This is a genomic window from Martelella sp. AMO21009, from assembly GCF_053484295.1.
The window spans coordinates 1-219,292 of record NZ_JBAKFR010000006.1; the positions used below are offsets into that span (position 1 = coordinate 1).

Below are 219,292 nucleotides of genomic sequence, written 5' to 3' on the forward strand. Positions count from 1 at the left end.
AATCACACCAAAACGGAATCCCATACGATTCATTCATCGCGCCTGATGCTCTAAAACCCGATATCAGGGCAAACAAAAAACCGCCGGGCGTTGCCACCCGGCGGTTTTCTATTCGTGAAGCAAGCGAGGCTTACTGGTCGTCGCGGTTCTTCAGGGCAGCGCCCAGAATGTCGCCGAGCGAAGCGCCACTGTCGGACGAACCGAACTGTGCCACGGCTTCCTTCTCCTCGGCGATTTCCAGCGCCTTGATCGACAGCATGACCTTGCGGTCGCGCTTGGAGAAGTTGGTGACGCGGGCGTCGAACACCTGGCCGACCGAGAAACGCTCGGGGCGCTGGTCGTCGCGGTCGCGGGCCAGATCCGAACGGCGGATGAAGGCGGTGATGTCGTCGTGATTGACGAGCTTCACTTCCACGCCGCCGTCATTGGTGCCGATGACTTCGCAGGAAACCACCGCGCCCTTGCGCAGATCGCCGGAAGCGGCTGCTTCCGTCAGCGCATCCTTGCCGAGCTGCTTGATGCCGAGCGAGATGCGTTCCTTTTCGATGTCCACATCGAGAACGACAGCCTTGACGATATCGCCCTTGTTGTATTCCTCGATGACCTGCTCGCCCGGACGGTTCCAGTCGAGATCGGAAAGGTGCACCATGCCGTCGACATCGCCTTCGAGACCGATGAACAGGCCGAACTCGGTCTTGTTCTTGATCTCGCCCTCGACTTCGGTGCCGGGCGGGTTGGAGAAGGAGAAGGCTTCCCACGGGTTTTCAAGCGTCTGCTTGAGACCGAGCGAGATGCGGCGCTTGGCCGGATCGACTTCGAGAACGACGACATCGACGTCCTGCGTTGTCGACAGGATCTTGCCGGGGTGGACGTTCTTCTTGGTCCAGGACATTTCCGAGATGTGGATCAGGCCTTCAATGCCCGGCTCAAGCTCGACGAACGCACCGTAATCGGTGATATTCGTGACAGTGCCGGAAATCTTCTTGCCTTCCGGATACTTGGCCGAAATGCCATCCCACGGGTCAGCTTCAAGCTGCTTCATGCCCAGCGAAATGCGATGCGTTTCCTGGTTGATGCGGATGATCTGAACCTTGACGTTCTGGCCGATAGTCAGAAGCTCGGTCGGGTGGTTGACGCGACGCCATGCCATGTCGGTGACGTGCAGCAGGCCATCGATACCGCCGAGATCCACGAATGCGCCGTAATCGGTGATGTTCTTGACGACACCCTCGACAACCTGACCCTCTTCGAGGTTCTGGACGATTTCCGAACGCTGTTCCGCGCGGCTTTCCTCAAGAACGGTCCGGCGCGAAACGACGATGTTGCCGCGGCGCTTGTCCATCTTCAGGATTTCGAACGGCTGCGGCGTGTGCATCAGCGGGGAAACGTCGCGGATCGGACGGATATCCACCTGCGAACGCGGCAGGAAGGCGATCGCGCCGTCGAGATCGACGGTGAAGCCGCCCTTGACCTGGTTGAAGATCAGGCCTTCAACGCGCTCGCCGGCCTCGAACTTGGCTTCGAGCTTGATCCACGATTCCTCGCGGCGCGCCTTTTCGCGCGACAGGACAGCCTCGCCCAGCGCGTTTTCGATGCGCTCGACATAGACTTCGACCTCGTCGCCGACCTTCAGTTCGCCTTCCTTGCCCTTGGCGCCGAATTCCTTCAGCGGCACGCGGCCTTCGACCTTGAGGCCGACATCGATGATGGCGACATCCTTTTCGATGCCCGTGACGAGGCCCTTGGCGACATAGCCTTCGGCCAGATCATTGTTGGCGCCGAAGGATTCTTCCAGCATTGCGGCGAAATCGTCGCGCGTGGGGGTTTGTGCAGTCATAGAAACTCCTGGAACGTGCCGGCTCAAAAAGCCTGACACGGATGCGCCGGTGGCTGGTGTTGATATCAGGTAGTCAGAGCACCCCTCTTTCCCTTACGGCAAAGAGCATTCCGGCGCGTGGATGCTGTGAAAACCTCTATATGCGGGAAAACCCGCCAATTTCAGTTATTCCGGTCAAGCTGCCCGTCGATAATCGCGCGCGCGGCCTGAAACGCGGCCTCTATACCCATTTTGGACGTATCAAGCAAGTGCGCATCGTCCGCCGGCCTCAGCGGACTGTCCTTACGGCCCATGTCGCGCGCGTCGCGGCGCTTCACGTCTTCGAAGATTTCGGCGAAATCTGCCGTCCCGCCGCCGGCGACAATCTCGTCATAGCGGCGTCTGGCACGCAGTTCGGGATCGGCGGTCACATAAAGCTTCACTGTCGCACCGGGGCAGACCACCGTGCCGATGTCGCGCCCGTCGAGCACCGCGCCGGCGCCGGTTTCGGCAAAGCGGCGCTGGGCGGCAACGAGCGCCGTGCGGACCCGGGGCATCGCCGCCACCTTCGAGGCCGCCTCGCCGATTTCGTGTGCGGAAAGCACCGCGCGGTCGAGGCCGGCAAGATCGATCGCGCCCGCCATTTCGGCGGCAATCGTCTCGTCATCGAGCGGCTTGCCGGCATCGATGAGGGCTTTGGCGGTGGCGCGGTATGTCAGCCCGGTATCGAGATGCGGCAAACCGTAATGGGAGGCAAGCTTGCGCGCCAGCGTCCCCTTGCCGGCCGCCGCCGGCCCGTCGATTGCAATCACCAGTGCCATTCGTCTCCGCCACCGGCCGGGGCCGGTTTTAATCGATATGCTTGTTTGCCGCGACTGCTCCGGTCCGTGTTAACCGGAAGCCTCACAGCCAATAATCTCCCCCCCTTGAGGGGGAGATGTCGCGAAAGCGACAGAGAGGGGTAAAGGGCGTAAGCCCTAAGAGCCGCAGGCTCCGAACTCCCGGAGAGGGTTCACCCCTCTCTGCCCCTGTCGGGGCATCTCTCCCTCAAGGGGAGAGATTGAAAACGGAGAGGCTTCCCTTAAAGAAAGCCAGAAGCCTATGGCTGCGTCCTCAGCCCGACGCCCCCGCTTACTCCGAAGCAGCGTCAGCCAGTGCCTTGGCGTCGCGGTTGCCGTCATTGTCGCCGGCTTCGGCCTTCGGCGTACGACGGCGGCGGGCGGGTTTCTTGGGAGCTTCGCCTTCCGGGGCAGCTTCGGCGGCGGGCGCCTTGCTCTCCGTTGCCGGCGCTTCGCTTTCGGCCGCGGTTTCGGCGGCGGCGCGCTTGGTGCGGCGCGGACGGGCGGCGGTCGAGGCGCGGCGGCGCGGCTTGTCGACCGGCTGGCCGTTGGCGTCCTCGGCCATCACTTCGGCGGGCGTGCCTTCGATCACCGGCTGCGGCCCGTCGGCGTCGACGGCCTGCTCCTGGCGACGATTGTTGCGACGGTCATTGCGGTCATTGCGATCATTACGATCATTGCGCTCGCCGCGGTCGTTACGATCATTGCCGTCATTGCGATCATCGGCGCGGTTGCCGTTGGCCTGGGCGGCGTTATCGTCATTGTCATCATTGTCGGAGCGGTCGTCGCGCTGGTGGCGATCCTGCATCTGCGCCTGGGCGGCGGCGATGATCCGGTTGTAGTGCTCGGCATGCTGAAGATAGTTTTCAGCCATCACGCGGTCGCCGGCGCTCTGGGCGTCGCGCGCCAGCGCCATGTATTTTTCCGCCACATGCTGGGCGGTGCCGCGGACCTTCACATCGGGACCGGCGCTGTCATAGGTCCGGGTCAGCGGATTGGCGCCCTTGCGGTTGAAATTGTTATTATTGCCGCCGCGCCCGCGTCCGCGTTTATTCTGCTGTCCTGACCTCATGAAAACTTCACCTGAATTTCTGTTTATGGTCGAGCTACGCCCTTTGCCGAGCGGTGTCATGAACACACGGCGGCATAGTCCATCCGGCAGGGCATCTCAGCGCTGCCATTCGTGGAATTTAAGGACCTGAATCACGCAAAAGACGGTAAGTCACAATGAACCAACACTGGACGGAAAACCTGTAGACTGAGGCCAAGCGACGAATCGCTGTTTCTTTCAGTCGCCGTTTTGCGTGGCTGCAACCTAGCCCGCCTGTGGAGAAATTCCAAGCCCTTTCTTTAGTTGATTTCAAAAAAATCCGGGCGTTTTAGCCGGAAAATCGCAATCTTTCGCGACAGGAACGCCGCGCAGTTTCAAATATTTAGACAGGCCTATCGCCGGCGGCCAAAAAGCCGCCGCCTCCGTCTCCGGCCTCATTCGGCCCTGATGAAGATCAACGCACGGTCGTTACCGCCGAGGTCCTTTGCTGCAACCGAGAGTTTGAAACCGGCCTCGGTAAACACCGCGGTCACCGCCGTCTTCTGTTCGGCTCCGATTTCGAGCGCCACGATCCCGCCTTCAGCGAGATGGTCGCCTGCGCTGGCGGCGATCGCCCGATAGGCATCCAGGCCGCTTTCGCCGCCATCAAGGGCTGCCAGCGGATCAAAATCGCGAACTTCGGGCTGAAGCGCCGCGATCTCATTCGAGACGATATAAGGCGGATTTGACACGATCATGTCAAAACGCCCGTCGATTGCCTCGAACCACGAACCCTGTTTAAGGCCGAGCCGGTCGGCTACGCCATTTATCAAGGCATTGCCGCGCGCCGTTTCAAGGGCACCCTCGGAAATATCCGTCGCCACGCCCTCGGCCTCGCGACACTGGCTGAGCAACGTGATCGCGATCGCCCCGGTTCCGGTGCCGAGATCAACGAAACGCGCCCGCCCGGTCTCGGCGATGCGGCGTTTCAGAAATGGCAGGCACTGCTCGACCAGAATTTCCGTATCCGGCCGCGGCTCCAGCGTTTCCGGCGACAGCAAAAAGTCGAGCCCGTAGAATTCGCGCGCGCCAAGAATACGGTAGACCGGCTCGCGGTTCTTGCGGCGCTCGACCGCTTCGGCAACCGCCTGCATTTCGACGGCATCGATCACGCGCGCGCCTTCGGTCACCATCTCGGTCAGCGTCAGGCCGAGCACGCCGCTCACCAGATGACGGGTGTCTTCCTGCGGCGCGTCAAGCCCCGCCGCCGCGAAGGCGTCGACGGTCTGGCGGTAGAGTTCCGAAAGCGTCACCTCAATGCGCCTCGACGCCGAGCATGGCAAGCTGGCCGGCCTGATAATCGGCCACCAGCGCATCCACGACCTCGTCCAAATCGCCTGCAATCACGGCATCGAGCTTGTAGAGCGTCAGGTTGATGCGGTGATCGGTGACCCGGCCCTGCGGAAAATTATAGGTGCGGATGCGCTCCGACCGGTCGCCGGAGCCGACCTGGCTCTTGCGGTCGGCGGACCGGGCGTCATCGGCGCGCTGGCGTTCCATGTCGTAGAGCTTTGCCCTGAGCACCTGCATCGCCTTGGCCCTGTTCTGGTGCTGGGATTTTTCCGATGAGGTGACGACGATTCCGGTCGGGATGTGGGTGATGCGCACGGCCGAGTCGGTGGTGTTGACGTGCTGACCTCCCGCGCCGGAGGAGCGCATCGTGTCGATGCGGATATCTTCCTGGCGCACATCGACATCGATATCCTCGGCCTCCGGCAGCACGGCAACGGTGGCGGCGGAGGTGTGGATGCGACCGCCGGCTTCGGTTTCGGGCACCCGTTGCACCCGATGAACGCCGGATTCGAATTTCAGCCGCGAGAACACGCCCCTGCCACTGACCGAGGCGATGATTTCCTTGTAACCGCCGGCATCGCCCTCGCTTGCCGAAAGCACCTCCACCTTCCAGCCCTTGGAAGAGGCGTAGCGCTCATACATGCGGAACAGGTCGCCGGCAAACAGCGCCGCCTCCGAGCCGCCGGTGCCCGCGCGGATTTCAAGCACGGCGCTCTTTTCATCGGCGGCATCGCGCGGCAAAAGCAGGATCTGGATTTCGCCCGACAGCGTCTCGATCTTCTCCTCGAGATCGGGCATTTCCATTTCGGCGAGTTCGCGCATTTCGCGGTCGGTCGCCTTGTCGGCGAGCAGGGTTTCGAGATCGGCAAGCTCGCTTTCGGCGGCCTGATAGTCGCGGATTTTCTTCACCACCGGTTCCAGCTCGGCATATTCGGATGCGAGCTTCACATAGGTTTCCGCGTCGGGGCCGGAGGACATCCGGGCCTCGACCTCGGAGAACCGCCGTTCCAGTTCGCGCATCTTGTCTTTGGGTAGCCTTGCCACGCCGGGATCACTCCGCTGGTTATGGAGATTTTCTTATGGAGCGCTCGCGCGCCGACCGCTTATAACGGAATGCCGTCTATAGCGGAATATTGTGGTCGTTCGCAAAGCGTTCAAGCAATGCGCGCACCGGAGTCGTGTTGGCGGGATCGTCGAGCGCGGCGTTGATCTCGGCGCTGACGGCGTCGATATCGAGCCCGAGCAGCATCGCCTTCACCGGCCCGATCGCCGTCGGCGACATGGATACGGCGCGGTAGCCGATCGCAAACAGCGCCAGCGCGGAAATCGGCTTGCTGGCATATTCGCCGCACAGCGTCACCGGCACATTGTTGCGCTCGCCCGCGCGCACGATATCGCGCAGCATCCGGAGGAACGGTTTGCTGATCGTGTCGTAGCGGTCGGAAACGCGGGCATTGCCGCGGTCGATCGCCATAAAGAACTGATAGAGGTCGTTGGATCCCACCGAGACGAAATCCACCTCGGCCATCAGCTCGTCGATCTCGTAAAGCAGCGCCGGCACTTCCAGCATGGCGCCAAGCTCGATCTTTTTCGGCACCTGATGGCCGAATTTCACGAGATGCTGCACTTCCTTGGCCATCAGCGCGCGCGTCTCGCGCAGCTCGCCCACTTCGGAGACCATCGGCACCATGACGCGCAGCGTCTCGCCCGCCGTTGCCTTCATCAGAGCGCGCATCTGCATGCGCAGGAGATAGGGCCGGTCGAGCGCAAGCCGGATGGCGCGCCAGCCCATGGCCGGGTTTTCCTCTTCCTGAGCGCGGAAGAAGGAGACCATCTTGTCGGAGCCGATATCGAGCGTGCGGAAGGTCACCGGACGGTCGCCGGCATGGTCGAGCACCTGACGATAAAACGATTCCTGCTCGGCGGCCTTCGGCATGCGCGAGGCAATCATGAACTGCAGCTCGGTGCGGAACAGACCGATGCCCTCCGCGCCCGAATCATCAAGCTGCGGCAGGTCGACCAGCAGGCCGGCATTCATCATCAGCTTGAAACGCACGCCATCGGCCGAGACCGGATCAACGGAACGCAACGCGCGAAACTGTTCCTGCCGGCGGGCGCGCAGCCGGACCTTTTCTTCGTATGCGACGACGAGCGCATCGAGCGGGCGCACATGCACCTCGCCGTCGTCGCCATCGACGATGATAGCATCGCCGTTTTCGACCTGAGCGGCAACGCCGGTCGCCTGGCCGATCACCGGAATGCCCATGGCGCGCGCGACGATGATCACATGGCTGGTGGCGGCCCCGTCCTCCAGCACCAGGCCGCGCAGCTTTTCGCGCGGATAATCCAGAAGCTCGGCCGCGCCCATCACCCGCGCCACGACAATCGCGTCTTCGGGGAAGTTCTTGCCGTCGCGATCGATAACCCCGCCGGTCAACTGTCTCAGAAGCCTGTTGGCAAGGTCGTCGAGATCGTGCATCCGGTCGCGCATGAAGGGGTCGGTCAGCCGGATCATCCGCGCCTTCGTGTCGCTCTGCACCTTCTCGACCGCGCCCTCGGCCGTCAGCCCCAGCGTGATCGCCTCTTCCAGCCGGCGGACCCAGCCGCGGTCATGGGCAAACATTCGGTAGGTTTCCAGCACCTCGCGGTGCTCGCCCTCCGACGGCACGTCGTTGCGCTGCAACAGTTCGTCGATCGAGAAGCGCAGTTTCTCGACGGCGGCGCGCAACCGCGCGATCTCGGCGTCGCTGTCCTCGTTGACGAGATTGTTGATGACGATGCGCGGCTCGTGCAGCACGGCGTGGCCGAGCGCGATGCCCTCGCCATAGGCATCGCCAGACAGCGATACGGAGCGGGTAAGATCGAGCTCCATGCCGGGGCGGGTGATCTTCTTCAGGTCGCCGGAGGCAATGAGCTCGGCAAGCAGCATCGCCGCGGTCTGCAGCGCCTCGACCTCCTCCTCGCTATAGGCATGCTCGTCGGTGTTCTGGACGACCAGAACGCCGAGCGTGCGGCCGGCGCGCAGGATCGGCACGCCGAGGAAGGAGTGATAGATTTCCTCGCCGGTTTCCGGGAGATAACGGAAGGCTGGATGCGACTGGGCGTCGGAAAGGTTCAGCGGGCGGGCGGACGCCGCGATCGTGCCGACAAGGCCCTGCCCCATGCGCAGACTGGCGAGGTGGACGGCATCGCGCTTCAGGCCTTGCGTGGCGTAAAGCTCGAGCACGCTGTCGGCGCGCAGCACATAGACCGAGCACACCGCCGCCACCATGTTGTCGGCTATCTGGCCGACGATGCGGTCGAGGCGGTCCTGCGGCTCCAATGGCTCCGCCATCAGTTCCCTCAGCCGCTTCAGCAAGATGCGCGGGCTCGATGCCTGGTGGTTCATCGCAAGTCTGTCCCCGTTCGCGGAAGTCCGTTCGGCTTCCATGGGTGACCGGGACTCACCGACCACCCTTTTTAGGGTCTATTTATCGAGACCGTAGCAGGAATGCAAAGTCCTGACTGCAAGCTCGGCATAGGCGCCGTCGATCAGGATCGAGATCTTGATCTCGGATGTGGTAATCGCCTTGATGTTGATTCCCTTCTGCGACAGGGCCTTGAAGGCCGAGGCGGCAACGCCGGAATGGGAGCGCATGCCAATGCCGATCACCGAAATTTTGGCAAGCTCGGTCTCGCTCTGGATCACGTCATAGCCGATTTCCGACTGCTTGGCGGCAAGCGCGGCCTTGGCCTTCTCGACATCCGAGGCCGGCACGGTGAAGGTCATGTCGGTATGGGTGCCCTCTTCCGAGATGTTCTGCACGATCATGTCGACATTGACATGGGCATCGGCGAGCGGGCCGAAGATGGCGGCCGCAACGCCGGGGCGGTCTTCGACGCGACGCAGCGAAATCTGAGCCTCGTCCTTGGCATACGCGATGCCGGTTACGACTTCCTGTTCCAAAATCTCATCCTCGTCGCAAATCAGGGTACCGGGCGGATTTTCGAAATCGCCCATGCCGGGGGCGTCCGGCGCATCGAAGCTTGAACGCACAAATGTGCGCACCTTGTGAACCATGGCAAGCTCGACCGAGCGAACCTGCAGAACCTTGGCGCCGAGCGAGGCCATTTCCAGCATTTCCTCGAACGCCACCTTCTTCAGGCGCTTCGCCTTCGGCTCGACGCGTGGATCGGTGGTGTAGACGCCGTCGACATCGGTGTAGATATCGCAGCGATCGGCCTTCACGGCGGCGGCGATGGCGACGGCGGAGGTATCCGAGCCGCCGCGGCCAAGGGTCGCAACCCGGTTATCCGGACCGATGCCCTGGAAGCCGGCGCAGACCGCAACCTGGCCCTCGCCCATGCGCTTGATGATGTCCGAGCCATCGATATCGACGATGCGGGCCGCGCCATGGGTGCCGTCGGTCTTGATCGGCAATTGCCAGCCCTGCCATGAGCGGGCGTTGACGCCCATCGCCTGCAGCACGATCGCCAGAAGCCCGGAGGTCACCTGCTCGCCGGAGGAGACGACGACGTCATATTCGCGGGCGTCGTGCATCGGCGAGGCCTCGCGCGTCCACTCCACCAGTTCGTTGGTCTTGCCGGCCATGGCCGAAACCACGACGGCGACCTCGTGGCCAGCATCGACTTCCCGTTTCACATGGCGCGCCACATTGCGGATGCGTTCGATATTGGCGACAGACGTGCCGCCGAATTTCATGACGATGCGGGCCATTGAAGACTTTCCAAAACTCAAAATTCCAGGGCGTCCGGAACCGGACGCCTCATCCATGCCGCGTTCGCCGTCAGGTCGCTGGGCCGGCTCGCAACAGCCAGATTTCGACGCATGCCGGGAAAACTGCGGTTTCTTAGCGAAATCGCCGCCTTCGCGCAATGGCGCTTTCGGCAGGAACGGGACGCCGCCTGCTCCGCACCGCTATTTCGGCGAAAGACGGGTCGGCATGATTACCGGACCGCCATCGGCTTTGCCGAAATAGGCCTCGATCCCATAGACCCGGCGCAGGTTTTCCGCCGTCAGCACCGCGGCGGGCGGACCGTCGGCCACCACGCCGCCGCCATCCATCATGACCAGCCGGGTGCACCAGCGCGCGGCAAGGCCGAGATCGTGCAGCGACACGAGCACCGAACGCCCCTCGCGCAACAGCGAGACGAACACCTCCATCAAGCCGATCTGGTGGGCGGGGTCGAGCCCGGCGACCGGTTCATCGGCGATCAAGAGCGGGGTCATCTGCGCCAGTGCGCGGGCGATCAGCACGCGGGCGCGCTCGCCGCCGGAAAGCGTGTCGGCCGTGCGCTCGGCCAGGGTTTCGACGCCCATACGCGCCATCGCCTCGGCGATGATCTGGCCGCGGGCGTAATCGCCGAAACAACTGTTCTGGATCCACGGCTGGCGGCCAAGCGCCACCACCTCGCGCACCTTCACCGGCCAAGCGATCTCGTGGTCCTGCGGCAGAAAGGCGACCCGGCGGGCGCGCTCATTCGCGCTGAGGCCCTCCAGCGGGCTGTCCTGCAGGAACACTGCGCCGGAAGCCGCCGTCACGCCGATCAGCGCCTTCAAAAGCGTTGTCTTGCCCGCGCCGTTGGGGCCGATCAGGCCGACCAGTTCGCCGCGCCTGATCTGGAGATCGACGCCATTCACGATGGCGCGGCCGCCTCTTTCAACGGTGAGGTTTTCGGCGCGCAGCAGCATCAGACCAGTTCCCGCCGCGTCTTGTAGATCAGCCAGAGGAAGAACGGCGCGCCGATCAGCGCTGTCACCACGCCGATTTTCAGGTCGCGCTCCGGGGCCACCAGCCTGACCGCGACATCGGCCGCCAGCAGCACCGCCGCTCCGCCCAGCGCGCTTGCCGGCAGCAGCCTGGACGGCACCGAGCCGACGAGCGGCCTCAGGATATGCGGCACCACCAGCCCGACGAAACCGATCGCGCCGGAAACGGCGGTCGCCGCGCCGACGCTTGCCGCCACGCCCCAGATCACCATCCGCTCGGTGCGTTTCGGCGACATACCGAGACTGACCGCGGCCTCATGGCCGAGCGTCAGCATGTCGAGCGCGCGGCCGCAGCCGAACAGAAGCACGCAACCGGCCAGCATGAACGGCGCCGACAGCCATACCTGCAGCATGGAACGGTCGGCGAGCGAACCCAGCATCCAGAACATGATCTCCATCGCCGCGAAGGGATTGGGCGAAAGATTGAGCGCCAGCGAGGTCATCGCGCCGGCAAAGCTGGTTACGGCAACGCCGGCGAGAATGATCGTCAGGCTGCGCGCCCCGCCGCCGGCCAGAAACCGCACCAGCAGGACCGCGGCGAAGGCGAAGGCAAGCGCCAGCAGCGGCAGCGCCAGCGAAAACAGCGCTGACAAGCCGGTATAGATCGCGATCACCGCGCCGAGCGAGGCCGAGGCCGAGACGCCGAGAAGACCGGGCTCGGCCAGCGGATTGCGCAGATAGCCCTGCAGCACCGCGCCCGAAAGCCCGAGCGTGGCGCCGATCATCAACCCCAGAATGGCGCGCGGCAACCGAATTTCCTGCATGATCAGAACGATGGACGCGGCATCGCGACCGAACAGGCCGGCGACGCTCTGGCGAACCCCGATGCCCGCCGGCCCGATGACAAGCGAGGCGGTAAACAGCGCCAGCACGAGAATGCCGAGCCCGACCATCAGCCGCCAATAGCGCCGGCGCTCATTCATCCGCACCGCCTCCGCCAAGTTGTTCGGAAAGCAAGGCAAGCCCCGCGACGTTGAAAGGTCCGCCGCAGATGGTGTAGCGGCTCGGCAGGTCGACATAGTCGCTCCGCTCGGTGGCCGCCACGAAGGCTGGATGCCTGAACCCGGCCTGGGCAAGCGCCGGGGCGTCGTAATCCGCGTCCCCGCCGACGATCACATCCGGCGCGGCCATGATCAGCCGTTCCAGCGGCAATCGCCCGAGACTGTCAACGCCGGCCTTAGAGGCGATGTTGACGAGCCCGAGCCGGGCGATCATGTCGCCGGCGAGTGTGTTTTTGCCCGAGGTATAACCATTGGCGTAATAAAGTGCGGCCGTGCGCTCGCCGGGCAGCGTGCCGGCGAGATCGGCGAGGCCTTTATCCATCGCGGCGATCACATCCGCCGCGGCCTGCTTCCTGTCGAGCAGCACGCCGATGCGCTCCAGATTGTGTCGCACATCATCGAGCGATGCCTCCGGCTGGAATTCCGCCACCGCGATCCCGAGTCGCTTCAGGAGATCGACCGTCTCCCGCGTCGTATAGCTGCCGGCAAGCACCAGATCGGGCTTCATCAGGAACACTTGCTCCGCCAGCCCGTCATTCAGCAGGTAGTCTTCAGCCTGCTCTGCCATCGCCGAGATGGTGGGATCGGCCGCAAGCCTGGACACCGACAGCAACTGCCCCTCCCCGGCAACGAGCATCGCCATCTGGTCGGTGCACAGGTTGATCGAGACTACGCGTTGCGGCGCTGACGAGACCGGACCGGAGAAGAAAAGAAGAAACCCGGCGCACGCTGCGAAGACGCTGAAAGCATTGCGTTTGGCGTGCGCCGGGTGCGGCATTTAGAAGGTCCTTCGGTAGGAAAGCGTCACGGTGGTGCCGGGCGCGTTATAGCCGGGAATTGTCTGGTAATCCTCGTCGAAGAGATTTTCGACCGCGAATTTGACGTTTGACAAGTCATCCACGGCATAATTGGCGGAAATATCGACCACGGTATAGTCGCCAAGCTGCGGATTGAAGTTCGACTCGTTCGTCCAGCGGCTGCCGACATATTCGATACCGGCGTTAAGATTGAGCCGCTCGGTCGCCTGCCAGCTTGCCGCCGCCGTCAGCTTCAGCCGGTTCTGGTTGGCGATATATTCGTCATCGGTCTCGTTCTTCGGCAGACGGTATTCGAGGCCGAAATCAAGGCCGAGCCGGTCGTCGAGCAGCATCTGCGAATAGGTCGCGCGCACGCCGCTGACCTTGGCCTCCTCAATGTTCTCCATGGTGCCGATATAGGTGACCGGATCGGTCACATAGACGATCATGTCATCGATGTAGTTCTCGTAGTAGACGATGTCGACCACGCTGCCCGCGCCGGAATCCCAGTTCAGCCCCGCCTCCCAGTTCTTCGAGGTTTCCGGGTCGAGATAGGGGTTGCCGACATAGGAGCCGTCGAACGCCCAGTAGAGGTCGTTGAAGGTCGGCGCGTTGAAACCGGTGGAGAACGAGGCGCGCGCCGTCAGCCCTTCGACCAGTTCGTAGCCGAGGCCGGCATTATAGGTCAGCGCGCCGCCGAACTGCTCGTCGGCATCGTAGCGCAGGCCGGCATTTACCGTCAGAGCATCAAGCTCGAGGCTGTACTGGCCGTAGAAGGCGCCGACATTGCGTCCGGTCTCGGTGTAGTCGACTGAGGAATCGACCGTTTCGCGATAGGCGTCGAAGCCGAGCGTGAAGATGTTCGACGCGTCGCCCGCCATGATTTCCTTGGTGGTCGAACCGGAAATGCCGAAGCGATTGGTGTCGTAATGGGTATCTGCTTCCGGATGATCGTCGCGGAAATTCTTCTGATAGTCGAAGGCCGAATAAATCTCGAACACCGACGACCAGTCGTCGGCGTGGTCGAATTCCGCGCCAAGCTTGAAGGCGGCGTTCGTCTGGATCGACTGGTTGGCCCCGTAGACCATGTCGCCGGTCATCCAGTCGGCATAAGGCGCGCTGTCGAAATGCGGATTGGAGCGGGCGTAGAAGCCCTGCGAATAAACCCGGCCCCAGGCGAAATCCTTGCCGATCGAATAGTTGAACCCGCCCTGCAGGAAGCCGTCGCGGCCCGGCTCATGAACGGAGTTGGACGGCGTGGTGAAATCATAGCCTTCCGTGCCGATCACCGAGAGGCCGACATTGAAATCGACGCCCGAATTGGTGACGCCACGGGTCGAAAGCGTGCCGAAGCCGCCCCAGGGATAAGTCACGCCGGTTTCCACGCTGGAGCAGACCGAAGCGCCGTTTTCACAGAAACTGCCATCCTTGGTGATGATGTTGACCACGCCGCCGATCGCATCCGCGCCCCACTGGGCCGAATGCGCGCCCTCGACGATCTCGACGCGAGCGATGCTTGCAAGCGGAATATTGGCGATCGCCGTCGAACCGCCGGTGGCGGAGGCGACCCGCATGCCATCGACCAGCACCAGCGTCTGGCCGGTATTGGTGCCGCGCAGGGTGATGCCCGCGTTTGCGCCCATGCCGCCATTGGTGGTGACGTTGACGCCCGGATAGCTTCTCAGCAGCGAGGGAAGGTCGACGGCGGCGGAGCGCTCGATATCCTCCTCGGTGACCACGGTGACCGTCGAGGTCGACTGCACGATCGTGGAGGGACGGCGCAAGGGCGTCGTCACATAGATGGGTTCCAGAACCGTCGTGGCGCCGGCATCCTGCGCCATCCCCTCTCCGGCCGAAGCAAGCACGGCGACGGCCATGCCGGCCGCGATAAAGTCTCTCATGTCAAATCCCCATTCGGGCCGGCCGCGGCCGGCAAAAAAGCACCGTGGGGAATGGGAGAGGGCTTGGCCCGACCATCCATCCACGGCAACATCGTTTTCGAATGTCACCGCGACGGACGACCGCGCCTGAACAAGAACCCCGTGTTCAAGCATGGGTGACCGGATCGGGCAGGTCTCCTGGCTTCCGCGTCATCGCCTCAATTTCCGTCTTCCCGGACATGTCCAGTGACGTGGTGGAAATGGCTCAACGGTTACAGTTGCGGGGGCAGCCGCGGTTTTGAACCGCGTTCCCTTTTCATCCGTTCTTGCGAACGGAACCTGATCCGGGACCTATTTACGGGTCTGCGACAACCCAAGTCAATGCGGCGGAATGCGGATTTCTGCGGACAAACCTGCGTGGACGACCTACAGGCTTTCGGTGCCGGGAACGCCAGCCAGTTGAGGGTCCTCGGGGCGCTTTACGACGCTGAGCGATCCGTCCGTCTCCAGGATCACCGCGGAGATAGCCTCGGGCTCCGCCGTGCCGGACGAGCGGATGGCGGCGCGCACCTCGTCCTTTGTCAATCGTTCACGCTTCATCGCCTTTTCGAGGAAGACCCCATCGCGGAAGACCAGCGCCGGTTCGCTTTTGACAAGCCTGCTTACGGTTGACGACCTGACGGAGAGCCAGGTGATGGCAAACTGCAGGAAAATCAGCACGGCAAGCGCCAGAACGCCTTCCGCCAGCGGCACCGATTTGCTGAGCATGACCGTTGCCAGAACAGAGCCGAGCGCGACGGTAACGACAAGATCGAAAGCGTTGAGCTTGCTCAACGTGCGTTGGCCGCTGATCCGCAACATCAGCACCAGCGCAATATAGGCGGCTCCGCCGACCACGAGGACGCGGATAATGCCGTTCCAGCTTTCAAAAAACATGTGTTCTCCCTTTATGAGGAGAGAACGCATGACAGAGCCAAAGGTGTCGGATCGTTTCGCAACGCCGCGACCGGCGACGGGCCAACGCTTTTGATAAGGTCGCCTTCCCCCCAGCGAATCCTACCGTATCGGCCCATCGAGCGGAGGGACCGCGCGGCCGAGATAGACGACGCCGCGTTCGCTCTCGTCCAGCACCTCGAACCCCGAGGCCTGCCAGAACGCGGCGCCGCCGGCCTCGGTCCAACCGGCCCCGACATGAACGTGACGGGCCCCAAGTTCGGCGAGCCGCCTTAACGCCGCGCCGAGAAGCTGACGCCCGAGCCCGTGGCCGCGGGCCCGCTCCAGGAGGTTCATGTGCAGATGCGCCGGATAGGCCTCGACCGCTGCCGGCGGCGGCATTTCCGGGTGGTGAAACAGATGGGCGCGCCATTCATCCGGCGACCATTGCGCGCGGCTTTGCGCATCCGGCTCCGGGTAGCGCTTCCTGAGCGCCGGCCACCAGTCTGCCTCCAGCGTCCGCGCGAAGGCCTCGGTATCGGCGGTGCCCACAACATAACCGCAGACTCCCGCCTCATCCTCTGCCACGAAGCAGAAACCGCCTTCGACCATGAGATAGGGCGCGGAATAGATATGGCCGATCATCCGCGGATCGTCGTAGAGCGCGCTCGCATCGCGACCATTGTCGCCGGTTACAAGCGCGATCGCGTAAAGCGCGTCGAGATCCTCTGCCCTGCCTTCGCGGATATGCATGTCAGACCATCACCGGATGATCGACCATGTCCTCGGAGCCGAAGAACTTCAGGTAGCGCTCGACCTCCGCCGGATCGCCGGTCGCCTTCTGCGGATTGTCGGAAAGCTTCACCGCCGGCCGGCCATTGGCATCGGAGACCTTGCAGACGATCGAGATCGGCTTCAGCCCGCCGACGCGATGCGGTGCGCAGCCGATGAAATCATTGGTGAGATTGGTGCCCCAGCCGAAGCTCATGCGCACCCTGCCCTCGAAATGCTTGTAGGTCTCGATGATAGCATCAACATCCAGCCCGTCGGAGAAGATCAGGATCTTCTCGCGCGGATCGCGGCCCATCTTCTTCCACCAGGCGATGATCTTCTCGCCACCCTCGATCGGCGGCGCGCTGTCGGGGCGGAAGCCGGTCCAGTCGGCAACCCATTCCGGCGCGTTACGCAGGAAGGCCGCCGTGCCATAGGCATCCGGCAGCGCGATCAGCAGGTTGCCGCCATAGAGCTTGTTCCAGTCCTGCATCACCTTGTAGGGGGCGGCGGCAAGCTGCTCGTCGGTTTCGGCAAGGGCGGCGGCGACCATCGGCAGTTCGTGAGCGTTGGTGCCGACGGCTTCCAGATCGGTATCCATGGCCAGCAGCACATTGGAGGTGCCGGTAAAGGCCGGGCCGATGCCTTCCTTCAGCGCTTCCACGCACCAGCGCTGCCACAAGAAGGAATGCCGGCGGCGGGTGCCGAAATCGGATATTCTGAGCCCGTCGAGCGCCGCCAGCCGCTCGACCTTCGACCACATCTTGGCTTTGGCGCGGGCATAGGTCACGTCCAGCGTGAACAGGCCGATGCCCTTCAGCGCCGCGCGCGAGCGAAGCTCGTTGATGATGCACAGCGCCGGGATCTCCCACATCGTGGTTTCCATCCAGCGGCCGTGAAATGTCAGTTGATACTGGCCGTCATGGCGCGTCAGCTCATATTCGGGCAGACGGAAATTGGCGAGCCATGTGAGGAATTCCGGCTCGAAAATCTGCGAGCGGCCGTAAAAACTGTTGCCGGCGAGCCAGATCATTTCCTTCTTGGTGAGCCTGATCTCGCGCGCATGATCGAGCTGGGCGCGCAGTTCGCCCTCGTCGATCTCGTCGGCAAGACGGACAGATGTGGTGCGGTTGATCAGGGAGAAGGTGGCATTGACGTCCGGATAGAGCTTCCAGATCATCTGCAGCATCAGCAATTTATAGAAATCGGTATCCAGAAGGCTGCGGATGATCGGGTCGAGCTTCCAGCTGTGATCATAGACCCGCGTGGCAATATCGGTCTTGGCCATCGCCTCCCGCTCCTTCAGGCGTCATTCGTGAAGGGCGGTCTTGCGCCCCTCAGGGCCCATGATTTAGCCGCTCTGTTATCGGAAATCCAGAGCGAGGCGGCGCTTTTGCTCAAACCGAGTTTAAACGGCGCGTATAAACTGACGGTCTCCTAGTCTGCGGCAGGGGCGACCTGTTCGGCATCCTCGGTCACGGTCTCGACGTCGGGACTTCCGCCCTTCGGCGCAAACAGCTCCATCACCCCCCAGACCACCATGGCCAGCACAAGGCCGCCGCCGAGGACATAGATCACGCCGCGGCCCCTTTCGGACTGGCGCGCCTCGTTCGGCGACAGTTCGGACTTGCCGGTATCGCGTTCATCGGTCTTGTTCGTATAGTTCGGGTCAGTCATCAATCACTCCACGGCGGGCGTGTCGAACAGCCATTCCGCGCCGCCCCAAATCAGGACGACGCCAACCATGATCGCGATCAGGATCATGATCACCGTCTGACCGCGATTGAGATGCCGGCTTTCGGTCGGCGACACGCCACCATTGTCTTCTTTGTTCTGCGGATAGTCTTCCTCACCCGGATATTTGACGGGGCGGACTTCCTTGGGGTCGAAATGCGTTGCCATGGCTTTCTCCTTGCCCGGTGCTTACGGGTTCAGTTGAAGGAAAAACGCCAAGGCCGCGCCGATTGTTCCGTTTCTCAGTAGCCCCGCTCGCGACCGACGACATGCTCGAGTGGTTCTCCCGCCTCGAACCGCGCGATCTGGCGCTCGACATGGGCGAACAAAGCGCTGACATCGCTGTCTGCCGCCACATGCGGGGTGATCACAACGTTTTCACGGTCCCAAAGCCGACTTTCGGCGGAAAGCGGTTCGGCCTCGAACACATCGAGCGACGCGCCGCCGAGCATGCCGCGATCGAGCGCCGTAACGATATCGGCCTCCACCTGCGAGCCGCCGCGACCGGCATTGATGAACACCGGCGCACCGAGCGGGCCATCGCTTTTCAGCTTTTCGAAAAGCGCCAGATTGAAAAGGCCCGTGGTCTCAGCCGTCAGCGGCAGCAGGTCGACAAGGATTTCGGTCCTTGCGAGGAAGGCATCGCGGCCCGTTTCATCGAAGGTCGCGATCCCTTCAATGCTCTTGGCCGTCCGCGACCAGCCGACGACGTTGAAGCCCATCATCTTCAGCTTCACCGCCGCATCGCGGCCGAGTTCGCCAAGCCCCATGATCCCGACCGTCACAGCGCCGGCCTCCGGCTGCGGCAGCGGCTGCCAGCGCCGGGCCTGCTGGCTGTCGCGATAGGCGGTGACCTGGCGCAGGTGGTATAGGCATTGCAGCACGACATATTCGCTCATCCGGCGGGTGAGCGAGGGATCGACGAAGCGCACCAGCGGCGCGGCCGGCAGGCCTTCAAGCGCCAGAACCTTGTCGACGCCCGCCCCGCCGGAAAACAGCACCTCGAGGTTTCTCGCGCGGGAAAACAGGTCCGCGTCGGGCTGCCAGAGGATCGCGTAGCGACAATCGGAAAGATCGCGCCCGGCATTTTCCGCCGCGCCGAGATCGATGACCTCGCGATCGGCGAAATGGTCCTTCAGCGCGGCGACGACGGCGGCACGGTCGGAGAATTTGAGGTCGATCAGCAGCGGCGATTTGGTCATGTCGGACTTCCGGTAAGTTTTGCGAAGCCGACAGTCACCATGTTTCAGGCGGGGTGAGCAAGTGGAAAAGGTGCAATGTGTGGATGGAGAAAGCAGCAAGCCTTTCGCCACTTCGCCGCTTGCGCTCAACCTCTCCAAATGTGTCATGCCCGTGCTTGACACGGGCATCCAGGCCCCGCGACGAACGCTTTATGGATCCCCGTGTCAAGCACGGGGATGACACGGAGATGTCGGTGGAAAGACGGCCTGCGACGCATGTTTCGTCCTCCCTGGGGAAGGCGGATTTCCGTCAAACTTTTACCGTTTGATAAATATTTATTTTCGCGGTAGCATTTCCCCAACAACCACCAATAATTGGGGAACATTGCTATGCGAGAATTGAACCCGGCCCTGAAGGGCGGGCGACTTGCGCCCGATTCCTACAAGGGCAATTTTTCTGACCTGCACCCTCCGCTCGACCGGCACGAGGCGGCGGTGGAGGCGGATCGCTGTTATTTCTGCTATGACGCGCCGTGCATGACGGCCTGTCCCACCGCGATCGATATTCCGCTGTTCATCCGCCAGATATCGACCGACAATCCGCTCGGCGCTGCCAAGACCATTCTCGACCAGAACATTTTCGGCGGTATGTGCGCCCGGGTCTGTCCCACCGAAACGCTGTGCGAGGAAGCCTGCGTGCGCAACACGGCGGAGGAAAAGCCCGTCGAAATCGGCCTGCTGCAGCGCTATGCCACCGATGCGGCAATGGCCGAGAACCGGCAATTCTACACCCGCGCCCACGAGACCGGTAAGCGCGTCGCCGTCGTCGGCGCGGGCCCGGCGGGCCTTGCCTGCGCCCATCGCCTCGCCATGGCCGGTCACGATGTCATCGTGCTGGAAGCGAAGGACAAGGCCGGCGGGCTCAACGAATATGGCCTTGCCGCCTACAAGACGGTCGACGATTTCGCCCAGAAGGAAATCGCCTATCTTCTGGAAATCGGCGGTATCGAGATCCGCGGCGGGCAGATGCTCGGCCGCGACTTTACGCTCGGCGAATTGCGCCGCGATTACGACGCCGTCTTCCTCGGCATCGGTCTTGGCGGCGTCAATAAACTCGGCGTCCCCGGCGAGGACCTTGCGGGCTGCGAAAACGCCGTCGATTTCATCGCGGCGATCCGCCAGGCCGACGATCTTTCCGAGATTGCCGTCGGCAGCCATGTCGTGGTGCTCGGCGGTGGCATGACCGCCATCGACGCCGCCGTGCAGTCGAAGCTCCTTGGCGCGGACGAAGTCACGCTCTGTTACCGGCGCGGGGCGGAGGCCATGGGCGCCTCGAAATTCGAGCAGGAGCTTGCCGCCTCGCGCGGCGTCTTCATCCGCCACTATCTGGCGCCGAAGGAAATTCTCGGCGAGGACGGCAAGGTTGCCGGCGTTCTGTTCGAGCACACCGAAGTCCGGGACGGCAAGCTTGTCGCCACCGGCGAGACCGGCGTGATCGCCGCCGAACACGTGCTGAAGGCAATCGGTCAGACGTTTGTCACCGAACATCTGGAAGGCCTGAAACTCGAAAACGGCCGCATCGCCGTCGATGCCGAAGGCCGCACCTCGCTGCCCGATGTCTGGGCCGGCGGCGACTGCGTGAAGAAGGGCGAGGACCTGACGGTCACCTCGGTCGCACAGGGCCGAGACGCCGCGATTTCCATCAATCATGTCCTGGCGGGCGAAGCGCCGCTGGCAAGCGCCGTGGCCTGAGGAGAGAAGACAATGGCTGATCTCACAAACAATTTCGTCGGCATCAAATCGCCCAATCCATTCTGGCTCGCCTCCGCGCCGCCGACGGACAAGGCCTATAATGTCGAGCGCGCCTTCCGTGAAGGCTGGGGCGGCGTGGTGTGGAAGACGCTCGGCGAGGAAGGCCCGCCGGTCGTCAACGTCAACGGCCCGCGTTATGGCGCGATCTGGGGTGCCGACCGCCGCCTGCTCGGCCTCAACAATATCGAGCTCATCACCGACCGCGATCTCTATCTGAACCTGCGCGAGATCAAGGAAGTCAAGAGCCGCTGGCCGGATCGCGCCATCGTGGTCTCGATCATGGTGCCCTGCGAGGAGGAAAGCTGGAAGGCGATCCTGCCGCTGGTCGAAGAGACCGGCGCGGACGGCATCGAGCTCAATTTCGGCTGTCCCCACGGCATGTCCGAGCGCGGCATGGGCGCTGCCGTCGGGCAGGTGCCGGAATATGTCGAGATGGTGGTGCGCTGGTGCAAGCAATATACCCGCATGCCGGTGATCACCAAGCTGACGCCCAACATCACCGACATCCGCCAGTCAGCCCGCGCGGCGCACCGCGGCGGAACCGACGCGGTGTCGCTGATCAACACGATCAATTCGATCGTTTCCGTCGACCTCGACAATTTCGCGCCGAACCCGACAGTCGGCGGCAAGGGCACCCATGGCGGCTATTGCGGTCCGGCGGTCAAGCCGATCGCGCTCAACATGGTGGCCGAAATCGCCCGCGATCCGGAAACCGCCGGCCTGCCGATTTCCGGCATCGGCGGGGTCACCACCTGGCGCGATGCGGCCGAATTCATGGTGCTCGGCGCAGGCAATGTTCAGGTCTGCACCGCGGCGATGACCTATGGCTTCAAGATCGTCAAGGAGATGATCTCCGGCCTTTCGGCCTATATGGACGCCAAGGGCTTCCGCACGCTTGACGAGCTTTCCGGTCGCGCGGTGCCCAACGTCACCGACTGGCAGTATCTGAACCTCAATTCCATCACCAAGGCCCGCATCGACCAGGACCTCTGCATCAAATGCGGCCGCTGTCACATCGCCTGCGAGGACACCTCGCACCAGGCGATCACGGCCATGGTCGACGGCGAACGCCATTTCATGGTCAAGGAGGAAGACTGCGTCGGCTGCAATCTCTGCGTCAATGTCTGCCCGGTCGAGAACTGCATCGACATGGTGACGCTCGCACCCGGCGAGAAGGACCAGCGCACCGGCGAGCTTGTATCGGCCGACTACGCCAACTGGACCACGCATCCCAACAATCCGATGGCGGCATCGAAGTAAAAAATCGCGAATCACTCAGTGGGTCGCGAGCCTTTTCCTCGCGACCAACTACATATTAGATGATATTAAATGAGAACAAGAAAATACATGAATGTAAATCATTAATATTTACCAGTATTTGCATTGTATATTATTTTTTAAATTTTTAAATCTATAGTCCCAATTTATCCGCATTGCATGGGCGATGCTTATTGCCGGATAAGATGGACAGGACGGCATGGTAGAACCGGCGAAAACCCCTGGGGCCAGACGATGGGGCATTATCCCGAGTGACATACTGGCCCTTTCGGCCACGGCGCTGGTGCTTGCCTCGATGTATTTCACCAACCGCGCGCTGGATTCCGACTTCACCCGCAATCTTCGACTGCAGACCGCGGAGAAGGTCGCTCTCTCCAGCACAAGGGTAACGGCCGGCATCCGGGAAAACCTGACGCTGGCGGAAGGGCTCGGACTCGCGATTTCGCTCGAGCCGGAAATTTCGCCGCGCCGGTTCGAGGCTCTGGCCACCAAGCTGCTGGCGCAGGATTCGGCACTGGTGAGCCTGGCGCTCGCGCGCGACATGACCATCGAAATGGTCTATCCCTTCGCCGAGAACCGGGAGGCCATCGGCCTCAACTACGCCGACCGCCCCGATCAGATGGCCGCCATCGAAAAGGCGCTGCTGACCCGCGAACCCGTCATCGACGGACCGATACCGCTGGTGCAGGGCGGCAATGCGCTGGTGGCCTATTATCCGCTCTACGACGGCCCTGAAAACGAAGCCTGGGGCATCCTCACGGCTCTTATAAACGTCGACCGCCTGCTTTCGGGCAAAACGCTCGCCGCCCTCCACTCGGATCTCATAATGGCCATCCGCAAGGATGCGGACGACGGCGCCCCGGCGCAGATCCTTTCCGGCGGCGATGCCATCTTCGCCGGAGACCCGGTCACGCAGACGGTCGCGCTCGCCAACACCAACTGGACAGTCGCCGCGGTTCCGCGCGAGGGCTGGAAGGAGCCCTTGCGCCAGCGCATTTTCCGTCACCTTCTGATCGATTCGATCGGCATCCTGATCATCGCCTTCCTGCTCGGCATCGCCAAACTGATGCGCGAGCGCAACCGTAACATCACGATGCTCCGCGCCCGCGAGGCGGAACTGCAGCACCTGTCGCAACGCATGCAGTTCGCACTCGAAGCCTCGCGCATCGGGGTCTGGGACATGGATGTCGAGACCGGGGAAGCGATCTGGGACGAGCGGATGTACGCGCTTTACGGCGAGCGCCCCGATAGCGGCAGGAACGGAGTCGAAATCTGGTCCCGCCACCTGCACCCGGAGGACCGGCAGCTTGAATTCGAACGGCTGGAACAATTCCTGGCCACCGAGCAGAATTTCCGCAGCGATTTCCGCATTGTCCTCAACGATGGCTCGGTGCGTCACATTCAGGTTTCCGGCGGGTTCTATCGCGACCTCGACGGCCGCGCGCATGTGGTCGGCGTCAACTGGGACATTACCGAGGACATCCGGCTGCATGAGGACATCAAGCGCGCGAATGCCGAGACCCAGGAAAAGAACCGGGAATTGGAACGCGCCCAGGCGGTTTTGCGCCACAACGCGCTTCATGACGGACTGACCGAGCTTCCCAATCGCAGCTTCCTCGAAGCCGCGTTTGTGAAGGGCGAGGAGAAAGCGCCCGTCGAACCACCCTACGCCGTGCTGCATATCGATCTCGACCGGTTCAAGGAAATCAACGATACGCTCGGCCACAGCGCCGGCGACGCGATGCTGCGCCATGCGGCGAACATGCTGCGTTCCATCGCCGGACCGAGGGATTTTCTGGCGCGCGTCGGCGGAGACGAATTCACGCTGGTCACGCATTGGAACGGCGATGCCGAAAAGCTCTCCCGCCGCGCCCAGGAGATCATCCGCGCGCTTGGAAAACCGCTGCAATATGGCGAACATCAGGTGCGTGTTTCGGCGAGCGTCGGCATTGCCTGGATGGATGACGAGGCGAGCTCGATGCGCGAGGTGCTGGTCAATGGCGGGATCGCGCTTTACGAGGCCAAGCGCATGGGCCGCAACCAGGCCGTGGTTTTCGACGCCGCGCTGCGCAACATCGCGATCACCAACAAGAAGGTTGCCGACGAATTGCTGGTGGCGCTGGAAAACGACCAGTTCCAGGTTTTCTATCAGCCGCAGATTTCAGCCCATACGCTGGAAATCGAAGGCGCCGAGGCGCTTGTGCGCTGGCGTCACCCCGAGCGCGGCATGCTGGCGCCGGGTCACTTCATCCCCACCGCGGAGACCACCGGCTCGATTGCGCGCATCGACGCGGTGGTGCTGAACAAGGCCGCCGCCCAGCACAAGGCCTGGTGTGAAACGGGCATCACCGTGCCGCATGTTTCCGTCAACATCTCCGCCCAGCGCCTTGTCGATCCCGGACTTCTGGACAGCATTCGGGAGATCGCGCCGAAACCCGGATCGCTATGCCTCGAACTGCTTGAATCGATCTCCTTCGATGAGCAGGGCACCAGCCTGGAAACCAGCGTCGCCCAGATCAAAGCCCTCGGCGTCGATGTCGAGATCGACGATTTCGGCACCGGTTACGCCTCGATCCTGAGCCTGCTCGCGCTTGAGCCGAAACGCCTGAAGATCGACCGTCAGCTCGTCTTCCCGATCACCACCGGCCAGAGCCAGCGCCGGCTGGTCGCCTCGATTGTCGAGATCGGCCAGGCGCTCGGCATCGAGGTGATCGCCGAGGGCGTCGAGACGCTGGAACACGCAAGGATCCTGCGCGACCTCGGCGTCGACGCGTTTCAGGGCTTCTTCTTCGCCCCGCCGCTCGACAACGAGGCCTTCGAACGCTTCGCGCGGGATCGTCGATGGGTCGAACAGTTTGACGTCAGCGCCGACCCGCCGGAAGCGGATTGAGGATCGAATTCACCGCACGATCAGCCCGTTGACGAACAGGGTCTCCAGATAGCGCGCCGCATCCTCGAACCGGCCTTCGCCCGCCAGCCCCTCGCCGAGCACGGCGCGCACCTGGACATCGAAATCGGCGTAATGCTGGGTGGTCGCCCAGATCGAGAAGATCAGGTGATAGGGGTCGACCTTGCGCAGCTTCCCGGCCTTCTGCCAGGCGCGGATGACCTTGGCCTTCTCATCCACCAGATCCTTCAACTCGCCCTTCAGAAACGCCTCGGTATTGGGCGCGCCCTGGATCACTTCATTGGCAAACAGCCGGCTTTCGCGCGGAAAATCGCGGGCCATTTCCAGCTTGCGGCGGATATAGGAGCGCAGCTCCGCCTCCGGATCCTTGTCGACGTCGAAAACGCGCAGCGGATCGAGCCAGATGTCCATGACACTCGCGATCAACGCGGAAAACATCGCTTCCTTGGAGCGGAAATAATAGAGCACGTTGGGCTTGGACATGCCGGCGGCCTCGGCGATCTGGTCCACGGTCGCGCCGCGGAAACCATTTGCCGAAAACACGTCAAGGGCCGCTTCGAGAATCACTTCTTCCTTCGCAACCTGGATGCGTGTGCGCCTCTGCGTCTTCGCCGCCCGTGCCGTCATTTTCGCCCGCTTTCTTCTCGTTCCGCCCAGCATTCCATAGACTGTTTCTGCCCAAAATCAATTCACGCCAAAAACTTAGGCAATTTCTTCCAAATTTGCCGCCGAATTTCATTTTGATCTCTTGAGCCTTGCGATGGAAGCTGTAAAGTTTACCAACCGGTCAAAAACACCACAGACGCCGTAAGGGCGCAAATGGGAACAGAGCCAGGGGAGCAGAAAATGGCGGCAGGCGAGAACATGCGGATCAATGGCGACCGCCTTTGGGACGCGCTGATGGAGATGGCGAAGATCGGCCCCGGCATTGCCGGCGGCAACAACCGCCAGACGCTGACGGATGCCGATGCCGAGGGTCGCGCGCTGTTCAAGAGCTGGTGCGACGAAGCCGGGCTTTCCATGGGCGTCGACAAGATGGGCACGATGTTCATGACCCGCGCCGGCACCGACCCGGATGCGCTCCCTGTCTACGTCGGCAGCCACCTCGACACCCAGCCGACCGGCGGCAAATATGACGGCGTGCTCGGCGTGCTGTCAGCGCTCGAACTGGTGCGCACGCTCAACGACCTCGACATCAAGACAAAACACCCGATCGTGGTCACCAACTGGACCAATGAGGAGGGCGCGCGGTTTGCGCCGGCGATGATGGCGTCCGGCGTGTTCGCCGGTGAGCTGACCCTCGATTATGCCTATGGCCGCAAGGACCACGAGGGAAAAAGCTATGGTGAAGAGCTGAAGCGGATCGACTGGGTCGGCGACGAAGAGGTCGGCGCGCGCAAGATGCACGCCTATTACGAATACCATATCGAGCAGGGCCCGATCCTTGAGGCCGAGGAAAAGCAGATCGGCGTCGTCACCCACTGTCAGGGCCTGTGGTGGCTGGAATTCACGCTGACGGGCAAGGAAGCGCACACCGGCTCGACGCCGATGGCGATGCGCGTCAATGCCGGCCTTGCCATGGCGCGCATTCTGGAGATGGTGCAGAAGGTGGCGATGGACGCCCAGCCCAATGCCGTCGGCGGCGTGGGCCAGATGGTGTTCAAGCCGAACTCCCGCAACGTGCTGCCCGGCACCATAACCTTCACCGTCGATATCCGCACCGTCGACCAGGACAAGCTTGATGGCATGCGGGCCGAGATCGAGAAGCAGGCGGCCGAAATCTGCGAGGCGCTCGGCGTTGGCTGTTCGGTGGAAGCCGTCGGCCATTTCGACCCCGTCACCTTCGATCCCGAACTCGTCGGCAATGTCCGCGAGGCAGCCATCGAACTCGGCTACAGCCATATGGACATCGTCTCCGGCGCCGGCCACGACGCCTGCTGGGCCGCCAAGGTGGCGCCCGCCACCATGGTCATGTGCCCCTGTGTGGATGGGCTTTCGCACAATGAGGCCGAGGAAATTTCGAAGGAATGGGCGGTCGCCGGGGCGGATGTGCTGCTGAGGGCGGTGCTGAAGACGGCGGAGATTGTGGAATGACGGCAGGCGCCGCACCCTCACCCGGCGCATCCGCGCCACCCTCTCCCCAGGGGGAGAGGGGGAGCGTGGGGCGCTCTCTGAATACCATCGCAATCACTGTCCGAGACGCGAAGCGCCGCCCCTTCTCCCCTGAGGGGAGAAGGTGGCCGAAGGCCGGATGAGGGGGGCCATGCCAAGCACACGCACCCAGTTCGCACGCACACTTCGTCGCAATGAGACGGATGCAGAGAAAGCGCTCTGGCGCGAGATCAGAAACCGCAATCTGAATGGCTTCAAGTTTGTTCGGCAATACCCGATCGGCCGCTATATCGCTGACTTCGCCTGTCGCGAAAAAGCGCTTGTCGTTGAACTGGATGGCGCGCAACATGCCGAGAATATACGTGATGTGGAGAGGACACGATTTATCAACAGGGCAGGATTTTCGGTGATACGATTCTGGAATAAAGAAGTGCTCCGGCAAAGGGACGACGTCCTCGAAACCATCGTCGCCATTCTCGAAGACCGCCTGACGGAAGTCTGCGACCTCACCCGTTTCTCACCCGCCACGGAGCAAGTGCAATGAAATCCACGCAAAAGCCTCCGCTCCGCTCCCGCGGTTTCATCGGCGCAAAGCCCGCCTCCTCGGTCACCGCCGATACCGCACCACAGAAGCTCACCGGGCCGGCGAAAAGCCGCGGCGTGAACAGGCCGAATCCCTCGGGCGCGCCAAGGGGGCTTGAAGACAACATTCCGCCGCGGCCAAAATGGCGGATCAAATGAACCTAAAAAACGAGAAGCGGAAAACCGCCCGTTGAAAGCATGAAGGGAACAGTTATGAGCACAGTCATCAAGGGCGGCACGGTCGTGACCGCGGACCTCACCTACAAGGCCGATGTGAAGATCGAGGGCGGCACGATTGTCGAAATCGGTCCCGATCTTTCCGGCGATGAGACGCTGGACGCCACCGGCTGCTATGTCATGCCGGGCGGCATCGATCCGCATGTCCATCTCGAAATGCCGTTCATGGGCACCTATTCCAGCGACAATTTCGAAAGCGGCACCCGCGCGGGCCTTGCCGGCGGCACCACGATGGTTGTCGATTTCTGTCTGCCCGATCCCGGCCAGTCGCTGCTCGATGCCCTGCAACGCTGGGACAACAAGTCGACGCTGGCGAACTGCGACTATTCCTTCCACATGGCGATCACCTGGTGGGACAAACAGGTGTTCGAGGAGATGGAAACCATCGTCAAGGAAAAGGGCATCAACACGTTCAAGCACTTCATGGCCTACAAGGGCGCGCTGATGGTGAATGACGACGAGATGTATGCCTCGTTCCAGCGCTGCGCCGAACTGGGCGCGCTGCCGCTGGTCCATGCCGAAAACGGCGATGTGGTGGCGAGCATGCAGGCGAAGCTGCTTGCCGAGGGCAATGACGGGCCGGAAGGCCATGCCTATTCTCGGCCCCCCGAAGTGGAAGGCGAGGCCACCAACCGCGCCATCATGATCGCCGACATGGCCGGCGTGCCGCTCTATGTGGTGCATACCTCCTGTGAGCAGAGCCACGAGGCGATCCGCCGCGCCCGCCAGAAGGGTATGCGGGTCTATGGCGAGCCGCTGATCCAGCACCTGACGCTGGACGAGAGCGAATATTTCGACAAGGACTGGGACCATTCCGCCCGCCGGGTGATGTCGCCGCCATTCCGCAACAAGCAGCATCAGGACAGTCTCTGGGCCGGGCTGCAGGCGGGTTCGCTCTCCTGTGTCGCCACCGACCATTGCGCCTTCACCACCGAGCAGAAGCGCACCGGCATCGGCGATTTCACCAAGATCCCGAACGGCACCGGCGGGCTGGAGGACCGGCTGCCGATGCTGTGGACCTATGGTGTGGCAACGGGCCGGCTGACGATGAACGAATTCGTCGCCGTCACCTCCACCAACATCGCGAAAATCCTCAACATCTACCCGAAGAAGGGCGCGATCCTGGTGGGATCGGACGCCGATATCGTGGTCTGGGACCCTGCCCGCGAAAAGACGATCTCCGCCGGCAACCAGCAATCGGCGATCGATTACAACGTGTTCGAAGGCAAGCATGTGAAGGGCCTGCCGCGCTTCACGCTTTCGCGGGGCAAGGTGGTGATCGAAGAAAGCACGGTGAAGACCGAGGAAGGCCACGGCAAATTCGTCGCCCGCGAGCCCTTCACCGCCGTCAACACGGCGCTTTCCACCTGGAAGGAGCTGGTCGCGCCGCGCAAGGTGGAACGCTCCGGCATTCCGCGCTCCGGGGTCTGAGCCATGGACTGGTCCAACGTGGCGGCGTTTGCCGCGACCGAATTCCTGCTCTGTCTCTCGCCCGGCCCGGCCGTTCTGCTGGTGGTCGGGCTGTCGATGCGGCAGGGGTTCTGGCGATCGCAGGCGGCCGCCGCTGGCATTCTCACAACCAACGCGGTCTACTTCGCGCTGTCGGCGGCGGGCGTTGCCTCGCTTATACTGGCCAGCGCCACGCTGTTTTACGTGCTGAAGATCGTCGGCGCGGCCTATCTGGCATGGCTCGGTCTCGGGATGATCCTGCCGCTGTGGCGGGCGTGGCGGCGCGGCGAGAAGGGCGATATCCCGCTGGCGCTTGCGACCGAAGCCTCCCCCCGCATCGCCGCGCGGCCGCTGAAGCTGTACTGGAAGGGCATCAGCGTGCAGGCGGCGAACCCTAAAAACCTCGCCTTCTTCGTCGCCATCCTGCCGCAATTCATCGACCCGCACGGGCCGGTGGCCTTCCAGATGATCGTGCTGGGCAGCGTCTCTGTGCTGCTGGAGCTTCCCGTGCTGCTGATCTATGCGCTTGCCTTTTCGGCGATGGCAAAGGTCATCACCGAGCGCGTCGTGCTCTGGATCGAGGCCATAGCCGGCGGCGTGCTGATCGCGCTGGCGGGCGTTCTTGCATGGGAGCGGCGCGCATGAGCCCCGATATCCGCATCGCCGTCGCCCTGATCATCAATGACAGGGGCGAGATGCTGACCGTGCGCAAGCGCGGCACCACCGCCTTCATGCAGCCGGGCGGCAAGATCGATGCCGGCGAAACGCCCATTGCAGCGCTTCTGCGGGAATTGCGCGAGGAACTGGCGCTCGAAGCCAGAGCCGATGATTTCCGCTATGAGGGCTGCTACCGCGAACAGGCTGCCAACGAGGCGGACATGATCGTTGAAGCAGAGGCGTTTTCCTGGCTTGGCGAACCCGATGTCGCGCCGCAGGCCGAGATCGAGGAGCTGAAATGGCTGCCGGTTGAAGGCCCGATCACGGTGGAGCGGGCAGCGCTGACGCGCAAACACCTGTTTCCCATCGCCGCCGCAAGATTTGCCGAAGCCCGGAGCACAGCATGACCGAACAAAATCCGCTTTCCGTCGTATCGGCAAAGGACCTCTGTCTCACCTTCAACACCAATGATGGCCCGGTGCATGCGTTAAAGGATGTCAATCTGGAGGTGAAGAAGGGCGATTTCGTTTCCTTCATCGGCCCGTCCGGCTGCGGCAAGACCACGTTTCTGCGCGTGATCGCCGATCTGGAGAAGAAGACCGCCGGCGAGATCACCGTCAACGGCACCACGCCGGAAAACGCCCGGCTCGACCGCGCCTATGGCTATGTGTTTCAAGCTGCCGCCCTTTATCCTTGGCGTACGATCGAGAAGAACATTGCCCTGCCGCTGGAGATCATGGGCTATACCAAGGCCGACCAGAACCGGCGCATCGAACGCGTGCTGGAGCTGGTGGATCTTTCCAATTTTGGGAAAAAATTCCCATGGCAGCTTTCCGGCGGCATGCAACAGCGCGCCTCGATCGCCCGCGCGCTTGCCTTCGACGCCGATCTGCTGTTGATGGACGAGCCCTTCGGCGCGCTGGACGAGATCGTCCGCGATCATCTGAACGAACAGCTCCTGAAGCTCTGGGCCCGCACCGACAAGACCATCTGCTTCGTCACCCACTCGATCCCCGAGGCTGTCTATCTGTCCACCAAGATCGTGGTCATGAGTCCCCGGCCCGGCCGGGTGACGGATGTGATCGAAAGCCCGCTGCCGAAGGAACGCCCGCTCGATATTCGCGAAAGCCCGGAATTCTTGAAGATCGCCCACCGCGTGCGCGAAGGCTTGAGGGCGGGGCATAGTTATGAGTGAGGCGGTCACAAATGTTGCTGGATGCTACCTCGGAGAGGCACGCCTGGATCCTCGGGTGAAGCCCGAGGATGACGCCCGTGGAGGTGGGAAGGCCACAAAACCCGCTGGCGGAATTTCCGGTGAAGAGAGAGAGCGGCTCATCAAGCGTCCCCGGTTGTGCCCCCTTCCCCGTCCTTTCTCTCAGGGGTCATCCTCGGGCTTGACCCGAGGATCCAGGCAGGCTGCTCTCAAAATCGAGGCTTCATTCGGCCGCGCCCATGTCAAAGGACACCGCCATGCTGCGTGAACGCGTCCTTCCCGTTGCCACCGTCGTGTTCGCCATTCTGGCGATCTGGTGCGTGTTCGTCGTCGTCATGAACAAGCAGTTCGTCACCGATCAGGCGCGGCGCGCGGGGCAGGAGATTTCCTTTGCGGAGGTGGTGAAACAGACTTACACGCTGGAGCGGCCGGTGCTGCCGTCGCCGCATCAGGTGGCGGCCGAGCTGTGGGATACCACGGCGAACAAGAAGATCACCTCCAAGCGCAGCCTCGTCTATCATGCCTGGATCACGCTGTCCTCCACGCTGCTGGGCTTTGCCATCGGCTCGGGTTTCGGCATCATCCTGGCGATCGCCATCGTCCATAACCGCACGATGGAGCGCTCGATGATGCCGTGGATCATCGCCAGCCAGACCATCCCGATCATCGCGATCGCGCCGATGCTGATCGTGGTGCTGAACGCGATTGGCATTACCGGGCTTTTGCCCAAGGCGCTGATTTCCACCTATCTGTCGTTCTTCCCGGTCGCCGTCGGTATGGTTTCGGGGCTGCGGTCCCCTGATCAGCTGCAGCTCGACCTGATGCGCACCTATAACGCCAATGACCGGCAGGTGTTGTGGAAGCTGCGCCTGCCGTCAGCCATGCCTTATCTGTTCACCTCGCTGAAGATCGCGATCGCGATCTCGCTGGTCGGCGCGATCATCGCCGAACTTCCGACGGGCGCGGTGGCGGGGCTTGGCGCGCGGCTTCTCTCCGGCTCCTATTACGGCCAGACGGTGCAGATCTGGTCCGCGCTGTTCATGGCGGCGATCCTCGCTTCCATCCTGGTGGCGGTCGTCGGCGTGGCGCAGGCTGCGGTGCTGAAGCGCATGGGGGTCAAGCCATGAGCGGTTTCGTCTGGTTTGCGTTTCTCTTCTGGATCTGCGGCTGGGCCTTCAATGAGTGGCTGGTGCGCCAGAAGTTTTCCAACCGCGTGCTGAACCGGCTGGCATGGTTTGCCGTGCCGGTCATCTTCGGTCTTGCTATCCTGATCATATGGGAAGGCGTCGTCATCGCCTTCGACATTCCGCCGATCCTGCTGCCGGCGCCGAGCGATGTCTGGGTGCGTCTCACCAATTCGCTGCCGATCCTGTGGGCCGATTTCCGTCAGACCTTCCTGAAGGCGGTGCTGATCGGCTATGCGCTCGGCTGCGGCTCCGGTTTCATCGTGGCGATCCTGATCGACCGCTCGCCTTTCCTGAAACGGGGCCTGCTGCCCTTCGGCAATTTCGTCTCGGCGCTGCCGATTGTCGGCATCGCACCGATCATGGTGATGTGGTTCGGCTTCGACTGGCCCTCCAAGGCCGCCGTGGTGGTGGTCGCGACCTTCTTTCCGATGCTGGTCAACACCATTCAGGGCCTTTCCTCGGCCAGTGACATGGAGCGCGACCTGATGCGCACCTATGCCGCCACGTGGTCGCAAACGCTGATCAAGCTGCGCCTGCCGGCCGCATGGCCGTTCATATTCAACGCCTTGAAGATCAATTCCACGCTGGCGCTGATCGGTGCCATTGTGGCAGAATTTTTCGGCACACCCACCGTCGGCATGGGTTTCCGGATTTCCACGGAAGTGGGCCGGGCCAATATCGACATGGTCTGGGCCGAAATTGCGGTGGCGGCGGTTGCCGGCTCCGCGTTCTACGGGGTGGTGGCGCTCATTCAGCGCGCCGTCACCTTCTGGCATCCCTCCGTCCGTTCGGGGCGGTCGTGATGCAACAAGCCGAAATAGGGGAACGTAACCATGAAATCGACTTTTATCGCGGCGCTTGCCGCCGGCGGCATGATGCTCGGGGCAGGCCAGGCCTTTTCCGCCGATGAAATCACGCTGCAGCTCAAATGGGTCACGCAGGCCCAGTTCGCCGGCTACTATGTCGCGCTGGAAAAGGGCTTCTACGAGGAAGAAGGCCTCGACGTCACCATCAAGCCCGGCGGGCCTGATATCGCGCCGGCACAGGTGCTCGCCGGCGGCGGCGCCGATGTGATCGTCGACTGGATGCCATCCGCGCTGGCCACCCGCGAAAAGGGCGTGCCGCTCGTCAACATCGCCCAGCCCTACAAGTCCTCCGGCATGATGCTGACGTGTCTCAAGGAAAACAACGTGATGAGCCCGGAGGATTTCCCCGGCAAGACGCTCGGCGTCTGGTTCTACGGCAATGAATATCCGTTCCTGTCGTGGATGGCCCATCTCGGCATCCCGACCGATGGCGGCGAGGATGGCGTGACGGTGCTGAAGCAGGGCTTCAACGTCGACCCGCTGCTGCAGAAGCAGGCGGCCTGCATTTCCACCATGACCTACAATGAATACTGGCAGGTCGTGGACGCCGGCATTTCCGAGGACCAGCTCAACACCTTCAAATACGAGGACGAGGGCGTGGCGACGCTGGAAGACGGCCTCTACGTGCTGGAAGACGATCTTGCCGATCCGAAGTTCAAGGAGGACATGGTCAAGTTCGTCCGCGCCTCGATGAAGGGCTGGAAATGGGCCGAGGAAAACCCGGACGAAGCCGCCGAGATCGTGCTCGACTATGACGACACCGGCGCCCAGACCGAAAAGCACCAGAAGCGGATGATGCGCGAGGTCGCCAAGCTGACCGCAGGCTCCAATGGCGCGCTCGACCCGGCCGACTACCAGCGCACCGTCGAAGTCCTGCTCGGCGGCGGCTCAGATCCGGTCATCACCAAGGAGCCGGAAGGCGCCTATACGCTGGAAATCACCGACGCGGCGCTTTCCAACTAAGACCTGATTTTAACCGAAATCGATACGCGCGGCATCGTTCCGGTGTCGCGCGTATTGCATTTTTGCACCAGATCGGCTTTAAATCGAACCACTCGGTTCAATTAATGCGGCCTAATGCGCGTGGCCATCTTGAAAAATGCCGGGTTTATGACGAACTGCCGCACGAGGCGACGACGCATGCCCCGAGGGCCGCTCTCGCGATCGCCAGATTGAGTTTTTGCCATGGCGGCAATCCGACCGCCCGGCGCGACACGTAAACGAGCTTGAGCACCCGCCATCGGACGGAACGACTGCTCATGAGGAACCGGCCTCCTCCCGGCCGACTGGGGTAATTTACATGCCGAAACCGACCCGCCTTGCCGCCGCGACCGCCGTGCTTCTTGCACTTGTCGCCGCACCCTCCCTTGCCGCGGATGCGGAAGCCTCTGCCGAGCCGGCCGTCTCCCTTCCCGCCATCGTGGTGACCGATGCCGTGGTCAAGCCGCTCACCGAAATTGTGCTGGCGACCGGCACCATCCGCCCGGTCGAGGAGGTGTTCGTGCAGCCGCTGGTGGAGGGGCTTTCGATCGAGACCATAGAGGCCGAGATCGGCGACCGGGTCGAGGCCGACGCGGTGCTCGCGACCCTGCGCACCGACATGCTGGAGCTGGAGCGGAGCAGCCTGCAGGCGAACAAGGCCAGGGCCGAGGCGAACCTGGCGCAACTGAAGGCCCAGTTAACCGCGAGTGAAGCCGCCCAGACCGATGCGCGCCGCCAGTTCGAGCGCAGCAAGAGGCTCGCCGATAACGGCTCGGTCTCGACCTCCGCGCTGGAGCAGGCCGAAACGGAAGCGTTGCGCGCCGATGCCAGCGCCGCGGCGGCCCGCGAGGCCATCGCGGTCGCCAACGCCGATATCGCGGTCACGCAGGCGCAGATCGAGGATATCGCGCTGCGCCTGGAGCGCACCAATATCAAGGCGCCGGTCGCGGGCGTGATCTCCGACAAGAATGCCCGTATCGGCGCAATCGCCAGCGGTTCCGCCAGTCCGATGTTCACCATCATCGAGAACGGCGCGATCGAACTCGTGGCGCAGGTGCCGGAGGATTCGGTGATGAAGGTCGAAGCCGGTCAAAAGGCGGAAATCGAACTCGTCGGCGCCAGCCGGCCGATCATGGGAACGGTGCGGCTGGTCTCGCCGATCGTCGACGACGCCACCCGGCTTGCCGATGTTTTCATCAGCATCGACAATCCGGAAAGCGCGCGCGCCGGCATGTATGCCAGCGCCGAGATCATCACCAAGCAGGCGGACGACCTCGCCCTGCCGCTGACGGCGGTCAATATCAGCCAGGGCAGCGCCACGGTGCGCCGCGTCAGGGACGGCATCGTGGAAGTCGTTGAGGTGGAAACCGGCATTCAGGACGGCGAAACCATCCAGATCACAAGCGGGCTTGCCGAAGGCGATCAGGTGGTGGCCAAGGCAGGCGCCTATGTGCGCGCCGGCGACCGCATCAACCCGGTTCCCGCCTCCGCCACGGCGTCCAACTGAGGATCTGAGCGATGAACTTTTCAGCCTGGGCGATCCGAAATCCCGTCGCGCCGCTTCTGGCGATGGGCCTGTTGCTGTTCCTCGGCCTTCAGGCCTTCAAGGACATGGCCGTCACGCGTTTTCCGAACATCGACGTGCCGGTCGTCGCCGTGACCGTGTCTCAGTCGGGCGCTGCCCCGGCCGAGCTCGAAATGCAGGTGACCAAGAAGATCGAGGACGCAATCGCAAGCGTCACTGGCGTTGACGAGTTGAACTCGACGGTGACGGACGGCATCTCGACCACCTCGGTTCTGTTCCGCATGGAAGTGAGCCCAGACGAGGCGCTGCGTGACGTCAAGGACGCGATCGACAATATCCGTTCCGACCTGCCGGCCACGGCCGAAGACCCGGTGGTGCGCAAGATCGACGTCGAGGGCCAGGCGATCCAGACCTTCGCCGTTTCCTCCCCCAACATGTCGCTTGAAGAACTGTCCTGGTTCGTCGACGACAAGGTGGAGCGCGCGCTGCAGGGCATCAAGGGCGTTGGCCGGGTCGACCGCTACGGCGGCGCCGACCGCGAAATCCAGGTCTCGCTCGACGCCGACAAGCTGGCAAGCTACGGCATCACCGCCTCGGAAGTGAACGCGCAGCTACGTCAGACCAATGCCGATGTCGGCTCGGGCCGCGGCCAGGTTGGCGGATCGGAACAGGCGATCCGCACGCTTGGCGACAGCCGCAGCGTTTCCGATCTCGCCAACACCACGATCGCGCTTGGCGGCGGCCGGTATGCCCGGCTTTCCGACCTTGGCACGGTCACGGACACCTATGAGGAGCCGCGCACCTTCGCCCGCCACGGCGGCGAGCCGGTCGTCTCCTTCGGCGTGTTCCGCTCCAAGGGCGCAAGCGAAGTGACGGTCGCCGATGCGGTGGCCGAGGCGCTGGATGAAGTGCGCGCGGAAAATCCGGAGGTCTCGATCTCGCTGATCGATGACGCGGTCTATTTCACCAAGGGCAATTACACCGCCGCGATGGACACGCTGTACGAAGGCGCGCTGCTCGCCATCATCGTCGTTTTCCTGTTCCTGCATAACTGGCGGGCGACGCTGATCGCCGCCGTCGCTTTGCCGCTGTCCGTGATTCCGACTTTCTGGATCATGGATATGCTCGGCTTCTCGCTCAATCTGGTGAGCCTGATCTCGCTGACGCTGGCGACCGGTATTCTCGTCGATGACGCGATCGTGGAGGTCGAGAACATCGAGCGCCACATCAATATGGGCAAGACGCCCTATCGCGCGGCGCTCGAGGCGGCCGACGAGATCGGCCTTGCGGTGATCGCCACGAGCTTCACCATCATCGCCGTGTTCGCGCCGGTCTCGTTCATGCCGGGCATTCCGGGCCAGTACTTCATCCAGTTCGGCCTGACCGTCGCCTTCGCCGTGTTCTTCTCGCTGGTCGTCGCCCGCCTGATCACGCCGGTGATGGCGGCCTATATGCTGAAGCCCTCCAAGCACAAGCACAAGGAAGACGCCGAGCACAATGACGGCCGGATCATGCGCGGCTATACCGCCGCCGTGCGCTGGACCACGAAGTGGCGCTATGCCACGCTGGTAGCCGCTATCGGCGTTCTCGCCGTCTCGCTGTTCTTCATGGCGCGCATTCCCGGCAGCTTCCTGCCGCCGGAAGATGCCTCGCGCATCGTGCTCTCCGTCGAACTGCCGCCGAATGCGCGGCTTTCCGACACCGAGGAGATGACCGACCTGATCGCGGAGCGGATCGAAGGCTATGACGGCGTCGAGGATGTCACCGTGCTGGGCGGTTCCTCGCCGCTGGGCGATCTCGAATATCGCCGGGCCACCATCACCGTCACGCTCGGTAAGCTTGCGCATTCGCTGCCCGAAGCTTTGGTCAACGACATGCTTGGCGGCTTGCCGCTGATCGGGCAGTATCTGCCGAAGATCCCGCCATCGGGTCGCGAAATCCCGCAATGGCAGATCGAGCAGGAGATCCTGGCCGGGCTTGCCGACATTCCCGACCTTCGGATCACCAAGCTCAACGACCGCGGACAGCGCGATATCGAATTCAACTTCCTCTCCGACAATGAAGAGGAGCTGCAGCAGGCGGTCGCCATACTGGAGGCCAGGCTCAGGGCCGAACCGATGCTGGACAAGGTTTCCTCCGAAGGCGCGCTGCCGCGTCCGGAACTGAAAATCCGGCCGAAGAAGGAGATCGCGGCCCGTCTCGGCATCACCCCGGCGCAGATTTCCGAAACGGTACGGGTGGCGACCGTGGGTGATGTCGACGCCAATCTGGCGAAGATCTCGCTCGACAACCGTCTGATCCCGGTTCGGGTGCGCACCGATCTGGAGCTCCGGCGCGACCTTGCCGCGATCCGGGCGCTGAAGATCAAGACCGCATCCGGTGAAATGGTGCCGCTGTCGGTCGTCGCCGACGTCGACTATTCCGAGGGCGTCAGCACGGTGCAGCGCTACGACCGCCACCGCGTTGTCTCGATCGGCGCCAATCTGCCGCCGGGCGTCGCGCTTGATCCGGCGACCGCCCGGTTCCGCGAGATCGTCGAGAACACCGACCTTCCCGCAAGCGTGACGCTGGCCGAAAGCGGCGATGCCAAGGTTCTTGCCGAAATGCAGCAGAGCTTCATCAACGCGATGATGCTCGGCCTGTTCCTGGTGCTGGCGGTGCTGATCCTGCTGTTCAAGGATGTGATCCAGCCGTTCACCATCCTGTTCTCGCTGCCACTGGCATTGGGCGGCGTGGCGATCGCGCTGATCATCACCGACAATCCGATCTCGATGCCGGTCCTGATCGGTCTTCTGATGCTGATGGGGATCGTCACCAAGAACGCGATCCTGCTGGTGGACTTCGCCAAGGAGGCGATCTGGCACGGGCTCGACCGGCGTCAGGCGCTGGTGGAGGCCGGACGCAAGCGCGCACGACCGATCATCATGACCTCGATCGCGATGTCGGCGGGCATGCTGCCGGCGGCGCTCGGCGTGGGCGAAGGCTCGTCCTTCCGCGCGCCGATGGCGGTGGCGGTGATCGGTGGCATCATTATGTCGACCGCGCTGTCGCTGCTGGTGGTGCCGGCCTTCTTCATGATCATGGACGATCTGGCACGGCTGCTACGGTGGGTCTTCGGCCGGTTCATCGGCAAGGCGGACCCCAACGATGTGGTCTACACCGCCGAAACCGCCGGACGGATGAGCGAGGCCAACCGGGCCAAACTTGCGAGGCTTGAGGAGCGGGTGGAGACCCTGGAAGGCGATCGCGACAACCTTTCCAAACGCGGCATGGCCTGAGCCGCCATAGAGACCATCACCTCAGGAGGCCGGCGGATGACGCCGGTCTTTTGCGTTTTCGGGCGTCCCGCACCGGAGACCACGCGCAGAACCGTTCATCGCTTGATTGAAATCAATCCTTTTCCCCCCATTCCGGCATATTTTAGCTGATAACGGCCGCTTTCTTCCGGACCGAATGCGGTGAGCGAGAAGCAAAGGAGCCGGTTCGTGGATACGCATCACCATAGCCGCGCCATGGGAGGCGGGACAATGAACACGACCCTCAATGTGAGCGAACGCAGGAAAGCGCAATTCATCGAGACCGGCCTGACGGCGGCGATGGATATGACGACGGTCAACCGGCTGATGGAATGCGCCAGTTTCATCAACGCCGCGCCGCCCGACCTGCTGTTTCTGGAAGGCGATCCCGCGCGGTATTTCTACAGCGTCGTGACCGGCTATATCCGGCTGTTCAGACAGAACAAGGAGGGCCGCGAGGGCGATATCCGCATCTGCGGGCCAGGCGACACCTTCGGCGACGACCTTGTCTTCAGCGGCGACACCTGCCGCTACAGCGCCCAGGCCGCCGAGAACGCAACGCTTGTCTGCTACGATCTCGCCAAGGTGCGCCAGATCGCGGCCAATGACGATGGCAGCATGGCGCGTGTTCTGGCCAGGTCGCTGTCGACGCAACTGCAAGAGGCGATCGACTGCGTGGCAGATGACCGGCTGAACACCGCGCTGCAAAGGGTGGCGCATTACCTGCTGAGCCAATGTCCGGATGATACGGCGCCGGCCACCTTCCGGCTCGCCTGCCGCAAGAGCTTGCTTGCCGGCAAGCTCGGCCTTGCGCCGGAAGCCCTGTCGCGGGCCTTCGGCGCGCTCAAGTCCCTCGGCGTCAACGTTCACGGCCGCACGATCGAGATCACCGATATCGAGGCGCTGAAGCGTCTATAACAGCTACAGCCCGCCGGCCTCCTTCAGGAAGGCGGCGACGGCTTCGACGCCATCACCGCGCTTCAGGTCGGTGAACACGGTCGGGCCGCCATTGCGCATGCGCTCGGAATCGCGCGCCATGACGTCAAGGTCGACCTCGACATAGGGCGCCAGATCCTTCTTGTTGATCACCAGCATGTCCGACCGGGTGATGCCCGGCCCGCCCTTGCGCGGGATTTCCTCGCCCTGGCAGACCGAAATCACATAGAGGGTGATGTCGGCAAGGTCCGGGGAGAAGGTGGCGGCAAGGTTGTCGCCGCCGGATTCAATGAAGATAATATCGAGATCGGGAATGCGCTTGTTGAGTTCGGCAATCGCCTGAAGGTTGATCGTCGCATCCTCGCGGATGGCGGTATGCGGGCAGCCGCCGGTCTCCACGCCGACGATCCGGTCGGAGGTGAGCGCCTGCATGCGCACCAGCGCATCGGCATCCTCGCGGGTATAGATATCGTTGGTCACGACCGCGACGGAATAGTCGCGGCTCATCGCCTTGCACAGTTTTTCGGTGAGCGCGGTCTTGCCGGAGCCGACCGGGCCGCCAATGCCGACCCTGAGGGGACCGTTTTCGGATTTCATCGTCTACCTCTTACGTTACGACCGGAACAGCCGTGAATGCTGGTTCTCATGGCGTAGCGCGGCGATATCGGCGCTGAAGGCGCAGCCGCCGAGATCATCCGGCGTCGATGCCGCCGCCCGCGCCGCCTGGTCGAGGATCGGCTGCTCCAGACCGGAAAGCACGGCAAGCCCTGCCACCTGCCCTGCCAGCGACAGCCGGATCGCGGCCGAAATATATTGCGACACCTGGGCATGGAGATAGCCCTGACAGGCCACTTCCAGGCCGATGCCGTGCGATGCGGCAATCGCGCCGAAGGCGACCGGCAGCGGCGTTTCCGGCGGCAGGGCTTCGTCACCGGGTGCGGACCACGCGCCGGCGGCAGCGACAAAGGCAGCACCCAGCGCCAGCGTTTCGGCATGGCGTTCGCGCGAACCGGCAAGCGCTGTGGCAAGGGCGGCCGTCGCGGCAAGCCGCTCCGGATCGCCCGCCGCGCGATGGGCCTCGCACAACAGCACGGCGTCGTTCCAGAGAAAACCGTGGCGAAGCGAGACAGCGAGCCATTCGGCCACGTCATCCGCATCTTCCAGCAGCCGGTCATGCACCGCGCGCTCGAGCCCGCCCGAATAGGAAAAGCCGCCGAGCGGAAACGCCGGCGAGAGCCAGGACAACAGCCGTAAAAGCGCGGCGCCCGAAACGGCGCTGCCGTCAATCGTGGTGATGGCCGTGATGGTGGTGGTCTCCGTGAGAATGTCCGCTGTGATAGGCGCCGCGCACCGGCTGAAACGGTTCAACGACCTCGTGCACATGCGCGCCGAGGCCCTCCAGCATCTGGCGGATCACGTGATCGCGCAGGATCAGGATCCGTCCTTCCTCGATCTGGGCGGGCAGGTGACGATTGCCGAGATGCCAGGCAAGCTGGATCAGGTGCAGTTTGTCATGGGCATGGATTTCATAGAGTTCCTCCGGCGCGGCGACGATCTCGATCGTGCTTCCGTCCTCCAGCACCAGCCGGTCGCCGGTGGCAAACAGCACTGCTTCCTTCAGGTCGAGCATCACGCTCTCGCCACTGGAAAGCTTCAGCGCCTTGCGGCGAAGATGCCGCCCGTCATGCGTCAGCTCGACACGGCCGGCGACCGCGCCGCTGGCCTCGCCCGCGGGAATGAAACTGGTAACGCGCTGCATGCTTTCCCCTTGATCGACCCGGTCTGTAACGATGCCGGGCGTTCCTACCTTCATAACAAGATTGCGACGCTTGGCAAGCGCGTGCATCGCGGCAGCCTGGACACGCGGCGCAAGAAAAAGGGCGGCCGTTGACCGACCGCCCTTGCTTTTCGTCGAAGCGGGCCAAAAGGCCTCAGGCGGCCTTGGCTTCGCGCTTCAGGTTTTCGAGAATGTTCTGCGGCGAGGACACGCTGTAGGGGTCGGTCTCGCACATGTCGGAGAAGCCCTCTTCCTCGAACCACTGCTCGACAACGCCATCATTGATGATGGCGGCATAGCGCCAGGAGCGCATGCCGAAGCCGAGATTGTCCTTGTTGACGAGCATGCCCATCTTGCGGGTGAACTCGCCGGAGCCGTCCGGAATGACCTTGACGTGCTCAAGATTCTGGCCCTTGGCCCAGGCGTTCATGACGAAGGCGTCATTGACCGACATGCAGTAGATGTCGTCGATGCCCTGCGCCTGGAACTCGGGGAACAGCTTTTCGAAATCGGGAAGCTGATAGGTCGAGCAGGTCGGGGTGAAGGCACCCGGCAGCGAGAACAGCACGACGCGCTTGCCCTTGAAATAATCGTCCGAGGTCATGTCCTGCCAACGGAACGGGTTCGGCCCCTCGATGCTTTCATCGCGGACGCGGGTGCGGAAGGTGACATTCGGAACTTTACGGCCGATCATGGCGATCTCCTTGCTCAGTCTTGGGAATTTGTTGCTTCAAGCTTGGCCCGAATTTAACGATTCCAGACCGGGAATCAAAGGCCGGCAAGCCCGATTAAAGGTAAACGCATAGCGGGTATGCGCGGGGCGCATGGGTAGCGATGCCGGTTGCAGGGATTACGGAATTTCCGTATAATCCTCGCATGGTTCAGCGCTTCGACCCTGCCAAGGACGCCATCAACAGGAAGAAGCACGGTCTGCCGCTCGCATTCGGGGACCGTATATTCGATGATTTGGAGCACCTGATCATACCGTCGATCCGCCCAATAGATGGTGAGGAACGGTTCAAGGTCATCGGCATGGTCGACGGGCGTTGTTTTACCGGCGTATTCGTTTGGCGGGACGATATGCCGCGCTTCATATCGGTTAGTAGGAGTAACAAGGGTGAAGAACGATTCTATCGTCTTGAGAGCTGACCCGACTGACGCCGAAGACTTCGATGTAAGCGCTTCGGCGGAAGATCGCGGCCAACGCGCTCGCCTGATCCGCCGGACGAGAACGGCGCTCGGCCTGTCGCAAACGGAATTCGCCGGCAGATTTCGCGTTCCCGTGGGCACACTTCGCGATTGGGAGCAGGCGCGCGTCACCGCACCCGACTTCGCCGTCGCCTATGTCCGTGTGATAGCGCAATACCCGGATCTGGTTTCGAAAATCGTCGCCTGAGCGACGCCCCCCGTTCAGAACAGGAAATAACGCTGCGCCATCGGCAGGACCTCGGCCGGCTCGCAGGTCAACACCTCGCCATCGGCGCGGACCTCGTAGGTTTCCGGGTCGACGGAAATCTCCGGCGTGGCGGAATTGTGCACCATCGAGGCCTTGGAGATGCCGCCGCGGGTATTCTTTACCGGCAGAAGCTGCTTGGAAACGCCGAGCTTGTGGGCGAGGCCGGCATCGAGCGAGGCTTCGGAGACGAATGTGACGGAGGAATTGGTGCGCGACTTGCCGTAAGCGCCGAACATGTAGCGGTAATGCATCGGCTGCGGCGTCGGGATCGAGGCGTTCGGGTCGCCCATCTGGGCCGCCGCGATCGTGCCGCCGATGATGATCATCTCCGGTTTGACGCCGAACAGCGCCGGGTCCCACATCACCAGATCGGCGCGTTTTCCCACCTCGACCGAGCCAATCTCGTGGGAAAGCCCGTGGGCGATCGCGGGGTTGATCGTATATTTGGCGATATAGCGCTTTGCCCGGAAATTGTCGTTCTCGCCGGTTTCCTGCGGCAGGCGGCCGCGCTGGCGTTTCATCTTGTCGGCGGTCTGCCAGGTGCGGATGATCACCTCGCCAACGCGGCCCATGGCCTGGCTGTCCGACGAGATGATCGAGAACGCGCCGATATCGTGCAGGATATCCTCCGCCGCGATCGTCTCCTTGCGGATGCGGCTTTCGGCAAAGGCGATGTCCTCCGGGATCGACGGCGACAAATGGTGGCAGACCATCAGCATGTCGAGATGCTCGGCGATGGTGTTGACCGTGTAGGGCCGGGTCGGGTTGGTCGAGGACGGAATGACGTTCGAAAGGCCGCAGATCTTGATGATGTCCGGCGCGTGACCGCCGCCGGCGCCCTCGGTGTGGAAGGCGTGGATGGTGCGTCCCTTGAAGGCATTCACCGTGTCCTCGACGAAGCCCGATTCATTCAGCGTGTCGGTGTGGATCATCACCTGAACGTCGTATTTGTCGGCCACCGAAAGGCAATTGTCGATCGCCGCCGGGGTCGTGCCCCAGTCCTCATGCAGCTTGAGCGCGGCCGCGCCGCCCAGCACCTGTTCTTCCAGCGCGCCCGGCAGCGAGGCATTGCCCTTGCCCGAAAACGCAAGATTCATCGGAAACGCATCCGCCGCCTGGATCATCCGCTCGATATGCCAGGGACCGGGCGTGCAGGTGGTAGCGAAGGTGCCGTAGGCCGGGCCGGTTCCGCCGCCGAGCATGCAGGTCAGCCCCGCCATCAACGCTTCCTCGATCTGCTGCGGGCAGATGAAGTGGATATGCGCGTCCATGCCGCCGGCGGTGACGATCTTGCCTTCGGCCGAGATCGACTCCGTTCCCGGTCCGATGATGATGTCGACGCCGGCCTGCGTATCCGGGTTGCCGGCCTTGCCGATGCCGGCGATGCGGCCGTCCTTGATGCCGATATCGGCTTTCACGATGCCCCAGTGATCGATGATCAGCGCATTGGTCATCACCGTGTCGACCGCGCCCTCCGCGCGCGACGCCTGGCTCTGGCCCATGCCGTCGCGGATCACCTTGCCGCCGCCGAACTTCACCTCGTCGCCGTAATGGGTGAAGTCCTTCTCGACCTCGACGAAAAGCTCGGTATCGGCAAGCCGCACCCTGTCGCCGGTGGTCGGGCCGAACATGGACGCATAAGAGGCGCGGGACATCTTGAAAGGCATGAAGTTCCTCCTGGGGCGGAAAATTTATACGGCCGCGCCGTCGTAATGCTGTGGGGCGAGGCTGCGGGGATCGACGCCATCAAGGCAATTGGCGTTGACCGCGACCATCTCGGCCCCGTCGGGACCGGTGGCATAGGCAAAGCTCTCGATGCCGCAGGTCTTGCAGAACAGGTGATGGATCTGGTGCTTGTTGAACAGGTATTCGGTCAGGTTGTCCTCGCCGCTGTTCAACGTGAAGTCTTCGCGTGGCGCAAACGCCAGCACCGAGCCGAGCCGCTTGCAGCGCGAGCAGTTGCAGGTGATGGTGTGGCCAAGTTCGATATCAACATCGAAGTCGACTGCGCCGCACTGGCAGCTTCCGTGGTAATGCTGAACGGCCATGATCAAAGCTTCCCCATAATGTCCTGTCGGAACCCGTAGACCGTGCGGTTGCCCGCAAACGGCACCAGCGTGACATCGCGCGTCTGGCCGGGCTCGAACCGCACCGCCGTGCCGGCGGGAATATCGAGCCGCATGCCGCGCGCCTTGTCGCGCTCGAAGGCAAGGCCCGGATTGGTCTCGAAAAAATGGTAATGGCTGCCAACCTGCACCGGCCGGTCGCCGGTATTGGAAACGGTCAGCGTCACGGTCGGCAGACCGGCATTGATTTCAATCTCGCCGTCTGCGGTAATCAGTTCACCGGGGATCATGTTGGTCTCCTCCTCACCGTATCGGCTCATGCACGGTCACCAGCTTGGTGCCGTCGGGGAAGGTGGCTTCCACCTGGATGTCGTGGATCATTTCGGGAACGCCTTCCATCACCTGTTCGCGGGTGATGACATGGGCGCCGGCCTCCATCAGTTCGGCCACCGGACGGCCGTCGCGCGCGCCCTCGACCACGAAATCGGAAATCAGCGCGATCGCCTCGGGATAGTTGAGCTTCACCCCGCGCTCCAGCCGCCGCCGTGCGACCATGGCGGCCATCGAAACAAGCAGTTTGTCTTTTTCACGCGGCGTCAGGTTCATGCGGTTCTCTCATTCCGTTGCAACTCACAGATGCCAGACTTTCGGCAGATTCTGCCCGTCCCGCAAGACCTTGAGCGCGGGAATCAGGCTTTTTCGCAAACTATAGCCATCAGCGGCGACGATGCGGGCGACGAGCTTGCCGTTCCACTCGCTGGCGCCGGCGGAGGTCTCGCCCAGTGCTTCGCGCACTTTCGGCATCAGCGCTTCCGCGCGGGGCCCGCAGTAGAGCAGTGTGGCGAAAGCAACATCACCGCCAAGCACCGCCGTCTGCGCCACCAGATTTTCGATATCGCCGGTCATGCGCACGTCCTCGGCATGGATCAGCGTGCCCGAACGGCGCACCCGCCAGCGATCGCGGAAATTGCCGCAGCGCACCGCCTCGCCCATGGCCTTGCGGCCCAGAAGCACGGCCTCGATCGCCAGGAACTCGGCCGTTTCGGCCAGATCGACATCGAGCCGGCGGTTGAGCGAGGCGTCGTCGAACAGGATGGTCTCCTGCGGCAGCCAGTCGAGCCGGGCGTTGTCACCGACCCTGATCTCGGTATCGATCCCCGCCGGGCCGCTGTCGGAGCGGTAGATTTTCTCGCAGGCCTGCGTGGTCGCCGTCAGCGCCGTGCCGTCACCTGCCTCCAGTTCCCATTGCAGCCGGTCGCCGCCCGTCAGCCCGCCGGAGGTGTTGATCAGCACCGCCTCCATCGCACCGTCGAAGCTTTCGGGAATGCGGATCTTGGCCGCGCCCTCCTGATAGAAGACATCGAGGCGCGACTTGCCGCCGGCCGATTTCGCGCTCACGCGCCCGGTGCCCGACGTCCGCTGCGGCCCTGTGGCAAGGCCCGGCGTCAACAGTTCCATCCCGACGAACATGCCCCCTCCAGAACGCGCGTTGACCCACGCGCCGCGGCGTGCTTGAGCCCGCCGGCGCGCGCCCGCGCCGATCCTGCGGCCCGCCCGCGCGATTGATGGTTCCAGCCCATTGGTTTTCCTTTTTATCATGCTGCTGTCGATCGGCTAAACGCAAGTTTCGTGCCGTATCGATGAGCCGGGCGGAAGATTTCACGCTTCGGTCTGCCGCGCCGCGCCCCGATAAAAAGTTAAACGCTGGAACCGCGTCTGTCGCTCCCGCAAAAGAGCACAAATTCTTCTCATTTGCGCATGGAAGCATCACACCGTGAGGTGACGCCGGGCCTCGGCCGTATCGAGCGTCTCGGCCGCGCCCTCGTGAACGATCACGCCGCGGTCCATGATATAGACCTTGTCGGCAAGTTCGCGGCAGAAATCGAGATATTGCTCGACCAGCAGGATCGCCATGCCCGTTGAGTCGCGAAGATAGCGGATTGCGCGGCCGATATCCTTGATGATCGAGGGCTGGATGCCTTCGGTCGGCTCGTCCAGCACCAGGATTTTCGGTCTTGTCACCATGGCGCGGCCGATGGCGAGTTGCTGCTGCTGACCGCCGGAAAGATCACCGCCGCGACGCGATAGCATGGTTTGCAGCACCGGAAACAGCGAGAAGATCTCGTCGGGAATGGTGCGGTCGGCGCGCTGCAGAGGCGCGAACCCGGTCTCGAGATTTTCCCGAACGGTGAGCAGCGGAAAGATCTCACGCCCCTGCGGCACATAGCCGACGCCGCGTTTGGCGCGGGCGTAAGGCGCGAGCCCATCAAGCTTGTCACCGCCGAAACTGATTGCACCGCCCGATATCGGATGCTGGCCGGTGACGGCCCGCAGCAGCGAGGACTTGCCAACCCCATTACGCCCCAGCACGCAGGTGATCTTACCCATTTCCGCCGTCAGCGAGACACTCCTGAGCGCCTGCGCGGCGCCATAGTGGAGGTCGACGTTTTCAATGGTTAGCATGGAGTTGAACCTTTTTCGCAAGGAGAGGATACCGACAGGTCAGAGCCAGCCGCCTGGATCCTCGGGTCAAGCCCGAGGATGACGCAGAAAGGGGGAGAGTACGGCGCGCATTCATATACGTTTTGGCGAGCGCTCCGGCAGCAAATTCTTTCCACCCCGTCCCACTCGTGTCATCCTCGGGCTTGACCCGAGGATCCAGGCAACCCGGCAAAGCGCTATGACTGGTTATGTCTATATCGTTACCAACAGGCCGCACGGAACGCTTTACATCGGCGTGACCCGCGATCTCGAACGACGCATTTATGAGCATCGGGAAGGGCTCGTTCCCGGCTTCACCAGCCGCTACGGCTGCAACAGACTGGTGTGGTACGAGGAGCATTACGAGATCGGGAGCGCGATAGCGCGCGAGAAGGCTCTGAAGCAATGGAACCGGGCGTGGAAGATCGCCCTGGTGAATGGAATGAACCCCGGTTGGGACGATCTTTACGAAACGTTCCTCTGAGCGATCCGGCCTGGATCCTCGGGTCAAGCCCGAGGATGACGCGAGAGGGGAGGCTCGTGACACCAAGCAACGAAGGCGCCACGCGCACGACCTTTTCTTTGATATGCAGGAACGAGAGACCGCAATGCCCCGCGAGGCTGCCGCACTTGCCCCTTCCCCTCCCCACGGGTCATCCTCGGGCTTGACCCGAGGATCCAGGCGATGATTCGCCGCGCTCGCACCGTCCGCCATCCTCACCTCCCGAGATAATTCTCGATCACCTTCGGGTCGTTCGACACGAAGTCTATGGACCCTTCGGCGAGCACGGAGCCTTCGGCGAGGCAGGTGACCTTGACGCCGAGGTCGCGGACGAAGCCCATGTCGTGTTCAACGACAACCACCGCCCGCGTTTTCGCGATCTCGCGCAACAGGCGGGCGGTTTCCACGGTTTCGGCGTCGGTCATGCCGGCGACGGGTTCGTCGACGAGCAGCAGCTTCGGTTCCTGCGCCAGCAACATGCCGATTTCGAGCCATTGTTTCTGACCGTGGGAGAGATTTGCGGCCAGTTCATCACGGCGCGCCGTCATACGGATCGTCTCGAGGATTTCCTCGATGCGGTCGCGATCTTCGCCGGTAAGGCTGTAGAACAGGGTGGAAAACACGCCCCGTTTGCGGTTCAGCGCCAGTTCCAGATTGTCCCATACCGTATGGCTTTCGAACACGGTCGGCTTCTGGAATTTGCGGCCGATGCCGAGCTGGGCGATATCGGCCTCATCGCGGCGGGTGAGGTCTATCGTGTCGGAGAAGAACACCTCGCCCACGTCCGGCCGCGTCTTGCCGGTGATGATGTCCATCATCGTGGTCTTGCCCGCGCCGTTCGGGCCGATCACGGCGCGCAACTCGCCGGGGTCGATGACGAAGGACAGGCTGTTCAGCGCCTTGAAGCCATCGAACGACACCGAGACATTGTCGAGGTAGAGCAGGCTTTTGGCGCGTTTTTCATGGGGGCTCATCGGGCCGGCTCCTCTGCAATGCCGTCAATGCCGGCTTCGGCCTCTTCCGAGTGTTCGATCCGCTCCTTGGCGTCCGGGCCTGGCTTTTTCGAAAACCGTGGCGCAAGTGTCCCGACGATGCCCTTCGGCAGGAACAGGGTGACGGCGACGAACAGGCCGCCGAGCGCGAATAGCCAGAAGGCGGGGAAAAGCCCGGTGAAGATGGTCTTGCCGCCATTGACGAGGATCGCCCCGATGATCGGCCCGATCAGCGTCGCGCGGCCGCCAACCGCCGTCCAGATCACCACTTCGATGGAGTTTGCGGGGGCGAATTCGCCAGGATTGATGATGCCGACCTGCGGCACATAGAGCGCGCCGGCGACGCCCGCCATCATGGCGGAGGCGACGAAGGTGAAGAGCTTGTAGTTCTCCACGCGGTAGCCCAGAAACCGCACCCGGCTTTCGGCATCGCGCACGCCGACCAGCACCTTGCCGGCCTTGGAGCGCACGATCGCCGACGTAATGAAGAGACCGATGGCGAGGAAGATGGCCGAAGCGGCGAACAGCGCGGCACGGGTGGTATCGGCCTGCACCGAAAAGCCCAGAATATCCTTGAAATCCGTCAGCCCGTTATTGCCGCCGAAGCCCATATCGTTGCGGAAGAAGGCGAGCAGCAACGCATAGGTCATCGCCTGGGTGATGATCGAGAGATAGACGCCGTTGACGCGCGAGCGGAAGGCGAACCAGCCGAACACGAAGGCAAGCGCCCCCGGCACCAGGAGCACCATCAGCATCGCGAACCAGAACATGTCGAAGCCGTGCCAGAACCAGGGCAGCGATTGATAGTTCAAGAACACCATGAAATCCGGCAGGATTGGGTCGCCATAGACCCCGCGCGGGCCGATCTGGCGCATAAGATACATGCCCATGGCATAGCCGCCGAGCGCGAAGAACGCGCCATGGCCGAGCGAGAGAATGCCGCAGAAGCCCCAGACGAGATCGAGCGACAGCGCCAGCAGCGCATAGCAGAGATATTTGCCGAACAGCGAGACCAGATAGGTCGGCAGGTGAAAGGCGCTGTCGGCCGGGATGATTAGGTTTGCGAACGGCACCAGCAACGCGATGGCGAAGAGGATGACGATCGCGATCGAGACCTTGCGGTCGAGCGAGCGGAAAAGATGGGCCGTGATCATGCTTCCACCGCCCTTCCCTTGAGTGCGAACAGCCCGCGCGGCCGTTTCTGGATGAACAGGATGATGAAGACCAGAACCAGGATCTTGCCGAGCACCGCCCCGGCATAGGGTTCCAGGAACTTGTTGAGGATGCCGAGCGAGAAGGCGCCGACAAACGTGCCCCACAGATTGCCGACGCCGCCGAAGACCACGACCATGAATGAGTCGATGATGTAGGACTGGCCGAGATTGGGGGAGACATTGTCGATCTGCGACAGCGCCACGCCGGCAAGGCCCGCAACGCCCGATCCGAGCGCGAAGGTGAAGGCGTCAACCCAGGGTGTGCGGATGCCCATGGAAGCGGCCATGCGCCGGTTCTGGGTGACGGCCCGCATTTGCAGGCCGAAGGCCGAGCGCTTCATCAACACAAGAAGGGCGAAGAACACGGCAAGCGAGAACATCACGATCCAGAGCCTGGACCAGGTAATCACCAGCCCGCCGACATCGAAGGAACCGGACATCCAGGACGGATTGCCGACCTCGCGATTGGTGGGGCCGAAAATGGTGCGCACCGCCTGCTGCAGGATCAGCGATACGCCCCAGGTGGCAAGCAGCGTTTCCAGCGGCCGGCCATAGAGAAAGCGGATCACGCCGCGCTCGATCACAAGCCCGACGGCGGCGGTGACGATGAAGGCGACCGGAAGCGCGATTGCCAGCGACCAGTCGAAAAGGTGCGGATAGGATGTGCGGATCACCTGCTGGACCACGAAGGTGGAATAGGCCCCGATCATCACCATTTCGCCATGGGCCATGTTGATGACGCCCATGACGCCGAAGGTAATGGCGAGCCCGATCGCAGCCAGAAGCAGCACCGAGCCGAGCGACAGGCCGTACCAGACATTCTGACCAAGGTCCCAAAAGGCCAGGCGCTTTTCGATCTTCGCCTGCGCCGCATCGATTTCGTCCTGCAGCTCGGGGCCGACGCTGGAGCGCGCCGACAGCAGGATCGAAATCGCCTCGCGTCCGCCGATATCAGCGATATCGGAAATGGCCTCGGCCTTTTCCTCGGGGCTGCGGTCGGAATTCAGTATGGAAACGGCCCGCGCCTGGGACAGGACGGTGGCGATTTCGCTGTCCTCCTCCTTCTCCAGCGCCTTTTCGAGAAGGACCAGATTGTCCTCGCTCGGCGCCTTCAGCAGCGACTGCGCAGCCGAAAGCCTTGTGTCGCGCTTCGGGCTCATCAGCGTCATGCCGGCAAGGGCGGCATCGATTGTGGAGCGGAGATTGTTGTTGACCTTGATCTTGTCGAGGTCGCGTTTGGAGACTTCGCCGGCCTCCTCGCCGGTCAGGGGGTCAATCAGCAAGAGGTTGCGGCTGGAAGAGCCCTTGCTAGTGATGAACACCTTGCCATCATCCTTGCGGGCATAGAGATCGCCATTGGCAAGGGCTTTCAGCGTGGGAATCGCGGCATCGTCGCCGGTTGCGGCAAGCTCGTTCACCAGCGCTTCGGTTTCGCCGAAACCACGCACCATGCCGAACTGACCGATCATGCCGGAAAGGTCGGTCTGGGCAAAAGAAAGGGGCGCACATGTCAGAATGAAAAGGGCTGCTAGAATGAAAGCTCTGAAATTGTGCTTGTGGAAGAAAACGGACATATGCGCCCCCATTATCGACGGCCCGCGCAATATCCGGCCGCCCCCCTGTTGACCGGGCGCGATCGGTCTGATCGCGCCCGGCGTCGAGCTCAGTTTACTCGGACATGCCGCCGCATTTCCCGGTCTCGACATTGAAGTTGCCGCACGACATCGGAGCGCGCCAGTCGGCAATCAGGTTCTTCGAGTCCGGCAGGAAGTCGGACCATGCGTCGCCGGCGACGAGGCCGGGGGTTTCGTAGACGATGTCGAACTGGCCATCGTCCTGGATCTCGCCGATCAGCACCGGCTTGGTGATGTGGTGGTTCGGCATCATCGCCGAATAGCCGCCGGAAAGGTTCGGAACCGCAACCCCGACCATGGCATCGATCACGGCGTCCGGATCGGTGGTGCCGGCCTTTTCAACCGCCTTCACCCACATGTTGAAGCCGATGTAATGGGCTTCCATCGGGTCGTTGGTCACGCGGGCGTCATCGCCGGTGAAGGCGTGCCAGGCGTCGATGAAGTCGTAGTTCGCATCGGTATCGACAGACTGGAAGTAGTTCCAGGCGGCGAGATGACCGACCAGCGGGCCGGTATCGAGACCGGCAAGCTCTTCCTCGCCGACCGAGAAGGCGACGACCGGAATGTCGGAGGCCGAAATGCCCTGATTGGCGAGTTCCTTGTAGAACGGCACATTGGCGTCGCCATTGATGGTGGAGACAACAGCGGTCTTCTTGCCTTCCGAGCCGAAATTCTTGATGTCGGAGACGATCGTCTGCCAGTCGGAGAAGCCGAAGGGCGTGTAGTTGATCATGATGTCTTCTTCGGCAACGCCGTGATCCTTGAGATAGGCTTCAAGGATCTTGTTGGTGGTGCGCGGATAGACATAGTCGGTGCCGGCCAGCACCCAGCGCTCGACGCCGTCATTTTCCATCAGGTAATCAACGGCGGGGATCGCCTGCTGGTTGGGAGCGGCACCGGTATAGAACACGTTACGCTGGCTTTCCTCGCCCTCATACTGGACGGGGTAGAACAGGATGTTGTCGAGTTCCTCGAACACCGGCAGAACCGATTTGCGCGACACGGAAGTCCAGCAACCGAACACGGCGGCGACATTGTCGCCCTCGATCAGCTCGCGCGCCTTTTCGGCAAAGAGCGGCCAATCCGATGCCGGGTCGACGACGACGGCTTCAAGCTGCTTGCCGAGAAGGCCGCCCTTCTCGTTCTGCTGCTCGATCAGCATCAGCATGGCGTCTTTCAGCGTGGTTTCCGAAATCGCCATCGTGCCGGACAGCGAATGCAGGATGCCGACCTTGATCGTGTCTTCCTGGGCATAGGCCATGCCGCCCATGCCGGCGGTGGTGAGCGCGGCGAGAAGCGCGGCGCTGGTCAATCCCTTTGTGAAATTCATCGTTTTATTCCCCTCAACGACTATCGCCTGAACGGCTTTTTGAATTCGCGACGCCGCGGGAGCAGCGCCTCGACCAACTATCGTTGAGGGCGGTAAAACCCCACATACGTCATTTGACGTAGTTCAGGGGGAAAGGCGACGGAGCGGTCAGTCCGCTTCGATCGGCTCGATGTCGAAGGCTGCGGCGAGCAGCGCTTTGGTGTACTCGGCCTGCGGGTTCTCGAACACGTCCTTCGCCGGTCCGCGCTCCACCACCTCGCCAAGCCGCATGACGATGATCTCGTTCGCCAGCGCGCGCACCACTTTCAGGTCGTGGCTGATGAACAGATAGGCGAGATTGTGCTTCTTCTGCAGCGCGGAAAGCAGATCGACCACTTGCGCCTGCACGCTCATGTCGAGCGCGGAGGTCGGTTCGTCCAGCATCACGAAGCGGGGTTTCAGCACCATGGCGCGGGCGATCGCGACGCGCTGGCGCTGGCCACCGGAAAACTCGTGCGGATAGCGCCAGCGGGTGGCGGCGTCGAGCCCCACCTCCTCCAGCGCCGCGCCGACGCGGGCTTCGCGCTCGGCGGCCGAAAGCCCGCGCTCGTGGATCTTCAGCCCCTCGGCAATGATCTCGCCGATCGACATGCGCGGCGACAGCGAGCCATAGGGGTCCTGAAACACGATCTGCATCTGTTCGCGCAGCGGCTTCATCGCCTTGAAGCTGTAGGCATCGATATCCTTGCCGACGAAGGCGATCCGGCCTTCGGACGAGATCATCCGCGTCAGCGCCAGGCCGAGCGTGGTCTTGCCCGACCCGCTCTCGCCGACGACGCCGAGCGTCTCGCCGGCCCTCAGCTTCAGCGAGATGCCATTGACCGCCTTGACGTGGTCGACGGTCTTGCGCAGCAGGCCGGTCTTGACCGGGAACCAGACCTTCAGATTGTCCGCCTCCATCACCACTTCGCGCGCCGGATCATGCGCCGGCGGCGTGCCCTTCGGCTCGGCGGCGAGCAGGTGTTTTGTGTAGTCATGCTGCGGATCATCGAAAATCTCGGCGACGGGGCCATGCTCGACGATCTTGCCCTTGGTCATGACGCAGACGCGATCGGCGAATTTGCGCACGATGCCAAGATCATGGGTGATGAACAGCATCGACATGCCATGATCGCGTTGAAGCGACTTCAGCAGTTTCAATATCTGCGCCTGCACCGTTACATCAAGGGCGGTCGTCGGCTCGTCGGCGATCAGCAGTTTCGGACGGTTGGCGAGCGCCATCGCGATCATCACGCGCTGGCGCTGTCCGCCGGACAACTCGTGCGGGAACGCGCCAAGCCGCTTTTCCGCCTCGCGAATGCCGACCTCGTTCAGGAGCTCCAGTATCCGCTTGCGCGCCGCAGCGCCCGTCATGCCGCCATGCAGCGACAGCGTCTCGCCGACCTGCCGTTCCACCGTGTGAAGCGGGTTGAGCGAGGTCATCGGTTCCTGGAATATCTGGGTGATATCGCCGCCGCGCACTTCGCGCAGGGTCCTGTCATCGGCCTTCAACAGGTCGCGGCCCTCAAACAGGATCTCGCCGCTCGGGTGGCTTGCAGCCGGATAGGGCAGCAATCGCAGCACGGAGGCGGCGGTCACGGACTTGCCGGAGCCCGATTCGCCCACCAGCGCCACCACCTCGCCCGGCATGATGTCGAACGACACCCGGTCGACGGCAAGGCTTTCCGCCCCGCCCTGGCGGAAGGCGACGGAAAGGTCTTTCACGGAGAGAAGAGGCGTCTTTGTCATTGGAACGTCTTCCTCGGATCAAAGGCATCGCGCACCGCTTCGCCGACGAACACCAGCAGCGACAGCATGATGGAGAGCGTCATGAAGGCGGTGATGCCGAGCCAGGGGGCCTGCAGATTGCTCTTGCCCTGGTTGACAAGCTCGCCGAGCGAGGGCGAGCCCGGCGGCATGCCGAAGCCCAGGAAGTCGAGCGACGTCAGCGTCACGATCGCACCCGACAGGATGAACGGCACGAAGGTCAAGGTCGCCACCATCGCGTTCGGCAGAAGATGGCGGAACATGATCGTGCCATTGCCGACGCCGAGCGCGCGGGCGGCGCGGACATATTCGAAATTGCGCGCCCTGAGAAATTCAGCGCGCACCACGGCGACGAAACTGACCCAGGAGAACACCAGCATCACGCCGAGCAGCACCCAGAAGCCGGGCGGCAGGATCGCGGCGATGATGAGAAGAATGTAGAGCGTCGGCAGCGACGACCAGATCTCGATGAAGCGCTGCATCAAAAGATCGACCCAGCCGCCGAAATAGCCCTGCACCGCGCCGGCACTGACGCCGATGACGGCCGAGAAGCCGGTGAGCAACAGGCCGAACAGCACCGAGATGCGGAAGCCGTAGATCACGCGGGCGAGCACATCGCGCGCCAGATCATCCGTGCCGAGCCAGTTCATATTGCCGAGCACGCAGGCCGGATCGTCCACGCCCTCCGGATAGCCGGCGCAGCGCTCCTCCTTGCTCATCAGCCAGAAGGGCGGCGTCGGCGCGGAATAGGGTACATTGGCGTTGATCGTGCGATAGGAATAGCGCACCGGCGGCCAGATCATCCAGCCATTGGCCTCGATCTCGTCGCGAATGAAGCCGGAGCGGTAATCGGTCACGGCCAAAAAGCCGCCGAACTTCTCCTCGGGATAATCGACAAGCACCGGAAACAGGATCTCGCCGTTATAGGAGGCGATCAGCGGCTTGTCGTTGGCGACGAATTCCGCGCCAAGGCTGATGATGAACAGGAACAGGAAGATCCACAGCGACCAGAACCCGCGGCGGTTCGCCTTGAAATTCTGCCAGCGCCTGAGGTTCATTGGCGACAGGATGCCGGATTTCGGCACGTTTGCCGCCACATCGGGGGATGCGAGTTCGCTCATCTCACACATCCCTCTTTTCGAAATCGATGCGCGGATCGATCCAGGTATAGATCAGGTCGGAGATGAGCCCGATCACCAGCCCGAGCAACGAGAAGATGTAGAGCGTGGCGAACACCACCGGATAGTCGCGATTGACCAGCGACAGATAGCCGAGCCGGCCGAGACCATCGAGCGAGAACACGTTCTCGATCAGCAGCGAGCCGGTGAAGAAGGCCAGTATGAACGAGCCCGGAAAGCCCGCGATCACGATCAGCATCGCATTGCGGAACACGTGACCATAGAGCACCTTGTTCTCGGTCAGCCCCTTGGCGCGGGCGGTGACCACATATTGCTTGCCGATCTCGTCGATGAACGAGTTCTTAGTCAAAAGCGTGGTGGTGGCGAAGGAGGAGACCGACAGCGCGATCAGCGGCAGCGCCAGATGCCAGAAATAGTCAAGCGGCTTCTGCCACAAGGGCAGTTGCGCGAAATTGTCGGAGACCAGGCCGCGCAGCGGGAACCAGTCGAAGAAGGAACCGCCGGCGAACAGGATGATCAGGAGGATGCCGAGCAGGAAGCCCGGAATGGCGTAGCCGATGACGATCACGCCCGAGGTCCAGACGTCGAAGCGCGAGCCGTCCTTCACCGCCTTGCGGATGCCGAGCGGGATCGAGATGCCGTAGGACAGGATCAGCACCCACACGCCGAGCGAAATCGATACCGGCAGCTTGTCGATGATCAGGTCGATGACGGAGGAATTGCGAAAGAAGCTGTCGCCGAAATTGAAGGTCGCGAAATCGCGCATCATCAGCAGGTAACGGGTCAGCGGCGGCTTGTCGAAGCCGAACTGCCGCTCGAGATCGGCGATCAGTTCGGGATCGAGCCCCTGCGCCCCGCGATAGCTGGAGGAGGAGGAACTGTCGAAACTGTCCATCGACATGCCGGCATCGGAGCCGCCGGAAATCCGGCTCTCGGCGCCGCCGCCCTGCCCGTTGATCTCGGCGATCACCTGTTCCACCGGCCCGCCCGGCGCGAACTGCACGATGATGAACGATATCGTCATGATCCCGATCAGCGTCGGGATCATCAGCAGGATGCGGCGGAGGATGTAGGAGCCCATTATGCAGCGCTCCCGGCGGGATGGAATCGCAGTGAAGCTCCCTTGAATCTCCCATCATGAAGGCTCATCGCCGCATAGCCCCCAAGTCTTCTCGCCCCGGAGGGGAGAGATGTCGCGAGAGCGACAGTGAGGGGGGAGTCTATCCACACGGGCGCCCTCACAAGACTGACATGCTGCATCACCCTCACTGCCCCTTTCGGGGCATCTCTCCCGCAAGCGGGAGAGAATATCGGGAGCAAGTGGCAATGTCCGGAAACAATCTTCCGAGCGCTAGCGTTGTCAGCCCCCCGGTGCTTTACGGACAAGCTTGCACGGCAATCACAGGCCTCTGCCGCTAACGACACGCCGCCAAACCGCACTCTCATTCCGCCTCCGTCGACCACCAGCCGGCGGGGAAATCGAGGCCGTATTCGGGGAATTCACCGTGGGTGATCGTGTTCCAGTAGGCGATGCGGTAGTCGCGCGAATAATAGAGCGGAATGATATAGTCATTGGCGAGCAGCACCCGATCGAGCGCCTTGGTGGCGGCGACCAGCGTGTCGCGGTCATCGGCGAACACGATCTTCTGGATCAGCGCGTCGACGCCCGGATCGGAAATGCCGGCATAGTTTTCCGAGCCCGGCTGGTCGGCCGATTGCGAACCCCAATAGTTGAACTGCTCGTTGCCCGGGCTCAGCGACTGGGGCCATAGCTCCCAGATCATATCATAGTCGAAATCATTCACTCGGTTCTGATATTGCGACGTATCGACCACGCGAACCGAAGCATCAATGCCAAGCTTGCGCAGGTTCTCGACATAGGGCAGCACGACAACCTGCAGGGAGGGATTGTCGAGAAGGATTTCGAAGGCGAAGGGTTCACCGGTCTCGCTATTGACCAGCTTGCCGCCCTGCCTTTCAAACCCGGCCTCTCTCAAAAGCCCGAACGCCTTCTGAAGGTTGGCGCGCGATTGCTCCTGCGTGCCACCGACCGGCAGCTTGTTGGCCTTGTTGAATACCTCCGGCGGCACCAGATCGCGCACCGAATCGAGGATCTGCAACTCCTCGCCCTTGGGCAGGCCGGATGAGGCCAGATCGGTCCCGAACCAGAAGGAATTGTCGCGCGCATAGGCGTCGCTCAACTGGTTCTTGTTGATCGTCTCGAAATCGAAGGCATAGATCAACGCCTCGCGCACCCGCTTGTCATCGAACGGCGCGCGGCGGTTGTTGGGCACCAGCGCCTGCATGATGCCGCGTGTGCGCAGCGGGTTGGGCACCGCCTCGCGGGTGACATCGCCATCTTTGACCGCCGGAAAATTATAGCCGGTCGCCCAGCGCTTGGCCCGGGTCTCGACCCAGAAATCGAACGTGCCGGCGCGGAAGGCCTCGAAGGCGACATCGAGGTCGGCAAAATAGAGATATTTCACCGTGCCGAAATTGTTGCGCCCGACATTGACGTTGAGGTCGCGCCCCCAATAGTCGTCATTCAGTCGATAGGTGATCGACGAACCCGGATTGACCGTGTCGATCACATAGGGGCCGGAGCCCACAATCTTCTCCAGCGTGCTGGCCGAAATATCGTGGACTATAGTGCCATCCTCATCCTCGAACCAGTGTTTGGGCAGGACGAGAAGCTGGCCGACAATCTGCGGCAGTTCGCGGTTTCCCGTCTCGTCGAAGTGAAAGGTCACCTCACGCTCGCCGGTCGCCTCGGCGCTGGTCACATGGCGATAATAATTGGCATATTGGGCGTTCAGCGTCTTGAAGCTGTCGAAGGAGAACACGACGTCTTCCGGCGTCACAGGCTCGCCGTCGGAGAATTTCGCTTCCGGATTCAGCCTATAGGTGACCGAGGACAGGTCTTCGGGATAGCGAAAAGCCTCGGCCAGAAGGCCGTACATCGCGTTGATCTCGTCTTCGGAGGGAGTCATCAGCGTTTCGAACACCAGTCCGAGACCGATCGCCTTGTTGCCGCCATAGGGCACGGGATTGAGCGAATCGAACGTGCCAGTCGCCGAAAGCTTCAACTCGCCGCCCTTCGGCGCATCCGGATCGGCATAATCGAAATGCGCGAAATCCTCAGCGTATTGCGGGCTCCCGGTCAGCGCGCTGGCATAATGCCAGTCGCCGCCGCCATTGTCCTCAGCCAGAACAGCCGGGGCAGAAAGCCCCGCGACTGCGATCACGATCGCCCGAGCAGCCTTTATCCACATGGTTTTTGCCTTCTGCGTGCTTGCTTTTCTCGTTTCAGCAACAAGAATAAGCAAATATCGGCATGGGTGCACAAGTGGCCATTTCGTGAAAACATGGTGGCAGCGGGTTTTGCGCCTGCCGTTTCGGCCGGAACGCGCGGCATGGAGGGAGCAACAGCATGCGGTGGATCAAAACCCTGTCCGCAGTCCTCGCCCTTGCAATGGCGGCATCTTCCGCCGTTGCCGAGGACTTTCCGCCGCCCGCCAAGGTGCTGTTCGCGTCGGAAGCCGCGCCGAGCGCCGGTAAGCCGCAATCGATAGGCTTTTATTCCAAGGGCTGCCTTGCCGGGGCCGAGGCGCTGCCGATCGACGGGCCGACATGGCAGGCGATGCGGCTTTCACGCAACCGCCGCTTCGGCCACCCCGACACGATCGCGCTGATCAAGAAACTGTCGCGCGAGGCCGCGCAATATGACGGCTGGCCGGGGCTACTGGTCGGCGATATTTCCCAGCCGCGCGGCGGGCCGATGCTGTCCGGCCACGCCTCCCATCAGGTGGGGCTCGACGCCGATATCTGGCTGAACCCGATGCCCGACCGGCGGCTGACGCTACGCGAGCGGGAAGACATCTCCGCTCAATCCGTGCTGAAGAACGACGGCACGCTGTTTGTCGATCCGAAGAAATTCACCCCGGCCCACGAGCGCCTGATCATGCGGGCGGCGAGCTATCCGGAAGTCCAGCGCATCTTCGTCCATCCCGGAATCAAGAAGGCGCTCTGCGACGACTGGAAGGGCGAGCGCACCAACCTTGCCAAGGTGCGCCCCTATTACGGCCATCACTACCATTTCCATATCCGCCTGTTCTGCCGCCCCGGCTCGCCCGATTGCGATCCGCAGAACCGTGTGGACATGGCCGATGACGGCTGCGGCGCGAACCTTGCCTGGTGGCTTTCCGACGAGCCCTGGGCGCCCGCAAAGCCTGAAAAGCCGCCCGAAAAACCGGCAAAGCCGCCGCCCAAGCCGACCCGGCCAAGCTACACAATCATGTCCGACCTGCCGGCGGCCTGCACGGCCGTGCTCGATGCGCCGGCGCCGGCCGACCTGCCGCAGGCCGCGCTGACGCCGACAATCCCGCTGCCGCCGCTGGCGCCTTGGCCCGAAATCGGCCCCGTGCCGACGCAAAGGCCGAGAGGGTGAGCCGGCCCTTTCAAAGCGGTTTGAACTGATGTAGGAAACGCCAAACCGGCTTGCGGATATTACTTTCGCGTTGATATCACCGCACCGTCCGGAACCGCCAGAAGCAGAAGCGCTTTGCCGATCGCAAGGGGAAACACCATGGCCAGAATACCGCTCGAACAACCGCTCGCCTTCCCCATCCTGATCGGCGATATCGGCGGCACCAATGCCCGGTTCTCGCTGCTGGTCGATCCCTATGCCGAGCCGCGCGACTTCCCGATCGTGCACACGGCCGATTTCGCCACGATCAACGATGCGATCCAGGCGGCGGTGATGGACAAGTCATCGCTGCAGCCGAGAAGCGCGATCCTCGCGGTTGCCGGCCCGATCCGGGGCGATGAAATTCCGCTGACCAATTGCGACTGGGTGGTGAAGCCGCACGACATGATCGCCCATCTCGGCCTCGTCGACGTGATCGTCATCAATGATTTCGAGGCCCAGGCGCTGGCGATCGCCAACATGCCGGACGAGTTTCGCGAGCCGATCGGCGACCGGCCGGACAAGATGCTGGCCTCGCGCGTCGTGCTCGGCCCCGGCACCGGGCTCGGTGTCGCGGGTCTCGTCCATGCCGAGGAGCGCTGGATCCCGGTTCCCGGCGAAGGCGGCCATATCGATGTCGGCCCGCGCACCGCGCGCGATTACGAGATCTTTCCGCACATCAAAACGATCGAAGGCCGGGTGGCCGCCGAGCAGATCCTGTGCGGCCGCGGCATGGTGAACCTCTATAACGCCATCTGCGCCGCCGACGGCATCGAGCCCAAGCCCTATGAACCGAAGGATGTCAGCCAGCACGGGCTCGACGGCACCGACCCGCAGGCTGTCGAAACCCTCACACTGTTTTCCACCTATCTCGGCCGTCTTGCCGGCGACATGGCGATGGTGTTCATGGCCCGCGGCGGCGTCTATCTCGCCGGCGGCATTTCGCAGAAAATCCTGCCGGCGCTGAAAAAGCCGGAATTCCGCGCCGCCTTCGAAGACAAGGCGCCGCATACCAAGCTTCTTGAAGCGATCCCGACCTATGTCGTGACCCATCCGCTCGCAGCCCTTGCCGGCCTTTCCAGCTTCGCCCGAACCCCCACCCGCTTCGGCCTCGCCCTCGATGGACGGCGCTGGCGGGTCTGAGGCGCGGAAAGCAACCGTCGCGCGGATCGATTTCGCGGATGCCGATCTTTCCTTCATGGAAAGCTTGCAATAAGGTCTGCCTGCCCCGCCGCATTCACCTGCGGCGGGGTCGCCGTAAATCGAAAATACCAGGAAGACATATGAATTCTCCGGCAATGAAGCTTGTCGTCGTGGGTGCCAGCGGACGGATGGGTCAGACCCTCATCCGCGTCATTTGCGAGACCGAAGGCGCCGTGCTGCACGCCGCGATCGACCGGCCCGACAGTCCGGCGCTTGGCAAGGAGGCCGGCGTGCTTGCCGGCGTCGGCGAGCTTGGCGTTGCAATCACCGACGATCCGCTGAAGGCCTTTGTCGATGCCGACGGCGTGCTTGATTTCACAGTACCCGCCGCTTCCGTCGAATATGCGGAACTGGCCGCCCAGGCCCGCATCGTCCACGTTATCGGCACCACCGGCATGTCGGAGGAGGACGAGGCAAAGGTGAAGGCTGCAAGCCGCCACGCCCGGATCGTCAAATCCGGCAATATGAGCCTCGGCGTCAATCTTCTGGGCGTTCTGGTCAAACAGGCCGCAGCAGCGCTGTCAGCCAGGGGCTGGGATATCGAGGTGCTGGAAATGCATCACCGCCACAAGGTCGACGCGCCATCCGGCACCGCCCTTCTGCTGGGCGAGGCTGCCGCCGAAGGGCGCGGCGTCTCGCTGAAGGACAAGGCCGTGAAGGTGCGCGACGGCCATACCGGCGCGCGCGAGGAAGGCACGATCGGCTTTGCCACGCTGCGCGGCGGCTCGGTGGTGGGCGAGCATTCCGTGCTGCTGGCCGGCGAGGGCGAAACCGTGAGCCTGTCGCACAAGGCCACCGACCGCAGCATCTTCGCCCGCGGCGCGGTCGAGGCGGCGCTTTGGGCGCGCGGGGAAAAACCCGGACTTTATTCCATGCTCGACGTGCTCGGGCTTTCCAAATAGCAACGAAGGAACTGATTAAATGAGCGGAACGCTGGTTCTGGTCCGTCACGGCCAAAGCGAATGGAACCTGAAGAACCTTTTCACCGGTTGGAAGGACCCCGATCTCACCGATCAGGGAAGAGCCGAGGCCCTTGCCGGCGCGAAGGCGCTGGCCGAAACCGGGATCAAGTTCGACATCGCCTTCACCTCGAACCTCATCCGCGCCCAGAACACCTGCCAGATCATTCTCGACGAGATCGGACAGTCCGACCTTGAAACCATCAAGGACGAGGCGATCAACGAGCGCGATTATGGCGATCTCGCCGGCCTCAACAAGGATGACGCCCGCAAGAAATGGGGCGAGGAACAGGTCCATATCTGGCGCCGGTCCTACGACGTGCCGCCGCCCGGCGGCGAGAGCCTGAAGGACACCGGCGCGCGGGTGTGGCCCTATTACCTGACCGACATTCTGCCGCGCGTGCTGCGCGGCGAGAAGGTGCTGGTCGCGGCCCATGGAAATTCGCTGCGCGCGCTGATCATGATCCTCGACAGGATGAGCAAGGAGGAGATCCTGAAGCTCAATCTGGCGACCGGCGTACCCATCGTCTACACGCTCAACCCGGATTCCACGGTCGCCAACAAGACCGTGCTGGGCGACATGTCCTCCGCGCACTGAGAGCGGTCCACCGCTTTCTGCCGGTCGGGCGCTACCCCGCCCGGCCAGATGGCGAGAACTCGGCGACAAGCGTGTGCATGTCGCCGGGATAGGTGAGATTGACCTGGGTGATCGACCCGCTGGCATTCCATGTCCGCCGCGCAATCACCAGGCAGGGCGCGCCCTCGCGCAGATCGAGCAGTTCGGCCTCGGCGCGGCCCGCGCCGACGGCGTTGATGCGATGTTCGGCCGCACTCCACGGCACCTGTTCCAAAAGCCAGGAGCCCGGCGGATATTTCGAAAAATCCGCCTCCCGCGCCTGCGGCACTTCCGCAAGGCTGATCAGCCGATCTTCCAGGCAGAAGGGGCGGCTTCCAGCGCTGTGGATGCCGCGGATATGCATCACCGCCGCAGGCGCCGACAGCAGCAGCCGCTTGCGATCGGCCTCGCCCGCGCTGTGCTCCGTGGCCTCGATCAGCCGGAAGGCATAGGCAAGGCCAAGCGCGCGCACCTCGCGCTCGAGCTGGTGGATTTCCATGACGGCGGACAGCACTTCCGGCTGACGCACATAGGAGCCCGACTTGCGGCGGCGCTCGATCAGCCCCTTCTTGACAAGCTGCGACAGCGCCTTGTTGACCGTCATCCGCGAGCAGCCGTAATGCGCCGTCAGCTCGTGCTCGAACGGGATGCGGGTGCCAGGCGGCCACTCGCCGGACAGGATCCTGCCCTCGACCTCCCGTTCGATGCGGGCATGCAGCGCCAGCGGGCGGCTCTCCTCGGCCATGCTCAACCCCGGCTCGCCGCCGCGATCACCTCGGCGCGGATTTCCTCGGTAAGCTGCATCCTGAGCTTCGCGAATTCCGGATTGGCCTTGAGGCGATAGTCGCGCGGGTGGGGAAAATCGACGGGCGTGATCGAGGAAATCCGCCCCGGCCGCGCCGACATGGTGACGACCCGCGAGGCCATGAACACCGCCTCCTCGATATCGTGGGTGACGAAAATCACCGTCTTCTTCTCCCGCTCCCAGATGCCGAGCAGCAACTCCTGCATCAGCCCGCGGGTCTGGTTGTCGAGCGCGCCGAACGGCTCGTCGAGCAGCAATATCTTCGGATCATTGGCAAGCGCACGGGCGATCGCCGTCCTCTGCTGCATGCCGCCGGAAAGCTGTTTCGGCCAATGATCGGCGAATGCGGAGAGGCCGACGCGATCGAGATAGAGATCGACCGTTTCCTTGATGGCCGAAGCCTTCATGCCCTTTTCACGCAGGCCGAAGCCGACATTCTCGCGGATCGTCAGCCAGGGAAACAGCGTGTAGGACTGGAACACCATGCCACGATCGGCACCCGGCCCCTTGATCTCTCCGCCTTCCAGGTAGACAGCGCCGGTGGTCGGCCTGTCGAGCCCGGCGACGATGCGCAGAAGCGTCGACTTGCCGCATCCGGACGGGCCGAGGATGGTGACGAAATCATTCTTTTCGAGCGTCAGATCCGTCGGCGACAGGGCCTGAACCGGCTTCGCGCCCCGGCGGCCGGGAAAGACCCGCGAGACGCCCTTGACCTCGAGTTCCGGCGCGCTCATGCGAACCTCCAGGCGAACAGATGGCGGTTTGCGAGCTTGAAGGCAAAGTCGGAAATCAGGCCGATCACGCCGATGACAATGATCCCGAAAATGATCTGGCCGGTCGCCATCAGCGCCTGCGAATTGATGATCATGTAGCCGATGCCCGAGGACGCGCCGATCAGTTCGGCGACGATGACATAGGTCCAGGCCCAGCCGAGCACGAGACGCAGCGTTTCGGCGATATCGGGCGCGGAGGCCGGCAGCAGCACGCGCCGGACGATGCCCCTGTCGGAAGCGCCCAGCGTGTAGGCGGCCTCGACCAGATCACGCCGGGTGTTGGCGACATAGACTGCGACCATCAGGATGATCTGGAACACAGCGCCGATGAAGATCACCAGCAGTTTCTGCATCTCGCCAATGCCGGCCCAGAGGATCAGGAGCGGCACGAAGGCCGAGGCCGGCAGATAGCGCGCGAAGGAAACGAAGGGTTCCAGCAGCGCCTCGATCGGCTTGTAGGCCCCCATGGCGATGCCGACCGGCACGGCAATGATCGACGCCAGCACGAAGCCGCCGACGACGCGCCAGACGGTGATGCCGATATCGCCAAGAAAACCGCGCTTCGACAACAGCCACCAGCCGTCCTTCATCATGGTGATCGGATCGGCGAGAAACGTCTTCGACACGAAACCGCCAAAGGTCGCGAACGACCAGCCGGCAAAGAAGATCACGAAGAACAGGATGCCAAGCGACAATCTGAGCTTCGGGCTGATAGGCTCAAGCGGTTTCATCGGGTCTCCGTGTTTGGGTGGCGGCTGTTTGCGCCCGTTGTTGCATCTGGTGGGCCCGCCCTCGCACTCCCACCAATCTCCCCCTTGAGGGCAGGGCTACCGCATATGACTTTTTCGCATAGCCCCCAATCTTCTCGCCCCGGAGGGGAGAGATGTCGCGAAAGCGACAGTGAGGGGGGAGCATATCACCGCGAACGCCCTCACAGCTTTAGGAGGCTGCTCACTGCCCCTTTCGGGGCATCTCTCCCGCAAGCGGGAGAGAGTATTGGGAGCAAGCTGCCACGCCATATGCGATACCCCTGCCCTCGAGGGGAGATTGATCGGGGGCTATGCGGCTTGCCTTACTCCTGGATAAACGACGGATCGGCGAGCGTCGTCAGGTCCGGGATTTCGCGGATGACGCCGGCATCGAGCAGCAACTGGGCTGCATCGGCCGAGAAATCGTTGAACTCGCCGCCGAAGAAGGCGATCGCCGCATCGCGGTCCTGCCATTCGAGATACTGCGCGGAACCGGCGAACTGTTCGCCCGACTGGTTCACGTCGGCGCCCATGATCTCGTAGGATTTCTCGGGCTCGGCCGCGATCATGTCGAGCGCCTCGTAATAGGAGGTGGCGAGCGCCTTGGCGGCATCCGGGTTTTCCGCAAGGAAGGCCGGCGTGCAGCCGAACGTGTCCATGACCGCCGGATAGTCGAGCGTGGTGGCGATGATCTTGCCGGCGTCCGGCGCTTCGCGGACCGACGACAGGTAAGGCTCGTAGGTCATTGCCGCATCGTTCTGGCCGGCGATGAAGGCCTGGGCGGCCGGGCCCGGCTCGAGGTTGACGACCTTGACGTCGTCCATCGTCATGCCGTTTTCCTTGAGGATCCAGGCGAGATAGAAATAGGGCGAGGTGCCGGGCGCGGAGGCCGCGACGGTCTTGCCCTTCAGGTCGGCAATCGATTCGATCTCGTTGCGCACAACCATGCCATCGGCGCCGTGGGACTTGTCGAGCTGGAAGATTTGCGTGGTCGGCACGCCGGCGGCGGCCCAGACGATCCAGGTTTCCACTGTGGTCGCAGCGCACTGGATATCGCCGGATGCCAGCGCCAGATGACGGCTTGCCTGCGGAATCTTGACCAACTCGACATCGAGGCCATTTTTCTCGAATATGCCGGCCTCCTTGGCAAGCGTCAGCGGCGCAAAGCCGGTCCAGCCGGAAAGGCCGACGGCGACCTTGGTTTCCTGCGCATATGCGGAAGTGGAAAGCGCCATGGCGGCCATGGCGGTTGCTGCAAGCCATTTCATCGGAAGAACCCCTCTAGCTATGGGCATTTGTGCCCTTGTTTCGCGCATGGACAATCTAGCCAGAAATGGATTTTACGTCTATACATAAACGGAATGCAGCGCCGGGTTTGCGCTTTCCCTGCTGGGCTCAGCCGCTCCGCGCCATCAGCGTCGTCATTGCCTTGCGGAATCGCGCCTCAATCGGCGCGCGCCTGACATGCCGCCCGCCTTCGACCTGTTTGACGCCGTTGACCCAGACGCAGTCGGGCTTGACCTGACCGGCGAAGATGAAGCCGTCGAGGGACTGATCTCCCGTGAGCCAGGGGGCGGCGCTGTTGTCGAGCGAGAAGAAGCTGGCGGGCCTACCCTCGGCGATGCCCGCTTCGATGCCCATGGCCTGAGCCCCGCCGAAAAGCGCGCCGTCGAACAGGCGGCGACCGGTGGTGCCGCCGGGTTCGGCGATGACATTGCGCGCCCGCTCGCCGAGACGCTGAGCATATTCGAGCTGGCGCAGCTCGTCGGCGAGGCCGATCAGCACGTTGGAATCCGAGCCGACGCCGAATGCGCCGCCGGCTTCCAGAAACCGGCTTGCCGGGAAGATGCCGTCGCCGAGATTGGCTTCAGTGACCGGGCAGAGGCCGGCAACCGCGCCAGACCTTGCGAGGCCATCGGTCTCGGCATCGGTCATGTGTGTCGCGTGGATCAGGCACCAGCGCCCATTGACGCCGGTGTTTTCAAGCAGCCATTCCACCGGGCGCTTTCCGCTCCAGGCAAGGCAGTCATCGACTTCCTTCGTCTGCTCCGAAATATGCATGTGCACCGGGCCGTCGGTCAGGCTTGCGGCAAAGTCGAGCTCTTCCGGGGCGACGGCCCGCAGCGAATGCGGGGCGACGCCGAGGACGGCGTGATCGAGGCCGGAGACGATCTTTGCGGATGCCTCCATCAGGCGGGCAAAACTGTCGCGATCGTGGATGAAGCGGCGCTGGCCATTGTTCGGCGCCGCGCCGCCGAAATCGGAATGGGCATAAAAAACCGGCAACAGCGTCAGGCCGATGCCTGTTTCGCCGGCGGCCGCCGCGATGCGTTCCGCCATCTCGCCGATATTACCGTAGAGGCCGCCATCCTTGTCATTGTGGAGGTAGTGGAACTCGCCGACGCGGGCAAACCCGGCCTCCAGCATTTCCATATAGAGCTCAGCGGCGATCGCCTCGGCCTCATCCGGTTCTATGGCGAAGGTGAAGCGGTACATCACCTCGCGCCAGCTCCAGAAATTGTCGCTGGCAGGGCCTCGGCGCTCGGCAAGGCCGGCCATGGCGCGCTGGAAGGCGTGGGAGTGAACATTGGAGATGGCGGGGACGATGATGCCGTGGCGCTCGTCGCCCGGCTGCGGCGTCTGATCGAAGGCGAGATCGGCGATGCGGCCGCCTTCGTTAGCCAGCCGTGCATTGGTGCGCCAGCCCTCGAGTGTCAGAATATTTTCGGCGAAGAGTGCCATGCGATGAGCCCCCATTTTATTCTTGCGCGTAATTGTGTTATGTATATACATAATATCCAACCAAAGACAACAAGGGGAAAGGAATGGCTTCCGCCGCGCCGAAACTTTTTACCAATGCCCTTATTGCCGCCATGACCGATGGTGCTGAGGCCATCGAAGGTGTGCTCGCCGTTGAGGCCGGGCGCATCGCCTATGTCGGCCCCGAAGCGGGATTGCCGGAGCGTTGCACCGGCTTCGATACGATCGATTGCGGTGGACGGCTCGTCACCCCGGCGCTGATCGATTGCCACACGCACCTTGTCTATGGCGGCAGCCGCGCGAAGGAATTCGAGATGCGGTTGGAGGGCGCGTCCTACGAGGAAATCGCGCGCGCCGGAGGCGGAATTGTCTCCACCGTGACCGCGACCAACGCGCTTTCCGAGGATGCGCTGGTCGAAGCCGCCCTGCCGCGCCTCGACGCGCTGCTTGCCGAAGGCGTCGCCACCGTCGAGATCAAGTCCGGCTATGGCCTCAATATCGAGACCGAGCTGAAGATGCTGCGGGCGGCGCGACGCCTTGCCACGCTTCGTCCCGTCCGGATCAAGACCACCTGGCTTGCCGCCCACGCAACACCGCCGGAATACAAGGGCCGCAACGCCGCCTATATCGAGCAGGTGGCGGTTGCCGGCCTCGAGATCGCCCATGATGAAGGTCTGGTCGATGCTGTCGATGCCTTCTGCGAGGGCATCGCCTTTTCGCCGGACGAGCTTCGCCCGGTCTTCGACAAGGCGAGAGCGCTTGGCCTGCCGGTCAAGCTCCATGCCGAGCAGCTTTCCAATCTCGGCGGCGCTGCGATGGCGGCATCCTATGGGGCGCTCTCCTCCGACCATCTTGAATATCTCGATGAGGCCGGCGTGAAGGCCATGGCCGCCGCAGGCTCCGTCGCGGTTCTGCTGCCCGGGGCCTTCTACACGCTGAAGGAAAAGCAGCACCCGCCAATGGCGGCGCTGCGCGCGGCCGGCGTGCCGCTGGCGCTCGCGACCGATTGCAATCCCGGCACCTCGCCGTTGACCTCATTGCTTCTGACGATGAACATGGGCGCGACGCTGTTTGGCATGACGGTCGCTGAATGCCTTACCGGCGTTACGGCCAATGCGGCCCGCGCGCTTGGCCTCGCGCAGGAGACCGGCACACTGCAAGCCGGCAAGGCCGCCGATATCGCCATATGGGATGTCGATGCGCCGGCCGAGCTTGTCTACCGCATCGGTTTCAATCCGCTGTCCCGACTCTATATCGCCGGTGATGAGGTTATGCGATGACGCTTGTCCTGAACCCCGGCAACGTGACGCTCGCCACGCTGGAAGACATCTATCGCGGCGATGATGTCGTGCGGCTTGATCGCGCCTGCGACGCAGCCATCGAAAAAGCCGCCGCCCGCATCGCCGCGATCGCGGCCGGCAACGCCCCGGTCTACGGCATCAATACCGGCTTCGGCAAACTCGCCTCGATCAGGATCGATGCCGCGGACACGGCCACCCTGCAGCGCAATCTCATCCTGTCCCATTGCTGCGGCGTCGGCGCGCCGCTTGAGGCCAGCGTCGTGCGACTGATCATGGCGCTGAAGCTGATCTCGCTCGGTCGCGGCGCTTCGGGCGTGCGGCTCGAACTGGTGCGGCTGATCGAGGGCATGCTGGCAAAGGGCGTCACCCCCGTCATTCCGGAAAAGGGCTCGGTTGGGGCATCCGGCGATCTCGCGCCGCTCGCCCATATGGCCGCCGTGATGATGGGAGAGGGCGAAGCCTTTTACGCCGGCGAGCGGCTTTCCGGCCGGGAGGCGCTGGAAAGGGCTGGCCTGACGCCCGTTCAGCTCGCCGCCAAGGAAGGGCTGGCGCTGATCAACGGCACGCAGGTGTCGACCGCGCTGGCGCTTGCCGGCCTGTTTCGCGCCTTCCGCTGTGCCGCTACCGCGCTCGTCACCGGAGCGCTCTCCACCGATGCGGCGATGGGCTCGCCGGCACCGTTCCATCCCGATATTCATACGCTCCGTGGTCATAAGGGCCAGATCGACGCGGCGGCAAGCTTGCGGGCGCTACTCGAAGGTTCCGAAATCCGCGTTTCGCATATCGAGGGCGACGAGCGGGTGCAGGATCCCTATTGCATCCGCTGCCAGCCGCAGGTTGATGGCGCCTGCCTCGACCTTCTGCGCCAGGCCGGCCGCACGCTCGAAATCGAGGCCAATGCCGCAACCGACAATCCGCTGGTGCTTTTCGACGACAGCGTCGTTTCTGGCGGCAATTTCCATGCGGAGCCGGTCGCCTTCGCGGCAGACCAGATTGCCATTGCGGTCTGCGAGATTGGCGCGATTGCCCAGCGGCGGATTGCGCTTCTGGTAGACCCCGCGCTTTCCTTTGGCCTGCCGGCCTTCCTGTCGAGAAAGCCGGGGCTCAATTCCGGGCTGATGATCGCGGAGGTGACCTCGGCTGCGCTGATGAGCGAGAACAAGCAGATGGCGCATCCGGCGTCGGTCGATTCCACGCCGACGTCTGCCAATCAGGAAGATCACGTATCGATGGCCTGCCATGGCGCGCGGCGGCTTTTGGCGATGACCGAGAACCTGGCCAACATCATCGGCATCGAGGCGCTCTGCGGTGCGCAGGGCGTGGAGCTGCGTGCGCCGCTTGTCACCAGTCCGGCGTTGCAGCGGGTGATCGCCGCCTTCCGCGCGCGGGTAGCGACGCTCGAGGGCGACCGTGATATGGCCGGTGACCTTGAGAAGGCGGCGGCGGCGGTGCGCGATGGCGTTTTGCTCGAGGCCGTCGGGGCAAGGGTGTTGCCGGAGATTGGGCGTTGAGGTCTTTCCGCATGTCATTGCCGACACCGGGGTTCCGCCCCTCACCCGGCGCATGCGCGCCACCCTCTCCCCTCCGGGGCGAGGGGAAGCAAGCAGCCATCGCCGGAACGCGTGGACAGGCAGGGCGTCCCCTTCTCCCCTTGGGGAGAAGGTGGCCGAAGGCCGGATGAGGGCAGGCGGCGCGAGCAGTAACACTAGACGTAGGAATATTGTCCCATGACCGATCCCGTTATCGTCAAACACGGCGCATCGCCGGTCATTCTCGGCTTCCCGCACACGGGCACCCATGTCCCGCCGGAGATCGAGGCGCGGCTGAACGACAATGGCCGTCTGCTCGCCGATACCGACTGGCATGTCGACCGGCTGTATGATGGTTTGCTTGCCGATGCGACGACAGTGAAGGCGACATTTCATCGTTACGTCATTGACGCCAACCGCGATCCCTCGGGGGCGAGCCTCTATCCCGGACAGAACACGACCGACCTGGTGCCGGAGACGGATTTTGACGGCAAGTCGATCTGGAAGGATGGCCAAGGACCGAGCGAGGCGGATATTGCGGCCCGCATCGAAGCCTTTCACGCACCCTACCACGCGGCTCTTGCCGCCGAAATCGCGCGGGTGAAGGCGGAACACGGTATCGCCATTCTCTATGACTGCCACTCGATCCGCTCGCACATTCCCTTCCTTTTCGACGGCAAGCTGCCGGATTTCAACATCGGCACCAATCTCGGCGTCACCTCAGCGCCCGAATTCGAGGCGGCGGCGCTAAGCGTGGTCGCCCATGCGCCGGGTTACGACCATGCCGTCAATGGCCGCTTCAAGGGCGGCTGGACGACGCGGCATTACGGAAAACCCGAAACCGGCGTTCACGCCATCCAGATGGAACTGGCGCAATCGACCCATCTGACAACCGAAGCGCCGCCCTTCGCCTATGACGAGGCCAAGGCGGAAAAGCTGCGAAGCCATTTGCAGGATATTCTCGAGCGGATCGAACGCCTATCGTTCTCCGCACGCATGTAAAAGAGGGAACAAGCCATGACCGATAACCAGCGACACAATGCCCGCGAAATTCACGCCCCGACCGGTACGGAGCTCACCGCCAGGAGCTGGCTCACCGAAGCGCCGCTCAGGATGCTGATGAACAATCTCGATCCGGATGTCGCCGAAAAGCCGCATGAGCTGGTGGTCTATGGCGGCATCGGCCGGGCGGCCCGCACCTGGGGCGATTTCGATAAAATCGTCGAAACGCTGAAGACGCTGGAGGACGACGAGACGCTGCTGGTGCAGTCGGGAAAGCCGGTCGGCGTGTTTCGCACCCATGCGGATGCGCCGCGCGTGCTGATCGCCAATTCCAACCTGGTACCCCACTGGGCCAACTGGGACCATTTCCACGAGCTCGATAAGAAGGGCCTGATGATGTACGGCCAGATGACGGCCGGCTCCTGGATCTATATCGGCGCGCAGGGCATCGTGCAGGGCACCTACGAAACCTTCGTGGAGGCCGGCCGCCAGCACTATAATGGTGACCTCAAGGGCAAATGGATCCTCACCGGCGGTCTCGGCGGCATGGGCGGGGCCCAGCCGCTGGCAGCCGTGATGGCCGGCGCCTGCTGCCTTGCGATCGAATGCGACCCGACCCGCATCGATTTCCGGCTGCGCACCGGCTATGTCGATGAAAAGGCCGAGACGCTCGACGAAGCGCTTGCCATGATTGATGCCTGGACGAAGGCGGGCGAGGCGAAATCCGTCGGCCTGCTCGGCAACACGGCGGAAATCCTTCCCGAACTCGTCAAGCGCGGCGTCCGCCCCGATATCGTCACCGACCAGACCTCGGCGCACGATCCGGTCAATGGCTATCTGCCCGCCGGCTGGAGCCTCGGCGAATGGCGCGACAAGGCCGAGCGTGATCCCAAGGCTGTCGAAAAGGCCGCGCGCGCATCAATGCGCACCCATGTGGAAGCCATGCTCGCCTTCTGGGACTTAGGCATTCCGACGGTCGATTACGGCAACAATATCCGCCAGATGGCCAAGGAAGAGGGCTGCGAGCGCGCCTTCGATTTTCCGGGTTTCGTGCCGACCTATATTCGACCGCTGTTCTGCAAGGGCATCGGCCCGTTCCGCTGGGCAGCGCTGTCCGGCGATCCGGAGGACATCTACAAGACCGACCGGAAGGTCAAGGAACTGCTCCCGGACAACACCCACCTGCACAACTGGCTCGACATGGCGCGTGAGCGCATTCATTTCCAGGGCCTGCCGGCACGCATCTGCTGGGTCGGCCTCGGCGATCGCCACCGGCTTGGTCTTGCCTTCAATGAGATGGTGAAGAACGGCGAGCTGAAGGCCCCGATCGTGATCGGCCGCGACCATCTCGATTCCGGGTCCGTCGCCTCGCCCAACCGCGAAACCGAAGCCATGCAGGATGGTTCCGATGCCGTGTCCGACTGGCCGCTCCTGAACGCGCTGCTCAACACCGCGTCCGGCGCCACCTGGGTGTCGCTGCATCACGGTGGCGGCGTCGGCATGGGCTTCTCCCAGCATGCCGGCATGGTGATCTGCTGCGACGGCACCGACGATGCCGCCCGCCGTATCGGTCGCGTGCTCTGGAACGACCCGGCCACCGGCGTCATGCGTCATGCCGATGCGGGCTATGATATCGCCATCGACTGCGCTAGGGAAAACGGCCTCCGTCTGCCCGGAATTCTCGGCAACTGATCGGTCCGCGGCGGAACCAACAAGCGCCGGGGTTCCAGCACCGCTCCTCGATCACTTCGCGTCGGGCCAGGCCGTGGGGTCGGTGTCGAGATCCGGGAATTTCTTCGGATCGAACACCGGCCGCTTGATGCCTGCGGCGAGCTGGTCGCGGAAATCGTTGATCAGCCGGAGCGCGATCGGGAACAGCATCATCAGCGCCAGCAGGTTGACGACCGCAAGGATGCCCATCATCGGGTCGGAGAAGTTGAACACCGCCGTAGCACCCGGCGCAACCGCGCCGATAAAGACGATCGCGATGATGACGCCCCTAAGGATCTGCACCGCGCTCGGCTTGTCGGTCATGAAATCAAGCGCGTTCTCGCCGAGATAGTAGTTGTAGATGATCGACGAGAACGAGAACAGGAAGATCGCCGCGGTAAGATAATATTGCGCCCAGGCGCCGAGGTGATCGACAATGCTCTGCTGGGTCAGGATCACGCCATCGACCCCTTCCTGGCCCGGCTGGTAGACATCGCCAAGCAGGATCACGAAGGCGGTGCAGGAGCAGATGATCATCGTATCGATGAACACCGAGAAGCTCTGGGTGATGCCCTGGCTCACCGGATGGCGGACATAGGCGGTGGCCGCCACATTGGGCGCCGAGCCCAGCCCCGCCTCATTGGAAAACAGCCCGCGCCTGAGACCGTTGGAAACCGCGGCCCCGATGCCGCCGGCCACCGCCTCGCGCAAGCCGAGCGCATTCGCGACGATATCCCACAACACCGCCGGAACAGCGGTGATATTGAGGAGGATGATCACCAGCGCCATGCCGATATAGCCGAAGGCCATGATCGGGATGATGACATCGGAAACCTTGGCGATGCGATGAATGCCGCCGAAAACGATGAAGCCGGTGGCAGCCGCCAGCACGATGCCCGTGACATAGCGTGGAATGCCGAGGCTATCGGCAGCCGCGCCCGCGACGGTATTGCCCTGAAACGCATTGAAGCCGATCGCGAAGGCAGCGATCAGGCAGACCGCGTAGATCAGCGCCAGCCAGCGATAGTTTTCGCCAAGACCGTGGATAATGGCCTGCGCCGGCCCGCCGCGATAATCGCCGTTCGGTTCGGTGCGCTTGTAGGCCTGGGCAAGCGTCGCTTCGACCAGGCCCGAGCACATGCCGACAAGGGCGATCGCCCACATCCAGAACACCGCGCCCGGCCCGCCGGCCGTGATCGCAACCGCCACGCCGGCTATATTGCCGCCGCCGACGCGACCGCCGACCGAAACGAACAGCGCCTCGCGGGCGCTGATCTTGGAGGGATCGCCATCCTCGTCGCCCCACAACACGCCGAACATGCGCTTGAAGAAGCGGAACTGGACGAAGCCGCTCGCTGCCGTGAAGAACACGCCGAGCACGACCAGGAACGGCACCAGCGCCCAGCCCCAGGTCAGATCATTGATGTAATTGAAAATCGTATCGAAAAACTGCACTGCCAGTCCCCTTTTGTCGCAAATGCATGCCGCGCCTACGCGCATCGATGCTCAGGGTCCCCACCCGAACGGACCGGCATGGTCCGTTGTTTTTGCTTTGCTTGGGGAAAGCGTATGCGCGAACGCGCCACGGGACAAGCAGGTTCTCAATTGTCATCTGTCAATTCGGAGGCGGCGGGCCGAAACGCCCGCTGCCTCCGAAAAGGCGTCAGCGCCAGCCGAGGCCCGGCGCGACATGTTTCAGGATCGCCTCGATGACATGGGCGTTATAGGCAACGCCAAGCTGGTTGGGCACGGTGAGCAGCAGCGTATCTGCCTCGGCAATCGCCTCGTCGCCCTTCAGCTGCTCGATCAGCCGGTCCGGCTCGGCGGCATAGGAGCGGCCGAACACCGCGCGGGTCTTTTCATCGATATAGCCAATCGAATCCTGCTCGTTGCCACCACGGCCGAAATAGGCCCGGTCCATGTCGGTGGTGAGCGCGAAGATCGAACGGCTGACCGAAACCCGCGGCGTCCAGTCGTGGCCGGCCTCTTTCCAGGCGGCGCGGTAGGCGCGGATCTGGTCGGCCTGCTGCCTGTGGAGGGGCTCGCCGGTCTCGTCGAATTTCAGAGTCGAGCTCTGCAGGTTCATGCCAAGCTTCGCCGCCCATTCCGCCGTCGCATTGGTGGCCGAGCCCCACCAGATGCGCTTTCTGAGCCCCTCCGAATGCGGCTCCAGCCGCAGCAGTCCGGGCGGGTTGGGAAACATCGGGCGCGGATTGGGCTCGGCAAAGCCCTTGCCTTCAAGCTGGTCGAGGAACACTTCCGTATGGCGCCGCGCCATGGCGGCATCGTCTTCCCCTTCGCCGGGCTGATAGCCGAAATAGCGCCAGCCCTCGATCACCTGTTCGGGCGAACCGCGCGAAATGCCAAGCTGCAGCCTTCCGCCGGAGATCAGATCGGCGGAGCCCGCATCCTCGACCATGTAGAGCGGGTTTTCATAGCGCATGTCGATGACGCCGGTGCCGATCTCGATCCGGCTGGTCCTCGCGCCGATCGCGGCCAGCAGCGGAAATGGCGAGGAGAGTTGCCGGGCGAAATGATGCACCCGGAAATAGGCGCCGTCCGCGCCCAGTTCCTCGGCGGCGACCGCAAGGTCGATCGATTGCGACAGCACATCGGCGGCCGAGCGGGTCGCAGATTGCTGCGACGGCGTCCAGTGCCCGAAGGACAAGAATCCTATTTTCTTCATAATCTGCATACCTCCGGCATGTTCATGCCTCTGTTTTACGGCTTCGCCCTTTTGTTCCGATAGATGCCGTTCGCGCAGGCCAAGAGCAATGGGGCATTCGATGAACACTGCGTTTCCCGGTCAACGCGCGCCCAAACGCAAAACGACCCGCCATTGGGCGGGTCGTCGTAATGTCGGTATATCGGTGCGGCCTGAGCCGAACAATGACGGCGCAGGGGGAAAATCAGTCGGTCAGGCCAAAACCCGAACAGGGCCTATTTGGCCGCCTTGCGGGCCCGGTCTTTCCTGGGCTTTTCCGCCGGAGCAGCCGCATCCCGCTCCATTCGCAGCCTGCGCAAACGCGCCGTCTTGGTATCCAGAAGCCTGGCCTCCTCGGCAATGATCTCGCGCGCCGCCCTGTCGGTGGTCGCGAGCTTGTCCGTCGCCGAAACCCGGCCGGGCTTGAAAAACTGATCTTTTGTCGCAGTCATGGCCATCTCCCTGATCGGATGCCGCATCGGCTTCCGGGACATTCCGCGGCCGGGCGGGATCGCCCTGACCCTTGGAATGCGTCAACATGAACGGAGAGAGCCGTTGCTCTTGTCCGCCAAGGGCCGGCTTGGGCTAGCCCTTCTTGCGCGAGGGAAGGAGACCTTCGCGCTGCATCTGCTTTCTTTTCAGCTTGCGCAGACGACGCACCGCCTCGCCCGCTTCGCGGTTGCGTTTTTCCGAAGGCTTCTCGTAAGACCGCCGCGCCCGCATCTCGCGAAAGATGCCTTCACGCTGCATTTTCTTCTTCAGGACGCGGAGCGCCTGATCGACATTGTTATCTCTTACCAGTACCTGCAAGAAAACCTCCTTGATTGGTTTATGTTTCTTCCACGTTCCCGGCCATGCGGCGCGTCAGCGCGCACGGACGGCAACATGAAAACAAAAAGGCCGGGATGAACCCGACCTCTTCCCAGTCACTGCCAGTACATCCGTGGTCAGCGACAGCGAATGACAATTATCTGCTGCTTGAAATAGGGCGATATGCGCCAATGCCCGAAGCGGTTGCCAGTACATCCGTGGTCAACCAGGGCAATAAGATCAAGCAGCCTGAAGATTGTCGGCCGCGCTCTTTCCAGAGCGGTTGTCGCGAACGACTTCGTAGTTCAATTTCTGCCCGTCATTCAGCGATTGCAAACCTGCACGCTCAACGGCAGAGATATGAACGAAAACGTCCGTGCTGCCATCATCGGGCGCGATAAAGCCGTAACCCTTGGCAGCATTGAACCATTTGACTGTTCCGGTCGTCATGACGATTTCCCTTCATTTGCGTTTCCTTCGCGGGAATTCGCGAAAGAGATCGATTTTGAGAGGAAATCGGTAGGGCAAATCGCCCCGGACAACGTCACAAGCAATGGTCGATGATCACCATATAGGCTCCTGCACCGCCGATTGCAACGGTCGGCGACAAATTAAACCTGCCAACGCGGCCGGAGCGGGACCCTGACGCCACGAGAGGCAGCAGAAAGGGCGGCTCTGAGTCTGCCCCCGCGGGCGCTGCCCCCTTTGTGGGGAAGGAAGCCAGCGATGCGGAGTCAAAAGGCGATCCTTGAAAAACGGGGAGCACGGTCATTCTTGCCGGCCTTGGCCGGGGACGTAAACAACAACCCATTATTGTGCCATTAGCAATTTTCGGTTATCGCCGGGACGGGAGTGTGCAGATACAGGCCTTATCTCATGAGAATTCCATCGCCAGCCGCGCTTTTTTCGGGACGGCCCCGCCGACTGGTCCGCCGCCGGTGGGTGCGCTACGGGCTTGCGGGCGGAATTCTTCTAGCTGTGGCTGCCTATCACCTCGTGCCCACCATCGTCTCGCCCGCTTCCATAGGCGATGCGCTGGAGGAGGAGCTTTCGGACTGGCTTGGCGCACGCGCGACGGTTGCGGGCACGCCGGAGATTTCCTACTGGCCCCGTCCCCGGATCACCGCGCATGGCGCCGCGATCCCCCGCCCGAGCGGCGGCGGTCTTCTGGTCTATGGCAACGCGGCGGAGTTGACGGCCGATTTCGGCATTTTCGGCGCGCTTTCCGGCAAGCCCGCCTTCTCCGACCTGACCTTCGAAAAGGCCGTCATCGTGCTGGAAGATGCTGGCGACCCGGGCGCCCTGCCGGCCAACCGGCTGGCGATGGCGGTCGCGGCCATCCAGGATGGCGAGGCGATCGACGGCATTGACGGCAGGGGACCGGGAGAATTGCGGCTGATCGACAGCACCATCGCTATTGCCGACAAGGGCGATGGCGATCCGCGGATCGTGAAAGCCGTCACCGGAGAGCTGGACTGGGAAGAACTGGACGGCGCCGCCCGGTTCACGGGCTCGGCCGAGATCGGCGGCGAGCCGACCGAGATCGCGCTCAGGACCGCCAAACCGGTCGCGATGTTTGCCGGCGGCTCCTCCACGGTCGATCTCACGCTTTCCAACGCGCTTGCCTCGGTAAACTATCAGGGCACCGCGTCGGGCAGACGGCCCTATTTCCTCAACGGCAGCTTCTCTCTTTCGACCGCCGATCTGCAGAATCTGATGACCCGGCTCGGCGTCGAGACCCAACTTCTCAGCACCGTCGGACAGGCATCACTGAAAGGACAGGTCGCGCGCAGCGGACCATCCCTGCGCTTCTCGCCCGTGGAACTGACAATCGGGGATTCCAGGGCAAGCGGCGCTCTCGATATCGTCATGCAGACGCCCGATGAGCCCGCCCGGATTTCCGCGACCATGGCGTTCACCGATATCGCGCTGTTCGATGCCCAGTCCTCGCTGCCATCCTGGATCGATACGATGGCGGAAGGTGCCGACGACGGAACCGGCGAGCCGCTCTCCGATCTCGATCTGCGGGTCTCGGCCGGCACCGTGCGGCTGTCCGACATCACCCTTTCCGATGTCGCCGCCAGCGTCATCCGCACCAGCGAGCAGACCAGTTTCGATATCGCCGACAGCAGGCTCGACAATGGGTCATTGTTCGCCCATGTCGCGGTGCAGAATGCCGGCACCGCCAAGGTTCGGCTGAATGCCGAAAACGTCAGATCGGGCCCGCTTTTCCGCCAGCTCGGGATCAGCGTTCCGCTGGAAAGCGACGCGCTCACCCTTGAACTGGTCTACCAGGCGAATTTGCCGCTGGAGCGGAACGCCAAGGACGGCCTTTCGGGCAATTTCCGTTTTTCGGCCGGTCCCGGCCAACTGACCTGGCTTGACCTCAACGCGATCCTGGCAACGGCCGAAAACAGCAATGCCTTCGCCTTTTCGCCGCTGAAACAGGCGCCCTATGCCTTCCAGTCAATCAAGGGCCGGGGCAGTCTCGATGGCACCATCCTCACGCTCGACGGCGTCACCATCGAAGGCGAGAACCGGCAGATCACGATCGAGGGGAGTGTCGATACTGCCACCGGGCAGCTTGAGGCAAAGCTGACGGCGACGCCGAAGACCGGCGATACTCCGGGGATCGCGCTCGATATCAGCGGCAATGCGCTTGCCGCCTTCGCACGCGTTACCGAGATCCCCGCGGGGACCGCATCCGATTAGCCCCTTCAGGCATCCGCGCCGGAGCGTCTGCCGGCATAAAGCTCCGCCCGCGCCTTCATGAACCCGAACAGCCGGTCGGCGACGCGGCGGATATCGCGCTGGCGGCGATCGTCGTCATGAAGCACCAGCCACTGGTCGTGGGTGAGTTCATCGATCACCGGACCCGCGCGCACAAGCCGCTGGTTGGCATCGCCGATGAAACACGGCAGGACGGCAATGCCAGCGCCGGCCTCGACCAGATCGAGCATGGAGCGCGGCCGGCTTGCCGTCATGATGATGGCGTTGGCGTGGTGCGTGTGGGGCCAGATGAGGTAACGCGAAATCGCGGCTTCCCTTGTGACCGCGATCCATTGCTCCGCGACCGCCGCGTTCCGCGCCCTGAACGGGGCATAGGCGGCAGGACACAGGCGACGGGCGGCAAGATTGGCCTCCTCCGGCCGGAAGGCGCGGATGCCGATATGGTTTTCGCGGTGGGCAAGGCTCGCGCGCTGTTCGCCAACGAGGAACTCAAGGCGGACGGGATCGTCCGGCGCGCGGATTTCGCTGATATGCTGACTGACGAGAAAGGCGTTCCAGGTGCCAATGCCAAGACGCACCAGCGTCGGGGCCGCCGTCTCGCCGCCCCAGTCCTCGACCCGGCGCAGCCTGCCTTCCGCCTCCTTCAGCATCGCGTGGAGCGTTTCGCCGTCCGGCGTCAGGCTGTAGCCGCGCGGGCTGCGGGTAAAAAGCACCCTGCCGAGCCGTTGCTCAAGGTCGAGCATATGGCGGCCGACCGTCGCCGGGCTCAGCGCGCTTTCCTCGGAAGCGCCGGTAAGCCCGCCATGGCGGACAACCAGCAGGAACAGTTGATAATGAGACCATGGCGCATTTTTCATGAATGAAAAATAGCCCTCATTTCAGCCGGTATCAAACGATAATTTTTGCGCTTAATAGAGGCGATGGCTCACGTAAAGGAGACATCGCAATGAACCTGGAAAAACGCCCCCCGAAACTCACAGACAACGTCAACTGGCGCGATGTGCCGGAAGACGATTATTACCGCGCCTTCGCCAATCCACTGCCGAAATCATGGTATTTTCTGGCTTCGCTGGCGAAGCGCATTGGAGAAGGCCTTCGCGTCACATTACGTCGCCGGCGGCAACGCCCGAGGCCCATGCCCACTGGAAATTGTAACCGCCAAGCCAGCCGGTAACGTCGACGCACTCGCCGATGAAATAGAGCCCCGGCACCGCGCGCGCCTCCATGGTGGCGGATGACAGCGCCTTGGTATCGATGCCGCCGATCGTCACCTCCGCAGTGCGGTAGCCCTCCGTGCCCGCGGGCTTCACCCGCCAGTCCTGAACGGCGCGGGCCAGCGCCGCGAGCGCCTTGTCCGGCGTATCGGCCAAGGGCCCGGCGGGGCCGTTTTTCTCCGCGAAATACTGTGCCAGCCGCTTCGGCAAATGAGCGGAAAGCGCGGTGACGGCGCTTTGCCGACCGTTCTCGCGCTTGGCCTTCACGAGTTCAGCCGCGAGGTCGATGTCGGGCAGCATGCGCACCGCGATTTCGTGCCCGGGCGTCCAGTAGGACGAAATCTGCAGGATGGCCGGGCCGGAAAGCCCGCGATGGGTGATCAGCATCGCCTCGCGAAAGGCGGTCCTGCCGCAGCCGACCGCGCTGTCGACGCCGATGCCCGAGAGCGGCTGCAACTCCGCCTGCAACAGCGGATCGAGTGTGAACGGCACAAGGCCCGGCCGTGGCTCCACCACCGAAATCCCGAAACCCGCGGCGATGTCATAGGCAAAGCCGGTTGCGCCCATTTTCGGAATCGACTTGCCGCCGGTTGCGATCACCAGCGCTGCGCATGATGCCTTCTCGCCGTTCAGCCGCATCGTGAAGCGCTCGCCGATCCGGGCGATATCAGTGACCGACGTTTCCAGCGCGATCGTGACGCCGCCTTTGGCGCATTCCTCCAGCAGCATGGCGATAATCTCGCGCGCCGATCCGTTACAGAAGAGCTGGCCCAGCGTCTTCTCGTGCCAGGCGATGCCGTGGCGCTCGACCAGATCGAGGAAATCACGCGGGGTGTAGCGCGCCAGCGCCGATTTGGCGAAATGTGGGTTTGCGGAGATGAAATTGCGCGGGCCGGCATGAATATTGGTGAAATTGCAGCGCCCGCCGCCGGAAATGCGGATCTTCTCGCCGGGCTTTTTCGCATGGTCGATCAGCAGCACGCGACGGCCCCGCTTGCCGGCGCGGGCCGCGCACATCAGCCCGGCAGCTCCCGCCCCAACGATGATGACATCATAGTCTTTCATGCGCGTGTTATCCCCAACGCGGCATTCGGTTACGGCGCAGAAACTCAACTTGCCCCCTCGCCAACGCGTCAGGGGTGTTTATGATACAGAAAACCGAAATGACAACCGGCGAGAAAAATGCCAGCCAAAAAAACCTCCATCAAAGCCGCAAGCAAAATCCACAGCAGCAGAACCAAACGGGCGAAGAAGCCTGCCGTTCTGTCCTCCCCCGCCTCCGCGCGCGGCGTCGCGGACTGGAAGGATGCAGCCCGCTGGCTGAAGGCGCGCGGCATCGAGGATATCGAATGCATCACCCCGGACCTTGCCGGCGTGCCGCGCGGCAAGATGATGCCGACCTCGAAGTTTACCTCCAACACTTCGCTGGCGCTTCCCTCCGCGCTCTACCGCCACACGATCTCGGGCGACTATCCGGATGAAAGCGGCAGCTTCCGCTATGAGCCGCGCGATAGCGACCTCAAGCTCGTGCCGGACCTGTCGACGCTGACAACGGTGCCCTGGGAAAGCGACCCGACCGCGCAGGTGATCTGCGATGTCGTCGGCTCCGATGGCGAGGAAGTGCCCTACACCCCGCGCAATGTGCTCAAGCGCGTGGTCGAGCTTTACGAGAAAAAGGGCTGGCGCCCGGTGGTTGCGCCCGAGATCGAATTCTATCTCGTCGCCAAGAACGACGATCCCGACCTGCCGCTGACCCCGCCGGTCGGACGCTCGGGACGCCCGATCGTGGCCGGCCAGGCCTATTCGATCGCCGGCATCAACGAGTTCGACGAACTGATCGACGACATCTACCACTTCTGCGAGGCGCAGGGGCTGGAGATCGACACGCTGATCCACGAGGAGGGCCCGGCCCAGCTCGAGATCAACCTGCGCCATGGCGATCCGCTGGAGCTTGCCGACCAGGTGTTCTATTTCAAGCGCACAATCCGCGAGGCGGCGACGAAACACGGCACCTTCGCCACCTTCATGGCCAAACCGATGCAGGGCCAGCCGGGCTCGGCCATGCATATCCATCAGTCGCTGATCGATATCGAGACCGGCCGCAACGTGTTCTCGCTGGAAAATGGCGAGCCCTCGCCCGAATTCTTCCACTTCATTGGCGGCATGCAGAAATATGTGCCGTCGACGCTGGTGATGATGGCGCCCTATGTGAATTCCTATCGGCGCCTGACGCCCGACATGGCCTGCCCGGTCAACACCGCCTGGGGCTATGACAACCGCACCACGGCGTTCCGCATTCCGGTATCCGATCCGGATTCGCGCCGCGTGGAAAACCGGCTGCCGAGCTCCGACGCCAACCCCTATCTTGCCCTCGCCGCCTCGCTCGCCTGCGGCTATCTCGGCATCGAGAACCTTGCCGATCCTTCCGCGCCGACCGCCGACACCGCCAATGAGGGCATTGTCGACCTGCCGCGCGGCCTCTTGGAGGCGCTGGCGCTGATGGAGGCCGAAACGGCGCTCATTCCGGTGCTGTCGCACGAGTTCATCGACCTCTACGCGGGTATAAAGCGCGGCGAATTCGAAACCTTCATGGAGGTGATCAGCCCGTGGGAGCGGGAATTCCTGCTCCTTCACGTGTAACAGCAATCGACCCTGGATGACGGAGACCTTCGCGAATGACATGGCAAAGCCCGATTGCGCCGGGCCTTTCCTGGTATCAGGCAACGCTTGCCGAGCGGCCGACCTATCCGCAGCTTGACGGCTCGACAAGAGCGGACGTCATTATCGTCGGCGGCGGCTTCACCGGCCTTCAGGCCGCCTATCAACTGGCCGCCGACGGCGTTGACGTGGCGCTGGTCGACGCTGCCCGGTTCGGCGATGGCGCATCGGGGCGCAATGGCGGCCAGCTCGGCACCGGCCAGCATTGGTGGCCGGAAGAAATGGAGCACAAGCTCGGCAAGGCGCGCTCGCTCGCCTTTTTCCGCATGGCCGAGGATGCCAAGTCCCATCTTCTGGATTTCGCCCGCGCCCAGAAGATCGATATCGATTTCACGCCCGGCCAGCTCTCCGTCGCCCACAAGCGCAACATGGAATATACCTATCGCCATCACGCAGACGCGCTGGCGGAGCGCTACGATTATCCGCATCTGTCGTTCATGAGCAAACAGGAGACGGCGGAACGGCTCGGCTCCAACCATTATTACTGCGGGTTGCGCGATATCGGCACCGGCCATATCCATCCGCTGAAGCTGCTGGTGGGCACCGCCAAAGCGGCGGCGGCGGCCGGCGCGCGCCTGTTCGAAATGACCAAAGCCCTCAATATCGACCGCGCCGATGGCAGGATCGCGGTGGAGACCGAGCGCGGCACGATTACCGCCGACCGCGCTCTGATCGCCTGCAACGGCTATATCCAGGAGCATCTGGAGCCCAAGACGGCGGCGAAGATCATGCCGATCCGCTCCTTCATCGCCGCGACGACCCGTCTACCGAAGGCGCTGAAGATCCTGCCCGGCGGAGAATCGGTCGATGACAGCCGGTTCGTGGTGCGCTACTTTCGCAAGGCACCGACCGGAGAACTGCTGTTCGGCGGGCGCGAGGTCTATTCCGCCGATGATCCGAAGAACGTCTCCAAGCATCTCCACCGCCAGATCGTCCAGGTCTACCCGCAACTGGCCGATGTCGACATCACCCATGCCTGGGGCGGATCGGTGGGCATCACGCTCCCGCGCCGGCCGCTGGTGCACGACATCATGCCGGGCGTCACCTCGATCGGCGGGTTTTCAGGCCATGGCGTCATGCTGTCGAATTATTGCGGCAAGCTCTATGCCGACGAGATCGCCGGGCGCTCGCAGGATCTCGGGCTTTACCGCGACCTCGAAATCCCAGCCTTCCCCGGCGGCGAGCGGCTGCGCAAGCCCTTGCTGTTTCTGGCGCTTACATGGTTCGCGCTTCGCGACCTGATCTAGTTGATTTCCTTTCGCGCCTGCGGATCCTCCCCGGCCCGCAAGCGCTTCACGACCGAGACCGACCAATGAAAGACCGATTGCATTTTCTCGCCCCAGTCCGATTTTTTTGAAATCGGACTGGCATTTTTAAATCGATTTGATAAAACACCGCCAACCAGCTGACGATTGAGAGGACTGACCATGAGCAGTCAAATGATCCCCGTCGACCCCTTCGACTATGTTGTCTTCGGCGCAACCGGAGACCTGACCGAGCGCAAGCTTCTCCCCGCGCTCTACCACCGCCAGATCGCGGGACAGTTCACTGACCCGACCCGCATCATTGGCGCATCGCGTTCCGAGCTGACATCGGAGCAGTTCCGCGAGCATGCCGACAAGGCGCTGAAGGAACATCTGAAGGACGGCGAATACGACAAGGACGAGGTGGCGAAATTCCTCTCCCGGATCGAATATGTGCCGGTCGACGCGACCAGCAACAAGGGCTGGGACGCGCTGAAAAAAATGCTGGAGCCCGGCAAGGACCGGGTGCGCGCCTTCTACATGGCCGTCGCCCCCTCGATCTTCGGCCCGATCTGCGACGGCATTCGCGACCACAAGCTGATCACCAAGCAGACCCGTATCGTCGTTGAAAAGCCGCTCGGCCGCGACCTCGCCTCCGCGCTGGAACTCAACAACATGATCGCCAAGACCTTCCACGAGGAACAGGTCTTCCGCATCGACCACTATCTCGGCAAGGAAACCGTGCAGAACCTGATGGCGCTGCGCTTCGCCAACATGCTCTACGCGCCGTTGTGGAATGCCAGCCATATCGACCATATACAGATCACGGTCGGCGAGGAGGTCGGGCTCGAAGGCCGCGCCGGCTATTACGACAAATCGGGCGCGCTGCGCGACATGGTGCAGAATCACATTCTCAACGTGCTCTGCATGGTGGCGATGGAAACGCCCTCTTCGATGGAGGCCGAGGCGGTCCGCGACGAGAAGCTCAAGGTTCTGCGCTCGCTGAAGCCGATCACCGAGGATAACGCCAACGAAGTCACAGTTCGCGGTCAGTATCGCGCCGGCGCTTCGAGGGGCGGCGCGGTCAAGGGCTATCTTGAGGAGCTCGGCGGCGAATCCGACACCGAGACCTTCGTCGCCATCAAGGCCGAGATCGAAAACTGGCGCTGGGCGGGCGTGCCCTTCTACATCCGCACCGGCAAGCGTCTCGCCAGCCGGCTGTCTGAAGTCGTCATCACCTTCAAGGAAATTCCGCATTCGATCTTCGGCCCCGGCGCCGGGCGGATCGCGGCCAACCAGCTCGTACTGCGCCTGCAGCCGGACGAGGGCGTGAAGCAGTGGCTGATGATCAAGGATCCCGGCCCCGGCGGCATGCGCCTGCGCCAGGTCGCGCTCGACATGAGTTTCGCCCAGGCCTTCGACGTGCGCAACCCGGACGCTTACGAGCGCCTGCTGCTCGACGTGGTGCGCGCCAACCAGACGCTGTTCATGCGTCGCGACGAGGTCGAGGAGGCATGGCGCTGGTGCGACCCGATCCTGAAGGCGTGGGAGGAGACCAACCAGCCGGTTCACGGCTACACCGCCGGCACCTGGGGTCCGTCCAAGGCGATCGCGCTGATCGAGCGCGATGGCCGCACCTGGCACGAGCCGCTGTGAGGGCCCTCGACATGACCGAGACGATGCACACATTCGAAAACGGCGAGCATCTGGCCGCGGCCCTTTCCGCGGCCGTCGCCAGCAAGCTCGCCGCCGCGATCGCCGACAAGGGCATGGCCTCGCTCGCCGTTTCCGGCGGGTCGACGCCGAAGGCGTTTTTCCGGGCCCTGTCATCGGCGCCGATCGACTGGGAAAAAGTGACCATCACCCTGGTCGACGAGCGCTTCGTGCCGGAGGACAATCCGCGCTCGAACCACCGTCTGGTGAAGGAAAACCTGCTGATGGGCCCGGCCGCCAGCGCCCGCTTCATTCCGCTTTACCAGAAGGTGGAAACCGCCGAGGAGGCGGCCGATATCGTGACCAACAAGGTGTCGGCCGCGAGCCTGCCCTTCGATGTCGTGGTGCTCGGCATGGGAACCGATGGCCACACGGCCTCGTTCTTCCCCGGAGGCGACACGCTTGAAAAGGCACTCGACAAGGCCACGCCCGCCGGCGTGATGGCCATTCATGCCGAAGGCGCGGGCGAAGCCCGGCTGACCTTCACCTTCTCCAGCCTCGAAAATGCGGGCCTTCTGGTGCTGCATATCGAAGGCGAGGCCAAGAAGGATGTTCTGAACAAGGCGCTGGCCGGCGATGACGAGGCGGAAATGCCCATCCGCGCCGTTCTCACCCGCGCCTCTTCACCCGTGGAAATATACTGGGCGCCCTGACACCTCCTGCCGGGCGCCTTCCGTAAAGCACAGGAAAAGCCCATGACCGCCGATCCCCGTATTGCAGACATCACCGCTCGCATTGTCGAGCGGTCCAAACCGACTCGCGAAGCCTATCTTGATCGCGTCTCCCAGGCGATCACGAAGGGCGTCCATCGCTCCGTTCTGTCCTGCGGCAATCTTGCCCACGGCTTTGCGGTCTGTTCCCCCGCCGAGAAGGATGCGCTTTCGGGCGACACCGTCCCCAATCTCGGCATCATCACCTCCTATAACGACATGCTCTCGGCCCATCAGCCGTTCGAAACCTTTCCGGCGTTGATCCGGGAAGCGGCCCGCGAGGCCGGTGGCGTGGCGCAGGTGGCGGGCGGCGTGCCGGCGATGTGCGACGGCGTCACCCAGGGCCAGCCCGGCATGGAGCTGTCGCTGTTTTCACGCGACCTGATCGCGATGGCCGCCGCCGTCGGTCTGTCGCACAACATGTTCGACGCCGCCGTCTATCTCGGCGTCTGCGACAAGATCGTGCCCGGCCTGACGATTGCCGCCTTCACCTTCGGCCACCTGCCGACGATCTTCATTCCCGCAGGGCCAATGACCACCGGCCAGGGCAATGACGAGAAATCGCATATCCGCCAGCTTTATGCGGAGGGCAAGGTCGGGCGCAAGGAACTGCTGGAATCGGAATCGAAATCCTATCACGGCCCCGGCACCTGCACCTTCTACGGCACCGCCAACTCCAACCAGATGCTGATGGAAATGATGGGCCTGCACATGCCCGGCGCCTCGTTCATCAACCCCAATACCCCGCTGCGCGATGCGCTGACCAGGGAGGCGGTGAAGCGCGCCTTCGCGATCACCGTCGACGGCAACGAGTTCACGCCCGTCGGCCAGATGATCGACGAGCGCTCGATCGTCAACGGCGTGGTCGGGCTGCACGCCACCGGCGGGTCCACCAATCACACCATGCACTTGGTCGCGATGGCGCGGGCCGCCGGCATCCAGCTTACGTGGCAGGATATTTCCGAGCTCTCCGACATCGTGCCGCTGCTTGCCCGCGTCTACCCGAACGGACTTGCCGACGTGAACCACTTCCACGCCGCCGGCGGCATGGGCTACCTGATCCGCCAGCTTCTCAAGGCCGGCTTCCTGCACGACGATGTCCGCACCGTCTTCGGCGAGGGCATGGAAGCCTATGCGATCGACATCAAGCTCAACGAGGACGGCACGGTGCGCCGCGAGCCGATCGGCGACGGGCCGAGCGCTGATCCGAAGGTGCTCACCACCCATGACAAGCCGTTCCAGCCCAATGGCGGGCTGAAGATGCTGGCCGGCAATGTCGGCAAGGCGGTGATCAAGATTTCCGCTGTCAAGCCGGAGCGCCGGGTGATCGAGGCGCCGGCGATCGTGTTCCACGACCAGCAGGAACTGCAGACGGCCTTCAAGGCCGGCGAGCTCAACCGCGACTTCATCGCCGTGGTCCGTTTCCAGGGCCCGAAATCGAACGGCATGCCGGAACTCCACCGCCTGACGCCGCCGCTCGGCGTGCTGCAGGACCGCGGCTACAAGGTCGCGCTCGTTACCGACGGGCGCATGTCCGGCGCATCCGGCAAGGTGCCGGCCGCAATCCACGTGACGCCCGAAGCGAAGGACGGCGGCCCGATCGCGAAGATCCGCACCGGCGACCCGATGCGGCTCGATGCCGAGGCGGGGACGCTGGAGGTTCTGGTGCCGGCGGAAGAGTTCGATGCCCGGCCGCTCGCCGAGGCCGATCTCACCGGCAATGACTACGGCATGGGACGCGAACTGTTCGCCCCCTTCCGCCATCATGTCGGCACTGCCGATCACGGGGCCAGCGTGTTTTTCCAGTGATCGTTACGGCCATTCTCATTACGTGAATGGCTGCCCCAATTCGTGCGCCTTGCTGCCACGAAAAGAACATATCGCACCAATAATCGTCGGCTCGGGAAACAAATCCCGGGCCTATTTCGTTTTCGAGGCAAGGGTCAATCGAGCAGGGGACACTGTCACATTCCAGCAACAGCTCCCAACGAAGTGCGCGGGATGTGCAAAGTTAATTTGATCGATTGATTAAATCACCTATCTAGACGCCAGGTGAAACACATCGAAGGAGTACAAGTAATGAAAAAGATTCTTCTCGCTTCCGCCGCCCTGTTTGCAATGGGCGCCGCCGCAGAAGCCGCTGACGTGGTCATGACGCCCGCAGCCGAGCCTTATGTCGCTCCGCAGGTCATCCCCCAGAGCTTCAGCTGGACCGGCTTCTACCTCGGTGGCACCGGCGGCTATGACTGGGCGACAGCAAACATGAACTACAACGGCGCACAGATCGGCAGCGACGATTTCGACGGCGGCAAGCTCGGTGGTTTCGCCGGTTACAACTACCAGTTCGACAACAATGTTGTCCTCGGTGTTGAAGGCGAACTCGACTATAACTGGAACGAGCAGGACTATAATGTCGGCCTGCCCTTCAGCGTGAAGGCCGGTTCCGACTGGGAAGGCTCCGTTCGCGCCCGTCTCGGTTACGCGTTCGACAAGGCCCTGATCTACGCAACGGGCGGCTGGGCGATCGCCAACGGTTACATCGAAGGCAATGGTCTCGACCAGAGCCAGGCCTTCAACGGCTGGACTGTTGGCGCCGGTCTCGACTACGCGCTGAGCAACAACATCTTCGCCGGTCTCGAATACCGCTACACCGACTTCGGCAAGAAGGACTTCGACGGCGCTCTGACGGGCTTCGAAGCCAAGGACTATACGTCCAACCGGGTTATGGCCCGCGTCGGTTACAAGTTCTGATCTCCCGAATGGCGGACGTCCCCCTGTCCGCCATTCATTCTTCGCTGTGTCCCCCCTCCCGCAGCGGAGAACATAGAAAAGCCCGCCGGCGAATGCCAGGCGGGCTTTTTTTATGCCGGCGCGACGGCCGCGATCAGCGGTACAGGTAGCTGTGGCCGCTTTCGTCGAACAGGTGCAGCCTTGCCGGATCGGCGACGAACCGCATCACGTCCCCGGCCTTGCCCTTGTGGATGCCGGGAAGCTTGACGATGATCGGGTCCTCGTCGATGAGATCGCCCTCGATATAGATCAGCGTCACCTCGCCGAGCGCCTCGATGATCGAGATCTTGCCTTCGAACAGGAAGTCCTCGCCCTCGGCCGCCTCGCGCACATCCTCAGGCCGCACGCCGAAGCTTGCCTTCTTGCCGCGATCGCCCTCCGGCGTCTTGATCGGCACTTCGAAACGCTTGCCGTCCTTGAGCTCGACTTCCGTGGTCTCGCCCGCGCGGGTGATTTTTACCGGCATGATGTTCATGGCGGGCGAGCCGATGAACTGGGCCACGAACAGGTTCGCGGGGCGCTCATAGAGTTCCAGCGGCGCGCCGACCTGTTCGATATAGCCGCCCGAGAGCACCACGATCCGATCGGCCAGCGTCATCGCCTCGACCTGGTCGTGGGTCACGTAGATCATCGTGGTGTCGGGCATCTTCTCGTTGAGCTTGGCGATCTCGATGCGGGTCGCGACGCGCAAAGCGGCATCGAGGTTTGACAATGGCTCGTCAAACAGGAAGACCTTGGGATCGCGGCAGATGGCGCGGCCGATCGCCACGCGCTGACGCTGGCCGCCCGAAAGCGCCTTCGGGAGGCGATCGAGATAGGGCGTGATCTGCAGCATGTCGGCGGCAGCCCGCACGCGGCGGTCGATCTCTTCCTTGCTTTCCTTGGCAATCCGCATGCCGAAGGCCATGTTGTCGTAAACCGACATGTGCGGATAGAGCGCATAGGTCTGGAACACCATGGCGATGCCGCGCTTGGAGGGCGGAATGTCGTTGACCACCTGATCTTCGATCGAGATCGTGCCGCCGGAAATCTCCTCCAGCCCCGCAATCATCCTGAGCAGGGTCGACTTGCCGCATCCGGACGGCCCGACAAAGACGACAAACTCACCCGGCTCGATTTCCAGGTCGATCTTGTGAAGAACCTGGACATTGCCGTAGGATTTCTTCACATCCTTGAGTGTTACACCAGTCATTACCGCCCCTTTCCCTATGCGCCCTTACGGGCGAAATATGCGCCCCAGGCAGGAAGTTTTATCGTATTGCCCTCGGTCTCGCACGAGAAGCCGGTTCCTTCAAGCGCGCTCCATGCGCCATCCGGCAGGCGCGCCGTCACCGGCGCTGCCGAGATGTTGAACGCGCAAAGAAAGCTTTCGCCATCCAGATCGCGCGTGAAGATCAACAGGGCGTCGTCATCGGCCCTGTGAAACGCGATCCCGCCTCTGGCCAATGCCGGGAGGCTTTTGCGCAGCGCGAGGAAATGGCGGTAATGCTCGAGCACCGATCCGTCCTCGTCCTGCTGAACGTCGACTGCCTTCATCACATGATCGGGCGAGACCGGCAGCCAGGTCTTCTCCGCCGTGGAGAAACCGGCATTGACCGCGCCCGCCTGCCAGACCATCGGCGTGCGGCAGCCATCGCGACCCTTGAATTCCGGCCAGAACTCGATGCCGTAGGGATCCTGAAGGTCCTCGAAGGCGATATCGGCCTCGGTCAGGCCCAGTTCCTCGCCCTCATAAAGACAGATCGAGCCCTTGAGCGTCATCAGCAGCGAGGCCAGCATTTTGGCATAGGCCGCCTTGTCCTCGATACCCGCACCCCAGCGGCTGAGATGGCGGACCACGTCGTGGTTCGAGAACGCCCAGCAAGCCCAGCCCTCGGGCGCGGCGGCATCGAAGGCATTGATCGAGTTGACCACATGCTTCGGCGTCACCGGCTGCGGAGCCAGGAATTCGAAGGCGTAGCACATGTGCATCTTGTCGCCGCCGGAGGTGTATTCGCCGACAATCTCGAGACCGCGCTGGCTGTCACCGACCTCGCCCACGGCGGCAACGGCCGGATATTCCTCCATCACCGCGCGCAGCCGCTTCAGGAATTCGAGATTTTCCGGACGGCTCTTGTCGTAGAGATGTTCCTGGTAGTTGTAGGGATTGACCGCCGGTGCGGTCAGATCGTTACGACGCTCGGGCGCGAGCGCCGGATTGTCGCGCAGTTGCTGGTCATGGAAGTAGAAATTGATCGTGTCGAGGCGGAAGCCGTCAACGCCGCGATCGAGCCAGAAGCGCGCGACGTCGAGCAGCGCGTCCTGAACCTCGGCATTGTGGAAGTTGAGGTCCGGCTGCGAGACCAGGAAATTGTGCATGTAATATTGCAGGCGGCGACTGTCCCACTGCCAGGCCGAACCGCCGAAGATCGACAGCCAGTTGTTGGGCGGCGAGCCATCGGGCTTTGCATCGGCCCAGACATACCAGTCGGCGCGCGGATTATCGCGGCTCGCGCGGCTTTCCATGAACCAGGGATGCTGGTCGGAGGTATGCGACAGCACCAGGTCGATCATGATCTTGAGGCCGAGCGAATGGGCCCTCTCGATCATCGCGTCGAAATCGGCGAGCGTGCCGAACATCGGATCGATGTCCTTGTAGTTCGACACGTCATAGCCGAAATCCTTCATCGGCGAGGTGAAGAACGGCGAGATCCAGACCGCGTCGGCCCCGAGGCCGGCGATATAATCCAGCCGCTCGGCAATGCCGCGGATATCGCCGACGCCATCGCCGTTGCTGTCCTGAAACGAGCGCGGATAAACCTGGTAGATAACGGCGCCGCGCCACCAGTTCTTGTCGATCGCCTTGTTGTTGGTATCGTTCATTTTCTTGTCTTTTCTTGTCAGTGTCGCAAGCAGGGCTCAAGGCGGCGTCAGCCGCCCTTGACCGAGCCCGCCAGCAGGCCGCGCACCAGATAACGCTGAAGCGCGAAGAACACGATCAGCGGCACGATGATGGAGATGAAGGCGGAGGCCGTCAGGATTTCCCAGTTGCCGCCCCGCGAGCCCAGCAGTTCGCGCAGCCTTGCCGTCAGCACGATGGTCTGCTCGCTATTGCCGAGGAACACGGTTGCCACCAGCAGGTCGTTCCAGGTCCACAGGAACTGGAAGATCGCGAAGGATGCGAGCGCCGGGTAGGACAGCGGCAGGATGATCTTGCGGAAGATCATGAAGTCGTTCGCGCCGTCGACGCGGGCGGATTCCATGATCTCGCGCGGCAGGCCAGCGATATAGTTGCGCAACAGATAGATCGCGAGCGGCAGACCGAAGCCCATATGCGCCAGCCATATCCCGACATAGGTCTTGGACGGCACGCCGAATATGTCGCCGATCCAGTTATACATCTTCAGAAGCGGGATCAGCGACATCTGCAGCGGCACCACCAGCAGGCCGACGATGACGGCAAGCAGCAGGTTGCGGAACGGGAATTTCATCCACGACAGCGCATAGGCCGCATAGGCGGCCACCAGCACCGGGATGATGGTCGACGGGATCGCGACCGTCAGGGAGTTCAGGAAGGACCGCCCGATGCCTTCGGAGGTCAAGACGTTGCGATAGTTCTCGAGCGTGAAGCGCGGCGGTATCTCGGCCGTGACGAAGATGCGCTCGCCGCGCCGGCCGAAGGGCTCTTCCGAGGTCATGCGGTATTCGCCGTCGGCCTCCACCGTAAGCTCCTGGCCATCGCCCATCTCGACGGTCTGACCGACCTCGAACTCCTGCGGCCGGAGCGAGGACGTGCCGAAGCGGGAGACCTTGCCGCCCGCGCCGTCCAGCGCATTGCCGGTGATCACATAAAGGCCGTCTTCTTCAGTCTGCCCCTCCGCGCCTGGCGCGCGGTAGATCAGGTTCTGGGTGGAGGTCGAGAGCGACGTCCACCAGCCGGAGGCGACGATCTGGTCCTTGTCACGCAGCGATGTCACCAGCAGGCCGAAGGTCGGAATGGTCCACAGAACCACCAGTAGCAGCACGGTGATGTGGGAGAACAAGACCAGCGGCGATTTCTTGTGCGAGTGCATTTACCGGCCCTCCATCTCTTTGCGCGAATTGCGGATATTCCAGACCATGATCGGGATAACCAGAACCATGATGACGATGGCGATCGTGGCCCCGCGGCCGAAATCGCCCCCGCCCCTGAACATCCAGTCGAACATGAGATTGGCAAGCACCTGGGTATTCCACTGCCCGTTGGTCATCGCGAGAACGATGTCGAAGATCTTCAGAACGATGATGGTGATCGTGGTCCAGACCACGGCGATGGTGCTGTAGATCTGCGGCACCATGATCTTGAAGAAGATCTGCAGCCCGTTGGCGCCGTCGATCACGGCCGCCTCGATGGTTTCCTCCGGAATGCCGCGCAGCGCCGCGGACAAGAGCACCATGGCGAACCCGGTCTGGATCCAGAGCAGGATGATCATCAGGAAGAAATTGTTCCAGAACGGCATGGCGATCCAGACATGCGGCTCGCCGCCCATGGCCACGACGATCGCGTTCAGGATGCCGATCTGATCCGCGCCGTCGCCGCGATAGTCATAGACGAATTTCCAGATGACCGATGCGCCGACAAACGAGATCGCCATCGGCATGAAAATCATCATCTTGGCAAACGAACCCCACCAGATGCGGTCGGTCAGCCAGGCAATGATGAGACCGAAAAAGGTCGAAAGCGCCGGCACGAAGATCAGCCAGAGCATGTTATTGAACATCGATTCCCTGAATTCGGAATCGTTGAACATCCAGATATAGTTCGCCGCCCCTACATAGGTGTCGCCCGAGGGGCCGTGCAGCGAGTACCAGACCGAGGCCACCACCGGGTAGACCAGGTAGATGCCGAGCGACAAAAGCGCCGGCAGCAGGAACAGCCAGGGCCGGATCATGCCCGAGATGCGCAGGTTGCGCACGCCCTTCGCCGGATCCTTCGTCTGGGACGGAAAGATGAGGTCGAGCAGCTTGTTGGTGCCGTAGAAATAGATCACGGCGGCGGCCACGCCTATGACGACGGCCAGCAAGGCTTTGATGATTTGTTCCACGCCTTTCACTCCCCGTAACGGCGCCTGTCGGCAGGTCGCCGCGCCGTTCAGCTTATTTCGGGCCGCCGCGGCTCACGGCCGGCCCCTTTGTTTCGCCGCGCGTTCCAAAGACCGGAATCCCCCTTGGCGAAGCGCGCTTTCAGAAGTCTGCCGCACCGGCCGCGATCTGGCAACCAGGCATGCCCCAGACAGGGCGACCGGGCCGCGAGCGGCCCGGTCAATCTTTGCAAATCCTGATGGATCTTTCGACCGTTACTTGATCGATTCCCAGGTGTTCTGGATGCTGGTGGCCGCCTGTTCGGCAGACTGACCGCCGACGAAATCAACCATGCCGGTCCAGAACGCGCCCGCGCCGATCTTGCCCGGCATCAGGTCGGAACCGTCGAAGCGGAACGTCGTGGCGTTGGTCAGGATCTCGCCCTGGCCGCGCAACGCGTCATTGGCATAGGCTTCCGGGTTGACGCCCGTGAACGGCGTCAGGAAGCCGGACTGGGCCATCCATACTTCGTGCGCGATCGGGGTTTCCAGGAATTCGATGAAGGCCTGGGCGGCGGGGCTGTCCTTGGTGATGCCGAACAGCGTGCCGGCGCCGAGAACCGGCTTGCCGAGGTCTTCGCCTTCATAGGCCGGGAAGTAGAAGAAGTCCGCATCGAGGCCCAGTTCGGTGCCTTCCGGGAAGAAGGACGGGATGAACGAGGCCATCTTGTGCATGTAGCACTTCGGCGGCGACGAGAACAGACCCTTGGGGCTGTCGCGGAAGTCGGTGGACGCCACGGCGGCAGCGCCGCCATCGACGAACTTGTCGTTCTTTGCGAACCAGCCGAACTCGTCGATCGCATTGACGATGCGCGGATCATTGAACGGAATTTCGTTGGTGACCCACTGGTCGTAGACTTCCGGCGGCTGCGTGCGCAGAACCATGTCCTCGACCCAGTCGGTTGCCGGCCAGCCGGTTGCGCCGCCCGAACCGAGACCGATGCACCAGGGCGTGCCGCCATCGGCGACGATCTGCTCGGTCAGCGCCTTCAGCTCTTCCATGGTTTCAGGAATTTCATAGCCGGCATCGTCGAAATTGTCCGGCACATACCAGACCAGCGACTTCAAGTCGGCTTTGTAGGGGAAGACATAGAGCGCCTTCTCGCCGTCCTTGCCGGCATAGCTCGACAGGTCGACCCAGGACTGGCCCGCAGCGTAGTTCTCGGAGAGAAATTCGCCGACTTCGGCCGGAAGCTTGGTTAGCAGCCCCTTGGCGGCGAGGTCAGCAGCAAGACCCGGCTGCGGGAATACCGCGATGTTCGGCGGGCTGCCGGCCTGGGTGTCGATCACGATCTGCTGCTCGAAGGAGTCGGAGCCGGAATATTCGACATTGGCGCCGGTCGCCTCTTCGAAATAGGCGATCACGCTTTCGACCAGATCCTTGTCCGGGCCGAGCCAGGGGCCGAAGATGGTCAGCGTCTGGCCCGAAATGTCGCCATGGGCCTCGGCAAACTGGTTGTAGCTATCCCAGTTGAAGCGGGAATCCTCGCCAACGGGGAATTTAAGATCGGCGGCGCTGGCCGCGCCGGCAAAAAGCGCCAGCGTGGCAACGCCGGTCAGAAGAGCTCTGTTCATGTGATTTACCTCCCATCACATAGGGCCCTGTCGCGGGCCTTGGTTGTCATTCGACGCTTTATCCAAAGCGCTTTGACACCTTCAAACATTTCTCGCGCAAGGGTCAGGAGTCAACCCCCCGCGTCAAAAACAGGCCAAAATTTGGACGATTTGTCCCAGTTTGAATAAATTTCTTGACGACAGCTTGAAAACAGTCCCATCAATCGCTTTGATAAATTGCAAGTTTCCCCAAAGCGCTTTGAGGAGAGCGAAGGAGAAACGCGAAGCCGGAAGTTGCAACCGCATCAAGCATTTGCAATGAAGCCCGGCACGTCGGCTCGGCCCGCCTCGAAGAGAGGATTGAAAAGTCCTCAAACCCTGCCGCCCGCTTGTGTGAACGCAAAGCCGGCAGGGCGCATGGCGAAAAGGTCCCGGGCACGAGGGAGGATGGATGTGAACCTGAAGCAATTATCGGCCCGGCTCGGCCTTTCCCCGACCACTGTCAGCCGCGCCCTGAACGGCTATCCGGAAGTCAACGCCGTGACGCGCGAGCGCGTGCTGAAGGCCGCGCGCGAAACCGGCTACCGCCCGAACCGGACCGCCCAGCGGCTGGCGACCGGCAAGGCGGGGTCCATCGGCCTGTTGATGCCGATCGGCGACCAGGTGATTTCCGACCTGCATTTCGGCGAGTTTCTCAACGGGCTGGGCGAGCAGGCGCAGAGGGAGGACTTTCACCTCGTCGTCATGCCATCCGACCCCGCCGATGAGGTGAACGCCCTCAGAAGCCTCGCCACCAGCGGTTATGTCGACGGGTTGTGCCTCGCTTATATCCGCGAAAACGACCAGCGCATCGACCTGATGGAGTCCTTCGGCCTGCCCTTCATCGTTCATGGCCGGTTCTTCGATGCGCCGCATGCCTATCCCTCGCTCGACGTCGACAACGAGGCCGCGTTTTACGACGCCACCCGGCTGCTGCTGCAGCTCGGCCACCGCCGCATCGCGCTTATCAATGGCGACGAGAATTTCGGCTTTGCCATCAGGCGGCGCGATGGCGTCGCCAAGGCCTGCCGCGAGGCCGGGCTCGCGCTGGAACCCCGCTTTCATGTTTCGACGCAGATGACGGAGGCCGACGGGCAGCGGGCGGCCGAACAGTTTCTCGCGCTAGCAGAAACGCCGAGCGCAATCGTCTGCTCCAGCATGATCCAGGCGCTCGGCATCGTACGCGCGATCGAGGCGGCCGGCATGACGCTCGGCGAAGACATCTCGCTGATATCCTATGACGACGTCCTGCCGCTACTGCGCCCCGAACTCTTCAGGGTGCCGCTGACAACCACGCGCTCATCGCTGCGCACCGCCGGCAAGCGGGTCGCCGAGCGCCTGATCAACCGGATAAACGGCACGGAGACGGATGATTTCGGCGAATTGTGGCGGCCGGAACTCGTGGTCCGGTCCTCGACCGGACGGGCGCCCGACTGATTTACGCAGCCCGAATCGCTCAGAACTGGCGTATCCAGGCGTTGAGGCTGGCGAACCCTTCGGGGTTGATGGCATAGAACCGCTTCGTGCCCACGGGCGTGACCCGCACCAGATCACTGTCGAGCAACGCCTTCAGATGCTGCGACACCGCGGGCCTGCTGATGGGAAGCCCCTCCGACAGTTCGGTCACCGTCTTGGGTTCACGACGAAGCGCCATCAAAAGATGGCGCCGGTTGGGGTCCGCAATTGCGACAAAGGGGTCAAATCTGCTCATCGCGGCACATTACGTCAAAGTTAGTAGGCCGGCAAGTAGTCCATTTCTTAAAACAATTGAATCAGAACCTTGCGGAGTCAAAATACTGGACGACGGTCTGGGTATCTTGCGTCTTATTCTTAGAGCCAACTAAAACTTGGGTCGGCTCAGTCGAAACCTGATTATTATTTCCCAGTTTAGGCGTTATATTGCCATCCGATGATGTCAGCGATGTTACATCGCCCGGACGCCCGCCCTTTTGCGGGGAAGCGGGAGCTGCGGCATTGATGCGCGCGGCCGTCGGCTTGAACAGTGTGCGGAAGTCCGCATCCTCATTATAGGCGAGTTCGGTCGTCTCCCCCATCGCGGCAAGCTTGCGGGCAAGCTCGGTGCGGGCATCGTCGATCGGGGCTTCGGTCGCCGGCGCGGCCACGGCGAGCGTGGGCCTTGGCGTCGGCGCCGCGTCGACGCCCATCGCCGCGCCGCCGGTTTCGGCATAGGCGAGACGGGGGCTGGGCACCGGCACCTCGCCATCGAACAGGCCGAAGCGATCGCCGTCGAAACCGGCATCATCCGTTTGCAGGGCGGCAACCTCCGCCGCGGGCGCGGCCGTGACCGGATCGGCGGCCTCTGACACAAGAATATCGGCGACGGACACGCCCTCTTCCGGCCCCAAGGCGGACGGACGCGTCTGCGGCAACGGCACATTGGCAGCGGCCAGAGCCAGGGCCGGGTCGGCAGCCGTTTCGGCCGCTGTCGGCGTCGGATCAACCAGCGCGGTCGCGAGCGGCGTTCCGAGATCGGCCTCGCCGGCGCTGGGCCTGCTGAGCGGCAGCGGAATATCGAGATTGTCGAAGGTGACAGCCGCCGTCAGGATATCGACGGGACGCTGGGCGGGTTCGGCCTGACGCTGCGGCTGGGCCTGCTGGCGCGAGGGCCTGCTCGGCGTCGGCGGTTCGGCATCGCCCTTGTCGCGCTTGCCGAACAGCATGGAGAGAAGGTTCGGACGTTCATCCTCGTCGCCATCATCCGCGCTTGCGACCTGGACGGGCTGCGACGATCCGACCGCGCCCTTGGCCTTATACTCGGCCAATGCCTCGTTATAGCCCGGCAGTGGCTTGCCGTCTGCGGGCAGGTGCAGAGTGTGACCTTCCGGGAACAGCGATACGAGCTGGCTGCGGCTCATGCGCGGCCAGGCACGCACGCTCGCCACATCAAGATGCACGAAGGGCGAACCGGATTTCGGATAGTAGCCGACCCCGCCCCGCTGCATTTTCATGGCGGTTGCGCGCAGCTTGGCGAGCGGCACGCCCGGAATGAAGAAGTCCATCGCGTTGCCAAGCATGTGCTGCGATTTCTTGGCAACGCCGGAGGACGTCTTGCGAAGCATGGCGTTGGTCTCGGGCGAGCGATAGGCCGACACGACATTGATATAATCGGTCGCGCCAACCTGCTGATAGACCTCCCAGACCAGATCGAACAGCTTCGGGTTCATTGTGGTCGGCTCCTTGCGGCGCCAGTCGCGCAGGAACCAGTTGAGCTGCTCGAGCCCCTTCTTGTCATAGCGGCCATTGCGCTTGAAGGTGATCTCGGCCTTTTCGCCGGTATGAATGAAATAGATCTTGAGTGTCCGGGTCTCAGCGCGCGCCTCGACGCCGCCGAAAAAGCACAGCGTCGCCGCCAGTACGGCCAGTACAGCAAATGTCCGACGCAAGAACGCGCGATATGGACGGATAGTCAAACCGGACTCTCCCTGGATTCTCTGAACGTCCCGAAGGCTCCCCCGAGCGCAAGGCAAATGCCGACACAAGAGATTAGAACCTCTTTTCTGAAGGCGCAATGCGGCGCAAACGAGGCGATTTTCCGACACAATTTCAGGTCGCCTTTTATAGGCAACATTCCGTTAATTTCCAACCATCGTGGTATCAGATTAAGCTTACATAAGGGTTAACCCATTGTTGCAGATCAAATTGTTTGGCGCACGAGGCGGCTTTCGGCCACCTCATTTGACCCATTGCGGACTGCGGCGGCAGAGTGGGAAATTCCGCCGTTGCGGGCGGCGGGCGCGAACCATATGTTGAGGCGGCACACAGATCACGAAAGGCAGCCCCATGTTCAATCCCCGTTTCCCCTCCCTTCCCGCCGATGCCGCCGCCGGCAGGGCGGAAAGCCCGGAACTTGGCACCCTGCCGGAATGGGATCTGTCGCATCTCTATCCGAGCGCGACCTCGCCCGAATTTGCCGGCGATTTCGATGACTCCGCCAGAAAGGCGCGCGCCTTCTCCGAACGCTGGAAGGGCCATCTGGCCGAAGCCGCCGAAAAATCCGGCGATGACGGGCTGGGGGCTGCGACCGAAACCTATGAGGCGATCGGCGACACGCTCGGCCGGCTCGGCTCGTTCGCCGGCCTTTCCTACTACGCCAATGCCAGCGACCCGGCGCTGCGCAAGCTCTACGGCGACACCTCGACGCGGATCACCGAAATCTACGCCGATCTGCTGTTCTTCGAACTGGAACTGAACCGGCTTTCCGAGGAGGCGATCGAAAAGGCGCTTGCAAACGATCCGCGCTTTGCCCGCTACCGGCCCTGGGTACTGGACCTAAGGAAGGAAAAGCCGCACCAGCTTGACGACCGGCTCGAACAGCTCTTCATGGAGAAGTCGACCACCGGCAGCCAGGCCTTCAACCGCCTGTTCGACCAGACCATGGACCGGATGCGCTTCACCATCGACGGCGAGGAAATGCCGATCGAAAAGGCGCTCAACCTGCTTTCCGACAACAAGGAACCGGTGCGCCGCAAGGCGGCCGAGGCGCTTGCCGCCACCTTCAAGGACAATCTGCCGACCTTCTCGCTGATCATGAACACGGTCGCCAAGGATACCGAGATCAACAGCCGCTGGCACGCCTTCGAGGACATCGCCGACAGCCGCCACCTCTCCAACCGCGTCGAGCGCGAGGTGGTGGATGCGCTGACGGAAGCGGTGCGCGAGGCCTATCCGCGCCTCTCCCACCGCTATTACGCGATGAAGGCGAAATGGCTCGGCATGGACCAGATGAATTACTGGGACCGCAACGCCCCGCTGCCCGACACCGCCGAACGCGTGATCCCGTGGGAGGAAGCGCGCGAGACCGTGCTTTCGGCCTATGGCGCGTTCTCGCCGGAAATGGGCGGCATCGCCCAGCGCTTCTTCGACGAGCGCTGGATCGACGCCCCGATCCGCCCCGGCAAGCGCACCGGCGCCTTCGCGCACCCGACCGTGCCGTCGGCCCATCCTTACGTGCTCGTCAACTATCTCGGCAAGCCGCGCGATGTGATGACGCTTGCCCATGAGCTGGGCCACGGCGTTCATCAGGTGCTCGCCGCCAAGCAGGGCGCGCTGATGTGCTCTACGCCGCTCACACTTGCCGAAACCGCCTCGGTCTTCGGCGAAATGCTGACCTTCCGGGCGCTTCTGGCAAAGACCGAAGACAAGGCCACCCGCAAGGCGATGCTGGCGCAGAAGGTGGAGGACATGATCAACACGGTCGTGCGCCAGATCGCCTTCTACCAGTTCGAGCGCAAGGTCCACACCGCGCGCCGCGAGGGCGAACTGACCGAGGACCAGATTTCCGAAATGTGGATGTCGGTGCAGGGCGAGAGCCTCGGTCCCGCGATCAAACTCGCGGACGGCTACGAGACCTATTGGAGCTATGTGCCCCACTTCATCCATTCGCCGTTCTACGTCTATGCCTATGCCTTCGGCGATTGCCTGGTGAACTCGCTCTACGCAGTCTACCAGAACGCCGAAAGCGGTTTCCAGGACAAGTATTTCGACATGCTGACCGCCGGCGGCACCAAGCACCATTCCGAACTGCTGAAGCCGTTCGGGCTCGACGCCTCCGACCCCGCCTTCTGGGGCAAGGGGCTTTCGATGATCGAGGGGCTTATCGACGAACTTGAAGCGCTGGAATGAGATGACGCGCGGCAAGCAGGTCGTTTTCTGCGACGATCTTTCGGGCCAGATGCTCAGCTTTCGCGCGCCCGAAGATATCATCGTTGCCGAAACCGCCGAGGACTTTATTCCTGCGCTGGAGCGGATGGAGGCGGTCAGGGCCTCCGGACGCTTCATGGCGGGCTACATGTCCTACGAGGCGGGCTTTCTGCTCGACCCTGCGCTGGCGGGCCTAGCGCCCCAAAAGCCGGACCTGCCGTATCTCTGCTTCGGCGTCTTCGACACGCCGGAGCAGACAGCGCCGCCGGCGCTCCAGCCGGAAGCCGGTTTTCTTGCCGACATCCGGCCCGCCTGGGATTTTGACGACTATCGCCCCCGTTTCGAGCGGCTGCATGCCCATCTAATGGCCGGCGATTGCTATCAGGGCAATCTGACCTTTCCGGTCCATGCGCGCTGGAGCGGCGATCCGCTTGCGGCCTTTCACGGTCTCGCCCGGCAGCAGCCGGTGCGCTATGCCGCGTTCGTCGACCTCGTCGGCCCGCGCATCCTGTCGCGCTCGCCGGAACTGTTCTTCCGCACCGACGCCGACGGCATGATCGAGACCCATCCGATGAAGGGCACCGCCCCGCGCGGACAAACCGCTGCGGAAGATGCGGAAATTATCGCGGCGATGGGCGAGGACGACAAGATGCTGGCCGAAAACTGCATGATCGTCGACCTGCTCAGAAACGACATCTCGCGGATCGCCGAGCCGGGATCGGTTCACGTGCCCAAGCTGTTCGAAATCGAGACCTATCCGACGCTGCATCAGATGGTGAGCAAGGTGCGCGCCAGACTTCAGCCGGGCGCCACGATCGAGGACATCTTCCGCGCGTTGTTTCCCTGCGGCTCGATCACCGGCGCGCCCAAGATTTCCGCGATGAAAATCCTGCACCGGCTGGAGGGCAGCCAGCGCGGCGCCTATTGCGGGGCGATCGGCCATATCGCGCCGGACGGGGCCATGCAGTTCAATGTGGCAATCCGCACCGTGAGCCTCTACGATGACGGCCGGGCGACCTTCAATGTCGGCGGCGGCGTGGTGCTCGATTCAACGGCGGCCGGCGAATATGAGGAAGCCCTTCTGAAAGCCCGTTTCGCCGCCCCCGCGCCCCTAGTCGCTGCCGCCGAGTGAGTTTGCCATGATCCTGATTTCCCTTACCTATATCCAGCCGATCGAAGAGGTGGAAAAGCATTTCGACGGCCATATCGCCTGGCTGAACAGCTATTACGAGACCGGCGACTTCGTCGCGTCGGGCCGCAAGGTGCCGCGCACCGGCGGCGTGATCATGGCGCGCGGCACGATGGCCGCGGTCGAGGAAATCTGCCGGCAGGACCCGTTCGTCGCGGAAGGCGTCGCCAGCTTCGAACTCACCGAGGTCAATTTCACCCGCACCCTGCCCTCCCTTGAAGGCCTGAAGGATGGCGACTGAGCACCTGCGGCTGATACCCTATGGCCGCGCCTACAAGCCGTTCTCGATCGGCCTTTCCGCGCTTGATCCCGACAAATGGCTGGAGCCCGGCGACGATCTCGGCCGCTATCTCGCCGAAAAGGAACGCCTGCTGGCGGTCCGTCGCGAGGAAATCTTCCGCACCGAGGATGACAGCCTTGCGGCCAGCCGCGAGGCGCTGGCGCTGATCGCCGGCCACCTCGAAACGCGCCACGCCGGCCTCTACCGGCGCGATGGCAACCGCCTTCGTTTTCTCGACCGCGCCGTTGCGCTCGACGATCCCGCCGTTCCGCCGCTGATGACGGCCGGCATGCTGATCGAGGATGATCTCGCGATCCTGATGAAGCGCGAGGATCGCTGGCATCTCGCGGCGGGTTTCATCGCCTTTCCCTCCTCCTGGTCTCTGGCCGAGAAGGCCGGCCGGCCGATGGAGGAGGTGCATGCCGACGTGCCCGGCTTTTCCGCGGGCACCCGCAACGCCGCGCTGGTTGCCCGCATCTTCGACAATCTCAAGCCCGGCCTGCCCGCCGAACGCTTCAACTGGTCGTTCAAGGGCGCCAATGCGCTGGCCATGCCGGTTTCAAAACACCTGCCCGAAGACCCGTTCCGCCCCATCCGGCCGATCGCGGCCAATTTCATGCGGGTCGAGCGCCAGACGCTGACGCGCCTGCCGCAAACGGGCGCGATCCTGTTCACCATCCGCATCTACATGGATCCCGTTGAGGCCATTCTGCGCCATCCCGAACGCAAGACGATCGCGACCGCCATGATCGGCCAGCTTCATGGGCTGAGCGCCGAAGAGCGCGGTTACAAGGGCATGATGGATGCCGATATAGATGCGCTGATCGCCTGGCTCGAAGCCCTTTTGCGCTGACGAACGGCATTGACGGCTGGCACTGCGGCCATAAATCCGCTTTACTTGAGCGCGTTGGTATGATCTCGCTTTGCGCGAGGGAACATTAACGCCGCGTCACAATTCCACTTTATAGCGCGTCCGGAAAGCCGGCCTGCGCGAAGTCGAGAAATGACCGCCGGTCGCCCGCCAGATAAACAAGAAGGACATGGAAATGCAGCAGGAATTCCCGATCCACGCCGAAATCACCGGCCCCATCGTCATGATCGGCTTCGGGTCCATCGGCCGCGGCGCATTGCCGCTGATCGAAAGGCATTTCCGTTTCGACAAGTCGCGCATGGTCATCATCGATCCGAATGACGGCCACGCAAACCTCGCCGCCAATCACGGCGTGCGCTTTATCCACGCGGCGGTGACCAAGGACAATTACGAGGAATTGCTGGAGCCGCTCCTGACCGAGGGCGAAGGCCAGGGCTTCTGCGTCAACCTGTCGGTCGACACCTCCTCGCTCGATCTGATGAAGCTCTGCCGCTCGCTCGGCGTGCTCTATATCGACACCGTGATCGAGCCCTGGCTCGGCTTCTATTTCGACGAGAACCAAAGCAACGCCGAGCGCACCAATTACGCGCTGCGCGAGACCGTGCGCAAGGAGAAGCGGAAGAACCCCGGCGGCACCACCGCCGTTTCCTGCTGCGGCGCCAATCCGGGCATGGTGTCCTGGTTCGTCAAGCAGGCGCTTGTCGATGTCGCGCGCGAGACCGGCGTCAGCTTCGCCGAACCTGCCGCCGATGACCGCGAGGGCTGGGCGTCGCTGATGAAGGAGACCGGCGTCAAGGGCATCCACATTGCCGAACGCGATACCCAGCGTTCGAAATTTCTGCGCCCGCAGAATGCGTTCTGGAACACCTGGTCGGTGGAAGGCTTCGTGGCCGAGGGCATGCAGCCGGCAGAACTCGGCTGGGGCACCCATGAGAAATGGATGCCGAAGAACGCCAAGAAGCACCGGAAAGGCTGCAAGGCGGCGATCTATCTCGAACAGCCCGGCGCCAATACCAGGGTCAGAAGCTGGTGCCCGACGCCCGGCCCGCAATACGGCTTCCTCGTTACCCACAACGAGTCGATCTCGATTGCCGACTTCTTCACCGTCCGCAACGATCGCGACAAGGTCACCTATCGCCCGACCTGCCACTACGCCTACCATCCGGCCGATGTCGCCGTGCTGTCGCTCGACGAGATGTTCGGCAATGGCGGCACGCCGCAGAAGGACATGCTGGTTCTCGAGGAAGCCGATATCCTGACCGGGATCGATGAACTCGGCGTGCTGCTCTACGGCCATGACAAGAATGCCTACTGGTACGGCTCCAGGCTTTCGATGGAGGAGACCCGCAATCTGGTGCCCTACCAGAACGCCACGGCCCTGCAGGTAACCTCCGCGGTACTGGCCGGCATGGTCTGGGCGCTCGAAAACCCGGAGGCCGGCATCGTCGAGGCCGACGAGATGGATTACCGCCGCTGCCTCGAAATCCAGATGCCCTATCTCGGCCCGGTCGAAGGCCACTACACCGACTGGACCCCGCTCACCGGCCGCCAGACCTTCTTCCCGGAAAAGAAGGACGAGAAGGACCCCTGGCAGTTCAAGAATATTCTGGTTCAGTTCTGATCGGCCTGAAGGCCTTCAAATGAAACAGGCAGGTCCTTCGAACCTGCCTCAGGCCGCTACAAACCTATTCCCTTTACGGGCCTCATCCTCGGGCTAGTCCCTGAGTTGTCTGCTCTCGGTTATCTGTTGAGGCGACGGTGGTGAATTCAGCGCCTGAAGTGGCCGTCTGCGCATAATCATAAAATTGAAGCGACCGAGACGCGCGAATGTCAGAGGCCTTGCGATGGCGCTCTGGCAGGCCTAGCCATGCGCGGGAGCATCAAAGGCGCACAAGGCACCCCTGCGCACCCGATCCTCCGGGTCGGGGAGGAGATTCTTTGGCAAGACATCGGGCAGCGTGCGGCGGATATCCATCATCGTCGCAAAGTCAGTGTTGACAGCGCCCAATGCAAATTCTACCAATTAGTATATTAATAATCTGATCGGTTTCGCAGGCGGATAACTTCGCCGAGGTCGGATCTGCCGGGCGCACTGGACCGGCAGGCAGACGCGTCCGACAAATGAACCCGCCATGGCGGTTACGTAGCAACATGAGAGCCGTTTCGCGTCTCTCTCCACAGGACCGCAACAAGGTGAACATCGCATGAGCAAGAAGCGTTTCGCAGTCATCGGAGCCGGAGCCGGGGGGCTCTGTTCAGCCAAGTACCTTCTAGCGAAGGGCATTGAGCCGGTGATCTTTGAGATCGGGACGCGCATCGGCGGGCTCTGGGTCTACGAGAACGACAGCGGGCGCAGCCCGGCGTACAAATCGCTCCGCATCAACTCGGAATCGGGTGTCAGCTCATACCTCGATTTCCCGTTTCCTGAAGGAACCCAGTATTATCCCGGAACGACCGAGATGGAGGCTTATTTCAACAGCTACGCGGACACGTTCGATCTCAGGCGGCGGATACGGTTCAAAAGCCGGGTCGATGCCATCGTGCGTGAGGGCGACGGATATCGCCTGACCATGGCCGACGGGTCCACGGACGTCTTCGACGGTGTCGTTGTGGCATCGGGGCATCAAAGCTCGCCGCGCCATCCAGATCAGATCAAGGGCTTTACAGGCGAATACATCCATGCGCACGCCTATCGCGTTCCCGACCCCTACGCCGGCAAGCGGGTGCTGGTAATCGGCCCCGGCAACAGTGGCGTGGACATTGCGGCGGACATTTGCACGGTCACGGAACAGACTTTTCTGGCGGCAAGGTCCCCGGTGCTCATCATGCCGAGGATGATGTTCGGAAAGCCGCAGTCGCGCACATTGATGCTGCTGGAAAAACCCTGGCTGCCATGGAAACTGAAGGTCTGGATCCGCACGCAACTGACGCGCATCTTCCATGGCAGGATGGAGGACTGGGGCTTTCGGACGCCGAAGGGCCGCACCCACCCGATCAGCCATCCCACGTTGATCTTTCATCTGGCGTGGAACCGCATCATAGGCAAACCCGGGATCGACAGGGTCGAAGGCAAGACCGTTCATTTCACCGACGGGACCGTTGAAGAGGTCGACGCGATCATCGCAGCCACAGGGTACGAGACCGACCTGCCGTTCCTGCCGGACGGCACCTCTCCCGTGCGCGGCACTCATCTGCATCTTTACAACCGGATCGTCCACCCTGACCTGCCGAACATGTTCTTTGTCGGCTTCTTCGACGCGACCGGCGGCAGCAATATCCGCATGATGGACGAGCAGAGCGAATATGTAGCTGCGATTGCCAGCGGTGACATCAAGCTGCCGCCCAGCACGGCCCTCAACCAGGCGATTGACGAGGACCTGGCGTTCCAGAAGAAGCAGTTCCCGGACAGCCCGAGATACGGGCTGGAGCTCGACCCGGTGCGGTATCGCAAGAGACTCGCGGAAGACTACAAGAAAAACGGCGTGGCTCGGGTCAAGCACAGCCCCGTCAAACCGGTTGCGCAACCGGCGGCTCCAATCCGGGACTCGGTGGCGAAACACTGAGCGGGCCTCGCCTTCCGGGGCTTATGTGACCTGACCGAAGGCGCCTGGCATGGGTGCATTCGGTCTCGCCCTTGGGCTTTTCAGGCAGAGCCGTCTCCCTCACAAAGCGCAAGGACGGCGCAGTCCCTGTAATCCGGGAACCGCGACCGAAGTCGCAATCGGCCGTCGGATTTCAGCTCCTTGTTTTGACGCATCGGGTTGTCGAATATGTCAGAAAGTCAGTCGCCGCGCCTGGCTCAGTGGCCCAGCCACGCCCCGCCAAGCGCAGCTATCTCGTCGTCCGTTCCGGTCGCTGCAGTTGACGCGAAAGCCTCCCGGATCACCGCTGAACGCCGGTCAAAGACGGCCTGGTATTCGGGATGCGGGAAGATGTAGGGCCGTCCCTCGAGCAGACCCTTGACCGCGATCTCTCCCGCGACATCGGGGTGCATGGATCCGGCGAGCCGGGTCTTCATGGCCTCCCGTTCACTATTCGACATCGCATCGCTCTTGACGAAACGCTGTGAATTGAGCGTGATGGACGTGTTGACGAAGCCCGGACAGAGAACGCTGACCGTGACGTTTTCCCCGGCCTGCTCGAAGCGAAGGGCATCCGACAGCGCGACTACGGCATGCTTCGAAGCAGTGTAGGCATTCAGTCCAGGCGTCGCGAAAAGCCCGCTGATCGACGCCGTGTTGAGTATCCTGGTGGTCCGGTCCGGCAGTCTCATCGTCGACAGCATTGTGTGGCATCCGTTGAACACGCCCGTCAGGTTGACGCGGATCACGCGATCCCAAAGTTCCGGCTCATAGGCTCCCACGGCCGCACGAGGGATTGTCAGCCCTGCGTTGTTGCACAGGATGGACGCTCCGCCATGGCTGGCCAGCATCTCCTCTGCCAGCCTGTGCCAGTCCTCGCGCATGGACACGTCCAGAGCAGCCGACTGAACCGTCATCCCCTCCTCCCGGAGCCGATCGGCGATCACGTCGCGGTTCGGATCAATATCGGCGATGACCACCGTCGCGCCACGCCCTGCCCAAGGCACGCGCCAGACCCAGCCCTATTCCGCTGGCCCCGCCGGTCACAACGGCCACCTCGCCCTTCAGCGTTTCATTTTTCCCGTCCATCCAGGGTCCTCCTCACCCATTCGATCGGACTCAGGCGCGGACGGAGACCGTCCGCGCCTCAAGCCGGGATCATGCCACCTCGAACAGCCCTGCGGCCCCCATGCCGCCACCGACGCACATGGTCACGACCACGTACTTCACGCCGCGCCGCTTTCCCTCGATCAACGCATGGCCGACCAGCCGCGCGCCGGTCATGCCATAGGGATGTCCGATCGAAATCGCGCCGCCGTTGACATTGTAGATCTCGGGGTCGATGCCGAGTTTGTCGCGGCAGTAGAGCGCCTGGCAGGCAAAGGCCTCGTTCAGCTCCCAAAGGCCGATGTCACCGACTTTCAGGCCGTGCTGCTTGAGCAATTTCGGCACGGCGAAGACCGGACCGATCCCCATTTCCTCGGGCGCGCAACCGGCCACGGCCATGCCGCGATAGAAGCCGAGCGGGGCGATCCCGCGACGCGAGGCCTCTGTTGCCTCCATCAGGACCAGCGCACTGGCCCCGTCGGACAGCTGGCTGGCGTTGCCGGCGGTGACGACGCCGCCCTCGATCACCGGTTTCAACGACGTCAGAGACTCCAGCGTGGTCGAAGGACGGTTGCCCTCGTCCTTTTCCAGCGTGACCGGCAGTTCCGAAACTGTCCCGGTCTCGCGATCCTTGACGATCATGGTCGTTTCGAATGGCACAATCTCGTCATCGAAGCGCCCGGCCTGCTGTGCGGCCGCAGTGCGTTGCTGCGAGAGGAGCGAATATTCGTCCTGCGCATCCCGGCCGATCCCGTAGCGCTCGGCGACCACCTCGGCGGTCTGGAGCATCGGCATGTAGGCATGTTCCACACGGGCGGTGACGTTGGGATCCTTGGCGGCCATCGCGGCCTCGAAATACGGGCCCTGCACGGCCGAGATGTTATCCTGACCACCTGCCATGGTGATCGTCATGCCGTCCACCATGATCTGCTTGGCTGCCGTCGCCACCGCCATCAGGCCCGAGGCGCACTGGCGATCCATTGTCTGCGCCGAGACCGTCACCGGCAGTCCGGCCGCGAACGCGGCATTCCGGGCAATGTTCATGCCCGCCGTGCCGGAAGCGAGGACGGTACCGATCACGGCATCGTCGATCTCCGCCCCCTCGACGCCGGCCCGCAGCAGTGCGTGGTGCATCGCATGGCCCATCATCGTGGGGGATTTTGTGGCGTTCAGAGCACCCTTGAACGCCCGGCCAATGCCGGTGCGTGCAGTGGATATGATGGCTGCGTCTCTCATGTTTTCTCCTTGGTCTGCGTACCGACCGCCTGCGGCCAGAACAACGAAGTTGATGCGGGTTTCCGCCGGGTCTTCCGGCCTGAAGTTGTACTCTACTTCACCGCCCGGTCCATTTAGGGGGGCGCTTCTCGGCAAAGGCTGCCGCGCCTTCGCGCGCATCGTCAGAGGTGATGACAGTTTCGAGAATGGCGTTCTGTCGCGGCCAGAGGTCCTGTTCCGACCAGCGGCCACTTTCAGTGATAACGCGCTTGGTCGCCGCCAGCGCCATGGGCGCGTTCGCCGCGATCTCCGCTGCCAGCGCGCAGGCCTGGCTCAGAGCCTCGCCAGGTCGGCAAAGCCGGTTGATGAGACCCCAGCGTTCGGCTTCCACCGCGGGGATCATCCGGCCGGTCAGGGCGCATTCCATCGCGATCTGCTGTGGTATCCTCTCGGGCAGACGCACCAGCCCGCCCGACCCTGCGATCAAACCGCGCCGGGTCTCGGGCAGACCGAACTGCGCGGTCTCCGAGGCAACGATCAGGTCGCAGGCCAGCGCGATTTCGAACCCGCCGGCCAGAGCGTAACCTTCAATGGCGGCGATGAGCGGCTTGCGCGGCGGCGTTTGGATGATACCGCACAGGCCGCGATCCGCCAGTTCGACGCGTTCGCCGGCCAGAAACGCCTTCAGGTCCATACCAGCGCAAAAATGCTCGCCCACCCCCGTCAGTATCGCTACGGAGAGGGCATCATCCGAGTCAAAGACATCCATCGCGGCGGCCACCGCTTCGGAGGCGACCCGGTTGATCGCGTTGCGGCGCTCGGGCCGGTTGAGCTTCACCACCAACACCGCGCCGTTGCGCTCTGTCAGAACAGGGGCCGTCATGTCGTGCTCCGTATCCGGGACCAGAGGCCCATACGGTCGCGGATCACCCGCCCCGACACGACGCGCCCGCCGGAGACCCTGACAAGTCCGTTGACGTCCAAGGTTGCCGGAATCCGGCCGGTCACGTCCGGCAGGCCCGAGAGGTAGGTGCCCGACTGACGCAGGTTGAAGGCAACATGCTCTCCCGAGGAAAGCATTTCCCCGAACTCTGCCCCCGTAACCTCAAAGGCCAGGGGAGAGCCCGAGATATGGTCGTCGTCGCAGATTGCGCCGTCCCTGGGCCACGCGCCCTGAAGCCATTGGGCAACAATCGCTTCAGCTTCGGCATTTCTGGGTTGTGCTTCAACATCCCACGGGGCGACGGCGGGCGGATCGACGGGGTCGGCCACGCCGCTTTTCAGTTGACGTCGACGGGTCATGTAATCTTCCTGCGCCACGCAGCCGGTCAGCACCTTCCCGTCTGTCCGGTAGATTGCCACGCCGGACCAGACGGCTGCCTTGCCCTTGCTGGCCCCGTGTTCGCTGAACCAAACGGCGGCCCAGCCCTCTCCGGTCACCGTCTGGTGAACGGTCATGCCCATGCCGGGAAAGTTCCGCATCTGGATTTCCACGGCAGGCAACCAGACCTCGTCGCGCCCCGCCAGCACCACATCCCCGATGCTCAGCGCATAGTCCGGCGCACAGAACTCCCGCGCGGCCGCCGAGTCATGGCTGTTGAAATAGTCGACGACCCAACGACGCACGAGTGCCAGAGCCTCTGTCATGCCGCACCCCCGAACATCTTTCGCATTTCGAACTTGAGCAGCTTTCCGGACGCACTGCGCGGCAAAGCCTCGGCAATGAGGACGCGGCTCGGACATTTGTAGGTGGCGAGGTTGGCGCGGGTATAGGCGATCAGCTCTTCGGCCGTGGCCTCCTGCCCCGGCTTGCGCACCACCACGGCCAGCGGGGTTTCGCCCCACTTTTCGTGAGGAACACCGATGACTCCGACCTCAGCCACCGCCGGATGGCCGTTCAGTACATTCTCGATCTCGGCAGGATAGATATTCTCGCCGCCCGAGATGATCATGTCCTTGAAGCGGTCGAACAGGAACACATGTCCCTCGCCATCGAGATAGGCTGCGTCGCCGGTTCGGAACCAGCCCTCCGGGGTGATCGCCTCTTCCGTCGCGCGGGGGTTGTGCCAGTAGCCCGACATCAGCATCGGCGTACGCAGCCAGATCTCGCCCACATTACCGGTTCCGGCATCGGTGCCCGTGGCCGGATCGACCACGCGAAGCTCCACCCAGGGCAGCGCCTTGCCGCAGGATTTCAACAAGCCGCTTTTCGGCCCGCCCGGATCGTGACTGGCCGGTTCGAGGATCACCACCGTGCCGGAGCTTTCGGTCATCCCGTAGGCATGCATGAACTGGCAGCCCAGCACTGCCATGGCCCGGCGCAGCAGGACGTCCCCCATGGGCGCGGCGCCGTACATCATCAGTTTGAGGCTGCTCAGATCCGCGTCCTGCACCCCTGGCGCGTTCAGCAGAACCTGGATAACTGCGGGCACGAGAAAGGCGTGGGTGACGCGGTAGCGCGGGATGACTGCCAGGATCTGTGCAACGTCAACCTCGGGCAGCAGGATCGTATGTCCGCCCGCGAGCATCGTGCTGCTGCCGTAGCCGCAGCCGCCGATATGGAACAGCGGCATCGCCACGAGGTTCACGCTGGTCTCGTCCATGTTCCAGGCCACCGCGAGATCACGGGTATAGGACATGCCCCGGTTGGACAGCATCACTCCTTTCGGCAATCCCGTCGTGCCGGAGGTGTAAAGGATCAGCGCCGTTTCCTCCGGTGTGCCGACGTGACCCGGATCTTCAGGAGCCGCCTTGGTGCGCTCGGCCTCGAACGCGTCGCCGAAGTGAAGCGCGGGGATGGCAATACCGGTCTGCCTCAACAGCGCGTCGCCGGTCTCGTCGGTCAGCACCAGCGCGGGGTCGCAATCGGAGAGGATCAGGCCAAGCTCCCGCGCCGACAGCCGCCAGTTGATGGACACGAGTGCCGCCCCGATCTTGTTGCAAGCGTAGATGAGTTCGTAGATCTCAGGCCGGTTCTTGCTGATCACGGCCACTCGGTCTCCCGCCCCGACGCCGCGCGACAAGAGCAGGTTGGCCAGACGCGAGCTGCCCTCGTGAAGCGCCGCGAAAGTCTGCGTCCGGTCGCGGAACGTCAGCGCCGGGGCCTGAGGCCGCTGCCGCGCATGTCGCCGCAGCACCTCGCCAAAGCTTTCGTATTCCTTGATATTGTGCGCCATGTCTCCTCCCTCACGCCATCAGTAGCTTTTCGGAAGACCCAGAGAATGTTGGGCGAAGAAGTTCAGCACCATTTCCCGGCTGACCGGCGCGGTCTTATGCAGCCGCGCGATGAACCAGAGATCCGCCAGCCCGTATTCGATCGAGAGCCCGTTCCCGCCGTGCACCTGTATCGCCTGATCGAGCGCGACCAGCGAAGAGTCGGCCGCCGCAAACTTGGCCATGTTGGCGACCTCGCCCGCTTCGGACGATCCCTGGTCGTAAAGCTCCGCGGCGCGCGCGGTCATCAACCGCGCTTGCTGCACGCCGACATAGGCCTGGGCGAGCGGATGCGCGACGCCCTGATGCGCTCCGATCGGCACGCCCCACACGGACCGTTCCCCCGCATATTCCGCGCCTTTCTCGATCGCATATCGGGCAATGCCATTGTTGATCGCCGCGGCACAGATGCGTTCGGGATTGAGCCCGGCAAAGAGGTGCTTGAGCCCCTGCCCCTCCTGCCCGACCAGAGCGTCGGCGGGGACTTTGACATTGTCGAAATGCAGCATGAACTGGGTTTCGGGTACATGCAGCGCCGTCTCGATCGGGGTCTTGCTGATGCCAGGGGCGTCGACCGGGACCAGGAACAGCGAAAGCGCGCCCCTGCCCCGCTCGTCGAGGACCTCGCCCCGCGCAACGACCATGATCGCGTCCACCTCGTCCACGGCCGAGGTCCAGTACTTGGCGCCCTTGATCGACCATCCGTTGCCGTCCGGCCGGCACACCGTCGAAACTTTGTGCGTATTCGACCCAGCGTCGGGTTCGGTAATGGCGAAGGCCAGACGCTTCTTCCCTGAGGCGAGGCCGGGCAGCCAGTCAGCCTTGATCTCGTCGCTGCCATGTTGCTGGATGATCGGCGCGCATATCGACCCGATCACCAACGACAGGATCGGGCAACCCTGCGCCGCGGTTTCCTCGACGATGACGTTATAGTCGGCCATGCCACCGCCGCCGCCGCCGAACTCCTCGGCCACATGCACGCCAAGGAAGCCGGCTTCGCCAAGGGCGTCCCAAAGCTCCACCGGCTTGGCGCCCCGCTTGTAGACGTCCTGAAAGTACTTGCGGCCGAAGCCTGCGACCAGCTTGCCCACGCTATCGCGGAGCATTGCGTGGTGTTCCGAAGTGTCGACCAGCGACGATGTGAAAAGGCGTCCCATATACGGTGCGGCTCCTGTTATTGTGTCGCGGCAGCGGCGGTCCAGTCATAGAAACCCTTGCCGGATTTCTGACCGAGTTCGCCACGGGCGACCATGTCCTGAAGAAGTTTCGGCGGGGCGAAATGCGGCCCCAGAACGGTGGCGAGATGCATGGCGATGTCCAGCCGCACGTCCAGCCCGACCATGTCGCTTAGCCGCAGGGGCCCGACGGGATGGCGGTAGGCCGTGGTGACGGCCCGGTCGATGTCTGCGGGACTCGCAACCCCGTCTTCGACCATGCGGATCGCCTCCAGCGCCTGAACGAGGTCGAGCCGGCTGGTGGCAAAGCCAGGCACATCGGACACCACGGCAGATTTCTTGCCGATCCCGTCGGCGAAGCCGCGCGCCATTTCGACGCTTGCTTCGCTGGTTTTCGCGCCGCGCACGATTTCGACAAGCATGAGGGACCAGACAGGGTTGAAGAAGTGCATGCCCAGAAACGTCGCGGGCTCCCTGACCGCGCGGGACAGCATGTCTATGGACAGGGCGCTGGTATTCGAAGCGATCAGCTTTGGCTGGCGCTCGGCGATCGCGGCCAGCACCGCCTCCTTCAGCGCCTGCCGCTCAGGCACCGTCTCGACCACCAAGTCCAACCCCTCGGGCAGATCGGCAACATCCGGATGGCCCTCGATCGCGCCGATGGCCGCTTCAGCAGCTTCCGCCGTCGCCTTGCCGCGCGCGACGGCATTCCGCCCCGCATTGCGCATCTCCTCGAACGCGGCAGAGAGGCGAGCAGGGTCGGGTTCAACGACATGAACATGGTAGCCTGCCATGGCAAAGACATAGGCAATGCCGACCCCCATGGTGCCGACGCCGACGACGGCAACGGATCGTCCGCGATCAGTCAGCATCGTTTTGCGCCTCCCGGGCCACGGGGTGCGGGGCTGCGTTCAGGTCGAACCCGGAATATCCCTCGGCAGCACATGCCTCCATCAGACGCCGATAGTTCCGGACGCCGCCGCTGTACGGCATGAAGACGCGTGGCTTGCCTTCGACCTCGCCGCCGTTGTAGAAACTGCGGGTCGTCATGTAGAGTGTTTCGGCCACCCGCTCCTGAATGTTCTCGTTCCAGGCGGCCTCGGCCTCCGGCGTCACCTCGAATTCGGCGATGTCGTTCGCACGGAGATAGGTCAGGAAGTCGGTGATCCAGTCCACCTGAAGTTCGGTCGAGACCATCACGTTGGACAGGACCGTCGGGCTGCCTGGTCCGCCGACGATGATCATGTTGGGAAAGCCGGAGCTGCCCAGCCCGAGCTGCGTGATCGGGCCCGACAGCCATTTCTCCTTCAGCGTCAGACCATTGCGCCCGGTGATCCGAGGCTTGAGGATGGCGCCGGTCAGCGCATCGAATCCGGTGGCGTAGATGATGATGTCGAGCGGATAGTCCTTTTCCGTCGTTCTGATACCGGTCTCCGTGAACTCGACGATCGGCGCTTCACGTATATCTGCCAGTTCGACGTTGTCACGATCGAATGCCTCGAAATAACCGCTGTCAACCGTCGGCCGGCGCGTCCCATAGCCATGTGTATTCGGGATCAGCTTCTCCCTGACCACGGGATTCTTTACCCGCTCTCCCATCTTGCGACGCAGGTAGTCGGATGCGACCGCATTGGCATCGGGATCCAGCAAGATATCGGGGTAGGCGAGCGCGAAGCCGAAGCCGTACCGATTGTAGGCCGCCTCGAAAACCTTTTCACGCTCCTCGGGGTCGACCTCGAGCGTCTTGAGCTTGCCTGGCCGGAAGCCAAGGCCGGTCGGAGAATTGCGGGTCAGTTCGCGGCGCTCGGCATAGTGCGCCTTGACCTCCCGGATTTCCTCGTCGGTGAGGGGCGCGTTGGCGGCGGGAACGCTGTAGTTGGCGGTCCGCTGGAATACCGTGACCCGTTTGGCATCTTCGGCGATCACCGGCGTCATCTGCATGCCGGAAGACCCGGTCCCGATGATCCCGACACGCTTGCCGCTGAAGTCGATCTTGCGGCGCGGCCACTGGGCGCTGACAATCGTCTCGCCCTTGAACAGATCTTGTCCGGGGTAGTCAGGCGTCTTCGGCGCGGACAGCTGACCGAGGCACCATATCAGCCTGTGGCACACATATGTGTCGCCGGACTCCGTGGTCACCTTCCAGACGGCGCCCTCCTCGTCATATTCGGCCGACGTGACGCGGGCGTTGAATACGATGGAGCGGCGAAGATCGAACCGATCGGCAACATGGTTGAGGTAGGACAGGATCTCGGGTTGGCGAGGATACCGTTCCGTCCAGGTCCACTCCTGCTCCAGCTCTGGCGAAAAGCTGTAGGAATAGTCGTAGCTTTCGACGTCGCACCGCGCTCCCGGATATCTGTTGTGGTTCCAGACACCGCCGAGCTCGTCCGATGCTTCGAGCACTTTGACATCAAATCCCGCCTTGCGCACAGAATAAAGCGTTCGCAAACCGGCAATCCCCGCGCCGACGATCAAGACGTCCTTCTTCTCCATGGCATCCACTCCCGCAATTTCGGGTCGCCCCGACGAGCGACTCACCACATGACCTGCTGGCAACAAAACATACTCATGCGTAGCGTTCAACTACTATTGAGTTTTTCGCGTGCAAAATCGTTGCCGCACCGCAGCATGAGCGCGAGGCCGGCCGTCAGCCGACCGGCCCGGATCTTTGGGGTTCGAGGTGCGGTGGCCCTTCGGTCAGCCCGGCAGCGTCGAGCTTTCGGAGCGGAGAAGGTTCAGGATGAACGACGTCATGCGTTCGATAACGTCGTCGGGCGTCAGCGGACCGTCGGGATGATACCAGAATGTAATCCAGCTGACCGCGCCGACGATCGCAAACGCCGAGACACGCGGATCGGCGATTTCCAACTCTTCAGAGGCTTTTCCGATGGCAAGAAGCTCTTCGGTGCGAGACATGAACTTCTGCCGCAGCGCGGCTAGATTTTCGACGTCTTCGGGACGGAGGTTCTTCTCTTCACGGATATGGATCGCAATGCATTTCTGCATGTCGATGATCGCCTGCACGTATCGCGGGACGAATATCATCAGGCTGTCCGAAGGGCCTTCGCCATTGGCCAGCGCGAATTCAACCGCATCGAGCGCAGCCTGGATGCCCCGCGCACAGATCGTCGCCAGCAGCATGTGCTTCGATCCGAAGTGCTTGTAAATGAACGGTTTGGCGACCCCGAGCGCGGCTGCCACATCGTCCAACGTCGTGTTGGAATACCCTTTTTCGTAAAAGAGGTCCGTGGCGGCGTCCAAGGTACGCTCGCGCTTCAGCGCGGCAACTTCATCCGAGATGGACAGACGCTCCTCTGCCTTTGCCAATATGTCCACTCCAGCAGATTTCGGTGCCATCATTTACTCGATACTTGTCAATGTCGTAACAAACTTATACCTGATAGTACTCATTTCTACTAAATTTCAAGAGGTAGCGAGTGCCCATACACCCTTCTTTGACAACTTTCCTGGCGGATCCGCGCAACCTCATCCTGCCGCCACCGGCCAATATCCCCATGGAAAAGGTTCGTCGTGCGGCCAACGGCGCCATGCATCAGGGCGCCCCTCCCGAGATGGTTGCAATTGTCGACGGTGTGGTCGAGTCCTCCGGACATCCAGTCCCGATCAGGACCTACAGACCAAATGCGCTCCCGGAGCTGCCTGTGATCTTTTTCGTGCACGGTGGCGGGTTCGTCTGGGGTAATATCGATACGCACGACGGCATCTGTCGTCACCTTGCAAAGCGAACCGCCGCAGCCGTCATCAGCATCGACTATCGCCTGGCCCCCGAAACAAGATATCCCGGAGCGATCGATGACGTCGGCGCAGTGGTCGACCGCGTTCTCGCACGACCGGAGGAATACGGCATCGATCCCGACCGTTTTGCCCTGTGCGGCGACAGCGCTGGCGGAAGCATCGCAACCGCGCTTTGTGCCCGCCTGACTGCCGCACGGCTGACGCCGCGACATCTGGCTCTCATCTATCCCGCGCTCGATCCGGCCTGCGACAGCCCAAGTCAGATGGCTCTGGCGGGCGGACCGCTGCTCACACGGGCGGCAATGCAATGGTTCTGGGACTGCTACTTGGGACCCGACCCGCGGCCCGACGCGGGGCCACCGTCTGCAGACATGTTGAAAACCTTCCCTCCGACGACCATCCTGACCGCCGAGTTCGATCCGCTCAGGGACGAAGGAACAGATTTCGCGGCGCGACTCGGCGCTTGCGGCGTCGATGTCGAACTACGGGTCTGTTCCGGCATGGTCCACGGATTTCTTTCCTTGGCCGTCGCCGCGGAAGCATCCGACGCGGCCCTGGATCTCATCGCCACCCGCCTGTGCTTTTCCTGACGGAGGGCGCTCGAGCTCTTCAGGCAGACGCCGATCCACCCAGTTCTTCGCGGAGCGCAGGATCGGCGATTGCCGCAATCAGGGCCCGCCTCTCCGCCAGGGTCGTTCCGCGGATATCGGCCATGCCGTGCTCCGTGACAATGACGTCAACATCGCTCTGGGCTGTGGAGACATGCACGCATTTCTCGACGATGCGGCTTTTGCCGTTGTTGGCCACAGAAGGAAGGGCAAGGACGGCGAGGCCGTCCGCGGACAGGCGCGCAGCCCGGAAGTAGTCCGGTTGACCGCCGATCGTGCCGACGTAGCGCTGCCCCAGGAATTCGGTGTTCGCCTGTCCGGTCAGGTCCACTTCGATGGCCGAGTTGACGGCGATGAGCGGCACATTCGGTAGCGGACGAACAAGATCGGAGGGTGGCGCGAACTGCAGGACATGATCACGCGACAGGGCGTCGTACAATCGCCTGCTTCCGACCGCAAGCGACGCCCGGCAGGCCTCCTCGACGGTCACGTCCAGCGCGCCGCTTTCAAGCAGGTCGAGATACCAGTCGCCTACCATCCCCGAACGGAGCCGCAGGCCGCGATGATCTCGAAGCGCCTCCGCGACCGCGACCGCAAGGCTGCCGATACCCAGTTGGATGGCTGCCCCGTCCGGCACCAGTCGCGCGGCGTTGACCGCCACCCGTCGCTGGATTTCGTCGGGGACCTCGGCCGGAGCTTCCGGCAGCGACGTATCGCTGTGCAGGGCCGCGACCACTTCGCTTTTGTGAAGCCGGGCGGCGCCCCGAGTGGCAGGTACGAGAGTATTGACCTCCACCAGAACGACCCGCGCCACCCTCGCGGCTTCCCAGACATAGTCCAGCGTGCAGCCGAGGCTGTGATAGCCGTCGGCATCCGCCGGAGACACCTGCAATAGGACGACGTCGACAGGCATCCTGCCAGAAGCGATCATCGAGGACAGGTGCGAAAGCGACGCCGGAACGACCCGCGCCCTGTCCTGCGCCACCAGTTTGCGCACGGTTCCGAGACCGCAATAGGTTGTCACCCTCACGCCCTCGGCTTCCAGCGTTCCCCAGGACGGATCCAGCGAGAAGCCGCAGAACACCTCTAGATGTCCGAGAGTCGGCGCCATGCGGAACAGTTCGTCAACAAGGCCGACAGGCTCGCCCGCCAACTGACCGACCACGATATGATCGCCTGCGCGGAGATGGTCTGACAGAAGGGCCCGCGTCATGTTGTGATCCGCAGCCGGACCGGTTTCCTCTGGTTCATTCCATCAGCTTCAAATGATCGGGGAGCTTCCCTGCGATCGTCAGGGTCATGCTCCCGGTCCCTTCGCCCGCCGACGCACCGTCAAGCGTCGCGGTGAGCCCTACTGGCTGGATGCGATGCCAGTGTTCCTTCGAGCTGCCGTCTCCCCTGACGATGACCGACGGATGGGACACGTCCCAGGTATCGGCCTCCACATGCAGGTCTCCGCGCCACGCGCCCAGCCCCATTCCATCGTCAAAGCCGCCGCTGTAGCCCAGTCCCTGCATCGCGACGGACGAGCCGAGCGCATCGACCTCTATGACGAGGGGACGGCCGTCCTCCAGCGTGGCATTCATCCGTGCGGTCCGGAACCGGCGAGTGCCCTCGTGCAGGCTGACATGAAGGCCGATCCTGTCGATGTGGACCTGCGTGTCCGTGCTCCGGTCGGTGATCACGCCCGTCGTATAAGGCACGTCGTCGCCGCGTCCGGAAAACAGCAAGGACCCGCTGATCTTGTCGGTAGAGAAGAACAGGAAGGACATGACATGGCCCTTTTCCTTCAGGTTCACCTTGGGACCCGTGACCGGCTCGGGCACGCCCATGCCCCGGCGAACCCCCCACGAATGGTCGCGGCAGGCCCACCAGTCCTCGATCTCGATCCGGCTGCCGTCGACCTCGATCCAGCCGCGTGTCCGTCCGATCTGGTCGAAACGGCGATAGTCCTCGACGGTGCGCGACCTCAGCCGCGTGTAGTGCGGATGCTCCTCATGGGCAGGCTCGACGCACTCCCAGGTGATTTCGCCGCGGACGGGATGATCGCCCGGCTCAATGCTCAGCTTGAAGGATTTCAGCGGCTCGACCGGCTGCACGGTCAGCGGGCCGCAGGCGGTCCGCATATCCGTGCCTAGCGTGCGAGACACGCGCAGATTGTACTGCCGCCCGTCCACGATGACCACCACACCGCCATCCAGGACGTTCATGTTCCTGTAGGCACCCATGGTGACCTGGATCGCGACGCGGCCGTCCTTTGCGTAGGTGGCGAACCAGTACCTGTCGAACCAGCGAGGGTCGCTGGTCCAGACGTGATCGAAGGTCGTCGGCAGCTGGTGCCACAGCGTGTCGTCTAGCGCGGTCAGCATGATCAGGAATTCTCCTCCGTTGACGGGGTTGGAGCCGTAGGCACATAGCGCATCGGCATTCGCGATGCCCGTTGCGACATGTGTTCGATGATGGCGCGACGCTGGGCGTCCGTCAGAGCATCGCTGCACACCGCCTCGGCAAGCAGGCCGCGCAACTCGCAGTTCCGCTCGTCCTGCGCCTTGACGTCAGTTGCAGCCGGTATGGGGGCGCTCTCGAGCGCGGACAGGGCGGCCCGGTGCTCGTCCGTCATGGTGTCCTTGAGCGACACCAGGAGCCGAAGGGACGCCGCATTGTCCTCAAGCAAAAATTTCGCAACCTCGGGGATTGCATCGGTTAGCATCCGGAGGTTCGCAACCAGTCCCGCAAGAATGGTGCGCGCGAAGGGCTCCGACAAATGCGGAGCCACGACGGTTTCGAGAACCCGGCAAGTCCCCTTCAGCTGGTCTTCCACACTGGGCTTCACGCAGACACCTCGCTTCCTGTGAACGGGCGGCCCACATCCTGTTCCGAGGTCATTCCATGGCTCCCATCATTCTGAACATAGGCCGGAAAAGCCATGTCGGGGTCTGGAACACGCGTCCGTATCTCCCGTTCACGAATTCGGCGACGGCGGTCAGTTGAATGACGCAGAGCTTCCAGCAGGAGAAAACGTTCCACCAGCGCAAATCCTCCTCGCGTACGGTGCGCCCGGTAAGACGGCGATATGCCTCGACGATATTCTTCGCCTCCCATTGCCCGGGGATCTGGTGTTCGCGCTTGCGGACCGGATTTGTGACCCAACCAAGGTCTTCCAGCGGATCGCCAAGATGGGCGGTTTCCCAATCAAGCTTCGCGATGATGCGATCGCCTTCGACCAGCGCGTTGCCGGGTTTGAAATCTCCGTGCACGAGCACGATCGCCTCCGGCTCGGGCGCATTGCGCCTGAGCCATCCGAGAACGTATTCAAGTTCTGGTTGGGGCTCGAGCTGAACGGCCCTCAGTTCGCTTTCCCAATGGTCAAGCTCTCGGACCGAGGGCGTGACTTGAGGAAGACCAAGACTGTCTTCCAGGCCGAAAGCCCGCCAGTCGACGGCGTGTATCGCGGCCATCAGCTCGATGAACCGCTGAGCGAGGGTGAGACGCGTCTCGATCGGCAGCCCGCTGTTCAGGATCATGTAGTCACACGATCCGGATACCCGTTCCATCACGATCGAAGGCGCCCCCAGAAAACGCCCGTCCGGGTCAACCCAATGCACCCGCGGCGCAGGGACCGGCGTATGTTCCAAAGCCTTCAGAACCGCAAATTCCCGGGCACGGCCGGTGTTCAGAAGGCCGCCCTCCGCGTCGCGAAGAAGCATCAGCCTTTCAGAGCGGCTGGTGCCTGCATCCGACCAGGTCGCGTCGATCGACCAGTTCTCACGCGAGAGACCGCCGGCGCTTCTGACAAGGCCGGAGAATGTGATGCCATGCACCGATGGATCGGCATCCATCATCATGGCCGTCAGTCCTGCAATGACACCGGCGCCGGGACCGCCCTCAGCCCCCGGGCCGGCTTTCAGATTTTGGCTGCCGGTCATCTTCACCATCGCTCCGCATGTCTCGTTTCTGGGGCCAGAGGCCGCTCAATACCGATTGGTATATATTCTATCTGTTCGGTAAGCAAGATGCAATGACCGGACCCGGACAGACCGCAGGAGCCGTCCGACCGGAGTTTCAGCGCCCCGTCCAATTCGGCGGACGTTTCTCCGCGAAGGCGCGGGCGCCCTCTTTGGCATCTTCGGATCCGAGTATGTGTCCGGAGATCTCAGCCTGGCGAGCGAACATCTCTTGCGTGGTCCAGTCGATCTGGCCGTTGATGATCCGTTTGCTCACGTCGACGGACATCGGCGCATTCGCCGCAATCTCACGTGCCATCTCCTGCGCCGCGGCCAGAGTTTCTCCCGGTTCGGTCAGCCGGTTGATGAGGCCGAAACCCGCCAGTCGTTCGGCGGAGACCATGCCCCCGGTCAGTGCCATTTCCATGGCAATCGCGCGGGGAATGGCGCGCGGCAGCCTCAGAAGCCCGCCAGCCATCGCCGCCAGGCCGCGCTTCGCTTCCGGCAGACCGAACTTCGCATCACGCGAGGCAATGACGAGGTCGCAGGCAAGCACCACTTCGAACCCGCCCGCCAGCGCATAGCCTTCGACTGCAGCGATCAGCGGTTTGCGGGGCGGTGTCAGTGCGATGCCCATGATGCCGCGATGTGCGACCCTTGTGACCTCGCCCCTCAGAAAGGCCTTCAGATCCATGCCTGTGCAAAACGTACCTCCCGCACCGGTCAGGATGCCGACGCGCAGGTCGTCGCGGTGGTCGAGTTCGTCCACCGCGGCGCAGACGCCGAAGGACACCGCGCCGTTGACGGCATTCTTCTGCTCGGGTCGGTTGATCGTGATGGTCAGAACGCCGTCGGATCGGCTGGTAAGGACTTCGGGCGAGTTGCTGACGTCAGTCATGGGAACCTCAAGGCTGAAATGGGACCGTATTGGCGGCACCGCGGAAGTTTTTCGCATATGTTTCGCTCATCACGCTCGATGAAACGCGGATATCCATCAGGAACAGGCCTGTCGCCCGTTCGGCGTCGGCCATGGCGGACTCGAGCTCCTCGGGGGTCTGCACAGTCACGCCCTGCCCGCCGTATGCTCGGGCGATCGCGGCAAAGTCCGGCGATGGCCACGTGGCGGTCTTCGCCGAGTATCCATAGATTGGCAGACGTTGCGCCTCGGCACCATATCCGCCATCATTCCAGACGGCGACAATCGTCGGCAGTCCGCATGTGGCGAGAAGATCGAGTTCCTGAATGTTCATCATCAGGCTGCCATCCCCTTCGATCACGAGGTGGCGGCTTGGCCTGGCGCCCAGGCCGGCGCCGATGGAAATCGGCAATGTCTGTCCGACGGCACCGAAGGCGGACGAATATTCGACCTCGATGTTTTCGGGCAGGGTCATGTAGTTGACGGCAAAGCCCTGAAAATGGCCCACGCCGCAGGTCAGCCGGCTGCCTTCGTTCAGAAGGCCCGACAGCCTCCGCGCGACGAGGCGCGGTTCGAGTCCGTCGTCCGGTTGCGCGAAGGCCGCCGGGTCGGGCGCCTGCAGACGATCCCGGACGGCCTGGGTGCGAAAGCCGGTTGCCGTCGCCGGAAGACTGCCAAGGACGGACTCGAGCGTAAGCCTCGCGTCGCCGCGGATATCGATGCCCGACGCAAGCGGCACGTCGGCCGATGGTTCGGCATCGTCGATCCGAATCACCCGCGCCTTCGGGAACAGCGAATTCCCCCAACTCGTATAGTGACCGATCCGTGCGCCGACGCCAAGCACCAGATCCGCCTCGGAGCATAGCTTCGCCGTCAGCTCCGACCCGTATCCCCCGATCAGACCGATGGACCACGGCGTCTTGGCGAACATCCCCTTGACTTGCAGGCTTGTGCCCAGCAGGGCGCCGCACCGCTCGGCCAGCCGAAGGATCGCATCTCTGGCACCTGCACGCCTGGCGCCGCGCCCGGCCAGAATGATGGGCCGCTCCGACCTGTGCAGCGCCGCGACCAGCCTGGCCACGTCCTCCGGGGATGCGGACATCGGGCCTGGCAGATCCTGCGTGGATGGCCGATAGCTCCATTCATGGGCGTAGTCCCGCGACTGCGTCGCGTTGTTGATGCACAGGACAACCGGTCGCCGGCGCAGTCGGGCATCACGAAACGCGGATGCGATCTGCCGCGGCATTGCCGGCCCGTCCGTCGCCTCGTGGTAGCCCGCCTCACAGGCCTCGATGAATCGCCTCTGGTCGAAGCACTGCAGGTCGTTCGGGGACTCCTTCGGCCATTCTCCCGTCAGCAGGACGAGGGCCGATCGATTGCGCGACGCAGCCACCAGAGATGTCCCGATCTGGGTCAGGCCGGGCCCGCAGGTGACCGTTGCCACGCCCGGTTGCCCTGTGGCCCGGAAATACCCGTCCGCCATGGCAATTGCACCGGCCTCGTTACGGGCGGAATAGATCTCCGCGATGCCGCGCAACCGGATCTCGGACCAGAGCGCCATGTTGGCGTCCCCCATCACCCCGAACATCGTGTGCACCCCTTCCGCGCGAACCGCATCGACGAGGGCCTGATGAACCTTTCGAACCGGACCAGCCATTGGTGACACCTCTTGATGATTTCAGCGAAGACGCGGTTTCGCGGTCGGGTCGCCCGGCCTCGAACGCACCATGATCAGCCGAAAAGAAGTTTTGGCAGTAACAGCGTGATCGTCGGAAAGGCGAGAATGAGCAGCACACGACACACATCCGACATCACGAATGGAAGGATTCCGCGAATGATCGTTGCCAGAGATACGTCGGGCACTATGGATCGAAGGATGAACAGGTTCATACCCATGGGAGGGGTGATAAGGCCCATCTCGACAAGGACGACGACGAGGATGCCGAACCAGACCGGGTCGTAACCAAGTCCCATGACGATCGGAAAGAACATCGGCAGCGTCAGCAGCATCATCGCCAGGCTGTCGAGCACGCAGCCCAGCAGAATGTAGACCATGATGATGATCAGCATGATCACCGTCGGCGACAGTGACCCGTCGCTGACAAGGGCAAGGATAGTGCGATCCGCACCCGTATAGTTGATGAACTCGCTGAAGATGGTCGCGCCGATGATCAGCGCGAACAGCACGGCCGTGGTCTGGATGCTGTCTTTGAAGATCGCGTAGAGGTCCGGCAGGGGCACGCGGCGCGCCAGAGCGAAGGCCAAGGCGCCTGCCGCGCCGATGCCTCCGGCCTCAGTCGCGGTAAAGAGACCGCCGTAGATGCCGCCCAGAACCAGCGTGAACAGAGCCCCGACGGACCAGATCCGCTTGATCGCATCCATTCGTTCGGTCCGGGTCGACCGTTCGGCCGGAGGAGCCGCATCCGGGTCACGCCAGACCACCCAGCGGACGGCCAGAGAATAGCCGATCACGCCAATCAAGCCCGGGATCAGCCCGGCGGCGAACAGTTTGCCGATGTGCGTTTCCGTCGCGATCCCGTAGACGACCATGATGATCGATGGCGGGATCAGGATGCCGAGCGTGCCGCCCGCAGCCACCGTGGCCGTGGCGAGCCTGTCGGAGTAGCCGTAAGAGCGCATGGCAGGGATCGACACCCTGCCCATCGTCACTGCCGTCGCGACGGAAGATCCGCAAACGGCCGCAAACCCGCCGCACGACACGATCGTCGCGATCGCCAGGCCGCCCTTGCGATGTCCGACAAAGACCTGCGCAGCCCGGTAGAGCTCCGCCGAAATTCCTGCGCCCGCCACGAGGTTGCCCATCAACACGAACAATGGCACGACCGCCAGAGAGTAGGACATCGTAGAGCCGGTCGTCGTGAGCGCGATCATGCTCATGGCCGGTGTTTGACCATTCAGCAGCCAGAATCCGCCGAAGCCGACAACACCTAGGGCAACTGCAATGGGGACACGAAGAAAGATTAGCCCGAAAGCGAGCAGAAAACCGATTATCGCAGTTGTCATTAGTCAAGACCTGCATTGACTGCGTGGGTGTCGCTGTAGAATTCACGCTCCGACATGGTCCACGCCATGACGCTGGTTGCCAGGAAGCACAGCGCGGTGAGACCTGCGGAGATCGCGATGAAGTAGAGTGCGTAGAAGACGGGGATCTTGAGATAGGCGGTGACGTCCCCATAACTTTGCGCCCGGTCAGCCAGGGTCAGCAAGCGCCAGCCGATTGCGCCGAACAGGACGGCACCGAGTATCCCGCCGAGCATCTGCTGGAGCCGCCGGGCCAGTGTGCCCATCCAGACGTCGAGAAGATCGACCACGATATGCTGACGGGCCAGTGCGACGCGCGGGTATACGAAGAAGGTAATACCGACCAGCGCAAGCTCGGTCAGTTCTGTCGCACCCGGAACCGGGTGCGACAGCATATTGCGTCCGACAACGTCAGCTAGCGTCAGCAACACAGTCAGGAAGAGAAGGATACTGGCGACACCAGTCGTTACCCTGTCAATCACCCGCAGCATTTCGATCCCCTCCCAACATTTTAAAAAGACCAGAACGCGTCTTATTCAGCCAGCTTCTTCTTAAACTCCGTCATGACAGCCTCGGGGTCCTCCAACCCGGCCTCTGCAGCACGTTCATACCAACTGTCGAAGACAGGCTGCATGGCATTTGTTATGTCGACAACCAGAGCGTCATTCGCCGTTGCAATTTCGTCGGGTCGCTCACTCCGCGCCCGCGCGATCGCCTTGTCTTCCTGATCCTGGAAGAGGGCTCCTGCAGCCGATGCCATAGCTGCGCCGGACAACTCCATGATCGCGGCCTGATCCTTGGCGTCGATCTGATCCCATTTGTCCTGATTCACGAGCAGAGCCATGACCGATTGGCCGAGGCCGCCCGGGATCAGGGTGAAGTATTTCAGCTCGCCGTCGACCTTAAAATCGTAGGTTGTGCTGATCGGAAAAAAGGATCCGTCGATAATCCCGGTCGAGGCCAGTTCGTAGATTTCGGAGACAGGTTTCTGCACGGGGACCGCGCCGAGCGCTTCCATTTCTGCAGTAGCCGTTGCACTGGGCGCACGAAGTTTCAGACCCTTGAAGTCAGAGATGTTATTCGCAATCCCTTTGGACGACACGAGATGGGTCGGAATGGTCGACCAGATGGAAAGCAGGTGCGTTCCCTTGAAAGGCTTCAGCGGCTCGAGATGCTCCGCATAGATATTGTAGAAGACCGGGCCGATCTTGCCCACACTGTCCGAAAGCAGCGGCAGTTCGCCAAGTTCGATCAGTTCGAACCGCCCGGGCGTATACCCCGGCAAGACAAGGCTGACATCCGCAAGCCCGTCGCGCACCACGTCGAATTGCTCGGGCGCCCTGCCAACGGCCTTGGGCAGCCAGTTGAATGTGACCCGACCCTCTGTAACCTTTTCGACCTCGGCCATCCATGGCCGCAGCACGGAATCGTTGAGGGGATACCCCTCCGGCAACCAGGGCGAATAGTTCAGCTTGACGTCGGCGAAGGCCGACCCGGCCACACAGACCAATGCTGCGCTGAGACTTACCACTGCGGCGAGCGAAGCACAGTAATCCTTGAGATTTAATGTCATGCGTTGTTCCTCCCTTTGGATCCAACAGGGGCGGATCCAATGTCGCTGATCCAGGTGCAACCGGATCGCAACCACCCCCTACCGACGAGCATATATAAAACTGGTCAGTAAGCAATAGCTTCTCGCCAGTATCTTTGTGTTTTGTGCCTGGATCTCTCCTCACATGCCGGCCCGGCGCAACCCGAATTCAGACAGCACTTCTTCCGTGTGCTCTCCGAGGCGCGGCGGAAGACGCCTGATCGACGCCGGGCTCGCCGACATGCAGATCGGCGGGCTTGGAAACCGCATCTGCCCTTCGGTCGGATGCTCGTGCAACTGCCAGAAGCCGATATCGTTCAGGTGTGGATCGGCCAGCAGATCCTCCAGTGCATTTACCGTTGCATGAGGGATGTCGGAACCGTCGAGAAGTTTCAGCCACTCTTGCGTGGAGCGGCCCGAAAATATCCTGGCCACCTCACCCCAGACGAGGGTCAGATTCGCCTGACGCCCTTTCTGCGTGGCAAACACCGGATCGGCCAGCAGATCCGGACGGTCGATCAAGGTGAGAAACGTGCGCCAGTTGTTGTCCGTGTAAGGCAGAAAGCAGAGATAACCATCTTTCGTTCGGAACGGCCGCCGCAAGGCTTCGCGGACAGGCTTGTATCCCATTTCGCCGACGGCGGGCGAGAAAATCTGCCCACCCATATGTTCCATCATGTTGAACGCCACAAGCGTTTCGAACATCGGGACGACCACTTCTTGTCCCAGCCCGGTCCGCTCGCGATGAAAAAGGGCCAGGGCGATGGCCCAAGCTGCGTGCACGGCGCTGATCTTGTCTCCGATGATCGAGGGCACATAGCGAGGCTCGCCGCCCACGACGGTCTGCAGCATCGCCAGTCCCGAAAGCGCCTGCACGACGTCGTCATACGCGGCCTTGCCGGCATAGCGCCCGTCATCCGAAAACCCCTTCAGGTGACAATATACCAGCCGGGGATTGCTTGCTGCGAGGTTGGCAAAGGAAATTCCGAGACGCGCCGCCGACTCCGTACGGATCGAATGAACAACCACGTCGACCTGCGCAACCATCGCCTGCAGCAACGCACGGTCACCCTCGGTCTTGAGATCGAGCACGACACTACGCTTGTTCCGATTGTTGGCAAGGAAGAGCGCCCCCATGCCCTCGTTGCGTCTTGGACCGATCGCCCGGGTAACGTCGCCGTCGGGAGTTTCGATTTTGATGACGTCAGCGCCCATGTCGCCCAGGTATTGCCCCGTCATCGGCCCCAGCACCACCGTCGACAGGTCGAGTACCCGCAATCCTGAAAGCGGTCCGTTCGTATCCATAATCCCCTCCTTCGAGTTGATCCTTCCGCAGAGGGGGCCGGTCTTCAGGCAGACTTTGCCTGAACCATCTGCAGGATCAGTTGTGTCATTTCGTCAGCCGCCTGCTCTATGCTCAGGCGGCCTCCCGCGCGAAACCAGACATAGGCCCAACTGACCATTCCCCCGATGGACAGCGCAGCAAGATGGGCATCGTTGACGTGGAATTCTCCAGCGTCCACGCCCGCCTGGATAATCGCCGTCAGTTCCTTGTCGAACGTTCGCCGCATTGCGTTGATCCGCGCCAAATCCTCCGGAGCCAGGCCCTTTTCCTCGCGGGTAAAGATGGCGATGTACATCTGGTTTTGCAGCACTGCTGTCACGAAGCGTTGGCTGATGAGTTTCAGCCGCTCCGTGTGGCTCAGATCCAGCGTCTTCACGCTTTCCAGCGCCTCAAGCGAGGCCGAAATCGCCCGGCCGCAGATATCGGCCAGAAGTTCAGTCTTAGACTTGAAGTGCGAGTAGATGAAGGGTTTGGTCACGCCCAGTTGATCGGCCACGGCTTCCAGGGTCGTCTTGTCATACCCATTGGCATAGAACAGATCGACAGCGGCGCTGACAGTCCGTGCACGCTTCAGAGATGCGACCTCTTCTCGGATATCCATCGGTTTATTGACTTTTTTCATGTACTCGGCCTCGACTTGGAGTTGGATTTGGCGCGTAGTAACCAATTCTACCGACGAGCACCAACATTTTCCGGCTCCGGGGCGGCGGGGCAGAGCTATGTTGCGACTACGTGGGCCTGCGTTTCCTCAAGCTCGGCATGATCGACTTCGCGATGATGCTTTTCATGGTCTCGATACTTCCGCCACCGATCCGGCCAAGGCGGGCATCCACGAAGGCCCGTGCGATCGGATATTCGGTCATGTAGCCCCAGCCGCCGTGAAGCTGCAGGCACTCGTCCATCACCTTGAACTGAAGTTCGGTCGTTACCATCTTGGCCATCGCCGCGTCGACGGAGTCCAGCTCTCCCTTCATGTGCAATTCGGTGCAGCGATCGACAAACACCCTTTGTGTGGCCAGCAGGGCAGTCAACTCGGCAAGCTTGAACTGGGTATTCTGGAAATCCGCCAGCGTCTGTCCGAACATCTTGCGGTCCGTGGCGTATTCGATGGTCCATTCCACGGCCGCCTCGGCGGAGCTGACCGCGCGGATGGCCTGAACCAGCCGTTCCTGCGCCAGTTCCTGCATCAGGATCGCAAAGCCCTTGCCTTCCTCGCCCAGCAGGTTGCCAACGGGCACCCTCAGGTCGGAAAAGAAAAGCTCGGCCGTGTCCTGCCCCTTGCAGCCGATTTTCTGAAGCATGCGGCCCCGTTCGAAGCCTGGTCGGTCTGTTTCCACCAGGATCAGGCTGACACCCTTGGCGCCCAGGCTCGGATCGGTCTTGCACGCCAGAACGACCAGATCCGCGTTGAAACCGGACGTAATGAATGTCTTCTGCCCGTTTATGACGTAGTCGTCGCCGTCGCGGATCGCGGTGGTCTTGATGTTCTGGACGTCGCTTCCGCCGCCCGGCTCGGACATGCCCAGCGAGGTGATGACATCCCCGCGCGCCATTCCCGGCAGCCATTTGCTCTTCTGCTCTTCCGTGCCGAAATGAACCAGATAGGGCGAGATGATCTCGGAATGAAGATAGAAGGTCGGCGTCGTGCATCCGGCCCGCGCCATCTCCTCGATCATTATGGCGGAATGCAGGAAGTCGCCGCCCATTCCCCCGTATTCCTCCGGCACGTTCGTGCAGAGAAATCCCTGTTCGCCCGCCTTTTGCCAGATTGAGCGCGGCGCGATGCCAGCCGCCTCCCAATCTGCATAGTTGGGAAGGATTTCGTCGGCTATGAACCTCTTCAGGGAATCCCGAAATATTTCGTGATAGCTGTCAAAAATCGGTCGCGGGATCATGGTGTATACTTTCCAAGTTCATATGGTCGTCGCAGTCGGCGCCGTTTCCCTGGCGGGTCATGATGCATCCTGACCCGAAACGACGCTGTTCCTGTTGTCGGGCGCCGGACGGTCGGTGCCCTTTTCATCCACCGGAGCGCGCAGTGAGGGAGGGGCATCATTGATCCAGACCGGGAGAAGACTCTGAAGCTCTCCGCCGGCATCGGTGCGGACCAGTTGACGCCCTGTCACCTGAGAACTGGAAACCGCCTCGCCCAAATCTCTGATCACGGACAGACAGCAGTCCAGAGGTTCGAACCTGCGTTCGATGTCATCCGCCGTCAAAGACGCCAGGATCGAGGCCACCTCTTCCTTCAATGCGAGCTGCGGCATCGCGTCGTCATGGCGGTCGATCAGGTCGGGGCGACCGGCTTCGGTGCAGAATATCCCCCAGAATTTCGGCTCGATAGCACCCAGAATGGCATGTCTTCCGCCCGCAATCGGATAGACGTTGTAATAGGCGGCCGACCCGTTCAGGTAATAGTCTCCGCGATCCAGTAATTTTCCGGTCGCGCCGAAGTCTGCGATCTGCATCATCTGCATCGGCATCACAATGTCGGCCAGCGCCAGATCTATCTTGCACCCTTGACCCGTCCGGTTGCGCCCGTGCAGCGCGCCCAGCAGTAACATCACCGCAAAAAGCGAGCCCGCACAATCCGCCAGCGGCGGGTCGTAGAACGCCGGACGGGTTTCGCCGTTGCGATACGCCATCCCCATCTCGGCGAGGTAGTTCGCATCATGACCGGCGCGCCGCGCGTTCGGCGAATTGGCGCCATAGCCGCTGATCGAACAGAGGACGATGCGCGGGTTGGTCGCCTTCAGGACCGGCCAGTCGATTTTCAGGCGGGCCAGCACACCGGGCCTAAAGCCCTCCACGACGATATCCGCATCCTTGACCATCTCCAGGAATGCGTCACGATCCGCCGGATCCTTCAGGTTCATCCGGTAGACGCATTTGCCGGCATTCAGGGCGCGATAGTAGGTCGGACGACCCTGTTGATCGCGCGGACCGAGGTTGCGCATCTCGTCGCCGGTCGGCGGCTCTATCTTGATAACATCCGCGCCCATGTCGGCAAGGAAGAGCGTCGCCATCGGCCCCGGAATGTACTGGGACAGGTCCAGAACCTTCACGTCCTTTAGAAACTGACCCAGGGGCGAGGCATTGTCCGTCGGTGTCGAGATCTGCGTCATATCACGGCCACCGGAGTGAGGGGGCTGCCCGTTCCGCCTTTTACGGGAAGCGGTGCGGCAACGAACAAGAATTCCGAGGCTCGGGCCTCGGCAAGTTCCTTCAGAACCAGGCCTTCGAGAAGTGGGATGCCGAAATCCCTTATCAACCGTTGATGAACGGGAAAGACGGTCCCTGGCGCGAAAGGCAGAACCTCGACGGCGTAGTTGTCCGCCCCGACAATTGCAGCGCCGGCCTCAACCAGCACCATGGCCGCCTCGAGGTCGATCCCCGGCTCGGCGCCAAAGTCCGGCTTGCGACCTTCAAGGCTTTCCTGCCATCCGGTGCGAAACAGGACGGCATCACCCCGCCGCAACTCGGTGCCCGTGCGTTCAAGCGCCGTGCGCAGCATGTCCACGCCAATACTTTCTCCGTCGGGCAAGAGCCCTCCGAACACCGGGACGAGATCGATCAGCACGCCTCTGGTGACGATCGGCGGCATGGTGTGGATCCCCAGCTTCTCCGCCCCTTTGCTGCGAACCCCGTTTCCCGGAAACCCGTTGAAAAGCTCGTCGTCGTACCAGCAATGGCAGAGCGCGTCGATATGAGTCCCGGTGTGCAGCGGCATGACCACCGTATCTTCAGCGAACTGGAATCCGCCGGGGCGCCGTGCCCCCGCGGCGTAGTCGCCACCGTCGCGCCCCAGCAAATGCGTAACGCCGGGACGGTGCGCGGGGATCGGCATTGCGCCGGAGATTTCCTGCGCGAGGGAAAACACGCGACCCTGCCTGACCAGATGCGCCGCTTTCTGGACCTCATCCGCGCCGATAAGGTTCAGCGCGCCGATCTCGTCGTCGGCACCCCACTTGCCCCAGTGTTCCCTCATGTCGGTTTGACCTCTGTATCAGACGCGCCGTCATCGCCGATCTTCATCAGCTCGAGCGCCATCTCCTTGACCGCCTTGCGTTGCAGTTTTCCGGTCGCGGTCGTCGGCAATCCGTCGACGATTTCGAACCGGTCCGGCTGCTTGTACCTGGACAGGACCTGTCGGCAGTGGCTCTGAAGGTCGGACAATGTCAGTCCGGTTCCGACCACGAAGGCGACGATGCATTCTCCCTTTTCGGCGTCCGGCGTTCCAACGACCGCGGACGCGCTCACCCCCTTCGCGCGCATCAAAGCGTCCTCGACCTCGGCGGGCGACACGTTAATCCCGGAGCGTTTGATCATCTCCGAGGCACGGCCCACGAAGACGAAATCGCCCTCGTCGTTCAGATGGCCCAGGTCGCCCGTTCGGTAGTATCCGTCGTCGGTGAAAGCCGTTTCGTTCGCGGATGCACTGCGCCCGAAATAGCCGGGCGACACGCGGCCCGCGACCTCGACCAGTCCGACCTCCCCGGCCTTGCACAGCTCGCCGTTGTCGCGATTCCGGAACCGGATCCTCTGTCCCGGAAGCAGTGGTCCCTGACACGAGGCACGGCGCGACTTTGGCCAGTGATGCCAGGTCACGGCGCAGTTTCCATACGTCTCCGTCGAGCCGTAGATGTTGCAGAGCTCCGAGACGCCGAGGCTGTCGGCCGCCTGCCTGAAGTCTTCCGGCGTGCCGATCGTCAGACCGGTTCGCAGGCTCCCGACCCTCTCCGGACGAAACTCGGGATGACGCAGCAGGCCCGAAGTGATTGTGGGAAGCGTGTAGATCGCCGTGCAGCCATGGCGCTCGATCATGTGCAGCGCCTGACCGGCTTCGAAACGGGACATCAGGACCAACGTCGCTCCGTGGGTCATCGTCGCCGGCAGGGCGTTGCAGCCTCCATAGGCCCAGAAGAGAGGGGCCGGAACCAGCACCCGGTCGCTTCGCCGTAGCCCCATCCGGTCCCCGATGTGAAGCCCGTTCTCGACCACACCGGACTGGGTGAGGCGCACGCCCTTGGGAAAGCTGGTCGATCCGGAGGTGAAAAGGATCATGGCATCGTCGCCGGCCTCCGCGCACGGCAGAGCGTCCCCGGCGTCCGCGTCGGCCGACGAATAGCGATCGATCAGACGGGAGAATTCGTCGCCTGCATCAGGGGCCGGCCTTTCGGTCATCGGAATCAGGCGCGTCGCAGATCCGTCCGAGAGTGTCGCCACATCGGCCGCAAAGTCCCGGCCGCCGAAATCCCTGGTCGCGAACACGACGCTGCAGCCGGCTTCGTCGAGCAGATACGCAAGTTCCTCGCGAGTGGACCATGTACTCAGCGGAACAAGGACCGCCCCGGCGTAGGACGCGGCGAAGGCGATAACCAGCCAGTCGATGCAATTTCCGGCCAGAACGCCGACGTTGCCGCCCCGGACGACGCCCATGTCGACCATGGCCCGGGCCAGTGCCCGGCTGCGTGCCCGCAGTTCGAAATAGGTGATCGACCGGGTTTCGTCGATCGCGGCGATATCCTGACCTATCTGCCCGGCCAGTTTGTCCAGCAAGCCCGTCAGCCCGATACCGGTCCCGCCGATTGCCAGCGGATCGCAGCGTCCGGAGATGACAGTTTCGCTCGAAGCGTTCATATCGGAAGAGCCTCCTTCGAGCCGCTGATGTTTATACCGAACAGTATTAAGGGAATCTGACAAGTATTCAATCCTGCTTGCGGAAATTTTCCTGAAAAAATGACCCCGGAAAGTTAGGATAGCGGGACTTCTAGTATCGCGCCGGTCATATAGCTTGCACCCGGCCCCGCAAGGAAGCGGGCCAGATTCGCCGTGCCTTGCGCGGACGCATCGGTTTCGGTGTTGGCAAAGATACCGTTCACCCGCACCTTTTCCGGGCCGAACTCGGCAGCCAATCCGCGCAGAAGCATCGCCACGCCCGAGTCGCGAAGTCGGATATCGCCGTCCTCCGGATGTACCGGAGCCACGTAGACAACGGTTCCGGCAGTCTCCCGCACGGCCCGGAGCGCCTCGCGGAGCATGTCGAAGTCGCGGCGGTACAGATCGCCGGTCGTCCCCGACCGTGCCCCGATTGCGACGACGGTGGCCACCGGTCCCGCACTCGCCAGCCGCTGCGCCGTATCCGAGGATGTTTTTGCCAGTGAAACGTGAGGCAGGTCCGGCAGCGCGCGCGCAAGCGCGGTAGAGGGAAATTCGGCATCTGCCAGGACAACCGCTTTGCCCGCAGGAGCCGGTTCGGCTTCCGTTTCGCCAAGCGGCGCGGCTGCCGGTTCCGGACAGGCGTCACCGCCCATGTTGAACGCGCTCCAGCCGCCGTCCACTGCAAGGGTCTGACCCGCACATGCACGGCTGTCAGGGGAGGCAAGGAATTCCACGACGCTGGCCATCTCGTCCGGCCGCGCGAGCCGCCCCAGGGGCACCCGGCGTCGAACCGCGTCCAACGCGATATTTCCTTCGCGCGACAGGGTCGCCACCATGTCCGTCAAGACGTAGCCCGGCGCGATGGCGGTGACGGATATCTCCCTGTCGGAAAGGGACCGGGCCGCGCGGCGGGTCAGATCGACCAGAGCCGCCTTTGCCGCACCATAGGCATTTCGTTTGGGGTTGGGCACCAGTCCGGCCAGTGACGCGGTGTTGACGATGGACGACCCGGGACGCATGCGCGCTGCCGCTTCCTGCAGCATCCGGGCTGGGGCCACCAGGTTGACATCGATCACGCGGCCGAAGTCTTCGGTATCGGTGGCGAGCGTCGGCTGCATCGATGGTCCCAGACCCGCATTGTTCAACAGCACGTCGGGCGGGCCGACGGTTCTGTCGAGCCACGTCCAGAATTCCGTTATCTGGGCAGGATCACCCAGGTCGCACGCGTAACCGACGCTGCCGTTTCCACAGGTCTGCGCCAGGACATCGCAGGCACCGGCATCAAGGTCGGTCAGGATTAGCCGATCGCCTTTTTCCGAAAATCTCTGCGAAAACGCGCGCCCGAGGCCGCCCGTCGCTCCGGTAATGATGATGGTTCTTGGAGTGCTCGACATGGATCTACCAGATGAGATGAGATTCAAGTTTATTCCGGGAGAAAGGTAAGCTGGCCGAACCCGTCCGGGCGGAGCGGAAACGTTGCTTTCACGCGCTGTCCCAGGCTCAGCGCATCCGTGCTGCACCGACCCATTGCTCTAATCCCCTCGTCCAGGTCGACGGTCACTAGGGTATAGGGAAGGTCCTTGACGAAGGCCGGATGAAAAGCGTGGTGACACACGGTCCAGCTGTGGACCGCCCCGCGCCCGCTGACTTCGATCCAGCTGTACGCGTCCGAAAAGCAGTCCGTGCAGAGAACCTGCGCATAGTGCCGGAGCTTGCCGCAGCCATCGCATCGCTGCACCACGAGAGCCCCCCGCTTGGTCCCGTTCCAGTACGGAGCGGAAAGGCCTTCGGCGTGCGGGGCGGGATATGCCGTTGCTTGGTCTGTCATTGCTTCATCCTCGCTGCATGATGGCGATCGCGCCGTCGCCCAGATCTCCGTAGCCGGTGCACAGGCCGATTTCGGCATCCGCGACCTGCGCCCGGCCGCCCTGATGACGCAACTGGCGCACCAGTTCGACAATGTGGTTCATGCCCAGCATGTGCGCTTGGCTGAGCAGCCCGCCGTGCGTCGTGATGGGTAGCTCACCGCCCAGAGCGATGCGACCGCCCTCGACGAAGGACCCGCCCTCGCCCTTCCCGCAGAATCCCATGTCCTCGATCTGGCAGAGAACCACCCAGGTGAAGCAGTCATAGATCTCGGCGACGTCGATGTCCGCATGGCTGACGCCGGCCATCTCGAAAGCCACCGGCGCCGCCTTCGCGATCCCGAGACGCGTCATGTCACCCCGATGCGTGATCGCGCTCGGGCTGTCCGGATGCCCTTCCGCCACGCCAAGCACGTCAACCGGATGTTGGGCCATGTCGCGTGCCGCGCGTGCCGAACTGACCACAAGAGCAGCGCCCCCGTCGCTTTCCAGCGAGCAGTCGAACAGCCGGAAAGGGTCCGCGATCATCCGTGACGCCTGATGGTCCTCGACCGTCATCGTCTTGTCGCGCATGATCGCGTTTTCGTTGAGATTCGCGTGCCTCCGGATCGTCACGGCAATCTCGGCCAGTTGCCGGCTCGTGGTGCCGTAGAGCTCCATGTGGCGCCTTGCCATGGGGGCATACAACTGCGCCGGAGAAATCGCGCCGAGCGGGTATTCGTACTCGGTGACGAGGTGAAACTGCGGCATCTGGTGTATCCGGACGCCGGCCCGGGCGCCGGACGACACGTTGCGGCCGGACGGAATGAGGACGTGGTTGCAGATGCCGGCATCGATCACGGCCATTGCCGTCTGGATCGCTGCAATACCGCTGGCACCACCCAGGGGCGTGACCGCCGAGTAACGCAGGTCCTCGATGCCGAAATTGGTCACGAACTGCTCTGCCGGCGCCCCGGTCAGGCCGATCGGGATGATGCCGTCGATGTCCCTGGGACTCAAACCGGCATCGCGAATCGCCAGAAGCGACGATTCGATCTGCAGCTCGAAGGCACTTTTTGTCGATGCCTTGGAATAAACCGTCTCGCCGATCCCTGTAACCGCTGCCTTCGCCCGCTGAGCCATACGACGCCTCCCTGATGCTACTCGCACAATAACAAACATTCCGAAGAGTTCAATAGGATACTTTTCGGTATATTTCCGGCGCGATCGCTCGGCCGCGGCCAACATCACCTGCGGCAATGTCGATGATCATCTGGATTGGCTGGCGGCGGCGGACTGGATCGTCGTGGCGGTGACAGACGATCTCGGCATCAAACAGGACCTCTATCGCCGGATCGGGACGGTGCGCAGGCCCGGCTGCACCCTGTCCTCCAACACGTCGACCGTTCTGCGCGAAGCGCTCATCCAGGAGATGGGCGCGCCTTCGCCTGCGAAGCAAGAATCCAGAGCATCGGGCGATACCAATTAATCGTTAGATGCTCCAGAGCCGCTCGCTTCAGATTGTCCTGCACGGTGCTGCGCGCACCGCAGAGCACCACCGCGGCTGCTTGTTCCGCTTCCGGCAAGCGGAAGCATCTATCGTAGTTGTCTCAGGGTCGGCCTTCGCTTCGCGGACATCAATATCTCCTCCTCTACCGGGAGGCCTGATGCCAACATTGCTGACCCCGAGGGGTATCGTTAGCGCCGAAGAACGGCCGGCCGTTGATGGGAAACTTGGCCGGCTTCAGCTTCGGAACCCGCAGATTATTGGTTGCAAGATAAGATCGCGGGATAAACCGAAAGAACGCGACACTAGAAAATCCTGCATGATTTCAGATTTATGAACCTCTAAAATCTTCCGGCCGCGGCCATCTTCGGGAATTCAGCGTCATCTCGGCCTGTCCAACTGATCCTCAGAGCGCCTTTTCGAACTCTGGAAGAGCTTCGAAGAGGTCTGCCACGAGGCCGTAATCGGCGACCTGAAAGATCGGGGCTTCCTCGTCCTTGTTGATGGCGACGATGACTTTCGAGTCCTTCATGCCGGCGAGGTGCTGGATGGCACCGGAGATGCCGCAGGCAATATAGAGCTCGGGGGCGACCACCTTGCCGGTCTGACCGACCTGCCAGTCGTTCGGCGCATAGCCGGCGTCGACGGCGGCGCGCGACGCACCGACGGCGGCAACCAGCTTGTCGGCGACCGGCAGGATGACTTCCTTGAACTTCTCGGACGAGCCGAGCGCGCGGCCGCCGGAGATGATGATCTTGGCAGACGTCAGTTCCGGACGGTCGGATGCCGACAGAGCGTCGGAAACATGGGCGGAAACGCCCGGGTTGGCAGCGGCGCCAACCGTTTCGACAGCGGCGGAACCGCCTTCACCGGCGGCGGCGAAGGAGGCCGTGCGCACAGTGATCACCTTCTTGGCGTCGGTGGACTGAACCGTCTGGATGGCGTTGCCGGCATAGATCGGACGCTTGAACGTGTCGGCCGAGACGACTTCAGTGATTTCCGAGATCTGCATGACGTCGAGAAGCGCTGCGACGCGCGGCATGACGTTCTTGCCGGAGGTCGTGGCAGCAGACATGATCACGTCATAGGACGGCGCCAGCGACACGACGAGAGCAGCCAGCGGCTCGGCGAGCTGATGGGCGTAGTCGTCGCTGTCCGCGAGCAGAACCCTGGCGACGCCGGAAAGCCTGGCGGCGGCGTCGGCCGCAGCTTGAGCACCCTTGCCGGCAACGAGCACATGGACGTCGCTTCCCGTGTCCTTGGCGATCTTGGCAGCGGCGCTCAGCGCCTTGGTGGTCTGGTCGGAAAGGTTCATGTCGTCGTGATCGGCAACAAGAAGAATGGTCATGATCTTGGTTCTCCTATCCGTTCCGAATTAAAGCACGCCGGCTTCGGTCTTCAGCTTCTGGACGAGCTCGGCGACGGAAGCCACCTTGACGCCAGCCTTGCGGCCGCCCGGCTCCTCGGTCTTCAGCACCTTCAGGCGCGGCGCGATGTCGACGCCGTAATCGGCTGGCGTCTTCTTGTCGAGCGGCTTCTTCTTCGCCTTCATGATATTCGGCAGCGAGGCGTAGCGCGGCTCGTTGAGGCGCAGGTCGGTGGTGACAACGGCGGGAAGCCTGACTTCGACTGTCTGCAGGCCGCCATCGACTTCGCGCGTCACATTGGCCTTGCCGTCGAGGATTTCCACCTTGGAGGCGAACGTGCCCTGTGCCCAGCCGAGGAGGGCCGAAAGCATCTGGCCGGTCTGGTTGCTGTCGTCGTCGATCGCCTGCTTGCCGACGATGACGAGCCCCGGCTGCTCGGCGTCGACGACGCCCTTGACGATCTTGGCAACGGCGAGCGGCTCGACGGTTTCTTCCGTCTCGACGAGGATACCGCGGTCGGCGCCCATGGCAAGCGCGGTGCGGATCGTTTCCTCGGCTTTGGACGGCCCGATCGATACAACCACGACTTCTTCAGCCTTGCCGGCTTCCTTCAGGCGCAGCGCTTCCTCAACGGAGATCTCATCGAACGGGTTCATCGACATCTTCACGTTCGCCAGTTCGACGCCCGTTCCGTCACCCTTCACGCGGATCTTCACGTTGTAGTCGACAACCCGCTTAACCGTTACCAGAATTTTCATGTTCCTGCTTTTCCATTTCCGAATGACTCAACGGTGATTGAATTGTGCGGCTCGCTTCTCGAAGAAGGCCGCCATGCCCTCTTTCTGATCAGCGAACACAAATCCTTGCGCCATTTCACAAACGGCTGCCTGCTCTTCAATGAGCTTCGTTTCCATCAATCCTCCCCCGGCACATTGGCCAACGGCGAAAGGCTTGCACGATTTTACGCACAGGTATACGGCAAAATGGACACGTTCTTTGTGCGGATATTAACATGGGAAAAACACTGGACTGGGATTTGCTGCGGTCTTTTCTCGCTGTGGCGCGGGCGGGAAAGCTCACGAACGCGGCACGGCAGCTCAAATTGAACCATGCAACGCTGAGCCGGAGGATTACCGCGCTGGAGAGGGCTCTGGACGCGAAACTTTTCGACCGATCACTCACCGGCTACGTCCTGACTTCGGCCGGTCAACAGCTTTTGGTGAGAGCCGAGGAAATGGAAGACAGCGTCTTCGGGGTACAGACGGATTTTGCGATCGAAAGCGCCGACATTTCCGGGGCAGTGAGAATAGGATCGCCGGATGGATTCGGCACGGCGTTCCTGGCGCCGATCATTCAGGATCTCGCCTTTGCACACCCCCGGCTCGCGGTTGAACTTCTGGCAATGCCACGTACCTTCAGTATTTCCAGACGGGAGGCGGATATTGCGATCGGGCTTTCGCCTCCCAAGCAAAGCCGTATCAACGCGCGCAGATTGACAGATTACGAACTGGGACTTTACGGTCGTGCCGCAGACCATGAAAAGTGGGCCACCATACGCAACGTCGAAAGCCTATCGGATCATCTTTTCGTCAGCTATATCGACGATCTGATTTTTGCTCCTGAACTTGATTATGTGTCGGCGGTGGCAAGGACTGTCGTCCCACGAATATGCTCCTCCTCGATCGTTGCGCAAGCAGAGGTCATCGCGACGGGCGGAGGCATAGGCATCCTGCCCTGTTTCCTTGCAGACCGCGATCCAAGGCTTCAGCGTATTCTGCCTTCAAGCGTTCGTTTGACCAGGACGTTATGGATCATGTGCCACACCGACATGCTGAAACAGCCTCGAGTCAAGACCACAATGAGCTTTATCCAGCGGCAGGTGGCCAATTATTCGTCCCGCTTTCTGCCCTGAGCCCGGCATCCGCCAAGCGACATACATTGCGTGAGCCGCTTCGTATCCTAGAGCCACTGATATCCGGCCGTCAAGGAATCGGCGCACTGCACGGGCCGGAACGGTGGCTTAAGCTTCGAGCAGACGCTCGGCGGTGAACCTGTCGGTGATCAAAAGGTCGATGACGCCGGTGCGGAGCGCGCCGCGAATGGCTTCGGTCTTGGAGCGGCCGCCGGCAAGGGCGATGACGCGATCGACCTTGGACAGTTCCTCCAGCGTCATGCCGATCACCCGGTCATGCAGCGGCGTCTTCACGAAGCCGCCCTCGGCATTGAAGAAGCGCAGACTGATATCGCCGACGCCGCCGGCTTCGGCGACTTCGGCAAGCTCGCGCGAGGAAAACACATTGCCGCTGCGCGCCAGCATGCCGGAAGGCTCCATGGCGCCGATGCCGACGATCGCCAGCGTGATCCGGGAGAACAGCTCCATGGTCTGGCGCACATAGGTATCGCCGAGCAGCACGAGCTTGGCCTCCCGCGACTGAGCCACGCCCGGCGCGCTCAAAAGATGGGCCTCCGCGCCGGTCAGCCGCGCAAGCCGCGTGGTAAGCTGGTTGGCGTGGATCTGCACCGTCGGATCGCCCATGCCGCCGAGCGTCTGCACCACATAGCGGGCCTTGCCGGATTTCATCGGGTGAATATTGTCCACCATCCGCAGAATGGTTTCCGACCAGCTCGAAACCCCGATGATTTCGCCGGCCTGCAGGGTCGCTTCGAGAAAATGGGCCGCCGCCTCGCCGATCCGCGCCATGATCGCGCCGTCGCGATCCTCCGAACATTCCACCACGATCGCCTCGGACAGGCCGAACCGGCTCCTGAGGCCGGATTCGAGCTCGGCATAGGTGCCGGAGGGGGCGACCACCGTGGTGCGGACGATCTCTTCTTCCTGCGCGCGCTTCAGCATGCGCGACACCGTCGCCTGCGAAATCCTGAGATGCTTGGCGATTTCCGACTGACGCTGTCCCTCGATATGATACATCTGCGCCACGCGGGCGATCATCCGTAATTCATTGAGGCGGGACATGGTCTCTGCTAACTCGTCGTGGCTTGTGTGAATATTTATTCTCTACACGGCGAATGTGGTCCGGGCAATCGCTTTTGTCCATTCTCCAATAGAACGATTGCGCCGTTCTGCCGGCATCGCAGGGGCAATTTCAGGCTCGCGCCGGGCAAGGGCTGCAAGCGCGTCCAGGTCAGGCCAGAAACCGACGGCGAGCCCTGCAAGATGCGCCGCGCCGAGCGCCGACGCCTCGGCATTGCGGCAGGGCGTGACCGGGCGATCGAGATAATCCGCTACGAGTTGCATCAGGAAGCGGTTGCGGCTCGGCCCGCCATCGACGGAAATCCGCCCGACATGGCCGGCCGCCTCCGCCATGATCGCGTAGACATCGCGCACCTGAAAGGCGAGGCTCTCGGCCGCGGCTCGGGCGACATGCGCCGGCTTGGTGGAGAATGAAAGACCGCAGACGAGACCGCGCGCATCGGCATCCCAATGCGGCGACCCCAGCCCGACATGGGCGGGCACCAGCGCCACGCCGCCGCTATCCTCGACCGTTTCGGCAAGCGCAAGAAGCGCCTCGACATCTTCGAGGCCGAGCAGTTCCGTCGTCCAAGGGAAGATCGAGGCGCTGACCAGAATATTGCCCTCGAAGGCAAAGGTCGGACGCCCGGCGATCGACCAGGCGATCGTGGTCGTGATCCCGTCCGGCGGAACGATGTATTCGGCAAGCGTCGTCATAACCGAAGAGCCGGTCCCGAATGTCATCTTGCCGTCGCCAACGGCAAAGGCGGCATGACTGAACAGCGCCGCATGGCTGTCGCCGATGGCCGACGCTATGGGAAGGCCGTCTGGAAGGACGCCAGCGTCTTTTGTGGTGGCAAAGATGTAGGCGCTGTCGAACACGGAAGGCAGCATCGCGGGATCGACGCCGAAGAGCCTGCAGAGATCATCGTCCCAGCAACCTGCGGCGAGGTTGAAAAGCTGGGTGCGCGCGGCATTCGACCGGTCGGTGGCATGGACACTGCCGCCGGAGAGCTTCCAGATCAGCCAGCTATCGACCGTGCCGATGCAGATGTCGCTTGCCGCGCGTCCGTGATTGTCGAGCAGCCAGGCGACTTTCGTGGCCGGAAACATCGGGTCGAGCGGCAGGCCGGTGCGGGTGATGACATCGGGTTCGTGACCGGCCTCACGCAATGCCCTGCAAGCGTCGGCCGTGCGGCGGCACTGCCAGCTGATGACCGGGCCGAGAGGGCGGCCGGTATTGCGGTCCCAGAGCAGGATCGATTCCCGCTGGTTGGAAATGCCGATCGCGACGATTTCGGTCTCGGGCGCCTTCTTCAGGCATTCGGCAATCGCGATGGCGGTCGCCCGCCAGATGTCCTCGGCATCCTGTTCGACCCAGCCGGATTTCGGATAGCTGATCGGCACCGGGGACGAGCCGCTGGCGATGATGTCGCCTTCATGCGACACCAGCACCGCCTTGGAATTGGTGGTGCCTTCATCGATCGCAAGGATCGCCTTGCCCGTCATGTCATCCCTTCCGTGCGATCAGCGCTTCGGCGCTTTCGGCGATCGCCTCGGGCGCCATGCCGAAATCGTCCAGCAGCGTATTAGCCGAACCGGTATGGGCGAAAACGCCCGGCACGCCAAGCCGTTTCATCGGCACGGGCGCGGCGTCGACCACGACTTCGGCCACCGCGCTGCCCAGCCCGCCGAAGATCGTATGCTCCTCGCAGGTCAGGATCGCGCCCGTCTCTCGGGCCGCGGCGATGATCGCGTCCTCGTCGATCGGGCGCACGCTTGCCATGTTGAGCACGCGGGCGGAGATGCCGCGCTCTTCAAGGATCGCGGCGGCCAGCACCGCCCGGTGGGTCAGAACCCCATTGGCGATGATGGTGAGGGCGTCGCCGTCCCGCAGCATGTCGGCCTTGCCGAGTTTGAACTGATGGCCTTCCGGCAGAAGGTCCGGCACGCCGACGCGGCTCAGCCGCAGGAAGCAGCCGCCCTTATGTTCGGCAGCCCAGCGAATGACGGCGGCCGTCTCGATGCGGTCGGCGGGGGCAATCACCGGCACGTTGGGAAGCGCGCGAATCCAGGCGAAATCCTCGATCGAATGATGGGTCGGGCCGAGTTCGCCATAGGCCATGCCGGAGGAGATGCCGACGAGCTTCACATTTGTCTCGGAATAGGCGACATCGGCCTTGATCTGCTCCAGCGCGCGCCCGGTCAGGAAGGGCGCAGCCGCGCAGACGAACGGGATCTTGCCGCCATTGGCGAGACCCGCGCCAACGCCGACCATGTTCTGCTCGGCAATGCCGACATTAATCAGCCGCTCGGGAAATTTCTCGCCGAAGCCGCCAAGCTTGGAGGAGCCGACGGAATCATTGCAGACGGCGACGATGTTGTTGTCGCGCGCGGCAAGCTCTTCCAGCGTCTCGGTAAAGGCGTTGCGGCAGTCGTGCAGTTTCGCGGTTTCGAACGGCATGTTCATCGGATGGCCTCCTCGAGTTCGGCCATGGCCTGGCGGTATTGTTCCTCATTCGGCACCTTGTGGTGCCAGGCGACATTGTCGGACATGAAGGAGATGCCGTGCCCCTTGTTGGTGTGGGCGACGATGCATTTCGGTCTGCCGGGGGTAATGGCATCCGTCGAAAGCGCGCGGCAAATCGCCTCCATGTCATGGCCGTCGATTTCTTCAACGGCCCAGCCGAAGGCTTCGAGCTTCGGCGCAAACGGCGCGATATCGTTGGTGTCGGCCAGCCGCGCGCCCTGCTGCAGGCGATTATGGTCGATGATCAGCGTCAGGTTGTCGAGGCCGAAATGGGCACCGGCCATGATCGCTTCCCAGTTGGAGCCCTCCTGCATTTCGCCGTCGCCGGTGATCACGAAGGTGCGCCAGGTTGCCTTGTCGAGCTTTGCCGCCTTCGCCATGCCGACGGCGACCGGAAGACCATGGCCGAGCGGTCCGGTATTGGTTTCGACGCCCGGAACCTTGACCCGGTTGGGGTGGCCGTTCAGCCGCGAGCGATGCTTCAGGAAGGTCGAAATCTCGTCCTTCGCGATGAAGCCCTTTTCAGAGAGCACAATGTAGAGCGCGAGCGCCGTATGGCCCTTTGAAAGAACCAGCCGGTCGCGCGCGGGATCGAGCGGGGCCGCGGGATCAACCCTCATCGTGTGGAAGTAGAGCGCGGTCAGGAGATCGGTGACGGACATTTCGCCGCCGATATGGCCGGCGCCGGCTTCGTAGACGGCTGTAACATCGCGACGTCGGATGCGATTGGCGATAACGCGCAGTTCCTGGGGGTCCATATGTCACCTATGCATAATTATTCTTATAATATTAAACATGCGTAATCGGTCTTTGTCAAGGTGACCTGGACACAGCAAAGACATGGCAGTCAGTCCCGCCTTGGGGATGTAATAAAGGAAAGAAAGGCTTCGCGAAGGAGATCTGTAATCCAGCCGCTGCTTGACAGGCCTAAATGCTTCCGCTATGGATTTTCAATCAAGTGTGAATACATATGCGCGTGGAGGAGGAAAACATGGCCGTGACACAGGAGTTCCCTGCGCAGAAGCCGCGTCTTTCGGAGATGGTGTCGCTGTCGGGCGCAACCGGACCGTTGATCGGCCTGGTGCTGCTCTGCATTTTCCTGACCTTCGCGACCGACTCGTTTCTGTCCTTCCGCAACTTTTTGAACATTCTCGATCAGATCACCGTGCTCGGCATCATGGCCGTGGGCATGACCTTCGTCATCCTGATCGGCGGCATCGACCTTTCCGTCGGTTCCGTGCTGGCGCTGGCGATGATGGTGCTCGGCTACCTCAATGTCGAAGCCGGCATGCCGATGATCGTCGCCATCGCTGGCGCGCTCGCCGCCGCCGCGGTCTGCGGCATCGTTTCCGGGCTAATGATCACCGAATTCAAGGTGCCGGCCTTCATTGCCACGCTCGCCATGATGTCGGTGGCGCGCGGGCTCGCCAACATGATCACCAACGGCTCGCAGATCATCGGCTTTGCGCCCTGGTTCAACATGAGCGCGATCATCCGCTATGGCGGTTTCCTGACCATGACGGTCGCCGTCATGCTGGTTGTGTTCGCGGTCGCGATCCTGTTCCTGCGCTATCGCCAGGGCGGCCGCATGCTCTACGCGATCGGCGGCAACCCCGAAGTCGCGCGTCTTGCCGGGATCAATGTCCGCCGCGCCACGATACTGGTCTACACAAGCTGCGCAGCGCTGGCGGGCCTTGCCGGCGTGCTTTTGGCCGCAAGGCTCGATTCCGTGCAGCCAAGCTCCGGCGTTTCCTACGAACTCGATGCGATCGCGGCCGTGGTCATCGGCGGCACCAGCCTTTCGGGTGGATCGGGCGGCGTCGTCGGCACGATCATCGGCGTGCTGATCATCGGCGTCCTGCGCAACGGCCTCAACCTTCTGTCGGTCTCGCCGTTCCTGCAGGCCGTCATCATCGGCGCGGTCATCGTGCTCGCGGTCGCCGCCGAGACCTTCAAGCACAGGAGAAGGTAGATTTCGGCCGGTTCAGGCCGGCCAGACAATGGGCCCCGAAACCGGGCTTCAAACAGGGTTGAAAACCCAAACACCAGGAGGAGAATATCGTGAAAACCTACAAGAAAATCATCGCGGCCGCGCTCGCATCCGCCGCACTCGCCGGTCCGGCGCTCGCCGACGACGTCAGCAAGATCGGCCTCGCCGTGCCGAACCTGCAGGCTGACTTCTTCAACCAGATCAAGCTTGGCGTTGAAGGTTACGGCAAGGAAAAGGGTATCGAGGTCATCGTCGTCGATGCCAAGAACGACACCGCGACCCAGGTCAGCCAGGTTCAGGATCTGATGACCCAGGGCATCGACGCCTTCATCTACATCCCCGCAGGCGCCGCCGCTGCCGCGGTTCCGACCCGCCTTGCCCGCGCTGAAGGCATTCCGGTGATCAATGTCGACCGCACGCCCGAAGGCGCGCCGGGCGATACCTTCATTGCCGGCGAAAGCGTCGAATCCGCCTATCAGGTCTGCAAGCACATCATCGATCTTGCCGGCGGCGAGGGCAAGATGGCGATGATCCACGGCCAGAAGGGCACGACGCCGGAAGTCGACCGCACCAAGGGCTGCATGCGCGCGATCGAGGAAAATCCGAACGTCGAGCTGGTTACCGAACAGTGGAGCCAGATGTGGTCGCCGGATGAAGGCTTCTCCATCGCCCAGAACATGCTGCAGGCCCATCCTGACCTGAAGCTGATCTTTGGCCAGGCCGATGGTCTAGCCATGGGCGCTGCCAAGGCTGTCGACGTTGCAGGCCTCTCCGACCAGGTCATCATCGGCGGTTATGACGGCGACGTCGCGGCGCTCGAATACCTCGCCAAATGCGAAGGTCCGTTCGTGGCCACCGCCACCCAGAGCACCCAGATGATGGGCCGTCTTGCCGTCGATTCCGCGATCAAGGTTGCCGCCGGCGAGAGCGTGCCGGAGCGCCAGACGCCGAATGCGGTTCTGACCACCTGCGAAAACGCGCCGCAGTTCGTCGAGAACCATCCATAATCCTGCGGACGACGCGACATCGATAAAGGGCGGCGCCATGACGGAAACCGGCAAATCTCCAATCCTGTCCCTCAGGGGCATTCGCAAGTCCTATGGACCTGTCGAGGTGCTGCACGGGATCGATCTGGATATCCATGCCGGCGAAGTCGTGGCGCTGCTCGGCGAAAACGGGGCCGGAAAGTCCACCGTTTCCAATGTCATCTCCGGAACGGTCCTCCCCTCGTCCGGCGCGATGACCTGGCAGGGCGCGGCTTACGCGCCCGCCAACCCCCGCGAGGCAATCGACGCCGGCGTCGGCATGATCCATCAGGAACTGCTGTTGCTGCCGCATCTGACGATTGCCGAGAATATCTTTGTCGGCCGTTATCCGATGAAGAACGGACGCCTCGACCGCGCAGAAATGAACCGGCGCGCCCAGCATGGCCTGGAACGGCTCGGCCTCAACATTTCGCCGCGCCGCAAGGTCGAGAACCTGTCGACGGCAAGCCAGCAGCTGATCGAGATTGCCAAGGCGCTGACGCTCAACGCGAAGCTCCTCATCCTCGACGAGCCGACCGCCGCGCTTGGCGGCGAGGAAACCCGGCTCCTGTTCAAGCAGATCGAGCGACTGAAGGCCGAGGGCGTCGGCATCATCTACATTTCCCACCGGCTGGAAGAGATCAGGCAGATTGCCGACCGCATTGTTGTCATGCGCGATGGCGACAAGGTTCAGGAATTCGATACCGCCGACCTTCCGGTGCGCACCATTGTCGAAGCGATGGTCGGGCGCAGCATGGAGCAGATGTTTCCGCCGCTGCACCAGCCGAGCGAGGAGACGGTTCTGGAGGTCAAGGGGCTTTCGGGGCCGAGCGGGCGGTTCAACGATGTGAGCTTCTCCGTGCGCCGGGGTGAGATCTTCGGCATTGCCGGTCTCGTGGGCGCAGGCCGCACCGAACTGGTGCGCGCTATTGCCGGCGCCGACCCGATCGCCGCCGGCACGATCAAGCTGAACGGCGAGGACATCACCCCCACCTCACCGGCAGAGGCGATCGCCAACGGCATCGTCCTGGTGCCGGAGGACCGCAAGCTGCAGGGCGTCATCCTCGATCACACGATCGCCGAAAATATCGCCTATTCAAATTTCGAAACGGTCGGCCGCGGCGGCTGGTTGAGCAGGAACCGCATCCGCGCCTTCGCCGACGACAATATCGCGAAGTTCGGGGTTAAGGGCAAAGGCCACCAGAAGGCCGGCCAGATGTCCGGCGGCAACCAGCAAAAGGTGGTGATCGCCAAATGGCTCGCCCGCAATCCGCGCGTCGTGCTGCTCGACGAACCGACCAGGGGCATCGATGTCGGCGCGCGATCCTCGATCTATGAAATCATTCACGGCCTGGCCGAAAACGGCGTCGCAGTAATCGTCGTCAGCTCCGATCTTGAAGAGGTCCTCGGCGTTTCCAATCGCATTCTCGTGATGGCGGCCGGACGGCAGACGGGTATTCTCGACCATAGCGAGGCCAATGACGTCTCGGTGATGGAACTGGCCACCGCCTGACACATACAGGGAGTTCACCATGAACCGCTTCAAGGGCAAGACCGTCGTCGTGACCGGCGGCAACAAGGGCATCGGATTTGCGATCGCCACACGCTTTGCCGAGGAGGGCGCCAATCTCGTGATCGCCTCCGTCGAGGCCGAGGTCGAACAGGCGGCAAAGTCGCTTTCGGACGCAACCGGCGCGAAGACGGCCGGCGTAATCTGCGACGTCACCGATCCCGAAGCGGTGGCAGCGCTTTACGACCGCGCGGAGCGCGACTTCGGGAGCGTCGATATTTCGGTGCAGAATGCCGGCATCATCACCATAGCCAAGGTCGAGGATCTGACGGTTGCCGAATGGGATGCCACGATGGCGGTCAACACCAAGGGCGCCTTCCTGTGCTGCCAGCAGGCGATCCGCCATATGCGGGCGTCGGGCAAGGGCGGACGGCTGATCAATATCGCCTCCGGTCAGGCGCGTGACGGGTTCATTTACACCCCGCACTATGCCGCCTCGAAATTCGGCGTGATGGGCATGACCCAGAGCCTTGCCAAGGAAGTTGCGCTCGACAACATCACTGTCAACGCCATCTGCCCCGGCATCATCAAGACCGATATGTGGGACTACAACGACCGCGTCTGGGGCAAGATGCTCGGCGATTTCGGCCCCGGCGAACTGATGGCGAACTGGGTCGAGTACATACCGATGAAGCGCGCCGGCGAAGGCAAGGATGTCGCCGGCCTGATCGCCTTCCTCGCCAGCGACGATGCCGAATACATCACCGGCCAGACCATCAATGTCGATGGCGGGCTGATCATGTCCTGACGGACAGCGTCCGTCCGCGATATCAAAACTCACCGGAAGTCCGCCAAGGAAGGTTCACATCATGAATGACGCCGCTATCAGTCTGAACGCCCCGGCTCTGTTCGATCTTTCGGGCCGGGTGGCCCTGGTCACGGGTGCCGGCAGCGGCATCGGCCAGCGCATCGCCATGGGGCTTGCCCAGTGCGGCGCCGACGTCGCGCTGGTCGACCGGCGCACCGATGACGGGCTTGCCAATACCGCCGCCTTCATAGCGCAAACCGGTCGCCGGTCATTGCAGATCGCGGCCGATGTGACCTCGGAGGCGGCCCTTGCCGACGCCGTTGCGAAAACCGAAACCGAACTCGGGCCGTTGCGTCTGGCGCTGAATGCGGCGGGCATCGCCAATGCCAACCCTTGCGAGGAAATGCCCGAGGATCAGTATCAGACGCTGATGGACATCAACATGAAGGGCGTGTGGCTCTCTTGCCGCGCCGAGGCGCGCGCCATGCTTTCCCATGGCAAGGGCGGCTCGATCGTCAACATTGCCTCGATGTCCGGCGTGATCGTCAATCGCGGTCTCAACCAGGTCCACTACAACGCGTCCAAGGCCGGTGTGATCCACATGTCGAAATCGATGGCGATGGAATGGGTCGATCGCGGCATTCGCGTCAATTCGATCAGCCCCGGCTATACCGCCACGCCTATGAACACCCGCCCCGAAATGGTGCACCAGACCAGGGAATTCGAGAGCCAGACGCCGATGCAGCGCATGGCAAGCGTCGACGAAATGGTCGGCCCCGCCGTCTTCCTGCTGTCCGACGCCGCCTCATACTGCACCGGCGTCGATCTGCTGGTCGATGGCGGCTTCTGCTGCTGGTAAACCTTGCGCCTGACGGCGGTGACTGGCGGCTCAAGGTGTCGCGTCAGGATATTGTTGGGATGTGGACATAAGGCCGCCAGGCACCGTTTTTGATACAATTTCAGTCAAATCTGGCTCCGTTTCAAAGATCCCCCGCAGCAGAGAAGCGCCTGGATTTTCGGTTGTCAGGCGGCCTGCCCTTTGAGATTTTGGGCGAGCAAAGCCCCGCTTCGGTCAACGCGCACGGGCCGATGCCAAAAGCAGGTTCAACGATGCGCCCTTCTCCAGGGACATCGCCCGTCAGATTAAAAACAACTGCCGGTTCCTTGCGTAAACCGCGCATGACTCTGTAACCCTGATCGTGGCATAGGCTGTGTTCAGCGTCTTAAGCAACCCCGCGGCGCCGACAAGTTGACGGCAGCTGAGCTGGGCCTGATCGTCGCGGCAAGCCGAAGCCGCGGCTTCTTCTGGACTGCGACGAGATGAGATGATTGGCTGGAAGATGCGTCCCGCAAAACGCGCGCTACACTCGGGCTCGAAACGGCAGGCCAGCACGGATGAGCAAAGCGGAAGCCATGATTTTCATTTTCGCCATCGTCTTGCTTATCGGTGTCGGCTGGCTGACGATATTTCTCACCATCAAGAGCCGCCTGTCGGCGGTAAGGCACAGCAGGATCGAGACGGCAGGAGAGGTCGCAAACATTCCGTTGGTCGCCGCATTTTCGGGCTGGCGGGGCGTACCCTGGATTTGCTGGTCATCGAGCGACCTGAAGCCGACGCTTATTTTGCACGCCGACCATATCGAGTGCCGAGTAATCAGGCGGCGCAGGAAACCCTATGACGTGGTTTCCCGCGTGGACTACCGACAAACTGTCGGGACGGCCAACATCGTGCTGGAATTTTCGGATTCTCTGTCGAGCTTCGTCGGCAACACGGGCAACAGGGATATCGCACGCGACGCGATCAAACGGCTTGCAGAGAAGGGGTGCCCCCTGTCGGGTCGGGCGAGCGACCTGCTTGATCGCTGAACTCCAGGCAGATCCAAGAAATGGCGAAATGAGAAATACTGCGGATTGCCTGAGATGACTTCAGTTTAGCGCCTCCTGAAGATGCTTATGATTTGAAGTGAGAGGTCAGGGAGCTTCACCATGAACGCTTATCGTCTGCTGATCGGCGTCGATGACGCTGCCTTCTGTCACCGCATTACCGAGGCCCTCAATCCGGACTGGAGCCTGCACGCGAGCCCGGTCCTGACCTACGACGGCGTGCGTCAGGCCGTGATTTGCGGGCAGGCGATCACGAAGGATGTGCCTGACCACAGTTACGAGCCTTCGATGGATCTTTCCCAACAATAGAAGGGCGGCGGAATGACCTCATTCATCACATTGCCAGGCATCGGCGGTTCCGGCGAAACCCACTGGCAAACGCATTGGGAGGCGTCAGAGCCTTGCTTTACCCGGTTCCATCCTTCCGACTGGGACAAGCCCAATCTTGCAGACTGGCAAGACGCGCTGGAACGGCAAATCGACAATTCGCCGTCGCCGCCTGTTCTCGTCGCGCACAGTCTGGCCTGCCTGCTCGTCGTGCACGCGGCAGAGAGGGTCGCGGGGCGGGTTATGGGTACTTTTCTGGTCGCAGACCCCGATCCCGCTTCCGCTGCATTCCCGACAGCAGCGTCCAGCTTCGCAAACCCGCCACGTCATCGTCTGCCGTTCCCGGCCCTCATCGTCGCAAGCGCCAACGATCCCTATGCCACCCCGGAGTATGTGAAGGCACGCGCTGAGGAATGGGGTGCCGGTTGCATCGAGATTGGCCCGTGCGGCCATATCAACGGCGCAAGCGGCCTCGGCATCTGGGAACAGGGGCGGATGCTCCTGGCTGCGTTCTGCGCCGGGCTGGGCTGGCAATCTGTCTGAGATGCGGCGGTCGGAGAAACATGGTGGGAAACGGCGCATCTACGGTCTGATACTGGTTGGTTCAGGAACCGTGCTCTGGAGCCTTGCTGGCCTGTTCGTACGCGCAATTGATCTTGGGCTTTGGGATCTGATCCTGTGGCGCTCTCTCTTCGCTTGCCTTTGCCTTGTTACCATCGCCATGGCAAGACCGGCGGAAGCGGTCCGTTTCGACTGGCGCTTTTGCCTGGCCGCCTGCTTCTCCGCCGCCGCAATGTTCTGCTATGTCGCCGCCCTTACGATGACGACAGTCGCAAACGTCCTGATCATCTACGCGACACTCCCCTTCGTGACCGCCGCATTGGCCTTCGCGGTCGGTCGGGAAGCGGCCTCGCGACGCCTGTTGATGGCGAGCACGTTGTCGATGCTCGGGATCGTGCTCGTTGCCGGCACATCATCGGGGGTGAGCGATATCAAGGGCAACATGCTGGCCCTTGCAATGACGTTGAGCTTCGGAGCGCTTCTGATCGTCACTCGACGCAATCGAGCCCTCAACATAGTCCATGTCAACGCCGCAGGGGCAGCGTTGTGCGCGGTCGCGGCATTTCCATTCTCATCCGGCCAGCTTCCGGGGTATGGTGCGCTTGCATTGATATTCATGCTGGCCTTTCTCACGACCGCGCTCGCATTCCTGCTGTTTCTCGCGGGTGGGCGATATGTCGCATCATCGGAATCGGCTTTGGTCGCGCTTCTGGATGTGGTTCTCGGTCCGCTTTGGGTTTGGCTGGCCTTCGCCGAAGATCCGGGAAAATCGGCGATCGCAGGCGGTTCTATCGTAATGACGGCAGTGGTCTGGTATTTCTGGCCGTCCCTGCGCCGATCCCGCTCCTGAAGCGGTCGACCATGCGCCTGATCGCGGGAAGCGTCTGCTCCGAGACGAAAGACATGGAGAACGCGACACTGACGTCGATGCCGGCGAGGTGGATACGTTCCAACCGGTCGGCGCGATGTGCAGTCTAAAATCAAAAACACCGATCAGTCGCCCCGGTCTTAACCGAGACAACCTCTTGAGGCTCCACAACTAGAGCGCCGGACGAAAGCCCGGCGCTGCGTTTGAGAGTCTCAGGTCCACTACTCGCGGTCACGGCGGTTGGCGCTGTGGTCCTTGTATTCCTCGTTCTGCACGTTCTTGCCGTCAAGCCCGCGCTCCTTGGAATGGCGGGCCTTGTCGCGGTTGGACAGAACCTCATCCTTCGGCAGGATTTCGTCTTCGAGGTCCGTCATCGCGCCTTCGCCGCTGCTCTTGCCCTGTGACCCCGGCCCGAAATGTTTCTTGTCGGCATTTGCCATCGGTTACTCCTTTCGTTTCGGTCCGTACAGGACCGGCCTTTGCGCCTAACCGGACAGAAGGCCGGATGTTCCGACAAAACCGGGATCATGTCTTGTCATCGATCAGGCGGGCGTTGCGCTGGCCGGTGAGGAAGGTCCAGATCCACTGGACGCTGACAAGCAGCCGTTTCTCGAAATTCACCAGCAGATAGACGTGGATGATCGCCCATAGCCACCACGCAAGGCGGCCAGTCAGCTTGAACCGGCCGGACTGGAACACCGCCGCGTTGCGGCCGATGACGGCGGTGATGCCGCGATTGCGGAAGCGGAACGGCGCGTCATCATGGGGGCCCTCGGCTTCCCGTCGCAGCTTCCTGCCGAGATATTGCCCCTGCTGCTTGGCGACCTGCGCCAGCGCCGGAAACGGCCCGCCTTCACCCTGAACAGAGGCCGCATCGCCCAGAACGTAGATATCCTCGAAACCGACAGCGCTGAGATCGGGGGCCACCGCCACCCGGCCGCCGCGCTGTGGCTCCACGCCCAGCCACTCCGCCACGGGCGTCGCCCTGACGCCCGCGCCCCATATGACACAACCGGTCGGGATCTTTTCGCCGCCCGCAGTCACTTCCTCAGCAACGATGGCCTCGACCGGGGTATTGGTCCGCACATCGACCCCGCGCGCCTCGAGCCGCTTCAGCGCATACTGCGAGAGCTGCTCGTCGAAGCCTGAGAGAATGCCGGGCGCGGCCTCCAGCAGGATTATGTTCAGTTCTTCAGGAGCAATATTCCTGAAATCCCGCTCCAGCAGAAACACGCCAAGCTCGGCGATGGCGCCGGCGAGTTCGACGCCGGTCGGTCCGCCGCCAACGATCACGAATGTCAGGAGCTTGCGGCGTTCGTCCGGGTCGAGCGTCAGTTCGGCCCGCTCAAAGGCGAGAAGCAGCGTCTCGCGCACCTGCCGGGCATCGCGATTGGTCTTGAGGCCGGGGGCATGGCGTTTCCACTCGTCATGGCCGAGATAGTTGTCGACGGAGCCGGTCGCGATCACCAGCGTATCATATTCCACCGGCGCTCCATCCCGCGTCAGAACCGCCTTGCGTTTCGCATCGATGCCGACAACTTCCGCCATCACCACATCGACATTGCGCTCCTTTCCGAGCGTTCGCCGCAGCGGCTCGGAAATGTCGGCGGGCGACAGGATGGCCGTCGCGATCTGGTAAAGCAGCGGCTGAAACAGATTGTGATTGCGCTTGTCGATCAACGTCACATCGACCGGCGCGCCGCCAAGCTTCGACGCGCAGGCCAGGCCGCCGAACCCGCCGCCAACTATGACGATGCGATTGGACCTTTGGGTCATTGCATCAGGCTCTCGATTTTCCAGAGTTTCGTCGGTCAGCGCCATATCGGACCTCCTTGCGTGTGATCATGTAGGGCGTTGCTGCGGAAGGGCGGGAGTGGCAGGCACCCCGGTTGGGCTTCATCCCCACAGGCTTTGTTCAGCGAACCGGAAGTTCAGCGATTTGTTCCGACGGGCGACAGAGGGTCCGGCGGGAACATTTCCGAGCCTTCCCGCTTAGGGGGCCTCCACGACCACAAAGAGGAAGAACCCATGTTCCATCACTCCGCCAAGCTTCAGTACAAGGTCACCGTCGACAAGCCCGATCCTCTGTTTGCCAAATATCTCCAGCAGGCGATCGGCGGCATCGAGGGCGAAATCCGGGTCGCCATGCAGTATTTCTTCCAGGCGATGGGCGCGCGCGGCGACAGCAAATACCGCGACCTGCTGATGATGACGGCCACAGAGGAATTGTCGCATATCGAGTTCCTGGGCCATGCCGTGGCGCTCAATCTTGAGGGCGCGCCGCTCTCAGAACAGGAAAAGGCGGCGGAAGATCCGATCGTCAACGCCATTCTCGGCGGCATGAACCCGCGCCACATTCTGTCATCGGGCCTTTCCGCGATGCCAGTCAATTCGAACGGCGTGCCCTTCGACATGAGCCATGTCTATGCCACCGGCAATATCGCGACCGATATGCTCGCCAATGTCACGGCGGAATCGGGCGGCCGCGTGCTGGCGAGCCGGCTCTACAACATGACGGATGATGCCGGCATGAAGGATATGCTCTCCTTCCTGATCGCCCGCGACACGATGCACCAGCAGCAATGGCTTGCCGTCATCGAGGAGCTCGGCGGCATGGAGAAACAACTTCCGATCCCGAACACCACGCCCGAGGATCACGAGGCTCTGGAGCACTCCTACTACTTCCTCAACACCTCGCTGGACGAACCGACGCCCGAGGGCCGCTGGACCGAAGGCAAATCGCTTGATGGCCGCTCCGAATTCACGGTGGTGGAAAAGCCTGATCCGCTCGGCCAGAAGCCCGATCTCGGCAAGGCCCGCCCCGGCACGGGCGCCCAGAAGGCGCAGGTCGGATAACACGCGACTTTCCGCCTGATCGCGGCGAAGGCCGGAACAGAACGCGCCGGAAGGTGTTTCACTTCCATAAGCCTTCACCGCGATGGGCGGCTCAGACGCTGTAAGGGGGCCGGCGTGGCACAGATTTTCAGCGCTTCAGCGGATGCGAAGCTTCGGCTTTTCGCCGGAGCGGTCGCGCTCGCCATTGTGATGGCGGGCGCGCTGTGGTGGTCGGCGGCCAGTTCCAGCTATCGCACCGACGTCGACTGGGTCAGCGAACAGCCCGTCCCCTTCAGCCATCAACACCATGCCGGCGATCTCGGCATCGACTGTCGCTATTGCCACGACACGGTCGAGACAAGCGCGAAAGCCGGCCTGCCGCCGACAGAGACATGCATGACTTGCCATTCGCAGATATGGACCGATGCGCCGATGCTGGCGCCGGTGCGCGAGAGCTTCGCCACCGGAGAACCGCTTGAGTGGAACCGCGTCGCGCGGGTTCCTGACTATGTCTATTTCGATCACTCGATCCATGTGACCACCGGCGTGCCTTGCGAGACCTGCCACGGACGCGTCGACCAGATGCCGCTGATGAAACAGGCAAAGCCGTTCGAGATGGGCTGGTGCCTCGATTGTCATCGCGATCCCGCCCCCGAACTGCGCCCCCCGAGCGAAGTCACCCGCATGGACTGGTCGGGCTTTGATGACGATCTCGCGGCCCATCGCGATTACGGCGCGCTCGTCGTCGAGGCCCGCGGGATCGAGCCGGACCGTCTCGACGACTGCAATGTCTGTCACCGATGAAGGAGGGCATGTGACGCAAGGATCCGACATCTTCCGCAAGCATCTCGACGGCCGTTCGGGCAAGGCGCTCTGGCGCGGGTTGGAGCAACTGTCCGCGACAGACGAATTCAACGCTTTCCTGACGTCGGAGTTCCCGGCGCTTCAGGCGATGGGCGAAGGCATCACCCGCCGCGGGCTGCTGAAGACGATGGCCGCGTCCTTCGCCCTTGCTGGCCTTACGGGCTGCGAGGCACGCGCGGACGAGGAAGCGCTGCCCTATGTGCGCGCCGATTCGAACCGCGAAAAACCGGTGCTCTATGCAACCGCCACGCGACTTTCCGGCTATGCGCTGCCTGTTCTCGGCCAGACGGTCGCAGGACGGCCGGTTAAACTCGAGGGCAATCCCGATCATCCTGCCACCGTCGGCGCCACCGATGTTTTCCTGCAGGCGGCCCTCCTGGGCCTCTACGACCCCGACCGGTCGCAAGCACCGCAGGAATTCGGCGATCCGGCGAGCTGGGCAGCCTTCGACGCCTTTCTGGCGGAAAAACGCGCGACCCTGGACGCGACGGCCGGCGCGGGCCTCAGCATACTCACCGGCCAGATCACGTCTCCAACCCTCATCCGTCAGCTTGAAGCGCTGCTTGCCCGCTGGCCGCTGGCACGCTGGCACATCACCGAACCGGTCAACGAGGACAATCGCATTCTCGGCGCCGAGGCCGCCTTCGGCCGGGCGCTGATGCCGCAGCCGGATTTCAGCCGCGCAGAAACCATCGTCTCGTTCTCCGATGATTTTCTGGGCCCTGGCCCGCGCCAGTCGGTCAACGCCCGGCAATGGAGCCAACGACGCAAAGCCTTCCGCAACGGCGACGGCGAGAGCCGCATTTTTATGGCCGAGGCAAGCCCTAGTCTCACCGGAGCCCGCGCCGACGAGCGGCTGATTGCACCCGAACAGCGAATGCCGGCCCTGCTGTTGGCGCTTGCGGCGCGGCTTAACGTCGACGGCGAGGCGCCGGAACTGAGCGAAAGCGAAAGCCGCTGGGTCGACAACGCCGTTTCAAAGATCGAGGACCGGCCGGGACGCGCGCTGGTGACGGTCGGAGCGCATCACGCGCCGGCGCTGCATGCGCTTGCCTACCGGATCAACCAGCGTCTCGGCGCGATCGGCGAGACGCTCGCCTTCACCGAACCCGTCGCCGCAACGCCGGCCGGCCAGCGCGATCTCGACAGCCTGATCGATGACATGGATGCGGGCGCGGTCTCGACGCTGTTCGTCCTCGACTGCAACCCCGCCTTTGCCGGACCGCCCGCTTTCGCCGGGGCGATGGCCAAGGTCGAAACGACGCTGCATGCCGGGCTTTATAACGACGAGACGGCCGCGCTCTGTCGCTGGCACCTGCCGATCCCCCACGACCTTGAAAGCTGGAGCGATGCGCGCGCGGTCGACGGCACGGCGAGTGTCCTGCAGCCGCTGGTGCAGCCTTTCTACTCGGTCCGATCGCCACATACGCTCCTCGCCAACCTGATCGGCGAAGTCGAGGCGGATGCCCGCGCCATCGTGATGACCACATGGCGGGAGCGGCTCGAAGGTGATTTTGACGCGCAATGGAATGAAGCCCTGTTTGCCGGTTTTGTGGAAGGCACTTCTGCCCCAGCGATTGCGCCCCCGGCACCTGAAACCGCCGGCGCACCAATGGCAATGCCGACCCCGGAAGACGCCGCGCTCACCCTGCTCATCCAGCCGGACCCGTCGGTCTGGGATGGCCGTTTCGGCAATAATGGCTGGCTTCAGGAAACGCCGAAGCCGATGACCAAGCTGACCTGGGGTAATCCGATCCTCATCAGCCCGACGCTTGCCGAACGTGAAGGCCTCACCGCCGGCGACGTCATCCGGCTCCGCCATGGCGAGAGAACGGCGGAAGGCCCGGTCTGGATCCTGCCTGGCCAGCAGGCCGAAACGCTCACTCTCACCCTCGGTTATGGCCACCGCAGCTTCGGCGCGCTCGCCGATGGTCTCGGCACCGATGCCTATCCGCTGGCGGCAGGCGGCCACATGCTGAGCGGGATCACGCTGGAGAAAACGGGCGTGCGCGAAAAGCTCGCCTCGACCCAGCTTCACCAGGCGATGGAGGGGCATGACTTCGTCAGGACCGTCAGCGCAGAGGCAACGCGCCAAGCGGCCGCAAAGCACGAAGAAAGCCCCGGTAGCTTCTATCCGGAAAAGCCAAGGACCAGCCCGGCCTGGGGCATGTCGATCGACCTTGACGCCTGCATCGGCTGCAATGCCTGCGTCGTGGGCTGCAATGCGGAGAACAATATTCCGGTCGTCGGTAAGGACCTTGTGGCCGAGGGGCGCGAGATGCACTGGCTGCGCATCGACCGCTATTACGAAGGCCCGCCGGAGGCGCCGCTTTCCTATTTCCAGCCCGTGCCCTGCATGCATTGCGAGGATGCGCCCTGCGAGATGGGCTGTCCGGTCAATGCCACCGTCCACAGTTCCGACGGGCTCAACGTGCAGGTCTATAACCGCTGCATCGGCACCCGCACCTGCGCCTCCTACTGCCCTTACAAGGTGCGCCGCTTCAACTGGTTCGACTATACCGGCGACGACCCCGAGCAACTGCGCGCCATGCGCAATCCCGAGGTCACCGTCCGCTCGCGCGGCGTCATGGAGAAGTGCACCTACTGCGTCCAGCGAATCGAGACCGCGCGCATCGACGCCGACCGCGAAAACCGGCCGCTCAGCGATGGCGAGGTGGTGACAGCCTGCCAGCAGGCCTGCCCGACACAAGCGATCAGCTTCGGCGATGTCGCCAATCCTGACACCGAGGTCAGCCGGCGGAAGGCGGAGCCGCGCGACTACCTGCTGCTGGAAGAGGTCAACACCAAGCCGCGCACATCCTATCTCGCGCGGGTGGAGGGGTGATGACGGAGACAAGGCCACTTTCTGCCGAACGGATCGACGCCGTCACCGACCTGCCGCTCGGTTTTCCGGCACCACGGGCGTGGGCGCTCTCGTTCGCCTTCGCCCTGCTGCTGCTCCTCTGCTTCGCCGTCGCCGTCACGGTACTCTTCTGGCGCGGCGTCGGCGTGTTCGGCAACAATATCCCGGTCGCCTGGGGCTTTCCGATCGTCAACTACATCTGGTTTCTCGGCATCGGCCATGCCGGAACGCTGATCTCCGCGCTGCTGCTCCTGACCGGCGTCGGAAAGCGCAATGCGCTCAACCGCTTTGCCGAGACGATGACGCTTTTCGCCGTCATCTGCGCCGGGCTCTATCCGATCCTCCATCTCGGCCGGCCGTGGCTGTTCTATTGGACGGCCCCCTATCCGAACACGATGGGCATCTGGCCGCAGTTCAAGAGCCCGCTCTCCTGGGATTTCTTCGCCGTGCTGACCTATCTCGTGGCCTCCGCCGCCTTCTGGTATGTCGGCGCGATCCCCGATTTCGCCCGCCTGCGCGACCGGGCAAAGGGCCGCCTCGGCCAGGTCTGCTACGGGCTCGCCGCCCTTGGCTGGCGCGGCTCCATGCGGCATTGGCGGCGCTGGGAACAGGCCTATCGGCTCTGCGCCGGGCTAGCCGTATCGATGGTGTTCATCATCACCGCGGCCTATTCGCTGCTGCTCGGCGGCGGCCCGATCCCCGGCTGGAACTCGTCGATCTTTCCGCCCTATTTCCTCTGCGGCGCGGTGTTTTCCGGCTTTGCGGTGGTGGCGGTGATCATGGCTGTGCTGCGCCGCGCCTTCCGGCTCGATGACATTCTGACCGATGCCCATAGCGACCTGATCGGCAAGCTCCTGCTCGCGGTCGGGCTGATGACGGCATACGGCTACCTCGCCGATATCTTCAACGCGCTCTATTCCGGCGAACAATCGGAGCTCGAAACGCTGCATGACCGCCTTTCCGGCGCTTATGCCTGGAGCTTCTGGGGCGCGGTCGTCTGCAATTTCGTGCCGTTGCAGCTGCTCTGGCTGCGGCGCGTGCGGCGAAACAGCCTGCTGCTTGCCGCCATCGGCGTTTCGGTCGCCGCCGGCATGTGGATGGAGCGCTACATGCTGATCGTTACCGGGCTCTACCGCGATCATCTCGTCTCCTCCAGGGGCACGTTTCAGGCGAGCCTCTGGGACTGGGCGCTTTTCGCCGGCATGATCGGCGTCTTTCTGGCACCGTTTCTGCTTTTCATCCGCCTGCTGCCGATCGTCTCCGGCTTCGAGCTGAAAAAGGCGTCAGAGGAGGCCCGCCATGCCCGCTGACCGTCCCGATACGCACTATCACGCCGCAGCCGCCGACTTCGCCGGGCCGGAAGGTCTGGCAAGCCATCTCGCAACATTGCGGCAGCGCGGCTACCGCAAGCTGGACGTTCTCGGCCCCTATTTCTCCGAGGAGATCGCTGACGCGCTCGATGCCGGCGACAACCGCGTTGCCTGGATCACGCTTGCCGGCGGGCTTTTCGGCGCGCTTGCCGGGCTCGGCGTGCAGCTTTACGCCAATTACGCCTATCCGCTGAATATCGGCGGGCGGCCGGTATTCGCCTGGCAGCCGCTGCCGATCATCACGCTGGAAGTCGCGGTGATGTCGGCCATCGTCTTCGCGGTCATCGGCACGCTTCTGTCCTGCCGGCTGCCGCAGCTGCACCACCCCGATTTCGAAATCCCGGATTTTTCCACGAGCGACCGCTTCTACATCCTCGTCCACGCAACGGACGAGCAATTCGATACCGCGCGAACCCCGGACGACCTGAAGAACCTCGGCGCCGAGACCGTCGCACTGGTGCCGCTGCCGGAGGCGCCGTCATGACCCTGCAGCCCTTGCCCCTTCTCGCCTGCCTTCTGGCCCTTGCTGCCTGTGACGGCATGAATGATCAGCCGCGCTATGACGACTACGAGGAAAGCTCACTGTTTCCCGATGGCAAGGCGCTTCAGCATCCGCCGGAGGGCACCGTCTCGCGCGGCGCCCCGGCCCAAACCGCCGCGCTTCAGACCCGCCCGCCGATGGACCGCGCACTGCTGGAGCGGGGGAAGGAGCGCTACGCGATCTTCTGCGTGCCGTGTCATGATCCCGCCGGCTACGGCAATGGCCGCATCCCCTCGCGCGGCTTTCCCACCCCGCCAAGCTTCCATTCCGAACGGCTGCGCAACGTCGATCCGCGCCATATCGTGGATGTCATCACCGATGGCTATGGCGTGATGTATCCCTATGCTGGCCGCGTTCCACCACGCGACCGCTGGGCGATCGCGGCCTATGTCAAGGCGCTGCAAATCAGCCAGGACGCGCCGGAGCGGCTGCTATCGGCGCAAGACCGGCACGAGCTTGCGGAGGCGCGGCCATGACCCTTCGACCGACCGTCCCGTTGATCCGCCTGGTTGCCGGCCTGCTGCTGTTGGCGGTCGCCGGGTTGCTGATGGCCGACCGGCCGGAACCGGGCCTCGCCGGCCTGCTCGCGGCCAGCGTTTTCGCGAGCGCCATCCCGATCGGCGCTGCCTTCCTGCTGCTCATCATGGCGCTTACCGGCGGGCGCTGGCAGCGCCAGTTCGCCGGCGCGACGGCGGGCCTCGCCCGGCTTGCACCGATCTTCGTCGCCTTTCTGCCGCTGCTTCTGTTCTCGCCAATGCTCTATGGCTGGCAGGGGATGGAGCGTGACACAATGTTCCGCGCGCTGTTTCTCAACGAATGGGCCTATGCGCTGGTAACGGTCGGCTTCCTGCTGGCACTGCTGATCGCGCCCTGGTGCGCGACGCGCTCCCGCGCCACAGCGGCCGTGGCCCTCATCCTGTTCGTCATCCTGCAGGGGCTGGCGACAAGCCTGTGGCTGATGCCGCTTACGCCTGGTTATTTTTCCTCCGGCTTCGCGCTCTATGTGCTCTCCGTTCAGGCCAGTATCGCGCTCTGCCTGCTGGTGCTTTCATCCCCTGCATCGCGCCTGCCGCTCTCCGGCACCCTGCTGCTGGTCGCCGTGCTGTTCTGGCTCTATTTCGCCTACATCCAATATTTCGTGTCCTGGAACGTCAATTCCGCCGCAGGTCTCGAATGGTTCGAACCGCGCAGCGCGGGGCTCTGGCGCTATGTCGAATACCTGCTGGCGGCAAGCGGCGCGTTGCCAGCCGCCCTCCTGCTCTTCCCCCCGATCCGGCAATCGCGACGCTGGGTCGTGGCACTCGCCGCTATCATCCTCGGCGGCAAGGCTGTCGAATGCCTCTGGCTTGCGCTTCCCGGCCGCGGCGGCCTTGCCGTAGCACTCCTTTCCGGCGCGGGCCTGATGCTCGCGGCAAGCGCCGGGTTTCGTGCGCCACGGGAGGCCGAGCCATGAACGAGAACAATAACAGCGCAGAGTATGAACAGCGCGATGTCTCCGTCCGCATGGTCCTTTATGCCGGCGCCATTCTCGTGGTCTTCGTGGCCGTGTCGCTGGCCTTTGTCGCGTTCCTCACCGGCCTTTTCAGCGTGCCGGACCGCGAGCCGACGCCCGTCCGGACCGCCGAAAGACCCGTCGCCGGCCCACGGTTGGAAGTCTTTCCGAAGGCCGATCTCGACGCGCTGAACGCAAGCAACCGACGCCTCATCGAAACCTACGGCCGGAGCGAGGACGGCCGCATCCGCATTCCCGCCGATCGCGCCATCGATATCCTCGCCGACCGCGGCTGGCCGAACGAGACCAATGGAGATGGCCGATGACGAAGCTCCCCATCCTGGCGGCGCTGCTCGCGCTTCTCGCCGTTCCGGCGCTCGCCGCGCGCGACGCCAATTTCGACCCGTTCGGGCTTGCGGGCATTGACGAGCGGCCGGACGCCGAAATCCCCCTCGATCTGCCCTTCCGGAACGCCGATGGCGAGACCGTGACGCTCGCCGAACTTGCCGACGGTAAGCCGATCGTGCTGGTCCCGGTTCTGCACGACTGCCCGAACATCTGCGGCGTGACGCTGTCGGGCGTCATGCAGGCAATCCGCGCGCAGGAATTCAAGCCGGGCGAGGATTTCACCATGATCGCCTTCGGTATCGATCCGGCCGAAGGGCCGGAGGTTGCCCGCGCTGACCTCGCAGTGCTGCAAAAATCTTTTCCGGACATCGACATGAGCGGCATTCACGCGACGACCGGCACGAAGGAAAACATCCGCGCGGTCACCGATGCACTCGGCTATCGCTATGCCTATGACGAGCGCATCAGCCAGTACGCCCATGTCGCCGCGACCGCCTTCCTGACCCGCGACGGACATTTGAGCCGCTGGATCTATGGCCTGACGCCACAGCCGACTGACATGAAGCTGGCGCTGACGGAGGCCGGCGAAGGCAGGATCGGCGACTGGGGCGACCAGATCCTGCTGCTCTGTTACCACTATGACCCCGTCACCGGCCGCTATGGCTCGCTGGTGCAATCCATGCTGAGGATCGGCGGCGGGTTGACGGCGCTCGCCGGCGGCGGGCTGATCGCGGTGGCGCTGGTGCGCGAGCGCCGGAAGCGGAAGGAGGCGGCGGAATGAGCGATTTCATCGCGTTCTGGCCAGAATCCGCCTCCGCCTATAGCGGCCGGATCGACCTTTTGATGTGGGTGTTCACCGCACTGGTCGTGGCGCTCTCGGCGCCGGTCTTCGTCCTGATTGCCTATTATGCCTGGAAATACCGTGCCGGCCGCAAGGCGGACCGCAGCGACCGGGTCAATCGCAACACTTTGCTGGAGATCTCCTGGGCGCTGATCCCTTTCATCCTGATCGTCATCCTCTTCGTCTGGTCGACGCGGATGTTCTTCACCGTCCATCAGCCGCCGCCGGATGCGATGGAGATCAACGTCGTCGCTAAACAGTGGATGTGGAAATTCGAGCATGCCGGCGGCCAGCGCGAGATCGACGAGTTGCATGTCCCGGTCGGCGAGCCCGTCAGGCTGTCGATGGCCTCGCAGGATGTGATCCACAGCCTCTACATTCCGGCGCTCAGGCTGAAGCAGGATGTGGTTCCCGGCCGCTATACCTCGCTCTGGTTCACCGCCGACAAGCCGGGCATCTATGCACTCGCCTGCGCGGAATTCTGCGGCGCCGACCATTCGGAAATGACCGGCCGTTTCATCGTCATGGAGAAACCCGCCTTCGCCGCCTGGCTGGAGCAGTCCGGCACCGATGCGTCGCTGGCGGCGGAGGGTGAAAAGCTCTTCCGCAGCAATGGTTGCAGCGGTTGCCACGGCCCCGCCGCCACTGTGAAAGCGCCCGATCTCGAAGGGCTTTACGGCAGCCCGGTTCCGCTTGCCGACGGCAGCATCGTCACGGCGGATGACCAGTATATCCGCGACAGCATCCTGCTGCCGCAGTCTGAGATCGCCGCCGGCTATCCGCCGATCATGCCGACATTCAAGAACGTGCTCAGCGAGGACGAGGTGATGAAGCTCGTCGCCTATATCAAGTCGCTCGCCACGACGGAGGACACGCCATGACCGAAAACCCGCCAAGCTATCTCAATGCCGGCTACACCATCCGCTCCTGGCTGCTGACGACCGATCACAAGCGCATCGCCGTCCTCTATCTGGTTTCGGTGACCTTCTTCTTCCTGGTCGGCGGGGCCGCCGCCGGGCTGGTGCGCGCCGATCTATTGACGCCCGAAGGCGATCTGCTGACCAATGAGGGCTATAACCGCGCCTTCACGCTGCACGGCGTCATCATGGTCTGGTTCTTCCTGATCCCGTCGATCCCCAATGTCTTCGGCAATTTCCTGATCCCGCTGATGATCGGTGCCCGCGATCTCGCCTTTCCCCGGCTGAACCTTCTGAGCTGGTATATCTATATCCTCGGCGGCCTGTTCACGCTGATCGTGCTGCTCGTCGGCGGCGTCGATACCGGCTGGACCTTCTATACGCCGCTGTCATCGATGTTCTCGAACGGCCATGTCGTGCTGGTTGCCGCCGCCGTGTTCATCGTCGGTTTCTCGTCGATCCTGACCGGCCTCAACTTCATCGTTACCATCCACAAGCTGCGCGCGCCCGGCATGGGCTGGGGACGCATGCCGCTGTTCGTCTGGTCGCATTACGCCACCTCGATCATTCTGGTGCTGGCAACCCCGGTGCTGTCGATCACGCTGGTGCTGATTGCGGCCGAACGGCTGTTCGGCCTCGGCATCTTCGATCCGTCACTCGGCGGCGATCCGCTGCTGTTCCAGCATCTCTTCTGGTTCTACAGCCACCCGGCGGTCTACATCATGGTGCTGCCGGCGCTCGGCGTTATCAGCGAGCTTGTGGCCGCCGCCGCCCGCAAGCCGGTCTTCGGCTACAGCTTCGTCGCCGGCTCATCGATTGCGATCGCGATCATCGGCTTCTTCGTCTGGGGCCACCACATGTTCGTCTCCGGTCAGTCGATGTATGCAAGCGCGGTGTTCTCGTTTCTGAGCCTCGCCGTCGCTGTTCCCTCCGGCATCAAGGTCTACAACTGGACGGCGACGCTCTACAAAGGCAATATCCTGCTCGATCCGCCCTTCCTGTTCGCCATGTCCTTCATTGGGCTCTTCGTCGTCGGCGGGCTGACGGGGCTGGCGCTGGCGATGCTCTCCATCGACGTGCATGTCCACGACACCTATTTCGTGGTCGCCCACTTCCACTACATCATGGTCGGCGGTACGATCTCGGCCTATTTCGGCGCGCTGCACTTCTGGTGGCCGAAGATGTTCGGGCGGATGTATCCGCTCACCTGGGGGCGGATCACCGCCGCCACGATCTTCTTCGGCTTCAACCTGACCTTTTTTCCGCAGTTCATCCTCGGTTTTCTCGGCATGCCGCGGCGCTACCACGTCTATGCGCCGGAGTTCCAGACGCTGCATGTCCTCTCGTCCGCAGGCTCCACCCTGCTCGGCTTCGCCTACCTGCTGCCCTTCGTCTATCTCGGCTATTCGCTCATGGCCGGCAAGCGCGCGAGCGCCAATCCCTGGGGCGCGACCGGGCTCGAATGGGCGGTGCCATCGCCGCCGCCGAAGCATAATTTCGTCGAGATACCGACCGTCACCGGCAGGCCCTACGATTATCCGGTCGACAAGGAGGACAGCCGATGAGCCAAGACATGCCGCGACTGAAGGAGCCCTACAGCACGCGCGGGCAGCAGCGCGAGGCCGACATGCTCGGCGTCTACCTGTTTCTCGCAAGCGAGATCATGCTGTTCGGCGGCCTGTTCGCCGTGATCTTCGTCGCCCACTACCTGCACCCGGAAGAATTCATCGCCGCGTCGAAAAAGATGCATGTGGCGATCGGCGCCGCCAACACGATGATCCTGCTGACATCGAGCGCACTGGTGGCAATCGCGGTGAAGGCGGCGCGCGTCGGCCATGCCCGGCCGGTCTCGCTCTGCCTCGCGCTTGCGGCCGCGCTCGGCGTCGCCTTCCTCGGCCTCAAGGCCTATGAATACTGGAGCGAGTATCAGGAGGGTCTGCTGCCCCTGCCCGGCCTCCATACGAATTTCGCCTCGCCCGGCGAGCACCTGTTCATGAACATCTATCTGATCGCAACCTCGCTCCATGCGTTGCATCTGACCATCGGCATCGTGGTGCTGAGCCTGTTCGCATGGCTCGTCCGTTCCCAACGCGTGAAACTCCCGGCAGGCGCCACGGCTACCGAGACGGCTGCGACCTACTGGCATCTGGTCGACATCATCTGGATCTTCCTGTTTCCCGTCCTTTATCTCGCACGGTGATCGCTATGCGCCAATATCTGCAGACCTCCGTCATCTGGCTGTTTCTTGCCCTCCTGCTGGGCCTCACGGTGCTGGCGAGCTACATGCTCACCGGCCCCGTCAGCCTGTTCGCGGGCCTGCTCATCGCGTCGATGAAAGCGGGACTGGTCCTCTGGTTCTTCATGGGCATGCGGCATGAGACGCCGATGATCCGCCTGTTCGGCACCGGCGCGCTGTTCTGGTTTGCAGCTTTGCTGCTGCTGACATTCGTGGACTACCTGTCGCGGGGCGCGGTGTGAGCGGAGCGGCCGCACGAAACAATAAGGCCCGCGAGCTATTAACAGGGTGAACAGCTTTTATTCGAAAAGGTCTCACCCGCGAACACAGAAGGAATCGAACACATGCCCGTCTGGATCCATGTTCTCTCCATTCTCTCCCTGATCGTCGCAATTGCCTGCGCCTTGGTCATCGCGCTCGACGTGAAACGGCATCCGCAACACATGTGGATCATGAACCTCGTCTGGCCGCTGGTGGCGCTTTTTGGTTCGGTGGCCGCGCTCTGGGCCTATTTTCGCTATGGCCGGCTGGCGACGGCGGAAGCGCACCACGAAGCGATGCAGCAGGACCGCAAGCCGCCGAGCCAGGCTGTGACGCCGTTTGCCGTCATGGTCGGCAAGGGTGCGGCGCATTGCGGCAGCGGTTGCGCGCTGGGCGACCTGATTGCCGAATGGCTCGCCTTTTTCGTGCCGGCGGTCGCCGTCTGGTTCGGCTGGCAGACAATCTTTGCGGAGAAGATGTTCGCCGTGTGGGTGCTGGACTATATCTTCGCCTTCTCGCTTGGCGTCGTGTTCCAGTATTTCACGATCAAGCCGATGCGCGGACTGTCTGTGGGGCAAGGCATCATCCAGGCGATCAAGGCCGACTTCTTGTCGCTGACGGCGTGGCAGGTCGGCATGTACGGTTTCATGGCCTTTGCCCAGTTCTTCCTGTTCCGCCACCTCCTCGGCATCAAGCTGGAGGTCCCGACGGTCGAGTTCTGGTTCATGATGCAGATCGCCATGTGGGCGGGGTTCGCGACCGCCTATCCGGTCAACTGGTGGCTCTTGTCGAAGGGCATCAAGGAGAAGATGTGATCGCCAGGCCTGAAGCTTTTTGCACGATCAGGGCTGGCACGATATGAACGGCCAATGGCCCTGACGAATCCTTGGCCCGACCAGCACGACAGGAACCCGCATGACGCTCACTCCAAGAACCTTCCTGACTGTCGGCGTAAGCGCCTCGGCGCGGGATATCGCCGCCGTGGAGCGCTTCTTTCGGGGTCTGCCGCACGACCATGACGTGGCATTCGTGCTCCTGATCCACCACCACAAAGAAGCGGGAGACCTGGTCGAGACCCTGCGCAGCCTGACGTCGATGCGGGTGATGACGGCAGAGGATGGCCAGCGGCTGGAGAAGCACAAGGTTTATCTCGCCACTGAAGACACGTTGCTTTCGATCCGGGACGGCGCCTTCTGCCAGCTGCCGCCCTCGGAAACATCCGACCTGCGCCCCGCCGATACGCTGCTGAGTTCCATCGCAAAGGACCAGGGCGATCATGCCGCCGCGGTGATCCTCTCGGTCCCGGATGGCATGCTTGGTGCCAAGGCGATCAAGGAACAGGGCGGCCTCACACTCGCGCAGACGAGTGACAGTTCATCGGCAGAATCAGGCTTTTTCCGCAACGCGCTGCGCGAAAGCGTGATCGACATCACCGACGATGCCGCGAGTATGGGCCAGCGGCTCGCCGACTACGCCCGCGGGTTTGTCCTGCTCGCCGACCTGGAACGCGACGACGATCACGTCGACCGCATTCTCGATGCCGCCCGCCTGTCGATATGTTCGGTGCTGAAGGAACATACCGGACACGACTTTTCCGGCTACAAGACCAAGACCTTCCTGCGCCGCGTCCGTCGCCGCATGCAGCTGAAGAATATCGAAAAGATCGATGACTATCTCGATTTCTTTCAAAAGGATAAGGAGGAGGTCGACGCCTTCTATCGCGACCTGCTGATCAATGTCACAAGCTTCTTCCGCGATGCCAGAGCGTTCGAGACCCTCGCCAACGACATCCTGCCGCGCATCTTCAAGGACAAGCGGGCTGCCGACAGCGTGCGCATCTGGGTCCCGGGATGCGCCACCGGCGAGGAAGTCTACTCGATCGCCATTCTGGTGCGGGAATATCTCAACGCCCATGACGGGCCGAAACCACGCGTCCAGATCTTTGCGACCGACATCGACGAGGACGCGCTGACGGTGGCGCGGGCCGGCCGCTATCCGGACATCCTGCTCGAAGGCGTGTCGGCCGAACGGCGTCGCCGGTTCTTCACCCGCGAAGGCGCTGCCTATGTGGTCAAGAGCGATATCCGCGAACTCTGCATCTTCTCGCCGCACAGCGTCATTCAGGATCCGCCCTATTCCCGCATGGAGCTTGTGTCCTGCCGAAACCTGCTGATCTATTTCGGCCCGGAGTTGCAGAACCGGGTGATCCCGACCTTCCATTATGCGCTCAAGCCCACCGGCTATCTGTTTCTCGGCACGTCGGAAAGCATCGGCCGCCATACCGATCTGTTCACGCCGGTCGACAAGCGCAACCGCATCTATCAGGCAAGCCCCTACGCCAACCCGACCAGCCATCTGCGTCATTTCTTCGGCGAAGCGCCTTCCGTGCCGCGCAATACGGGCGGGCGCAGCGAGCGCTCGTCAGGTTTTCCGCTGACGACGAATGTCGAAAAACAGGTCCTCGAACATTTCTCGCCGCCCCATGTCGTGACCGACAAGGACGGCGACATCGTCTATTATTCCGCGCGCACCGGTCAGTTTCTCGAAGCCCAGCAGGGCCTGCCCAACCGCCAATTGCTGGCGATGGCGAAATACGGTCTGCGGCTTGAACTGCGATCGGCCTTTGCCGAGGCGGTGGCGCGTGGCGAAAGGGTGGTTCACGACAACATCGCATTCGATGAGGCCGGCGAGCGCGCGCAACTGGTGCGCATCACCGTCGAGCCGCTGCGGCACGGAAAGGACGACGCCAACCCGCTTTATCTCGTGCTGTTCGAGAAGACCGGCGCGAAGCCCGAGCCCGCCGACCGGCAAACGCCGCCGCCCGGCGCGGACGCGGTTGCGGGCCTTGAGCGGGAACTCCAGGAAACGCGCGAGCGCATGCACTCGACCATCGAGGAATACGAGACCGCGCTTGAGGAGCTGAAATCCTCCTACGAAGAACTGATGTCGGTGAACGAGGAGGCGCAATCGACGAACGAGGAGCTCGAAGCCTCCAAAGAGGAAATGCAGTCGCTCAACGAGGAACTGGGCACGATCAACGCGGAACTCAACAGCAAGATCGAGGAGCTCGGCCGGGTCCACAACGACCTGAAGCATCTATTCGCCAGCACCGAAATCGCCACGATCTTTCTCGACCGAAGTCTCGTCGTGCGCAATTTCACCCCGGCGGCAAGCGCCCACTTCAACCTCAGAAGCCATGACATCGGCCGGCCCCTCACCGAACTTTCAAACACGCTTGACTATCCGGACCTGGCAGACGACCTCGCAACGGTTCTCAACACGGACACCGGACTGGAAAAACACATCCGGCAGGAGGGCGGCGCACGGACCTATCTGGCGCGCATCCTGCCCTACCGGACCGCCGACGGCAAAACCGACGGCGCGGTGTTCACGCTCACCGACATCACCAATCTCAAGGAAGCGGAAGCGCATCAGAAAGTACTGATCTCCGAGCTCAATCACCGGGTCAAGAACATGCTGGCGGTGGTCTCGGCCGTGGCCGACCAGATGCTCGATTCCTCTTCCTCCGTCGAGCAATACCACAGCGCGCTCGTCGGCCGGCTCAATGCCATGTCGCGCGCCTATGTGCTGCTGTCGCGCGAGCAATGGCGGCAAACTTCGATCCGGCAGATCCTGACGACCGGGCTGGAGCCCTTCAGCCTTCCCCGCATAACCCTTGACGGTCCGGAACTGAAGGTTGCCCCAGAAAGCAGCCTGGCGCTCGGCATGGTGGTCCATGAGCTGGCGACCAATGCCGCCAAATATGGCGCGCTCAGCACCAGCGGCGGCAGGGTCGAAATCTCCTGGCTCGTCAGCGACGGCTATTTCCAGATGCACTGGCAGGAAAAATGCGAGACGCCGATCGAGCCGCCCGAACACAACGGCTTCGGCAGCAGTCTCATAAAGGGCGAGATCTCGTATCGCCTCGGCGGCACGTTCGAAACCGAGTACGCGGCCTCCGGGTTGATCGCGACGATCAGCATTCCCTTCGACAAGCTGAATGCCGCCGAGGAATAAGGCTTCCGGGCCGATCTTGCATGCAGGGGTATCTTTTGCCGGTTGAAGCGCCTATGCTCCTGGCCAAGGTTGCAACATCTATCCATGCCGGACAAGCACTTGCGAAACCCGCGAGCAAGCATCCAAGGGAACAGCAACCGTTCCCGCGCGTGCTGTTCAGGAAGCCGGCCACTCCATCGGGATACCTGCTTTTCAGGAAAGTTCAGTCGCGAATGCGTTTGTTTCGCCGGCCGTCTTCGGCCGGGGAGCCCTGCGTCGTGCCTACTGACACATTCACCGAATTGGAGACCTCAGATGCAATACCAACCGGAAATGCCGGACCACGATATCCGAGACCTCGATGACAATGCCCTGCAGGGAAACCTCGACAGGCTGCGCGGATCACGGATCCTGATCGTGGAAGATGAATATCTGATCGCCCAGAACCTTTCCCGCACCTTCGAAAAGGTCGGCGCCAAAGTGTTGGGGCCCGTCGCGTCGATTTCCCAGGCCATCCCCCATCTCGGCCGGGCCGACGCAGCCGTCCTCGATATCAATCTCGACGGCGCGCCAGTGTTCCCGCTGGCGGACATCCTGCACCAGAACCAGACACCGTTCGTGTTCTTTTCCGGATGTGCCGAAATCATTATACCCGACCGCTTCCGCTTCATCAGCGCGCTGCCGAAGCCGAACGGCATCCGTGAAATCATCGCATCGCTCGTTTCGACCTATGATCGCCCCGGAACGGACAGTATCCGCGATGAAGGCGACGATGTTGCGGCGCTCGTGCCGAGCCTCCGGCTGGCGGCGCGCCTGCTGATCACCGATGATGCAGCCGCAGACAGGCTGGTCGAACGGACGCTCGAGCACGCGATCACCCATGTGAATGACAAGCCCGCCGATGCGACCCGCCTGGAATGGCTGCTTGCGGCACTCGAGGACATGCGCCTCCATGATGGCGGGAACGTGCTGAACTAGCGCAGTTCCGCGTTTCACGGAAACGAGAAACAGCTCTATCTCTTTGTTTTGATGCATGTTAGCGGACATCAGATGTTTCCACCTGACCGCGAAACCCTCCAAGGTTCGGTCTTACCGGTCAGGCCTGCGATACAGGCGGATGGTGCTCGACCCAGTCTTCCAGATCGCCGAGGTCCACACAGGCGCTGAGCGCCGCGATGGTCTGCGGCAATTCCGTTCTGCGCGATATGTTTCAGACCCGCTTTCGCCAATTGGCCGGAACAAAGGAGGCGCTATCGCGATTAGGCATGACCTGTCGCAACGGAGGTTGAAATCATGTCGTCACAACAGACTATTCACACAACGCCCGATCACCGAAGGGTGGTCTTCAAAACCGCGAACAAGACCGAGGTGACCGTCGTCTTTCCGGAGCCGGTCGAAAATCCGGAATATTCCGCCCGTGCCGTCATCGGCAGGCTGGCGGATTCCATAAGGGCGAGCGAGAGCGAAGCTGATCAGGAAAGCGCGCTTGAGGAAGGTCTGGAAGACAGTTTTCCGGCGAGCGATCCCGTGTCCGCGAGCATTACCACGGTGCTTCCCAAGGGGCACTCCGGCGGAAGCTGATTGACAGCACCAGGCCAGGAACATTTCCCCGAACGCCCGGTTAGGGGCGGGTCAACATGCCAATAAGGGAGAGATATCCATGGCTGAGAAGACACTCAACGACCTGTTCTACGAGACGCTCCGCGACATCTACTACGCCGAGCGGAAAATCGTGAAAGCCCTGCCGCGCATGGCCCATGCCGCCAACGAGGACAAGCTGAAACAGGCCTTCGACCACCACCGCGAGGAGACCGAGGATCACATCAGCCGCCTTGAGGACATTTTCGAAATTCTGGGCAAGCCGGCGCGCGGGCGCACCTGCGACGCCATCAACGGCATTCTCGATGAAGGCGACGAGGTGATGCAGATGTTCAAGGGTACCGCCGCCCTCGATGCCGGCCTCGTCGCGGCGGCCCAGGCGGTCGAACATTACGAAATCGCCCGCTACGGCACGCTCAGAACCTGGGCCAAGCGCCTTGGCCATGACGATGTGCGGGCGCTGCTGGAACAAACGCTTTCGGAAGAAAGCAACGCCGACAGCAAGCTCACCGAGATCGCCGAAACGGCAGCCAATGCCGAGGCGGAAAAGAAGGCCGCTTGATTAGCCGTGAGTGGATGCACAACTTGGAAGCCCGTCGCTTGCGAGCGGCGGGCTTTTCTTCTTGCGGCGCAATTCCAACCTGCGGAAACGAACGGACAGGCGGCATGTCCCGCCGCCTGCCCAACACCGTCACTCGTTGTTGTTCAGCTGAGAGGCCGGGGAATCGAAGCTTCCTTCAGTCCTGACCCTCAGATTGTTCTGCACATGGGTAACGCCGGAAACGCTGTCCACGCAGTCTTCCGCGCGGCGTTTCTGCCACCGGCCGATCACATAGCCGTCGAGCGTGACCTCGCCATTGTCGACCGAGACCGAGATGTCGCTGGCATCCAGCGTCGGTTCGTCGGTCAGGCGGTCGTGAACGTCCTCGTTGATGCGATCATCGGACCGCTTGTAGCCGCGCGGCCCCTTGCCGCGATGATCGGCCTCGCGACGGCGCTCGGCATCATCGTCGCCGAACCACGACTGCACCTCGTCCGTGGCCCTGTCCCAGAAATCGCGATCGTCACGCCCGCGCCCGCGAGGCTCGTCCCATGGCTGGCGGGGGCGGGCCCGGGCCGGCGGGTAGAGACCGGGAAAAGCCGGATAGCCGAATTCGTCATAGTCGGAATAGTAGCGGTCTTCCTCGTAGCGCGGATTGCTCGGGCGACCACGATGATCGGTGTAACCGAGATCATCTGTTTGCCAGTCTTCGGGCGCCGGACGTCCGCGCCACGGCCGCGACGGCATTTCCCGTTCACGATCACGCATGCGCCTGAATCTATCGTTAGCCATTTTTCTACTCCCTGTTTCCTCAGGATCGAGGTAGCGCCCCAACAGGGAGACCAGCTGAATGTTCCGCAATGGAGTCGGTTGAATCGAGCCTCATGAAAACCGCCTACTGCACCTCGCCAAGTTCTTCGAGAAGCAGTTGACGCGCGCGATTTACCCGGCTTTTCACGGTTCCGATCGCGCAGCCGCAAATCTCCGCGGCGTCGATATAGCTCTCGCCGAGCACCATCACCAGGACGAACATTTCGCGGTAATGCGGGGGAATGCGCGACAGCGCATCCAGCAATTCCTGCCCTCTCAACGCCCAGTCCTGCGTCGCGTCATTCTGCGGCAGGCTGGCGACGCAATCTTCGTCTCCGGGCGCCTCGCGGTTCCTCACCTTGATTTGGGTGTAGAAGGTATTGCGCATGATCGTGAACAGCCAGGATTTCAACCTCGTTCCCGGCTTGAACTTGTCGAGGTTGGCGATACCCTTCAGCATCGTCTCCTGAACCAGGTCATCGGCGTCATTGGGATTGCGGCAGAAGGTTCGGGCGAATGCCCGGAGCGCAGGGATTAGGTCCACAATCTCCTGACGTTGCCGGCTCATTAGTCTCACTTCTTGCTGGTTCATCGTGGACTCCGTCTGATCTTAGACCCTTTGAACGTAACGAAGCCGGCGGGCTCGCGGTTCCTCTCTTTCTGTCCAAGCCGGCGATATTCGCGCGGCGCAAAGAAACAGCCCTCGAATTGAAACGGCGGCAAGCGCCGCCAAACCGTCTCTCCCGTCGCGCTTGATCGCCTCCGGTGATGTTCTGCCATCGTCAGCCGCGCAAAATTCCTGGAACAACCGTCTGCCAACCCAGTTCTGCGGCACGTCCGTTCAGAGAAAGGAAAGAGATGACCCTGACCTTCCGTCATTATTCAAAGGAAGCCGCGACGCCCGACACTGTCCTTCTCAGGGTCGTTCAGCGCGGCAACCGTGCCATCGGCTTCGTGGATTCCATCGATTTCGGCAATGAGGACACGCCCTTTTATCCGACCGAGGAGATGTCGATGCCGGAGGCGATCCGGCTCGCGGAGAACCGGAACGACACCGGCGGGCCGATCATGGTGAAGCTGGAGGAAGACGCCGAGTGGGACCCCCGGTGGGGCAAGCTGGAATGAACAGGCTCGAGAAACCGGCCGTCCTTCAGGACACGACCCTTGCGCTGCTGCGCGAAGGTTACCTCTTCCTGCCGCGCCGTCTCGCGGCGCGAAATCCGCCGATCTGGCGCACGCGGCTGATGTTGCGCGACGTCGTCTGCATTTCGGGTCCCGAAGCCGCCGAACTGTTCTATACCGGCGATACGGTGACCCGGCGCGGCGCAATGCCCGGCACGACGCTGCGCCTGCTGCAGGACAAGCACAGCGTCCAGCAGCTCGGTGGCGAGGCGCACCGCCATCGCAAGGCCATGTTCGTGCGCATGCTGGTCAGTCATCCCTCGAATGTCGACGATCTGGTCGCCCGTTTCGAGGACGCCTGGCTGCGCAGACTTTCGGCATGGGAAAGCCGTGGGCGGATTTCGCTCGCCGCCGCCGCCGAAACGACGCTCGCCGAGGCGGCGCTGTCATGGGCCGGCCTGCCGGCCAATCAGGAATCGATAGAGCGTGACGCGCCCGTGCTTGCGGGCATGGTGCAAAATGCGGGCCGCTTCCGCCCGGCGACGATAACCGCCCTTCTGCGCCGCCGCCGGATGGAAAGGCGCTTGCAGGCAGAGATCAGGGCGGTCCGTTCCGGCAGGCGCAAGGTCCACGAAGGCGCGCCGATTGTGGAGATCGCAAATCATCGCGATGCCGACGGTCGACCGCTTCCGGCTTCCGTCGCGGCGGTCGAAGTGCTGAACCTGTTGAGGCCGATCGTGGCGGTTGGCCGCTATATTACCTTTGCCGCGCTGATGCTGCACCAGAAGCCCGCCTGGCGCGAGCGTTTCGCCGGTGGCAGCCGCGAGGGCCTCATCCAGTTTACCGAGGAGGTGCGCCGCCATGTGCCGTTCTTCCCCTTCATCGGCGGCATCCTGACGCGTGACGCGGAGTGCTATGGCTACCGCCTTCAGAAAGGTCAGTGGCTGTTATTCGACCTTTACGGAACCTGCCACGACCCGCGCTGGTTCTCGGAACCGGACGCATTCCGTCCCGAGCGCGACCTTTCCTGGCAGAAGGACAGGAAACGCTTTGTCCCGCAGGGCGGCGGCAAAACGGCGCACTCCCACCGCTGCCCCGGCGAGAAAGCGACGGTCGCGCTGATTGCCGAGGCCGTGCGGCTCCTGACCTACCATATGTCCTTCGATGTGCCGGAGCAGGAACTGGACGTTCCGCTGGGGACCGTGCCGACCGGTCCCGCAAGCGGCTTTATCCTTGAGAATGTGCGACAACGCTGAGAAGCGTCGCGTACCGGAGCGACTGTCTTTGCCGGTCGACCGCAAGCGTTTCCGGAACGTCGCGCAAAGAGCTGGTCGTTCACCCGCCGCGCCGGAGCAAGCAATCTACAGCATCGGGCGATGTCGCGGTCCGGAACCGGTTATGCCCGGCACGAAACTGCGGGCGTGCCCGGTATGACCGCTGAAAAGCCCGGCTTCGAGCGCGGCGGCGATGAAGGCCTCTCTCGACATTTCCAGCCATCCCGGCTGTGCAACCGCGCGCTCGCAGCAGCTCACGGCCGCATGATAATGCCGCCCGCGCCGGTGCGGCCAGTTTTCCGCGAGCAGGTTGCGGGCCTGGGACGGGCCTTTGACGGCAAGCGGACCATCGTCTCCGAAGCCAAGATATACCGGCGCAACCCATCTTGCGAAATGTCCCATCGTGGTCTCCTCCTTCATTTGTCGTCAGCCGGGCCTTCGGGCGGCCGGTCTTTATCGTCACGTCTTGTTTTCATGGCATCGGAAAGGTCGCGCTTGCGGGGATGATCGAGATTTTCCCGCATGGCATCGCGGTCCTTGCTGGGGTCGTCCTTGGCGGGCATGTACGCGCTCGGCCGGCTTTCTTCGGGGCCTTCCCAGCGGGGCCGCTCATCGCTCGTGCCTGGAGGGGCGCCGGATGGTTTATCGGTCATGGTTTGTCCTCGTGTTTCTCCAACCAGCGCCAAACCAGTTCGGGCGGGGTTTTGTTCCGGTCTCTTTTGCTGGAACAAGCATTGGCGGAGCGGGTTGGGCGTCCATGAACGAAAACCAAGGCCTTTCGTCCAGCCGTGGAGCCATAGATTTCGTGGGTGTTCCAAACACCGGCATGCCGACAGATTTGGTCAGTCGAAGGAAAATTGCCTACAAATTCTGGCTATCCGGCGATTTTTCCGACCAACAAACGCAGACGACGATTTGCTTCTGGCAAGGGATCGTGCGAAACAATTTCAATCCACCGCGTCTCCGAAAGCGTAGTGTCGTATGACAACCCGAAAAACATGCCCGAGGACAAAGTAAGGCGATAAGATGGCGAAAGACAATGACAAGGACCTTGTCTCGGCAGACCGTTCCGACGCGTTTCTGGATAGCAAGACCTCTGAGCTCCTCTCCCAGATCAAGCAGGAGCCTGTACCCGATCGGTTGCTCGAGCTTGCCATGAAGCTGCAGCAGGCGCTGAATGAGCGGGAAAGCAAACCTTCATAAACGTCGTTTACCGGTGATAGCGGACAGACGCCGTGCAGGCCGCACGGCGTTTTTTGTTCGGGGAACCCTCGATTTCATCGCAACTGCCAGAGACCTTCAGGCTTGAATGGAAGCGTTCTGGACAGGCGAGACCGGCGCACATTCCGGCCGCGAACAAAAAGCCGTTTCAGACGTTTGGTCACACGATCGATTGAAACAGTTCGAGAGGACATCCCCATGGCCGACAGCCGCAATAATCAACAGGAAGACCCTCTGCATTCACCGGTCGGCGGAGAAGCCGATGTGGAGAGCCTGGCCGAGGACATCACCTCGCGTCAAATCTCCGCGCAGACCTATGGCGGCGACCCGGTGGAGGACCGGCTCAAGCGCCTGAAGGACATCATCAGGCAACTGGAAAGCCGAACCGAGGCCACCGAACGCGGGCAGGATCTCGAGCCGCTGCTTCAGGAAGCCCGTTCGTCGCTTGAGATCGTCGAGAAACAGGCGGAGAACGGAGAGCGCTGACGGGTCGAGGCGCTCGCAGCAGCGTTCTCCCGCATTGTCGGCGGTCGGAGCGCGCCCCTACCGATACCGGCTTTCAGTTCTGCCCTACGGGCACTCCTGCCGGTCGGTGTCGACATGCGGCCGGACCCAGGTTGGCCCGGCCGCTTTCGGTCACTCCACCGGCTCGAGGACGGCGCAGGCGAGGCGATCGCCCGCGTCGCCCGAGGGTTGCGTGCTGTAGTCGTCGGGTCCGGCGTGAATGACCACCGCCGAGCCATCATCATCGAGGATGCGCTGATTGCCGGTACGCCCGAGCGTGAAGCCGCGAACGAAAACATCGGCCTTGGCGATGCCGTCGGATCCCACATGCAGGTTCGGCATATCGCCGGGATGGGGGCCATTCTGGCTCATGATGCCGTGATCGAGCCCGCGCGCGAGATGGCCTCCCGCGCTCTTGAATCCGTTGTCGCCATCGCACTGGCCGACTTCATGCACGTGAAAGCCGTGCTCTCCTTCCGGCAGACCTTCTGCATTGATTTCGACGAGCACGACGCCGGAAGCGGTCTCCAGCATGGTCACCGTTCCGCTGATGTTGTCTCCGGCAAGGCTGCCCTGAACGCGGTCTCCATCCGCGGCCACTGCAAGGTTGGAGGCCAGCGCCGCCACTGCGACGGTCAGGGTAAATATCTTCGTTCTCATGAGACAGTCTCCTCTTGTTGCGGGCCTTAGCCCGGTCCGCGCCTAACGGCGAGGGAGGGAAATTGTTCGCAAATCGTGTCGGCATTCCGCTGGAACAAACCGCGCGGCCTGCGGTTGGGCGGGCTCCAGGGAAAACCGCCAAGGAGAAAACGATGCGAATTTCAGAAAGGGCGTCGTGCGCGACGGCGGCAGCCATACAGCCGCGGCCCGGAAGGGCTGAAGGAGTTCGTCAATATCAAGTCGATCCGTATCGGCTGATCGACCAAAACGCCGAAAAGGGCCGGAACTCCGGCCCTTTTCTTTGCGACGCACCCGTTTGTCTGCGGCAAGGGTTAGAAGCTGAGACTTGCCTTGGCGGAGAACATGTGACTCTCCAGGTTTTCCCGGAACTCGCCCTCATAGGCGGCTTCGAAGGTGAAGCGGTCATCGGCAAAGGCCGTCACCGAAAGCCGGCCGATAAAGGCATCGGCGCCGATATCCGCCCCCGCGACATCAAAATCGCTTCCGAAAATGCCGAGCGTCGAAGAGCGGCCGGTATCGCCGTAATCATGCCGCCAGCCGGCGCTGATGGCGGGCAGAAGCCGTACGCCATTATCGAAGCTGATATCCTTGGAAAGCGCGACCGCCAACGTGGTCTGGGTTTCGTCGAAGGTCTCAGAGGGAATGGCGAGCGCGAAGCTGCTGCCGCTTTCCTGCATGCTGTCACGGTGAAACGCGCGGTAGCCGAGCGTTGCCGAGGGCGTCAGCGTAAACGCGTCCATGTCGAGGTCCGAGAACGCCGCGGCCTCGATGAACCCGCCGGTGCCATGGCCGCTGGCGGACGCCGTGGCCGAATATGCGCCAAGCGCGGTGATCCGGCTGGTCGACAGGTCGCCGTAGCCGAGGCCGGCGCGGCCGGCAAAGGTCATCATGCCAGCGTCGAAACTGCCGTAAAGCGCCGCCTGATAGGTACCGACATCGCCGGAGCCGTTGGCGCTTGCCGAGACATCGGCATATTCATAGGAGGCTGCGACGCCGGCGACGCCCTGGCCGAACCGCCAGTCATAGCCGAAGACCCCGTTGCCGCCGGACACATCGTAGCCCGAAAGGCCGTTTGCCGAACCGACATTGGTCGAGAGCGAATTGCCGCTCGCCCAGAGGGTTCCCTCGCCGGCGGAGCGATCGCCCGTTCCGGCAAGACCGTTCGTCAGCTGCATCTGCCGTGTGCCGACTGCATCCGCAAACCTTCCGACGGCGCGCACTGCGGTCGTTCCGATCTCGGCGTGCAGTTGTCCGGTCATCGACGGAAGACCGGCCGCCAGCGCATCGAGATCGGCCGCATAGAGCGTGTTATAGGCGTCGTTATAGGCGGCGTCCGGACGCACGCCTGCGGCCGGCCGCGCCGTGTCGATCGCGGTGCCCAGCGCGGTCTCGTTTACCGTGCCGGTAATGCCGAGGGCTGCAAGATCGCCATAGCGTTCCGGCGTTGCCGCCAGCGACAGCGCGTTGTCGAAATAGAGCACATCGAAACGTGTGTTTGCTGCAAGGCCCGAGGCCGGCTGGGCGAGACTGTCGAAACTGCCCGCAACGCTGCCATCGGGCGCGGAAACGAAGGTGAAGAGCTCGCCCGGCTGCGGCGTGAAGCTGTTGGTCGCCGACCCCGAAATGCCGCGCAGCTGCGGGGCAAGCGTGCCGCCCGCGGTAAACACGTTGCCGCTGCCGGCAAGGATCAGGCGGTCATAATTGCCGGCGCCGTTGCCAGTGCCGGTCCCGTCGACCTCAATCGTCGCCACGGCCGAGGAATTGAGCGTGACATCGCCGTAGACGGTCAGCGTTCCGGGCGAATTGCCCGGCGCGAGCTCACCGGATACATCGATATCGCCCCTCACGACGCCGACGCCGCCGAGCCTGCCCTTGCTGCCGACCGTCAGAACCGGCGTTGCCAGCGCGCCATCCACCGACAGAAGGCCGCCGGTGACCGAACTGCCTTTCTTGAAGGCAGCGGCGCTGGCGATCTCGAGCGTGCCGCTGCCCTGCTTTTCCAGGCTGCCGTCGCTTTCGAAGGAGACAAGCCAGGTCTTGTCGCCATTATCTGCGCCAACGGTGTAGACGCCGTCCCCGCTCATGCCGACCGGCCCGACGGAAAGCGCGCGGTCAAGCCGGAGCAGGCCATGGCCGAAGACCGCATCGACGCCTTCAGCGCCCAAATCCTCGGCGGTCATGAACAGGATATCGACGATCTTCGCCGGCGAGAAGGTCGGGTAGGCTTCCGTCAGCACGGCCACGGCGCCCGAGACATTCGGCGCGGCCATCGAGGTTCCGCTGTAGTCGGCATATCCGCCCATATCCTCGGGAACGGTGGAATAGATGCCGCTGTCGACGTGATTGGCCTGTCCGCCGCCGGGAGCGGCGATACACCATTCCATGGCGACGCCGCAGTGGCTGGAATAGTCGGCTATATGGTTGTAGGCATCGAGCGCCACGACGACGACGATGCGGCCGCGCTCGATCCCGTCGGCCTTCTCGGCCGCGGCCAACGCCTCGGCGGTCGTGAAGCTCAGATCAAGTCCGGCACCATGATCATCATAGATCAATGCGCCTGCCGAATTGGTCGCGCCCTCGTTCTTCGGCTGAATGAAGGGGTAAAGGCCGCCGCCCGACGGATTTTCCGCGTAGACAGGGGCTCTGAGCATCTCATTGCCCGCTGCCACGACCAGGATCTGGCCGGCATCCATATTGGCCCTCAGCGCCTTGGCTTCGGCCATCACTTCGTCCGGATCCTCGATGTCCCAGTTCAGTTCGCCAGGATCGGCCCCTGGACCGTAGCTCATATTGATGACGGCGATGTCGTCAAACTGGGCCAGGTAGCGGCTGGCATCGATTGCAGGCTCCTGCATGTTCCCGGACAGGGGATCGCATTCGTCGTAGAGCACGTTCGGACCGCAGCCCTCAAGGTCGTCGAAATCGAACTCCTTGTAAACGCCGCCGCCGAGATCGACCCTCACGGGACCGTCGCCATTGGGGATGGCCTTGACGGCCAAAATCCTCGCATCCGGCGCGACACCCTCCATGCCGAAACCGTTACTGCCGGCCCCGATAATGCCGGCGACATGCGTGCCATGGCCGTTGACGTCGTAAGAATCCGTCCAGCCCTGCTCAAACGCGGCTTCGAATTCCTCAAGCGTAATGGTCGCGCCCTCAATTTCCCTGTCGACCCAGTAAAGATAGGTCTTCGACCGGTCATCGACGCGGCCTTCAAATTCCGGGTGCACCGTGCCGTCGGGCCGCACATCGAGGCCGGTATCGATCACGCCGACGAGGACATCCTTTCCGGTAAAGCCGAGCTCGCGCGCCGTCCGGGCATGGATGGCATCGAGCGAATAATTGCGCTGGAACTCGCTGAGCGCGCTTTTGGGAATGTCCGGATTGCCGCCAGGATAAGGCTGAGCCCGCTCCCCCGGCGCAGACGTCAGCGACTGCGACGGATAGACGTCGGCCAGATGGCGTCCGCTATCGACTGCACGGGCGATGTTCTGCGCCAGCTCCGGGCGCAGGCCGATAGCCGTTGCCTTGATCTGGTCGGCGCGAGCCGGCGTCAGCCGGGTGTTTTCAACAATGCTGGCAAGGAAGGAGGTCGTGCCGTAACCGGCGGCCTGACCGAGCGCATCCTCGATGGCCGATTCAGAGAACCACGATTGCGTGGCTGCCGGGACGCCGGCCTCCGCGGCCTGGGCCGGGCTGAATGCGGGCGCTATCAGCGCCGAGGCCATGAGAAGAGCAAGCGTGCGGCAGCGCAGAACCCTGCGGCCGCGAGCGTGTGAAGCAGTATCAGGAAACATTGTTGACCCCCTGTTTTTCCCGAACCCTCGCCCTGGAAAGGCGGAATCCGATTAGCCTTGCGCAAACAAGCGCAGTTCCCCGAAACCTGGCCACCCCTGTCGCCAGCCCCGGGCGCGATCTCTTATTCGGGAAGCGGCGGCAGCCGCTGCCCGATCTGATCTTTTTTGACTAAAGGAAGGCAGATTTTCTGTATCGCCCGCACGTACCCAATAATGTGCAGAACGTACCGAAATGGTTTGCGCGGAACGGGAGTACGGTTCGCGTCAGACGCCTGCAAACCATGCAGACCAGGTATATCTTGTCGGGGCGCTGGCAGCGGCGGGCATCGCGGCTCCGTGGCGTTGCCGCCTGGCCTCGCCCGGCGTCATGCCGTAACGGCGGCGGAAGGCCCGGATAAAGGCGCTTTCGGACTGGAACCCCACCGAGGCGGCGATGACATTGTTGTTGAGCGGCAGCGCTCGCGGATCGGTGAGTTTTTGATGGGCTGCGGCGAGCCGGCGCTCGCGCACGAAGGCCGCGACGCCCCCATATGGTTCAAAATGACGATAGAGCCGCGTCCGCGAGATTCCGAAGCGGGCGGCGATATCCTCAACCGTCAGGTTTTCGCTCTCAAGATTGGCGTCGATATGCCGGCGCACTTCCTGAAGCACGCTCTGGCGCAACAGGGCTTTCTGTTCGCCCGAAAGATCGCAATCGTTATTGATGACGGCGGCAAGAAATTGAACCAGGGCCGAAAAGACGCGCGGACCGTCTTCGGCCCGGATTTGGGGGGCCATGCGATAGACGTCCATAACATGTGTATGGAACAGACGGGCAAGCGGCGTTTCGCGGCGGACGCGACGGTAATGCAGCCCGTCCGGCTCACGCAGCAGCGGAGCAAGCTGGTCGCGCGGAACGGCAAGCGCCATGAGGTCGAAGTCCTCGTTGACGGTATCGAGCGGCTCGGTGTTGTCGAAGATACAGACGTCGCCGGCATCAAGGATGACATCGCCCCGAGGGGTGCGCGCATGACACCGCCCCTTGCGGAATATCTGGATCATATAGTTGTCGACGCCGTCGCGGCCGATCTGCGCCCGGCTGCGCGAGAAGGCCTGCTGCACGCTCGCACAGCGCCCCAGCGTGCCAGCGCCGAGCAGGAAACCATTCACTTCGGCCCGGAAAGGTCTGTCCTCGGCGCTCTCCAATGTGGGCAGGTAGAGCTGGCTCATGGCGTCGCGCCACTCTTTATAGTCGGTACTCGAGAAGACGTCGTTCGGGACGACGTCCTCTCCGGTCGGCTTGGCTGTGGTCTCTTCCGGCAATTTGCGTCTCCCCAAGGCGGCAGTCTTCCCGCCGCTTGCTCCTTTCCAGTCAACCTGACGAAGGGCCCGTCCCCGCGCACGGCCTTTGATGATCGTCAGCTAAAATACTGTAATGCATTCTGCCCGTCTCCTCAAATCGGGCTGGTTTCCGCCGGTTTTTTGAGGGCCGCAGGCGCTATCGCGACGCCAGCATCATCTCGGCGGCCTTCTCCGCGATCATCGTCACCGGCGCGTGGGTGTTTCCGGATGGAATGGTCGGCATGATCGAGGCGTCGGCGATGCGCAGATTGGCGAGGCCGCGTAGTTTCAGCGCCGGATCGACCACGCTTGCGGGGTCGCTGCCCATGCGGGCCGTACCCACCGGGTGGAAGATGGTGGTGCCGAGCCTGCCCGCCGCCGCCAGAAGCTCTTCGTCCGACTGCACATCCGGACCGGGCTTGATCTCGCGCGGGTTGAGCCCCACCAGACCGGCGGCGGCCATCAACCGCCGGGCATGGCGGAGGCTGTCGACGGCGACGATCTGGTCGGCACGCGCGGAAAGATAGCGGGGCCGGATTTCGGGCGGGCGGTCCGACGCGGGGGCGGTGATATGGATCGTGCCGCGACTTTCCGGCCGCAGGTTGCAGACGGAGACCGTGACCCCAGGCTCCCTGTCGAGCGGTTGACCAAAGGCTTCCAGCGAAAGCGGCTGGATATGGTATTCGAGATTGGCCCGATCATGTTCGGGCGAAGACCGGGTGAAGATGCCGAGCTGGCTTGGCGCCATCGACATCGGCCCGGTGCGGCGAAAGGCATATTCGAGCGCAATGCCGGCCTTGCCCGCAAGCGTTGCGAGCCGGTCGTTCAGGGTCAACGCGCCGGTGATGCGGAACACGGTGCGGATCTGGAGGTGGTCCTGCAGATTCTCACCGACTGCGGGAATATCGAGCACGACGGGAAGGCCGAGAGACTGCAGCAGGCCGCCATCGCCGATGCCGGAGAGCTCCAGAAGTTGCGGGGTGTTCACGGCGCCGGCGGAAAGCACGATCTCGCCCCGGCAGACGGCTCGTTTGAGCCGGCCGTTCTGGCGGTAGATCACCGCCTCCGCGCGCGCCTGCGCAAGGGCGATGCGCTCGACATGGGCCTTGGTCTCGATGCGCAGATTGCGGCGCGACCGGGCGGGGTTCAGGAACGCCTTGCGGGCATTCCAGCGCAACCCGCCACGCTGGTTGACCGGAAAATAGCCGACGCCCTCATTGTCGCCATCGTTGAAGTCGTCGGTGGCGGGAATGCCGATTTCTTCGGCTGCAGCCGCCAGCGCATCGAGCACGGGCCAGTGCAGGCGCTGTTGGCAGACGTCCAGCTCGCCGCCCTTGCCGTGGAAAGCGCTTTCCGGACCATAGTGATTTTCGGATTTGCGGAACAGCGGCAGCACATCGTCCCAGCCCCAGCCGGTGCAACCCGCCTGCCGCCACTGGTCGTAATCCGCCGCCTGTCCGCGCATGTAGATCATGCCGTTGATCGAGGAGCAGCCGCCCAGCACCTTGCCGCGCGGATAGGCGAGCGCGCGGCCGTTCAGCCCGGCCTCCGGCTCCGTGCGATAGCACCAGTCGAGCCGGGGATTGCCCATGGCATAGAGATAGCCGACCGGGATGTGGACCCAATGATGGTTGTCGTGCCCGCCCGCCTCCAGCAGCAGAACGCGGTTGGCCGGGTTGGCGCTGAGCCGATTGGCCAGCACGCAGCCGGCAGATCCCGCTCCGACGACGATATAATCGAATTCGCCCTCGTCGACGATATCCGTTTCAACCATGCTCATCACTCCAGGCACGCCCGCAGGGTCGATGCCTCTGGAGCGGCCCCGCGTTTCATCGAACGCGAACCCGCTCCAACATCATGCTTTATCATCTTGACGGACGACAGAAGCTTCCGCCGACCAAGAGACGCCCTAAAGCGCCTCCATGGTGCCGCCTGTCGGAATTTCGGGGGCCGCGCCGTTTTCGACGATCACCAGATCATAGCCGCCATCGTCCTTGATCCGCCACTGGCCGCCGGTGAGCGGCGTCTTGCAGACGTTCTTAGCCGCAAAGGGCGGCACGCCCTTGCCGTTCCAGGCGATCGGGCCGACGACGCATTCCATGTCGGTGGCGGCGATCGCCTCGGCGACGACCTCTCCGTCGGTGGGGTCTTCGGCGCGTCCCATGACATCGGCGGCGACCTCGAACAGCGAATGGACGAAGCCGATGGGCTGTGTCCACGGACGGCCGGTCTTGGCCGTGAAATCCGCCGCAAGCTCTGCCGAGCTCTGCCCGGTCACCGAGGACGAGAACGGATGGTTCGGCGTCCACCACACTTCCGACGACAGGTTGTTGCCGGCCTCGCCGAGCGCTTCGACCGATTGCGGGAACAGCAGCGCCTTGGCGACCGTGACGGCCTTCGGCTGCATGCCCTGCTGGCGCAACTGGTTCCAGAAGGTGGTGAAGTCCGGCGGAATGAGAACGCCGGTGATGATATCGGTGTTCGCCGCCTTGAACGCGTTGATCTGGGCCGAGAAATCATCCGACAGGTTCTGGAAGCTGCCGGGATTGGTCAGCGCATAACCGCGTTCGGCAAGGCCCGGCTTCAGGCCGGTCTCGGGATCGCCCCAGGCATTGCCGTCGGCATCATTGGGGAACAGGCCGCCGACGGATTTGTTGGTCTGAAGCTGATCCCACATGGCGGTGTAGACCGCGATGATATCCTCCATGCCCCAGAAATAATGGAAGGCGAATTCAAACGGCTGCCAGCTTGCTGGATCGCGCGGATTGGCCTGCTGGCCGATAAACCAGGGCTGCCACGGCGCCACGGTCGAAAGCACCGGAATGCCCTCGGATTCGCACACGCCTGAAACCGGATTGGTGGTTTCGGGCGTCGAGGCGACCAGCATCAGGTTGACCTCGTCGCTCAGGATCAACTCCTTGGCGACATCGGCCGCGCGGTTGGGGTTCGACTGGCTGTCCTTGACGATAACCTCGAAATTCTTGCCCACCGACGATGCCAGAAAGGCCTCGATATTGTAATTGTCGCTTTCGGCGAAGCCGGCCAGCGGCCCGGTCTGCGGCGAGACATAGCCGAGCTTGATCTTCTTGCCCTGGGCGATTGCGGGCGCGGCGAGCCCGGGCGCTGCAAGCATCAGCCCGGTGGCGGCGGTGGAACGCAGGAACTTACGTCTGTTGATCATTTTTCCTCTCCCTTTTTGTAACGATCCCTCTGCCCGACCGCTGCCATTCGCATCGCGAACGCCTCCGCAGCGGCGGCTCGGGAAAATATGCAGCTAGCGGGCCGCCCCCATGCCAGGAGCCGTTCCGGCAGCCAGATCCTGCAACAGGTTTTGCAGCATGGCCACTTCGGCATCCGAGACTTCATGGCCGCGACCGGGAAAAGTATCGGCGCGCAACCGGCCCCGGCCCGCGCCAATCTCTCCTGCGGCTTCGGCAAAGGCGGTGACCGGGATCCACGGATCGGCATCCGAGCCCGTCAGATAGACGGGCAGTTCGGCGGCCAGACGGCGCGGCCGGTCATCCGTTGTAACGCCCACGCGGCAGCCGGTGAAGGCCGCAAGCGCATCCGGGGCGGCAAGCCCCGCAAAGGCATATTCCAGCGCGAGACAGGCCCCTTGCGAAAATCCGGCAAGCAGCAATGGCAGTTCGCCGAAGGCGGCGCGCGCCGCGGCGACATCGCCGGCAAGCTGATCCAGCGCCGCCTGGAGCGCGGTGCGCGTCCCGGGGGTCAGGGGATCGATGGCCCGGGCGTCATACCACGAGCCGCTTGCGGCCCGCGGCAGAACGAAGGCGATATCCGGCACATCGAGGCGGGCCAGAACATGAGATTGCATCTCCTCGGGCGATTGCCCGCGACCATGCACAAACACGCAGATCGCTCTGGCCTGTTTTTCCGCCGCAAGATGAAGCGCGCTTGATGACATCAGGCGAACTCTGCCTCTTCGAGCCCGGCGCGCAGTTCCTCTTCGCGATCCTTGAACCATGGCGGGAACACCAGCGTCTTGCCGATCTGGCCCGGAGGCTCGTCGCGGGCCCAGCCTTCCGGCGTGGTCCAGGCCAGTTCGAACAGCGCCCCGCCCGGCGAACGGACATAGCAGGACTTGAAGTAGTTGCGGTCCTTCTGCTCGGAAATGTCGGTGAAGCCAAGGCCCTCGATATGGGCGCGCAACTTCATCTGGTTTTCCTCATCGCCGGTGTTCAGCGCCAGATGATGGATCGTGCCGCCCGACAGCGTCCAGGTGCCCTGCGGGCTTTCCCGGTCGGTGATCACCTCGACGCGCTGAATGATGCCATCGGCGTCCGGGACCCGGTAAACGGTGCCCTCATCGGAGTCGGCTTCCTTGGTCAGGGGCAGAGCGATGGTCATGAAATCGTCCATTGCAGTGCGATCAAAGCAGGCGACCAGCGCGCCGTAAATGCCCTTGATGCCGTGCTCGGCCCTCACGCCCTGCGCCTCGTTGACGATTGGCGCGCGGTTGTCGCTGTCGCTTTCCACCAGCTCATGCGGAATGCCGCAGGGATGGGCGAAGACGACGCGGTCGGCGCCGAAACGGGTGATCTTTTCGGCCTTGATGCCGCGCTCGTTCAGCCGGTCGACCCAGAAGCTCGCAGCACCCTTGGGGATCGCCTGCATGATGGTGCGCGACTGGTTCGTGCCGCGGCGGCCATAGACGCCGGGCTTGCGGAACGGGAAGGTGGTGATGATGGTCGAGGCGTCGCCATTGGGCGAGCCGTAATAGAGGTGATAGACCGGGATCACGCCGTCAAACAGCACAGTGCGCTTGACCGAGTGAAGCCCCAGGGTCTTGGTGTAGAAGTCGAAATCCTCCTGTGCGCCATCCGTGGAAAGCGTCAGGTGGTGGTAGCCGCTGATTTGTGCCAAGATACAATCCTCCCAATAATGCTGTCAGTTTTTGCGGCGCAGCGTTGGATCCGAGAACCCCGTTTCGCATGCGCCGCTTATTCATAAGCTAGAGCTTACAAAAGCGTTGTGGAAACAGCCATTCGCAAACATGGCTGCTTCCGGGATGAGTTTATCGGTCCGGGAAAAATGATGCCGCGTCATGCCGCTGCCGCGCGACGACAAACGCCCGCAAGGCATGGTTCATTCGGTCGCTCCATCGGCTTTCCTCCAAACCGATCCTCCTGAAATCAGACTAACCCATGGCGAAAGCGCCGGTTATGCGATGTTCGGAAACTTGCATCACATTTTGTTATGAAGTTTCGCCGGCCTTGACCGGCGTTGCCTCACCACGAAACCAACCGTTTTCCGCCACGGATTTTCGCCTTCTCTACCGGGCCAAGATGCGTTTCAGGGCCCGGTGGAGTTCGGCCTCCGGATCGTCGACGGGCGACGACACGCGCCAGCAGACGTGGTGGTCCGGACGAACCAGCAGGCAGCCGCTGTCGCAGATTTCCGCCAGCCTCGCCCATTCGCCGCTATGGTCGACATATTCCTGGCGCGGACCGATCACATGGGTCACGATCTCGATGCCGAGCGCATCCCCGACCCTGGCGGCCGCCTCGACCCAGTTCTCGCCGCCCAGCCCGGTCAGAATGGTGAACCGGCCATGGCCGCACAGATCGAGCGTCGAGACTTCGGCCCCGTTGTCGTGGCGGTAGAGCCAGGCATGGGGCAGTCGCGCCCCCGGCCATGTCGTCGGCTGATAGTGAAGGTCGGCGTCGAGCTGGAAGGCCGGCTCGATCTGACCGTCCGTCACCACCGCGTCGGAGCTGTAGCGCTGATTCATCTCGACGCCGTGGGCGTCGAACTCGTATTTCTTGAAGGCAATCGCCTTGCGGATCGCCTCGCGTTGCGCCTCGGCCTCCGGCGTGCCGTTGGTGCGCGCCTCGAGGTTCTTCTGCATCTGCTCCGGGTTCACCCCTTCGGCCATGCCGAGGGCCGCGAAGATCGGACCGGTTTCGGCAATCGACTGGTTCGCGCGGGTGACGATCTGCTTGGCGACGGGCGCGCGCTCGGCATCGTAGCTGTCGAGCAGATGCTCGCCCGCCTGCCCCTTCAGAACCATGGCCAGTTTCCAGGCCAGGTTGAAGGCATCCTGGATGGAGGTGTTGGAGCCCAGACCGTTCGACGGCGGATGGCGGTGGATGGCGTCGCCCATGCAGAACACCCGGCCATTGGATGTTTTCGTGGCGTAGAAATTGTTCACCGTCCAGGTGTTCGCCGACAGAAGCTCGATCTCGAGGTCCGGATCGCCGATCAGTTGCCGGGCGACGCCGGTGGCGAATTCAGGAGTCACGACAGGCTCGGGCTCGTTGATGTCGTAGCCCCAGACGATGAGCCATTCGTTCCACGGCCGCACCATGCGCACCAGCCCCATGCCGATGCCGCCGACATCCGCGCCCGGCTGCATCACCCAGTAGAGCACGGAGGGGCGGTGGGCGACGTATTTCGAGAGGTCCGCCTTAAACAGGATGTTCATCGATCCGCCGACGCCCATCTTGCCCTCGAAGGGCAGATTTTCATGCTCCGCGACCAGCGACTTGCCGCCATCCGCGCCGATCAGATATTTCGAGCGGATCGTGAATTCCTTCTGTGTCAGCCGGTCCAGACAGGTGGTGGTCACGCCGTCCTCGTCCTGCTGGTGGCGCAGATATTCGGTCGACATCCGCGCCTGGGTGCCGCGCGAGCAGGCTGTCTTGAACAGCAGCGGCTCCATGAAGGTCTGCGGCAGGTCGTTCATCTTCGTCGGCGACGACATCAGATGCTCGGCCTTGGAGAGCGGATGGTTGCCCCAGGCCTTCATCCGGCCGATTTCCTCGCCGGCAAGGCTTTCGCAGAAGATGTTCTCGCCCATCAGCTGCTGATGCGTGGCGAACAGATAGGCTTCGTCCTCGACCTCGCGGCCGAGGTCGCGCAGCACCTCCATGGCGCGCTGGTTGGTGATGTGCGCGCGCGGCGTATTGGCAAGCCAGCGATAGCGGTTGATCGCCATGTTCTCGATGCCGTAGCTCGAGAGCAAGGCGGCCGTTGCCGAGCCCGCGGGCCCGGTGCCAATGATCAATACGTCGGTCGTGATGTCTGGCATAAATTCTCCTCCCAGGAACACTATAGTGCGGGCGCAATTGCCCGAAAATCAAAAGGCCGGCATGTCTCCGCTCCACGCCGCCTGCAGCAGCGTCCGGATCGCGTCCCGTTCGATCGGGCGCGGGTTCCAGTAGGGATTGGCGACGGCAAGGTCGGCCGCCTTGTCGAGATCGGCCTCGCTCACGCCAAGATCGCTGAGCGCCAGCGGCGCGCCGATCTCCTTGGCGAAACGGTAGAGCCCCCTGCCCGGATTATCGTCGTCGAAGAGCTCGGCAACCGGCGCCAGCAGCTCCGGAACAGCGCTGGCATTATAGGCCAGGGCATGCGGCAGGATGATCGCGTGGGTTTCGGCATGCGGCAGGTTGAAGCTTCCGCCCAGCGTGTGGCAGAGCTTGTGATGCAGCGCCATACCGACCTGGCCCAGAACCGTGCCGCAAAGCCATGCGCCGTAGAGCGTTTCGCCGCGCGTCGCCACATCTTCGGGCGACGCCAGAACGCGCGGCAGGCTGTCGCGGAACGCGCGCAGCCCCTCGACGGCCATCAGGGAGGAAATGGGAGACCGGTCGCGCGCATAAAGCCCCTCGGCTGCATGCGCCATCGCGTTCAGCGCCGAGGTCACCGTCATTTCGACCGGCAGGGTCGCGACCAGTTCCGCATCGTAGAGAATGGTGCCGGGCTGCACTTTTGGAGTGGTCTGCGTGGTTTTCACGTCATTTTCGGTCTGGCCGAGAATCGGCGTCGCTTCCGACCCGGCATAGGTGGTGGGCACCGCGATCTGCGGCAGGCCGGTCCTGAGCGCGATGGCCTTGCCCAGCCCGGTCGTGGAGCCGCCGCCAACGGCAACCAGCACGTCCGCGCCTATTTCTTCGGCGTGTCGGACGGCCTCGTCCGAGACGTCGACCGGCGTGTGCATCGTCGCATTGGTATAGGTGCCGGTGGCGCGCGCGCCACAGTACCCGGCAAACTCTTCGGCCAGCTCAGCCTGTTGCGGCGTGGTCAGGATCAACGCACGCTCGGCGCCGAGCGTTTCCAGTTCCTCTGCGATGTTCTTACGCACTCCGGCGCCGAAGCGAACCCGGACGGCAGCACTACGTGCGGTGAATTCCTCGCGAAAAAAAGACAAGAGACTCCCCCTCATATTGGTCTGAGAATCACGTTACCCCATTCAAAGGGAGATATTGATCTGATGATTGAAATAAAATATTCCTTTGGGTTATGAAAATAGACAGTGAGCATCTCGAAATTCTGGCGCTGATCGTCGAGAAGGGCGGCTTGACCGAAGGGGCGGAAGCGCTTGGGAAGTCGCAGCCCTCCGTCTCGCGCAGCATGACGCTGCTGGAAAAAAGGGTCGGCATGCCGCTGTTCGAACCGGGCCGCCGGCCGTTGCGCCCAACCGAGCTCGGCGCGAGCCTCGCCCGGCTCGGTAACCGGATCCGCACCGCCAACCGCGAAGCCAGTCTTCTGGTGCGTCGCTTCCGGCAGGGCCTTGCCGGCCGGCTGAGGGTCGGCGGCTCGCCGATCTTCACCGATGGCGTCGTCGCCAAGCTGATCGCGGAATTCCAGTCGCGCTATTCGGACGTCTATATCGATCAATCCTACGGCTATCTGGACACGCTCGAGGCCGGACTCAGAAATGGCGGTCTCGATATAGCCATCCTGCCGCTCCATCCCCGGCAGGTGCCGTCCGACATGGAGTTTCTGCCGCTGCTTTCCGGCCGCAATGTCGTAGCCTGCCGGCAGGATCATCCGCTGACGCGCATCAAGGCGATCACCTCCGATGCGATCGCGCCCTATCCTTGGATCGCGCCGCCTTCCAACAGTCCGCTCTACCGCGACCTGGAGCGCGCGCTGAAATCCATGGGACAGGAAAGTTTCATGGTCAATTTCTCGGGCGGCACGCTGGCATCCATCCAGTCGCTTCTGCTGGGATCGGATTCGCTGACCGTACTGCCCTATTCGGTGGTCTTCCTGAACCGCCGCACCATCCCCCTTGTCGCTCTGCCGTTGAAGATCGATCATCCGAACCGCCAGTTGGGCATCATGACCAAGACCGATGGAAAGAGACCGCCGGCGGCCGAGCAGTTCATCACCTTCCTGCAGACCGAAGCCCAGCGGCTGCAGGCGCGCATGGAACACGAGGAGCAGGTGACCCAACGCCGCGGCTGAACGCTATTTCAGTGCGACATAGGTCTCCGGATCCAGCATCGCGATGCGTACGGCGACGGACTGCCCGGTGGCGTGACCGATCTGCTCGCGAAGCTGCCCGGCGACTTCGGTTACCATCGCGCGTGTGCGGTCCGGCCGCTCCAGCAGGAAAAGCTCGACATTGATCTGCGGCTGATCCGGCATGCCGAGCACCGGGATTATGGCCAGCTGGAAGGCTTCATTGCCGACCGAGAGACTGGAACACAGCGATGTGCGCATGTCCGGCAGAAACGCCGCGAGACCGTCCCGCGCAGCGCCGTATTGCGCCTCATCGATGAAGATTTTGACGTTGGGCATTCTGACCTCATTGTGAAACGAGAACGAAATCGAAGGGGGAGCGCCACAGCGTTGCGCCGTTCTCGACCCGCTCATAGGGCGCGATCAACGTGTTCTTGACGCCGAAAACGGCATCGGATTCCAGATATTTGTCGCCGCCGACAAAGGTGTGGGTGACCAGTTTCTGATAGCCCGGCGCGGTGACGAGATAGTGCATGTGGGCCGGGCGATAGGGATGACGGCCGAGATGGCCGAGCATCTGTCCCACCGGGCCGTCATCGGGGATCGGGTAGCTGACAGGCTTGATGCCGACGAAGCTGTAGCGCCCGTCCGCCCCGGTGATGAACCGCCCGCGATTGTTCCATTTCGGTTGAATGCCCGGCTGCTGAACGTCGTAATAGCCGTCGGCATTGTCAGACCAGACATCCACCGTCGCGCCTTCGATCGGGTTGCCGTCAAGGTCGAGCACGCGGCCCTCGAACAGGCAGCTCTCGCCCTTGCCATCGAGCGAGATATTGTCGCCCATCTGCCGGATCGGCGCGCCGTCGACATGGAACGGACCAAAGACGGTGTTTTCTGTCGCGCCTTCGGGACGCCGATTGTTGATCGCATCGACCAGCATCGAGAACCCGAGAACATCCGAGAGCAGGATGAACTCCTGCCGCTCCCCGGAGCACATCTGGCCCGTCTTCGTCAAAAACCCGATCGCATAGTCCCACTCATCCTGGGTCAGATGGATTTCCTTGGCGAAATCATGAAGGTGGCGGACGAGACAGGACATCACCTCGGCCAGACGCGCATCCGTTTCCGGGCCCATGCGTTCATTGACGGTGCTGGCGGAATTGTCTTCGGTGAAATAGCTCATGAACTTCTACTCCTCAAAGGGGTCATGTAATTTTGCGATTGCGCGGGCCGGATTTCGGCGGAAGATGTTCGAGCGGCAGGAAGTCGAAGCCGGTTTTCTGCACGACGCCCCCCCACAGTCCTCGTCTTTCGAACAGCATGATGGCAATGCCGATTATTCCCAGAATGATCAGATAGACGGTTCCGTAGTCCGACAGCAGGCGCTGGAGCCCGTAGAAGACCAGCACCCCGATGATCGGACCCGGCAGTGTGCCGATCCCGCCGATGACGACGATGAAGATCACGAAGGCGGTCCAGTCGATCACCGAAAAGGCGGCATCGGGCGCGATCCGGCCGGTCTGGAGAAAGATCAGACCGCCGCAAAGTCCGGTTCCGAAGGCGGTCAGCATGAACACCAGCGCCTTGAGCCGCAGCGGATCGACGCCGACGGATCGGGCTGCGACCGTATTGTCGCGCATCGCCTGCAGGCCGAGCCCCATGCGCGAGCGCAGGAACAGCCAGCTCGCGGCGAGCATGACGACGACCAGCCCGAGGGCGAGCCAATATGTCAGCACATCCACGGCCGCCGCGCCCGAGATATCGAGAAGATCACGCAGGGCCTGCACGCCCGGCATTTCGCGCGCCGCACCCCTCGGCAGCGCGGTGCCCGTTCCCCCGCCAAGCGCCCGCCACTGGCTGAAGGACAGCCGCGCGATTTCGGCAACGGCCCATGTGCCGATGGCGAAATAGGCGCCGTAGAGACGGAAGGTGAAGAAGGCGACCGGGACCGAAAGCGCCATGGCGACCAGTCCGCCGATCAGAATGCCTGTCAGCGGGTCGATCCCCCAGAGGATCGCGGCGGCGAACATCGAATAGGCCCCGACGCCGACGAAAAGCTGCTGGCCGACCGAGACCAGCCCGGCAAAGCCCGCCAGCATGTTCCAGTTCAGCGCCAGCACCAGCAGGCACAGCACCATGAAAAGGTCCTGCACCAGGGCGCGCATGCCGAACAGCGGTATGATCGCCAGGATGACGATGATGACGGCGGAGAAAAGAAGTTCAAACGTGTTTCTCATGGCCGGACCTCAATCATATGCACGCGGGAACAGCCCGCGCGGCCGCACGAGCAGCACGACGACAAAGGCGACATGGCCCGCCAGAATTTGCCATTGGGGGTTGATGGCGGCGCCGAAGGCCTGCGCCACGCCGATGATCAACCCGCCGATCAGCGTGCCCCACAGGCTTCCGAGCCCACCGATGATGACCGCCTCGAAGGCATAGAGCAGACGCGCGGGCCCGATCGACGGGTCGAAATTGGCTCTGGCACCGAGATACAGCGCGGCGATCGTGGCCACCACCATCGCAATGCCGGTCGCGACCGCGAAAACCCGCTGCGGACGGATGCCCATGAGCTGCGCCGTCACCGGATCGTCCGAGGTCGCCCGGAAGGCCCGGCCAAGCGCGGTACGGTAGAAGATCCAGTTCAGCCCGAGGATGACGAGAATGGCGGAAGCAAAGGTAATCAGCGGCATGACGCCGATATTCATCGTCCCGAGATAGACCGAGTCAGCCTCGATGGAGCCGACCGGCAGTTTGCGGCTGTCGGCGGTAAATTGCTGCAGCAGCGCGTTCTGGATGACGATCGACAGGCCGAAGGTGACCAGAAGCGGCGGCAGGATATCCTCGCCCAGCACCCGGTTCAAAAGCGCGATCTGCAGCACATAGCCGAGCGCGAACATGATCGGCATGGCGATCAGGGCTGCGACGAAGGGGTTCAGCCCCATCACCGTGCCGATACCGAGGATCAGGTAGGCGGCCAGCACGATCAGATCGCCATGGGCCAGATTGACCAGCCGCATAATGCCGAAGACAAGGCTCAGCCCGGCGGCGAAAAGGGCGTAAAGACCGCCAAGCAACAGGCCCTGAACAAGCGTATCCAACCAGATCATGCGTGACTTACTCCGAAATAGGCGTCGTGGATGGCCTCGCGCGACAATTCCGAAGGATGCCCCGACAGGGTGATGCGGCCTTCCATCATGCAATGGACGACATCGGCGATCGCCAGCGCCTGGCCGATATCCTGCTCGACGACGATGATCGCCGTGCCGCTTTCGCGGATCTTCGGGAAGGAGGCGTAGATTTCGCGGATGACGACGGGGGCGAGCCCAAGGCTCAGTTCATCGCACAGCAATACCGCCGGGTTAGACATCAATGCCCGCCCGAGCGCCACCATCTGTTGCTGGCCGCCCGAAAGCGCGGTCGCCGGCTGGCTGCGGCGTTCCGCCAGAACCGGAAACAGTTCGAAGACGCGCGACAGGTTCCAGTATGCGTTGCCCTTGCGGGCGTGGGCCCCGATCTCGAGGTTTTCCTCGACGCTCAGACTGGGGAACAGGCAGCGCCCCTCCGGCATCATGCTGATACCGGCGCGTAGGATGTCGGGCGCGGCCAGCCGGTCGATGCGCTTTCCGTCGAGAGCGACCGTGCCCGCCGTTACCTTCGCGATCCCGGTGATGGCGCGCATCAGCGTGGTCTTGCCGGCGCCGTTCGCGCCGATGATGGCCAGGGCCTCGCCGTGCTTCAGCGTCAGATCGACGCCGAACAGGGCCTGGAAGTCGCCGTAATGGGCCGTCAGGTCACGGATTTCCAGAAGCGCGCTCATGCCTCGATCCCCAGATAGATTTCGCGCACCTTCGGCGCGGCCATGACCTCGTCCGGCTTGCCGTCCATCAGAACCTCCCCGAAATTCAGCACCATCAGCCGAGACACGACCGCGTTCAGCGCATGCAGCACGTGCTCGATCCAGATGATCGCCATGCCCTCGGCGTGAATGGCACGGATCGTCGACACCAGTTCGCCGCATTCGCCATCGGTCAGCCCGCCGGCGATCTCGTCCAGCAGGATCACATGCGGCCGGGTGGAAAGCGCGCGCGCCAGTTCCAGCCGCTTGCGGCTGAGAAGCGGCAGCGTCCCGGCCTTTTGCGTGGCCAGATGATCGAGCCCGGTTCGGGTGAGAAGCTCCATGCAGAAATCCGGCGCTTCGGAGGCCTTGACCGAACCGCCGAACCGCGCCGCCACAAGCAGGTTTTCATAGACGGAGAGATGGCCGAAAGGCTGCGGGATCTGGAACGAGCGGCCAATGCCGCTGGCGCAACGCTGCATCGGGGTTTCGCGGGTAACATCCCGCCCGTCGAGCATCACCTGCCCGCTGTCCGGCTTGAGATTGCCGGTAATGAGGTTGAAAAGCGTGGACTTCCCCGCGCCGTTCGGCCCGATAATGCCCAGTGCCTCGCCGGCGGCCAGATCGAAACTGACATTATCAGCGACCTTCAGCGAGCCGAAGCTCTTCGACATTCCCTTAACTGAAAGGACTGCCATAATTGTTCTCTCCCCTTGCGGACCGTCTCCCGGCGCGTTCGCCGAAACAGTCCGCCTCCTCACAATGTCCGGCCTGCAGACCGGTTTTCCCGAACCGTCCCGCGTGACCAGCCGCCGCCCCTATCTTAGCCCGGCATGACGGGCAGCGTGATCGGATAGCTTCGTCAAAATATCGCTCCGGGTTATACTATCCGGGTTCTGGGACGTCCGCCGCGAACGGATCAGCGGAAGACGTCGCGATATTCCTCGTCCAGCAAGGCCAGGCTCGCCACCCCGCTGCTGTCCTCGCGCAGCCGGTGCCAGCGGCGATCCAGATAGACCAGCGATTCCCGTTCGGGCGCGGCAAGATCGGCGGTCGCCCCTTCGAGCAGTTCGGCGGCCACAAGCGTTGCGCCTTCAACCGCCAGCGTTCCGCTGATGCGCGCCCTAAACCATGTCGACACATTGGTGTAGCGCGGCTCGCCGGTCGGAAGCCGGGTCCAGGCGATGCCCGGCCCGAAGCGGTCGGCGCCGGGCGTGGCGCCAAGCCGCGCCAGTTCCAGATCTGGATAGCGCAGCATATGGATAACCACGGTTTCCGCCTGCAGCACCGTTGCCGTGGAGCGCGAGCGCGCCGAAAGCGAAAAGGCGATGGTCGGCGGCGACCCACTGACGGAAATCAGCGAGGACACGGTCATCGCCACCGGCTGATCGCCGGGATCGGCGGTGATCACCGCGACGCCCGCTGGGTGGCAACGGAAAGCCTCACGAAAGGCTTCGGCGACGGTATGGTGTTCAGGCATCAGGCATTACTCCGGCAGTCTGTTTGGCCGGGGCACGACAGCGCGCCCCGGCCTTTGATTATTTCTTCTCGATCAGATCGTAGAACTGCCAGGTCCGGTCGGACCAAAGGCCGCCGATCTCGCGGCCGGCGGAGGTCACGATCGACGGCGCGATGGTGAAGTGGTTCGCCGCCACCATCATGTCGCGAAGGGTGCGCTGGATCACGCCCGCACGGAGCCCCGCCCCGCCTGATGCGCGGTAGGCGAAGTTGCAGACATCGACGCCGACTTCGTGGATCTGGGCCTTGGCGAGATGAACGAGGCTGACCTGACGGGTGGTCATCATCTTGCCCGCCTCGGCGCTGGCCTCGATATCGCCCCAGACTTCCATGACGAAGGCCCGCGCAGCGCGATAGCTGGCTTCCGCGCGACCGTAGTCGTACCAGAACTTCTCGCTTTCCCCGAGCATGCCGGCGCGGCCGGACTTGCTGCGGGCGAATTTGGCGATTTCGTCCAGCATCCGCCGGCCCGTGCCCATGGCCCAGCCGGTGTGACCGATCGATGCCAGGCCGACAATGCCGAGGCTGAACAGCTCCTTCAGGCGCTGCGGCGGCGCCGACAGGATCGGAAACACCAGATCATCGGGAATGAACACGTCCTTGGCGGAATAGTCGATCGAACCGGTGCCCTTGAGGCCGAGCACGTCCCAGTTGCCGAGCTGTTCATGCTCGCCGATCGGCGCGTGGGCGCACATGACGATGACGTTGCCGTCGGCATCCTTGGCCGGCTTGCCGCTGCCGTCATCGACGAAGCAGGCCGAATGCGACCAGGTCGCATGGCTGAAGCCCGAGCCGTAGCTCCACTTGCCGGTCAGCGTGTAGCCGCCATCGACCTTCTTGAGCATGCCGAGCGGCGCGCCCTGGCCCGAGAAGCGATTTTCGCTGCCGGGCTCGAACAGGCGTTCGACCGCGCTGTCGGGCAGAAAAGCCGCCGACATCGCGCCGATGCAGCAATGCACCATGGATACCCAGCCGGCCGAACCCGACCACCAGGTCACCGCCTCGATCAGTTGCAGAACCTCGGTCGGGCGCATCTGAGCGCCGCCGAGCTCTTCGGTTGCCATCAGATGCGAGAAACGCAGCGGTTTCAGAGCCTCGAAGCTTTCCTTCGTCAGTTCGCCGGCTTCCTCGTCGGCCGGCGCATTGGCTTCAAGCGTCGGGCCGATTTCCTCGATCTTTTTCAGGATGTCGCGATAATCGACGCTGTCGCCCCAGTATCCGGGCTTCACATGTTTGTTCATGTCATCTCCTCCTACGGTGTTTGTCCGGCGAGAAAATCGCCGATTTTTGTCACGCTATCGGGCTGCTCCTGAAGCAGCAGATGGCCGGCGCCCTCGATCAGCAGAGCCTGGCCGTTCGGCAGCGCCTCCACCCACAAGGGCAGTTGGCTGGCCGGCAGAAGCCTGTCCTCATCGCCCCAGGCCACCAGCGTCGGGTTGGCGATCCGGGCGAGCATGCGGCTGAGATTGGGGTGCCCCATGCCGAAGGGCGCGCAGATCCGCCCGACGGTTTCACCCTCGCGGGCGCGATCGGCGCCGAATTTTTCGGCGAAACCGGCATCGGACCCATCGGGGAAATAGCGCAGCGCCACCTTGGGGTCATGCGCGAGAAAGCCCGGAAGATCCTGCGGCGCGATCGATCCGAGATCGGTCGCGGGATGATCGGGATCGTTGAGGCCGGCCGGCGCGAGCAGCACGATGCGGTCGAACCGGTCGCCGGCAACGGCGGCGAGTTCCGTGGCGAGCCAGCCGCCCATCGAGAAGCCGATCAGATGCGGCTTTTCCGGCAGGTCCATCGCGTCGAGCAGGTTCAGATAATGGATGATCAAATCCATCGTTCCTGAAACATGCGGCGCATCGCCGGAATAGCCCATGCCCGGATGGCTCGGGCAATAGACCCGAAACCGGTCGGAAAGCCCTGCGGCGAAATCGAAGCCTTCCAGCGTCGCCGCGCCATGCAGGAACAGCACCGGCTTGCCCTTGCCGACGGCCTTCACCACGGTGTGAACACCGCCGATCTCGTATTCTGATGTCTCAAACTGAACAGTCATATCTTCTCCTTCAGACAAGTTCGGGCTGGATCAGTACCTTGCATTGCGTGGTACGCCGGCGCAGGCCTTCGAAGACCTGGGGCACGGGCGAAAGCCCGATGCGGTCGGTAATGATCGCCTGCGGCGCGACCACGGCTCCCTTGGCAAGCGCGTCGAGCGCCACGCCGAATTCATTGCCCTGGTGGAAAAAGGCCGAGAAGATCAGGTCGATCTCCTTGGAAAGCGCCACGAACGGGTCCCATTGATCGCCGCCGATGCAAAGCCCGACGCCGATCACCTTGCCCTGCAGCCGCACGGCCTCGACGGCCGCCTGCAACAGGCCGGGCTTGCCGACGCATTCGAAGACGATATCGGGCGGGCCGCCGCACTGATCGCTCAGGTTTTCGGAAAGACCTGCGCCCGAAAGTGCAAAGCCCGTAGCACCCAGCGCGCGGGCGCGATCGGCCTGATGGTCGTAGAGATCGGCCATCACCACGCTTGCAGCCCCCAGCCGCCGCGCCCAGAACGCCACCAGCAGACCGATCGGCCCGGCGCCGAGAATGGCGACGCGGTCGCCCGGCTTCATGCCGGAGCGGACGATGCAGTGCAGCGCCACCGAAAGCGGCTCGGCGAGCGCGGCATCGCTTGCCGCAACGCCCTCGGGAAGCACGCGGCACTGGCGGGCGGCGACGCAGACATAGTCCGCATAGCCGCCGCCGATCAGCGTCATGTCCGGGCAGCGCGCGGGATCGCCGGCAAGACAACGCGGGCAATGTCCGCAGCCGCGCATCGGCACCACGGCGACCAGATCGCCCGCCTTCAGCGTGTCGACGCCGCCGCCGGTTGCCACCACCTCGCCCGCGATTTCATGGCCGAGCACGAAATCGCCGGCAATGCCGAAGGGCTCTGGATCGACGCTCATATGCAGGTCGCTGCCGCAGATGCCGCAGGCGGCGACCTTCAGCACGACCTCGTCGGGCGCCGGCGTCGGATCGGGCCTGTCGCCGACGCGCAGGGGCTGACCGGCCTTGTCGAAGATGACGGCCTTCATGGGCTCTCCTCCTTCTCGACAATCAGATGGCGCCGGATCGGAAACCACGGCGCGTCCCAGCGCTTGGAGATCATCCCCCATATGCCGGTGCGGGCATAGAGCGCGACCAGCACGGTCATCACGCCGAGCACGATGAAGTAGCTCGCGCCATATTCGCCGAAATAACGATCCGCGATGAAATAGATGAGCGCGCCGATCAGCACGCCTTCGATCGTGCCGATCCCGCCGATCATGACGATGAAGATCGCGACATTGGACCACATCGGGTCAAAGGCCGAGGCGGGATTGATGCGCAACTGCGCCATGAAATAGACCGAGCCGGCAAAGCCGCATCCCACCGCCGCCGCGATATAGACCATGAAGCGCAGGCGACGGACATTGACGCCCTGGCTTGCAGCCGCCACCGGGTTGTCCCGCATGGCGATCAGCGCAAGGCCGAAGCGCGAGCGCAGGAACCAGTAGCCGCCGCCGATGGCGACGAGGATCATCAGCGCGCAGAGCAGCGACATGGCGATGTTGCGCTCAAAGGCGGAGTAGTCGCGCATCACGCCCAGGGACATGCCGGCCCCTGCATTGACCCATCCAAGATTGGAGGCCACGAGACGGAACACCTCGGCGACCACCCATGTGCCGATGGCAAAGTAGGGGCCGTCCAGCCGATGCAGCAGCATGTAGCAGGGAACGGCCAGCACCGCGGGCGCCAGCAGCGACAGGCCGATGGCAAGGAACGGGTTGATGCCGAAGGTCTGCGCCATGACGAACAGCGCATAGCCGGCCGCGCCCATGAACGCCTGCTGGCCGACCGAGACCAGCCCGGCATAGCCGGCGAGCAGGTTCCACATCTGCGCCGCCAGAATGTAGCAGCACAGTTCGAGCACCATTCGGATCGTGCCGGTCTTGGCCCACCACGGCATGGCCGCGAGCGCCACCAGAGCGAACACGAACAGGCTCAACGCGATGATCCCGGAAAGGGTCTGACGCCGGACCTTGATGCTGATCTGCGCTGCATCCGCGCCGGGTGAGATCGAATGAGAAGTCATGATTCACGCTCTCCCGAACAGGCCCTGAGGGCGCACGGCTAGAATCAGCAGGAAGACGAGATGGCCGGCCAGAACGCCGAAGCCGGGATCCAGGCGGAAACCGACCGCCTGCGCGATGCCCAGCACCATCGAGCCGGCGAACGCGCCCCAGACCGAACCCATGCCGCCGATGATCACCGCTTCGAAGGCGTAGATCAGCTGCGCACCGCCATCGGCGGGCGCAACCGTCGAACGCAGCGCCTGAAACACGGCGGCAAAGCCGAGAATGCCGACCGCGATTGCCGTTGCCGTGGCATAGACGGTTTTCGCGTTGACCCCGGTCATCGACGCGGCCTCGACATCCGCGGCGGCGGCCCGGAGCGCCCGGCCGAAACGCATGCGCTTCAGCATCAGGTCGAGCGCCAGCGTCAAGCCGGCCGCGACCAGCAGGACGAGCACCGGCAGAAGGCCGATATAGATGCCGCCGATCTGGATCGACTGGCTTTCAATCCCGCCGCCCGGCAGCGAGCGGCTGTTGGCCGACCAGATCTGCAGCATCAGGTTCTGCAGCGCCAGCGACAGGCCGAAGGTCGCGATCAGCGACGGCAGCGGGTCCTCGCCCACCACCCGGTTCAGCACCGCGCGCTGGAGAAGCCAGCCCATGGCCACCGCCAGCGGCACCAGCGCCGCCATCACCGTGAACGGTCCCAGCCCGAAGGCCGAGGCCAGCGAAATGCCGATCAGCGACAGCAGGATCACCAGATCGCCATGGCTGACATTCACGATCCGCATGACCCCGAACATCAAGGCCATTCCCAGCGCGTATTGCGCATACATCCCGCCCAGCAGGATGCCCTGTACAAGTGCGTCAAACCACTGCATGGCCACCCCCGAAATAGGCTTCACTGATCTGTTCGCGCGTGACCTCGCCGGAGCGTCCGCTCAGCGTCACGCGTCCCTCGAGCATGCAATAGAGCCGGTCGGAGGCGCTCTTCGCCAGCCCGACATCCTGCTCGACCAGCACGATCGACGTCCCCTGCGCCCTGATTTCAGGCAGGACGGCATACATCTCGCGGATGACCTTGGGCGCGAGGCCGAGACTGATCTCGTCGCACAGCAACAGGCGCGGCTGGCACAGCAAGGCGCGGCCGATCGAGACCATCTGCTGCTGGCCGCCGGAGAGGTTTTGAACGGCCACGCGGCCCTTCTCCTCCAGAATGGGAAAGAGCTTCTGCACCCTGTCCAGCGTCCAGCCGCCCTTGCGGCCCTTGCTGCCGACCTGGTCCATGGCCACGCGCAGATTGTCGTTGACCGACATGCCGGTGAACAGCCGCCGCCCCTCCGGAACGATGGCGACCCCTTTCTGCACCATCTGGTCGGTGGGCGTGCCGCCGATGGGCCGGCCGTCGAGGCTCACCATGTCGGGCTTTACGGGCAACAGCCCCATGACCGCCCGCAGGAAGGTCGACTTGCCGGCTCCGTTGGCGCCGATCAGCGCGATGATCTCGCCTTCGTCGATGGCGACATCGACATCGTAAAGCGCCTGAAAATCGCCGTAGCGGGCAACCAGACCATGTGTTGACAATAATTCCGTCATGCCTCGACCCCCATATAAACCCGCATGACATCGGGGTTCGCGATGACGGTCTTGGGGTCGCCTTCCGCGATTTTCTCGCCGAAATTCAGCACCAGAAGCCGATCCGCCACCGCCATCAGCGCATGCAGAACATGCTCGATCCAGATGATGGTGACGCCGCGATCGCGAATCTGTGCAATCAGGGCGACGAGCTCCTTCGATTCCTCGTCGGTCAGCCCGCCGGCGATTTCGTCCAGCAACAGAAGCTTGGGCCCCGAGGCCAGCGCCCGGGCAAGCTCCAGCCGCTTGCGGTCGAGAAGCGGCAGGGAACCGGCCAGGGCATTGGCCTTGTTCAGCAATTCGCAATCACGCAGCACCTGCGCGCAAAACTCATAGCTCTCGGCCTCGGACCGGCCGCCGCCGAAGGCCGAGGCGACGAGCAGGTTTTCGAAGGTCGTCATTCCCGAATAGGGCTGCGGAATCTGATAGGTCCGGCCGATCCCCATCTGGCAGCGGCGGTGGGGCGGCTCGCCTTTCAGCAGAACCTCCCCAAGCCTGATCTCTCCGCCGGAGGGCTTCAGGTCGCCGCTGATCATGTTGAACAGCGTGGTCTTGCCGGCGCCGTTGGGGCCGAGGATTCCCAGCACTTCGCCGCGATAGACATCAAAGTCGACATCGTGCAGCACCCGGAACGCGCCGAAGCTTTTCGATACGTTCCGGGCCTGAAGAAGCCGTTGGCGTTCGCCTGTTGGCTGTTGCATCTGCATCCTACCAGTTCAGCGCCACGATCTTCTGCTGCGGCTCGAACAATTGGTTGACGCTGTTGTCCACGATCTTGAGGTCGTAAGGCCATTTCTCGCCCTTGACCCACTGGCCGCCGAAGATCGGCGTGGTGCAGACATTCTTGTGCGGCTGGCCCGAAAAGTTGATATGGCCGACCACGGTGTCGAGATCGGTCGCCGCCAGCGCCTCGCGATTGGCCTCGCGATCCAGAGGATCGGCCGAACGCTTGAGCACGTCGATCGCGACTTCCAGCACGCTGTGCGAATAGCCGAGCGGCTGCGTCCACTGGCGGTTCTGCTCGCTTTCCCACTGATCGGCGATCTCCCGGCTGGTCTGCCCGGTAATCGAAGACTTGAAGGGGAAGGCCGGCGTCCACCACACCTCGGTCGTCATGCCGTTGCCGAGCGGCCCCATCGCCTCGACGCTGCCCGGGAACAGCAGCGCTGCCGCCACGGTTACCGCCTTCGGCTTGAAGCCCTGCTGGTTGCACTGGGTCACGAAGGTCTTCAGATCGTCCGGATAGGTGATGCCGCCGATGATATCGCAGCCGGCCTGCTTGAACGTTGCGATCTGCGCCGAGAAGTCATTGGTGCGCGGCTGGAAATAGCCGGGGATGGTGACCTCGTAGCCCGCGGCGCGGGTCGGCACGGGCAGGCCGTATTCCTCGTTGCCCCAGGTCTCGCCGTCGATGTTCTGCGGAAACAGCATGCCGACCTTGCGGTTGGTCTCAAGCCCGTTCCACAGGCCGACAAAGGTGTTCAGCGCCTCGTCCAGACCCCAGAAGAAATGGTAGGTCCAGTCGAATTCGCCGCCGCCGCGCGGCATGATCACCGCCTGCCACGGCGCGCCCGCCGAGATCGACGGCGTCTCGTAGAGCTCGGCCTGCTCCATGGCCGGCAGGATGGTATCGGTGGTCGATGCCGGCACCAGAAGATGCACTTCGTCGTTCAGGATCAGGTCACCGGCGATTTCGGCGGCCTTGTTCGGGTTCGACTGGCTGTCGCGCTCGAGAATTTCGAGCTCGTAGACATCGCCATTGGCCGATTGCAGCTTCCCGCCCAGCGCCTCGCGGATCTTCTGGACGGTGTAGCCGTCGGTTTCCCCGAACAGGCCGAGCGGCCCGGTTTCGGGCGTGATATATCCCATGCGGATCTTGCCCGCCGTCTGGGCGCGCAGCACCGCCGGCGCCCCCAGAACGCTCGCCGCAAGGCCGGCACCCATGCCGCGCAGCACGCCGCGGCGGGTGGGCCGGATCAGTTTATTGATGTAAGCCATTTCCGTTCTCCTCTCCCTATTGATTGGCGCATCGCCCGCCGCTCCCTGGCAGGCCGCACGCCCATTTGCCTGTCACGTCATGCGGATCAGCGAGCCGCCATCGATGACCACCAGTGAGCCGGTCATGTAGGATCCGGCCGGCGAAGCCAGCAGCAGCGCCAGGCCCTTGATATCCTCGACATCGCCGATCCGGCCGATCAGGGACTGCGCCTCGAATGCGGCGCGGTCTTCCTTGTTGCGCAGCCGGCCGCCGGCGATATTGGTGATGAACGGGCCCGGCAGGATCGCGTTGACGCGGATGCCGTAAGCGCCGAGCTCCATCGCCATGTGGCGCACGAAATGGTTCACCGCGGCCTTGGCCGGCATGTAGGACGTTCCGACAATGCTTTCGTTGATTTCCGAGGCGATCGACGAGGTTACGATGATCTGCCCGCCGCCGTTCGGCTTCATGTGGCGCACGGCGTTCTTGACCGTGCTGTAGACCGAGGTGAGGTTTATCTCGATGCCCCGGTCCCACTGCTCGTCGGGAATGTTCTCGATCGCGCCGTCGGGGTTGCGTTCGCCCGTGGGCGTCATGAAGCCCGGTCCCGGATCAATGCCTGCATTGGCGTAGACCGTGTCGATGCGGCCGTGTTTTTCGGCCACTTCATCGAAGGCCGCCGCCAGTCCGGGACGGTCGGCGACATCGACCTTCAGACCCCAGACATCGCCGCCCGTGACCTTGATTTCGCTGACGGTCTTCTCGGTGCCCGCCTGATCCAGATCGAAGATGCAGACCCGCGCGCCCTGGGCGGCCATGATCTCGGCATAGGCGCGGCCGATGCCGCTGGCCCCGCCGGTCACGATCACGGATTGACCGCGCACGTCGAACATCTGCTCCAGCATTATCAAAACCTCCCTGCCTGCTGATATGACAACAGGAGACAGCCCGTTGTGCGCGGGCAGCCATCATCGATCCGGGACGCCGGACCGACCTCCTCCTGTTTCGCGGCCACCCTTCTCCCTCGGGCGGGGTCGCGCTCCTCTCGCACATAACGCCGCCATAACCGCATCAAGTCAAATGCGGAAAACAACGGGAAATATAACTTTCCGCTATATTGAGCGCCGCAAGGCGACATCCGCCGTGGTCGACGGCGACCGGGGTCTACCGGGCAGCGACGATCCTGTGGTATTCGCCTTCGCCGCTCAGATAGCGGCGGACCGGCAGCGGCAGCCTTGTCGATTTCTCGTCCGCAAGGCCGCAGCCTTCCAAAAGCCGGCGTTTGTCCGGGTTCGAGCCAACTGCCCGCCAGATGATGCGCGTGGAATAGGGGACGTTCTGCTGGCGCCATGAAACGCCGGTGGTGACGCCGTGCAGGTAGGTGCGCTGATGCTCGGCGAACGGCATCAGGGTCGTCTGGCAAATAAAGGAATGCTCGCCCACGCCGCGCTCGATGATAAACAGCCGCTGGCGCCAGAATGCGGCCAATCCGTTATATTTCGAAAACTGCCGGATTTCGGATTCACGGTCATGAATACGCTCGATCGACTTCACCGTGATCTGACCGTTCTTTTCCTCGATCCTGGCACAGCTGCAGACGATCTTTCCCGGCCATGACAGCGTCCGGTGGAAAAGCTGGTAATAGCCCACATACTGGCGCAATTCCGGCAGATTGCCGGGAAAGCCATTCCGCAGCAGAGAGAATGGCCCATCGCTGTCGACCGGCGCATTGAATGTTTCCTGAAACCGTTTTTCCGACGCCAGGAAATCCTGCGGTTTCAGACCGAAATAACGCGCGATTTTCCCTGTATTATAAGGCGACGGGCGGGATTGGCCCGCGAGATAACGATTGAACTGCTGCCGGTTGATTCCGATTTCACGACAGATCGCCGTGATCGACGGACGGGTATTGCAGGCGAACCGCAGATTGGCCGCAAAGGGACTGTTATCGCGTGATGTCATCGGGTCTCGATCCTGGCCTTGATGGCGTCAAATAGCGTCAAACCGCTTCAATAAGCGAAGTTGTCTGGCTTCCGCAACCTGCTTATGTCATCGCCCATGATCTTTGACGGTATCGTCAACTGCGCCTTTAGGCATTCCGCCACGGCAAATTTAGAATATCATGGCCGCTTTCTTGCAGCGGCACGAATGCAATGCTCACAAACAGGGGAAACCAGATGAAAAACAAGAAATCCTCCATTCCGCAGACCGGCCTTAACCGCCGCGCCTTTCTTGCCTCCGCGGCCGCGGCCGGGTTCGCGGCGTCCGCGTCCGGCCTGCTGATCCCGCGCGAGAGTCTTGCGGCCAAAGAGCCGCAGCGCGGCGGTCATCTCGTTCTCGGCCTCGACGGCGGCCAGACAACCGATATTCTCGACCCCGGCACCTATGCCGGCAGCACCATGTTCCTGGTCGGCTTCACCTGGGGCGACCGGCTGGTGACCACCGATCCGGTGTCCGGTGAGGCGCTGCCGAGCCTTGCCGAAAGCTGGACCTCTTCCGACGACGCGAAGACCTGGACCTTCAAGCTGCGCAAGGATGTGCGCTTTCATGACGGCACGCCGTTCACCGTCAACGATGCCGCCCAGACGCTCCGCCGCCATTCCGACAAGGATTCCACCTCCGCAGCGCTCGGCCTTCTCGAAGAGATCGAGACCATTGAGGAAAGCGGCGGCGATCTGGTGATCACGCTGAAGAATGGCAATGCCGACCTGCCGCTGATGCTGACCGACTATCATCTGCAGGTCCAGAAAAACGGCGGCATGGACGATCCCAACAGCGCCATCGGCACGGGCCCCTATAAGCTGGAGAGCTTCGAGCCGGGCATCCGCATCACCTTTTCGAAGAATGAGGATGACTGGAACGAGGATCGCGGCTTCGTCGACAGCGTCGAGGTTCTGGTCATCAACGACAACACCGCCCGCATCGCCGCACTTTCGTCCGGCAAGGTGCATTTCATCAACACGCTGAGCCCGAAGACGATGTCCTTGCTGTCGCGGGCGCCGAATATCGAAACGATCAGCACCAAGGGCAAGGGCTTCTATTCCTTCCTGATGCATGGCGACACCGCGCCCTTCGACAACAATGATCTCAGAATGGCGCTGAAGCTCGCCATCGACCGCGAGGCGATGCTGAACACGGTACTCGGCGGCTATGGCACGCTCGGCAATGACTATCCGGTCAATGATGCCTATGCGCTGGCCCCGACCGATATCCCGCAGCGCGCCTACGACCCGGAAGAAGCGGCGCACTACTTCAAGAAATCCGGCCATGAAGGCCCGATCCTGCTGCGCACCTCCGATGCCGCCTTCACCGGCGCGGTCGATGCGTCCGTGCTGTTCCAGGCCAATGCCAAGGAAGCGGGCATCGACCTCCAGCTCCAGCGCGAGCCGGCCGACGGATACTGGTCGAATGTGTGGAACAAGAAGCCGTTCTGCGCCTCCTATTGGGGCGGCCGTGCGACCCAGGATATCCGCTACACCACGACCCAGCTTTCGACCTCGACCTGGAACGATACCCGTTTCAAGGACCCCGAATTCGACAGGATGCTGCTTGAGGCCCGCGCCGAGACCGATCAGGACAAGCGCCGCGCGCTCTACCGCCAGATGGCGATCATGGTGCGCGACAATAGCGGCCTCATCCTACCGGTGTTCAATAATTACCTCAACGCCCGCTCGGTGAAGATGCAGGGCTGGATCGATGATGTCGGCAACGACCTGTCCAACGGACAGATCGCCAGCCGCGTCTGGCTCGTTTCCTGATCCGAGAAAAAGAGGAAGCCGCGGGATCACGCCGCGGCTTTCACACCCCCATGACAGAAACGCAACCAACCCCAACCGCCCCTGTCGGCGCGCCGCCGCCCGGCCCCCTCGTGGTCCTGCGCGCGCGCTTTCCCATGGCAAGCCGCATCGGCGAGCGGATCGTGCTCGGGATCGGCCTGCTTCTCGCCAGTTCGATCCTGATTTTCGCCGGTATCGAAATCCTGCCAGGCGACTTCGCCGAGACCTATCTCGGCCAGGCGGCAACACCGCAGGCGATCGCCAATCTGCGCGCCGAATTCGGTCTCGACCAGCCGCTCGTGACCCGCTATTTCGACTGGCTCGTCGGCATATTGCATGGCGATTTCGGCACCTCCTGGGCAAGCGGCCAGTCCGTCAGCGGCCAGATTGCCGCCCGGCTCGGCAACTCGCTGCTTCTGGCGGGCGCGGCGGCGGTGATCGCCGTTCCGCTCGCCGTCGGCCTCGGCCTTCTCGCCGTGCTCTATCGCGACCGTTTGGCGGACCGGCTGATCAACCTCGTTTCGCTCGCCGCCGTCTCGCTGCCGGAATTCTTCGTCGCCTATCTGCTGATCATGGTGTTCGTGGTCCAGCATCCGGTCGCGGCCTTTCCGGCCACGGTCTATGACAGTATGAGCCTGTGGCAGAAGCTTCAGGTCATCATCCTGCCGGTGGCGACGCTGGTGCTGGTGGTGCTCGCCCACATGATGCGGATGACGCGGGCGGCGATCATCAATGTGATGTCCTCCGCCTATATGGAGACCGCCGAGCTGAAAGGCATCGGGGCGTTGCGGGCAATCGTCAAACATGCCGCCCCCAACGCGCTGGCGCCGATCATCAATGTCGTGGCCCTCAACCTCGCCTATCTGATCGTCGGCGTCGTCGTGGTCGAGGTGGTTTTCGTCTACCCCGGCATGGGGCAGTACATGGTCGATGCGGTGACGATACGCGACTTGCCGGTGGTGCAGGGCTGCGGGCTGGTGTTCGCGTCGATCTACATTCTGCTCAACATGGTCGCCGATATCCTTTCCATTCTCGTCAATCCGCGCCTGAGGCATCCACGATGAACATACGATCCATTCCGCTGACGGCGTGGATCGGCATGGCCGGTATCGCCATTGCCGTCATCGCCGCCGTCTTTGCGCCCTTTCTCGCGCCCTACGGCGAAAACCAGGTTGTCGGAAGCCCCTGGGAGGCGGCGAGCGCGGCTTTTCCGCTCGGGACCGACAATCTCGGCCGGGACCTGCTGTCGCGCATGATCTATGGCGCGCGCATGACGCTGTTCGTGTCGATCTGCGCCACCGTTCTCGCCTTCTCGCTTGGGGTTGTCCTGAGCTTCGTCGCGGCCGTCACGCGCGGGATGATCGACATGGGCCTGTCGCGCCTCAACGACCTGATGATGTCGATCCCGACGCTGATCTTCGCGCTGATCGTGCTGGCGGCGCTGCCGCAGAACCTGCTCGTGCTGATCGTGGTCATGGCGGTGCTCGATTCCACCCGCGTCTTCCGCCTCGGCCGGGCGCTGGCGCTCGACATCGCGGTCATGGATTTCGTCGAGGCGGCGAGATTGCGCGGCGAGAAGACGGTCTGGATCGTGTTCCGCGAGATCCTGCCCAACGCGATGACGCCGCTGCTGGCCGAATTCGGCCTGCGGCTCGCCTTCGCCGTGCTGTTCATCTCCACCCTGTCTTTCCTCGGGCTCGGCATCCAGCCGCCGACCGCCGACTGGGGCGGCATGGTCAAGGACAACAAGGACGGCATCATCTTCGGCGTGTCCGCCGCTCTGGTGCCGGGAGCCGCGATTGCCGCGCTCACCATCTCCATCAATCTCGTCGTCGACTGGCTGCTGAAACCAACATCCAGCCTGAAAGGAGGCCGCGGTGGCTGAGCTTCAAACACAGGGCGAAACCCCTCTGCTTCAGGTCCGCAACCTGCAGATCGGCGCGATGGCCTATCCGCCGGGCGAACGGCCGCATCCGATCGAAATCGTCAAGGGCGTGAGCTTCACGCTGGAACGCGGCAAGGTGCTCGGTCTGATCGGGGAATCGGGCGCTGGCAAGTCCACCATCGGGCTTTCACCGCTCGCCTATGGGCGCGGCGGCGTCACCATCACCGGCGGCGAGGTGCTGCTGGACGGCGTCGATATCCTGAAGCTCGGCAAATCCGGCACGCGGGCGCTGCGCGGCGCGCGGGTCTGCTACGTCTCGCAATCGGCGGCAGCCTCGTTCAACCCGGCCCACAAGCTCGGCGATCAGGTGATCGAGGCGACCGTGCGCCACGGGCTGATGAGCCGCGGCGAGGCCCGCCGGCGGGCTATCGAGCTTTTCGGCATTCTCGGCCTGCCGGACCCGGAAAGCTTCGGCAACCGCTACCCTCATCAGGTCTCCGGCGGGCAGTTGCAGCGGGCGATGACGGCGATGGCGCTCTGCAGCCGCCCGGAACTGATCGTCTTCGACGAGCCAACCACGGCGCTCGACGTCACCACCCAGATTGACGTTCTGGCCGCCATCAAGAACGCGATTGCCAGGACCGGAACCGCCGCGCTCTACATCACCCACGACCTCGCGGTGGTGGCCCAGGTCGCCGATGACATCATGGTGCTGCGCAATGGCGAGACCGTGGAATATGGCAGCGTTGAAAAGATCATCGAAAACCCCGATGCCGAATACACCCGCGAACTGGTGAATGTCCGCGCGATCCGTCATGACGAGGCCGCCGACCAGTCCGACCGCTTCTTCGAGATGAACAACATCTCGGCCTCCTACGGCACCATGCCGGTGCTGTTCGATGTCTCGCTGCATGTTCCCAAGGGTCAGACGCTTGCGATTGTCGGCGAGTCCGGCTCGGGCAAATCGACGCTGGCGCGGGTTGCCACCGGGCTTCTGCCGCCAACGGCCGGCAGCGTGCGTTTCAATGGAAAAGACCTGCCGCCGGCGCTGAAGAGCCGCAGCCGCGAGGAGCTGCGCCGGCTTCAGTTGATCTACCAGATGGCCGATACAGCGATGAACCCGCGCCAGACGGTCGGCGGCATCATCGGCCGGGCGGTGACCTTCTACGAGGGCCTGCGCGGTTCGGCCCGCCGCGGCCGCGTCAACGAACTGCTCGAGCAGATCGAGATGGGCAGCGGTTTCTACGACCGTTACCCCGCTGAGCTTTCCGGCGGCCAGAAACAGCGCGTGGCGATTGCCCGCGCCCTGGCTGCACGGCCGGAGCTGATCATCTGCGACGAGCCGACCTCGGCGCTCGACCCGCTGGTGGCCGATGGCATTTTGAAACTGCTCTTGCAGCTTCAGAAGGAAAAGCAGCTGTCCTACATCTTCATCACCCACGACATCGCCATTGTCCGGGCGATTGCCGACAGCGTTGCGGTGATGCATCAGGGCAAATTGGTCCGTTTCGGCCCCAAGGCGGAGGCGCTGTCCCCGCCCTTCGACGACTATACCGATCTGCTGTTGAAATCCGTGCCCGAAATGAAGATCGGCTGGCTGGAAGAGGTGCTTGCCAGCCGCAGGACTTCCAGCGCCGGCAACTGACACATTCCGGCCGGGCCGCCCCTCCGGCCCGCGCCCCCTACCGACAGAACCGAATACGAAAAGGTCAAAACCATGGCGAAACAAGGTTTTACGACGTCCGAGGACCAGTGGATCACGCTCAAGGACGGCACGCGGCTCGCAACGCGAATCTGGATGCCGGACGGCGCGGCTGACAAGCCGGTGCCAACCGTGCTGGAATATCTGCCCTATCGCAAGCGCGGCGGAACCGACCCGCGCGATGAATCCACCTATCCGGTCTTTGCCGCCGCCGGCATTGCCGGTGTGCGGGTCGATATCCGCGGTTCGGGTGAATCCGACGGCGTCATCGATGGCGAATACACCCCGCGCGAACTCTCCGATGCCTGTGAAATTCTCGAATGGATCGCCGCACAGCCCTGGTCGAACGGCAATGTCGGCATGATGGGCATTTCCTGGGGCGGGTTCAACTGCCTGCAGGTGGCCGCCCTTAAGCCGCCGCAGTTGAAGGCCGTGATCTCGATCGCCTCCACCGTCGACCGCTACAATGACGACATCCACTACAAGAACGGCACGCATCTTTCCGCGCAGCTTTCATGGGCGGGCACAATGTTCGCCTATCAGTCGCGCACCCCGGATATCGATCTGGTCGGCGATCGCTGGAAGGAAATGTGGCTGGAGCGGCTGGAAGGCCAGCCCTTCTTCATGGAGGAATGGCTCGCCCATCAGCGCCGCGACGAATTCTGGAAACATGGCTCGATCTGCGAGGATTTCGACGGCTTTCCCGTTCCCGCGCTGGTGATCGCCGGCTGGGCGGACGGCTATCGCAACACGCCGCTGAAGGCGATCGAGGGCCTCGGCGAAAGGGGCAAGGCGATTGTCGGCCCGTGGGTGCACAAATATCCGCATTTCGCCTGGCCGAAACCGCGCATGGACTTCCACGCCGAGGCCATCGCCTGGTGGAAACGCTGGCTGGATGACGCCGACAACGGTGCTGAACAGCTCCCGCAAATGCGCGCCTATATTCTCGACGGACCGCGCCCGGCGCTCAGGCGCGACCGCGATCCCGGCTACTGGGTCGCCAAACAGGCCTGGGAAGCGCCGCAGACAGACACGCTGACAGTTGGTGCCGACGGCACGCTCAACGCGACCGGCGCCAGCGAAGGCACGGGCGACATCTATCTGCGTTCGCCGCTCGATACCGGCATCAGCGGCGGCGAGTGGTTCACGTTGAAGCCCGACGCGGAAATCGCCGGCGACCAGCGGGTCGACAACGGCGGTTCGCTGATCTTCCAGACCGCACCACTTGCGGAAGAGGCCGTCTATCTCGGCGCGCCGGAACTTACCGTCGATGTCGTCTGCGAGGGCGACTGGGAAAACCTCGCCGTGCGGATCATCGATGTCCATCCCGACGGCACGGAGACCCGCGCCTGCTACGGCGTCCTGAACCTCGCCCATCGCAACGGCAACGAAACCCCGGCCACCATGCCCCGCGGCGAGAAGACGCGCATTGCCATGCAGCTTGACGCCATGGGCTATCGCTTCGCGCCGGGCCATCGCATCAAGCTCGCGCTTTCGACGAGCTACTGGCCGATCATCCTGCCATCGCCCGAGGCACCGGGGCTGACGATCGATACCGCCAGCATCCGTCTTGCCCTGCCGCTTCTGGGCGCACACGAGCGCATCGCCGTCGCCGAGCCGGAAAACCCAGATCCGCTGCCGCAATATGAAATGCGCCAGCCGGAGGAAACCCGCCGATCGGTCGAAAAGGATCTGGTCACCGGCCTGACGCACTATCGTATCTACGAGGACACCGGGCTGGAAGTGCATCCGCAAAATGGATTGCGCACCCAGGAAATCCGCAACGAGGACTGGGCCATCGATCCCAACGACCCGCTGTCCATGACGGGCGATATCGACTGGAGAATCCGGCTTGAACGCGACGGATGGACGGTCTCGACAAGGACCACCACGACAATGCGCTGCACCGAAAACGACTGGATCATCGCGGCAAGCGTGACGGCCTTCGAAGGCGAGCAGGAAATCTTCACGAAGGCGTTCGAACAGCGCATCCCGCGCGACTTCATGTGACCTGCCGCGCCGCCGGCCACTGCCAACCGGCTCCCCAAAAGGGGAGCCGGTTCATTGGAGCAGGCTCTGGTGCCCTTCAGGCTTAGAGCATCAGGCGCGATGAATGAATCGTATGGGATTCCGTTTTGGTGTGATTT

The 219,292-nt window shown here is 62.8% G+C and carries 200 protein-coding genes, 2 pseudogenes and 1 riboswitch; of the genes and pseudogenes, 80 read left to right on the forward strand and 122 right to left on the reverse strand.

Going from position 1 to position 219,292, the window contains the following annotated elements; genetic code table 11:
• Positions 1-130: 130 nt before the first annotated feature.
• The 17 genes from rpsA to V6766_RS09315 form a co-directional block, all read right to left on the reverse strand.
• Positions 131-1,837: a 30S ribosomal protein S1 gene (rpsA, locus tag V6766_RS09235; protein ID WP_448427842.1), complete on the reverse strand. Its 1,707-nt coding sequence runs from the start codon at positions 1,835-1,837 to the stop codon at positions 131-133.
• Between the two features lie 161 nt (positions 1,838-1,998).
• Positions 1,999-2,637 (reverse strand): (d)CMP kinase, encoded by a 639-nt coding sequence (gene cmk / locus V6766_RS09240; RefSeq protein ID WP_448465718.1) that lies wholly within the window; start codon positions 2,635-2,637, stop codon positions 1,999-2,001.
• A 310-nt stretch (positions 2,638-2,947) separates the two neighbouring features.
• The gene (locus tag V6766_RS09245; protein WP_448465720.1) at positions 2,948-3,727 is read right to left on the reverse strand and encodes a DUF4167 domain-containing protein; all 780 of its coding nucleotides are present in this window, start codon (positions 3,725-3,727) and stop codon (positions 2,948-2,950) included.
• 413 nt (positions 3,728-4,140) lie between these two features.
• On the reverse strand, positions 4,141-5,004 hold the full coding sequence (gene prmC, locus V6766_RS09250) for a peptide chain release factor N(5)-glutamine methyltransferase (protein WP_448466071.1): 864 nt from the start codon (positions 5,002-5,004) through the stop codon (positions 4,141-4,143).
• Entirely contained in the window at positions 5,000-6,082 is a 1,083-nt protein-coding gene (gene prfA, locus V6766_RS09255) for a peptide chain release factor 1 (RefSeq protein ID WP_448465722.1), read from the reverse strand. Before prfA ends, prmC begins: the two co-directional genes overlap by 5 nt.
• A 76-nt stretch (positions 6,083-6,158) precedes the next feature.
• Positions 6,159-8,426, reverse strand: coding sequence for a phosphoenolpyruvate--protein phosphotransferase (gene ptsP / locus V6766_RS09260; protein WP_448465724.1), 2,268 nt, complete (start codon positions 8,424-8,426; stop codon positions 6,159-6,161).
• A 78-nt stretch (positions 8,427-8,504) separates the two neighbouring features.
• Positions 8,505-9,755, reverse strand: a complete 1,251-nt coding sequence (locus tag V6766_RS09265; RefSeq protein ID WP_448465726.1) for an aspartate kinase — start codon at positions 9,753-9,755, stop codon at positions 8,505-8,507.
• A gap of 201 nt (positions 9,756-9,956) precedes the next feature.
• The gene (locus tag V6766_RS09270; RefSeq protein ID WP_448466073.1) at positions 9,957-10,733 is read right to left on the reverse strand and encodes an ABC transporter ATP-binding protein; all 777 of its coding nucleotides are present in this window, start codon (positions 10,731-10,733) and stop codon (positions 9,957-9,959) included.
• Positions 10,730-11,731 carry a FecCD family ABC transporter permease gene (locus tag V6766_RS09275; RefSeq protein WP_448465728.1) on the reverse strand — a complete coding sequence of 334 codons (1,002 nt, stop codon included), beginning with the start codon at positions 11,729-11,731 and terminating at the stop codon, positions 10,730-10,732. Before V6766_RS09275 ends, V6766_RS09270 begins: the two co-directional genes overlap by 4 nt.
• A complete protein-coding gene (locus tag V6766_RS09280; protein ID WP_448465730.1) occupies positions 11,724-12,587 on the reverse strand; it encodes an ABC transporter substrate-binding protein in 864 nt (287 codons plus the stop codon). Before V6766_RS09280 ends, V6766_RS09275 begins: the two co-directional genes overlap by 8 nt.
• The gene (locus V6766_RS09285; RefSeq protein ID WP_448465732.1) at positions 12,588-14,507 is read right to left on the reverse strand and encodes a TonB-dependent receptor domain-containing protein; all 1,920 of its coding nucleotides are present in this window, start codon (positions 14,505-14,507) and stop codon (positions 12,588-12,590) included.
• A 150-nt stretch (positions 14,508-14,657) separates the two neighbouring features.
• Positions 14,658-14,844, reverse strand: a riboswitch (cobalamin riboswitch).
• Positions 14,845-14,912: 68 nt separating this feature from the next.
• A complete protein-coding gene (locus V6766_RS09290) occupies positions 14,913-15,422 on the reverse strand; it encodes a DUF421 domain-containing protein (protein ID WP_448465734.1) in 510 nt (169 codons plus the stop codon).
• 120 nt (positions 15,423-15,542) lie between these two features.
• On the reverse strand, positions 15,543-16,172 hold the full coding sequence (locus tag V6766_RS09295; RefSeq protein WP_448465736.1) for an N-acetyltransferase family protein: 630 nt from the start codon (positions 16,170-16,172) through the stop codon (positions 15,543-15,545).
• 1 nt (position 16,173) lies between these two features.
• Positions 16,174-17,478: a nicotinate phosphoribosyltransferase gene (gene pncB / locus V6766_RS09300; RefSeq protein ID WP_448465738.1), complete on the reverse strand. Its 1,305-nt coding sequence runs from the start codon at positions 17,476-17,478 to the stop codon at positions 16,174-16,176.
• 149 nt (positions 17,479-17,627) lie between these two features.
• Positions 17,628-17,867: a hypothetical protein gene (locus V6766_RS09305; RefSeq protein ID WP_448465740.1), complete on the reverse strand. Its 240-nt coding sequence runs from the start codon at positions 17,865-17,867 to the stop codon at positions 17,628-17,630.
• Between the two features lie 3 nt (positions 17,868-17,870).
• Positions 17,871-18,092, reverse strand: a complete 222-nt coding sequence (locus V6766_RS09310) for a hypothetical protein (protein ID WP_448427867.1) — start codon at positions 18,090-18,092, stop codon at positions 17,871-17,873.
• Positions 18,093-18,166: 74 nt separating this feature from the next.
• Positions 18,167-19,126: a 2-hydroxyacid dehydrogenase gene (locus V6766_RS09315; protein ID WP_448465742.1), complete on the reverse strand. Its 960-nt coding sequence runs from the start codon at positions 19,124-19,126 to the stop codon at positions 18,167-18,169.
• Positions 19,127-19,495: 369 nt separating this feature from the next.
• Between V6766_RS09315 and V6766_RS09320 the strand changes: the two genes are divergently transcribed.
• The 3 genes from V6766_RS09320 (at position 19,496) to V6766_RS09330 (ending at position 25,085) form a co-directional block, all read left to right on the forward strand.
• On the forward strand, positions 19,496-20,857 hold the full coding sequence (locus V6766_RS09320) for an NAD(P)-dependent oxidoreductase (RefSeq protein ID WP_448465744.1): 1,362 nt from the start codon (positions 19,496-19,498) through the stop codon (positions 20,855-20,857).
• Between the two features lie 12 nt (positions 20,858-20,869).
• Complete coding sequence (gene preA / locus V6766_RS09325; protein ID WP_448465746.1) at positions 20,870-22,177, forward strand: NAD-dependent dihydropyrimidine dehydrogenase subunit PreA; 1,308 nt, start codon at positions 20,870-20,872, stop codon at positions 22,175-22,177.
• Positions 22,178-22,394: 217 nt separating this feature from the next.
• Positions 22,395-25,085 carry a bifunctional diguanylate cyclase/phosphodiesterase gene (locus V6766_RS09330; RefSeq protein ID WP_448465748.1) on the forward strand — a complete coding sequence of 897 codons (2,691 nt, stop codon included), beginning with the start codon at positions 22,395-22,397 and terminating at the stop codon, positions 25,083-25,085.
• Positions 25,086-25,094: 9 nt separating this feature from the next.
• Here V6766_RS09330 and V6766_RS09335 read toward each other — a convergent pair whose 3' ends face one another.
• On the reverse strand, positions 25,095-25,730 hold the full coding sequence (locus V6766_RS09335) for a TetR family transcriptional regulator C-terminal domain-containing protein (RefSeq protein WP_230719798.1): 636 nt from the start codon (positions 25,728-25,730) through the stop codon (positions 25,095-25,097).
• A gap of 219 nt (positions 25,731-25,949) precedes the next feature.
• Between V6766_RS09335 and V6766_RS09340 the strand changes: the two genes are divergently transcribed.
• From V6766_RS09340 to V6766_RS09395, 12 genes are all read left to right on the forward strand, one after another.
• Positions 25,950-27,197 carry a Zn-dependent hydrolase gene (locus V6766_RS09340; protein ID WP_448465751.1) on the forward strand — a complete coding sequence of 416 codons (1,248 nt, stop codon included), beginning with the start codon at positions 25,950-25,952 and terminating at the stop codon, positions 27,195-27,197.
• 169 nt (positions 27,198-27,366) lie between these two features.
• Positions 27,367-27,759: an endonuclease domain-containing protein gene (locus V6766_RS09345; protein WP_448465753.1), complete on the forward strand. Its 393-nt coding sequence runs from the start codon at positions 27,367-27,369 to the stop codon at positions 27,757-27,759.
• A 251-nt stretch (positions 27,760-28,010) separates the two neighbouring features.
• Complete coding sequence (gene hydA, locus V6766_RS09350) at positions 28,011-29,465, forward strand: dihydropyrimidinase (protein ID WP_448465755.1); 1,455 nt, start codon at positions 28,011-28,013, stop codon at positions 29,463-29,465.
• A 3-nt stretch (positions 29,466-29,468) separates the two neighbouring features.
• Positions 29,469-30,128, forward strand: coding sequence for a LysE family translocator (locus V6766_RS09355; RefSeq protein ID WP_448465757.1), 660 nt, complete (start codon positions 29,469-29,471; stop codon positions 30,126-30,128).
• On the forward strand, positions 30,125-30,547 hold the full coding sequence (locus tag V6766_RS09360; protein ID WP_448465759.1) for an NUDIX hydrolase: 423 nt from the start codon (positions 30,125-30,127) through the stop codon (positions 30,545-30,547). Before V6766_RS09355 ends, V6766_RS09360 begins: the two co-directional genes overlap by 4 nt.
• A complete protein-coding gene (locus tag V6766_RS09365) occupies positions 30,544-31,335 on the forward strand; it encodes an ABC transporter ATP-binding protein (RefSeq protein ID WP_448465761.1) in 792 nt (263 codons plus the stop codon). Before V6766_RS09360 ends, V6766_RS09365 begins: the two co-directional genes overlap by 4 nt.
• A gap of 275 nt (positions 31,336-31,610) precedes the next feature.
• The gene (locus V6766_RS09370) at positions 31,611-32,480 is read left to right on the forward strand and encodes an ABC transporter permease (RefSeq protein WP_448465763.1); all 870 of its coding nucleotides are present in this window, start codon (positions 31,611-31,613) and stop codon (positions 32,478-32,480) included.
• Positions 32,477-33,343: an ABC transporter permease gene (locus V6766_RS09375; protein WP_448465765.1), complete on the forward strand. Its 867-nt coding sequence runs from the start codon at positions 32,477-32,479 to the stop codon at positions 33,341-33,343. Before V6766_RS09370 ends, V6766_RS09375 begins: the two co-directional genes overlap by 4 nt.
• Before the next feature lie 30 nt (positions 33,344-33,373).
• Positions 33,374-34,369, forward strand: coding sequence for an ABC transporter substrate-binding protein (locus V6766_RS09380; protein ID WP_448465767.1), 996 nt, complete (start codon positions 33,374-33,376; stop codon positions 34,367-34,369).
• 337 nt (positions 34,370-34,706) lie between these two features.
• Complete coding sequence (locus V6766_RS09385; RefSeq protein ID WP_448465769.1) at positions 34,707-35,894, forward strand: efflux RND transporter periplasmic adaptor subunit; 1,188 nt, start codon at positions 34,707-34,709, stop codon at positions 35,892-35,894.
• A gap of 11 nt (positions 35,895-35,905) precedes the next feature.
• Positions 35,906-39,190, forward strand: coding sequence for an efflux RND transporter permease subunit (locus V6766_RS09390; protein WP_448465771.1), 3,285 nt, complete (start codon positions 35,906-35,908; stop codon positions 39,188-39,190).
• A 249-nt stretch (positions 39,191-39,439) separates the two neighbouring features.
• Positions 39,440-40,126 carry a Crp/Fnr family transcriptional regulator gene (locus V6766_RS09395; protein ID WP_448465773.1) on the forward strand — a complete coding sequence of 229 codons (687 nt, stop codon included), beginning with the start codon at positions 39,440-39,442 and terminating at the stop codon, positions 40,124-40,126.
• Positions 40,127-40,129: 3 nt separating this feature from the next.
• Here V6766_RS09395 and ureG read toward each other — a convergent pair whose 3' ends face one another.
• The 4 genes from ureG to V6766_RS09415 form a co-directional block, all read right to left on the reverse strand.
• Positions 40,130-40,741: an urease accessory protein UreG gene (gene ureG, locus V6766_RS09400; protein WP_448465776.1), complete on the reverse strand. Its 612-nt coding sequence runs from the start codon at positions 40,739-40,741 to the stop codon at positions 40,130-40,132.
• A gap of 15 nt (positions 40,742-40,756) precedes the next feature.
• Entirely contained in the window at positions 40,757-41,440 is a 684-nt protein-coding gene (locus V6766_RS09405; RefSeq protein ID WP_448466075.1) for an urease accessory protein UreF, read from the reverse strand.
• Positions 41,427-41,903 carry an urease accessory protein UreE gene (gene ureE / locus V6766_RS09410; protein WP_448465778.1) on the reverse strand — a complete coding sequence of 159 codons (477 nt, stop codon included), beginning with the start codon at positions 41,901-41,903 and terminating at the stop codon, positions 41,427-41,429. The genes V6766_RS09405 and ureE overlap by 14 nt, the downstream gene beginning before the upstream one ends.
• Before the next feature lie 172 nt (positions 41,904-42,075).
• On the reverse strand, positions 42,076-42,615 hold the full coding sequence (locus V6766_RS09415) for a peroxiredoxin (RefSeq protein ID WP_018065210.1): 540 nt from the start codon (positions 42,613-42,615) through the stop codon (positions 42,076-42,078).
• A gap of 182 nt (positions 42,616-42,797) precedes the next feature.
• On the opposite strand from V6766_RS09415, the gene V6766_RS09420 reads away from it, so the two are divergent.
• The gene (locus V6766_RS09420; RefSeq protein WP_448466077.1) at positions 42,798-43,070 is read left to right on the forward strand and encodes a BrnT family toxin; all 273 of its coding nucleotides are present in this window, start codon (positions 42,798-42,800) and stop codon (positions 43,068-43,070) included.
• The gene (locus V6766_RS09425; RefSeq protein ID WP_448465780.1) at positions 43,039-43,317 is read left to right on the forward strand and encodes a helix-turn-helix domain-containing protein; all 279 of its coding nucleotides are present in this window, start codon (positions 43,039-43,041) and stop codon (positions 43,315-43,317) included. Before V6766_RS09420 ends, V6766_RS09425 begins: the two co-directional genes overlap by 32 nt.
• 14 nt (positions 43,318-43,331) lie before the next feature.
• Here the strand turns inward: V6766_RS09425 and ureC are convergent, their stop codons facing one another.
• From ureC to urtE, 6 genes are all read right to left on the reverse strand, one after another.
• Entirely contained in the window at positions 43,332-45,044 is a 1,713-nt protein-coding gene (gene ureC / locus V6766_RS09430) for an urease subunit alpha (protein WP_448465782.1), read from the reverse strand.
• Between the two features lie 24 nt (positions 45,045-45,068).
• Complete coding sequence (locus V6766_RS09435; protein WP_448465784.1) at positions 45,069-45,425, reverse strand: GFA family protein; 357 nt, start codon at positions 45,423-45,425, stop codon at positions 45,069-45,071.
• Between the two features lie 2 nt (positions 45,426-45,427).
• A complete protein-coding gene (locus tag V6766_RS09440) occupies positions 45,428-45,733 on the reverse strand; it encodes an urease subunit beta (protein WP_448427920.1) in 306 nt (101 codons plus the stop codon).
• A 13-nt stretch (positions 45,734-45,746) separates the two neighbouring features.
• Positions 45,747-46,049 carry an urease subunit gamma gene (locus V6766_RS09445; RefSeq protein WP_448427922.1) on the reverse strand — a complete coding sequence of 101 codons (303 nt, stop codon included), beginning with the start codon at positions 46,047-46,049 and terminating at the stop codon, positions 45,747-45,749.
• A gap of 24 nt (positions 46,050-46,073) precedes the next feature.
• Entirely contained in the window at positions 46,074-46,895 is an 822-nt protein-coding gene (locus V6766_RS09450) for an urease accessory protein UreD (RefSeq protein WP_448466079.1), read from the reverse strand.
• Positions 46,896-47,210: 315 nt separating this feature from the next.
• Positions 47,211-47,906 (reverse strand): urea ABC transporter ATP-binding subunit UrtE, encoded by a 696-nt coding sequence (gene urtE, locus V6766_RS09455; protein ID WP_448465786.1) that lies wholly within the window; start codon positions 47,904-47,906, stop codon positions 47,211-47,213.
• A 217-nt stretch (positions 47,907-48,123) separates the two neighbouring features.
• On the opposite strand from urtE, the gene V6766_RS09460 reads away from it, so the two are divergent.
• Positions 48,124-48,408, forward strand: coding sequence for a GIY-YIG nuclease family protein (locus V6766_RS09460; RefSeq protein ID WP_448465788.1), 285 nt, complete (start codon positions 48,124-48,126; stop codon positions 48,406-48,408).
• 233 nt (positions 48,409-48,641) lie between these two features.
• Here V6766_RS09460 and urtD read toward each other — a convergent pair whose 3' ends face one another.
• The 8 genes and pseudogenes from urtD to V6766_RS09500 form a co-directional block, all read right to left on the reverse strand.
• Positions 48,642-49,400, reverse strand: a complete 759-nt coding sequence (urtD, locus tag V6766_RS09465; RefSeq protein WP_448465790.1) for an urea ABC transporter ATP-binding protein UrtD — start codon at positions 49,398-49,400, stop codon at positions 48,642-48,644.
• Between the two features lie 104 nt (positions 49,401-49,504).
• Positions 49,505-50,572 (reverse strand): annotated as a pseudogene (gene urtC, locus V6766_RS09470) (urea ABC transporter permease subunit UrtC); the annotation flags it as partial.
• A complete protein-coding gene (urtB, locus tag V6766_RS09475; RefSeq protein ID WP_448465792.1) occupies positions 50,569-52,206 on the reverse strand; it encodes an urea ABC transporter permease subunit UrtB in 1,638 nt (545 codons plus the stop codon). The gene urtB and the pseudogene urtC, both read right to left, overlap by 4 nt.
• A 94-nt stretch (positions 52,207-52,300) precedes the next feature.
• Complete coding sequence (urtA, locus tag V6766_RS09480) at positions 52,301-53,596, reverse strand: urea ABC transporter substrate-binding protein (protein WP_448465794.1); 1,296 nt, start codon at positions 53,594-53,596, stop codon at positions 52,301-52,303.
• 147 nt (positions 53,597-53,743) lie between these two features.
• Entirely contained in the window at positions 53,744-55,363 is a 1,620-nt protein-coding gene (locus tag V6766_RS09485) for an ABC transporter ATP-binding protein (protein WP_448465796.1), read from the reverse strand.
• Positions 55,360-56,502, reverse strand: a complete 1,143-nt coding sequence (locus V6766_RS09490; protein ID WP_448465797.1) for an ABC transporter permease — start codon at positions 56,500-56,502, stop codon at positions 55,360-55,362. Before V6766_RS09490 ends, V6766_RS09485 begins: the two co-directional genes overlap by 4 nt.
• A 1-nt stretch (position 56,503) precedes the next feature.
• Positions 56,504-57,601 carry a microcin C ABC transporter permease YejB gene (locus tag V6766_RS09495; protein ID WP_448465799.1) on the reverse strand — a complete coding sequence of 366 codons (1,098 nt, stop codon included), beginning with the start codon at positions 57,599-57,601 and terminating at the stop codon, positions 56,504-56,506.
• Positions 57,602-57,962: 361 nt separating this feature from the next.
• Positions 57,963-59,792, reverse strand: a complete 1,830-nt coding sequence (locus V6766_RS09500; protein WP_448465801.1) for an extracellular solute-binding protein — start codon at positions 59,790-59,792, stop codon at positions 57,963-57,965.
• A 158-nt stretch (positions 59,793-59,950) separates the two neighbouring features.
• Between V6766_RS09500 and mepA the strand changes: the two genes are divergently transcribed.
• The 4 genes from mepA to V6766_RS09520 all read left to right on the forward strand — a co-directional run bounded on the left by mepA (position 59,951) and on the right by V6766_RS09520 (position 63,745).
• Positions 59,951-60,967, forward strand: coding sequence for a penicillin-insensitive murein endopeptidase (mepA, locus tag V6766_RS09505; protein WP_448465803.1), 1,017 nt, complete (start codon positions 59,951-59,953; stop codon positions 60,965-60,967).
• Between the two features lie 138 nt (positions 60,968-61,105).
• A complete protein-coding gene (locus V6766_RS09510; protein WP_448465805.1) occupies positions 61,106-62,128 on the forward strand; it encodes a glucokinase in 1,023 nt (340 codons plus the stop codon).
• Between the two features lie 140 nt (positions 62,129-62,268).
• Positions 62,269-63,090 carry a 4-hydroxy-tetrahydrodipicolinate reductase gene (dapB, locus tag V6766_RS09515; RefSeq protein ID WP_448465807.1) on the forward strand — a complete coding sequence of 274 codons (822 nt, stop codon included), beginning with the start codon at positions 62,269-62,271 and terminating at the stop codon, positions 63,088-63,090.
• Positions 63,091-63,109: 19 nt separating this feature from the next.
• Positions 63,110-63,745 carry a 2,3-bisphosphoglycerate-dependent phosphoglycerate mutase gene (locus V6766_RS09520; RefSeq protein ID WP_448465809.1) on the forward strand — a complete coding sequence of 212 codons (636 nt, stop codon included), beginning with the start codon at positions 63,110-63,112 and terminating at the stop codon, positions 63,743-63,745.
• Between the two features lie 31 nt (positions 63,746-63,776).
• Here V6766_RS09520 and hutC read toward each other — a convergent pair whose 3' ends face one another.
• The 5 genes from hutC to V6766_RS09545 form a co-directional block, all read right to left on the reverse strand.
• Positions 63,777-64,508, reverse strand: a complete 732-nt coding sequence (hutC, locus tag V6766_RS09525; RefSeq protein WP_448465811.1) for a histidine utilization repressor — start codon at positions 64,506-64,508, stop codon at positions 63,777-63,779.
• A gap of 2 nt (positions 64,509-64,510) precedes the next feature.
• A complete protein-coding gene (locus tag V6766_RS09530) occupies positions 64,511-65,302 on the reverse strand; it encodes an ABC transporter ATP-binding protein (protein WP_448465813.1) in 792 nt (263 codons plus the stop codon).
• On the reverse strand, positions 65,299-66,072 hold the full coding sequence (locus V6766_RS09535; RefSeq protein ID WP_448465815.1) for an ABC transporter permease: 774 nt from the start codon (positions 66,070-66,072) through the stop codon (positions 65,299-65,301). Before V6766_RS09535 ends, V6766_RS09530 begins: the two co-directional genes overlap by 4 nt.
• Before the next feature lie 341 nt (positions 66,073-66,413).
• Positions 66,414-67,358, reverse strand: coding sequence for an ABC transporter substrate-binding protein (locus V6766_RS09540; RefSeq protein WP_448465817.1), 945 nt, complete (start codon positions 67,356-67,358; stop codon positions 66,414-66,416).
• Between the two features lie 127 nt (positions 67,359-67,485).
• A complete protein-coding gene (locus V6766_RS09545) occupies positions 67,486-68,832 on the reverse strand; it encodes a formimidoylglutamate deiminase (RefSeq protein ID WP_448465819.1) in 1,347 nt (448 codons plus the stop codon).
• Between the two features lie 83 nt (positions 68,833-68,915).
• On the opposite strand from V6766_RS09545, the gene hutI reads away from it, so the two are divergent.
• The 4 genes from hutI (at position 68,916) to hutU (ending at position 74,374) form a co-directional block, all read left to right on the forward strand.
• Positions 68,916-70,130, forward strand: coding sequence for an imidazolonepropionase (gene hutI, locus V6766_RS09550; protein WP_448465821.1), 1,215 nt, complete (start codon positions 68,916-68,918; stop codon positions 70,128-70,130).
• Entirely contained in the window at positions 70,127-71,662 is a 1,536-nt protein-coding gene (gene hutH / locus V6766_RS09555; protein ID WP_448465823.1) for a histidine ammonia-lyase, read from the forward strand. Before hutI ends, hutH begins: the two co-directional genes overlap by 4 nt.
• Before the next feature lie 216 nt (positions 71,663-71,878).
• Entirely contained in the window at positions 71,879-72,682 is an 804-nt protein-coding gene (hutG, locus tag V6766_RS09560; RefSeq protein ID WP_448465825.1) for an N-formylglutamate deformylase, read from the forward strand.
• Positions 72,683-72,697: 15 nt separating this feature from the next.
• Positions 72,698-74,374 carry a urocanate hydratase gene (gene hutU / locus V6766_RS09565; protein ID WP_448465827.1) on the forward strand — a complete coding sequence of 559 codons (1,677 nt, stop codon included), beginning with the start codon at positions 72,698-72,700 and terminating at the stop codon, positions 74,372-74,374.
• Between the two features lie 51 nt (positions 74,375-74,425).
• Here the strand turns inward: hutU and V6766_RS09570 are convergent, their stop codons facing one another.
• The 5 genes from V6766_RS09570 to V6766_RS09590 all read right to left on the reverse strand — a co-directional run bounded on the left by V6766_RS09570 (position 74,426) and on the right by V6766_RS09590 (position 78,356).
• The gene (locus tag V6766_RS09570; RefSeq protein WP_448465829.1) at positions 74,426-75,847 is read right to left on the reverse strand and encodes an alanine/glycine:cation symporter family protein; all 1,422 of its coding nucleotides are present in this window, start codon (positions 75,845-75,847) and stop codon (positions 74,426-74,428) included.
• Between the two features lie 208 nt (positions 75,848-76,055).
• Positions 76,056-77,078: an LLM class flavin-dependent oxidoreductase gene (locus V6766_RS09575; protein WP_448431752.1), complete on the reverse strand. Its 1,023-nt coding sequence runs from the start codon at positions 77,076-77,078 to the stop codon at positions 76,056-76,058.
• A 254-nt stretch (positions 77,079-77,332) separates the two neighbouring features.
• Complete coding sequence (locus V6766_RS09580; protein WP_448465831.1) at positions 77,333-77,548, reverse strand: hypothetical protein; 216 nt, start codon at positions 77,546-77,548, stop codon at positions 77,333-77,335.
• Between the two features lie 133 nt (positions 77,549-77,681).
• The gene (gene rpsU / locus V6766_RS09585; RefSeq protein WP_018065179.1) at positions 77,682-77,906 is read right to left on the reverse strand and encodes a 30S ribosomal protein S21; all 225 of its coding nucleotides are present in this window, start codon (positions 77,904-77,906) and stop codon (positions 77,682-77,684) included.
• A gap of 240 nt (positions 77,907-78,146) precedes the next feature.
• On the reverse strand, positions 78,147-78,356 hold the full coding sequence (locus tag V6766_RS09590) for a cold-shock protein (protein ID WP_448431748.1): 210 nt from the start codon (positions 78,354-78,356) through the stop codon (positions 78,147-78,149).
• 528 nt (positions 78,357-78,884) lie between these two features.
• Between V6766_RS09590 and V6766_RS09595 the strand changes: the two genes are divergently transcribed.
• Positions 78,885-80,618, forward strand: a complete 1,734-nt coding sequence (locus V6766_RS09595; protein WP_448465833.1) for an AsmA family protein — start codon at positions 78,885-78,887, stop codon at positions 80,616-80,618.
• Between the two features lie 5 nt (positions 80,619-80,623).
• Here V6766_RS09595 and V6766_RS09600 read toward each other — a convergent pair whose 3' ends face one another.
• Both V6766_RS09600 and V6766_RS09605 read right to left on the reverse strand, forming a co-directional pair.
• Positions 80,624-81,493 (reverse strand): LysR family transcriptional regulator, encoded by an 870-nt coding sequence (locus tag V6766_RS09600; RefSeq protein WP_448465835.1) that lies wholly within the window; start codon positions 81,491-81,493, stop codon positions 80,624-80,626.
• Between the two features lie 243 nt (positions 81,494-81,736).
• Positions 81,737-82,915: an NAD(P)/FAD-dependent oxidoreductase gene (locus tag V6766_RS09605; protein ID WP_448465837.1), complete on the reverse strand. Its 1,179-nt coding sequence runs from the start codon at positions 82,913-82,915 to the stop codon at positions 81,737-81,739.
• Between the two features lie 117 nt (positions 82,916-83,032).
• Between V6766_RS09605 and V6766_RS09610 the strand changes: the two genes are divergently transcribed.
• The 6 genes from V6766_RS09610 to V6766_RS09635 all read left to right on the forward strand — a co-directional run bounded on the left by V6766_RS09610 (position 83,033) and on the right by V6766_RS09635 (position 90,986).
• Positions 83,033-84,490: a glutamine synthetase family protein gene (locus V6766_RS09610; RefSeq protein WP_448465839.1), complete on the forward strand. Its 1,458-nt coding sequence runs from the start codon at positions 83,033-83,035 to the stop codon at positions 84,488-84,490.
• Between the two features lie 35 nt (positions 84,491-84,525).
• Positions 84,526-85,815 carry an NAD(P)/FAD-dependent oxidoreductase gene (locus V6766_RS09615; RefSeq protein WP_448465841.1) on the forward strand — a complete coding sequence of 430 codons (1,290 nt, stop codon included), beginning with the start codon at positions 84,526-84,528 and terminating at the stop codon, positions 85,813-85,815.
• A 180-nt stretch (positions 85,816-85,995) separates the two neighbouring features.
• Entirely contained in the window at positions 85,996-87,468 is a 1,473-nt protein-coding gene (zwf, locus tag V6766_RS09620; protein ID WP_448465843.1) for a glucose-6-phosphate dehydrogenase, read from the forward strand.
• An 11-nt stretch (positions 87,469-87,479) separates the two neighbouring features.
• A complete protein-coding gene (gene pgl, locus V6766_RS09625; RefSeq protein WP_448465845.1) occupies positions 87,480-88,178 on the forward strand; it encodes a 6-phosphogluconolactonase in 699 nt (232 codons plus the stop codon).
• 42 nt (positions 88,179-88,220) lie between these two features.
• Positions 88,221-90,044, forward strand: coding sequence for a phosphogluconate dehydratase (gene edd / locus V6766_RS09630; RefSeq protein WP_448465847.1), 1,824 nt, complete (start codon positions 88,221-88,223; stop codon positions 90,042-90,044).
• Between the two features lie 270 nt (positions 90,045-90,314).
• On the forward strand, positions 90,315-90,986 hold the full coding sequence (locus V6766_RS09635) for an outer membrane protein (RefSeq protein ID WP_448465849.1): 672 nt from the start codon (positions 90,315-90,317) through the stop codon (positions 90,984-90,986).
• A 133-nt stretch (positions 90,987-91,119) separates the two neighbouring features.
• Here V6766_RS09635 and V6766_RS09640 read toward each other — a convergent pair whose 3' ends face one another.
• From V6766_RS09640 to V6766_RS09660, 5 genes are all read right to left on the reverse strand, one after another.
• Positions 91,120-92,217 (reverse strand): ABC transporter ATP-binding protein, encoded by a 1,098-nt coding sequence (locus V6766_RS09640; RefSeq protein WP_448465851.1) that lies wholly within the window; start codon positions 92,215-92,217, stop codon positions 91,120-91,122.
• Between the two features lie 14 nt (positions 92,218-92,231).
• Entirely contained in the window at positions 92,232-93,887 is a 1,656-nt protein-coding gene (gene bglA, locus V6766_RS09645; protein WP_448465853.1) for a beta-galactosidase BglA, read from the reverse strand.
• 47 nt (positions 93,888-93,934) lie between these two features.
• Positions 93,935-95,077 (reverse strand): carbohydrate ABC transporter permease, encoded by a 1,143-nt coding sequence (locus V6766_RS09650; RefSeq protein WP_448465855.1) that lies wholly within the window; start codon positions 95,075-95,077, stop codon positions 93,935-93,937.
• On the reverse strand, positions 95,078-96,088 hold the full coding sequence (locus V6766_RS09655) for a carbohydrate ABC transporter permease (RefSeq protein ID WP_448465857.1): 1,011 nt from the start codon (positions 96,086-96,088) through the stop codon (positions 95,078-95,080). It abuts the gene before it with no gap.
• Between the two features lie 252 nt (positions 96,089-96,340).
• Positions 96,341-97,699: an ABC transporter substrate-binding protein gene (locus V6766_RS09660; protein WP_448465859.1), complete on the reverse strand. Its 1,359-nt coding sequence runs from the start codon at positions 97,697-97,699 to the stop codon at positions 96,341-96,343.
• 432 nt (positions 97,700-98,131) lie between these two features.
• Between V6766_RS09660 and V6766_RS09665 the strand changes: the two genes are divergently transcribed.
• Positions 98,132-99,154 carry a LacI family DNA-binding transcriptional regulator gene (locus V6766_RS09665; RefSeq protein WP_448465861.1) on the forward strand — a complete coding sequence of 341 codons (1,023 nt, stop codon included), beginning with the start codon at positions 98,132-98,134 and terminating at the stop codon, positions 99,152-99,154.
• Between the two features lie 19 nt (positions 99,155-99,173).
• On the opposite strand, the gene V6766_RS09670 is transcribed toward V6766_RS09665, so the two are convergent.
• Both V6766_RS09670 and V6766_RS09675 read right to left on the reverse strand, forming a co-directional pair.
• Positions 99,174-99,428: an ArsR/SmtB family transcription factor gene (locus tag V6766_RS09670; protein ID WP_018065161.1), complete on the reverse strand. Its 255-nt coding sequence runs from the start codon at positions 99,426-99,428 to the stop codon at positions 99,174-99,176.
• 61 nt (positions 99,429-99,489) lie between these two features.
• The gene (locus V6766_RS09675) at positions 99,490-101,148 is read right to left on the reverse strand and encodes a DUF882 domain-containing protein (protein WP_448465863.1); all 1,659 of its coding nucleotides are present in this window, start codon (positions 101,146-101,148) and stop codon (positions 99,490-99,492) included.
• A 370-nt stretch (positions 101,149-101,518) separates the two neighbouring features.
• Between V6766_RS09675 and V6766_RS09680 the strand changes: the two genes are divergently transcribed.
• The 6 genes from V6766_RS09680 (at position 101,519) to V6766_RS09705 (ending at position 109,281) form a co-directional block, all read left to right on the forward strand.
• Complete coding sequence (locus tag V6766_RS09680; protein WP_448465865.1) at positions 101,519-103,360, forward strand: M3 family oligoendopeptidase; 1,842 nt, start codon at positions 101,519-101,521, stop codon at positions 103,358-103,360.
• Position 103,361: 1 nt separating this feature from the next.
• Positions 103,362-104,510, forward strand: coding sequence for an aminodeoxychorismate synthase component I (locus tag V6766_RS09685; protein WP_448465867.1), 1,149 nt, complete (start codon positions 103,362-103,364; stop codon positions 104,508-104,510).
• Positions 104,511-104,517: 7 nt separating this feature from the next.
• The gene (locus V6766_RS09690) at positions 104,518-104,808 is read left to right on the forward strand and encodes a YciI family protein (protein WP_448465869.1); all 291 of its coding nucleotides are present in this window, start codon (positions 104,518-104,520) and stop codon (positions 104,806-104,808) included.
• Entirely contained in the window at positions 104,798-105,700 is a 903-nt protein-coding gene (locus V6766_RS09695; protein ID WP_448465871.1) for a heme-dependent oxidative N-demethylase family protein, read from the forward strand. Before V6766_RS09690 ends, V6766_RS09695 begins: the two co-directional genes overlap by 11 nt.
• A 193-nt stretch (positions 105,701-105,893) precedes the next feature.
• Entirely contained in the window at positions 105,894-107,339 is a 1,446-nt protein-coding gene (locus V6766_RS09700) for a homospermidine synthase (protein WP_448465873.1), read from the forward strand.
• A gap of 583 nt (positions 107,340-107,922) precedes the next feature.
• Positions 107,923-109,281, forward strand: coding sequence for a flavin-containing monooxygenase (locus V6766_RS09705; RefSeq protein ID WP_448465875.1), 1,359 nt, complete (start codon positions 107,923-107,925; stop codon positions 109,279-109,281).
• A 236-nt stretch (positions 109,282-109,517) separates the two neighbouring features.
• Here V6766_RS09705 and V6766_RS09710 read toward each other — a convergent pair whose 3' ends face one another.
• From V6766_RS09710 to V6766_RS09750, 9 genes are all read right to left on the reverse strand, one after another.
• Complete coding sequence (locus V6766_RS09710; protein ID WP_448465877.1) at positions 109,518-110,279, reverse strand: SDR family NAD(P)-dependent oxidoreductase; 762 nt, start codon at positions 110,277-110,279, stop codon at positions 109,518-109,520.
• Positions 110,280-110,457: 178 nt separating this feature from the next.
• The gene (locus tag V6766_RS09715) at positions 110,458-111,642 is read right to left on the reverse strand and encodes an acetyl-CoA C-acyltransferase (protein WP_448465879.1); all 1,185 of its coding nucleotides are present in this window, start codon (positions 111,640-111,642) and stop codon (positions 110,458-110,460) included.
• A gap of 97 nt (positions 111,643-111,739) precedes the next feature.
• A complete protein-coding gene (locus tag V6766_RS09720) occupies positions 111,740-112,504 on the reverse strand; it encodes a crotonase/enoyl-CoA hydratase family protein (protein WP_448465881.1) in 765 nt (254 codons plus the stop codon).
• Positions 112,501-113,268: a nuclear transport factor 2 family protein gene (locus V6766_RS09725; protein ID WP_448465883.1), complete on the reverse strand. Its 768-nt coding sequence runs from the start codon at positions 113,266-113,268 to the stop codon at positions 112,501-112,503. The genes V6766_RS09720 and V6766_RS09725 overlap by 4 nt, the downstream gene beginning before the upstream one ends.
• Positions 113,265-114,797, reverse strand: coding sequence for an acyl-CoA synthetase (locus tag V6766_RS09730; RefSeq protein WP_448465885.1), 1,533 nt, complete (start codon positions 114,795-114,797; stop codon positions 113,265-113,267). The genes V6766_RS09725 and V6766_RS09730 overlap by 4 nt, the downstream gene beginning before the upstream one ends.
• An 18-nt stretch (positions 114,798-114,815) precedes the next feature.
• Complete coding sequence (locus V6766_RS09735) at positions 114,816-115,991, reverse strand: acyl-CoA dehydrogenase family protein (protein WP_448465887.1); 1,176 nt, start codon at positions 115,989-115,991, stop codon at positions 114,816-114,818.
• A gap of 17 nt (positions 115,992-116,008) precedes the next feature.
• The gene (locus V6766_RS09740) at positions 116,009-116,881 is read right to left on the reverse strand and encodes a 3-hydroxyacyl-CoA dehydrogenase family protein (protein WP_448465889.1); all 873 of its coding nucleotides are present in this window, start codon (positions 116,879-116,881) and stop codon (positions 116,009-116,011) included.
• Positions 116,871-118,505 (reverse strand): flavin-containing monooxygenase, encoded by a 1,635-nt coding sequence (locus tag V6766_RS09745; RefSeq protein WP_448465891.1) that lies wholly within the window; start codon positions 118,503-118,505, stop codon positions 116,871-116,873. The genes V6766_RS09740 and V6766_RS09745 overlap by 11 nt, the downstream gene beginning before the upstream one ends.
• Positions 118,506-118,709: 204 nt before the next feature.
• Positions 118,710-119,369, reverse strand: a complete 660-nt coding sequence (locus V6766_RS09750; RefSeq protein WP_448465893.1) for a TetR/AcrR family transcriptional regulator — start codon at positions 119,367-119,369, stop codon at positions 118,710-118,712.
• An 80-nt stretch (positions 119,370-119,449) separates the two neighbouring features.
• On the opposite strand from V6766_RS09750, the gene V6766_RS09755 reads away from it, so the two are divergent.
• Positions 119,450-120,358 (forward strand): alpha/beta hydrolase, encoded by a 909-nt coding sequence (locus V6766_RS09755; RefSeq protein ID WP_448465895.1) that lies wholly within the window; start codon positions 119,450-119,452, stop codon positions 120,356-120,358.
• A 19-nt stretch (positions 120,359-120,377) separates the two neighbouring features.
• Here the strand turns inward: V6766_RS09755 and V6766_RS09760 are convergent, their stop codons facing one another.
• From V6766_RS09760 to V6766_RS09845, 18 genes are all read right to left on the reverse strand, one after another.
• Complete coding sequence (locus tag V6766_RS09760) at positions 120,378-121,589, reverse strand: acetyl-CoA hydrolase/transferase family protein (RefSeq protein WP_448465897.1); 1,212 nt, start codon at positions 121,587-121,589, stop codon at positions 120,378-120,380.
• Positions 121,590-121,623: 34 nt separating this feature from the next.
• On the reverse strand, positions 121,624-122,745 hold the full coding sequence (locus V6766_RS09765; RefSeq protein ID WP_448465899.1) for a hypothetical protein: 1,122 nt from the start codon (positions 122,743-122,745) through the stop codon (positions 121,624-121,626).
• A gap of 2 nt (positions 122,746-122,747) precedes the next feature.
• Positions 122,748-123,197 carry a hypothetical protein gene (locus tag V6766_RS09770; RefSeq protein ID WP_448465901.1) on the reverse strand — a complete coding sequence of 150 codons (450 nt, stop codon included), beginning with the start codon at positions 123,195-123,197 and terminating at the stop codon, positions 122,748-122,750.
• 61 nt (positions 123,198-123,258) lie between these two features.
• Positions 123,259-124,302, reverse strand: coding sequence for a phosphotransferase family protein (locus V6766_RS09775; RefSeq protein WP_448465902.1), 1,044 nt, complete (start codon positions 124,300-124,302; stop codon positions 123,259-123,261).
• Between the two features lie 136 nt (positions 124,303-124,438).
• Positions 124,439-125,218, reverse strand: a complete 780-nt coding sequence (locus V6766_RS09780) for a crotonase/enoyl-CoA hydratase family protein (protein WP_448465903.1) — start codon at positions 125,216-125,218, stop codon at positions 124,439-124,441.
• A 7-nt stretch (positions 125,219-125,225) separates the two neighbouring features.
• Positions 125,226-126,893 (reverse strand): thiamine pyrophosphate-binding protein, encoded by a 1,668-nt coding sequence (locus V6766_RS09785; RefSeq protein ID WP_448465905.1) that lies wholly within the window; start codon positions 126,891-126,893, stop codon positions 125,226-125,228.
• Positions 126,894-126,967: 74 nt separating this feature from the next.
• Positions 126,968-128,260 carry a TRAP transporter large permease gene (locus V6766_RS09790; protein ID WP_448465907.1) on the reverse strand — a complete coding sequence of 431 codons (1,293 nt, stop codon included), beginning with the start codon at positions 128,258-128,260 and terminating at the stop codon, positions 126,968-126,970.
• Positions 128,260-128,769 (reverse strand): TRAP transporter small permease, encoded by a 510-nt coding sequence (locus V6766_RS09795; RefSeq protein WP_448465909.1) that lies wholly within the window; start codon positions 128,767-128,769, stop codon positions 128,260-128,262. The genes V6766_RS09790 and V6766_RS09795 overlap by 1 nt, the downstream gene beginning before the upstream one ends.
• 41 nt (positions 128,770-128,810) lie before the next feature.
• Positions 128,811-129,851 (reverse strand): TRAP transporter substrate-binding protein, encoded by a 1,041-nt coding sequence (locus V6766_RS09800; protein WP_448465911.1) that lies wholly within the window; start codon positions 129,849-129,851, stop codon positions 128,811-128,813.
• Between the two features lie 159 nt (positions 129,852-130,010).
• Positions 130,011-131,174, reverse strand: a complete 1,164-nt coding sequence (locus V6766_RS09805; protein WP_448465913.1) for a CaiB/BaiF CoA transferase family protein — start codon at positions 131,172-131,174, stop codon at positions 130,011-130,013.
• Positions 131,175-131,218: 44 nt separating this feature from the next.
• On the reverse strand, positions 131,219-131,836 hold the full coding sequence (locus V6766_RS09810; RefSeq protein ID WP_448465915.1) for a TetR/AcrR family transcriptional regulator: 618 nt from the start codon (positions 131,834-131,836) through the stop codon (positions 131,219-131,221).
• A gap of 106 nt (positions 131,837-131,942) precedes the next feature.
• Positions 131,943-133,109 (reverse strand): acyl-CoA dehydrogenase family protein, encoded by a 1,167-nt coding sequence (locus tag V6766_RS09815; protein ID WP_448465917.1) that lies wholly within the window; start codon positions 133,107-133,109, stop codon positions 131,943-131,945.
• 57 nt (positions 133,110-133,166) lie between these two features.
• Complete coding sequence (locus V6766_RS09820) at positions 133,167-134,339, reverse strand: CaiB/BaiF CoA transferase family protein (protein ID WP_448465919.1); 1,173 nt, start codon at positions 134,337-134,339, stop codon at positions 133,167-133,169.
• Positions 134,336-135,202, reverse strand: coding sequence for a cyclase family protein (locus tag V6766_RS09825; protein ID WP_448465921.1), 867 nt, complete (start codon positions 135,200-135,202; stop codon positions 134,336-134,338). The genes V6766_RS09820 and V6766_RS09825 overlap by 4 nt, the downstream gene beginning before the upstream one ends.
• Positions 135,199-136,854, reverse strand: a complete 1,656-nt coding sequence (locus tag V6766_RS09830) for a class I adenylate-forming enzyme family protein (protein ID WP_448465923.1) — start codon at positions 136,852-136,854, stop codon at positions 135,199-135,201. Before V6766_RS09830 ends, V6766_RS09825 begins: the two co-directional genes overlap by 4 nt.
• 113 nt (positions 136,855-136,967) lie before the next feature.
• Complete coding sequence (locus V6766_RS09835) at positions 136,968-138,269, reverse strand: SDR family oxidoreductase (RefSeq protein WP_448465925.1); 1,302 nt, start codon at positions 138,267-138,269, stop codon at positions 136,968-136,970.
• Between the two features lie 29 nt (positions 138,270-138,298).
• Positions 138,299-138,703: a Zn-ribbon domain-containing OB-fold protein gene (locus V6766_RS09840; RefSeq protein WP_448465927.1), complete on the reverse strand. Its 405-nt coding sequence runs from the start codon at positions 138,701-138,703 to the stop codon at positions 138,299-138,301.
• Positions 138,704-138,707: 4 nt separating this feature from the next.
• Complete coding sequence (locus V6766_RS09845; RefSeq protein ID WP_448465929.1) at positions 138,708-139,862, reverse strand: thiolase family protein; 1,155 nt, start codon at positions 139,860-139,862, stop codon at positions 138,708-138,710.
• A 52-nt stretch (positions 139,863-139,914) separates the two neighbouring features.
• Here V6766_RS09845 and V6766_RS09850 point away from each other — a divergent pair, with 52 nt between their 5' ends.
• On the forward strand, positions 139,915-140,208 hold the full coding sequence (locus tag V6766_RS09850) for a 3-hydroxyacyl-CoA dehydrogenase NAD-binding domain-containing protein (protein WP_448466081.1): 294 nt from the start codon (positions 139,915-139,917) through the stop codon (positions 140,206-140,208).
• Between the two features lie 424 nt (positions 140,209-140,632).
• Here the strand turns inward: V6766_RS09850 and V6766_RS09855 are convergent, their stop codons facing one another.
• Genes V6766_RS09855 through V6766_RS09865 form a run of 3 tightly spaced genes read right to left on the reverse strand, consistent with a single transcriptional unit; the run spans position 140,633 to position 142,507 of the window.
• Positions 140,633-141,574 carry an electron transfer flavoprotein subunit alpha/FixB family protein gene (locus V6766_RS09855; RefSeq protein WP_448465931.1) on the reverse strand — a complete coding sequence of 314 codons (942 nt, stop codon included), beginning with the start codon at positions 141,572-141,574 and terminating at the stop codon, positions 140,633-140,635.
• 27 nt (positions 141,575-141,601) lie between these two features.
• Positions 141,602-142,351: an electron transfer flavoprotein subunit beta/FixA family protein gene (locus V6766_RS09860; protein ID WP_448465933.1), complete on the reverse strand. Its 750-nt coding sequence runs from the start codon at positions 142,349-142,351 to the stop codon at positions 141,602-141,604.
• Between the two features lie 27 nt (positions 142,352-142,378).
• Positions 142,379-142,507 carry a hypothetical protein gene (locus V6766_RS09865; RefSeq protein WP_448465935.1) on the reverse strand — a complete coding sequence of 43 codons (129 nt, stop codon included), beginning with the start codon at positions 142,505-142,507 and terminating at the stop codon, positions 142,379-142,381.
• Between the two features lie 98 nt (positions 142,508-142,605).
• Here V6766_RS09865 and V6766_RS09870 point away from each other — a divergent pair, with 98 nt between their 5' ends.
• Complete coding sequence (locus V6766_RS09870) at positions 142,606-143,505, forward strand: LysR family transcriptional regulator (RefSeq protein ID WP_448465937.1); 900 nt, start codon at positions 142,606-142,608, stop codon at positions 143,503-143,505.
• A 108-nt stretch (positions 143,506-143,613) separates the two neighbouring features.
• Here the strand turns inward: V6766_RS09870 and V6766_RS09875 are convergent, their stop codons facing one another.
• From V6766_RS09875 to V6766_RS09890, 4 genes are read right to left on the reverse strand one after another with little or no spacing between them, the layout of a single operon-like run.
• Positions 143,614-144,567, reverse strand: a complete 954-nt coding sequence (locus V6766_RS09875; protein WP_448465939.1) for a sugar-binding transcriptional regulator — start codon at positions 144,565-144,567, stop codon at positions 143,614-143,616.
• A gap of 42 nt (positions 144,568-144,609) precedes the next feature.
• Positions 144,610-146,073, reverse strand: a complete 1,464-nt coding sequence (locus tag V6766_RS09880) for an FGGY family carbohydrate kinase (RefSeq protein ID WP_448465941.1) — start codon at positions 146,071-146,073, stop codon at positions 144,610-144,612.
• A gap of 1 nt (position 146,074) precedes the next feature.
• Positions 146,075-147,034 (reverse strand): transketolase family protein, encoded by a 960-nt coding sequence (locus V6766_RS09885; protein ID WP_448465943.1) that lies wholly within the window; start codon positions 147,032-147,034, stop codon positions 146,075-146,077.
• Positions 147,031-147,852, reverse strand: coding sequence for a transketolase (locus V6766_RS09890; RefSeq protein WP_448465945.1), 822 nt, complete (start codon positions 147,850-147,852; stop codon positions 147,031-147,033). The genes V6766_RS09885 and V6766_RS09890 overlap by 4 nt, the downstream gene beginning before the upstream one ends.
• 233 nt (positions 147,853-148,085) lie before the next feature.
• Between V6766_RS09890 and V6766_RS09895 the strand changes: the two genes are divergently transcribed.
• The 5 genes from V6766_RS09895 (at position 148,086) to V6766_RS09915 (ending at position 153,286) form a co-directional block, all read left to right on the forward strand.
• Complete coding sequence (locus tag V6766_RS09895) at positions 148,086-149,066, forward strand: ABC transporter permease (RefSeq protein ID WP_448465947.1); 981 nt, start codon at positions 148,086-148,088, stop codon at positions 149,064-149,066.
• Positions 149,067-149,155: 89 nt separating this feature from the next.
• Entirely contained in the window at positions 149,156-150,091 is a 936-nt protein-coding gene (locus V6766_RS09900) for a substrate-binding domain-containing protein (protein WP_448465949.1), read from the forward strand.
• A gap of 37 nt (positions 150,092-150,128) precedes the next feature.
• A complete protein-coding gene (locus V6766_RS09905; RefSeq protein WP_448465951.1) occupies positions 150,129-151,622 on the forward strand; it encodes a sugar ABC transporter ATP-binding protein in 1,494 nt (497 codons plus the stop codon).
• Positions 151,623-151,641: 19 nt separating this feature from the next.
• Positions 151,642-152,427, forward strand: a complete 786-nt coding sequence (locus V6766_RS09910; RefSeq protein ID WP_448465953.1) for an SDR family NAD(P)-dependent oxidoreductase — start codon at positions 151,642-151,644, stop codon at positions 152,425-152,427.
• Between the two features lie 61 nt (positions 152,428-152,488).
• Complete coding sequence (locus V6766_RS09915; RefSeq protein WP_448465955.1) at positions 152,489-153,286, forward strand: SDR family oxidoreductase; 798 nt, start codon at positions 152,489-152,491, stop codon at positions 153,284-153,286.
• A 121-nt stretch (positions 153,287-153,407) separates the two neighbouring features.
• Here V6766_RS09915 and V6766_RS09920 read toward each other — a convergent pair.
• Positions 153,408-153,643, reverse strand: a pseudogene (locus tag V6766_RS09920) (hypothetical protein); the annotation flags it as partial.
• Between the two features lie 179 nt (positions 153,644-153,822).
• Between V6766_RS09920 and V6766_RS09925 the strand changes: the two are divergent.
• The 4 genes from V6766_RS09925 (at position 153,823) to V6766_RS09940 (ending at position 156,049) form a co-directional block, all read left to right on the forward strand.
• Positions 153,823-154,293: a hypothetical protein gene (locus V6766_RS09925; RefSeq protein WP_448465957.1), complete on the forward strand. Its 471-nt coding sequence runs from the start codon at positions 153,823-153,825 to the stop codon at positions 154,291-154,293.
• 120 nt (positions 154,294-154,413) lie between these two features.
• On the forward strand, positions 154,414-154,620 hold the full coding sequence (locus tag V6766_RS09930; RefSeq protein ID WP_448465959.1) for a DUF1737 domain-containing protein: 207 nt from the start codon (positions 154,414-154,416) through the stop codon (positions 154,618-154,620).
• Positions 154,621-154,632: 12 nt separating this feature from the next.
• Complete coding sequence (locus V6766_RS09935) at positions 154,633-155,181, forward strand: RBBP9/YdeN family alpha/beta hydrolase (RefSeq protein ID WP_448465961.1); 549 nt, start codon at positions 154,633-154,635, stop codon at positions 155,179-155,181.
• A gap of 1 nt (position 155,182) precedes the next feature.
• Complete coding sequence (locus V6766_RS09940; protein ID WP_448465963.1) at positions 155,183-156,049, forward strand: DMT family transporter; 867 nt, start codon at positions 155,183-155,185, stop codon at positions 156,047-156,049.
• Between the two features lie 239 nt (positions 156,050-156,288).
• Here V6766_RS09940 and V6766_RS09945 read toward each other — a convergent pair whose 3' ends face one another.
• Together V6766_RS09945 and V6766_RS09950 are read right to left on the reverse strand one after the other, a co-directional pair.
• Complete coding sequence (locus V6766_RS09945) at positions 156,289-156,507, reverse strand: hypothetical protein (protein ID WP_448465965.1); 219 nt, start codon at positions 156,505-156,507, stop codon at positions 156,289-156,291.
• 85 nt (positions 156,508-156,592) lie between these two features.
• Entirely contained in the window at positions 156,593-157,888 is a 1,296-nt protein-coding gene (locus V6766_RS09950) for an NAD(P)/FAD-dependent oxidoreductase (protein ID WP_448465967.1), read from the reverse strand.
• Between the two features lie 207 nt (positions 157,889-158,095).
• Between V6766_RS09950 and V6766_RS09955 the strand changes: the two genes are divergently transcribed.
• From V6766_RS09955 to V6766_RS10040, 18 genes are all read left to right on the forward strand, one after another.
• On the forward strand, positions 158,096-158,923 hold the full coding sequence (locus V6766_RS09955) for a manganese catalase family protein (RefSeq protein WP_448465969.1): 828 nt from the start codon (positions 158,096-158,098) through the stop codon (positions 158,921-158,923).
• 114 nt (positions 158,924-159,037) lie between these two features.
• Positions 159,038-159,706, forward strand: a complete 669-nt coding sequence (locus V6766_RS09960) for a cytochrome c3 family protein (RefSeq protein WP_448465971.1) — start codon at positions 159,038-159,040, stop codon at positions 159,704-159,706.
• Between the two features lie 10 nt (positions 159,707-159,716).
• Positions 159,717-162,611, forward strand: a complete 2,895-nt coding sequence (locus V6766_RS09965; protein WP_448465973.1) for a TAT-variant-translocated molybdopterin oxidoreductase — start codon at positions 159,717-159,719, stop codon at positions 162,609-162,611.
• Positions 162,611-163,939, forward strand: coding sequence for an NrfD/PsrC family molybdoenzyme membrane anchor subunit (nrfD, locus tag V6766_RS09970; protein WP_448465975.1), 1,329 nt, complete (start codon positions 162,611-162,613; stop codon positions 163,937-163,939). The genes V6766_RS09965 and nrfD overlap by 1 nt, the downstream gene beginning before the upstream one ends.
• Positions 163,929-164,483, forward strand: a complete 555-nt coding sequence (locus V6766_RS09975) for a DUF3341 domain-containing protein (protein WP_448465977.1) — start codon at positions 163,929-163,931, stop codon at positions 164,481-164,483. The genes nrfD and V6766_RS09975 overlap by 11 nt, the downstream gene beginning before the upstream one ends.
• Positions 164,480-165,016, forward strand: a complete 537-nt coding sequence (locus tag V6766_RS09980) for a c-type cytochrome (protein ID WP_448465979.1) — start codon at positions 164,480-164,482, stop codon at positions 165,014-165,016. Before V6766_RS09975 ends, V6766_RS09980 begins: the two co-directional genes overlap by 4 nt.
• Positions 165,013-165,993: a hypothetical protein gene (locus tag V6766_RS09985; RefSeq protein WP_448465981.1), complete on the forward strand. Its 981-nt coding sequence runs from the start codon at positions 165,013-165,015 to the stop codon at positions 165,991-165,993. Before V6766_RS09980 ends, V6766_RS09985 begins: the two co-directional genes overlap by 4 nt.
• Positions 165,990-166,358 carry a hypothetical protein gene (locus V6766_RS09990; RefSeq protein ID WP_448465983.1) on the forward strand — a complete coding sequence of 123 codons (369 nt, stop codon included), beginning with the start codon at positions 165,990-165,992 and terminating at the stop codon, positions 166,356-166,358. Before V6766_RS09985 ends, V6766_RS09990 begins: the two co-directional genes overlap by 4 nt.
• Positions 166,355-167,161, forward strand: a complete 807-nt coding sequence (locus tag V6766_RS09995) for an SCO family protein (protein ID WP_448465985.1) — start codon at positions 166,355-166,357, stop codon at positions 167,159-167,161. Before V6766_RS09990 ends, V6766_RS09995 begins: the two co-directional genes overlap by 4 nt.
• Entirely contained in the window at positions 167,158-168,102 is a 945-nt protein-coding gene (gene coxB / locus V6766_RS10000; protein WP_448465987.1) for a cytochrome c oxidase subunit II, read from the forward strand. Before V6766_RS09995 ends, coxB begins: the two co-directional genes overlap by 4 nt.
• Positions 168,099-169,703, forward strand: a complete 1,605-nt coding sequence (locus V6766_RS10005; RefSeq protein WP_448465989.1) for a cytochrome c oxidase subunit I — start codon at positions 168,099-168,101, stop codon at positions 169,701-169,703. Before coxB ends, V6766_RS10005 begins: the two co-directional genes overlap by 4 nt.
• Positions 169,700-170,338, forward strand: a complete 639-nt coding sequence (locus tag V6766_RS10010; RefSeq protein ID WP_448465991.1) for a cytochrome c oxidase subunit 3 — start codon at positions 169,700-169,702, stop codon at positions 170,336-170,338. Before V6766_RS10005 ends, V6766_RS10010 begins: the two co-directional genes overlap by 4 nt.
• A gap of 5 nt (positions 170,339-170,343) precedes the next feature.
• A complete protein-coding gene (locus tag V6766_RS10015; protein ID WP_448465993.1) occupies positions 170,344-170,616 on the forward strand; it encodes a cytochrome C oxidase subunit IV family protein in 273 nt (90 codons plus the stop codon).
• Positions 170,617-170,718: 102 nt separating this feature from the next.
• Positions 170,719-171,450 carry a DUF4396 domain-containing protein gene (locus tag V6766_RS10020; protein WP_448465995.1) on the forward strand — a complete coding sequence of 244 codons (732 nt, stop codon included), beginning with the start codon at positions 170,719-170,721 and terminating at the stop codon, positions 171,448-171,450.
• A gap of 100 nt (positions 171,451-171,550) precedes the next feature.
• Positions 171,551-174,652, forward strand: a complete 3,102-nt coding sequence (locus V6766_RS10025; RefSeq protein ID WP_448465997.1) for a CheR family methyltransferase — start codon at positions 171,551-171,553, stop codon at positions 174,650-174,652.
• Positions 174,653-174,946: 294 nt separating this feature from the next.
• Positions 174,947-175,609, forward strand: coding sequence for a response regulator (locus V6766_RS10030; protein ID WP_448465999.1), 663 nt, complete (start codon positions 174,947-174,949; stop codon positions 175,607-175,609).
• A 315-nt stretch (positions 175,610-175,924) separates the two neighbouring features.
• Complete coding sequence (locus tag V6766_RS10035) at positions 175,925-176,212, forward strand: hypothetical protein (RefSeq protein ID WP_448466001.1); 288 nt, start codon at positions 175,925-175,927, stop codon at positions 176,210-176,212.
• Positions 176,213-176,291: 79 nt separating this feature from the next.
• Entirely contained in the window at positions 176,292-176,792 is a 501-nt protein-coding gene (locus V6766_RS10040) for a YciE/YciF ferroxidase family protein (protein ID WP_448466003.1), read from the forward strand.
• Between the two features lie 129 nt (positions 176,793-176,921).
• Here the strand turns inward: V6766_RS10040 and V6766_RS10045 are convergent, their stop codons facing one another.
• Together V6766_RS10045 and V6766_RS10050 are read right to left on the reverse strand one after the other, a co-directional pair.
• Positions 176,922-177,563: a BON domain-containing protein gene (locus V6766_RS10045; protein WP_448466005.1), complete on the reverse strand. Its 642-nt coding sequence runs from the start codon at positions 177,561-177,563 to the stop codon at positions 176,922-176,924.
• A gap of 103 nt (positions 177,564-177,666) precedes the next feature.
• Positions 177,667-178,173: a sigma-70 family RNA polymerase sigma factor gene (locus tag V6766_RS10050; RefSeq protein ID WP_448466007.1), complete on the reverse strand. Its 507-nt coding sequence runs from the start codon at positions 178,171-178,173 to the stop codon at positions 177,667-177,669.
• 266 nt (positions 178,174-178,439) lie between these two features.
• Here V6766_RS10050 and V6766_RS10055 point away from each other — a divergent pair, with 266 nt between their 5' ends.
• Both V6766_RS10055 and V6766_RS10060 read left to right on the forward strand, forming a co-directional pair.
• The gene (locus tag V6766_RS10055; protein WP_448466009.1) at positions 178,440-178,706 is read left to right on the forward strand and encodes a hypothetical protein; all 267 of its coding nucleotides are present in this window, start codon (positions 178,440-178,442) and stop codon (positions 178,704-178,706) included.
• Complete coding sequence (locus V6766_RS10060; protein WP_448466011.1) at positions 178,703-179,959, forward strand: cytochrome P450; 1,257 nt, start codon at positions 178,703-178,705, stop codon at positions 179,957-179,959. Before V6766_RS10055 ends, V6766_RS10060 begins: the two co-directional genes overlap by 4 nt.
• A 105-nt stretch (positions 179,960-180,064) precedes the next feature.
• On the opposite strand, the gene V6766_RS10065 is transcribed toward V6766_RS10060, so the two are convergent.
• Positions 180,065-180,379 carry a DUF982 domain-containing protein gene (locus V6766_RS10065; RefSeq protein ID WP_448466013.1) on the reverse strand — a complete coding sequence of 105 codons (315 nt, stop codon included), beginning with the start codon at positions 180,377-180,379 and terminating at the stop codon, positions 180,065-180,067.
• A gap of 14 nt (positions 180,380-180,393) precedes the next feature.
• Positions 180,394-180,540: a hypothetical protein gene (locus V6766_RS10070; RefSeq protein ID WP_448466015.1), complete on the reverse strand. Its 147-nt coding sequence runs from the start codon at positions 180,538-180,540 to the stop codon at positions 180,394-180,396.
• A gap of 463 nt (positions 180,541-181,003) precedes the next feature.
• Between V6766_RS10070 and V6766_RS10075 the strand changes: the two genes are divergently transcribed.
• Together V6766_RS10075 and V6766_RS10080 are read left to right on the forward strand one after the other, a co-directional pair.
• Positions 181,004-181,180: a hypothetical protein gene (locus tag V6766_RS10075; protein WP_448466017.1), complete on the forward strand. Its 177-nt coding sequence runs from the start codon at positions 181,004-181,006 to the stop codon at positions 181,178-181,180.
• 216 nt (positions 181,181-181,396) lie between these two features.
• Positions 181,397-181,684 carry a hypothetical protein gene (locus V6766_RS10080; RefSeq protein WP_448466019.1) on the forward strand — a complete coding sequence of 96 codons (288 nt, stop codon included), beginning with the start codon at positions 181,397-181,399 and terminating at the stop codon, positions 181,682-181,684.
• A gap of 150 nt (positions 181,685-181,834) precedes the next feature.
• On the opposite strand, the gene V6766_RS10085 is transcribed toward V6766_RS10080, so the two are convergent.
• From V6766_RS10085 to V6766_RS10125, 9 genes are all read right to left on the reverse strand, one after another.
• Positions 181,835-182,362, reverse strand: coding sequence for a superoxide dismutase family protein (locus V6766_RS10085; RefSeq protein WP_448466021.1), 528 nt, complete (start codon positions 182,360-182,362; stop codon positions 181,835-181,837).
• A 332-nt stretch (positions 182,363-182,694) separates the two neighbouring features.
• Positions 182,695-186,180: a S8 family serine peptidase gene (locus V6766_RS10090; protein WP_448466023.1), complete on the reverse strand. Its 3,486-nt coding sequence runs from the start codon at positions 186,178-186,180 to the stop codon at positions 182,695-182,697.
• A gap of 264 nt (positions 186,181-186,444) precedes the next feature.
• Positions 186,445-187,482 carry a helix-turn-helix domain-containing protein gene (locus tag V6766_RS10095; protein ID WP_448466024.1) on the reverse strand — a complete coding sequence of 346 codons (1,038 nt, stop codon included), beginning with the start codon at positions 187,480-187,482 and terminating at the stop codon, positions 186,445-186,447.
• A 175-nt stretch (positions 187,483-187,657) separates the two neighbouring features.
• On the reverse strand, positions 187,658-189,274 hold the full coding sequence (locus V6766_RS10100) for a GMC family oxidoreductase (RefSeq protein WP_448466026.1): 1,617 nt from the start codon (positions 189,272-189,274) through the stop codon (positions 187,658-187,660).
• 135 nt (positions 189,275-189,409) lie between these two features.
• Positions 189,410-190,681, reverse strand: a complete 1,272-nt coding sequence (locus V6766_RS10105; RefSeq protein ID WP_448466028.1) for an ABC transporter substrate-binding protein — start codon at positions 190,679-190,681, stop codon at positions 189,410-189,412.
• Between the two features lie 93 nt (positions 190,682-190,774).
• On the reverse strand, positions 190,775-191,425 hold the full coding sequence (locus tag V6766_RS10110; protein WP_448466030.1) for an alpha/beta hydrolase: 651 nt from the start codon (positions 191,423-191,425) through the stop codon (positions 190,775-190,777).
• A complete protein-coding gene (locus tag V6766_RS10115) occupies positions 191,425-192,384 on the reverse strand; it encodes a VOC family protein (RefSeq protein ID WP_448466032.1) in 960 nt (319 codons plus the stop codon). The genes V6766_RS10110 and V6766_RS10115 overlap by 1 nt, the downstream gene beginning before the upstream one ends.
• 409 nt (positions 192,385-192,793) lie before the next feature.
• Positions 192,794-194,551, reverse strand: a complete 1,758-nt coding sequence (locus tag V6766_RS10120) for an FAD-dependent oxidoreductase (protein WP_448466034.1) — start codon at positions 194,549-194,551, stop codon at positions 192,794-192,796.
• A 48-nt stretch (positions 194,552-194,599) separates the two neighbouring features.
• Entirely contained in the window at positions 194,600-195,673 is a 1,074-nt protein-coding gene (locus tag V6766_RS10125) for a maleylacetate reductase (RefSeq protein WP_448466036.1), read from the reverse strand.
• Positions 195,674-195,765: 92 nt separating this feature from the next.
• Here V6766_RS10125 and V6766_RS10130 point away from each other — a divergent pair, with 92 nt between their 5' ends.
• Complete coding sequence (locus V6766_RS10130; RefSeq protein WP_448425894.1) at positions 195,766-196,716, forward strand: LysR family transcriptional regulator; 951 nt, start codon at positions 195,766-195,768, stop codon at positions 196,714-196,716.
• A gap of 3 nt (positions 196,717-196,719) precedes the next feature.
• Here V6766_RS10130 and V6766_RS10135 read toward each other — a convergent pair whose 3' ends face one another.
• From V6766_RS10135 to V6766_RS10215, 17 genes are all read right to left on the reverse strand, one after another.
• Complete coding sequence (locus V6766_RS10135; RefSeq protein WP_018064648.1) at positions 196,720-197,052, reverse strand: hypothetical protein; 333 nt, start codon at positions 197,050-197,052, stop codon at positions 196,720-196,722.
• A gap of 7 nt (positions 197,053-197,059) precedes the next feature.
• Positions 197,060-197,896, reverse strand: coding sequence for an intradiol ring-cleavage dioxygenase (locus V6766_RS10140; RefSeq protein WP_448466038.1), 837 nt, complete (start codon positions 197,894-197,896; stop codon positions 197,060-197,062).
• A 22-nt stretch (positions 197,897-197,918) separates the two neighbouring features.
• On the reverse strand, positions 197,919-198,950 hold the full coding sequence (locus V6766_RS10145) for a branched-chain amino acid ABC transporter permease (RefSeq protein WP_448466040.1): 1,032 nt from the start codon (positions 198,948-198,950) through the stop codon (positions 197,919-197,921).
• 9 nt (positions 198,951-198,959) lie between these two features.
• On the reverse strand, positions 198,960-199,823 hold the full coding sequence (locus V6766_RS10150) for a branched-chain amino acid ABC transporter permease (protein ID WP_448466042.1): 864 nt from the start codon (positions 199,821-199,823) through the stop codon (positions 198,960-198,962).
• Positions 199,820-200,533, reverse strand: a complete 714-nt coding sequence (locus V6766_RS10155; RefSeq protein ID WP_448425900.1) for an ABC transporter ATP-binding protein — start codon at positions 200,531-200,533, stop codon at positions 199,820-199,822. Before V6766_RS10155 ends, V6766_RS10150 begins: the two co-directional genes overlap by 4 nt.
• Positions 200,530-201,249 carry an ABC transporter ATP-binding protein gene (locus tag V6766_RS10160; RefSeq protein WP_448466044.1) on the reverse strand — a complete coding sequence of 240 codons (720 nt, stop codon included), beginning with the start codon at positions 201,247-201,249 and terminating at the stop codon, positions 200,530-200,532. The genes V6766_RS10155 and V6766_RS10160 overlap by 4 nt, the downstream gene beginning before the upstream one ends.
• A gap of 221 nt (positions 201,250-201,470) precedes the next feature.
• Entirely contained in the window at positions 201,471-202,031 is a 561-nt protein-coding gene (locus V6766_RS10165) for a flavin reductase family protein (protein ID WP_018064642.1), read from the reverse strand.
• A gap of 58 nt (positions 202,032-202,089) precedes the next feature.
• Positions 202,090-203,310 carry an acyl-CoA dehydrogenase family protein gene (locus V6766_RS10170; RefSeq protein ID WP_448466047.1) on the reverse strand — a complete coding sequence of 407 codons (1,221 nt, stop codon included), beginning with the start codon at positions 203,308-203,310 and terminating at the stop codon, positions 202,090-202,092.
• 11 nt (positions 203,311-203,321) lie between these two features.
• The gene (locus V6766_RS10175; protein ID WP_448466049.1) at positions 203,322-204,119 is read right to left on the reverse strand and encodes an alpha/beta fold hydrolase; all 798 of its coding nucleotides are present in this window, start codon (positions 204,117-204,119) and stop codon (positions 203,322-203,324) included.
• A 10-nt stretch (positions 204,120-204,129) separates the two neighbouring features.
• Entirely contained in the window at positions 204,130-205,149 is a 1,020-nt protein-coding gene (locus V6766_RS10180) for a zinc-dependent alcohol dehydrogenase (RefSeq protein WP_448466051.1), read from the reverse strand.
• Positions 205,146-206,189, reverse strand: a complete 1,044-nt coding sequence (locus V6766_RS10185; protein WP_448466053.1) for a branched-chain amino acid ABC transporter permease — start codon at positions 206,187-206,189, stop codon at positions 205,146-205,148. The genes V6766_RS10180 and V6766_RS10185 overlap by 4 nt, the downstream gene beginning before the upstream one ends.
• A gap of 3 nt (positions 206,190-206,192) precedes the next feature.
• Entirely contained in the window at positions 206,193-207,050 is an 858-nt protein-coding gene (locus V6766_RS10190; protein ID WP_230719985.1) for a branched-chain amino acid ABC transporter permease, read from the reverse strand.
• Positions 207,037-207,765 carry an ABC transporter ATP-binding protein gene (locus V6766_RS10195; protein WP_448466055.1) on the reverse strand — a complete coding sequence of 243 codons (729 nt, stop codon included), beginning with the start codon at positions 207,763-207,765 and terminating at the stop codon, positions 207,037-207,039. Before V6766_RS10195 ends, V6766_RS10190 begins: the two co-directional genes overlap by 14 nt.
• Entirely contained in the window at positions 207,762-208,511 is a 750-nt protein-coding gene (locus tag V6766_RS10200) for an ABC transporter ATP-binding protein (protein WP_448466057.1), read from the reverse strand. The genes V6766_RS10195 and V6766_RS10200 overlap by 4 nt, the downstream gene beginning before the upstream one ends.
• A 1-nt stretch (position 208,512) precedes the next feature.
• Entirely contained in the window at positions 208,513-209,802 is a 1,290-nt protein-coding gene (locus V6766_RS10205) for an ABC transporter substrate-binding protein (RefSeq protein WP_448466059.1), read from the reverse strand.
• A 72-nt stretch (positions 209,803-209,874) separates the two neighbouring features.
• Positions 209,875-210,687 (reverse strand): SDR family NAD(P)-dependent oxidoreductase, encoded by an 813-nt coding sequence (locus V6766_RS10210; protein ID WP_448466061.1) that lies wholly within the window; start codon positions 210,685-210,687, stop codon positions 209,875-209,877.
• A 259-nt stretch (positions 210,688-210,946) separates the two neighbouring features.
• On the reverse strand, positions 210,947-211,744 hold the full coding sequence (locus V6766_RS10215) for a helix-turn-helix domain-containing protein (RefSeq protein WP_448466063.1): 798 nt from the start codon (positions 211,742-211,744) through the stop codon (positions 210,947-210,949).
• A 215-nt stretch (positions 211,745-211,959) separates the two neighbouring features.
• Between V6766_RS10215 and V6766_RS10220 the strand changes: the two genes are divergently transcribed.
• The 5 genes from V6766_RS10220 (at position 211,960) to V6766_RS10240 (ending at position 219,155) form a co-directional block, all read left to right on the forward strand.
• Positions 211,960-213,540: an ABC transporter substrate-binding protein gene (locus tag V6766_RS10220; protein WP_448466065.1), complete on the forward strand. Its 1,581-nt coding sequence runs from the start codon at positions 211,960-211,962 to the stop codon at positions 213,538-213,540.
• A 50-nt stretch (positions 213,541-213,590) separates the two neighbouring features.
• Positions 213,591-214,622: an ABC transporter permease gene (locus V6766_RS10225; protein WP_448425923.1), complete on the forward strand. Its 1,032-nt coding sequence runs from the start codon at positions 213,591-213,593 to the stop codon at positions 214,620-214,622.
• The gene (locus V6766_RS10230; protein WP_448466067.1) at positions 214,619-215,443 is read left to right on the forward strand and encodes an ABC transporter permease; all 825 of its coding nucleotides are present in this window, start codon (positions 214,619-214,621) and stop codon (positions 215,441-215,443) included. Before V6766_RS10225 ends, V6766_RS10230 begins: the two co-directional genes overlap by 4 nt.
• A 58-nt stretch (positions 215,444-215,501) precedes the next feature.
• Positions 215,502-217,088, forward strand: coding sequence for an ABC transporter ATP-binding protein (locus V6766_RS10235; RefSeq protein WP_448466083.1), 1,587 nt, complete (start codon positions 215,502-215,504; stop codon positions 217,086-217,088).
• Between the two features lie 72 nt (positions 217,089-217,160).
• Positions 217,161-219,155, forward strand: coding sequence for a CocE/NonD family hydrolase (locus tag V6766_RS10240; RefSeq protein WP_448466069.1), 1,995 nt, complete (start codon positions 217,161-217,163; stop codon positions 219,153-219,155).
• Positions 219,156-219,292 lie beyond the last annotated feature (137 nt).

What these genes read in the sequence shown, in the direction of transcription:
- rpsA (WP_448427842.1), bottom strand. Translation starts at nt 1,837, where the DNA reads ATGACTGCACAAACCCCCACGCGCGACGATTTCGCCGCAATGCTGGAA.
- cmk (WP_448465718.1), bottom strand. Translation starts at nt 2,637, where the DNA reads ATGGCACTGGTGATTGCAATCGACGGGCCGGCGGCGGCCGGCAAGGGG.
- V6766_RS09245 (WP_448465720.1), bottom strand. Translation starts at nt 3,727, where the DNA reads ATGAGGTCAGGACAGCAGAATAAACGCGGACGCGGGCGCGGCGGCAAT.
- ptsP (WP_448465724.1), bottom strand. Translation starts at nt 8,426, where the DNA reads ATGAACCACCAGGCATCGAGCCCGCGCATCTTGCTGAAGCGGCTGAGG.
- V6766_RS09265 (WP_448465726.1), bottom strand. Translation starts at nt 9,755, where the DNA reads ATGGCCCGCATCGTCATGAAATTCGGCGGCACGTCTGTCGCCAATATC.
- V6766_RS09275 (WP_448465728.1), bottom strand. Translation starts at nt 11,731, where the DNA reads ATGAATGAGCGCCGGCGCTATTGGCGGCTGATGGTCGGGCTCGGCATT.
- V6766_RS09280 (WP_448465730.1), bottom strand. Translation starts at nt 12,587, where the DNA reads ATGCCGCACCCGGCGCACGCCAAACGCAATGCTTTCAGCGTCTTCGCA.
- V6766_RS09285 (WP_448465732.1), bottom strand. Translation starts at nt 14,507, where the DNA reads ATGAGAGACTTTATCGCGGCCGGCATGGCCGTCGCCGTGCTTGCTTCG.
- V6766_RS09290 (WP_448465734.1), bottom strand. Translation starts at nt 15,422, where the DNA reads ATGTTTTTTGAAAGCTGGAACGGCATTATCCGCGTCCTCGTGGTCGGC.
- V6766_RS09295 (WP_448465736.1), bottom strand. Translation starts at nt 16,172, where the DNA reads ATGCATATCCGCGAAGGCAGGGCAGAGGATCTCGACGCGCTTTACGCG.
- pncB (WP_448465738.1), bottom strand. Translation starts at nt 17,478, where the DNA reads ATGGCCAAGACCGATATTGCCACGCGGGTCTATGATCACAGCTGGAAG.
- V6766_RS09305 (WP_448465740.1), bottom strand. Translation starts at nt 17,867, where the DNA reads ATGACTGACCCGAACTATACGAACAAGACCGATGAACGCGATACCGGC.
- V6766_RS09310 (WP_448427867.1), bottom strand. Translation starts at nt 18,092, where the DNA reads ATGGCAACGCATTTCGACCCCAAGGAAGTCCGCCCCGTCAAATATCCG.
- V6766_RS09315 (WP_448465742.1), bottom strand. Translation starts at nt 19,126, where the DNA reads ATGACCAAATCGCCGCTGCTGATCGACCTCAAATTCTCCGACCGTGCC.
- V6766_RS09320 (WP_448465744.1), top strand. Translation starts at nt 19,496, where the DNA reads ATGCGAGAATTGAACCCGGCCCTGAAGGGCGGGCGACTTGCGCCCGAT.
- preA (WP_448465746.1), top strand. Translation starts at nt 20,870, where the DNA reads ATGGCTGATCTCACAAACAATTTCGTCGGCATCAAATCGCCCAATCCA.
- V6766_RS09330 (WP_448465748.1), top strand. Translation starts at nt 22,395, where the DNA reads ATGGTAGAACCGGCGAAAACCCCTGGGGCCAGACGATGGGGCATTATC.
- V6766_RS09335 (WP_230719798.1), bottom strand. Translation starts at nt 25,730, where the DNA reads ATGACGGCACGGGCGGCGAAGACGCAGAGGCGCACACGCATCCAGGTT.
- V6766_RS09340 (WP_448465751.1), top strand. Translation starts at nt 25,950, where the DNA reads ATGGCGGCAGGCGAGAACATGCGGATCAATGGCGACCGCCTTTGGGAC.
- V6766_RS09345 (WP_448465753.1), top strand. Translation starts at nt 27,367, where the DNA reads ATGCCAAGCACACGCACCCAGTTCGCACGCACACTTCGTCGCAATGAG.
- hydA (WP_448465755.1), top strand. Translation starts at nt 28,011, where the DNA reads ATGAGCACAGTCATCAAGGGCGGCACGGTCGTGACCGCGGACCTCACC.
- V6766_RS09355 (WP_448465757.1), top strand. Translation starts at nt 29,469, where the DNA reads ATGGACTGGTCCAACGTGGCGGCGTTTGCCGCGACCGAATTCCTGCTC.
- V6766_RS09360 (WP_448465759.1), top strand. Translation starts at nt 30,125, where the DNA reads ATGAGCCCCGATATCCGCATCGCCGTCGCCCTGATCATCAATGACAGG.
- V6766_RS09365 (WP_448465761.1), top strand. Translation starts at nt 30,544, where the DNA reads ATGACCGAACAAAATCCGCTTTCCGTCGTATCGGCAAAGGACCTCTGT.
- V6766_RS09370 (WP_448465763.1), top strand. Translation starts at nt 31,611, where the DNA reads ATGCTGCGTGAACGCGTCCTTCCCGTTGCCACCGTCGTGTTCGCCATT.
- V6766_RS09375 (WP_448465765.1), top strand. Translation starts at nt 32,477, where the DNA reads ATGAGCGGTTTCGTCTGGTTTGCGTTTCTCTTCTGGATCTGCGGCTGG.
- V6766_RS09380 (WP_448465767.1), top strand. Translation starts at nt 33,374, where the DNA reads ATGAAATCGACTTTTATCGCGGCGCTTGCCGCCGGCGGCATGATGCTC.
- V6766_RS09385 (WP_448465769.1), top strand. Translation starts at nt 34,707, where the DNA reads ATGCCGAAACCGACCCGCCTTGCCGCCGCGACCGCCGTGCTTCTTGCA.
- V6766_RS09390 (WP_448465771.1), top strand. Translation starts at nt 35,906, where the DNA reads ATGAACTTTTCAGCCTGGGCGATCCGAAATCCCGTCGCGCCGCTTCTG.
- V6766_RS09395 (WP_448465773.1), top strand. Translation starts at nt 39,440, where the DNA reads ATGAACACGACCCTCAATGTGAGCGAACGCAGGAAAGCGCAATTCATC.
- ureG (WP_448465776.1), bottom strand. Translation starts at nt 40,741, where the DNA reads ATGAAATCCGAAAACGGTCCCCTCAGGGTCGGCATTGGCGGCCCGGTC.
- ureE (WP_448465778.1), bottom strand. Translation starts at nt 41,903, where the DNA reads ATGCAGCGCGTTACCAGTTTCATTCCCGCGGGCGAGGCCAGCGGCGCG.
- V6766_RS09415 (WP_018065210.1), bottom strand. Translation starts at nt 42,615, where the DNA reads ATGATCGGCCGTAAAGTTCCGAATGTCACCTTCCGCACCCGCGTCCGC.
- V6766_RS09420 (WP_448466077.1), top strand. Translation starts at nt 42,798, where the DNA reads ATGGTTCAGCGCTTCGACCCTGCCAAGGACGCCATCAACAGGAAGAAG.
- ureC (WP_448465782.1), bottom strand. Translation starts at nt 45,044, where the DNA reads ATGCCTTTCAAGATGTCCCGCGCCTCTTATGCGTCCATGTTCGGCCCG.
- V6766_RS09435 (WP_448465784.1), bottom strand. Translation starts at nt 45,425, where the DNA reads ATGGCCGTTCAGCATTACCACGGAAGCTGCCAGTGCGGCGCAGTCGAC.
- V6766_RS09440 (WP_448427920.1), bottom strand. Translation starts at nt 45,733, where the DNA reads ATGATCCCCGGTGAACTGATTACCGCAGACGGCGAGATTGAAATCAAT.
- V6766_RS09445 (WP_448427922.1), bottom strand. Translation starts at nt 46,049, where the DNA reads ATGAACCTGACGCCGCGTGAAAAAGACAAACTGCTTGTTTCGATGGCC.
- urtE (WP_448465786.1), bottom strand. Translation starts at nt 47,906, where the DNA reads ATGCTAACCATTGAAAACGTCGACCTCCACTATGGCGCCGCGCAGGCG.
- V6766_RS09460 (WP_448465788.1), top strand. Translation starts at nt 48,124, where the DNA reads ATGACTGGTTATGTCTATATCGTTACCAACAGGCCGCACGGAACGCTT.
- urtD (WP_448465790.1), bottom strand. Translation starts at nt 49,400, where the DNA reads ATGAGCCCCCATGAAAAACGCGCCAAAAGCCTGCTCTACCTCGACAAT.
- urtB (WP_448465792.1), bottom strand. Translation starts at nt 52,206, where the DNA reads ATGTCCGTTTTCTTCCACAAGCACAATTTCAGAGCTTTCATTCTAGCA.
- urtA (WP_448465794.1), bottom strand. Translation starts at nt 53,596, where the DNA reads ATGAATTTCACAAAGGGATTGACCAGCGCCGCGCTTCTCGCCGCGCTC.
- V6766_RS09485 (WP_448465796.1), bottom strand. Translation starts at nt 55,363, where the DNA reads ATGACAAAGACGCCTCTTCTCTCCGTGAAAGACCTTTCCGTCGCCTTC.
- V6766_RS09490 (WP_448465797.1), bottom strand. Translation starts at nt 56,502, where the DNA reads ATGAGCGAACTCGCATCCCCCGATGTGGCGGCAAACGTGCCGAAATCC.
- V6766_RS09495 (WP_448465799.1), bottom strand. Translation starts at nt 57,601, where the DNA reads ATGGGCTCCTACATCCTCCGCCGCATCCTGCTGATGATCCCGACGCTG.
- V6766_RS09500 (WP_448465801.1), bottom strand. Translation starts at nt 59,792, where the DNA reads ATGTGGATAAAGGCTGCTCGGGCGATCGTGATCGCAGTCGCGGGGCTT.
- mepA (WP_448465803.1), top strand. Translation starts at nt 59,951, where the DNA reads ATGCGGTGGATCAAAACCCTGTCCGCAGTCCTCGCCCTTGCAATGGCG.
- V6766_RS09510 (WP_448465805.1), top strand. Translation starts at nt 61,106, where the DNA reads ATGGCCAGAATACCGCTCGAACAACCGCTCGCCTTCCCCATCCTGATC.
- dapB (WP_448465807.1), top strand. Translation starts at nt 62,269, where the DNA reads ATGAATTCTCCGGCAATGAAGCTTGTCGTCGTGGGTGCCAGCGGACGG.
- V6766_RS09520 (WP_448465809.1), top strand. Translation starts at nt 63,110, where the DNA reads ATGAGCGGAACGCTGGTTCTGGTCCGTCACGGCCAAAGCGAATGGAAC.
- hutC (WP_448465811.1), bottom strand. Translation starts at nt 64,508, where the DNA reads ATGGCCGAGGAGAGCCGCCCGCTGGCGCTGCATGCCCGCATCGAACGG.
- V6766_RS09530 (WP_448465813.1), bottom strand. Translation starts at nt 65,302, where the DNA reads ATGAGCGCGCCGGAACTCGAGGTCAAGGGCGTCTCGCGGGTCTTTCCC.
- V6766_RS09535 (WP_448465815.1), bottom strand. Translation starts at nt 66,072, where the DNA reads ATGAAACCGCTTGAGCCTATCAGCCCGAAGCTCAGATTGTCGCTTGGC.
- V6766_RS09540 (WP_448465817.1), bottom strand. Translation starts at nt 67,358, where the DNA reads ATGAAATGGCTTGCAGCAACCGCCATGGCCGCCATGGCGCTTTCCACT.
- V6766_RS09545 (WP_448465819.1), bottom strand. Translation starts at nt 68,832, where the DNA reads ATGGCACTCTTCGCCGAAAATATTCTGACACTCGAGGGCTGGCGCACC.
- hutI (WP_448465821.1), top strand. Translation starts at nt 68,916, where the DNA reads ATGGCTTCCGCCGCGCCGAAACTTTTTACCAATGCCCTTATTGCCGCC.
- hutH (WP_448465823.1), top strand. Translation starts at nt 70,127, where the DNA reads ATGACGCTTGTCCTGAACCCCGGCAACGTGACGCTCGCCACGCTGGAA.
- hutG (WP_448465825.1), top strand. Translation starts at nt 71,879, where the DNA reads ATGACCGATCCCGTTATCGTCAAACACGGCGCATCGCCGGTCATTCTC.
- hutU (WP_448465827.1), top strand. Translation starts at nt 72,698, where the DNA reads ATGACCGATAACCAGCGACACAATGCCCGCGAAATTCACGCCCCGACC.
- V6766_RS09575 (WP_448431752.1), bottom strand. Translation starts at nt 77,078, where the DNA reads ATGAAGAAAATAGGATTCTTGTCCTTCGGGCACTGGACGCCGTCGCAG.
- V6766_RS09580 (WP_448465831.1), bottom strand. Translation starts at nt 77,548, where the DNA reads ATGACTGCGACAAAAGATCAGTTTTTCAAGCCCGGCCGGGTTTCGGCG.
- V6766_RS09590 (WP_448431748.1), bottom strand. Translation starts at nt 78,356, where the DNA reads ATGACGACCGGAACAGTCAAATGGTTCAATGCTGCCAAGGGTTACGGC.
- V6766_RS09600 (WP_448465835.1), bottom strand. Translation starts at nt 81,493, where the DNA reads ATGAAAAATGCGCCATGGTCTCATTATCAACTGTTCCTGCTGGTTGTC.
- V6766_RS09605 (WP_448465837.1), bottom strand. Translation starts at nt 82,915, where the DNA reads ATGAAAGACTATGATGTCATCATCGTTGGGGCGGGAGCTGCCGGGCTG.
- V6766_RS09610 (WP_448465839.1), top strand. Translation starts at nt 83,033, where the DNA reads ATGCCAGCCAAAAAAACCTCCATCAAAGCCGCAAGCAAAATCCACAGC.
- V6766_RS09615 (WP_448465841.1), top strand. Translation starts at nt 84,526, where the DNA reads ATGACATGGCAAAGCCCGATTGCGCCGGGCCTTTCCTGGTATCAGGCA.
- zwf (WP_448465843.1), top strand. Translation starts at nt 85,996, where the DNA reads ATGAGCAGTCAAATGATCCCCGTCGACCCCTTCGACTATGTTGTCTTC.
- pgl (WP_448465845.1), top strand. Translation starts at nt 87,480, where the DNA reads ATGACCGAGACGATGCACACATTCGAAAACGGCGAGCATCTGGCCGCG.
- edd (WP_448465847.1), top strand. Translation starts at nt 88,221, where the DNA reads ATGACCGCCGATCCCCGTATTGCAGACATCACCGCTCGCATTGTCGAG.
- V6766_RS09635 (WP_448465849.1), top strand. Translation starts at nt 90,315, where the DNA reads ATGAAAAAGATTCTTCTCGCTTCCGCCGCCCTGTTTGCAATGGGCGCC.
- V6766_RS09640 (WP_448465851.1), bottom strand. Translation starts at nt 92,217, where the DNA reads ATGACTGGTGTAACACTCAAGGATGTGAAGAAATCCTACGGCAATGTC.
- bglA (WP_448465853.1), bottom strand. Translation starts at nt 93,887, where the DNA reads ATGAACGATACCAACAACAAGGCGATCGACAAGAACTGGTGGCGCGGC.
- V6766_RS09650 (WP_448465855.1), bottom strand. Translation starts at nt 95,077, where the DNA reads ATGCACTCGCACAAGAAATCGCCGCTGGTCTTGTTCTCCCACATCACC.
- V6766_RS09660 (WP_448465859.1), bottom strand. Translation starts at nt 97,699, where the DNA reads ATGAACAGAGCTCTTCTGACCGGCGTTGCCACGCTGGCGCTTTTTGCC.
- V6766_RS09670 (WP_018065161.1), bottom strand. Translation starts at nt 99,428, where the DNA reads ATGAGCAGATTTGACCCCTTTGTCGCAATTGCGGACCCCAACCGGCGC.
- V6766_RS09680 (WP_448465865.1), top strand. Translation starts at nt 101,519, where the DNA reads ATGTTCAATCCCCGTTTCCCCTCCCTTCCCGCCGATGCCGCCGCCGGC.
- V6766_RS09685 (WP_448465867.1), top strand. Translation starts at nt 103,362, where the DNA reads ATGACGCGCGGCAAGCAGGTCGTTTTCTGCGACGATCTTTCGGGCCAG.
- V6766_RS09690 (WP_448465869.1), top strand. Translation starts at nt 104,518, where the DNA reads ATGATCCTGATTTCCCTTACCTATATCCAGCCGATCGAAGAGGTGGAA.
- V6766_RS09695 (WP_448465871.1), top strand. Translation starts at nt 104,798, where the DNA reads ATGGCGACTGAGCACCTGCGGCTGATACCCTATGGCCGCGCCTACAAG.
- V6766_RS09700 (WP_448465873.1), top strand. Translation starts at nt 105,894, where the DNA reads ATGCAGCAGGAATTCCCGATCCACGCCGAAATCACCGGCCCCATCGTC.
- V6766_RS09705 (WP_448465875.1), top strand. Translation starts at nt 107,923, where the DNA reads ATGAGCAAGAAGCGTTTCGCAGTCATCGGAGCCGGAGCCGGGGGGCTC.
- V6766_RS09715 (WP_448465879.1), bottom strand. Translation starts at nt 111,642, where the DNA reads ATGAGAGACGCAGCCATCATATCCACTGCACGCACCGGCATTGGCCGG.
- V6766_RS09720 (WP_448465881.1), bottom strand. Translation starts at nt 112,504, where the DNA reads ATGACGGCCCCTGTTCTGACAGAGCGCAACGGCGCGGTGTTGGTGGTG.
- V6766_RS09725 (WP_448465883.1), bottom strand. Translation starts at nt 113,268, where the DNA reads ATGACAGAGGCTCTGGCACTCGTGCGTCGTTGGGTCGTCGACTATTTC.
- V6766_RS09730 (WP_448465885.1), bottom strand. Translation starts at nt 114,797, where the DNA reads ATGGCGCACAATATCAAGGAATACGAAAGCTTTGGCGAGGTGCTGCGG.
- V6766_RS09735 (WP_448465887.1), bottom strand. Translation starts at nt 115,991, where the DNA reads ATGGGACGCCTTTTCACATCGTCGCTGGTCGACACTTCGGAACACCAC.
- V6766_RS09740 (WP_448465889.1), bottom strand. Translation starts at nt 116,881, where the DNA reads ATGCTGACTGATCGCGGACGATCCGTTGCCGTCGTCGGCGTCGGCACC.
- V6766_RS09745 (WP_448465891.1), bottom strand. Translation starts at nt 118,505, where the DNA reads ATGGAGAAGAAGGACGTCTTGATCGTCGGCGCGGGGATTGCCGGTTTG.
- V6766_RS09750 (WP_448465893.1), bottom strand. Translation starts at nt 119,369, where the DNA reads ATGGCACCGAAATCTGCTGGAGTGGACATATTGGCAAAGGCAGAGGAG.
- V6766_RS09760 (WP_448465897.1), bottom strand. Translation starts at nt 121,589, where the DNA reads ATGACGCGGGCCCTTCTGTCAGACCATCTCCGCGCAGGCGATCATATC.
- V6766_RS09765 (WP_448465899.1), bottom strand. Translation starts at nt 122,745, where the DNA reads ATGCTGACCGCGCTAGACGACACGCTGTGGCACCAGCTGCCGACGACC.
- V6766_RS09775 (WP_448465902.1), bottom strand. Translation starts at nt 124,302, where the DNA reads ATGACCGGCAGCCAAAATCTGAAAGCCGGCCCGGGGGCTGAGGGCGGT.
- V6766_RS09780 (WP_448465903.1), bottom strand. Translation starts at nt 125,218, where the DNA reads ATGACTGACGTCAGCAACTCGCCCGAAGTCCTTACCAGCCGATCCGAC.
- V6766_RS09785 (WP_448465905.1), bottom strand. Translation starts at nt 126,893, where the DNA reads ATGGCTGGTCCGGTTCGAAAGGTTCATCAGGCCCTCGTCGATGCGGTT.
- V6766_RS09790 (WP_448465907.1), bottom strand. Translation starts at nt 128,260, where the DNA reads ATGACAACTGCGATAATCGGTTTTCTGCTCGCTTTCGGGCTAATCTTT.
- V6766_RS09795 (WP_448465909.1), bottom strand. Translation starts at nt 128,769, where the DNA reads ATGCTGCGGGTGATTGACAGGGTAACGACTGGTGTCGCCAGTATCCTT.
- V6766_RS09800 (WP_448465911.1), bottom strand. Translation starts at nt 129,851, where the DNA reads ATGACATTAAATCTCAAGGATTACTGTGCTTCGCTCGCCGCAGTGGTA.
- V6766_RS09805 (WP_448465913.1), bottom strand. Translation starts at nt 131,174, where the DNA reads ATGGATACGAACGGACCGCTTTCAGGATTGCGGGTACTCGACCTGTCG.
- V6766_RS09810 (WP_448465915.1), bottom strand. Translation starts at nt 131,836, where the DNA reads ATGAAAAAAGTCAATAAACCGATGGATATCCGAGAAGAGGTCGCATCT.
- V6766_RS09815 (WP_448465917.1), bottom strand. Translation starts at nt 133,109, where the DNA reads ATGATCCCGCGACCGATTTTTGACAGCTATCACGAAATATTTCGGGAT.
- V6766_RS09820 (WP_448465919.1), bottom strand. Translation starts at nt 134,339, where the DNA reads ATGACGCAGATCTCGACACCGACGGACAATGCCTCGCCCCTGGGTCAG.
- V6766_RS09825 (WP_448465921.1), bottom strand. Translation starts at nt 135,202, where the DNA reads ATGAGGGAACACTGGGGCAAGTGGGGTGCCGACGACGAGATCGGCGCG.
- V6766_RS09830 (WP_448465923.1), bottom strand. Translation starts at nt 136,854, where the DNA reads ATGAACGCTTCGAGCGAAACTGTCATCTCCGGACGCTGCGATCCGCTG.
- V6766_RS09835 (WP_448465925.1), bottom strand. Translation starts at nt 138,269, where the DNA reads ATGTCGAGCACTCCAAGAACCATCATCATTACCGGAGCGACGGGCGGC.
- V6766_RS09840 (WP_448465927.1), bottom strand. Translation starts at nt 138,703, where the DNA reads ATGACAGACCAAGCAACGGCATATCCCGCCCCGCACGCCGAAGGCCTT.
- V6766_RS09845 (WP_448465929.1), bottom strand. Translation starts at nt 139,862, where the DNA reads ATGGCTCAGCGGGCGAAGGCAGCGGTTACAGGGATCGGCGAGACGGTT.
- V6766_RS09855 (WP_448465931.1), bottom strand. Translation starts at nt 141,574, where the DNA reads ATGACCATTCTTCTTGTTGCCGATCACGACGACATGAACCTTTCCGAC.
- V6766_RS09860 (WP_448465933.1), bottom strand. Translation starts at nt 142,351, where the DNA reads ATGAAAATTCTGGTAACGGTTAAGCGGGTTGTCGACTACAACGTGAAG.
- V6766_RS09865 (WP_448465935.1), bottom strand. Translation starts at nt 142,507, where the DNA reads ATGGAAACGAAGCTCATTGAAGAGCAGGCAGCCGTTTGTGAAATGGCG.
- V6766_RS09870 (WP_448465937.1), top strand. Translation starts at nt 142,606, where the DNA reads ATGGGAAAAACACTGGACTGGGATTTGCTGCGGTCTTTTCTCGCTGTG.
- V6766_RS09875 (WP_448465939.1), bottom strand. Translation starts at nt 144,567, where the DNA reads ATGTCCCGCCTCAATGAATTACGGATGATCGCCCGCGTGGCGCAGATG.
- V6766_RS09880 (WP_448465941.1), bottom strand. Translation starts at nt 146,073, where the DNA reads ATGACGGGCAAGGCGATCCTTGCGATCGATGAAGGCACCACCAATTCC.
- V6766_RS09885 (WP_448465943.1), bottom strand. Translation starts at nt 147,034, where the DNA reads ATGAACATGCCGTTCGAAACCGCGAAACTGCACGACTGCCGCAACGCC.
- V6766_RS09890 (WP_448465945.1), bottom strand. Translation starts at nt 147,852, where the DNA reads ATGGACCCCCAGGAACTGCGCGTTATCGCCAATCGCATCCGACGTCGC.
- V6766_RS09895 (WP_448465947.1), top strand. Translation starts at nt 148,086, where the DNA reads ATGGCCGTGACACAGGAGTTCCCTGCGCAGAAGCCGCGTCTTTCGGAG.
- V6766_RS09905 (WP_448465951.1), top strand. Translation starts at nt 150,129, where the DNA reads ATGACGGAAACCGGCAAATCTCCAATCCTGTCCCTCAGGGGCATTCGC.
- V6766_RS09910 (WP_448465953.1), top strand. Translation starts at nt 151,642, where the DNA reads ATGAACCGCTTCAAGGGCAAGACCGTCGTCGTGACCGGCGGCAACAAG.
- V6766_RS09915 (WP_448465955.1), top strand. Translation starts at nt 152,489, where the DNA reads ATGAATGACGCCGCTATCAGTCTGAACGCCCCGGCTCTGTTCGATCTT.
- V6766_RS09925 (WP_448465957.1), top strand. Translation starts at nt 153,823, where the DNA reads ATGAGCAAAGCGGAAGCCATGATTTTCATTTTCGCCATCGTCTTGCTT.
- V6766_RS09930 (WP_448465959.1), top strand. Translation starts at nt 154,414, where the DNA reads ATGAACGCTTATCGTCTGCTGATCGGCGTCGATGACGCTGCCTTCTGT.
- V6766_RS09935 (WP_448465961.1), top strand. Translation starts at nt 154,633, where the DNA reads ATGACCTCATTCATCACATTGCCAGGCATCGGCGGTTCCGGCGAAACC.
- V6766_RS09940 (WP_448465963.1), top strand. Translation starts at nt 155,183, where the DNA reads ATGCGGCGGTCGGAGAAACATGGTGGGAAACGGCGCATCTACGGTCTG.
- V6766_RS09945 (WP_448465965.1), bottom strand. Translation starts at nt 156,507, where the DNA reads ATGGCAAATGCCGACAAGAAACATTTCGGGCCGGGGTCACAGGGCAAG.
- V6766_RS09950 (WP_448465967.1), bottom strand. Translation starts at nt 157,888, where the DNA reads ATGGCGCTGACCGACGAAACTCTGGAAAATCGAGAGCCTGATGCAATG.
- V6766_RS09955 (WP_448465969.1), top strand. Translation starts at nt 158,096, where the DNA reads ATGTTCCATCACTCCGCCAAGCTTCAGTACAAGGTCACCGTCGACAAG.
- nrfD (WP_448465975.1), top strand. Translation starts at nt 162,611, where the DNA reads ATGACGGAGACAAGGCCACTTTCTGCCGAACGGATCGACGCCGTCACC.
- V6766_RS09975 (WP_448465977.1), top strand. Translation starts at nt 163,929, where the DNA reads ATGCCCGCTGACCGTCCCGATACGCACTATCACGCCGCAGCCGCCGAC.
- V6766_RS09980 (WP_448465979.1), top strand. Translation starts at nt 164,480, where the DNA reads ATGACCCTGCAGCCCTTGCCCCTTCTCGCCTGCCTTCTGGCCCTTGCT.
- V6766_RS09985 (WP_448465981.1), top strand. Translation starts at nt 165,013, where the DNA reads ATGACCCTTCGACCGACCGTCCCGTTGATCCGCCTGGTTGCCGGCCTG.
- V6766_RS09990 (WP_448465983.1), top strand. Translation starts at nt 165,990, where the DNA reads ATGAACGAGAACAATAACAGCGCAGAGTATGAACAGCGCGATGTCTCC.
- V6766_RS09995 (WP_448465985.1), top strand. Translation starts at nt 166,355, where the DNA reads ATGACGAAGCTCCCCATCCTGGCGGCGCTGCTCGCGCTTCTCGCCGTT.
- coxB (WP_448465987.1), top strand. Translation starts at nt 167,158, where the DNA reads ATGAGCGATTTCATCGCGTTCTGGCCAGAATCCGCCTCCGCCTATAGC.
- V6766_RS10005 (WP_448465989.1), top strand. Translation starts at nt 168,099, where the DNA reads ATGACCGAAAACCCGCCAAGCTATCTCAATGCCGGCTACACCATCCGC.
- V6766_RS10010 (WP_448465991.1), top strand. Translation starts at nt 169,700, where the DNA reads ATGAGCCAAGACATGCCGCGACTGAAGGAGCCCTACAGCACGCGCGGG.
- V6766_RS10015 (WP_448465993.1), top strand. Translation starts at nt 170,344, where the DNA reads ATGCGCCAATATCTGCAGACCTCCGTCATCTGGCTGTTTCTTGCCCTC.
- V6766_RS10020 (WP_448465995.1), top strand. Translation starts at nt 170,719, where the DNA reads ATGCCCGTCTGGATCCATGTTCTCTCCATTCTCTCCCTGATCGTCGCA.
- V6766_RS10025 (WP_448465997.1), top strand. Translation starts at nt 171,551, where the DNA reads ATGACGCTCACTCCAAGAACCTTCCTGACTGTCGGCGTAAGCGCCTCG.
- V6766_RS10030 (WP_448465999.1), top strand. Translation starts at nt 174,947, where the DNA reads ATGCAATACCAACCGGAAATGCCGGACCACGATATCCGAGACCTCGAT.
- V6766_RS10035 (WP_448466001.1), top strand. Translation starts at nt 175,925, where the DNA reads ATGTCGTCACAACAGACTATTCACACAACGCCCGATCACCGAAGGGTG.
- V6766_RS10040 (WP_448466003.1), top strand. Translation starts at nt 176,292, where the DNA reads ATGGCTGAGAAGACACTCAACGACCTGTTCTACGAGACGCTCCGCGAC.
- V6766_RS10045 (WP_448466005.1), bottom strand. Translation starts at nt 177,563, where the DNA reads ATGGCTAACGATAGATTCAGGCGCATGCGTGATCGTGAACGGGAAATG.
- V6766_RS10050 (WP_448466007.1), bottom strand. Translation starts at nt 178,173, where the DNA reads ATGAACCAGCAAGAAGTGAGACTAATGAGCCGGCAACGTCAGGAGATT.
- V6766_RS10055 (WP_448466009.1), top strand. Translation starts at nt 178,440, where the DNA reads ATGACCCTGACCTTCCGTCATTATTCAAAGGAAGCCGCGACGCCCGAC.
- V6766_RS10060 (WP_448466011.1), top strand. Translation starts at nt 178,703, where the DNA reads ATGAACAGGCTCGAGAAACCGGCCGTCCTTCAGGACACGACCCTTGCG.
- V6766_RS10065 (WP_448466013.1), bottom strand. Translation starts at nt 180,379, where the DNA reads ATGGGACATTTCGCAAGATGGGTTGCGCCGGTATATCTTGGCTTCGGA.
- V6766_RS10070 (WP_448466015.1), bottom strand. Translation starts at nt 180,540, where the DNA reads ATGCCCGCCAAGGACGACCCCAGCAAGGACCGCGATGCCATGCGGGAA.
- V6766_RS10075 (WP_448466017.1), top strand. Translation starts at nt 181,004, where the DNA reads ATGGCGAAAGACAATGACAAGGACCTTGTCTCGGCAGACCGTTCCGAC.
- V6766_RS10080 (WP_448466019.1), top strand. Translation starts at nt 181,397, where the DNA reads ATGGCCGACAGCCGCAATAATCAACAGGAAGACCCTCTGCATTCACCG.
- V6766_RS10085 (WP_448466021.1), bottom strand. Translation starts at nt 182,362, where the DNA reads ATGAGAACGAAGATATTTACCCTGACCGTCGCAGTGGCGGCGCTGGCC.
- V6766_RS10090 (WP_448466023.1), bottom strand. Translation starts at nt 186,180, where the DNA reads ATGTTTCCTGATACTGCTTCACACGCTCGCGGCCGCAGGGTTCTGCGC.
- V6766_RS10100 (WP_448466026.1), bottom strand. Translation starts at nt 189,274, where the DNA reads ATGGTTGAAACGGATATCGTCGACGAGGGCGAATTCGATTATATCGTC.
- V6766_RS10105 (WP_448466028.1), bottom strand. Translation starts at nt 190,681, where the DNA reads ATGATCAACAGACGTAAGTTCCTGCGTTCCACCGCCGCCACCGGGCTG.
- V6766_RS10110 (WP_448466030.1), bottom strand. Translation starts at nt 191,425, where the DNA reads ATGTCATCAAGCGCGCTTCATCTTGCGGCGGAAAAACAGGCCAGAGCG.
- V6766_RS10120 (WP_448466034.1), bottom strand. Translation starts at nt 194,551, where the DNA reads ATGCCAGACATCACGACCGACGTATTGATCATTGGCACCGGGCCCGCG.
- V6766_RS10130 (WP_448425894.1), top strand. Translation starts at nt 195,766, where the DNA reads ATGAAAATAGACAGTGAGCATCTCGAAATTCTGGCGCTGATCGTCGAG.
- V6766_RS10135 (WP_018064648.1), bottom strand. Translation starts at nt 197,052, where the DNA reads ATGCCCAACGTCAAAATCTTCATCGATGAGGCGCAATACGGCGCTGCG.
- V6766_RS10140 (WP_448466038.1), bottom strand. Translation starts at nt 197,896, where the DNA reads ATGAGCTATTTCACCGAAGACAATTCCGCCAGCACCGTCAATGAACGC.
- V6766_RS10145 (WP_448466040.1), bottom strand. Translation starts at nt 198,950, where the DNA reads ATGAGAAACACGTTTGAACTTCTTTTCTCCGCCGTCATCATCGTCATC.
- V6766_RS10150 (WP_448466042.1), bottom strand. Translation starts at nt 199,823, where the DNA reads ATGATCTGGTTGGATACGCTTGTTCAGGGCCTGTTGCTTGGCGGTCTT.
- V6766_RS10155 (WP_448425900.1), bottom strand. Translation starts at nt 200,533, where the DNA reads ATGAGCGCGCTTCTGGAAATCCGTGACCTGACGGCCCATTACGGCGAC.
- V6766_RS10160 (WP_448466044.1), bottom strand. Translation starts at nt 201,249, where the DNA reads ATGGCAGTCCTTTCAGTTAAGGGAATGTCGAAGAGCTTCGGCTCGCTG.
- V6766_RS10165 (WP_018064642.1), bottom strand. Translation starts at nt 202,031, where the DNA reads ATGCCTGAACACCATACCGTCGCCGAAGCCTTTCGTGAGGCTTTCCGT.
- V6766_RS10170 (WP_448466047.1), bottom strand. Translation starts at nt 203,310, where the DNA reads ATGAACAAACATGTGAAGCCCGGATACTGGGGCGACAGCGTCGATTAT.
- V6766_RS10175 (WP_448466049.1), bottom strand. Translation starts at nt 204,119, where the DNA reads ATGACTGTTCAGTTTGAGACATCAGAATACGAGATCGGCGGTGTTCAC.
- V6766_RS10180 (WP_448466051.1), bottom strand. Translation starts at nt 205,149, where the DNA reads ATGAAGGCCGTCATCTTCGACAAGGCCGGTCAGCCCCTGCGCGTCGGC.
- V6766_RS10185 (WP_448466053.1), bottom strand. Translation starts at nt 206,189, where the DNA reads ATGACTTCTCATTCGATCTCACCCGGCGCGGATGCAGCGCAGATCAGC.
- V6766_RS10190 (WP_230719985.1), bottom strand. Translation starts at nt 207,050, where the DNA reads ATGCAGTGGTTTGACGCACTTGTACAGGGCATCCTGCTGGGCGGGATG.
- V6766_RS10195 (WP_448466055.1), bottom strand. Translation starts at nt 207,765, where the DNA reads ATGACGGAATTATTGTCAACACATGGTCTGGTTGCCCGCTACGGCGAT.
- V6766_RS10200 (WP_448466057.1), bottom strand. Translation starts at nt 208,511, where the DNA reads ATGCAGATGCAACAGCCAACAGGCGAACGCCAACGGCTTCTTCAGGCC.
- V6766_RS10205 (WP_448466059.1), bottom strand. Translation starts at nt 209,802, where the DNA reads ATGGCTTACATCAATAAACTGATCCGGCCCACCCGCCGCGGCGTGCTG.
- V6766_RS10210 (WP_448466061.1), bottom strand. Translation starts at nt 210,687, where the DNA reads ATGCTGGAGCAGATGTTCGACGTGCGCGGTCAATCCGTGATCGTGACC.
- V6766_RS10215 (WP_448466063.1), bottom strand. Translation starts at nt 211,744, where the DNA reads ATGACATCACGCGATAACAGTCCCTTTGCGGCCAATCTGCGGTTCGCC.
- V6766_RS10220 (WP_448466065.1), top strand. Translation starts at nt 211,960, where the DNA reads ATGAAAAACAAGAAATCCTCCATTCCGCAGACCGGCCTTAACCGCCGC.
- V6766_RS10225 (WP_448425923.1), top strand. Translation starts at nt 213,591, where the DNA reads ATGACAGAAACGCAACCAACCCCAACCGCCCCTGTCGGCGCGCCGCCG.
- V6766_RS10230 (WP_448466067.1), top strand. Translation starts at nt 214,619, where the DNA reads ATGAACATACGATCCATTCCGCTGACGGCGTGGATCGGCATGGCCGGT.
- V6766_RS10235 (WP_448466083.1), top strand. Translation starts at nt 215,502, where the DNA reads ATGGCCTATCCGCCGGGCGAACGGCCGCATCCGATCGAAATCGTCAAG.
- V6766_RS10240 (WP_448466069.1), top strand. Translation starts at nt 217,161, where the DNA reads ATGGCGAAACAAGGTTTTACGACGTCCGAGGACCAGTGGATCACGCTC.